The sequence below is a fragment of the Streptococcus sp. NSJ-72 genome (genome assembly GCF_014334035.1).
Lineage (GTDB): Bacteria > Bacillota > Bacilli > Lactobacillales > Streptococcaceae > Streptococcus > Streptococcus constellatus.
Genome location: NZ_CP060489.1, coordinates 1,095,761 through 1,326,446, shown reverse-complemented (window position 1 = coordinate 1,326,446; position 230,686 = coordinate 1,095,761). Strand labels below are relative to the sequence as shown.

The following is a 230,686-nucleotide window of genomic DNA, read 5'->3' as shown; positions in this document are numbered from 1 at the left end:
TTGCGATGTTTGGAGCGACGGTTTTGGTTCCAATTCTGGTTGGAATTGACCCAGCAGTTGCCTTGTTTTCAAGTGGTCTTGGAACATTAGCGCATTTAACAGTTACTAAATACAAAGTACCAGCTTATATGGGTTCTAGCTTTGCTTATATTGCAGCCATGCAAATGTTGATGAAAACAGACGGTATCGCTGCTGTCGCTCAAGGAGCTATTACTGGTGGTCTGGTTTATTTCATTGTCGCTCTCACTGTAAAATTTGCTGGAAACGCTTGGATTGATAAAATTTTGCCGCCAGTTGTTGTAGGACCAATCATTATGGTTATTGGACTAAGTCTGGCCAGCACAGCGGTAAACGATGTCATGTTAAAAGATGGTAAATACAATTTAACTTATTTCATTATTGGGATTGTTACTCTCTTTGCAGTCATTCTTTTCAATATTTATGGTAAAAAGATTGTAGGAATTATTCCAGTGCTGTTGGGCTTGATTGTAGGATATGTCTTTGCGCTCGTTCTTGGAGCGGTAACAGGAGAAGACATCATTTCCTTTACAAAAGTGTCTCAAGCTTCATGGTTTCATGTCCCACCTATGCATCTTCCCTTCTTAGACTATAGCGTTAAATTCTATCCAAGTGCAATTTTAACAATGGCGCCAATTGCATTTGTGACTATGACAGAGCATTTTGGTCATGTCATGGTACTGAATAGTTTGACCGAAAAAGATTTCTTTAAAGACCCGGGATTGGATAAAACTCTTGCTGGAGACGGTTTTGCACAAGTTATAGCGGGGATTTTTGGGGCACCACCAGTGACTAGTTATGGTGAAAATATTGGTGTGATGGCTCTCAATAAAATCTATAGCGTTTATGTTATTGCAGGTGCAGCAGTACTTGCGATTGTGATGAGTTTTGTCGGAAAAGTATCGGCACTCTTACAATCTATTCCAACTCCAGTTCTAGGCGGTATTTCTATTGCGCTCTTTGGAGTCATCGCTTCTAGTGGTTTGAAAATTTTAATTGAAAAACAAACAGACTTTGATAATAAGAAAAACCTGTTAATTGCCAGTGTAATTTTAGTTGCAGGAATTGGCGGCTTAACGCTTCAACTTTCAGGTCTGCAAATTTCGGGAGTTGCTTTATCAACAGTTCTTGGAATTGGGCTCTATCTTATTCTGCCGGAACCTAAAAATTAGTTTAGACACCTAACTTCATTAAAAGAAATATCTCGTATCTAATAAAAGGAGAAATCACATCATGTCATCCAATCAAATCGCTCTTAAAAATGTTGTATCAATGGAAACTCTTACGAATGAGGAAGTATTGAGTTTGATTAAACGCGGAATTGAATTTAAAAATGGAGCGAAAGCTCATTTTGATGAACGACATACTATTTCTAATCTTTTCTTTGAACCATCTACACGAACTCACAAAGCTTTTGAAATGGCTGAATTGAAGCTGGGATGTAATTTGCTTGATTTTGATTCAAAAACGAGCTCCATCAATAAAGGTGAAACCTTGTATGATACGATATTAACCATGTCGGCCCTGGGAGTAGATGTTTGCGTCATTCGGCATCCAGAAGTGGATTACTACAAGGAATTGATTGAAAGTCCAACGATTACAACTGCAATTGTCAATGGTGGAGATGGTTCTGGTCAACATCCAAGTCAAAGTTTGCTGGATTTGATGACGATTTACCAAGAATTTGGGCATTTTGATGGCTTGAAGGTAGCAATTGCTGGTGACTTAGACCACTCACGCGTGGCTAAGTCCAATATGCAAATCTTGAAGCGTCTGGGTGCAGAACTTTATTTTGCAGGTCCAGAGGTATGGAGAAGTGAAGAATTTGCTGATTATGGACAATTTGTCACACTTGATGAAGTCGTTGACCAAGTGGATGTGATGATGCTTCTTCGAGTACAACATGAGCGGCACGATGACAACTCAATTTTCTCTAAAGAAAATTACCACAGACTGCATGGGTTGACTCAAGAGCGCTATGATCGGATGAAAGATACTGCTATTCTTATGCATCCGGCTCCGGTAAATCGTGATGTGGAAATCGCAGACCACTTAGTGGAAGCTCCAAAATCTCGTATTGTAGAGCAAATGACAAATGGTGTATTTGTTCGGATGGCAATTATCGAGTCTGTCCTAAATGGACGAAAAAAACAATAAACGCTAACATGTTGCTGCAATAACAAACGGAGGGCAAAGATGGGGAAACGCTTGTTAATTCTGGAAGACGGGACAGTATTTGAGGGAGAGGCGTTCGGTGCTGATATTGATGTGACTGGAGAAATCGTGTTTAATACAGGTATGACCGGCTATCAAGAATCTATTACAGATCAATCTTATAATGGACAAATCTTAACCTTTACTTATCCGTTAATTGGAAATTATGGAATTAACCGCGACGACTATGAATCGATCACTCCCACATGTAAGGGAGTGGTTGTTTATGAGTGGGCACGCCGAGCAAGTAATTGGCGCAATCAAATGACCCTGAATGAGTTTTTAAAGGTCAAGAAAATTCCAGGAATTGCTGGTATTGATACGCGGGCATTAACGAAAATCATTCGGCAACATGGGACGATGAAGGCAACATTGGCTAATGTTGGCGACCAAATGGTGCATCTTCAAGATCAGTTGAAAGCTACTGTTTTGCCGACTGATAATATCAAACAAGTTTCAACGAAAACATCGTATCCAGCACCGGGTTCAGGTCATAGCATTGTGTTAGTTGATTTTGGATTGAAACATTCAATTCTTCGTGAATTAGCAGCACGCAATTGTAATGTGACAGTTGTTCCTTATGATACAAGTGCAGCAGATATTCTGCACCTCCATCCTGACGGTGTCATGTTATCCAATGGGCCAGGTAATCCAGATGACCTACCACAAGTGCTAGAAATGATTCGAGGGATTCAAGGGAAAATTCCTCTTTTTGGTATCTGTATGGGACATCAACTTTTTAGTAAGGCAAATGGTGCTCAGACCTATAAAATGAGGTTCGGTCATCGTGGCTTTAATCATGCTGTCAGAGAGATTGCAACAGGACGGATTGATTTTACTAGCCAAAATCATGGTTATGCTGTTAGTAGGGAGAATTTTCCAAACGAGTTGATGGTTACGCATGAGGAGATTAATGACAAGTCTATTGAAGGGGTACGGCATCGCTTTTTCCCTGCTTTTTCAGTACAATTTCACCCTGATGCTGCACCAGGGCCACATGATGCCAGCTATCTCTTTGATGAATTTATGGACATGATTGCTGCCTTTCAATTGAAACAAAGTGGTAAGTGATGCTCGATGTTATACTGAAAGTTGACAAATAGAGAAAGGAGAAGGGCAAGTTCTCGTATTTGCTTAACCGAATACGGGATGCGGACTTTGCAAAAAAGATAAGTACATCCTAGACGCGAGCGTCGTCGGCTAGTTTCCTATTTTTGCTATATCCGCTTAACGCCCTTAATATCTTATAAATGCCTAAACGTACAGATATTAAAAAAATTATGGTGATTGGCTCTGGTCCCATTATCATTGGACAGGCTGCTGAGTTTGACTATGCAGGAACACAGGCTTGTTTATCTTTAAAAGAAGAAGGTTATAGTGTCGTTCTGGTCAATTCAAACCCAGCGACAATCATGACAGATAAAGAAATTGCTGATAAGGTCTATATTGAACCGATTACTATTGAATTTGTAACTCGAATTTTAAGAAAAGAACGTCCCGATGCAATATTGCCAACTCTTGGTGGACAGACAGGTCTTAATATGGCGATGGAATTATCAAGAACTGGGATTCTTGATGAGTTGGGTGTTGAACTTTTAGGAACCAAGCTGTCTGCTATTGATCAGGCCGAAGATCGCGATCTTTTCAAGCAATTGATGGAAGATTTAGAACAGCCTATTCCAGAATCTGATATTGTTAATAGCGTTGACGAAGCTGTTGCATTTGCTGCTAAGATTGGCTATCCAGTCATTGTTCGTCCGGCATTTACGCTTGGCGGCACAGGCAGCGGTATGTGTGCAGATGAGAAAGAACTTCGTGAAATTGCTGAAAATGGTCTCAAACTGTCACCTGTAACGCAATGTCTGATTGAGCGTTCTATTGCTGGCTTTAAGGAAATCGAATATGAAGTTATGAGAGACAGTGCAGATAATGCTCTAGTTGTCTGTAACATGGAAAATTTTGATCCAGTTGGTATTCATACAGGGGATTCTATCGTTTTTGCGCCAACGCAGACACTTTCAGATATCGAAAATCAAATGCTGCGTGATGCTAGTTTAAAAATTATTCGTGCCCTTAAGATTGAAGGTGGTTGTAATGTACAGCTGGCTCTGGATCCACATAGCTTTAAATACTATGTCATTGAGGTTAATCCACGTGTCTCACGTTCATCAGCTCTAGCTTCTAAAGCAACTGGCTACCCTATCGCTAAATTAGCTGCCAAAATCGCTGTTGGTTTAACTCTGGATGAGATGATTAATCCAGTTACGGGGACAACTTATGCCATGTTTGAACCAGCTTTGGACTATGTAGTGGCTAAGATTCCGCGTTTTCCATTTGATAAATTTGAACATGGTGAACGTCGTCTTGGAACACAGATGAAGGCGACTGGTGAAGTCATGGCTATTGGGCGTAATATTGAAGAAAGTCTTCTCAAAGCTTGCCGTTCCCTTGAAATCGGTGTTTACCATAATGAGATGCCAGAACTTACTAATGTTAGTGACGACGCTTTGGTAGCCAAAATTGTTAAGGCTCAAGATGATCGTCTTTTCTATCTTTCTGAAGCCATTCGTCGTGGATATTCCATTGAGGAACTGTCGGATTTAACAAAAATTGATCTTTTCTTTCTTGATAAGCTCTTGCATATCTTTGAAATTGAAACAGAATTAGCAGCCAAGGTTGGTGATATTGCTATTCTCAAAGAAGCTAAGCACAATGGTTTTGCTGATCGAAAAATTGCTGATATCTGGCAGATGACAGCAGATGCTGTTCGCAAGCTTCGTCTTGACAACAAGATAATTCCGGTTTATAAGATGGTTGATACTTGTGCGGCTGAATTTGAATCTACAACACCTTATTTCTACTCGACTTACGAATGGGAAAATGAGTCCATCAAATCAGAAAAAGAATCCATCATTGTTTTAGGTTCAGGTCCGATTCGTATCGGACAGGGAGTTGAATTTGATTATGCGACAGTTCATTCTGTCAAAGCCATTCAAAACGCAGGTTATGAAGCTATTATCATGAATTCCAATCCTGAGACCGTTTCAACAGATTTTTCAGTTTCTGATAAACTTTATTTTGAACCGCTAACTTTTGAAGATGTTATGAATGTAATTGAGTTGGAGCAACCTAAAGGTGTCATTGTTCAGTTTGGCGGACAAACAGCTATCAACTTGGCAGAACCATTATCGCATGCTGGTGTGACAATTCTGGGTACGCAAGTAGCTGATCTTGACCGTGCAGAAGACCGTGATCTTTTCGAGCAGGCTTTAAAGGATTTAAATATTCCTCAGCCGCCGGGACAAACAGCAACAAATGAAGAAGAAGCGGTCGCTTCGGCTCGTAAAATTGGTTTTCCAGTGCTTGTTCGTCCGTCTTACGTTCTGGGCGGTCGGGCTATGGAGATTGTCGAGAATGAAGCAGATCTTCGTTCTTATATGCGAACTGCTGTCAAGGCTAGCCCTGCTCATCCGGTGTTGGTGGACTCTTACATTGTTGGCAAAGAATGTGAGGTAGATGCTATTTCAGACGGTCGTCAGGTCTTGATTCCAGGAATTATGGAGCATATTGAACGGGCTGGAGTTCACTCAGGTGATTCTATGGCTGTTTATCCTCCGCAAACCTTATCTGCTCAAGTGCAGCAGACTATCGCCGATTATACTAAGAAATTGGCTATCGGACTTCACTGTATCGGTATGATGAACATTCAGTTTGTCATCAAAGACGAAACTGTTTATGTTATTGAGGTTAATCCGCGTGCCAGTCGAACAGTACCGTTTTTATCTAAAGTGACAGATATACCAATGGCACAAATTGCTACTAAATTGATTTTAGGAAGCAGTCTGACTGAACTTGGCTATAAGGATGGCCTTTATCCAGAAAGTCAAACTGTTCATGTTAAAGCTCCAGTCTTTTCCTTCACCAAGTTAGCTAAGGTTGACAGTCTTTTAGGACCTGAGATGAAATCTACAGGCGAAGTCATGGGGACTGATTCAACTCTTGAAAAAGCGCTGTATAAAGCTTTTGAAGCGTCTTATTTCCACCTTCCTGCTTTTGGTAATGTCATTTTTACTATTGCTGATGATACTAAAGAAGAAGCATTGGCGTTAGCACGTCGCTTCTCAAATATTGGTTACAGTATTTTAGCTACGGAAGGTACCGCTAAATTCTTTAAAGAAAATGGTATTCAAGCGCAATTAGTTGAAAAAATTGGTACAGATGATCATAATGATATTCCAGCCTTTATTCGCGAAGGCAAGGTTCAGGCAATTATCAATACGGTCGGAACAAAGCGAACGGCAGATGAACATGGCCAGGCTATTCGTCATTCTGCCATTGAACATGGAATCCCACTTTTTACTGCGCTTGATACAGCCAATGCCATGCTTCAAGTTTTAGAAAGCCGTAGCTTCATGACAGAAGCGATTTAGACTAGGTTAAGATATATTAAGTTTTATGCAAACCTTTTCAATTCTTGAAAAATCTGTTATAATGAAAATGAAAATAGTTATTAGAGGAGAGTAGTATGTCTAAAAAAATCATTGGGATTGACCTAGGTGGCACATCTGTTAAGTTTGCAATTCTAACTCGAGAGGGAGAAGTTCAAGAAAAATGGTCTATTAAGACAAACATTTTAGATGAAGGTAGTCATATTGTTGATGATATGATTGAATCTATCAATCATCGCTTGCGACTATTGGGACTTGGGGCAGAAGATTTCATTGGAATTGGCATGGGTTCACCTGGTGTTGTGGATCGTGAAAAAGGAACGGTTATTGGGGCTTATAATCTCAATTGGAAAACTTTACAACCTGTAAAAGAAAAGATTGAGGAAGCAACTGGTATTTCTTTCTTTATTGATAATGACGCAAATGTAGCTGCTCTTGGCGAACGTTGGAAAGGTGCTGGTGAAAATCAGCCCGATGTTGTGTTTATGACTCTTGGAACAGGTGTCGGTGGTGGTATTGTCGCGGAAGGAAAACTACTGCATGGTGTAGCTGGAGCAGGAGGAGAATTGGGCCATATTACAGTTGATTTTGATCAACCAATCCTTTGTACTTGTGGCAAGAAAGGTTGTTTAGAAACAGTAGCTTCTGCAACAGGTATTGTTAATTTAACGCGTCGCTATGCTGATGAATATGCTGGTGATGCAGAGCTAAAAAAACTGATTGATAACGGCGAAGATGTTAATGCAAAAATAGTCTTTGACTTAGCTAAATCTGGAGACGAATTAGCTCTCATTGTTTATCGAAATTTTTCTCGTTACCTTGGTATTGCCTGTGCAAACATTGGATCAATCTTAAATCCATCAACGATTGTTATTGGTGGTGGTGTCTCTGCTGCAGGAGAATTTTTACTAGACGGTGTTCGTAAGGTTTATGAAGAAAATTCTTTCCCACAAGTGCGTACTTCGACAAAGCTGGCACTTGCAACGCTTGGAAATGATGCAGGTGTCATTGGAGCGGCTTCTTTAGTTCTTCAATAACCCTTCCAAAAAGAAAAATAATTCAAATAAGGCATTTACAATTTTTATAAAATTTGTTATGATATTAGTTAGTGCGTAATGGAAGCACTAGAAAACGACTAATCCGCTGTGGTCTTGAATCGTAAGATTAGTAAGATAGGAGAAGAAAAATGAATCCATTAATCCAAAGTTTGACTGAAGGTCAACTTCGTACTGATATTCCTGCGTTCCGTCCTGGTGATACTGTTCGTGTTCATGCGAAAGTTGTCGAAGGAAACCGCGAACGTATCCAAATTTTCGAGGGTGTGGTTATCGCTCGTAAGGGTGCAGGTATTTCAGAAAACTATACTGTTCGTAAAATTTCTAACGGTGTAGGTGTTGAACGTATCTTCCCACTTCACACACCCCGTGTTGAAAAGATTGAAGTAGTACGTTACGGTAAAGTACGTCGTGCGAAATTGTATTACCTTCGTGCATTACAAGGTAAAGCTGCGCGTATTAAAGAAATTCGCCGTTAATGTAGAAATAACTCTGTCTGTCGGCAGAGTTTTTCTCTAGTCCCCTTAGTTCAATGGATATAACAACTCCCTCCTAAGGAGTAGTTGCTGGTTCGATTCCGGCAGGGGACATCGTAATATGCTGAAAGCTCTTGTTACTAAAGAGCTTTTGTTATGTTTGGCCAAATTTGTATATTTTGAAAGCGAAACAAATAAAAGCTAAAGTAAGTTTTGTTTCTATAGCAGTGAGAGAAAGGAGGAAAATATGAAAGCTTATTTTATTGGTGGTTTAGGATGCAATCGTTTCTATCCTCAAGACTTTTTCGACTCTTTGCATTTTCCAGTTGTTTATCTGGATATGTATGATTCTAAGTTGAAAGAACGATTAACTTCATTACAGGCTTTGAAAGACTGGTTTGTAGCACAAGTTGATATGGAAGATGATATTCTGTTAATTGCCCACTCTTTGGGAGCAGATTTAGCAGTTTATCTAACAAGTGTTTATGATAATATTATGCATCTCGTCTTACTAGATGGTGGATATATTGATATGGACAAGATTTGCCCTTTAAATGTAGAAATAGAAGATGCTTTGAATTATCTTCAAACGAATACTTATAGAAATTTAGAAGGAGCTATTATAGCAGAAAAGCAAAATGCCACTGTGTGGTCAGAAAATATAGAGAGAGCAGTTAAAAAAAGTTTTGTCTTTGATGAGGTACAAAGGTATTGGCATTTGAACTTCTCTGAAATACTGCTCACTCGTTTGTTAACTATTAGACGACAAACTACAGGGAAACTATCTCTTTTACAGAATAGAAATGTGATATTGTTTATTCCAAGAGTAAATCAAAGTACGCCTATCAGGAAACAGAATGCTTTGAAAAATATTCCGGATTTTATAGACATTCTAGAAGTGTCTGGCTGTGGTCACTCCTTATATACAGAAAAACCAAAAGAAATAGCAGCATTACTTAGAGATAAAATAGATACTAACCGGCTTTTTGACAAAAAAGAGACATAGTTTTCACTTTTCTAACCGGGGTTCAATAAAATCGTTTCTAAACTAATTCGTATTTATCGGATTTAGTTTTTTTATTTCTATTATTTCTGTATTGTTTCACTATTTTCTTTCTTTAGTTTTAGGTTTATTTAAGAAAAAATTCAGTCACTTTTAAGAAAAAATGGATATGATAGGTACATTCAAAAGAAAGAGTATGAGGAGATAAAAATTCAAAGTTAAGTATATTGATTTGATACGCTTTATCATAAAGAAGAGCTGAATCATTGCAATGTTCTTTGTAACACAGTCTCTGAATGCTTAAAAATAGAAAGAAGGAATTTGATAAAAATGAAACAAGAGAATACAAGTAGAAAAGAGAAGATGATCATAGTGGAAAAAAGTACGAAATGGTGGATGACTGTTGTAGCAGGCGGATCACTTGCTGTCGGTCTTCTTGGTGGGCTAGGTATTGGCTCATTGGCGACAAATGCGCTTAATCAGCAAACTAAAGTACAGACAAGTACGACAACTCAGGCGCAAAAAAACCAACAAGGAAACCAAGGTGGTCCGGGAATACCTCCGGGTGGACAAAGTGGAAATAACCAAGGTGATCCCAATGGAAGACCTTCCCAACAAAACGGTGACCAAAATGATAATAGTAATAGTCAAAATGGATCAGGAAATAATAATAACTCAAAGAAAAAAGCTCCATCAAATGCTGACGGTTCGACTAAATCAGACAAGAATAGTAGTACGACAGAAAATAATGACTCAAATACAACAAATTCTTAATATTTTAGAGAAAGTCATGCTATAATAGAATCAGAATAGCAGAAAGTCAGTAGATTGAGTTTTAACACGAAAATGTGAAAATAGTTGATTGGTTCATAATTAAGGGAATGGGGAAGAAGTGGAATTTTAAAATTTTTAGTTCTTATTCTATTCTGAAAGAAACAGGATGCTGCTTAAATGCTCGGCTATTGCGCCGTTTAGTACATAACGAATTATTGATTGAGGGATATTTGTCCTAAACTCATATTTTTAGAAGGAAAAGCGTATGATTAAGATTCTATTAGTAGAAGATGACCTTGGTTTATCTAACTCAGTATTTGATTTTTTGGATGATTTTGCAGATGTCATGCAAGTTTTTGATGGTGAGGAAGGCTTGTACGAAGCTGAAAGTGGTGTGTACGATCTTATCTTACTTGATTTGATGTTACCGGAAAAAGACGGTTTTCAAGTATTGAAGGGATTACGTGAAAAAGGTGTTACAACACCGGTATTGATTATGACAGCTAAAGAGAGTTTGAATGATAAAGGACATGGCTTTGAGTTGGGAGCCGACGATTATTTGACCAAACCCTTTTATTTGGAAGAGTTAAAAATGCGGATTCAAGCTCTTTTGAAACGATCGGGCAAGTTTAATGAAAATACTCTTTCTTATGGCGATGTAACCATTAATTTGTCAACGAACACGACACTTGTAGATGGAAATGAAGTAGAGTTACTCGGAAAAGAATTTGATTTATTAGTATATTTCTTGCAGAATCAAAATGTTATTCTACCGAAGACGCAGATTTTCGATCGCTTATGGGGGTTTGATAGTGATACAACCATTTCAGTTGTAGAAGTTTATGTCTCAAAAATTCGGAAAAAATTGAAAGGGACGACCTTTGCGAATAATCTTCAAACACTTCGCAGCGTCGGATATATTTTAAAAGATGCTGAATAAACTAAAAAAAGCATGGTATGCGGATGATTTTTCTTATTTCATTCGCAATTTTGGTATTTTTACTCTCATTTTCTCAGCTATGACCTTGATTATCATTCAAGTTATGCGCTCAAGTCTTTATACAACGGTAGATAACAATTTAAAAAGCTTGAGTCAAGATTCGGCTTCTGTGATTAATTTAGCGCTTGCTCGAAAAGTAGGGCTAGAGCAAAAGTCAGAAAATGGAGAGCCTAAAAGTGGAACAGCTGACAAAGAATTGACAGATAAACCAAATGTTAGTGCCAATACAGAAGTTATTTTATTTGATAAGAATTATAAGCCGATTATTACAAGCAATAATTTCTTAGGGTTCAATAAACTTTCCTTTAATAGCAAGCAATTAGACCACATTCGTCAGATTCAAGTAAAAAGCAATTATGGTCGAGAAGAAACCTATCGAATGATTTTATTTGAGGTAAAACTGCCTAATTTGGAGACCAATGTCAAATACGCAGCGGTTTTTATCAATATCAGTCAATTGGAACAAACTAGTCAAAATCATGAACAGTTGATTGTGGTGGTGATGATTAGTTTCTGGGGAATTTCCTTGATTGCTAGTGTTTATCTTGCACGGGTCAGTGTTAAACCTCTTTTAGAAAGCATTCAAAAGCAAAAAAGTTTTGTCGAAAACGCTAGTCATGAGTTGCGTACACCTCTAGCTGTGTTGCAAAATCGTTTGGAGACTTTATTTAGAAAGCCAGAAGCTACTATTATGGAAGCCAGTGAAAGCATTGCTTCTAGTTTGGATGAAGTGCGCAATATGAAAATGTTGACGACAAACTTACTCAATCTAGCACGGCGTGACGACGGGATTAAACCAGAAATTGGCGATGTCGAGCCAAATTTCTTTAATACAACTTTCACCAACTATGAAATGGTTGCCGCAGAGAATGGGAAAATTTTCCGATTTGACAATAGGATTCACCGCGTAATTAAAACGGATAAAACCTTACTGAAGCAATTGATGACTATCTTGTTTGATAATGCCCTGAAATATACAGATGAAGATGGTGTGATTGAATTGACAATCTCTGCAAATGATCGAAATTTGTTTTTGAAGGTTTCGGATAATGGTCCGGGGATTAGTACAGCAGATAAGAAAAAGATTTTTGATCGTTTTTATCGTGTTGATAAAGCACGGACTCGGCAGACAGGTGGTTTTGGTTTAGGGTTGTCGCTTGCAAAGCAAATCACAGAAGCTCTTAAAGGAACCATTGCAGTGAAAGACAATAAGCCTAAAGGAACTATTTTTGAGGTGAAGATTGCGATTCGAACGGATAATAAAAAGAAAAAATAGATTTAGGATACTTTCGGTGTACCTGTAAAGAAAGTTATTCCGAAAGATGATAATAAAACGCGACCAAGTCAAGACGAGTTGTTAGCTAATCTTGATTTGGTCGTGTTTTTTTCTTGTTTAAAAGCATAGTTGAATGAGAATGTCAACATCGTTCTTTCTTGCTTTCATATGCCCGGCAGACGAAGCAAGTAAATTTCAGTTTATTCCGTCAGCCCGGCAGACGAGTTGCCTGAGTTTTAATTTATTCTGTCAGCTGGGCGGACGAGCTGACTAAGTTTCAGTTTATTCCGTCAGCTGGGCGGACGAGTTGTCTAAGTTTCGGTTTATTCTGTCGACTGGGCGGACGAGCCGCCTAAGTTTTAGTTTATGCTGTCAGCCGGGCGGACGGGGTCTCAACTTTCGGTTTGCTTCGTCGCCCCGATCGACAGAGAGAGCGAATTTGGGTTTAGCTCTCTCTGTGTTCCTTATTTTATTGCGCAGACCAGACGCTAACTGATTTTTCTGCAACTGGGAAATCTGCCCAGCCGTCTTCCTCGATTATCACGGCTGAAGAGTTGTTTCCTAAGTAATCTTTAAACTCCTTACCAGCCCAATTTTCACCAATATACATGCGTTTTGAATTAGCTTGATCATTTGTCAAAATAACAGCAATTGGCTGTCCATTGTCTTTGCCTGAACGGGTCCAAGCAATGCAATGCTCGTCGTCAAAATAATCCGTCTGTTCGCCATAGGCTAAGTTGAGACGAATATCTAATAATTTATCAAGAACTGTTTGGAAGCTGGCTTGAGCGAATTCGCTGTTGATACCATAGTAGTCTCCATAGAAAACGCAAGGTAGACCTGCTTTACGCAATAAAATGAGAGCATAAGCAGCAGGCTTAAACCATTCTTCAACAGTTGATTCCAGCGCTTGTCCACGTTGTGTGTCGTGATTATCGACAAAAGTAACAGCCGATTCAGGATGATTTTTGACGAGTGTTTGTTCAAAAATATTTCTCAAATCATAGTCCACTCCAGCGCGACTAGCATCAAATAGATTATGATGAAGCTTGACATCAACTAAATCAAAACGATAGTCAATGCTTCCTAAATAATCGTTATTTGCAGTTTCATCACCATTCCAAAACTCTCCAAAGACATAGAAATCTTCTCCATACTTCGCCATAATATCACGGATAAAATTTCTCATAAAGAAAGAGTCGATATGCTTAATAGCGTCTAACCTAAAGCCATGAATGCCAGTCGTTTCGATAAACCAATCTGCCCAATCATAAAGGTTTTGAATGACTTCTGGGTGCTTAAAATCAAGGTCAGCATACATGAGATAATCAAAATTGCCATTTTCGTTATCAACTAAGTCATCATCTGCCCACCCTTTGTTGTCTCCTTGAATGAGATAAATCCCTGATTTATTCCGTTGAGCATCATAATCAGTCCCAGTAAAGTGATACCAATGCCACTCAAAATCATTGTATTTTTTGTGGCGACCTGGGAACGTGAATTTAGTCCAACCTTTAATTTCAAAAGGTTCAGAGAGTGCAACTGTACGATCGTTTGGGTCAACTTCAATAACAGTAAATCGCTCTTTGTAATCTGCTGCTGCTTTGTGATTTAAAACGATATCTGCAATAGGCTCGATTCCATTTTCTTTGAGCGACTTAATAGCTTTCAAATATTCTTCTTTTAAGCCGTACTTTGTTCGAATCGTTCCTTTTTGGTCAAACTCGCCTAAATCAAATAGGTCATAGATACCGTAACCAACATCGTTGGAACTAGTAGCTTTAAAAGCTGGTGGCATCCAAACCTTGCGAATCCCTTTAGAAGCTAGATGTGGGGCATCTTTTGCTAAGCGATTCCAATGTTGTCCGTCATTTGGTAGATACCATTCAAAATATTGCATCAATGTTTGATTTTCCATACGAGATACTTCTTTCTTATCTTGATGGCTATTATTTTATCAAAATAACTCTTTTGACGCAAACGTTTGCGTAAATTTTATAGAATCAGAAACGATAAAATGGATTGAAACTGTTATTTTGAAGGTATATAATAAAGCTAGTGAGCTATTTTTATTAAAAAGTTGAAGGAGCCATTGATGAAAAATAGGATTCAAGATATTTTTGACAAGAGCATGGTGATTGAAAGTTTTACGCATACGGATTTGGAAAGAAATATTGAAAATTTTCTCAATCAATATATTGGCAGTCTGCCGTATTTTCAGGAGCATTCGGATTACTTTGGCACATATCAGATTCCGAATGATTTTTTCCATCGCAGCGTGAATTGGGCTTTAGTAAAACGTCATTGTGCAGATACAGTGATTTTGTTTCATCACCATGATACAGTTGATATTGAGGATTTTGGCAATTTAAAGGAAATTGCCTTTGATAATATGGCTTTGAAAAAAGCTTTAGCAAGTTCTGCACTGGGTCAGGATGTGTTAGAAGATATAATTTCTAACGAATGGCAATTTGGTCGTGGATCATGTGATATGAAAGCTGCATTGGCTTTGCAATTGGGAGTAGTCGCAGAATATGCGAGCAAAGCAGAAGGGAAAGTGAATCTTCTTTATTTATCAGTTGGAGATGAGGAATCCTATTCTCAAGGAATGCGAGCTGCGGTAGGTTTGCTCTCTGATTTGAAGAAGAAATTTCATTTAAATTATATCTTGGCTATTGATTCAGAACCATTTGAAAGCAATTCAGCTCAGGAAAAAGTGCTGCATGTTGGAACAGTTGGGAAAATGATGCCTGTCGTGGTTACGCAGGGTATTCTTTCCCACATGAAAGAGCCTCTCAAGGGTATCAATGCTGTTTCGCTTCTAGCAAAAGTAGTAGAAAAAATTGATCTTAATCCTCTCTTGTCGGATTTGATTGATGGAGAGCGGGCTCCTTTGCCCTCATGGTCTTATATGCGTGATTTGAAGGAAAATTATGATGTATCAACTGTTCTCAGGGCAGCAGGCTATTTTAACGTTCTTTATTTAGATAAAAGTCCGAAAGAGCTGATGATGACAATTCAACATCTTTGTCAAGAAGCTGTTGATGAATTTTATGAGCGTTATCAGACTTTGCAGGTGGTTTATAAAGAGTATAAAAAAGTCACAAAACCTCGTGTATTGACTTATGATGAGTTAATACAGTTATGTCAAAAGAAGTCTGGATTTGAAGAATTTATGCACAAGGTAACCCGATCTGCTCATAAAGCATTTCAAGCGGGCTTAAGCTATCAAGAAATAACCATTGAAACTGTTCAAAAGGTGTTAGATTTCTATGATAAAAAGGAAGCATTTGTGGTGCTGACCATTGCACCACCTTATTATCCTTCTATGAATTGCCGGCATCTGAAAAATAGTGTGGTTGATATTGAAAAACTCATTGCACTTTATAGTAGATACTTAGCTGATACGGCGGCTGCTCGTCTAACAGTAGAAGAGTTCTTTATGGGAATTTGCGATGTTAGTTACTGTGCTTTAGAAAAATCTGTTGAAGAATATCAGAAAATTATCGATAGTATGGCTGTCCCTGAAAATTTATATCCGATTGATTTCGATAAAATTCAGGATATCAATGTTCCTGGAATCAATCTGGGTCCTTGGGGAAAGGATTTGCATCAGTTAACAGAACGCGTCTATGAAAAGGATATGTTGAAGACGATTCCTCAATTTCTGTTATATTTGTTAGAACACATTGACAGCATTAAAAAATAAAACAAGAGAGCTATATTCAGTTTAGTTAGGGATATAGCTCTTGTTTTTTATGAAAATTGTGCTAAAAAGTTATCTAGTTCCTTTTGATTGTGAAGGGTTATCCATTTAGAAGCGTACATTTTTTGAAGTTTTTCATAACGTGTGCGAATGTTTATCGTTCGCCCGTCATGTAGAATCCAGCGGATAAATTCCCAATCAAATTTTTCAATGCACCCCTTTGCCGTACTATCGCGATTTTTGCCACGATAAATCAGATAACGCTTAAAAGCACGATAGAGACAACTCCAACGTGAGAAATTTAAAAAAATAATTCGGTCTGCTTGTTTCATTCTCTCTTCATAGCAGCAGGAGCTGTAGTTTCCGTCTATCACCCAGTTTTCTTTGGCTTCTAAAAATCCTTTAACTTGCTCTTGCATCCAGCTGCGGTCACTCATTTCCCAATTGGGTAGAAACTGCAGTGTGTCTAAATGCAATTTGGGAATAGAGTAATACTGGGCTAATTTGGTCGTTAAAGTAGATTTTCCCGATCCAGAATAACCAATGATTGCAATTTTCATATCTAGCCTTTCTGTTTTCAGCAACAAAAAAAGCTCCACTGAGCTCTTTTTTACGTTATGCAGATTATTTTGCAAGTTTTGTAGCAAGACGTGCTTTATCGCGGCTCGCTTTGTTTTTATGAATCAAACCTTTAGTTTCTGCTTTATCGATAGCTGAGCTTGCAGCGCGGAAAAGTTCTTCAGAAGGATTTGCTTCAAATGCTTTAATTGCAGAACGCATAGCTGATTTTTGAGCTGAGTTTTTTTCGTTTTGTTTAACGTTTAATTCAGCGCGTTTGATAGCTGATTTAATATTTGCCAATGTTTTCACCTCCAATGATATACTAACTATCTAATTATATATGAAAAGTTAAAATTTGACAAGCCTTTTTATTTTTTAAGATAAATTTCATCAATTTCATGATTTGCTGTTTTATGAAGAATAATTTCGGCTCGGTTGCGTGTGGGTTCAATATAATCCTGTAAATTGACAAGATTAATAGATTTCCAGACATTTTGAGCAAATTCCATGACTTTGTTTTCTGGCTGAGAAGTGAAAGGATGATAATAGTTAGTTGGCTCTTCTTTTGCTAAAGTGAGCAATTTTTTAAAACGATCCAGATACCAAGTTTCGATATTTTCAACTTCTGCATCCACGTAAATCGAAAAATCAAAGAAATCCGTCATGTAGAGACGTTCATTTTGTGGATTTTGAAAAACATTGATACCTTCAACGATGACAAAATCTGCGGCTGTAACATACTGTTTTTCGTCTGGAACAATATCATAAATTTCATGAGAATAAACAGGAATTTGATAATCCTTTCCATTTTTGATATTGTCCAAAAAGTCAAGCAAGAGTCCCATATTATAGCTTTCTGGAAAGCCTTTGCGCTTGAGAAGATTTTGATCCTGCAAGTGAGCATTTGGATAAAGAAATCCGTCCGTTGTCACCAATTCAACAGTAGCATTTGAAAATGTTCTAGATAAAAGGATTTGCAAGAGCCGACTGGTAGTAGATTTTCCAACAGCAACGCTGCCAGAGACACCGATAATAAACGGTTGGCGTTTGATAGCTTTCTGTAAAAAAATACCTTTTGAAAATGCTAAATCTTCTTTTGAGCGCTTATAAATTTGGATGAGATTGGTCAAGGGAAGATAAACATCTGTTACATCTTGAAGGCTAATCTTATCATTGAAACTTTTGATGGAATTTAGCTCTTTTTGTGTTAAAGGTGGAGTTGTTTTGCGATGTAAGTTTTGCCAAGTTTTTCGACTAATTTTTTCAAAATGGATAAATTCGTTATTCATAGAGGACTCCTATTAATATGACCATTAGTATATCATAATTTTAAACAAATTGTAAACGGTTTACAAATAAAAGGTCTTTATGTTAAAATAGTTTTATGACTAAAATGTATTTCGCAGAAAATCCAGATGCAGAACATGATATTCACGAACTGAACGTTCAACTTCTGGGGCAAAATATGACTTTCTTGACTGACGCCGGCGTCTTTAGTAAGAAAATGATTGATTATGGAAGTCAAACGCTTTTAAAGTGTCTTGATTTTCATAAGCAAGAAAGCGTATTAGATGTTGGTTGTGGCTATGGAACATTAGGACTTACTTTAGTCAAGGCTAAAGAAGTCAAGGCGACCCTTGTTGATATAAATCAGCGTGCTCTTGATTTAGCTCGCCAAAATGCTAATCGTAATCAAGTTCTAGCTACGATTTTTCAATCTAATATTTATCAAAATGTAGAAGGGAGATTTCATCATATTATCAGCAATCCACCGATTCGAGCTGGGAAACAGATTGTTCATGAGGTGATTGCAGGAAGCCATGCGCACTTACTAGACGGAGGTGACTTGACGATTGTTATTCAAAAAAAACAGGGAGCGCCAAGTGCAAAAGCTAAGATGGAAGAAGTATTTGGAAATTGCGAAATTTTAAAAAAAGATAAGGGATATTATATCCTTAGAAGTAGGAAGGAAATATGAGAACAGTTGATGTTATTCAGAAAAAGCGGGATGGCTTAGAATTAACCAGCGATGAAATTAAGTGGTTAATCGAAGGATATGTTGCCGGAACCGTGCCCGATTATCAGATGTCGGCTTTTGCAATGGCAGTATATTTTAAAGGCATGAGTACTCGCGAGATTTCTGATTTGACGATGACCATGGTAGGCACAGGTCAGCAAATTGATTTGTCAGCTATTTCTGGAATCAAGGTTGATAAACATTCGACCGGAGGTGTAGGCGACAAAGTGACACTGGTGTTAGTACCATTGGTGGCTAGTTTTGGCGTGCCTGTTGCTAAAATGAGTGGTCGTGGACTCGGTCATACAGGAGGAACACTTGATAAACTAGAATCCATTAAAGGATTTCAGATTGAGCGCAGCCAAGAAGAATTTATTAAACAAGTGCAGGATATCGGATTGTCCGTTATTGGTCAGTCAAATCAGTTGGTGAAAGCTGATAAGTTACTTTATGCTTTGCGTGATGTGACAGCTACCGTCGATACGATTCCTCTGATTGCAAGTTCTGTTATGAGCAAGAAAATTGCAGCTGGTGCGGATAGCATTTTGTTAGACGTGACAGTTGGGGAAGGCGCATTTATGAAAAATCTAGAAGATGCGCGTGCTCTAGCTCGTACTATGGTTGATTTAGGAAAGGCGGTTGGGCGTAGGACGACAGCAGTTATTACTGATATGAGCCAACCTCTGGGAACTAGCATTGGTAATCGTTTGGAAATCCTTGAAGCTTTGGATATCCTGCAAGGAAAAGGACGAGAAGATGTAACAGAATTTATTTGTGAATTAGGTCAAATCATGCTTGGCTTAGCAAATGTTGAAAAAACTGTAAAAGAAGTGCGGGAACATCTATTTGATGGATCGGCACTGCAAAAATTTGAAGCCATGGTTGTTGCACAAGGTGGCGATTTAGAAGATTTGTACCGCCCTTCATCAGCAAAATACGTTGTAGAAGTGACTGCAGATGAAGCGGGTTATATTTCTGAATTACCAGCGATGGAGTTTGGTTTATTTGCTATGCGGCTGGGCGCAGGTCGAGCTGTGAAATCTGATGCATTAGACTTTGAAACAGGAATTGTTTTTGAAAAGAAAGTCGGAGAGCCGGTCAAAATCGATGAAATTGTCGCAAAAATTTATGCAAATGAAAAAATTTCACAAGAACTAGTTACAGAATTCAAAAAAAATGTTAAAATAAGTAATGAGCCGAAAAAAGTTCAAGAGATTATTGAAGTAATCGCTTAACTTACAGGAGAACCGAAAATGAAGTTAAATAAATATATAGATCATACGCTTTTAAAGCCAGATGCTCACCAAGAGCAAATTGAAAAATTGATTGAAGAAGCAAGAGAATATGATTTTGCAAGTGTTTGTGTTAATCCAACATGGGTCAGTTTTGCAGCAGAAGGATTACGAGATACAGATGTTAAGGTTTGTACTGTTATTGGTTTCCCTTTGGGTGCAAATACACCTGCTGTAAAAGCTTTTGAGGCAAAAGATGCCATTAAGAACGGAGCAGACGAAGTAGACATGGTTATCAATATTGGTGCTTTGAAATCTCAAAATCTGGTGTTGGTAGAAGAAGATATTGCTGCTGTTGTGGAAGCAAGCGGTGACACACTGGTAAAAGTAATTATCGAAACTTGTTTGTTAACTGATGAAGAAAAAGTTGTAGCGTGTCAGTTAGCCCAAAAAGCTGGTGCAGACTTTGTAAAAACTTCAACTGGATTTTCAACAGGTGGAGCTACTGTTCATGATGTAGCATTGATGAGAAAGACAGTGGATCCAGATATGGGTGTTAAAGCTTCAGGTGGGGCTCGTTCGTATGAAGATGCAGTTGCATTTATTGAAGCAGGCGCAACGCGTATCGGAGCTTCTTCTGGTGTAGCCATTATGAAAGGAGAAAAAGCTAGTGGCGACTACTGAGTTGATTGATCTAGCGATTGAGACAAGTAAAAAAGCTTACGTTCCTTATTCTCATTTTCCGATTGGCGCTGTACTAGTAGCTAAAAATGGTCAGATTTTTACAGGCGTAAACATTGAAAATGCTAGTTTTGGTCTGACGAACTGCGGTGAGCGGACAGCCATATTTAAGGCTATTTCAGAAGGTGTTACGGAGTTTGAGGAACTAATCGTTTATGGTGAAACTCAAAAGCCCGTTTCTCCGTGTGGAGCTTGTCGTCAAGTAATGGCAGAATTTTTTCCGCAGAATTTAAAGGTAACACTTGTTGCCAAAGATAAATCGACGGTCGTGATGACGGTCAAGGAATTACTTCCATATTCTTTTACTAACTTAGACTAGTTAGTAAAAAAGGTCATTTGACCAAAGTTAATTTTGCAACTTTGTTGCACATCTTATTTAGGAGGTTCAGAGATGAACAAGAAACAATGGCTAGGCCTTGGTCTAGTAGCTGTCGCAGCAATTGGACTTGCTGCATGTGGTAACCGTGCATCTAAATCAAGCAATAAAGATGCAAAGACAGATTTGAAAGCTGCAATTGTAACAGATACAGGTGGTGTAGATGATAAATCGTTTAACCAATCAGCTTGGGAAGGTTTGCAAGCTTGGGGTAAAGAAAATGGTTTGACAAAAGACCATGGCTTCACTTATTTTCAATCTACTAATGAATCAGAATATGCTACTAACCTTGAGCAGGCAGCTTCTGGTAATTACAAGTTGGTCTTTGGTATTGGTTTTGCTCTTCGTAACGCTGTAGAAGCAGCAGCAAAGGATCATTCTGATACGAACTATGTTATCATTGATGATGAGATTAAAGGTCATAAGAACGTAGCTTCTGCTTTATTTGCTGATAATGAAGCTGCTTACCTTGCAGGTGTGGCTGCAGCAAAAACAACTAAAACCAAGAAAATTGGCTTTGTTGGTGGTATTAAAGGTGCTGTTTTGACTCGCTTTGAAAAAGGTTTTGAAGCAGGTGTGAAATCTGTTGATCCATCTATTAAGATTGATGTGAAATATGCGGAAAGCTTTAGTGATGCAGCAAAAGGTAAAACCATTGCAGCTGCTCAATATGCAGCTGGTGCAGATATTGTTTACCAAGTAGCCGGTGGTACTGGTGCAGGTGTATTCAACGAAGCAAAATCCATCAATGAAACTAGAAATGAATCTGAAAAAGTTTGGGTTATTGGTGTTGACCGTGACCAAAACGAAGAAGGTAAATACAAATCTAAAGATGGCAAAGAATCTAATTTTGTTTTAGCTTCTACTCTGAAACAAGTTGGTGGTACTGTAAAAGATATTGCTAACAAAACAGCAAAAGGTAAGTTCCCTGGAGGTAAAACTACAACTTATGGTTTGAAAGATAAAGGTGTAGATTTAACAACTAAGAATTTGTCTGCTGAAGCTAAAAAAGCAGTAGAAGATGCAAAAGCAAAAATCCTTGATGGAAGTATTAAAGTTCCTACAGATAAGTAATCTGACACTCAAGAAGCGACCTTCGTGGGTCGCTTTTTTGAGATTGAGACAGCTTTTGTCTCAGTAAAGCTGGCTAATCTTTTAGTGAGTTTTACTGAAATAAAATAATTTCTGAAAGGAATTTAATCATATGGCACATGAAAATGTCATTGAAATGCATGAAATAACCAAGATTTTTGGTGAATTTGTCGCAAATGACAAAATTAACCTTAATCTAAGACGTGGTGAAATTCATGCACTTTTAGGAGAAAACGGAGCGGGGAAGTCCACTCTGATGAATATGTTGGCGGGCTTGCTTGAGCCAACAAGTGGTGAGATTACTGTGAATGGAAAGTCAGTAACAATTGATTCTCCATCAAAATCAGCATCTTTAGGAATCGGAATGGTTCACCAACATTTTATGTTGGTAGAGGCTTTTACGGTTGCTGAAAACATTATTTTGGGGAGTGAAACGACGAAAAATGGTGTTTTAGACATTAGGAAAGCAATTAAAGATATCACGGAGCTATCTGAAAAATATGGTCTTGCTGTAGATCCTACAGCAAAAGTCGAAGATATTTCAGTTGGTGCGCAACAGCGTGTTGAAATCTTAAAGACCTTGTATCGTGGCGCTGATATCCTGATTTTTGATGAACCAACCGCAGTATTAACTCCTTCAGAAATTGAAGAACTAGAGCATATCATGAAAAATCTAGTTAAGGAAGGAAAATCCATCATTTTGATTACGCACAAATTGGATGAAATTCGTGCTGTTTCAGATCGTGTCACCGTTATCCGTCGTGGTAAAAGTATTCAAACTGTTGAGATTGGTGGAGCAACGAATAAAGATCTTGCTGAAATGATGGTTGGGCGTTCGGTATCCTTTACGACAGAAAAAATAGCATCAGACCCTAAGGAAGTTATTCTATCCATTAAAGATTTGATCGTTAATGAAAATCGTGGTGTGCCTGCTGTTAAAAATTTGTCTTTGGATGTGCGAGCTGGTGAAATTGTCGGAATTGCTGGGATTGATGGAAATGGACAAAGTGAGCTAATTCAAGCAATCACAGGCCTTCGGAAAGTAAAATCAGGAAGTATTACTATAAAAGGCGAAGAAGTCGTTGGTCTATCTCCAAGGAAGATTACCGAAATGCAAGTCAGCCACGTTCCTGAAGATCGGCATCGTGATGGCTTAGTACTGGAGATGATGCTGTCTGAAAATATGGCTTTGCAAACTTATTACAAGGAGCCATTAAGCAAAAATGGCATCTTAAATTATAATAATATCACTTCTTATGCACGCAAATTAATGGAGGAATTTGATGTTCGTGCTGCAAGTGAAACTGTTCCAGCATCTGCACTTTCAGGAGGAAATCAGCAAAAAGCGATTATTGCTCGTGAAATCGATCGTAATCCAGATCTTTTAATCGTTAGTCAACCAACTCGTGGACTTGATGTTGGGGCGATTGAATATATTCACAAACGTTTGATTGAAGAGCGCGATAAGGGGAAAGCAGTACTGGTTGTCAGCTTTGAATTGGATGAAATTTTGAATGTTTCAGACCGTATCGCTGTTATCCATGATGGTAAAATTCAAGGCATTGTAACCCCTGCTGAAACCAATAAGCAAGAGTTAGGTATCTTGATGGCTGGTGGTGAAATTAAGAAGGGAGATTCAAATGACTAAGAAAACACAGCAAATTGCAGTGCCTTTGATTTCCGTTGTTCTTGGGATTTTGCTGGGCGCCATTGTCATGTGGATTTTTGGATATGATGCTATTTGGGGCTACGAAGAATTGTTCAAAGCAGCCTTTGGTACCGTTCGCAATATTGGAGAAATTTTCCGTGCAATGGGTCCACTTATTTTAATTGCTCTTGGATTTGCAGTGGCAAGTCGAGCTGGATTCTTTAATGTTGGTTTGCCTGGACAAGCTTTAGCAGGTTGGATTTTGAGCGGCTGGTTTGCACTTTCGTTTCCGAACCTTCCACGTCCGATTATGATTCTTGCGACAGTTGTCATTGCAGCAGTAGCCGGTGGGATTATTGGAGCAATTCCTGGTATTCTTCGTGCTTACTTAGGAACGAGTGAAGTTATTGTAACGATCATGATGAACTACATTGTTCTTTATGTTGGAAATGCAATGATTCATAGTTTCCCCAAGAGTGTCATGCAAAGTATTGATTCAAGTATTAAAGTTGGAGCAAATGCAACCTATCAAACAGAGTGGTTGCGAGCGTTGACAAACAATTCACGGATGAACATCGGAATCTTCTTTGCAATCATTGCAGTTGTTCTTATCTGGTTTATGTTGAAAAAAACAACACTTGGCTTTGAAATCCGCTCTGTCGGACTAAACCCAAATGCGAGTGAGTATGCAGGGATGTCTGCTAAAAGAACGATTATTCTTTCAATGATTATCTCAGGCGCGCTTGCTGGTGTCGGAGGTGTTGTCGAAGGACTAGGAACATTCCAAAACATCTATGTACAAGGAAGTTCTCTTGCTGTTGGATTTAATGGTATGGCCGTTAGTTTATTAGCTAGCAATTCACCAATTGGTATTCCATTTGCAGCCTTCTTATTTGCAGTGCTCCAAGTCGGTGCTCCAGGTATGAATACCGCAACGATTCCGGCTGAGTTGGTAAATATTGTAACAGCGTCTATTATTTTCTTCGTAAGTATTCATTATATCATTGAACACTTTATCAAACCAAGAAAACAAGCAAAAGTCAAGGGAGGAAAATAAGATGAATTTTGTAACGATGTTAAGTCTATTAGTTTCCTCTATGCTGATTTATGCAGCACCTTTGATTTTTACAAGTATTGGTGGAGCTTATTCTGAGCATGCAGGAATTGTCAATGTCGGACTCGAAGGTATTATGGTGATGGGGGCTTTTTCAGGAGTTGTCTTTAATCTTACTTTTGTCAATACTTTTGGAAATTTAACTCCGTGGCTGGCACTTTTGGTTGGCGGTATTGTGGGATTGATTTTCTCTCTTATCCATGCTGTTGCAACGATTAATTTCCGAGCCGATCATGTTGTTAGTGGTACAGTGCTCAATTTGATGGCACCTGCCTTAGCAATTTTCTTGGTAAAAGCTTTCTATAACAAAGGACAAACTAATAATATTCAAGTATCATTTGGCAAATTTAACTTTCCGCTATTATCAGATATTCCTGTCATTGGAGATATTTTCTTCAAACATACCAGTCTAATGGGGTATATTGCAGTAGCATTTGCCTTTCTAGCTTGGTTCATTATGTTTAAGACGAAATTTGGGCTGCGTTTACGTTCTGTAGGGGAGCACCCACAAGCGGCTGATACATTGGGAATCAATGTTTATCTCATGCGTTATTATGGTGTGATGATTTCAGGTTTCCTTGGCGGTGTTGGCGGTGCGATTTATGCTCAATCTATCTCAGTAAACTTTGCTGCAACAACGATTATCGGACCAGGCTTTATCTCACTGGCTGCTATGATTTTTGGTAAATGGAACCCAATTGGAGCTATGTTTTCAAGTCTCTTCTTTGGACTGTCACAAAGTTTAGCTGTTATCGGAAGTCAATTGCCATTCCTATCACATGTACCAGCAGTTTATTTGCAAATTGCACCGTATGTACTAACTATTGTCGTATTAGCGGCTTTCTTCGGAAAAGCTGTTGCACCAAAAGCAGATGGTGTTAATTATATCAAATCAAAATAATTTATTGCAAAAAGCCAAGTTACTTTTCAAAGTAGCCTGGCTCTTTTTATAAAAAAACAATTATTCTGCTTGGAAAAACTTTCTAAAAGAATAATTGTCTTTAAAGTTACTTACATAAAATATACAATTGCAAGATACTGAAGAGCAGATGCTGCTAGGATGAAGAGATGCCAAATCATATGGAAATATGGCTTTTTCTTAGCATAAAATCCTGCACCAACAGTATAGCAGAGTCCTCCAGCCAGCATCAGTCCCCAGAAGACTGGTCCTGTTTGCCCAATGATTTGGGGAACGATAAGAATCACTAACCATCCCATAATAAGATACAGTGCCAAACTGAATTTTTCATTAACTTTTTTAGCAAATATTTTATACAAAATACCAAAAATGGTCGTTCCCCATTGAATTGTGATAATAAGATAACCCAACCAATTGTTCATAAGAGATAGTACGACTGGCGTATAACTTCCCGCAATAGCAATGTAAATCATTGAATGATCGATGATCCGTAGAATATACTTATGCGTAGAACCATAGCTCATTGAATGGTAAATCGTTGAAGAAAGAAACATCAGAAATAAACTGATGACAAAAATTGAAACTCCGACAGCAGCAAGCATACCATGTTCTTCATAGCTATAAATGGCTGAGATAGGAAGCAGTACTAACATAACCACAGCCCCGACAGCGTGAGTAACAGCATTGGCAATTTCTTCCCCAAAGCTAAGTTGTTTGCTGAGTTTAAGCGTTTGATTCATTTGTTTTACCTCCTTCTAAGGCTAGAGCCAATTTCTTTGTTTGATGAAATAATTTCACCGTTTGGCAAGCTGCTTCAATAGCAGGTGCGATTATGTCAGCTTTTTCTTCTCGCATACAATTAACAAATTCATTATAAAGAGTAGCTGAATTTTTTTCGTCTACCAGAAGTTGAATCGTCTTGATAATATCTGGTATTGGAAAGACAGGTTTTAACGTCGTCAATACAATCAGACGAGCAATCTGTACACGATTGTATTTTTTCTTAATTGGCTTTGGAATGTGGGCGTGTTTCACATAATTATTGACCATAGCAGCCGTTAAAGGCTTATCCGTGCTATGAAATGCTTGTTCGTTGACACCATTCACATAGAGGAGAACCTGATCAAGATAAAGATCTAACTCTGGTAGTTCTTCCCAAGTTGGGAATTTTGTGATTTCCAAAATATCCACCTCTTTCTTATCTAGTCTTAATAACTAGATTATATGATAACAATTGTCTAATGTCAAGAGAAAAATCATTTGTTCTGCAAAATAACTTTTGATACAATAAGATTATGAAAATTTTAATTCCAACTGCAAAGGAAATGAATCTTAGCCTTAAGCCTCATGGCAAGTGTTTTCTTTCAGAGCAAACAAAAACAATTGTAGCTAGCCTGTCACAGTATTCTATTGAAGAGTTAGCGAAGCTTTATCATGTTAACCTGGAGCGGGCAGAAGAGGAGCATCTTCATCTGCAACAATTAAAAAATGAGCAAGCTCTTACTTACCCAACTTTGCATTTATTTGATGGTCTCATGTATCGAAATATCAAAAGAAGTGATTTAATGGAGAAAGAGTTGAGGTATATAGACAAGCATTTGTTCATCACTTCTAGTCTATATGGTGTTATACCAGCTATGGCGTTGATTTCACCTCATCGATTGGATTTTTCAGTGAAATGTACTATTTCTGGCAAAAGCCTGAAAAATTATTGGCGCAATGATTATGATGCAGCTATTTCAGATGAGGAAATGATTTTGTCTCTGTTATCAAGTGAGTTCGAGACGGTGTTTTCCAAATCTGTGCGCGATAAGATGCTTCGGTTTAAATTTTTAGAAGATAGAGAAGGAAGTTTGAAAGTTCACTCAACTATTTCTAAGAAGGCGCGGGGGCAATTTTTAACTGCTTTAATTGAAAATCAAATAATAACGAAAGAGGAAATCAAGCAATTACAATTTGCAGACTTTGCTTTTCGAGAAGATTTATCTACTATAGATACTTATGTTTTTGTCAAGGAAAATAAGCAAAAAACGGAATGACGTAAACGTATCATTCCGTTTTGGATTCTTTTTAGTTAATTGCTGCTAATAAAGCTTCAGCTTGGGCTGCGAGTTCAGCTTGTTTTTCTTCAGAAACTGTGAGTTGACCTGTTCCCCAAGCTTCTGGATTCACAGCAACACCAGTAAATGGTTCAACGACATTCATGCGAATAAATGGAAGGAGGCTACGATAATGTTTGAAAACTTCATCTGGAGAAGTTCCATTTGCTACAGAAGAAACTGTTACAAGCTTTTCGTTGAGAGCAGAAGGTCCAGTAGGATCTGAAAGATCAAGAGCACGTGATAACCAATCCAGAAGATTCTTAACAACACCTGGAATAGACCAGTTATAAGTTGGGGAGAAAATCCAGATAGCGTCAGCGGAAAGAATTTCTTCACGAGCTTTGGCAACAGCGGCAGGAGCTGAGCTTTCAATATCTTGGTTGAAAAATGGAATATCTTTGAAATCAAGATAAGAAACTTCAGCTTTGTCAGTAAGGATATTTTCAGCTTGAGCAGCTAATTGATGGTTGAATGAGCCTTGACGAAAAGACCCGACAATAAATAGTACTTTTTTAGACATATAAGTCACTCTCCTTTTCTTTTGTACCTGTTCATGTTACAACAAATATCACTAGTTAGCAAGAAACTAGCTCAAATTTTTAAATTTTTTTAGAATCTGAATTAAATCTTCTTTCTCTTCCCCTGTTAAAATGCTGAGTCCTTGCTGGATATTTTGAATATGATCTGGAAGCACTGCTTCAATTTTGCTACGCCCTTCTGGGGTCAATCCGACTAAAAATGAACGTCGATCAGATGGGTCACAGGTCCGAAAAATCCAGCCATTTCGTATCATATTTTTAATAACAACAGTCATATTTCCAGATGTAGCAAGCATTTTATCAATTAAGTCTTGAATGCGTAAGTTTCCTTTGCTATAAAGAGTTTCTAAGACGGAAAATTGAGTGGGAGTAAGATTATGTTGTTTTGCTGCTTGGTTTTCAAAATGTCGAATTGTACGAATTGCTTTATTTAAAACAATCATTGTTTTTAAATCAAGACGATTTTCTTGTAAAAGTTTTGTTAGTTTATCCATATCTGTATTTTACCAATAAGTAGTAATAAAATCAATTTTTAGAAAAAGATAGAAAAAAACCCTTATTTATAGTATAATAGACGAGTGAAAAATAGAAGAAAAAATGATAAAATTTTCGTTATATGGCAATATATTATCGGAAGCGTGATAGTTTTAGCTGTTCTCACTTTTTCTTTTCTTTACATTTTAAATCTATCGATGATTCCTTATCAATCCGCTAAGGAAACGGCTAGTAAAATCGCTCGCCAATACGCAGATTTGGATAAAGTGGATCGCTTTGCTATCTATAATGGCAAAAAGAGTTATTATAGTCTTTTGGGGGAAAATCGCAAAAAGACACAGCTTGCTGTTTTGATAGAAGCTGATAGTGATAAAATCTATACTTATGAGTTGTCTAAAGGAATTAGTCAAGAGAAAGCAGAAAAAATCGCTAAAGATAATGGGGCCAAACAAATTGATAAAGTAACATTTGGCTATATCAAAGAGCAACCAATTTGGGAAATCAAATCTGGAACAACTTATTACAATGTTGAATTTGAAACTGGAAGGTTACTCAGTAAGGAGGGACTATGATATTATCAAATCGCGTTTTAAATATGGAAGAGAGCGTGACACTAGCAGCAGCAGCGCGTGCAAAAGCTTTAAAAGCACAAGGACGCGATATCCTTTCGCTGACTTTGGGAGAGCCAGATTTTCCAACTCCGAAGAATATCCAAAATGCAGCTGTCTCTGCAATAAAAGACGGTAGAGCTAGCTTTTATACTGTTACTAGTGGTCTGCCTGAATTAAAGGAAGCAATTGTAGCGTATTTTGCAAAATACTATGGTTATACGATTAAATCAAATCAAGTGACTGTTGCGACGGGGGCAAAGTTCTCCCTTTATACTTTTTTTATGAGTGTCATCAATCCGGGCGATGAGGCAATTATTCCGACACCGTGTTGGGTTAGTTATGGTGATCAGATTAAGATGGCAGAAGGGATACCAGTTTTTGTTCAAGCGACAGAAGCAAATCATTTCAAAGTGACTGTTGAGCAATTAGAGTCTGCACGGACAGAGAAAACGAAAGTTTTGGTGCTCAATTCTCCTTCCAATCCAACGGGAATGATTTATACAGCTAAGGAGTTGTTGGCGATAGGTAATTGGGCTGTAGAGCACGACATTCTCATTTTGGCAGATGATATTTATGGTCGTTTGGTTTACAATGGAAATGAATTTACACCAATTTCGAGTCTATCTGAAGCGATCCGCAAGCAAACAATTGTGATCAATGGTGTGTCTAAGTCGTATTCAATGACAGGCTGGCGGCTTGGTTATGCTGTTGGAGATCCTGATATTATTGCAGCCATGAGCAAGATTGCTGGACAAACAACTTCAAATCCTACGACTGCAACACAGTATGCTGCTCTTGAGGCTTTAACTGGTCCTCAAGATACTGTTGAAATCATGCGGCAAGCCTTTGAAGAACGTCTTAATACCATTTACCCTTTGCTTTCCGAAGTACCAGGATTTGATGTTGTAAAACCTCAGGGAGCTTTTTACCTTTTTCCAAATGTTAAAAAAGCAATGGAAACGAAAGGCTATACAGATGTAACAGAGTTTACAACAGCTGTCCTAGAAGAAGTAGGTGTTGCATTGGTCACAGGTGCTGGCTTTGGTGCACCAGAGAATGTTCGTCTCAGCTATGCGACAGATATGGCTACTCTGAAAGAAGCTGTTCGTCGCATTAGAACTTTCATGGAGAAATAAAAATGATTGCTCATTTTGGTATCAAAGGAAAGGATTTAGAAGCTAGCAAACTCTTTTATCAAGCAGCTTTAGCTCCTTTAAATTATTGTCTTCAATTTGATAACGAGTGGGTAGCAAGTTTCTCAGAGCCAAAAAATGCGGATCCTACCGGTGATTTTTGGTTGAATATTGGTCAGCAAGAGCTTGAGCATTTTGTCTTCAGTGCTCAAAATCCTCAGGAAATTGATAACTTCTATCAAGCGGCCTTGGCAGCTGGTGGCAAGGATAATGGTGCTCCCGGTGAACGTAGCCACTATCATCCTGGCTATTATGCAGCTTAAGCTTATATCATTAATCCAGATGGAAACAATATTGAGACTGTTTATCATAAAAAAATAAAAGAAAAGAGAAATGAATGAATGTCTAGAGAATTAGTAAGCATTATTGACGTCCCAAAGCATATTGGTGAAGAAGTCACTATCGGTGCTTGGGTTGCCAACAAATCAGGAAAAGGAAAGATTGCCTTTCTCCAATTGCGTGATGGCTCTGCCTTTTTCCAAGGTGTAGCTTTTAAACCGAACTTTCTTGAAAAATTTGGTGAAGAAGCTGGGCTTGAAAAATTCAATACAATTAAGCATATCAGTCAAGAGACTTCAGTCTATGTGACTGGTATTGTCAAAGAAGATGAACGTTCAAAATTTGGTTATGAACTTGATGTTACTGACCTTGAAATTATTGCTACATCGGTTGATTACCCAATTACACCGAAAGAACACGGAACAGACTTTTTGATGGATCACCGTCATTTATGGCTTCGGTCGCGCAAGCAAATGGCAATTATGCAGATTCGCAACGCGATTATCTATGCTTCCTATGAGTTCTTTGACCGGAACGGCTTTATCAAATTTGATAGTCCGATTTTATCAGGGAATGCAGCGGAAGATTCAACAGAGCTTTTTGAAACAGATTATTTTGGAACTCCTGCCTTTTTAAGTCAATCTGGACAGCTTTACTTAGAAGCTGGTGCTATGGCACTTGGTCGTGTATTTGACTTTGGTCCGGTTTTCCGTGCTGAAAAATCCAAAACACGTCGCCATTTGACAGAATTCTGGATGATGGATGCAGAATATCCATTTGTTACACATGAAGAATCGCTTGATCTTCAAGAGGCTTATGTGAAGGCTCTGATTCAAGGGGTTTTGGATCGTGCACCACATGCACTTGAAATGTTGGAACGCGATACAGATTTGCTTAAAAAATATGCAACTGAACCATTCAAACGCATTTCTTACGATGAAGTAATTGACCTTTTGCAAGAACATGAAAATGATGAAGATGCAGAGTATGAACACATCGAACGCGGAGATGATTTTGGTTCACCACATGAAACGTGGATTTCAAACTATTTCGGTCTTCCAACTTTCGTTGTGAACTACCCTGCCAGTTTCAAGGCTTTCTACATGAAACCTGTTCCCGGAAACGAAGAACGTGTACTTTGTGCAGATCTTTTGGCGCCAGAAGGCTATGGAGAAATCATTGGTGGTTCAGCCCGTGAAGAAAGTTATGAAAAACTACTAATGAAGATTAAGGAGAACGGTCTCAATCCTGATGATTATGCCTTTTACCTTGATTTGCGTAAATATGGTTCGGTTCCTCATGCTGGATTTGGACTTGGCTTGGAGAGAATGGTGACATTTGTCGCAGGAACGAAACACATTCGTGAAGCCATTCCGTTTCCACGTATGCTTCACAGAATTGAACCTTAAGAAATGTAAAAACGCCTGTTGGCGTTTTTTTAGAAATAAAATATATGGAAAACGACTAAGTAAGAAAATGAGATGAAGTGTTCAGTTTCTTCTTATTCAAGGAAAAAATATGTTTATGTTTAGGAGAAGTTACAAAAGAAATATTCCTCTCATGGCTGGAGTGGAGTTTCTAGGATTTTTAGGTATTACAAGTTTTTGGATTTTATTTCTCAGCCAAAACAGGATGTCTTTACTGCAAATTGGTCTGTTAGAGAGTATTTTTCATGCAACTGGGATCATTTTTGAAATTCTGTCAGGTATGTTAGCAGACAGGTTTTCTTATAAGGCTAATCTGTATATCAGCCGTTTAACAAGTATTTTGTCATCTATTTTGATGTTGATAGGGCAGGGAAACTTTTGGATTTATGCTCTGGCAATGATTTTCAATGCTTTGTCCTATAATTTTGATTCAGGAACGAGCTCTGCACTTTTATATGATTCTGCAGTAGAAGCGGACTTAAAAGATTGTTATTTGAAACTATCAAGCTTGATATCAGGTGTTTCAGAAGCAGCGATTTCTTTAGGAACAGTATTAGCTGGATTGTTTGTACATGGATATTTGTATGTCACTTATTATATTATGATTGCAGTTTCGATTGTTGTTTTAATCTTGATTTGGTTAATAAAGGAACCAGATATGAAAAGGCAAACAGATAAAGTGGTTACGATGAAGAAAATAATCCTGACGGTAAAAGAAGAAATGAAAAGTAGTCCGAGTCTTTTTGCGTGGATGATGATTTTCCAATTCGTTGGAACAATGATGTGTATGTTTTATTTTTACTATCAGAAACAATTACCAGATTTAGCTGGATGGCAAATTTCGACAGTTATGTTAATTGGCAGCGTCTTAAATATTTTGGCAGTTTCTATCGCCAGTAAGATTGGGAAAACATGGCATTCTTTTCGGATTTTTCCAGTAGTTGTCAGTTTAACAGGGGGAGCTTATATTCTGTCGTTTTTGGAAACTCCATTTATGTATATCCTTGTTTATTTAGCGACAAATGCTTTGTATGCCATGTATCAACCGATTTTTTACAATGATTTGCAACAGTATTTACCAAACTCAGTCAGAGCGACCATGTTAAGCGTTACTTCAATGATGTTCAGTTTAAGCATGATTATCATTTTTCCGATTGTTGGTTGGCTGATTGACAGTTTTGGCTTCAATTCGACTTTTATTGGTTTGGGAACGGTACTGATAGTGTTAGTACTACCTTTAATTATCGTTTTACAAAGGATTCGTAAACAGTTGAAAACAATCGAAAATTAATTTTTTACCTTAGGCTATATTTATTGATAAAATATAAGTTTTATGAGCTAAATTTCATGGACAGATTGGTTTGTTACTTAATCAATCTCTGTGGTAAGGAATTGTAAATGACGGTATTACTATTCATAGACCATAGAAATAGATAATGGAACTAGAAACGATATTTTTTAAGTTTCTGGTATAATTTAATGGAACGATAGGAGGAAAAATATTATGCGTGACAATCATCTTCATACTTACTTTTCTTACGATTCAGATACTGATTTTAGAGATTACTTGGAACATTATGATGGAGAAATTGTGACGACTGAACATCTGGATTTATCTAATCCCTATCCGTATAATGCAGGCTCTCCTCACGATGATATTCCTGATTATAAGTCTTATTCTAGAAAAATAGCTTTTCTCAATAAGAAATATGGAAATCGAATCAAAAAAGGAATTGAAATAGGCTATTATAGACCACGTAAGAAAGATACTTTGGCTTTTTTAGAAGATAAAGATTATGATTTGAAACTTTTATCTGTTCATCACAATGGGAAATTCGATTACTTAGAAGCTCCTGTTTTGCAATTGGAAAAAATGCAATGGATTCCAGATTATTTAAAAGAATTAGAAGAAGCCGTTGAAAGTATTCCGGCTCATGTTTTGGCTCATTTTGACAATGGTTTTCGCAAGTTTAATGTGACAGTTGAAGAACTAAAAAACTTTGAACCTCAACTTCGTGCCCTTTTTCAGAAAATGATAGAGCACAACTTGGCTTTTGAACTGAATTGCAAGTCTATGTATCTCTACAATCACGAAGATATTTATATCTATGCTCTATCTTTGGTGAAAGAATTGGGCGGAACAAAGTATTCTGTTGGCTCTGATGCCCATACGTTAGAACATTTTCGCTTGAATTTCGACCAAATCAAGCAAATCCTAACGGCATTTGGTATAGGCGAAGCAGAGTTATTATAAAAAATAAGGCTAGGATATTATTCCCTAACCTTATACGTTTGTTTCTCAAAAATGATCATAGCAAATATTTATATTCTCTGACAATTAAACCATTTTCAAACTCAAAAATATCATAGGATAGTTGACTAAAATCATTTTTGAGAATAGTAACAATCCGATTTTCATCTGTTGAAAAAGTATGTAAACGGGAAAATTGAACAGTGTTATGCCGATAGGCTTGCTGAATCTTATAAAGGTAATCTTCTATTCCATGAATAATAGAAACCTCTTGCTCATGCAATTCCCAGATGATTTTAGTATGTAAAAATTTTTGGCAAGTTTTCCAATTTCTTTGATTTTCCGCTCGAAAGAACAAGGTTAATGTTTCTAAATTTGTCATTAGCGACTTCCTTAATGAAACAACCTTTTCCAAAAAGAAAGTTTCTTTTCTGCTTGTTGGGATAAATCTGATTGGAAAAGTTCAGAAAATTGGATAAGGATTTCTTTTTCGGTAATCTCTACTGGATGATCGCTATGAATAACCAATCCAAATGGAGAATTTTTGCAGTTACTAGACACGATTGTTGCTTTGCAACCGAGATCTTTTGCTATTTTTAAGTAAAAAATTTGATATTGACTGGTGACCGCAGGAGATATTTTCACAGTTACAGGCTGATAGTCCAAGATAATCTTTTGCAACATTTCTTTAAAGTGGTCGTGGATAGGAGCACTATTAGCCTCATCAATGCTACATTCTGCTATGACCCGTTCTTCAAATGTTTCTAAAAATTTTCTTTGCTCATCAGGATTTAATTTTAATCCCCCTTGAGCTTTTTCGATTATTGCTTTGTTTATATCTGTCATAAAGTTAGTATAACATACTTTTTTGAAATTTATCCAAGAAACATTCGGAAATATAAAACGCTTACACAGAAAATTATCGTAAATTTCATAGAAAGACACGATTTTTCCTTGAAAAAAACCGATTTTTAAGGTATGATAGGAATGTAAATAAAATAACTCAAAGGAGAGTAAAAAATGTCAATTATTACTGATGTTTACGCTCGCGAAGTCCTAGACTCACGCGGTAACCCAACACTTGAAGTAGAAGTTTATACTGAATCAGGTGCTTTCGGACGTGGTATGGTTCCATCTGGAGCTTCTACTGGTGAACACGAAGCAGTTGAACTTCGTGATGGTGACAAATCTCGTTACGGTGGTCTTGGTACACAAAAAGCTGTTGACAACGTAAACAATATTATTGCTGAAGCAGTTATTGGTTATGACGTTCGCGATCAACAAGCTATTGACCGTGCAATGATTGCACTTGATGGTACTCCAAATAAAGGTAAATTGGGTGCAAACGCAATCCTTGGTGTATCTATCGCTGTGGCACGTGCTGCTGCTGATTACCTTGAAATCCCACTTTACAGCTACCTTGGTGGATTCAATACTAAAGTTCTTCCAACTCCAATGATGAACATCATCAACGGTGGTTCTCACTCAGATGCTCCAATCGCTTTCCAAGAATTCATGATTGTACCTGCTGGTGCACCTACATTCAAAGAAGCTCTTCGTTGGGGTGCTGAAATTTTCCACGCTCTTAAGAAAATCCTTAAATCTCGTGGTCTTGAAACTGCTGTTGGTGACGAAGGTGGATTTGCTCCTCGTTTTGATGGAACTGAAGACGGTGTAGAAACAATCCTTGCTGCCATTGAAGCTGCTGGTTATGTTCCTGGTAAAGATGTATTCCTTGGTTTTGACTGTGCATCATCAGAATTCTACGACAAAGAACGTAAAGTTTATGATTATACTAAATTCGAAGGTGAAGGAGCTGCAGTTCGTACAGCTGATGAACAAATTGACTACCTTGAAGAATTAGTAAACAAATACCCAATCATCACTATCGAAGATGGTATGGATGAAAACGATTGGGATGGATGGAAGAAACTTACTGAACGTCTTGGTAAGAAAGTGCAACTTGTTGGTGACGACTTCTTCGTAACAAATACTTCTTATCTTGAAAAAGGTATCAACGAAGCTTGTGCTAACTCAATCCTTATCAAAGTTAACCAAATCGGTACTCTTACTGAAACATTTGACGCTATCGAAATGGCGAAAGAAGCTGGTTACACTGCTGTTGTATCACACCGTTCAGGTGAAACTGAAGATTCAACAATTGCTGACATCGCAGTCGCAACTAACGCAGGACAAATCAAGACTGGTTCACTTTCACGTACAGACCGTATCGCTAAATACAACCAATTGCTTCGCATTGAAGACCAACTTGGTGAAGTAGCTGAATATCGTGGTTTGAAATCTTTCTATAACTTGTCAAAATAATTCAGTTATAATACGAATCGGCTAGTGAAACTAGTCGATTTTTTCTTTATTGTATCGATAAATTTTAGGAGGATAATATGGATAAAATTGAAGAACTGGCTTATATTATTCAAAGTAGTCAAAATATTGTATTCTTTGGTGGTGCAGGTGTTTCAACTGAATCTGGTATTCCGGATTTTCGCAGCTCAAATGGTATTTACAATATTGAGTTAAACCAGCATTTTACAGCAGAGCAACTAGTTTCCCATACGATGTTTGAACGCTATCCAGAACAGTTTTTTGACTTTTACAAAAAATATCTCATTTATCCGGATGCCAGACCAAATGTAGCCCATGATTATTTAGTTCATCTAGAAAAGACAGGGAAATTAAAAGCGATTGTCACGCAAAATATTGATAGTTTACACGAGATAGCGGGAAGCAAAAATGTATTGAAAATTCATGGTAGTGTTGACCGAAATTATTGCACCAACTGTCATCGTTTTTATGACTTAGAGGATTTTTTGAGATTATCTGGAACTATTCCTTATTGTGAGACTTGCGGTTACATAGTTAAGCCAGATGTGACTCTTTATGAGGAATCGCTAAATATGGACGTCTTTTCTCAAGCTATTCAAGCTATTAGTCGAGCTGATTTACTCATCATTGGTGGGACCTCGCTAGTTGTTTATCCAGCGGCGAATTTGGTTCATTATTTTCAAGGACGGCAGCTAGTCCTTATCAATAAAAGTAATACGGTACAAGATAATCAAGCTAATTTAGTCATCAAGGGCAAGATTGGAGAAGTGTTAAGTAAGGTATGGAAATTAACGGATAATTAATTCGAAAATCAGTGAATGTATGGCATTTAACTGTATTTTTTAAAAAAGTAAAATTTTAAAAATGTCCTTTATAACGGAAATTTTATAAAATGTCCTTTATAATGGAAAATTTTAAAAATTTCCGTTATAATAGATAAAAAGAGGTGAGAAAATGATGTACATTGCTCTTATTGGCGATATTATTGAATCAAAAAAAATACAAGATCGAGCACAGGTGCAACAGCACTTATTACAATTGATGAAAGAGTTGAATCAGCAATATCAAAATTATTTAGTTTCTCCCTTTACAGTCACAACTGGAGATGAATTTCAAGCCTTATTTTCACCAAATTCTTATATATTTCAAATCATAGATCAGCTTTCCGTTGCATTTGCTCCTTATGAAATTCGATTCGGTATTGGTGTTGGAGATATGATTACAGAGATCAATAAAGAACAAAGTATAGGTTCTGATGGTCCTGCATATTGGTTGGCGAGAGAAGCCATTAACCATATCCACGATAAGAATGATTATGGCATCAATCACATTTCAGTTTTTTTGGCAAATGAAGAAGTTAGTTGGACTGTCAATGCTATGTTAGCTGCGTGTTCTTTTATTCAGTCCAAGTGGACAGAAGTTCAATATGATGTACTCAAACAATTACTGGCTGAAAATATATACGATGAAACATTTTCGCATAAAGAAATGGCAAGATTGCTCGGTATTACTCCAAGTGCTTTTAATAAACGTATCAAGGCAAGTGGTCTAAAAATTTATCTCAGAAATAAACGAGTTGCTATGAATCAGATATTAAAAGAGATAGCAAAGGAGGAGAGTAGGTATGTCTAAGTTGTGGGGGTTTTCAGATTTCTTCTTGCAAAATCCAATCTTATTATTAACGTTGATAGCTCATGTTTTAGCTGATTTTCAATGGCAGAGTCAAAAAATAGCCGACTTAAAAAGTCGGAAATTCCCATATTTAATATTACATTTGATCATCGTTTTTCTTCCATTACTGATTTTGAGTGTCTTTTTCCCAAAAAATAGCCTATATTTTGCTGCGGTTTGGCTTAGTCATGTAGTTATTGACTTTTTGAAGTACAAGCTCAATATTTTTATAGAGAAAAAGAAATGTACCAAACAAGCTTTTATCGTTGACCAACTACTTCATCTCATTTGCATTTTCCTATTTTATACCGTATTGGCGAGTAAAACCTATCCACTTTGGCTTAAAAATAGTGTTCTAGTAGCTCAGATGTTTCTATTTTTGGCTATCGTTGGAAAACCTGTTAATATTTTATTTAAGTTTTTCTTTAGCAAATATCAGTCAAATGGGAATGACCAAGATACCATAGCAGGTGCAGGTGCAATGATTGGGATTTTAGAGCGTTATATTATGGCTTTGTCCCTCGCATTTGGACAATTTGCCTCGATTGGTTTAGTTTTTACCGCCAAGTCAATTGCTCGCTATAACAAAATTTCTGAAAGCCAGTCCTTTGCGGAATATTACCTCATTGGCTCACTTTTTAGCATGATTAGTGTGCTCATTGTTTTTAGTTTGCTTTATTTATAAAAAAACTGGGACGAAAATTCCCAGCTTCAAAGTATATGATGCAATAAACCAAGGACGCAGTGGTTTATTGCTCAAAGTATTTGTAATAGAGGTTACTGAGCTGATCCGTTCAGACGGTTCAACCTTTGCAGGAGTGAAACTAGGAGCTAAAAATTTTCAATTTTATTCCGTCGTATACGTAATCTTCTCAGATTATATTCGTTTCATAGTCACCTGTCTAATTCCTTTTGTTACATTATTGAATTTCATAACCTATGAGGAGACCATTTTCTTCGGCGTAAAAACTGCACAGGCCAGAAGTTGGAATAACTTCAATAACAGCTTGAGGAAATTTTTCTCGCACCATTTCGGAAAATTGCTGGCAAAACTTAAGATTATTTCGATGAGCAATAATGATTTGCCCACCTGCATAGCCCGCTTTTATAAGTTCATCAAAAGCTGCAATGAGTGATTTTTTTGCACCACGTGCCTTTTGAAGTAACTCTAGCTTCCCGTCTTGGCTAGCTTCGCCTACCATACGGATGTTAAGTAATCCTACAACGGCTCCGACTAATTTGCTTAGTCGACCATTTTTAACGAGATTGTCAACTTTGGCAAGAACGAAAAGTAATTTTGTCTTGGTTTGATAGGCTGTAATTTCTGTCACGACTTCTTCATAACTCAAACCTTGACCAATAAGAAAATTCAGTTTTTTGATAATCAAGTCATTCTCGCCGCCTGCAGAAAGAGTATCAATAATATGAATATTCACATCGGGGTGTTCTTCGAGATAGAGTTTTTTAGCAACTTGCGCGCTATTGTGACTTCCTGATAAGGTTCCTGTAATAGTAACCACAAAAATATTTGAAGCGCCATCAAAAGCCTTCATGTAGTCATCTGGACTAGGACAGGCTGATTTTGAAGCAGAAGAAGTGGCATACATTTTTTTCATCATATCATCAATATTGAGTTGTGCATTATCTATAAAGATTTCATCGTTTACTTGAATGCTCAAAGGAACATTTTCAAATAAGGTGTCAACAGCAATATTTTCGATAGTTCTATAATCACAACCTGAATCAGCTACAATTTTCCAAGTCATTAAATTCTCCTTTATTGGGTAGTAAATTAGTTAGACATTGACAAAAGTTTTGTCTTTTTTTACAATTATATCATGAAATCTCTGCCTTAGAAAGCCTTTACAGTCGGTTGTTACACGTAGAAAGAAAATGTTATGTCGGAACGTAAAATATCGAAAAAATCCTTAGAAAATTTAAAAATATCAAATGAGGAATCGAATCGAATTACAAAAGAATCATTAGAGATTTCTTTATTGCAATTATTGGAAAAGAAAGAGTTGACTAAAATTACTATTTCTGAATTAGTAGAGAGGGCAGGCGTTTCACGTGCAGCTTTTTATCGAAATTATGATTCAAAAGAAGAGATTTTACAAGAAATTTTTCAACGAACAGTGCAAAAGATTACAGATAAATTGGAACAATTTAATATGAGAACAGAACTTTATCAAGTATGGTTGTTTTTGTTTAAAGAAGTCAAAAAAGAAGCTCGAATTGTTAGTCTAGCGATAGACTACAATTTAGAAAAACTGTTGACAAGTGCTGTGTTTGATATGTTAGAGCAACAAAATTATTCCAGAAAAGAGGCTTCAACATACATGAATTCTTTTTGGAGTTCGGCGGTGGTTTCTGTTTTGATTAAATGGATAAAAGACGGTATGAGGGTTCCAGCAGAGAAGATTGCATCGCTCGGACTTCCGCTTTTTCCGCAGCGAAAGAATGGTAAATCGAGCGACGAATAAGACAATGAGGTGTAACATGGTTAAAAAAAGATTGGCTTGGGATGAATATTTTGCAGCGCAAGCTCTCTTGATTGCTAATCGCTCAACCTGCAAGCGAGCAAGTGTAGGAGCGGTTATTGTAAAGGAGAACAAAGTTATTTCAACAGGATATAATGGTTCTGTTTCAGGAACGGAGCACTGTATTGATCATGAATGTTTGATGGTTGATGGGCATTGTGTGAGAACCTTACATGCAGAAGTGAATGCGATTTTACAGGGTGCAGAGCGTGGAATCCCGAAAGGTTTCACTGTTTATGTCACGCATTTCCCTTGCCTCAATTGTACTAAGCAGCTTTTACAAGTTGGTTGCAAGCGAGTGGTGTATATCAATCAATACCGTATGGATGATTATGCGCGTTATTTATATAGCGAAAAGAAAGTCGAGCTAGTACATTTGCCAATTGAAAAAGTAAAAGAAGCAATTTCGGAGATTGATTTAATATAACTTTTAGAGTGTAACATTTATTTTCTATGAATACAAGGAAAGAAAATATGACAGAAGAACAACTTCAAAAAGCCTGGCAAGCATTGTTTGATGGGCAATATCATCTTGCGAAGCAATTAGTTTATCAAATAGAGCAAGACAATTATAGTACACTGAATTTAAAAGCATATATTGCTTTAGAAGAAAAAGATTTTGCGTTAGCCCGTCAATTTTTAAAAGACTATTATGCTCAAGCTGTGTCTGAAAAGAACCTAGAAGAACAGCACATAGGCTTACATCAACTAGCTATGGTCGAACGAGAAGAAGAACATTTTCAAAAGGCTTATGATTTGATAATGACAGAAGCTGCAATTATTATAGAGCATTTCCCTGATGATGTACTAAAGAAATCAGTCAATTTGTACGAACAAGGATATTTACAGTTCAAACTTGGAAATATTCATCTTGCAGAAGAGCTTTTGCAAGAAACACTAAATTTAGCATTGCAGACAGATGATTTAGTCAACCATGCTTGTGCTTATCGCGCCTTGGCTGAGGTAATGTTAGCTAAGAGAGATATAAAAAGAGCTAAGCTTTATGCACAAAAAGCACTGGCGTGTTTTGAAAAAGCAGGTGATGGCGTTGGAGCGACAGAGCTGAAGGGTTTGATGGCACAGATAAAGTAATAAGATGAAAATTTCATAATGTTTGTAAAATAAAGGTATTCTAATATAAAAATTAGAGTATTTTTATATCCATTTTAACGAACGATGAACTGAAATTTACTAAATAAGGTTTTAGTTTATCAAAAAATCTTATATAATGTAATCAAAAAATAATAAAAGAGGATTGATTATGAAGAAGAAAAAATAAATGTTTCTATTTTGTCGACATTGCTTAGTCTTAGTGCATTATTTCAATGGCGCATGTCTTTTCCAAGTTTCTACGATTGTTGATAAAGACAAGAATCTTGAAGGTGATGAATTTGTGGTTATTGATATGACGTCGCCAGAAATTATAAAAAAGACACTCACATAATATTCAAGGTGTTACGTTTAAAGATTCAATTTCAGAAATCAATAAAGTCAAGGCTAAATAAAAATGGAAGAATATTACTTCTTCCGTTTTTATTTTTAAAATTACATACTTGTTTACACAGAAATAAATTATTATTATCAAATTTACAAAAATCTTGTTTTAAAATGCTGCTTATTGCAGTTGGTGTAAACCGCGCTATATAGAGTTCCCTTTATTTCTGTTTGGGTTGTTGTTTTGTGATATTCAATCCGAAAGGAATAAGGTTTTCTTGTTTCATCCGAATCCGATGAATATTATCTTTGTGCCGAACGATAATGATGAGCGCTAGTACAAGCACAATCATGGTAAAAAGCACATCGTAACGCGGCAATAGAAAGCCAAATAGTGGAAAAAAAACAACTCCCAAAATAGCGGAGGTAGCAGCTGTCACACTCGAAAAGGAAATCATACTGGTCAGATATAAGCAACTGAAAAAGATGATAGCTAAATAAGTGAAGAAAGTAGGTGAAAATCCAAGAATGACGCCTGCGCTAGTTGCTACGGCTTTACCACCTTTAAATTCTGCAAAAATGGGAAAGGTATGCCCAAGAACGGCTAAAAGTCCAAAAACGAGAGGAGAAATACCGTTGATGTGAAGAAAAAGAGGCAATAGCGTCGCAAATGTTCCTTTAAAAAAGTCAAAAATAAAGGTGATGATTCCTGCTTTTTTCCCAAGGACACGAAAGGTATTGGTCGTTCCTGTGTTTCCGCTACCGTATTCGCGGAGATTTTTCTTGTAAAATATTTGTCCAATCCAAAGTCCGGCAGGAATTGAGCCTATCAAATAAGCCAATATCAATGTAAAAACTATTTTTATCATGTTTTTATTATACCATGAATTTTGATTTTGATTGAGGAATGATAAGGAATATTTTACAAAATTTGTCTAGGCTGACAAAATGGCGGTGAAAAGCAGAAAGAATACATTATTTTCTAAAAAACTTTGCAAAATTTGTTAAAAACTTGTAAGATAGAAAGGATGAATGATTCAGGAGGTTCCTTGTGACAAAAAAGGAAATCAATATTAATAATTACAATGATGATGCCATTCAAGTATTAGAAGGGTTAGACGCAGTTCGGAAGCGTCCTGGTATGTATATCGGCTCAACCGATGCAACTGGGCTTCACCATTTGGTTTGGGAAATCGTCGACAATGCAGTCGATGAAGCTTTGTCTGGTTTTGGCGACAAGATTGATGTGACGATTAACAAGGATGGGAGTTTGAGTGTTACGGACCATGGACGTGGGATGCCGGTTGGTGTGCACGCGATGGGAATCCCAACTGTTGAGGTTATTTTTACGGTACTGCATGCAGGCGGAAAATTCGGTCAGGGCGGTTACAAGACATCGGGTGGCTTACACGGAGTTGGTTCTTCTGTGGTAAATGCGCTGTCTAGCTGGCTGGAAGTTGAAATCACACGTGACGGTACAATTTATAAACAACGTTTTGAAAATGGTGGAAAGCCAGCAACAACTTTGAAGAAAATTGGGACAGCAGCTAAGTCCAAATCTGGTACGAAAGTGACTTTCATGCCAGATGATACGATTTTCTCAACGATTGATTTTAAATATAATACAATCGCAGAGCGGCTTAATGAATCGGCCTTTTTGCTCAAAAACGTTCACCTTTCTCTGACAGATGAGCGAACGGGCGAGTCTGTTGATTTTCATTATGAAAATGGGGTGCAAGATTTTGTTAGCTATCTGAATGAAGATAAGGAAACATTGACACCAGTTCTTTATTTCGAGGGAGAAGAGGGCGGTTTTCAGGTAGAGGTGGCTCTCCAGTACAATGACGGTTACTCAGACAATATCCTTTCTTTTGTCAATAACGTCCGCACCAAGGACGGCGGAACGCACGAGACGGGCCTCAAGTCAGCCATTACCAAGGTCATGAATGACTATGCGAGAAAGACCGGTTTGCTGAAAGAAAAGGATAAAAATCTGGAAGGTTCTGACTACCGTGAAGGCTTGGCAGCTGTGTTGTCTATCTTGGTGCCGGAAGAGCATTTGCAGTTTGAGGGTCAGACCAAGGACAAGCTAGGTAGTCCACTGGCTCGTCCTGCAGTTGATTCGATTGTGTCCGACAAATTGACCTTCTTCTTGCTGGAAAATGGCGAATTGGCGTCTAATCTGATCCGCAAGGCAATCAAGGCAAGAGATGCACGCGAGGCAGCCCGCAAGGCGAGAGATGAAAGCCGTAATGGCAGGAAAAACAAGAAAGACAAGGGATTGCTGTCTGGGAAATTAACACCAGCCCAATCCAAAAATCCAGCTAAAAACGAACTCTATCTGGTCGAAGGAGATTCTGCGGGTGGGTCTGCCAAACAGGGTCGTGACCGCAAGTTTCAGGCTATTCTGCCTCTCCGCGGTAAGGTTATCAATACTGCAAAAGCCAAAATGGTAGATATTCTCAAAAACGAAGAAATTAACACCATGATTTACACTATTGGTGCAGGTGTTGGCTCGGACTTCTCTCTAGAAGACGCCAACTATGACAAGATTATCATCATGACCGATGCTGATACGGACGGAGCCCATATCCAGACGCTCTTGTTGACCTTCTTTTACCGCTATATGCGTCCGCTGGTTGAAGCAGGACATGTCTATATCGCTCTGCCGCCGCTTTATAAGATGTCTAAAGGCAAAGGCAAGAACGAGGTTGTTGAGTACGCTTGGACGGACGGCGAACTAGAAGATTTGCGCAAGAAATTTGGCAAAGGTGCCATGCTGCAGCGTTACAAAGGGCTTGGAGAAATGAACGCCGACCAGCTTTGGGAAACCACTATGAACCCTGAAAACCGCACCCTCATTCGCGTCACCATTGACGACTTGGCTCGTGCCGAGCGCCGCGTCAATGTCCTCATGGGCGACAAAGTCCCACCCCGCCGTAAATGGATTGAAGATAATGTCAAGTTTACGCTGGAGGAGAGTGGAGTGTTTTGATGGAGAAAATTTTAAAGTTTTTATTATACTTATTAAATAGATTGACAAATAAATTTAATGAACTCTATGAGAAATATGAAAATGTAAAGCGAAAGATAGATAGTTTAGAGAATTTGAAGATAATGAATAGTAAAGAATATATTCAGGTATTAGCAATCAAAAATATATTTAAATATTTATTCTTGGAAATATTTGTTGGGTTTCTTTTTATAATGCTTTTAAAATTGAATCCAACATTTACTAATAGCGATTTTTTATGGCCTACTATTTTATGGCCTATTCTCTATCTAGTTGTTCTTTTATTTTTAGTAGGAAGTCTTTATTATTGTTTAACAAAATTCTTTGTTTCATTAGTTTCGTTGACTTCCTTTAAGAAAAATTGTTTTTTTAAAATTATCTATAACTTATTTCCTGAACTGAATTGGCTAAAACACTATGCCTTACTAGTACCTATAGTCATTTTTTCTATATTGATATCTTTGTTTATATCTATTTTAGTTGGCAAAAATAATTATCTAGGTATTGGTATTTCTGTCTTAATAGCAACAAGGACGATGATTTGGATTTTGAAGGGGATAATTAAATCACAGCCAAGTTTTCGATTTGGAGATTATAATTCTAGTCCGACAACCATATTAGCAATTCTTGCTATTCTAATTTATATTTTTGGTGATGTAGATTGGGAAAGGGACTATATCTGGAGTTTGACAATCATTATTGTAACAATATCAAGTTATGGGATAGAAGTTGTTATTGATGACCTATATGCTGAAGGAGAGCAGAAAGCCCAAGAAATTTTCCAAGAGCAGCTACTTTCAAACAATCCAGACTATGAAGAATTAAAGAAATGTTACGATCATGGGGGTGAAAAGTACAAAGAAAAGTTGCTGAGTACAGAGAAATTTTTAGAAGTAATTGTAAAAAATGAATTGAAATCACTAAAAGATGTAAAAAACTATGGAGATTATAGACTGTACAAAGCATTCAATTACAAAAACTATTTAGATTCACAAAAATAATGATATCTTTCAAATCTCAAAATTATATTCCCCACAAAAAATCACCTTCCCCATCCCTAAAACAAGAAATTTCACATGAAGAATTTTTTGTCTAGGAGTAAAAAACCAAATCACACATGTGTGATTTGAATTTTTAGAGCAAAAGACGAACATTTACATGTGTTCTGAGCGATTTTGAAGCAAAAAACTAAAAAACACACGAAGAAAGAAGAGTTTATGACAAAAGAATACGGAGTCATTAGTTTAACGGTACGCAATTTGGAGAACAACGAATTTTCTCAGCTCATGACCGAGTCGAAAGAGGCGATTGCTGCTTTTAACAAGGCGCATAAGGTGGAAAGTATTTATACGAGCAAGCTGGAAGAGATGAGCCAGCATTTGATTAAGTTTCAGGAGGGGCTTCATCAGACGAAAGCTAGTCGCTTGGTGACTAGTTTAGACCAAGCCGACCGCGAGCGAGACGATGCTTTGGGGACGCTGACTGCTTTGGTGCGGGCGTTTTCACGGGTCAAGGAGACTGCGACCAAAGAAGCCTACGACACCTTGGCGGGCTTGCTGAAAAATTACGTAGGGATTGCGGCTGCTAACTATGAAAAGGAAACCGAGGGCATCAACCACCTGCTCCAAGAGCTGAAGAAATCAACCTATCAAACGGCACTGGCAAAACTGCACTTGGAAGCTCATGTGGAAAGCTTGATGACTGCGCAAAAGCGGTTTGAAGAAGCCTATAAGGAGCGCTTGACCGAGTTAAAAGGCAAAGTGCCTAGCCAAAGCAAGCAACTCCGCATTCAGCTACAAGAAATTTACGATTTCCTGCTGGATTTCACTGCTATTATGACCTATGCCTACCCAGAAAGAAGCCACTATGCAGATCTTCGCGACCACCTCAATACCATTCGCAGTCGCTACAAAAAACGCAAAGCGGTTAAGAAAGTGAAAGAAGCAATCTAACAAAAAGGTAGGGACTTCCATGAGAATTGAAAGTGAAATGTTGGATTTGATTTTGCGAATTGCAAAAGTCATACAAGCGGATGCAGTCGCTCTATCTGGCTCGCGGGCAAATCCGAATGCTCCAAAGGACGAGTTTCAAGATTATGATGTGGTCTACATTGTGGATGATTTGGATGGACTGGTAGCTGACCTTGCTTGGTTGGAAAGGTTTGGCAAGCGCATTATTGAGCAGCATAACCAACTAGACCATCGCCGCCTCTATCTCATGCTCTTTGAAGATAGCAATCGGATAGATTTGACCCTCTGCCCTAAGGAGCACATTAAAGAGTGGGTGGATAGCGAAGCAGACTTCACGGTGTTGGACGACCCACAGGGACTTTTTCGACCCTATACCCCCACTCTCAAACGCTATTGGACAAAACCAGCAAGTGCGGATGATTTTGCAAAATCTTGTAATGAATTCTGGTGGGTTTCAGCCTATGTTGTCAAGGGTATTCAGCGTCAGCAATTTGTGTATGCGGTGGATCATCTCTATGGTATCTGTCAGAAAGAATTGCTGAAATTATTGGCTTGGCAAGTGGCAGCGGATAGAGGAGTCATTGATGTCGGCAAAAACTATAAGTATCTGTTTCAGTATTTGCCCGCTGAGAAGGAGGAAGAATTTGCCGCTTTGCTTGATTTTTCCAGCAAAGAATGCCTCATCCAGTCTTTACTGTCTACGCAGCAATTTTTCCACAGAGAAGCTCAGGCTTTCTCTCTCAAGACTGGTTTTCCTTATGATAAAGAAACTGCAGAAAAAATGATTCAGTACACTAAAGAAAAACTGAATCTAAGAAAGTGATAATCCACTTTGCTCATTCATAAGAGATGCCTCTTACATCAGGAAGCATTAAAAAAGAAAATTACAGAAAGGATAGTTTGGTTGTATAGCAACTGAACACGGGACTAAGACTTAGAAAAAAGGATAAATCGGTTGGGGTTCATCGAACCCTGCATTGATTTCCTATTTTTCTACAGAAATTTTCGGCAAGCCGAAACGTCCCTTTGTATCTTATGTCTAACATTCAAAACATGTCCTTAGAGGACATCATGGGAGAGCGTTTTGGGCGCTACTCCAAATATATCATTCAAGAGCGGGCCTTGCCCGACATTCGTGATGGACTCAAGCCCGTGCAGCGTCGGATTCTTTATTCGATGAATAAAGACGGTAACACCTTTGACAAGAGTTACCGCAAATCGGCCAAGTCTGTTGGAAATATCATGGGGAATTTTCACCCGCATGGTGACAGCTCCATTTACGACGCTATGGTCCGTATGTCTCAGGACTGGAAGAACCGTGAGATTTTAGTGGAGATGCACGGAAATAATGGTTCTATGGACGGTGATCCGCCAGCCGCTATGCGGTACACTGAGGCTCGCTTATCTGAGATTGCCGGCTACTTGTTGCAAGACATCGAAAAGGACACCGTACCTTTTGCTTGGAACTTTGACGATACGGAGAAAGAACCAACTGTATTGCCTGCTGCTTTTCCAAACCTTTTGGTTAATGGTGCGACGGGGATTTCTGCTGGTTATGCGACAGACATTCCGCCTCACAATCTGGCTGAAGTCATCGATGCAGTGGTTTATATGATTGATCATCCCAAAGCCAAGGTGGACAAACTCATGGAATTTCTGCCAGGTCCTGACTTCCCAACGGGAGCCATTGTGCAAGGGCGAGATGAGATTAAGAAAGCCTATGAGACTGGAAAGGGTCGCGTCGTCGTGCGTTCTCGGACGGAAATTGAAAAACTCAAAGGTGGCAAAGAGCAGATCGTTGTGACAGAGATTCCTTATGAGATTAATAAGGCGGTCTTGGTCAAGAAAATTGACGATGTGCGGTTCAATAGCAAGGTAGCTGGTATTGCAGAAGTGCGGGATGAGTCTGACCGCGATGGGCTTCGTATTGCCATTGAGCTGAAAAAGGATGCCAATACCGAGCTAATTCTTAATTACCTTTTTAAATATACGGACCTGCAGATTAACTACAATTTCAACATGGTGGCCATTGATCATTTCACACCACGTTTGGTAGGAATTGTACCAATCTTGACCAGCTACATTGCTCACCGCAAGGAGATTATTCTGGCTCGCAGCCGTTTTGACAAGACCAAGGCTGAGAAGCGCTTGCATATCGTAGAAGGTTTGATTCGAGTGATTTCTATCTTGGATGAAGTGATTGCGCTCATTCGTGCATCGGAAAATAAATCAGATGCGAAGGAAAATCTCAAAGTCAGCTATGATTTTACCGAGGAGCAGGCTGAAGCCATTGTCACCCTCCAACTTTATCGCTTAACCAATACTGACGTAGTCGTTCTGGAGGAGGAAGAAGCAGAACTGCGCGATAAAATTGCGATGCTTTCTGCTATTATCGGCGATGAGCGCACCATGTATAACCTCATGAAGCGTGAGCTCCGCGATGTCAAAAAGAAATTTGGTAATCCTCGTCTTAGTGAATTGCAAGATACGGCAAATGCCATCGAGATTGATACAGCGAGTCTGATTGTGGAAGAAGAAACTTTTGTTAGCGTCACTCGTGGCGGTTACCTCAAACGCACTAGTCCGCGCTCTTTCAATTCATCAACAGTTGATGAGGTCGGTAAGCGGGATGATGATCGTCTGGTTTTTGTCAGCTCGGCGAAAACTACTCAGCATCTTTTGATTTTTACCAACCTTGGCAATGTCATCTATCGACCGATTCATGAACTGGCAGACATTCGCTGGAAAGAAATCGGGGAACACCTCAGTCAGACTATTACTAATTTTGAGACGAATGAAGAAGTCATCTATACAGAATTGGTTGATAATTTTGACGAAGGAACTTATTTTGCGGTAACAAAACTAGGGCAAATCAAGCGCGTAGAGCGAAGAGAATTTAGTCCTTGGCGAACCTATAAGTCCAAGTCTATCAAGTTTGCTAAACTAAAAAATGAAGACGATCAAATTATCACCCTCTCTCCAATCAAGCTGGACGATGTCATGTTAGTGACTAAGAACGGTTATGCTCTTCGGTTCAATATCGAAGAAGTACCAATTGTGGGTGCCAAGGCAGCAGGTGTCAAAGCTATCAATCTCAAAAAAGATGATGTCCTAGCTACTGCTTTTATTGCCAATACTGATTCACTTTATATCTTGACTCAGAGAGGAGCGCTCAAGCGAATGGCAGTTGCAGACATTCCTGTGACTAGTCGAGCGAATCGTGGCTTGCAAGTGTTGCGCGATCTGAAGTCCAAGCCACATCGTGTCTTTCAAGCAGGTCCTGTCTTTGGGGAGCAGCCTGCAGAACTAGATCTCTTCAGTTCAGACAATCCAGCAGCAGAAGAAGAGCAGATCCTTTCTATTGTATCCAGCAAAGGAACGACTTACGAGGTGAATCTAGCTGATCTTGGTTTATCTGAAAGAACCAGCAATGGTAGTTTTATCTCAGATACCATTTCTGATGAAGAAGTGTTTTCTGCGAATCTTAAATAATTGAAAATCAGTCCAAGTGGCTGATTTTTTATTGTCGTTATAAACTGAAATTAAAAAATTTTCAGAATTTTGCAAAAAGCCATTGAAAATATCTAAAAATAGTGTAAAATTAAAAACATAAGTTCAAAAAGGAGAATGTTATGTCAGTAAATCTTGATTGGGGAAACCTAGGCTTTTCCTATATGAAATTACCTTATCGTTATCTCGCTTATTATAAAAACGGTCAATGGGAAAAAGGAGAATTAACTGAAGATGCTACTTTGCATATGTCTGAATCTTCTCCCTGCATTCATTATGGACAACAGGCTTTTGAAGGAATGAAAGCATATCGCACAAAAGATGGCAGCGTTCAACTATTTCGCCCGGATCAAAATGCAAAACGTCTACAACGTACCTCAGATCGGCTCTTAATGCCACAAGTTCCGACTGATATGTTTGTTGATGCAGTTAAGCAGGTTGTTCTTGCAAATGAAGAATACGTTCCACCGTATGGAACAGGAGGGACCCTTTATATTCGTCCGCTGTTGCTAGGTATCGGGGACATCATTGGCGTAAAACCAGCCGATGAATATATTTTTACTGTATTTGCTATGCCTGTTGGAAATTACTTTAAAGGAGGCTTGCAACCAACTAATTTTCTCATTCAAGAGGAATACGATCGTGCGGCTCCACATGGAACAGGTGCAGCTAAGGTAGGGGGGAACTATGCAGGAAGTTTTGTTCCTGGTCAATATGCGAAAACAAACGGATTTTCAGATGTAATCTATTTAGATCCTGCAACTCATACCAAAATTGAAGAGGTGGGTTCTGCCAATTTCTTTGGTATTACCGTAGATAATGAATTTATCACACCACTTAGCCCATCTATCCTGCCTTCTATCACAAAATACTCTCTTCTATACTTAGCAGAGCATCGTTTGGGCATGAAAGCTATTGAGGGGGATATTTTCATAGATGATCTAGATAAATTTGTCGAAGCAGGGGCTTGCGGCACAGCAGCGGTTATCTCTCCAATTGGTGGTGTTCAGCATGGTGATGAGTTTCATATTTTTTATAGCAAAACAGAAGTTGGACCTGTTACTCGAAAACTTTATGATGAATTAACCGGCATCCAATTTGGCGATGTTAAAGCACCAGAAGGCTGGATCGTAAAAGTTTAAAAATGTTTGAAGCTATCTCTCGGTTGAGGTAGCTTTTATTATCACATATCACTTGCTAGTTTTCCTATTTTTTTGTAAAATAGAGACTTGAAAGAGGTATATGATGAGTAAAAAAGATAAAAAGATTGAAATCCAATTGGCAGATAGCCAAGTCAAAGTAGGAACTGACCAGCACGAAGGTTATGTTCTATCAATTGGAAAAAAAGTCATTGGTCAAATTGCTGAGTTTAACGGGCAATTTGCTATCATAAAAAATGAAAATGTTGATAGTTTTTATAAAAAACTTGAAAATGCTGTGGAAAAATTGATTGAAACCTATAATTTGAGTAAATAAATGCTTGTATTTTCTTTTCATCAATGGTATAATGAATACTGTTGATTATACAGGAGAGGTAGCGAAGAGGCTAAACGCGGCGGACTGTAAATCCGCTCCTTCGGGTTCGGGGGTTCGAATCCCTCCCTCTCCATGAGCGTACTTAATTTTTAATGGTATGACCACGTTCTTTTTTGGGGTATAGCCAAGCGGTAAGGCAAGGGACTTTGACTCCCTCATGCGTTGGTTCGAATCCAGCTACCCCAGTTCTTAGGTAATATATCAGATAAATGGTAAAATATCTTAGGGTATTTTATTTCTTTATAGGGTGAGAAACGTTAAAGATAGTTCAATGTCATTGCGGTGCTTAGGAAAAATATTATAAGTATGTCAAGCGAGAAATGCTTGATTGTTGGAGGATTTTTTTAGATGAATGAATTTGAAGATTTGCTAAATAGTGTTAGCCAAGTTGAGCCAGGCGACGTCGTTACTGCTGAAGTATTGACTGTTGATGCGAACCAAGCTAATGTTGCAATCGCTGGAACTGGTGTGGAAGGTGTTTTGACCCTTCGTGAATTGACAAACGATCGTGATGCTGACATTAACGACCTTGTAAAACCAGGTGAAACACTTGAATTGCTTGTTCTTCGTCAAGTAGTGGGTAAAGATACGGATACAGTTACTTACCTAGTATCTAAAAAACGTTTAGAAGCTCGCAAGGCATGGGACAAGTTGGTTGGACGTGAAGAAGAAGTTGTTACTGTAAAAGGGACTCGTGCTGTTAAAGGCGGACTTTCAGTAGAATTTGAGGGACTTCGTGGATTTATTCCTGCTTCAATGCTAGATACTCGTTTCGTTCGTAACACTGAACGTTTTGTAGGTCAAGAATTTGAAGCAAAAATTAAAGAAGTGGATCCAAAAGAAAATCGCTTTATCCTTTCACGTCGTGAAGTTGTAGAAGCTCAAGCAGCAGCAGCACGTGCTGAAGTGTTTGGTAAATTGGCTGTTGGTGACATCGTGACTGGGAAAGTTGCACGTATCACAAGCTTTGGTGCTTTTATTGATCTTGGTGGTGTTGACGGACTTGTTCATTTAACTGAATTGTCACATGAGCGCAATGTTTCACCAAAATCTGTTGTATCAGTTGGCGATGAAATCGAAGTAAAAGTTCTTGATTTGAATGAAGAAGAAGGTCGTGTATCGCTTTCTCTTAAAGCTACAACCCCTGGACCATGGGACGGTGTCGAACAAAAACTTGCTGCCGGTGATGTTATCGAAGGTACAGTTAAACGTTTAACAGATTTCGGTGCTTTTGTAGAAGTATTACCAGGTATTGACGGACTTGTCCATATTTCACAAATTTCACATAAACGTGTTGAAAATCCAAAAGATGTGCTTAAAGTCGGTCAGGAAGTAACTGTGAAAGTTCTTGATGTAAACGCTGATGCAGAACGTGTATCACTTTCTATCAAGGCTCTTGAAGAACGTCCAGCACAAGAAGATGACCAAAAAGAAAAACGTCAATCACGTCCTCGTCGTCAAAAACGTCAAGAAAAACGTGACTTTGAACTTCCAGAAACTCAAACTGGATTTTCAATGGCTGACTTGTTTGGTGATATTGAATTATAATCAAATAAAAGGATTGGAATTTATCATTTCAGTCCTTTTTTACTTGTTATTTTTATAAAATTTTTATATAATAAAATAGTTGCCACCCTTAGTGTAATGGATATCACGTAAGATTCCGGTTCTTGAGATGGGAGTTCGATTCTCTCAGGGTGGATTGTGTTTATTACTTGAAAGTCTTGTTTTATGCAAGATTTTTTATTTTTACAAAGGAGATTGCGAATGCCTATAAAATTGATTGCTCATGCTCTAATTGAAAAAGATGGAAAATATTTGCTTATTAAACGAAGTAAAATAAAACGTGGTTCTCCAAACATGTATCCAGAATATTGGGATATTCCAGGAGGTAGTGTGGAAGAAGACGAATTGCCGCGAGAAGGTGCTGTACGAGAAGCGATGGAAGAAGTCAACCAAAAGATACAATTAAGTGAGATACTTCATGAGGATAGCTGTTACGATGATACAAAGGGCATTGTTTTTACGCGTCTAGTGTATAAGGCGAAATTGCTAGAATATAATAGAGAGATAAAACTTGATCCGGAAGAGCATACAGCATTTCGCTGGATTCAGACCTTATCGGATATGAAAGAAGAAACAATTGTTCCATATTTAAACGATCTATTCAAATAAGTTATAAAGTAAGGCTAAGATAATATTATCTTAGCCTTACTTTACGCTAGTAAAAGCTATTAATATAGTTGAAAGAATAGATAGGACTTATGAAACAGTTCCAATAACATTCGCTTTTCAAACTCGAAAGAACAATTTTTTTCATTCATACTTCAAGATTCTAAAGGAATGTTAGGTAACGAAGCTAAAACCGCAAACTAAAAAATTTCAAATTTTATTCCTGTTTTAAAATGAAAAAACTCCTTGATAAAACAAGGAGTAAGAAAGGAAATTCTTTAGTTTTTAGCTACTGAAGCAAATTCTTCTTTAGAGAAAGCATCATTGATGATATCTTTCAATTGTTTAGCAGAAGCTTGCATTTTTTGTTTTTCAGCATCATTCAACGGGATATTTACTGGACGTACGATACCATGTGCGCCAACAATAGCTGGTTGTCCAATGTAGCAATTTGTAACACCAGGATATTGACCTTCTTGGAATACCGAAAGTGGAAGAACTGAATTTTCGTCATCAAGGATAGCTTTTGTAATACGAGCTAAGGCAACTGCGATACCATAGAATGTTGCACCTTTTTTATTGATAATTGAGTATGCAGCATCACGAACGCCTTCAAATAAGTCAACCAATTCAGCAGCATTGAAGTTTTCTACGTCTTGAAGATAATTTTCAAGGTTGACACCTGCAACGTTAGCATGTGACCAAACAGCGAATTCTGAATCACCATGTTCTCCCATGATGTAAGCATGGACAGAGCGAGCATCTACATCTAATTTTTCAGCAAGCGCTTGACGGAAACGTGCTGAGTCAAGAGAAGTACCTGAACCAATGACACGTTCTTTAGGGAATCCAGAGAATTTCCAAGTTGAGTAAGTCAAGATATCAACTGGGTTAGCAGCCACAAGGAAAATACCGTTAAATCCTGACTCAACAATTTTGGTAACAACATCTTTATTGATGCGGAGGTTTTTTTCAACCAATTGAAGACGAGTTTCACCCGGTTTTTGTGGTGCACCAGCAGTCAAAACAACAAGATCTGCATCGTGCGCATCAGCATATTCTGCTGAATAGATTTTCTTAGGTGAAGTGAAGGCAAGGGCGTGGCTAAGGTCTTCAGCATCTCCTTCTGTCTTTTCCTTGAAAATATCAACGATACCAAGTTCTTGAGCGATACCTTGGTTGACAAGAGCAAATGCGTAAGAAGAACCTACAGCACCGTCACCGACAAGGATGACTTTTTTATGTTGTTTAGTAAGAGTCATTTTGCTAAACATCTCCTTTATTTTATTGGGGAACATTTTCCCTTTACAACTTCATTCTATCACTTTTGTAACATTTTGTCACGGATATAATACATATCATCTTATGTAAACGTTTTTATGATAAGGGGTGTTTACTGAAAAAAATCATGATTTATGTTATAATGATATGGTCATATAAATTGAAGAGAGGCATTTTTTAATGCAGGATAATAATTTAGTCAATGTGAACTTAACGAGCGAAATGAAGACGAGTTTTATCGATTACGCCATGAGTGTCATTGTGGCTCGTGCCCTTCCTGATGTTCGAGATGGTTTAAAGCCTGTTCATCGAAGAATATTGTATGGAATGAATGAACTAGGTGTTACCCCTGATAAACCACATAAGAAATCTGCTCGTATTACGGGTGATGTTATGGGTAAATATCACCCACACGGAGATTCCTCTATCTATGAAGCGATGGTGCGGATGGCGCAATGGTGGTCTTACCGTCATATGCTGGTTGATGGTCACGGAAACTTTGGTTCTATGGATGGAGATGGTCCCGCAGCACAACGGTATACAGAAGCTCGTATGAGTAAAATTTCGCTTGAGATGTTGCGCGATATTAACAAAAATACAGTTGATTTTGCGGATAACTATGATAGTAGCGAACGTGAGCCATTAGTCTTACCGTCGCGTTTTCCTAATTTATTGGTTAATGGAGCAACTGGGATTGCTGTGGGGATGGCTACCAATATTCCTCCCCATAATCTTGGTGAAACCATTGATGCCGTTAAATTGATTATGGACAATCCAGATGTAACAACGCGCGATCTTATGGAAGTATTGCCTGGTCCAGATTTTCCAACGGGAGCTTTAGTCATGGGAAGGTCGGGAATTCACCGTGCTTATGAAACTGGAAAAGGTTCTATCGTTTTACGTGCTCGGACAGAAATCGAAGAAACTAAATCTGGTCGAGAACGGATTGTTGTTACCGAATTTCCGTATATGGTCAACAAGACAAAAGTCCATGAACATATTGTCCGGCTTGTTCAAGAAAAACGGATTGATGGAATTACGGCAGTCCGTGATGAATCTAACCGAGAAGGTGTTCGCTTTATCATTGAAGTGAAGCGTGATGCAAGTGCGCATGTTATTTTAAATAACTTATTTAAACTCACGCAAATGCAGACGAATTTCAGTTTCAATATGCTAGCGATTCAAAATGGAGTGCCTAAAATTCTCTCCTTGCGTGAAATTCTGCTTGCTTATATTGAACATCAAAAAGAAGTGGTAACTCGTCGGACGATTTTTGATAAGGAAAAGGCCGAAGCACGTGCCCATATTTTAGCAGGTTTGTTGATTGCGCTTGATCATATTGATGAAGTCATTCGCATTATTCGAAATAGTGAAACGGATGCTGAAGCACAAGCGGAATTAATGTCACGTTATGAGTTATCTGAACGTCAAAGTCAAGCAATTCTGGATATGCGTCTTCGTCGTTTGACAGGATTGGAGCGCGATAAGATTCAGTCTGAATACGATGATTTAATGAAATTAATTGCGGATTTGACAGATATATTGGCAAAACCAGAACGAGTTGTTGCGATTATCAAAGAAGAGTTGGAAGAAGTCAAACGTAAATTTTCTGATAAGCGCCGTACGGAACTAATGGTCGGGGAAGTTTTATCTCTTGAAGATGAAGATTTAATTGAAGAGGCTGATGTTTTAATCACGCTTTCCAATAAAGGTTACATCAAACGGCTAAATCAAGATGAATTTACAGCTCAAAAACGTGGTGGTCGAGGGGTTCAAGGGACAGGTGTTAAGGATGATGACTTTGTTCGTGAATTAGTTTCTACTAGTACACATGAACGCTTGCTCTTTTTCACCAATAAAGGCCGTGTTTATCGTTTGAAAGGTTATGAAATTCCTGAATATGGTCGTACAGCGAAAGGGTTGCCAATTGTCAATTTGTTGAAATTGGACGAAGGTGAAACAATTCAGACAATCATCAATGTTCAAGCTGAACACAATGATCATTCTTATCTTTTCTTCACCACGCGCCATGGTGTGGTAAAACGAACTAGCGTAACAGAATTTGCTAACATTCGTCAAAATGGGCTAAAAGCTTTGAATTTAAAAGATGAAGATGAGCTAATCAATGTCTTTCTGACAGATGGGCAAACAGACATCATTATCGGAACAAAAATGGGCTATGCTGTACGATTTAATGAAAATCAAGTTCGCAACATGGGACGAGCTGCAACTGGTGTACGTGGTGTAAATTTGCGCCCAGATGATCATGTTGTGGGAGCTAGCGTTATTTCGGATAATCAAGAAGTGTTAGTCATTACTGAAAAAGGTTATGGTAAGCGAACTTTGGCTAGTGAATACGCTACGAAAGGACGTGGTGGAAAAGGAATGAAAACAGCGAATATCACTGAAAAGAACGGTCCATTAGCGGGGCTTATGGCCGTGAACGGTGATGAAGATTTAATGATTATCACAAATACAGGTGTCATTATCCGAACAAATGTTGCTAACATTTCTCAAACAGGACGTGCAACTTTGGGTGTTAAAGTAATGCGACTAGATAAGGGAGCGCAAATTGTTACTTTTACAAGTGTTGAAGCAGAAGATGAAAAAGAAGTGGATGAATAATAAACTAGATAAAAGGAAATGTTATGTCATCAAGAAGAAAAAAACATAATAAAAGAAAAAATATTCTGATTAACATTGTTGCGACATTGCTAATTATTGTAGCGCTTGCACTTATTTTCAACTCTTCTATTCGTAATATGATTATGGTCTGGCATACCAATAGGTATCAAGTGAGCAATGTTTCAAAAGATGAGATTAATAAAAATAAAAAAGCCAAAACCAGCTTTAACTTTGACAAAGTAAAATCATTGTCAACTGAAGATGTGATTAACGCCCAATGGCAGGCTCAGCAACTACCAGTTATTGGTGGAATTGCAATTCCAGAGCTTTCGATGAATTTGCCAATTTTTAAGGGACTAGATAATGTTGGTCTTTATTATGGTGCAGGTACGATGAAAGAAACACAGCAAATGGGGAAAGGGAATTATGCATTGGCGAGTCACCATGTGTTTGGAATTACAGGTGCAAGTAATATGCTATTTTCTCCGTTAGATCGTGCAAAAGCCGGAATGAAGATTTACCTAACAGATAAAGAGAAGATATATACTTATTCCATTACTTCTGTTGAAAATGTTTCACCTGACAGAGTAGATGTGATTAATGATCGTGAAGGAGTCAATGAGGTAACGCTAGTGACCTGCGAAGATGCTGCAGCTACTTCGCGAACGATTGTTAAAGGAACACTAGAAGGAGAAACTTCTTACAAGGATGCTCCAAAAGAAATTTTGAGTGCATTTAGTAAAACATATAATCAAATGCAACTATAAAATAAAAGAAGCTGGGCAAAGATTCCGTTTTTAGTAAAAATTAAGTAGCTAACAATAGAAAAGCTTAAAATCAACGTTTTTAATAACTTGATTTTAAGCTTTTTTCATTATTCAGGAAGTTTTTGCTTAACCTTTTTCGTTAGCTGAAAGTAAAACGACTCGTGTTAAATTTTGATGACAACTCAATTACCATCACTAAATCGCAAACAAATCGTTAAGGTTTTCAGCTAGGGTTGGATGAGTAAAGATTTGTTTTGTGAAAAAAGTATATGGTATGTTGTTGTCCATAGCTACAGTTAGAATGTTAATAATTTCTTGAGCTCCTTGTGAGAAGATAGTAGCGCCAAGAATTTCTTTAGTTTCTGTGTTTACAACTGCTTTGAATGCTCCTCTGAGGTCAGCATTGACATGTCCACGTGGCATAGCTGAAACTGGAATTTCTTTAGTTGCATAAGGCAATCCTTGTTCTTTAGCTTGTGCTTCAGTTAGACCAATTTGAGCGAGTGGTGGAGCGATGAACATGGTAGTCGGTACATTTTTACGATCATCAAGTGTGTATGAGCCGTCACCTGCTAAATAACTAAAAACTATACGGAAATCATCTAATGAGACATAGGTGAATTGCAATCCACCGTTGACATCTCCAACAGCAAAAACGCCAGAAACACTAGTTTGACAATGCTTATCAACTTGGATAGCACCACGATCTGTTATTTGAATATCTGTATTTTCTAGCTTTAATGGTTCAATATTTGGCTTGCGACCGGTAGCATAAAGCAACGCATCAAAATGAAAACTTTTATTTTTAGTAACGACAATCACCTCGTCACCATCATTTTTAATTTCTTGAGTAAAGACATTTTGAAGAATTTCAATGCCATCTTCTTCCATGTATTGTTTGGCCATGGCAGCGATAGAAGGTTCTACACGTGGTAGAAAGGTATCGGCAGCATCAAGAACAGTGACCTTGCTTCCTAATTTATTGAACAAACCAGCAAATTCAAGACCGATATTCCCACCGCCAAGAATTCCAAGACTTTTAGGTAGTCTATCAAGGTTTTGAATACCTGTTGAATCATAAACATTTTTTGATGTAGTAAGTCCTGGGATTGGTAGAATGTTAGAGATAGCACCTGTATTGATGACGATATTTTCAGCTGTTAATTCTTGTTTTTGGTTACCTGAGACAATTTCAATTACCTTATTGGATAGAAAATGAGCTTCTGCATCAATAATATCGACTCCAGCACCACTAATAGTTGCGTAATTTTTCCCATTGAGTCTGCTAGTAACCGCATTTTTCTCAGTCATTACTTCTTCAAAAGATAATCCTTTTTCTGCAGCTACTAGTAAGGTTTTGGTTGGAATACAAGCGATATTGATGCAAGTTCCGCCGTACATAGCTTTACTGCGTTCAATCAAAGCAACCTTTTTTCCTTGCATTGCCATTTTGGCTGCTAATGTTTTTCCGGCTTTACCAAAACCAATGACAATTAGATCATATATTAACATGGTTTTCCTCCGTTTTTTACAAATATTGTAGCACATCTATTCTGAAATTGCCTGTATTTTGCTCCGTAAAATTGATCTGGCCGCTACATGTAGTGGAAAAAATCTTTATAAAATTCAAGAATTTTATAAAGAAATTTTTAGAATCTGAAAATTTTTTTATTTGGAAAATTTAGATTTTAACCTTTGAAAATCCACTAAAATCAGCATGTATAACACTAGCTTATGGGAAGTTTAATTTATCTTAAGTAGACATTATAGCGTGTTCGATATAAAATGAAAGCGTCAACAAATACTGAGCCTTAAAATGAAAGCGCTCTTATCATACTATTACAAAGGAGTCCATACTATGGCAACCAAAGAAGAAATTTTACGTGAACTATATCCTGAAGATCTTTTCCATTATGCAGATGGTTTGACATTAGGAGAAGCAGAAGTTTTGCAAGAAACTCGTCGTTTGATTGAAAAACATCTTCGTCCTGTTATCAATGAACATTGGGAAAAACCTGATTTTCCATTTGAACAATTTTACACAGTTGCCAAAGGTGCACAAATTATGAACAATCCTAAATTGTTTGAGGGACGTGAAGGCAGCTACAAACCATCAGAACTTTATATCGCATTCCTTTACTTGGAATTGGCTCGTTTTGATACATCAATGGCTACATTCTATACTGTTCATGGCGGACTTTGCTATAATACAATCTTGCTCGGTGGTGATGAACGCCAACAAAAAGAATTTCTTCCTAAATTAGCAGCATTTGATTGGCAAGGATGTTTTGCTTTGACAGAGCCACTTTCAGGTTCAGACATTGCAGGTGGACTCGCAACAACTGCTGAACGTGTTGGAGATAAATGGATTCTTAATGGTGAAAAACGATGGATTGGTGGTTCAGATACAGCAGATGTTATCCCAGTATTTGCTCGCGATGTAGCGGATGGTAAGGTTAAATGTTTTATCGTTCGTAAGGGAGCTCCTGGTTACGATGTAGAAGTCATCCAACATAAAATTGCACTTCGGTGTGTTCGAAATGGTCATATTACCATGACAAATGTTGAAGTTCCAGATTCAGACCGTTTAGTAAATATCAATGGATTTGCAGATGTAGCTCGTATTCTTACATTTACTCGTGCTGATGTGGCTCATATCGCTATGGGGATAACTTGCGGATCATTTAATGCAGCCTTGAAATACGCTACAAATCGTCAACAATTCAAACGTCCAATTGCTAAATTCCAAATTATTCAAGAAAAATTGGCTAGAATGCAAGCAAACGCTGTGGCAGCAATCGCTTATTCAGTTCGTATCGCTGAAATGCAAGAAGCGGGTAATGAATTGATGTTAAATTCTGCTCTTGCTAAAATGCACAATTCACTTGTCATGCGTGAAACGGTGGCTCTTGCTCGTGAAACATGTGGAGGCGATGGAATTACTCTTGAAACAGACGTTGCACGCTTCTTTGCAGACGCTGAGGCAGTTTACACTTATGAAGGTTCTCATGAAGTCAACGCTTTGATTGTTGGCCGTGAAATCACTGGCTTAGGTGCATTTGTATAATGACGAAAAAGGAGCGATTGAGGGGTGTATATCATTCAATCGTTCCTATTCTTTCGCTTTAAATTTTGTAACGTACTAGATAGGAGAAAAAATTGAATATTTCAAATGTAATGATCATTGGATCAGGTCAAATGGGAAGTGGTATTGCTCAAGTTTTTGCGCAATCAGGCTTTACGGTGTATTTGAATGATATTAAAGAAGAATTCGTTGAAAGAGGCATCGGAAATATCACTAAGCAACTAACACGCTCCGTTGAAAAAGGTCGTCTTTCAGAAGATGATAAAAATAGTATTTTGAGTAAGCTGATTCCATCAACTTCATATGAGGATGCTAAAAATGTTCAGTTAGTTATTGAAGCAGCTACTGAAAATAGAGATATTAAGTTGAGTATTTTTAAACAATTAGATGAATTGACATCTCCAGAAACTATTTTAGCTTCAAATACCTCATCTTTGTCTATCACAGACATTGCTGCAGCAACAGTACATCAAGAACGAGTCATTGGAATGCACTTCTTTAATCCTGCTCCTGTTATGAAATTGGTCGAAGTAATCAAAGCACTTCAAACATCAGAAGAAGTCGTTAAAGCTGTTCGTGAATTAACTGAAAAAATCGGTAAAACAGCAGTTGATGTTAAAGATTCTTATGGTTTTGTAGTGAACCGTGTGTTGATTCCGATGATTAATGAAGCGATTTTCATTCTCGGAGAAGGGGTTGCAACAGCTGAAGAAATTGATGAAGCTATGAAACTCGGTGCTAACCATCCTATTGGACCATTGGCTTTAGCTGATTTGATTGGTTTGGATGTTTGCTTAGCTATTATGGGTGTATTGAATAATGGATTTGGTGATCCAAAATATCGTCCTGCTCCATTGTTGAAAAAAATGGTTGAAGCTGGTAAACTGGGTCGTAAGACAAAGGAAGGTTTCTTTAAATATTAAGATATAAGGAGCAAGAAATGAAAGAAGCAGTGATTGTATCAGCAGTTCGTACACCATTAGGTTCTTTTGGTGGAAGTTTGAAAAATATTTCAGCTGTTGATTTGGGAAGTTTGGTTATTAAAAGTGCGATTGAACGAGCACATTTGAAAGCAGAACAAATTGATGAAGTGATTATGGGAAATGTGTTGGCAGCAGGACTAGGGCAAAATGTAGCACGTCAAATGAGTGTCAATGCAGGTATTCCAGTCTCTTCTCCAGCCTTTACAGTGAATAAAGTATGTGGTTCAGGACTGAAAACAGTTCAATTAGCTGCCCAAGCAATTTTATGTGGAGATGCAGATATTATTGTAGCAGGTGGTGCAGAAAATATGAGTCAGGCACCATACGTTCTTCAAGGTCAGCGTTGGGGATCTCGTATGGGAGATACAAAAGTGATTGACACTATGTTACGCGACGGTCTGACTGACGCTTTTGGTGATTTCCATATGGGAATCACAGCTGAGAATGTTGCTGAACAGTATGATATTTCTCGTGAAGTCCAAGATGCTTTTGCTGTTCAGTCACAACAACGTGCTGTGGCAGCTATTGAAGCTGGACGTTTCAAAGAAGAAATCGTTCCAGTGATTATTCCACAGAGAAAAGGTGAGCCAATTGTTTTTGATACGGATGAATTTCCAAGAAAAGATGCCTCACTAGAAGGTTTGGCTAAATTACGCCCTGTCTTTAAAGAAGGCGGAACGGTCACAGCTGGTAATGCTTCTGGTATCAACGATGGAGCGGCAGCAGTTGTTGTCATGAGTTTAGAAAAAGCGAAAGAGCTAGGCATTCCTGTTTTAGCAACCATAAAATCCTATGCAAGTGCAGGATTAGATCCGAAAATCATGGGTTGCGGACCAATTTATGCTTCTCGTAAAGCACTTGAAAAGGGTGGCTTTACAACTGAGGATCTCGATTTGATTGAATCCAATGAAGCATTTGCATCGCAAGCATGTGCTGTTGGTAAGGAGTTAAATCTTGATCCGGAAAAAGTAAACGTAAACGGTGGTGCCATTGCACTTGGTCATCCAATTGGAGCATCAGGTTGCCGTATTCTGGTTACTTTGTTGCATGAAATGGAAAAACGCGATGCTAAACGTGGTCTTGCAACTCTTTGTATCGGAGGAGGAATGGGCACAGCAGTTATTGTAGAACGTTAAAAATAATTACCTACTAAATTTAATTTACCATTTGATTTTTTTACTCTGTAAAACAAATTCCATCTAAGACGTTTATCTTAAATGATTCTTAGTAGAATTTGTTTTTTTATTTTGAAAATCAAAAAGTCTTAGTATTTTTTATAACTCTATAAGTTAAACTTATAGAGTTATAAATTAAGATTAAGTAGACGAGAATGGAAAAATGGGATATCATAGCATTGTAAGCTCTTACATTTTGGGTTCAAGTATTTGTTGACACTGTACTTAATATTTCAAATTTTATAAGTAGGAGCATTAAAATGAGTAAAACTGTTTTACTAGAAGTAAAAAACAGCATCGGCTACATTACGATCAATCGTCCTGAAGCATTAAATGCTTTGAGTTCTCAAGTATTAACTGATCTGAATGATGTTCTTGATCAAGTTGAACAAAGTGAAGAAATCCGTGTTGTGATTGTAACAGGGGCAGGAGAAAAGGCATTTGTAGCTGGAGCTGATATTAAAGAAATGAACGTGATGTCGCCAATTCAAGCTTTTGAATATATGACATTTGCAAACAATACTTTTACTCGACTTTCTGACTTACGTCAACCAACAATTGCAGTGCTCAATGGGTATGCACTTGGAGGAGGAATGGAATTAGCACTTTCGACAGATATCCGTATTGGATTTGAAAAGACAGTTGTTGGCTTTCCAGAAGTTGGCTTGGGCATTATTCCAGGATTCGCTGGTACTCAACGTATGTCTCGTTTGATTGGAACAAGCCGTACGAAAGAATTGATTTTCACTGCTCGTACAGTGAAAGGTCAAGAAGCCTACGAACTGGGAATTCTTAACAAGTTGGTTTCAGCTGAAGAACTGTTAACTTCAGCTGAAGAATTGGCTGCTGCAATTATGAAGAATGCACCGTTAGCAGTAGAGAAAGCTAAACATGTTATTCAGGTTGGTTCTGAACTTCCACTTAAAAATGCTATTAGGCTCGAAACTGAAGCAGAAGCATTGTTGTTCTCTACAGAGGATAAAGTAGAAGGGATGCATGCTTTTGTAGAAAAGCGCAAAGCTGTTTTTAATCGCAAATAGTAGGTGGAGGTAGTGGTATGCACATTGTAACATTACCAGAAGCAATTTCTAAGATTAAATCTGGCGATATGGTTGGCATCTCAGGCTTTCTTGGGGTAGGTGAACCATTTGAACTCATTGAAGAACTGATTCGACAAAATCAACAAAACTTAACAATAGTATCGGTGGTGACTTCACAACCCGGTAAAGAAGTTGGTGTTGGTCGTTTATGCGAAAACCACCAAGTAAAAAAATACATCGCTGCTCATGTGGGAACTTCTGCAGCAGTGCAACATGAATATTTTAGTGGTGATATGGAAGTTGAGTTCACACCAATGGGAACTGTGGTAGAACGACTTCACGCTGCTGGAGCCGGTTTAGGAGCTGTCTTGACTCCTACTGGTGTAGGTACTATTTTGGAAAATGACTATGAAAAAGTAGTCCGTAATGGCAGAGAATATCTGGTTTATGACCCTTTGAAAATCGATGTTGCTTTGATTAAAGCTACCAAGTCAGACAAATATGGTAATTTATATATTGACGGTACAACTAAAAATATTTCATTGCAACTAGCGCTTGCAGCTGATACAGTTATTGTCGAAACTAATGACATTGTTGAAGTTGGTGAAATCGATCCCAACGATATATACATTCCAGGAATCCTTGTAGATTATGTTGTTAAAAGTTTGACTGCTGAAGAACATCATGAAATGATGGGGGACCTCTGGACGGAGACAAAAAAATTTGCAGGGGTAGTGTAATATGAAACCAAAAGAAATTATTGCAAGACGTATCGCACTTGAATTTAAGGATGGGGATGTAATCAACCTTGGTTTTGGGATTCCGAACGCTTCTGCTGATTACATTCCTGAAGGTGTGAATGTGATTCTTCAAGCAGAAAATGGGGCACTTCGTTTTGGTGAGACACCGACAAAAGAAAACTACAATGCGAATCTGGCCAACTCTGGTGGAGCCCCCATTACTCTTTTACCAGGAGCGTCTTTATTTGATCTTCAAACTTCTTTCGCTATTATTCGTGGAGGTCATGTTGATGCGACAGTTTTAGGAGCGCTAGAAGTCAGCCAAGATGGCAGTATTGCAAACTGGATTATTCCTGACAAATTCGCGCCAGGAATGGGAGGAGCTATGGATCTTCTCGTTGGTGCTAAAAAAGTTATCGCTGCCATCCAACATACAACTGTTGATGGACAGTCAAAACTGCTGAAAGAGTGCACATTGCCTCTATCAGCTAAAGGAGTTTTGGATTTAGTCATCACAGAACTAGCGGTATTTGGCTTTCAAGATGGTAAATTCCTGCTAAAAGAATTAGCACCCGGCGTCACTCTGGAAGAAGTCCTTGAAAAAACAGCTGGAGACGTAATTGTGTCGGAAGATTTAAAAACAATGTCTATCTAGTTAAAATATCAAGCAAATAGAACTACTGTTTGCCATAAAATGTGTTACTATATGCTTATAAAGAACTTTATCGATGATAAGTTTTTAATCGAACTATTAGCAACTAATCATCTGTATTCAAAATGATTGGTTGCTATTTTATTCTTGACAAATTACATCACAAAAATATTGAAGATAGGAGACGACGAACATGGATATTATTCAAATGACGTATTTTATTAATATCGTTGAATGTGGATGTAATCTTTCAATTGCTGCTAAAAAAATTCATATTAGTCAATCTGCTTTGAGTCAATTTGTCACAAATTTTGAAACCGCTGAAGGACTTCAGCTTTTTAATCGTAGAAATGGAAGGCTAGAAAGTCTGACAGAAGCTGGTGGGAAAATTTATCGTTTTGCAACTGAAATTGTTAATCGTTACGAAGAAATGCAGTCCATGATTCATAGAGAAGCCCAGAAACAAAAAGGTACCATTAGTTTAGGTATTCCTTCTTTGATTTTACGCGTTTACTTTGCCAGTGTGCTCCCTAAATTTTTAAAGGATAATCCACACATCAATATTCAAGTTATAGAGGGTGGAAGCAAGGATTTACGTCAAAAATTTATCGAAGGCGATTTGAATTTTGTTTTATTGATTGAACCAACTAGTTTGGATACAAAAAAATATGAGCAATATATTATCCAAGTCGATGAATATGCGGCTTACATGGACAAAAATCATCCTTTAGCGGATAAAGAATTTTTAGAATGGAAAGACATCGCTGCTTATGATTTGGCGACCTTTAATAAATCATTTACCACTTATGAATTGATAACAGAGAAATTAAAAAACAAAAAAATAAAAACGAATTTTACCTATTTATCATCAACGTGGGACTTTTTAACAGAGTCCACGTATGAGAACGATATGATTGCTATTTTACCTCGTCCAGTAGAGTACTTTGTAGATAAAGATAAATTTAAAGTTGTCCGTTTTAAAGATCCGATACCATTTAATATTTGGTTCTGCAGACCTTATAAAACAAATTATAACGAAGTTGAAGCATATGTTTATGAAGAACTTTTAAAAGATTATTATCAGCCTATTTCAGAGCCTTGATACTTAATAAAGGAGAGAATCAATGTCAAAAAATAGCACTACAGCAACAATGCTTGATTCATATGTAAATACAGCAATTAGAAACTATGTAAGAGAATATGATGAGTCAAATGATTTCCCAAGAGAGATATGGGATAATTTAGCGAATGATATGAATATATTTTCGCCCATTTTATCTGAAAAAAATCATACATTGAGTTCTGATTTCATCACATTTATCCGAAAAATTGCTAATGAATTTGCTGCTCTTTCAGCTATTTTATTAACCCAAGGCTGCTATGGCATCTATTCTATTTTAAATTTTGGGACAGCAGAGCAAAAGGAGTTATATCTTGAAAAATTACTGAAAGGCAACTGCATAGCAGGGCTGGGATTTTGTGAATATAAGCACTTAAATGGACTGGAAGACCTAGAAACCTATGCAACAAAAACTGAGCAGGGCTGGTATCTATCGGGGAAAAAAGCCATGATTTCTAATAGCAGTGTTGCAGATATATTATTAATTTTGGCAAAAGTAAAAGAACAAAGTAAGGAAGAGACGTACGGACTCTTTATTGTCGATCCGAATGATTCAGATGTTCTGATTGGTGAACAAATTGAAAAGCCAGGGTTAATCGGTCTCCCTTTGAGTTCAGTTACTTTAGAAAATGTCTTACTCCCAAAACATGCTTTACTGGGAGGTGAATTGCTTGGAGATGTACAATTTGCTAACATTATCAAGAATATGCAACTTGGTTTAAGTGCTATTGCGTTAGGGATTGCTGAGGGAGCTTTTAAGAAAGGACTTGAATTTGCAAAAGTGAAAAGAGAATTTGGTAAGCGCTTGATTGATGTCGAGGTTCACCAACATAAGTTTGCTGATTTGTATAATAAACTATGCTCGGCAGAAGCTTATTTTGACTCCTATCCTAGTCAGATAGAAGAAGACGCAAAATTTGTTTCTCGCATAAAATTATACACAACTAAAGTTGCAATTGAAATATCCGATGAAATTATTAGACTTATCGGGCCTTTTCAAAAATTTGATAAAATTAATATCAGACGTTACTTAAAGGATGCTGAGATTATTGAAAATTATGGTAGGTCTGGAAATTCTATTAGACGAGAAATTGCTGAAAGATGGCTAAAGGAGTAAGAAATGGCAAAACTCACTCTACAAGAATATCAATTTGGAGACATGAAACTAATTTGGTTACGTGGTGCTGATAAAATGACGGATGCAGGCACTCTCTTTGGCCCTGTACCAAAAGTTGTTTGGTCACGCTATTATCCAACAACTAAAGAAAATATGATGGTTGAATTGACAGATCCCATATTGATTCAATACAAGGACAAAAACTATTTAATTGATGCAAGTTTTAATACTGCTAAACTTTCGGATAAACAGAGACGAAATCTAGGAATTTTATCCGAAAGCAGAATTGAGGAAAGCTTGGAAACCTTAGGGTTGACACCAAAAGATATTTCTCATGTGTTGATGACTCACATGCACCACGATCACTCTGGCGGTTTAACGAAATTAGATGAAAACAATCAATTGGTTTCAACCTTTCCCAAGGCTAAGATTTTTGTCAATGATATTGAATGGTATGAAATGATGAATCCAAACAATCGAACGCGAGGAACTTATCTCAGAGAAAATTGGGAGCCGATTCAGCATCAAGTCGAGACATTCACTGAATATTTAAATATCATTCCAGAAATACAACTAGTTCATACTGGCGGGCATAGCAATGGTCATAGTATTATTTTACTGAAACAGGGAAAGGAAACGATGATCCATATGGCGGATTTGCTCTTAACCCACGTGCATCGTAAGCCTGTTTGGGTTGCTGCTGTAGATGACTATCCTATGCGTTCTATTATTGCAAAAGAAAAATGGCTCAAGGAAGCATTTGAAAATCATTATAAATTTTTCTTTTATCATGATCAATTTTTTGCTGTTGCAGAATTTGACCATGAAGGAAAAGAAATTGTTGATTATGTAAAGCGGATTCGTGAACCAAGACTTCCATTTACCGATAAGCAAGATAGAAAACCTGCTTTATATCATTAAAATTTAAAAATCGCCTTTTATTTTTGAAAGGCTTTTTTTATGACTCTATTTATCAATGCGGATTATTTAAAATTCTGATATAATGAAAATGTTAGAATACTGTAAGAAAGAGGTTTTCATGGCAATAATTCAATGGTTTCCAGGTCATATGTCAAAGGCTCGGAGACAAGTACAAGAAAATATCAAATTTGTGGATTTTGTGACAATTTTAGTAGATGCGCGTTTGCCATTATCTAGTCAAAATCCTATGCTAACTAAAATCGTGGGCGATAAGCCTAAGCTTCTTATTTTAAATAAGGCGGATTTAGCTGATTCTGATGTGACGAAAGAGTGGCGAAGATATTTTGAAAGTCAAGGTATCAAGACCTTGGCAATCAATTCTAAAGAACAATCAACTGTTAAAAAAGTCACAGAAGCAGCTAAGTCATTGATGAAAGAAAAAATTGCTCGGCAAAAAGAACGTGGGATCCAAATTGAAACATTGCGGACTATGATTATCGGCATCCCGAACGCTGGTAAATCAACCCTGATGAACCGTTTAGCTGGGAAAAAAATCGCTGTGACTGGAAATAAACCAGGTGTTACCAAGGGGCAGCAGTGGCTCAAGTCTAATAAGGACTTGGAAATTTTAGATACTCCAGGGATTCTCTGGCCTAAGTTTGAGGATGAAAAAGTAGCTTTAAAACTCGCTTTAACAGGAGCAATTAAAGACGATTTGCTCCCAATGGATGAAGTTACTATTTTCGGAATCAATTATTTTAAAGAACATTATCCAAAAGAGCTTCGAGAACGGTTCAAGCAAATAGACTTGAAAGAAGAAGCACCGGAAATAATTATGGATATGACACAGAAATTAGGATTTCGCGATAATTATGACCGGTTTTATCAGCTTTTTATCAAAGAGATTCGTGACGGAAAAGTAGGGCGATATACATTGGATATGCTGGGAGACTTGAATGGCAACGATTAAAGAAATTCAGAAACAGTTGGAACAAGTTACCGGTTTGGATGATCCATTTTTTAAAGCGCTGGCTCATGATGAGCGGACTGGGGTAAAGAAATTGGTTGTTAAGCGTCGCAAAGTAATTCAAGACGAGTATGAAGAAGACGCTCGATTGGAAAAAATGCTATGCTATGAAAAAGATTTTTATGCACAGGGTATAGAATGGATTGCCGGCATTGATGAAGTTGGTCGTGGTCCTTTGGCCGGTCCTGTTGTGGCTGCGGCAGTTATTTTACCTAAAAACTCTAAAATAAAAGGTCTCAACGATAGCAAGAAAATTTCTAAGAAAAAACATGAAACAATCTATCAAGAAGTGCTAAAGCAAGCGGTTGCAATTGGTATTGGTATCAAGGATAATCAAGTTATTGATGAAGTGAATATCTATGAAGCAACGAAGTTGGCTATGATAGAAGCTGTTGGAAATCTTAAAATTACTCCACAACATCTTCTGATTGATGCCATGAAGCTAGATCTTCAAATACCACAGACTTCTATCATCAAAGGAGATGCCAATTCACTCTCCATTGCGGCTGCTTCAATCGTAGCAAAAGTGACTAGGGATCGCATGATGACAGATTATGAGCTGATTTATCCGGGTTATGACTTTTCACACAATGTTGGTTATGGAACTCAGCATCATTTAGAAGGATTGAAACGTAGAGGAATTACTCCTATACACCGGAAAACCTTTGAACCAATTAAATCTATGATTGAAAAGGCAGAGGATCAAAAATGATTATTGGCAAGGTTTTAAACAATAATGTAGTCATTTCTGAAGAAAATCACCAAGAAGTAGTTCTAATGGGACGTGGGTTAGCCTTTGGTTGTAAGGCGGGAGATGACATTCAGGACAACCTAATTGAGAAAAAATATGTTTTATCAGAAAAACAAGCGTGACCTGTTATTGGAATTGCCTTCTAATATCATTGAAATGGCTGATGAAATTAGTTATGCGCATAGATGAACAAATGTATTTAACCATTTATTTATCAAGAATGAAAAGGAAAATCAATGGAAACTGAATATGAAAAAATGATAGCGGGACAATTATACAATCCTCAAGATCCAGAATTACGCAAGCTTGTATCTCGTTCTCGCAAATTTCAATACACATTTAACGCAGAACGAGATGACAAAAGAAGAAGTGATTTAGTAAAAGAATGGCTTGGTTCTACTGGTGAAAGTATTTCTATGAAGCCAAATTTTGTTTGCGATTATGGTATCAATATACATTTAGGTGAGAATTTCTACTCTAATTGGAACATGACCATGCTTGATGTCTGCCCGATTACAATTGGAAAGAACGCAATGTTTGGACCAAATTGTCAGCTTTTGACACCTCTCCATCCTTTGAATGCACAAGAACGCATATCAGGTGTAGAGTATGGTGCACCGATAACTATTGGGGATAATTTCTGGGCAGGTGGTGGTGTAACGATTTTACCAGGAGTAACATTAGGTAACAATGTTGTCGTTGGTGCGGGATCAGTTGTCACTAAATCTTATGGTGATAATGTTGTTTTAGCAGGAAACTCAGCTCGGATTATTAAAGAATTAGATAAAATGTAAAAAACGAGAAATTCTCGTTTTTTTAATTCCTTTTACGAATAATATAACTGAAAGACAATTAGCAATAGTAAAAGGAATGATAAAATGGATAATTTTGATATTTATAAACTAAAAACAGCTGGTTTGACCAACCAACAAGTCATCAATGTATTGGAATACGCAGAAATTCGCGAAAAAGAATTGTCAGTCAAAGATATGGCAGTTGTCTCCGAATGTCGTAATCCTGCTCTTTTTATTGAAAAAATAGCATAAAAATCTAGTTATCCGCATAAAAACTGGACTTATCACACTTTATCAAGGTCAAAACCACTCAATTTACTACTAATTTACTACTTATGAATGAGCTTTGATACGACGATTTATCCTTGAAAAGTGAAGATATAAAGATACTTCCAATAAAATTTGAATATTTAATAGGTAGACACTTCAAAAAATGAGGTGTCTATTTTTTTACCCGATTTTGAAAGGAAGTGAACTTATGAAAACAAAAAATCAAGAATCAAAAGGTCGTTCCCCACTCTTTAAGACCATCAAACATTCATTCAGCCAATAAAAAAGAAAGGATAGGTAAAAATATGGAACTTAAATTTGTGATTCCCAACATGGAAAAAACATTCGGCAATTTAGAATTTGCTGGCGAGGATAAAGTCGTTCAGCGAAGAATCAACGGACGGCTAACTGTCTTATCAAGAAGCTATAATCTCTATTCTGATGTTCAAAGAGCAGATGATATTGTGGTGGTGCTTCCTGCTGAAGCTGGCGAAAAACATTTCGGCTTTGAGGAACGTGTGAAGTTAGTCAATCCACGTATTACCGCAGAGGGCTACAAAATCGGCACTCGTGGTTTTACAAATTACCTTTTACATGCTGACGACATGATAAAAGAATAAAGAAAGAGAGGAAAAATGATGAGATTAGCAAATGGCATTGTATTAGATAAAGACACGACTTTTGGAGAATTGAAATTCTCTGCTCTACGTCGTGAAGTGAGAATCCAAAATGAAGACGGGTCGGTTTCAGATGAAATCAAGGAACGTACCTATGACTTAAAATCCAAAGGACAAGGACGCATGATTCAAGTAAGTATTCCTGCCAGCGTGCCTTTGAAAGAGTTTGATTATAACGCACGGGTGGAACTTATCAATCCCATTGCGGACACCGTTGCTACTGCCACCTATCAAGGAGCAGATGTTGACTGGTATATCAAGGCAGACGATATTGTGCTGACAAAGGATTCTAGTTCATTCAAAGCTCAACCACAAGCAAAGAAAGAACCGACACAAGACAAATAGTCGCTAGGTAGAAAGGAGACTTTTTCGCATGAAACAGCGTGGTAAAAGGATTCGCCCATCTGGTAAAGATTTAGTCTTTCATTTTACGATAGCGTCACTCCTGCCTGTTTTCCTGCTGGTTGTCGGACTGTTTCATGTGAAGACAATCCAGCAGATCAACTGGCAGGATTTTAACCTATCACAAGCAGATAAGATTGACATTCCCTATTTAATTATCAGTTTCAGTGTCGCAATTCTTATCTGCTTGCTGGTAGCGTTTGTATTCAAACGGGTTCGCTATGATACGGTTAAACAACTTTACCACCGTCAAAAACTGGCAAAGATGATACTTGAAAACAAGTGGTATGAATCTGAACAGGTCAAAACAGAGGGTTTCTTTAAAGATAGTGCTGGTCGTACAAAGGAAAAGATAACCTACTTCCCTAAAATGTATTATCGACTTAAAAATGGCTTGATACAGATACGGGTGGAAATCACGCTGGGAAAATATCAAGACCAACTCTTACACTTGGAAAAGAAATTAGAGAGTGGCTTGTACTGTGAGCTGACGGATAAAGAGTTAAAGGATTCCTATGTGGAATATACTTTGCTCTATGACACCATAGCCAGTCGTATTTCTATTGATGAAGTAGAAGCTAAAGATGGTAAACTTCGCTTAATGAAAAACGTATGGTGGGAATATGATAAGCTCCCTCATATGTTGATTGCTGGTGGTACAGGTGGCGGTAAAACTTACTTTATACTGACACTGATTGAAGCCTTGCTTCATACAGATTCAAAACTGTATATTCTTGACCCGAAAAATGCTGATCTTGCGGACTTAGGTTCTGTGATGGCAAATGTCTACTATAGAAAAGAAGACTTGCTTTCTTGCATTGAAACATTCTATGAAGAAATGATGAAACGTAGTGAGGAAATGAAGCAGATGAAGAACTATAAGACTGGCAAAAATTATGCTTACTTAGGTCTCCCGGCACACTTCTTAATCTTTGATGAATACGTCGCTTTCATGGAAATGCTGGGAACAAAAGAAAACACCGCAGTTATGAATAAGCTGAAACAGATTGTCATGTTAGGTCGTCAAGCTGGCTTCTTTCTAATACTGGCTTGTCAACGTCCAGACGCAAAATATTTAGGCGACGGAATCCGTGATCAGTTTAATTTCAGAGTGGCTTTAGGTCGTATGTCTGAAATGGGCTATGGCATGATGTTTGGCAGTGACGTACAAAAGGATTTCTTCTTAAAGCGAATCAAAGGTCGTGGCTATGTTGATGTAGGAACAAGTGTCATATCAGAGTTTTATACTCCCCTTGTACCAAAAGGATATGATTTCTTGGAGGAAATTAAAAAGTTATCCAACAGCAGACAGTCCACGCAGGCGACGTGCGAAGCGGAAGTCGCAGGTGTGGACTGATCTTGCTGGCTGGTGTGGCAATAGCCACGCCAGCACTTAACCCCCCGTATCTAACAGGGGGGTACAAATCGACAGGAAACAGTCAAAAAAACATTAGAAAATCCTTTGGTTACAAGGGATTTACAAAATTTCAGCGTATGTCAAATGGGCTTTAAAAGTTGACATACGCCTTTTTGATTGGAGGGATTTTTACTGAATGAACAAACTTGGTTACAGCATTTAAAAGAAAAACGCTTGGCTTATGGACTATCTCAAAACCGTTTAGCTGTTGCGACTGGTATTACAAGGCAGTATCTAAGCGATATTGAAACAGGAAAAGTCAAGCCATCAGAGGATTTACAGCAGTCCCTTTGGGAAGCTCTGGAACGCTTCAATCCCGACGCTCCCCTTGAAATGCTGTTTGATTATGTAAGGATTCGCTTTCCGACAACAGACGTACAGCAGGTGGTCGAAAACATCTTACAACTGAAACTGTCCTATTTTCTTCATGAGGACTATGGTTTCTATTCTTATTCAGAGCATTATGCTTTAGGCGACATATTCGTCCTTTGCTCCCATGAACTGGACAAAGGAGTTCTGGTGGAATTGAAAGGTCGTGGGTGCAGACAATTTGAAAGCTATCTTCTGGCACAACAAAGAAGCTGGTATGAGTTCTTTATGGACGTTTTGGTGGCTGGCGGTGTGATGAAACGCCTTGACCTTGCCATTAACGATAAGACAGGGATTTTAAATATCCCTGTACTCACTGAAAAGTGCCAACAGGAAGAATGTATCTCCGTCTTCCGCAGTTTTAAAAGCTATCGCAGTGGCGAACTGGTACGCAAAGAGGAAAAGGAATGTATGGGAAACACCCTCTATATCGGTTCATTACAAAGTGAAGTTTATTTCTGTATCTATGAAAAGGACTACGAGCAGTACAAGAAAAATGATATTCCCATTGAAGACGCAGAAGTAAAAAACCGTTTTGAGATTCGATTGAAAAATGAGCGTGCCTATTATGCAGTCCGTGATTTACTCGTCTATGACAATCCAGAGCATACCGCCTTTAAAATTATCAATCGGTATATCCGTTTTGTAGATAAAGACGATTCCAAACCTCGTTCTGATTGGAAACTGAATGAAGAATGGGCTTGGTTTATTGGGAACAATCGTGAACGATTAAAACTAACCACAAAACCAGAGCCTTACTCCTTCCAAAGGACGCTGAACTGGCTATCTCATCAAGTTGCCCCGACCTTAAAGGTTGCGATTAAACTTGATGAAATCAACCAGACGCAGGTTGTAAAAGACATTCTCGACCATGCGAAACTGACAGACCGACACAAGCAGATTTTGAAGCAACAGTCAGTAAAAGAACAGGACGTGATAACAACAAAAAAATAACTCAAATACAAATTCATTGAATATAGAGAGGAGAACATTTTTATGAATTTTGGACAAAACCTTTATAACTGGTTTCTATCAAACGCTCAATCACTGGTGCTTTTAGCAATCGTTGTGATTGGCTTGTATCTTGGCTTCAAGCGTGAGTTTAGCAAACTGATTGGCTTTTTAATTATTGCGATTATTGCGGTTGGCTTAGTCTTCAACGCTGCTGGAGTAAAAGACATTTTACTAGAGCTATTCAATCGCATTATTGGTGCTTAAATAAAACCGTTCTTTTGTGGAATATAAGTGGTTTTCTTATGTTCCGCAAAGGAATGGTACACCAAACGAAGTGCGGTAGGGATTTTTGAATCTCTACAAAGAAAGGACGTGAATATATGGACGATATGCAAGTCTATATTGCGAATTTAGGCAAATACAATGAGGGCGAATTGGTCGGTGCGTGGTTTACCTTTCCCATTGACTTTGAGGAAGTCAAAGAGAAAATCGGCTTGAATGATGAATATGAGGAATACGCCATTCATGACTACGAGTTACCCTTTACGGTTGACGAATACACTTCCATTGGCGAACTCAATCGACTATGGGAAATGGTATCGGAATTACCCGAAGAATTACAATCGGAGCTATCTGCTCTGCTCACTCATTTTTCAAGCATTGAAGAACTAAGCGAACATCAAGAGGATATTATCATTCATTCCGATTGTGATGATATGTATGACGTGGCACGCTACTACATTGAAGAAACGGGTGCTTTAGGCGAAGTACCAGCTAGTCTTCAAAACTATATTGATTATCAAGCCTATGGTCGGGATTTAGACCTTTCAGGAACGTTTATCTCAACCAATCATGGGATTTTTGAAATCGTCTATTAAATCTGTCGGTACATTACTACTGGCAGATTTTCTATTTTACGGGGTGGCTCAATCAGCTACCCCTATTTTTTATGAAAGGATTGATTACATGAAGAAAATACGAAGCTATACCAGTATCTGGTCTGTGGAAAAGGTACTGTATTCTATCAATGATTTTAGACTTCCGTTTCCCATAACCTTTACGCAAATGACATGGTTTGTCGTGTCACTCTTTGCAGTGATGATACTTGGCAACTTGCCCCCTCTTTCCATGATAGAGGGAGCATTTCTCAAATACTTTGGGATTCCTGTGGCTTTCACATGGTTTATGTCTACAAAAACTTTTGATGGTAAAAAGCCTTATGGATTTTTGAAGTCTGTCATTGCTTATGCACTGCGACCAAAGCTGACCTATGCAGGAAAAAAAGTAACGCTTGGCAGAAACCAGCCACAAGAAGCCATTACAGCAGTTAGGAGTGAATTTTATGGCATATCCAATTAAATACATTGAAAACAATCTCGTCTGGAATAAAGACGGGGAATGTTATGCTTACTATGAGCTTGTTCCTTACAATTACTCATTTCTAAGTCCAGAACAGAAAATACAAGTGCATGATTCTTTCAGACAGCTTATCGCACAAAATCGTGATGGCAAAATTCATGCTTTACAAATCAGTACAGAATCCAGCATACGTTCTGCACAAGAGCGTTCCAAAAATGAAGTCACTGGCAAGCTCAAAGCGGTTGCCTATGACAAAATCGACCAACAGACAGACGCTTTAATATCCATGATTGGCGAAAATCAAGTGAACTACCGTTTCTTTATCGGCTTTAAGTTGCTTCTCAACGATCAGGAGTTTTCTATGAAAAGTCTTACCGTTGAAGCAAAAAATGCTTTGTCTGATTTTGTCTATGATGTGAACCATAAGCTGATGGGCGATTTTGTTAGTATGAGTAATGATGAAATCCTGCGTTTTCAGAAGATGGAAAAGCTCTTAGAAAATAAAATCTCTCGTCGTTTCAAAATCCGCAGGTTAGATAAGGACGACTTCGGCTATCTGATTGAACACCTTTACGGACAGACAGGCACTGCCTATGAAGAGTATGAGTACCATCTATCAAAGAAAAAGCTGGATAATGAAACGCTGATTAAATACTATGACTTGATTAAGCCTACTCGCTGTTTGGTGGAAGAAAAACAGCGATATTTGAAAATCCAGCAGGAAGATGAAACCGTCTATGTAGCTTACTTTACCATTAACAGCATTGTCGGAGAACTGGACTTCCCGTCCTCTGAAATCTTCTACTACCAGCAACAGCAATTTACATTCCCGATTGATACGTCAATGAATGTGGAAATTGTAGCGAATCGTAAAGCCCTATCTACTGTCCGCAATAAAAAGAAAGAACTGAAAGACTTGGATAACCACGCTTGGCAAAGTGATAATGAAACCAGCTCCAATGTGGCGGAAGCTCTGGAAAGTGTGAATGAGCTGGAAACCAATTTAGACCAAAGCAAGGAATCTATGTACAAGCTGTCTTATGTGGTAAGGGTATCAGCAAATGATCTTGACGAACTCAAACGTCGTTGTAATGAAGTGAAAGATTTTTATGACGATTTAAGCGTAAAACTGGTACGACCATTTGGGGATATGCTCGGCTTACATGAAGAATTTTTACCTGCCAGCAAGCGTTATATGAATGATTATATTCAATACGTGACCTCTGATTTCCTCGCTGGTTTAGGTTTTGGTGCTACTCAAATGCTGGGGGAAAATGAGGGGATTTATGTTGGCTACAGCTTAGATACTGGACGCAATGTCTATCTGAAACCTGCTCTTGCCAGTCAAGGGGTTAAGGGTTCAGTAACCAATGCGTTAGCGTCGGCTTTTGTTGGTTCGCTGGGTGGTGGTAAATCCTTTGCGAATAACCTTATCGTCTATTATGCGGTGCTTTATGGGGCACAAGCAGTGATTGTAGACCCAAAAGCAGAACGTGGCAGATGGAAAGAAACCTTGCCAGAGATTTCCCATGAAATCAATATCGTCACTCTGACTTCTGATGAGAAAAACAAAGGCTTACTTGACCCTTATGTGATTATGAAAAATCCCAAAGATTCTGAATCACTGGCTATTGATATTCTGACATTCCTTACGGGGATTTCCTCTCGTGATGGGGAACGCTTCCCAATCCTTAGAAAAGCCATTCGTGCAGTAACCAATAGTGAAGTACGAGGGTTGATGAAAGTGATTGAGGAATTACGGGTTGAGAATACGCCACTAAGTACCAGTATAGCCGACCATATCGAAAGTTTTACAGACTATGACTTTGCACATTTATTATTCAGTAATGGTTATGTGGAGCAGTCTATCAGCTTAGAAAAACAACTGAACATTATACAGGTTGCGGACTTGGTACTTCCCGACAAGGAAACTTCCTTTGAGGAATATACCACTATGGAGCTTTTATCCGTTGCTATGCTGATTGTCATTAGTACCTTTGCTTTAGACTTTATCCATACAGACCGAAGCATTTTCAAGATTGTAGATTTAGACGAAGCATGGAGCTTTTTACAGGTAGCACAAGGAAAAACACTATCTATGAAGCTGGTTCGGGCTGGTCGTGCTATGAACGCTGGGGTATATTTCGTGACCCAAAATACAGACGACCTCTTAGATGAAAAACTGAAAAATAACCTCGGCTTAAAATTTGCATTTCGTTCCACTGACCTTAACGAGATTAAAAAGACCTTAGCCTTTTTTGGTGTAGACCCAGAGGACGAAAACAATCAGAAGCGATTGCGTGATTTGGAAAACGGGCAATGCCTTATCAGTGATTTATATGGTCGTGTCGGTGTGATACAGTTCCACCCTGTATTTGAAGAACTGCTCCATGCCTTTGATACCAGACCACCTGTGCGAAAAGAGGTGTAAATGTGAAACCATCAATAGTAAACAGAATAAAATCAAACTGGACGCTGAAACGTCTAGGTAAAGTGGCAATGACAGTGGCTTTCACACTTGTGATTGCCATTTTTCTTTTAGCCATGCTGGGAACGGTGGTTCAAGCTGCGGGCTTGGTAGATGATACGGTCAATGTGGCAAATGAATACAGCCGATACCCACTTGAAAACTATCAACTGGATTTTTATGTGGATAATAGCTGGGGCTGGCTTCCGTGGAACTGGTCGGACGGGATTGGAAAACAGGTCATGTATGGACTATATGCCATTACCAATTTTATTTGGACAATCAGTTTGTATGTTTCCAATGCGACAGGTTACTTAGTACAGGAAGCCTATTCCTTAGACTTCATTTCCGCTACAGCAGATTCCATTGGTAAGAATATGCAGACCTTAGCTGGTGTGAGTGCAAACGGATTTTCAACAGAGGGTTTCTATGTTGGATTCCTCTTACTCTTGATTTTGGTTCTTGGGGTTTATGTTGCCTATACGGGACTGATAAAGAGAGAAACCACAAAGGCAATTCATGCCATTATGAATTTTGTGCTGGTGTTTATCCTATCGGCTTCCTTTATTGCCTACGCTCCCGACTACATTAAAAAAATCAATGACTTTTCATCAGACATCAGTAATGCCAGTTTATCACTTGGCACGAAGATTGTCATGCCCCATTCCGATAGTCAAGGCAAGGACAGCGTGGACTTAATCAGAGATAGCCTGTTTTCCATACAGGTTCAGCAACCGTGGCTACTGCTTCAATACAACAGTTCAGACATTGAAAGTATCGGTATTGACCGTGTGGAAAGCCTGCTCTCCACCAGCCCAGATTCCAACAATGGCGAAGACAGAGAAAAAATTGTTGCGGAAGAAATTGAAGACAGAAGCAATACCAATCTAACCATTACAAAGACCATTAACCGTTTAGGTACAGTCTTCTTCCTATTTGTCTTCAATATTGGGATTTCCATATTTGTATTCCTATTAACAGGAATCATGATTTTCTCGCAGGTACTTTTTATCATCTATGCTATGTTTCTGCCTGTGAGCTTTATTTTAAGCATGATTCCATCATTTGATGGTATGTCAAAACGAGCCATAACAAAGCTCTTTAATACCATTTTGACACGAGCTGGAATCACATTGATTATTACGACAGCATTTAGTATTTCAACCATGCTCTATACCTTATCGGCTGGTTATCCGTTCTTTTTGATTGCTTTTCTACAGATTGTGACCTTTGCAGGAATCTACTTCAAGCTGGGCGATTTAATGAGTATGTTTTCTCTACAGAGTAACGATTCTCAAAGTGTGGGAAGTCGTGTGATGAGAAAACCTCGTATGCTTATGCACGCTCACATGCACCGTCTACAGCGGAAACTTGGACGTTCCATGACTACTCTAGGGGCTGGGTCTGCCATTGTTACAGGTAAAAAAGGACAGTCGGGTTCGGGGAGTTCTGCAAGGACACAAGCAGATCACTCCCGACCAGACGGAAAGGAAAAATCAACACTTGGAAAACGTATCGGTCAAACCATCGGTACAGTAGCTGATACCAAAGACAGAATGGTAGACACTGCTAGTGGTTTGAAAGAACAGGTTAAAGATTTGCCGACCAATGCAAGATATGCAGTATATCAAGGAAAATCCAAAGTAAAAGAGAATGTCCGTGATTTAACCAGTAGTATTTCTCAAACCAAAGCGGACAGAGCCAGTGGACGCAAGGAACAGCAGGAACAAAGGCGAAAAACCATTGCGAAGCGTCGCTCTGAAATGGAACAGGTCAAACAGAAAAAACAGCCTGCTTCTTCTGTTCATGAAAGACCGACTACAAGACAAGAACAATATCATGATGAACAGACCTCAAAACAGTCTAATATTCAGACTTCATATAAGGAATCTCAACAAGCCAAACAAGAGCGTCCAGCAGTTAAGTCCGATTTTTCAAGTCCAAAAGTGGAACGCCAAGGCAATACCGTTCAAGAAAAAACCGTTCAAAAGCCAGCAACTTCAACCACTACAGCAGATAGAACTTCACAACGTCCAATCACAAAAGAACGTCCGTCTACTGTTCAAAGAGTACCACTACAAAATACAAGAAGTAGACCACCAATCAAAACCGCCACCATTAAGAAAGTCGGTAAGAAACCATGAAGTTGAAAACTTTAGTGATTGGTGGTTCTGGATTATTCTTGATGGTCTTCTCACTGCTTCTGTTTGTTGCCATTTTATTTTCAGATGAACAGGACAGCGGAATTTCCAATATTCATTATGGAGGTGTGAATGTTTCCGCAGAAGTGCTGGCTCATAAGCCTATGGTAGAAAAATATGCCAAAGAATATGGCGTTGAAGAATATGTCAACATACTTCTTGCGATTATACAGGTGGAATCGGGCGGTACTGCGGAAGATGTTATGCAGTCCTCGGAATCCCTCGGTCTTCCACCTAATTCATTGAGTACAGAAGAATCCATTAAGCAAGGTGTGAAGTATTTCAGTGAATTATTAGCCAGTAGCGAAAGGCTCAGTGTAGATTTAGAATCGGTTATCCAGTCCTACAATTATGGTGGTGGTTTCTTAGGGTATGTGGCTAATCGTGGAAATAAATATACCTTTGAACTGGCTCAAAGTTTCTCAAAAGAGTATTCAGGTGGCGAAAAAGTGTCTTACCCCAATCCCATAGCCATACCTATCAATGGGGGCTGGCGATACAACTATGGCAATATGTTTTATGTGCAACTGGTAACGCAGTATCTTGTCACAACAGAGTTTGATGATGATACGGTACAAGCCATCATGGACGAAGCACTGAAATATGAGGGCTGGCGATACGTTTACGGTGGAGCTTCCCCGACTACTTCTTTTGATTGTAGCGGACTGACACAATGGACGTATGGAAAAGCTGGAATTAACTTACCACGAACCGCACAACAGCAATATGATGTGACCCAGCATATCCCACTATCGGAAGCACAAGCTGGCGATTTGGTTTTCTTTCATTCTACCTATAACGCTGGCTCTTATATTACTCATGTTGGGATATACCTTGGCAATAACCGTATGTTTCATGCAGGCGACCCAATCGGTTATGCCGACTTAACAAGCCCCTACTGGCAACAGCATTTAGTGGGAGCAGGACGAATCAAACAATGAGAAAGGAAGATTTAATGATGAAATTTAGAAAAAATCAGAATAAAGAAAAACAGATACCAAAGGAAAAGAAACCTCGTGTCTACTATAAGGTCAATCCTCATAAAAAGGTTGTGATTGCCTTGTGGGTACTTTTAGGGCTTAGTTTCAGCTTTGCGATATTCAAGCACTTTACAGCTATAGATACTCATACTATTCACGAAACAACTATCATAGAAAAGGAATACGTTGATACTCATCATGTAGAAAATTTTGTAGAGAACTTTGCGAAAGTCTACTATTCATGGGAGCAATCCGATAAGTCCATTGATAATCGAATGGAAAGTCTAAAAGGCTATCTGACAGATGAACTTCAAGCTCTCAATGTTGATACAGTACGCAAAGATATTCCTGTATCGTCTTCTGTAAGAGGATTTCAGATATGGACGGTAGAGCCAACTGGCGACAATGAGTTTAATGTAACCTACAGTGTAGACCAGCTCATTACAGAGGGAGAAAATACAAAGACCGTCCACTCTGCTTATATAGTGAGTGTCTATGTAGATGGTTCTGGAAATATGGTACTGGTTAAGAATCCGACCATTACCAACATACCTAAGAAATCAAGTTATAAACCAAAAGCCATTGAAAGTGAGGGGACGGTTGATTCCATTACAACCAATGAAATCAATGAGTTTTTAACGACGTTCTTCAAGCTCTATCCTACAGCGACAGCCAGTGAACTTTCCTACTATGTGAATGACGGGATATTAAAACCAATCGGAAAAGAGTACATCTTTCAAGAACTGGTAAATCCTATTCACAATCGTAAGGATAATCAAGTCACGGTATCGCTGACAGTGGAGTATATCGACCAGCAGACCAAAGCAACGCAGGTATCTCAATTTGATTTGGTACTTGAAAAGAACGGGAGTAATTGGAAGATTATAGAATAACAAATATTGGTACATTATTACAGCTATTTTGTAATCACGTACTCTCTTTGATAAAAAATTGGAGATTCCTTTACAAATATGCTCTTACGTGCTATTATTTAAGTATCTATTTAAAAGGAGTTAATAAATATGCGGCAAGGTATTCTTAAATAAACTGTCAATTTGATAGTGGGAACAAATAATTGGATGTCCTTTTTTAGGAGGGCTTAGTTTTTTGTACCCAGTTTAAGAATACCTTTATCATGTGATTCTAAAGTATCCGGAGAATATCTGTATGCTTTGTATGCCTATGGTTATGCATAAAAATCCCAGTGATAAGAGTATTTATCACTGGGATTTTTATGCCCTTTTGGGCTTTTGAATGGAGGAAAATCACATGAAAATTATTAATATTGGAGTTTTAGCTCATGTTGATGCGGGAAAAACTACCTTAACAGAAAGCTTATTATATAACAGTGGAGCGATTACAGAATTAGGAAGCGTGGACAGAGGTACAACGAAAACGGATAATACGCTTTTAGAACGTCAGAGAGGAATTACAATTCAGACGGCGATAACCTCTTTTCAGTGGAAAAATACTAAGATAAACATCATAGACACGCCAGGACATATGGATTTTTTAGCAGAAGTATATCGTTCATTATCAGTATTAGATGGGGCAATTCTACTGATTTCTGCAAAAGATGGCGTACAAGCACAAACTCGTATATTGTTTCATGCACTTAGGAAAATAGGTATTCCCACAATCTTTTTTATCAATAAGATTGACCAAAATGGAATTGATTTATCAACGGTTTATCAGGATATTAAAGAGAAACTTTCTGCGGAAATTGTAATCAAACAGAAGGTAGAACTGCATCCTAATATGCGTGTAATGAACTTTACCGAATCTGAACAATGGGATATGGTAATAGAAGGAAATGATTACCTTTTGGAGAAATATACGTCTGGGAAATTATTGGAAGCATTAGAACTCGAACAAGAGGAAAGCATAAGATTTCATAATTGTTCCCTGTTCCCTGTTTATCACGGAAGTGCAAAAAACAATATAGGGATTGATAACCTTATAGAAGTGATTACGAATAAATTTTATTCATCAACACATCGAGGTCAGTCTGAACTTTGCGGAAAAGTTTTCAAAATTGAGTATTCGGAAAAAAGACAGCGTCTTGCATATATACGTCTTTATAGTGGCGTACTGCATTTGCGAGATTCGGTTAGAATATCGGAAAAGGAAAAAATAAAAATTACAGAAATGTATACTTCAATAAATGGTGAATTATGTAAAATCGATAAGGCTTATTCCGGGGAAATTGTTATTTTGCAGAATGAGTTTTTGAAGTTAAATAGTGTTCTTGGAGATACAAAGCTATTGCCACAGAGAGAGAGAATTGAAAATCCCCTCCCTCTGCTGCAAACGACTGTTGAACCGAGCAAACCTCAACAAAGGGAAATGTTACTTGATGCACTTTTAGAAATCTCCGACAGTGACCCGCTTCTGCGATATTATGTGGATTCTGCGACACATGAAATCATACTTTCTTTCTTAGGGAAAGTACAAATGGAAGTGACTTGTGCTCTGCTGCAAGAAAAGTATCATGTGGAGATAGAAATAAAAGAGCCTACAGTCATTTATATGGAAAGACCGTTAAAAAAAGCAGAGTATACCATTCACATCGAAGTTCCACCGAATCCTTTCTGGGCTTCCATTGGTCTATCTGTAGCACAGCTTCCATTAGGGAGCGGAGTACAGTATGAGAGCTCGGTTTCTCTTGGATACTTAAATCAATCGTTTCAAAATGCAGTTATGGAGGGGATACGCTATGGCTGTGAACAAGGATTGTATGGTTGGAATGTGACGGACTGTAAAATCTGTTTTAAGTATGGCTTATACTATAGCCCTGTTAGTACCCCAGCAGATTTTCGGATGCTTGCTCCTATTGTATTGGAACAAGTCTTAAAAAAAGCTGGAACAGAATTGTTAGAGCCATATCTTAGTTTTAAAATTTATGCGCCACAGGAATATCTTTCACGAGCATACAACGATGCTCCTAAATATTGTGCGAACATCGTAGACACTCAATTGAAAAATAATGAGGTCATTCTTAGTGGAGAAATCCCTGCTCGGTGTATTCAAGAATATCGTAGTGATTTAACTTTCTTTACAAATGGACGTAGTGTTTGTTTAACAGAGTTAAAAGGGTACCATGTTACTACCGGTGAACCTGTTTGCCAGCCCCGTCGTCCAAATAGTCGGATAGATAAAGTACGATATATGTTCAATAAAATAACTTAGTGTATTTTATGTTGTTATATAAATATGGTTTCTTGTTAAATAAGATGAAATATTTTTTAATAAAGATTTGAATTAAAGTGTAAAGGAGGAGATAGTTATTATAAACTACAAGTGGATATTGTGTCCTGTATGTGGAAATAAAACACGATTAAAGATAAGGGAAGATACTGAATTAAAAAAATTCCCCCTCTATTGTCCGAAATGCAGACAAGAAAATTTAATTGAAATAAAGCAGTTCAAAGTAACTGTGATTACAGAGCCAGACGCAAAGACGCAGAGCCGATAAAATGAGATTAATACAATCTCATTTTATCGGCTCTTTCCGTTATGTATGGATTCTTTTAATTAGTCTTCGATGTTTCTTGCTTCGTTGATACCGCTGGCTAAAGATTCCATTAAGGATAGTTCTTTGTCTGTAAAGCTATCCATGTATTTCTCTATCTGTAATCGTCGGGTGCTTTTTACCAAGTTATTAGCAGGTAAGAAAAATTCATCAACGGAAACATGAAGTAACGATACAAGGTCATAAAGAACTTGTATGCTGGGGTGTTGCCCTTTATTTTCAATATTAGTTAAGTACCGTGGGTCAATTTCAATCAATGCTCCCACTTGTTCACGAGTTAAACCTCGTTTCAATCGAGCTTCTTTAATGGCTAAACCAAAGGCTCTAAAATCATATTTATCTTCTTTTTTACGCATAGTAGACCACCTCTATACATTTTATTGTTCCTACTGAATTAAAAACAGGTATAGAAAAACGTGTTATATGGTTTATAGGTTTATATTTAATAAAAAGCACTACTAAACGCCAATAAAAAAAACCGTTATATGGTAGTGCTATTTACGCTGTTAAAATATTGTATATTACTTCCAAATGGCGGTTTGTTGGAGGTCAACGTCGCCATGAAGTACATCATATACAATAAATTTCCTTACATTGGGTTCTTGTCAAAAAAAGTCGTCTATCTGCAATAGATAAGTACGTCCACCAATGTGGTTTTATAAATCATATAGATAGAATAACAGAAGCATGTAAACAGAGAAATAAATCTGTTTATATGCTTTTTTGGCTATTCAGAACTTTTTTACAAAGTTTATTTATCAGTAATGCAACAAATCCCCCTTTCACATTGGGACTAAGAGTGAAAGGAGATAAACGAGCAAGGCTCACTTCCTTTCCTAGACAGAAAGGGGGTGAGAAACATGAAACCATCTTCTTTTCAGACCACAATAGAAAATCAGTTTGACTATATCTGTAAACGTGCTATGGAAGACGAGCGAAAGAATTATATGCTTTATCTTTCAAGGATTGCAAAGCGTGAGGTGTCCTTTTCGGATGTTGGCGATTATCTTGTTAGCCAGTTTGCGACAACAGATAACTATTCAACTGACTTTCAGATTTTTACACTCAATGGGTTATCAGTAGGCGTTGAAAATGATTTGTTGAGTGAAGCATTACGTGAGTTGCCAGACAAGAAACGTGAAATTCTACTGCTGTTTTACTTTATGGACATGAGCGATTCAGAAATTGCAGACCTGTTGAAATTGAACCGTTCTACTGTCTATCGGCATAGAACCAGTGGACTAGCCTTAATTAAAAAGTTTATGGAGGAATTTGAAGAATGAAAACACAATATCCTATGATTCCCTTTCCTCTCATTGTAAAGGCAACAGATGGCGATACCGAAGCGATTAACCAGATTCTACATCATTACAGAGGGTACATAACGAAGCGTTCCCTACGACTTATGAAAGATGAATATGGCAATCAAAGTATGGTCGTTGATGAAGTCTTACGTGGAAGAATGGAAACCAGACTGATTACAAAGATTTTGTCATTTGAAATTAAGTAATATCCTCTCTCCTTTCGTGGAAGCGTGCTAAACCATTCCACGCTTCCCGAACAGGGAGGTTTGTTATTCCACCAAAGCATATTGAGCTTTCAATGTGTTTTGATAGGCTAACGAGCCATTGTTCTTTGAAAACTGAATAAAAGTAATCGAATACGTTTCGATAAGAAAAGAGCCAACGGAACTAACCGCCATGACCTATCTTATAAAGATAGCGAGCGATTCATGTTAGTGATCCGAGAAGCAATCTTTAGCAGGATTGCCTGCAACGACATTCTTATCGTGATAATGATACTCCCATACAGTCAATAGTCCGAGCGTGATAAAACCGTCGCAGGCAATGAGTATGGCTACATGAGAACCATGCAGGGGTGGAACTCCCGTGAGCTTTGCTAAAGCTGTTCGATTGCTGGTAAAACAACTTTTATGAAATCCAAATAAGTGATTTGGAAAGGAGGATTTTATGAAGCAGACTGACATTCCTATTTGGGAACGTTATACCCTAACCATTGAAGAAGCGTCAAAATATTTTCGTATTGGCGAAAACAAGCTACGACGCTTGGCAGAGGAAAATAAAAATGCAAATTGGCTGATTATGAATGGCAATCGTATTCAGATTAAACGAAAACAATTTGAAAAAATTATAGATACATTGGACGCAATCTAGCGTCGCCAAAGGGTCTTGTATATGATAAAATAGTATTAAGTCGTATCAAGGCTCTTTCCATAAAGGAAAGGAGCAAATGCCATGTCAGAAAAAAGACGTGACAATAAAGGTCGAATCTTAAAGACTGGAGAGAGCCAACGAAAAGACGGAAGATACTTATACAAATATATAGATTCATTTGGAGAACCGCAATTTGTTTACTCGTGGAAACTTGTGGCTACAGACCGAGTACCAGCAGGAAAGCGTGATTGTATCTCACTTAGAGAGAAAATCGCAGAGTTACAGAAAGACATTCATGATGGTATTGATGTTGTAGGAAAGAAAATGACACTCTGCCAGCTTTACGCAAAACAGAACGCTCAAAGACCAAAGGTTAGAAAAAACACTGAAACTGGACGCAAATATCTTATGGATATTTTGAAGAAAGACAAGTTAGGTGTAAGAAGTATTGACAGTATTAAGCCATCAGACGCTAAAGAATGGGCTATTAGAATGAGTGAAAATGGTTATGCTTATCAAACCATCAATAACTACAAACGTTCTTTAAAGGCTTCATTCTATATTGCTATACAAGATGATTGTGTTCGGAAGAATCCATTTGACTTTCAACTGAAAGCAGTTCTTGATGATGATACTGTCCCTAAGACCGTACTAACAGAAGAACAGGAAGAAAAACTGTTAGCCTTTGCAAAAGCTGATAAAACCTACAGCAAAAATTATGATGAAATTCTGATACTCTTAAAAACAGGTCTTCGTATTTCAGAGTTTGGTGGTTTGACACTTCCAGATTTAGATTTTGAGAATCGTCTTGTCAATATAGACCATCAGCTATTGAGAGATACTGAAATTGGGTACTACATTGAAACACCAAAGACCAAAAGTGGCGAACGTCAAGTTCCTATGGTTGAAGAAGCCTATCAAGCATTTAAGCGAGTGTTAGCGAATCGAAAGAATGATAAGCGTGTTGAGATTGATGGATATAGTGATTTCCTCTTTCTTAATAGAAAGAACTATCCAAAAGTGGCAAGTGATTACAACGGCATGATGAAAGGTCTTGTTAAGAAATACAATAAGTATAACGAGGATAAATTGCCACACATCACTCCACATAGTTTGCGACATACATTCTGTACCAACTATGCAAATGCAGGAATGAATCCAAAGGCATTACAGTACATTATGGGACATGCTAATATAGCCATGACGCTGAACTATTACGCACATGCAACATTCGATTCTGCAATGGCAGAAATGAAACGCTTGAATAAAGAGAAGCAACAGGAGCGTCTTGTTGCTTAGTAGTACAAATGAATTTACTACTTATTTACCACTTCTGACAGCTAAGACATGAGGAAATATGCAAAGAAACGTGAAGTATCTTCCTACAGTAAAAATACTCGAAAGCACATAGAATAAGGCTTTACGAGCATTTAAGAAAATATAAAAAGATAATTAGAAATTTATACTTTGTTTATTTTTAAAATATTTACAATTAGATGATGATTTATTACGTCAAGAATTTGAGAAATTTCCATCTTTTTCTATCTTGGAAGATGTATATCCTTGGGATTTGAGTGAAATTTATAATCCACCCGTTCTTCTTTTTTATAAAGGTAATTTGGATTTGCTAAAATTACCTAAAGTAGCTGTTGTAGGAAGTCGGAATAGTAGCCGAGTAGGCAGTCAATCCGTTCAAAAGATTATTAAAGAGCTAAACAATGAATTGGTTATCGTGAGTGGTTTAGCACGCGGAATTGATACCTCAGCTCACATGGCAGCATTGCAAAATGGTGGTCGAACAATTGCAGTTATCGGAACGGGTCTAGACGTTTTTTATCCAAGGGCGAATAAAAAACTCCAATCGTATTTGGGAGAACATCATCTAGTGCTTAGTGAGTATAGTCCTGAAGCAGAGCCATTAAAATTTCATTTTCCAGAGCGTAATCGGATTATAGCAGGATTGTGTAGAGGGGTTATTGTTGCTGAAGCTAAAATGCGCTCAGGCAGCCTTATTACTTGTGAGCGAGCAATGGAAGAAGGGCGAGATGTATTTGCTATTCCAGGGTCAATTTTAGATGGAAGAAGTGATGGCTGTCATCATTTGATTCAGGAGGGAGCAAAATGCATCACATCAGGGTCTGACGTACTTTCTGAATTCCAGTTTTAAAACAAGTTTTCCTATAAGAGAATGCTACTAGTTGACATCTTGAAAAAAATAGTTTAAACTCTATGAGGTTTATTACTTTTAGAAGGTGTTTAGATTGGCAACAAAAACAAAGAAAAAAACAACAGCTAAAAAAAATCTGGTGATTGTAGAGTCGCCAGCTAAGGCAAAAACAATTGAAAAATATTTAGGACGGAACTACAAGGTTTTAGCTAGCGTAGGTCATATTCGAGATTTAAAAAAATCTACGATGTCCGTTGATTTTGAAAATAATTATGAGCCAGAATATATCAATATTCGTGGAAAGGGTCCTCTTATCAATGATTTGAAAAAAGAAGCTAAAAAGGCTAAACAAGTCTATCTTGCGAGCGACCCAGATCGAGAAGGAGAAGCTATTTCTTGGCATTTGGCTCATATTCTAAATCTGGATGAACATGATAAAAATCGCGTTGTTTTCAACGAAATTACGAAAGATGCAGTTAAAAATGCTTTTAAAGAACCACGTCAAATTGATATGGATTTGGTAGATGCTCAACAAGCTCGTCGTGTACTTGACCGTATTGTAGGGTATTCTATTTCTCCGATTCTCTGGAAAAAAGTCAAGAAGGGGTTATCGGCTGGACGTGTACAATCTGTTGCTTTGAAGCTCATCATTGATCGTGAAAACGAAATTAATGCTTTTAAGCCAGAAGAATATTGGACGATTGATGGAACGTTCAAGAAAGGTGCTCGGCAATTTCAAGCAAGCTTTTATAGTATAAATGGCAAGAAAATGAAACTTGCTACCAACGATGATGTCAAAAATGTTCTTTCTCAAATCAAGAGTGATGAATTTACCGTGGAAAGTGTTGAGAAAAAGGAACGCAAGCGTCATGCTCCACTACCTTATACTACATCATCTATGCAGCAAGACGCTGCTAATAAAATCAATTTCCGAACTCGGAAAACTATGATGGTCGCTCAACAGCTCTACGAAGGAATCAATATTGGTTCGGGTGTGCAAGGTTTGATTACTTATATGCGTACAGATTCTACTCGTATTAGCCCAGTAGCTCAAAACGAAGCTGCAACTTTCATTACAGATCGTTTTGGCGAAAAATATTCTAAACATGGCAGTAGAGTCCGAAATACTTCTGGCGCACAAGATGCTCATGAAGCGATTCGTCCGTCAAGTGTATTTAATACACCTGACAATATCGCAAAATATCTAGATAAAGATCAATTGAAATTGTATACGTTGATTTGGAATCGTTTCGTGGCGAGTCAAATGACTGCTGCGGTATTTGACACGATGAGTGTGAAGTTAGAGCAAAATGGTGTTCAATTTGCTGCAAATGGTAGTCAGGTTAAATTTGATGGTTATCTAGCTATTTATAACGACTCTGATAAAAACAAAATGCTGCCAGACATGAAAAAAGGTGATTTGGTTAAGTGTATCAACACCAATCCTGAGCAGCATTTTACTCAACCACCAGCACGTTATTCAGAAGCAACTTTAATTAAGACCTTGGAGGAGAATGGCGTTGGGCGTCCATCAACTTATGCACCAACGATTGAAACTATTCAAAAACGCTACTATGTAAAATTAGTTTCCAAACGCTTTGAACCAACCGAATTGGGAGAAATTGTGAATTCATTGATTGTTGAATTCTTCCCAGATATTGTCAATGTGAAGTTTACCGCTGATATGGAAGCCAAATTGGATGATGTAGAAGTCGGAAAAGAGCAGTGGAAAAAGGTCATTGACGAATTTTATAAACCATTTGAAAAAGAAGTTTCTAAAGCAGAAACTGAAATGGAGAAAATTCAAATTAAAGACGAACCGGCTGGTTTTGATTGTGAAGTTTGTGGAAGTCCTATGGTTATCAAGTTAGGACGTTATGGTAAATTCTATGCTTGTAGCAACTTCCCCGATTGTCGTCACACCCAAGCAATTGTCAAAGAAATAGGCGTAGAGTGTCCTAAATGTCATCAAGGACAAATCATTGAGCGCAAAACCAAGCGCAATCGGCTTTTTTATGGTTGCAATCGCTATCCAGATTGTGACTTCACCTCTTGGGATAAACCGGTTGGTCGCTCTTGTCCGAAATGCGGTCAGTATCTTGTAGAAAAGAAAGTTCGCGGTGGTGGCAAACAAGTTGTCTGCAGCAACGGGGATTACGAAGAAGAAAAAGTAAAATAATTCAATGTTTTACATAATTTAACTTATGCAAATAATTTTCGCATCCACAAAAGGAGATTATATGAAAGAGAAGTTTCATGAGTTTTTAAAAATTTCCGAGGAATTAAATAAAATCGGAATTATTCCTTTTCTTATGGGCTCGCTAGGTCTTGAACAGGTAACTGGTCAAGACTGGCAAGCACGAGATATTGATATCCATGTTCCAGGAGATCCTAGGGGATGGGACGCACCTGATGAGGTACGAATTTATGATTTTAAAAAGATTGAAACGATTATGAACCGGCTTGGCTACCAATTAGTAGATTTGCACGAGCACGAATTTCAAAAAGGAAATCTATCGGTTGAGTTTGGTAGCATGAATACTTTGGAAAACTTTGCTGGGATTCCTTTAGATGAATTGGTAAAACATGAAACAGCAGGGGTAATTTATTTTCTTCCTGATGCTGAACAATATCTTAAGATTTACACAGCATCTTCGCAAGATTCCTATCGAAATGACCAAAATAATGATAAGGATTTTGTTAAAATTGCTTATCTGGAAAAAATGTTAAAGAAATAGATACATGACCAATCATTATATTCTTTACACCAATGTTTGAGGATGGATACTAATAAGTTAGTGTATTTGCGTTCTAGAAAGTCTCACTCGTCAGTAGAGGCTTTTTTTGTTATAATGATAAAGAATAATTAGAAAGATTTGTGGGAGTAACCCTCCCAAATAGGTATTCGTTGTATGTTTCAATCTTACATCAATGTCATAGGAGCTGGTCTGGCTGGCAGCGAAGCAGCTTATCAGATTGCTAAACGTGGTATTCCTGTTAAACTGTACGAAATGCGCGGAATGAAATCCACTCCTCAGCATAAGACTAGTAATTTTGCAGAACTAGTCTGTTCTAATTCTCTACGGGGAGATTCACTGACAAACGCAGTTGGTCTGCTAAAAGAAGAAATGCGCCGTTTGGATTCACTCATTATGCGAGCAGCAGAAGCTACGCGTGTACCGGCCGGAGGAGCGTTAGCGGTTGATAGAGAGAGCTTTTCAAAATCAGTCACCGATGAGCTAAATAATCATCCTTTCATTGAGGTTATTCGTGAGGAAATAACAGAAATCCCTGACGATACGATTACTGTTATTGCGACAGGTCCTTTGACAAGTGATGCGCTTGCTAAAAGAATCCATGCGCTAAATGGTGGAACTGGATTTTACTTTTATGATGCGGCAGCACCGATTGTAGATGTCAATACGATTGATATGGAAAAAGTTTATCTCAAGTCTCGCTATGACAAGGGAGAAGCTGCTTATCTAAATGCTCCCATGACTAAAAGTGAATTTATAGCTTTTCACGATGCTTTAGTCAATGCTGAGGAAGCGCCTCTCAATGCTTTTGAAAAAGAAAAATATTTTGAAGGCTGCATGCCGATTGAGGTGATGGCTAAGAGAGGGATAAAAACCATGCTCTACGGTCCTATGAAACCGGTCGGCTTGGAATACCCAGATGACTATCAAGGTCCTCGTGATGGCGAATTTAAGACGCCATACGCAGTCGTTCAGCTTCGTCAAGACAATGCAGCTGGGAGCCTTTATAATATCGTTGGATTTCAGACACATCTTAAATGGGGCGAACAGAAGCGCGTTTTTCGGATGATTCCAGGTTTGGAAAATGCAGAGTTTGTTCGCTATGGCGTGATGCACCGTAATTCTTACATGGATTCACCGAATCTTCTGACTCAAACTTTTCAGTCTAAAAAACAACAGAATATCTTCTTTGCGGGTCAGATGACTGGTGTAGAGGGATATGTGGAATCCGCTGCATCTGGACTCGTAGCTAGTATCAATGCAGTTCGTCTTTTCAATAGAGCAGAAGCTGTGATCTTTCCAGAAACAACTGCTATTGGAAGCTTACCTCATTATATCACGCACGCTGACAGCAAACATTTCCAGCCGATGAATGTCAACTTTGGAATTATCAAAGAATTGGACGGTCCTCGAATTCGAGACAAGAAAGAACGCTATGAAAAAATAGCAAAACGAGCTCTACAAGCTATCGAAAGCTATCAAAATCTCTAATTTTCTTTCTGAAAAAATGGAAATAATGACGATAAGTTGTAAAAGTATTAAAAAAGTTAGGAATTCCTAACTTTTTTGCATATTTTATGATATAATAGATGAAAATTTTGAAAATAGAAAGTTTTCTGATAATGAACCATTCCTATTTTTACCTTGAAGTTAGAACACATGAATTAGAAGTGCCTTATACTAAACAAAAGCGTCGTGTTCGGGTGCTCCTTCCTAGAAATTATGAGCAAAATACTAAAAAATCTTATCCTGTAGTTTATTTTCATGACGGTCAAAATGTCCTTTATAGTAAGGAGTCTTTTAGCGGTTATTCTTGGAAGATTATTCCAACAATTAAGCGAAATCCGGACATTGAAAAAATGATTGTGGTAGCTATTGACAACGACGGTTTTAATCGAATGAATGAGTATTCTGCTTGGAAATACCAAGAGTCAACTATTCCAGGTATAGAATTTGGAGGCAAAGGGACAGAGTATGCTGAGTTTGTCATGGAAGTTGTCAAACCCTTTGTTGACGAGCATTACCGTACCAAGTCAGACCGAGCACACACGGGCATGGTTGGTTCTTCTTTGGGTGGAAATATTACGCAGTTTATGGGAATTGAATACCAAGAGCAAATCGGTTGCTTGGGTGTTTTCTCATCTGCGAACTGGCTGCACCAAGAAGCATTCAATCGTTATATAGAACGTCATAACTTATTAGCAGATCAGCATATTTATATTTATGTTGGAACAGAAGAAGCAGATGATACAGATAAAACCTTGATGGCTGGCAATATCAAGCAAGCTTATATTGATTCGTCATTAACCTACTTTCGTCAGTTAATTGCAGGTGGTTTAGATTTGGAAAATCTATTGTTTTATATCCAAGCCGGTGCAGAACACAATGAAATGGCTTGGGCTGAGCATTTACCTGATTGCCTTCGCTTCTTTAGTGAAAAATGGTAAATAAATCAATTAAGAATATGAGAAGAGAATTTATATGCATGTTGAATTTTTAAGTCATTGGAGCGGTAATTTAAGCCGTGAAATGTATGTGAATCGTTATGGACACGCTGGAATGCCTGTAATCGTTTTTGCTTCATCAGGAGGCAGTCATAATGAATATGCAGATTTTGGTATGATTGAGGCTTGCTCATGGTTTATCGAAACAGGAAAAATCCAATTTTTCACTTTGAGTAGTGTAGATAGTGAAAGCTGGCTGGCTGATTGGAAATCTCCTCACGACCGAGCAGAAATGCACCGAGCCTATGAGCGCTATGTCATTGAGGAAGCCATTCCTTTTATCAAGCATAAAACAGGTTGGTTTGATCCAATGATGACGACAGGTTGTTCCATGGGAGCCTATCACGCTGTTAATTTCTTTCTCCAGCACCCCGATGTCTTTAACAAGGTCATCGCCCTCAGCGGAGTTTACGATGCCCGCTTCTTTGTCGGTGATTGTTTAGATGATGAAGCAATTTATCAAAATTCACCAGCAGATTACATTTGGAATCAAAACGATGGTTGGTTTATTGACCGCTATCGCAATGCTGATATCATTGTCTGTACAGGACTTGGTGCATGGGAGCAGGACGGACTACCTTCTTTCTATACCTTAAAAGAAGCCTTTGAGCATAAGAATATTCCTGCATGGTTTGCTGAATGGGGATATGATGTTTCGCATGACTGGATTTGGTGGCGCAAGCAAATGCCGTATTTTCTAAGTCAATTAAACTTATGATTAGAAAGGAAACAATATTATGAACTATATCGTTATTTCACCTTATTATCCGCAAAATTTTCAACAATTTACCGTTGAACTTGCTAACAAAGGCATTACTGTTTTAGGGATTGGGCAAGAGCCCTATGATCAATTAGATCAACCTCTGAAAAATGCTTTAACAGAATATTTTCGTGTGGAAAATCTAGAAAATCTCGATGAAGTTAAACGTGCTGTAGCTTTCCTTTTTTACAAGCATGGACCAATTGACCGCATTGAGTCACACAATGAATATTGGTTGGATCAAGATGCAAAATTGCGTGAACAGTTCAATGTTGTAGGACCAAAACCAAAAGACTTGAAAAAGACAAAATTTAAGTCTGAAATGAAGAAACTCTTTAAAAAGGCTGGAGTTCCTGTCGTTCCTGGTCAAATTGTAAAAACCTTGCAGGCAGTTGACATGGCTGTCAGTAAAATTGGACTTCCGATGATTGCGAAGCCAGACAATGGAGTTGGCGCAGCAGGAACTTATAAACTTGAAAGCAGTGAAGATGTTGAACAATTTAAACAAGAGTGGGATAAGCAAACCGTTTATTTCTTTGAAAAATTCGTTGATTCTGGACAAATTTGTACGTTTGACGGATTACTGGATTCAAAAGGAAATATTGTGTTTTCAACAACTTTTGATTATGCTTATACCCCTTTAGATTTAGTTTTGAATCATTATGAAAACTCATATTATATTATAAAAGATATGGATTCAAAATTACGTCAATATGGGGAAGTTATCATTAAAGCGTTTGGCATGAAAGAACGTTTCTTCCATATTGAATTTTTCCGTGACGGAGATGATTATATTGCCATAGAATACAATAATCGTCCAGCAGGTGCTTTTACGATTGATTTGTATAACTTTGCTCACTCCATTGACCTTTATCGTGGATATGCAGATATTGTGAATGGCGAATCTTTCCCACAACCTCAAGTCGAAGCACAATATGGCTTGGTTACTTCACGCCGTTCAACCTCAAATTATGTGTATTCAGAAGAAGAATTGCGTGCAAAGTACGGCGATAAATTAAAAGCAGTCAAAATCATGCCAAAGGCATTTGCAGATTTACAAGGAGATGTTCATTATATTTTGACAACACCAAGTCGTTTGGAAATCGATCAAATGATAGAGGATTTTGGGAAAAAGTAGAAAAATCTATTTGTGAAATTTTTATTTTGTCAATTCAAATCAGCTTGCCAGCAAGGTTAGCTGATTTTTCTTTGTGAAATTCTGCAAGCATAAATTTTGACAGTTTTTTTAGGATTGGTTAGAATGTGATTGTAGAAACCAAGTTTAGAAAGGTAAAAAATATGGCAATGTTAGATAAAAATCTCTTGTTAGAGATGTTTCGGAAGATGGAAGAAATTCGTCGGATGGACCTAAAAATTGCTCAACTCGTGAAAAAGGGGAAAGTTCCAGGTATGACTCACTTTTCAGTTGGAGAAGAAGCAGCAAGCGTTGGAGCTATGTTGGCCCTCAATCCTGATGATTTGATTACATCTAACCATCGTGGGCATGGTCAGGCGATTGCTAAAGGAATTGACCTGAATGGCATGATGGCAGAAATCATGGGCAAATACAATGGAACCTGCAAAGGAAAAGGTGGCTCCATGCACATTGCTGATTTGGATGCTGGAAATTTAGGAGCAAATGGTATTGTTGGCGGAGGTATAGGAATCGCAGTCGGTGCAGCCCTTACTCAGCAAATGCATCATACAGGAAAGATCGTTGTCTGTTTCTTTGGTGACGGAGCAACGAACGAAGGTGTTTTTCATGAAGCGGTTAATATGGCCTCTATTTGGAATTTGCCAGTGATTTTCTATTGTATCAATAATGGCTATGGTATTTCTGCGGATATTAAGAAAATGACCAATATAGAGCATATTCACGAGCGCAGCGCAGCTTATGGCGTTCCAGGTATGTTCATCGAAGATGGCAATAATGTTTTGGATGTCTATGAAGGTTTCCAAAAAGCTGTAGAGCATGTTCGCAGTGGTAAAGGACCTGTCTTAATCGAGAGTGTGACCTATCGTTGGTTGGGACATTCATCTTCTGACCCAGGTAAATACCGTACTCGTGAAGAAGTAGAAGAATGGAAGAAAAAAGATCCAATCGAAAATCTTCGTAAATATTTACTCGCAAATCAGATTGCAAGCGATGAAGAGTTAGAGGCTATTCAAGCAGAGGTTAAAGAAGCAGTAGAAGCATCTGTAAAATTCGCGGAAGAAAGTCCATTCCCACCGCTTGAATCAGCTTTTGAAGATATTTATGCAGATTAAAGAGAGGAGATTGAACAATAATGGAAACAAAAACAATGTCTTTCCGTGACACCATTATCCTTGCCATGTCTGAGGAAATGCGTCTTGATGAAAATGTGTTGTTAATGGGAGAAGATGTCGGCATTTTCGGAGGAGATTTCGGAACATCCGTCGGAATGTTAGAAGAATTCGGTCCAGAACGAGTACGTGATTGTCCAATTTCTGAAGCAGCTATTTCAGGAGCTGCAGCAGGAGCTGCCATGACAGGCCTTCGTCCTATTGTAGATATGACTTTCATGGACTTTTCTGTCATTGCCATGGATGCGATTGTCAACCAGGCTGCTAAAACACGTTATATGTTTGGTGGTAAAGGACAAGTTCCGCTAACAATTCGTTGCGCAGCTGGAAATGGTGTCGGATCAGCTGCTCAACACTCGCAATCTTTAGAATCTTGGTTTACCCATATTCCCGGTCTCAAAGTCGTAGCGCCTGGAACTCCCGCAGATATGAAGGGATTGTTGAAATCTTCAATTCGCGACAACAATCCTGTTATTATCCTTGAGTATAAATCAGAATTCAACCAAAAAGGCGAAGTTCCACTTGACCCTGATTATACAATCCCTCTCGGTGTTGGTGACATCAAAAAAGAAGGAATGGACGTAACAGTTGTGACTTATGGAAAAATGCTCCGCAGAGTTATGCAAGCAGCTGAAGAATTGACAGAAGAAGGCATTTCAGTAGAAGTAGTCGATCCTCGTACCTTGGTACCACTTGATAAAGATATTATTATTAACTCAGTTAAAAAAACAGGAAAAGTCGTTCTGGTCAACGATGCCCATAAGACCAGCGGCTATATCGGAGAAATTTCGGCTATTATATCTGAGTCTGAAGCCTTTGACTATCTGGATGCACCGATTCGTCGCTGTGCTGGAGAAGACGTGCCGATGCCTTATGCTCAAAATCTTGAAAATGCCATGATTCCGACAGTAGAATCCATCAAAGACACTATCCGTAAGACTTATCATAAAGAGTAAGGTGTAGATAAACAATGATTAACATTTACGTAATTTAAATTATGTATAAATAACTGAGAATAAAAATCCGATTTTTGCTAATATTACTAGAATAAAAACAAAAATAAGGGCAAATGTTGCCTCGACCAATGAATTATTTAAGAATGAGAGAGATCATGGATGACAAAAAATTAAGAGCGACCCCTGCAGCTAGAAAGCTGGCAGACGATCTGGAAATCAATCTTTACGATGTTTCCGGTTCAGGCTCAAACGGTCGCGTCCACAAGGAAGACGTGGAAACCTATCAAGATACCCATGCGGTTCGGATTTCACCGCTGGCCAAGCGCATTGCCGAGGAGCACAATATCGCCTGGAATGAGATTCAGGGAACTGGGCACCGCGGCAAGATTATGAAGAAGGATGTCCTGGCCTTCCTGTCTGAAAATGTCGAAAGTGACAGCATCAAGTCGCCGGCTGTTATTGAAAAGGTTGAAGAAGTACCAGATAATATCACGCCTTACGGTGAGATTGAGCGTATTCCAATGACACCGATGCGCAAGGTTATCGCCCAACGGATGGTGGATTCCTATCTGACGGCGCCGACCTTTACCCTCAACTATGATGTGGATATGACGGAAATGCTGGCCCTACGCAAGAAGGTTATAGATCCAATCATGGAAGCGACCGGCAAGAAGGTGACGGTCACAGATTTGCTGTCGTTGGCTGTGGTTAAGACCCTGATGAAGCACCCTTATCTCAATTCCTCCCTGACCGAGGACGGCAAGACCATCATCACCCACAACTATGTCAATCTGGCCATGGCTGTCGGTATGGATAATGGTCTCATGACACCTGTAGTCTACAACGCTGAGAAGATGAGTCTGTCTGAGCTAGTTGTGGCCTTCAAGGATATCATCGGCCGGACCCTGGATGGCAAGCTGGCACCGAGCGAGCTGCAAAATTCTACCTTCACCATCAGCAATCTGGGCATGTTTGGTGTCCAATCCTTTGGCCCGATTATCAATCAGCCTAACTCTGCGATTTTGGGAGTTAGCTCAACCATTGAAAAACCAGTCGTAGTAAACGGAGAAATTGTGATTCGACCAATTATGAGTCTTGGATTAACCATTGACCACCGAGTCGTGGACGGTATGGCAGGTGCTAAATTCATGAAAGACCTAAAAGAACTGATTGAAGACCCAATTTCAATGTTGGTATAAGAGAAAGTTTAAATGAGAGGAAAATAAAAACATGGCCTTAGAAGTAATTATGCCAAAAGCCGGCGTTGATATGACAGAAGGACAGATTGTTCAATGGAATAAAAAAGTTGGCGAATTTGTAAAAGAAGGAGAAATCCTTCTGGAAATCATGACAGATAAAGTCAGCATGGAGTTAGAAGCAGAGGAAGATGGCTACTTGATTGCTATCTTGAAAGGAGACGGTGAGACTGTTCCTGTAACGGAAGTTATCGGTTATCTGGGCGAAGAAGGAGAAAATATTCCGACTACTGTGGCTGCTTCAGATGCTAGTTCAACACCAACTGCAACCACAACTTCTAACGATGATAATAAGAGTGATGATGCTTATGATATTGTGGTTATTGGTGGCGGACCAGCTGGCTATGTGGCAGCGATTAAAGCAGCTCAATTAGGAGGCAAGATTGCCCTTGTTGAAAAATCTGAACTAGGTGGAACCTGCCTCAACCGTGGCTGTATCCCGACTAAGACCTATCTTCACAATGCGGAAATTATTGAAAGTCTAGCCCATGCAGCAAACCGTGGTATTATCATTGAAAATCCAAACTTTACTGTCAATATGGATAAAGTTTTGGAAACCAAAAACAAGGTTGTCAATACACTTGTCGGAGGCGTTGCAGGTCTGCTTCGCAGCTACGGCGTTGATGTTTACAAAGGAATTGGTACCATTACCAAAGATAAGAATGTCTTGGTGAATGGTGCTGAACTTCTTGAGACCAAGAAGATTATCTTAGCTGGTGGATCAAAAGTCAGCAAGATTAACGTTCCAGGCATGGAATCATCACTTGTTATGACTAGCGATGATATTCTGGATATGAAGGAAGTTCCAGAAAGTTTAGTAATCATCGGTGGTGGCGTTGTTGGTATTGAGCTAGGACAGGCTTTCATGACCTTTGGTAGCAAGGTGACGGTTGTTGAAATGATGAATCGGATTGTTCCAGCTATGGATGCAGAAGTCTCTAAAAACCTTCGACTCATTCTTGACCGCAAGGGCATGACCATTTTGACAGAGACCAAGTTGGAAGAAATTGTCGAAGAAAATGGCAAGCTCCGCATCAAAGTTGCAGGAAAGGAAGATATCATAGCTGATAAAGCTTTGCTTTCTATCGGACGAGTGCCTGATTTGGAGGGAATTGGCGAGGTTAACTTTGAACTAGACCGAGGTCGTATCAAGGTCAATGAATATATGGAAACTTCTGTTTCAGGAATTTACGCGCCTGGAGATATTAACGGTACCAAGATGTTGGCGCATGCAGCCTTTCGTATGGGAGAAGTAGCTGCAGAGAATGCTCTCAAAGGCAATCACGTAGTTGCTAAATTAAATCTAACTCCAGCAGCCATCTACACTTTGCCAGAAGTTGCGGCAGTCGGTCTGACAGAAGAACAAGCTCGAGAAAAATATGATATAGCTATCGGCGAATTCAACTTCGCAGCAAACGGACGAGCAATTGCATCTGATGCTGCTCAAGGATTTGTCAAAGTAATTGCTGATAAGAAATACGGAGAAGTTCTCGGTGTTCACATCATCGGTCCCGCTGCAGCCGAGTTAATCAATGAAGCCTCTACTATCATCGAAATGGAAATCACGGTGGAAGAGATGCTCAAGACCATTCACGGTCATCCGACATTCTCAGAAGTTATGTACGAAGCATTTGCAGACGTACTCGGCATGGCTATTCATGCTCCAAAGAAAAAATAAAAGGCACTATTGAGATGAAATACATTATTAACAACAGTAATGATACAGCTTTTAATATCGCACTTGAGGAATATGCTTTCAAGCATCTCCTTGATGAAGATATGATTTTCTTGCTTTGGATCAATAAACCCTCTATCATTGTCGGACGTCATCAGAATACTATTGAAGAAATCAATCGTAACTATGTCCGAGAGCATGGCATTGAGGTTGTTCGTCGTATCAGTGGAGGTGGAGCTGTTTATCATGACTATAACAATCTCAACTATACCATCATTTCCAAAGAATCTGAAAACAAAGCCTTTGATTTTAAGAGTTTCTCTATCCCAGTCATCAAGACTTTGGAAGAATTAGGTGTAAAAGCAGAATTTACAGGACGCAACGATCTGGAAATTGACGGGAAAAAATTCTGTGGCAATGCACAAGCCTACATCAATGGTCGAATCATGCACCACGGCTGCCTGCTTTTTGACGTAGAATTATCCGTCTTAGCGAATGCCTTAAAAGTTTCCAAAGATAAGTTTGAGTCCAAAGGAGTCAAATCTGTTCGAGCTCGTGTAACCAATATCGTTGATGAATTGCCTGAAAAAATTACTGTCGAGCAATTTCGCGACCTCCTGCTAGACTATATGAAGAAAGAACATCCAGAAATGACAGAATATGCCTTTTCTAATGATGAACTAGCTGAAATCAACCATATCAAGGAAACTAAATTTGCTACTTGGGATTGGAACTATGGCAAATCGCCAGCATACAATGTTCGTCGTGGTACCAAGTTTACTAGTGGTAAAGTCGAAATCTTTGCCAATGTTGTTCAGTCAAAAATCGAAAACATCAAAATTTACGGAGATTTCTTTGGAATCGAAGATGTAGCAGCAGTAGAAGAAGTCCTCAAGGGTGTTAAATATGAAAGAGAAGATGTTTTAAATGCTCTTGAAAACCTGGATATTTCTCGCTATTTCGCTGGAATTAGCCAAGAAGAAATTACAGAAGCAGTGGTCGGCTAAATCACAAGACTATAACAATAGAGAAAACATCCTTACGTTTATTTAACTAAGGATGTTTTTTCTATTGTTTGAAGAAGCTGGTTATCAGGATGTTCAGATGCTTCTGGGATACACCACAGCCAATAATCGCTTGGAGAATATCCGCTTTGGAGCAAGTTCCTTATTATCGAACCCTACAGAAATTATTGGATAGAATTTTTATAAAGAGGACGAAACATCATAGCAAATGCGAGGTTTTCCTTCATTATTATATTGACAAGCAACTAGAAAAGTACTAGACTAAAGTTAGAAATATATCATAAAATGTCACAAAAATCTGTCAAACTTCTTCGTTTTAGAAAGGATGGTTATTATGGCTAAATTAGATGGAAAAGTTGCTTTGATTACTGGAGCTGCTGTCGGTCTGGGTCAGGGCATTGCCTCAGTCTATGCCAAATATGGCGCCAAGCTCTGCCTTTTCGATCGAGACCCTCAAGTAGAAGCAACTGCTCAAGAACTTCGTGACAGCTACCAAATAGATATTATCAGCTATATCGGTGATGTCAGTCGTCTAGAAGATTTGGAAGCGGCTGTCTCTCAGACTATCCAAGCTTTTGGGCATCTTGATATTGCCTGCTGTAATGCTGGTATCTGCAAGCTGGCGCCCTTTGAAGAAATGACAGACCAGATACGGGATCAACATATTAATGTCAATATCAAGGGCGTTTGGAACACTTGTCAGGCAATCATCAAGCCCATGTTGAAACAGAGAGCAGGCGCTATCGTCATCGCATCATCTGTGACAGGCGATTTGGTTGCTGATGCTGGAGAAGCAGCTTATGCGATGACCAAGGCAGCTCTGGTCGGCTTAACCAAGGCCTTGGCAGTAGAATATGCCGATCGCAATATCCGAGTTAACTGCAGCCAGCTAGGCTATGCTCGGACACCGATGGTCGAAAAAATGGCCCTGGAATCCAACCCAGAACATCCAGAAGTTCCTATTCAAGATATTGCGGCCGCTGTCCCAATGAAAAGATTAGCTAAACCGCAAGAAGTAGGGGAACTCTTTGCCTTTTTAGGTAGTGACGAATCCTCCTATCTTACAGGATCTCAAATTGTCATTGACGGCGGTAGTACCCTACCAGAAACTATGAGCATGGGCACAAACTAGCAGCATTTAGCTCAATTCAAATAAAAAGTTTGCATACCTTAAATTATGCAAACTTTTTATTTTATAAATTATCCAATGCATTTTTTTGTTCGTCATTAACAATATGGGTGTAGAGGTCTGTAACTTGAGTACTGGCATGTCCTAGCTGATGACTGACCAAAACTTGAGATTTAGTAGCATCATAAAGTCGAGTAGCCAGCGTATGGCGGAGTTTATGAGGTGTCACTCGAACTTTGAAATCTTCAGAATACTTAGCAACCATCTTTTCTACACTAGAAGCATCAATCCGGTTAGGAACACCTCTATATTCTGTCAAAAAGAAGGCAGTATCGGATTTTTCAGCTTTATAGCGTTTGGCCCGAATCTCAAGATAGGCTTCCAAGTAGGGTTTGGCAAAAGCTGCAACATTGACAGAATCTCTTTTTCCGCCCTTACGAGTCACTTCAATGACCATCATTTTTAGGTTAAGGTCCTTCAAATCAAGATTGACCGCCTCGGATAGGCGAATACCAGATGCAAGAAGCAATGCTATAATTGCCAAATCTCGCTCTTTATTTTTGTCGAAAGAGGAGAGGGCGCGGTTAGATAAACTTTTAGGATATTCTTCATCAATATAATTCAAAAATTGTTCAGTTTCCGTGCCTAAAAAGAGCTTTTGTTTAATATTTTCAGCTCGTGCAGCTAAAGTTTCTTTCTTTTTCTTAGTGGACACTTTTTTCATAACATTACGATAAAAATAAGGCTCTCCATTCTCATTTTCCACCTCTTCAGTTAAATATTTATAAAGGCTAGAGAGAGCTGAAAGAGTGCGGTTAATAGTTGTTTGAGATACTCCATTTTGCGTGGTATTAGCATTAAGCAACGGTCGTTCCCGTAGGTAAAGGATAAATGATTCCATATCTTTTTTAGTCATATTTTCCAACACCAATAAAGGAATTTCCGCAATCTGCGATGCATCAGCAATCCCAGAATCCAACACCCAATGGAAAAATCGATTGTATTCCTTGAGGTATTCATATAAGGTCGTAAAACTATAAGGAACAGTCAATTTAGACTGATAGTATTCCAAAACGTACCAAGGCATGATTGTCTTTAGTTTTTCAATTCTTGCTAAAAGTATTTCACGTTTCATAAAGGATCTCCATTATTTTATTCTATATAAGAAGTATAGCATAGCTCTATATTTTTTTCAAGAAAATTGTAGTTTTTCGGAAAGATGTTGGGGAGATTGCATATAAAACAATCATTAATATATAAAAAATAAGCCGGTGCGCGATTTATTGAACGGCTTATTTTTTATATTTGATTATTTCCGCTTTTTCTTTGCTTTTTTCATTTTATTTGCCATGCGTTTCATAGCTTGTTTAGTTGCAAATTCACCAATTTTTCCCTTAAGTCCACCACCAAACATTTGGCTCATATCCGGCATGCCAGTGCCTCCTAAACTTGACATATCAGGCATACCACCTTGCCCCATCATACCTTCTAGAGCTGTCATATCTGGTATTCCTCCTCCGCCAGGCATGTTCTTAGGCATATTGTTGGGGTTTAGTCCCATTTGCTTCATCATCTTATTCATATCACCAGACATGACACCCTGCATGACAGATTTGGCCTGATTAAAGTCCTTGATAAACTTATTAACTTCGACAAAGCTATTACCAGAACCTGCAGCAATCCGACGGCGGCGACTTGGGTTGAGAAGATTGGGATTTTCTCGCTCAGCTGGTGTCATGGATGATACAATGGCACGTTTGCGAGCAATTTCATTTTCATCTACCTTAAAATTCTTCATGGCAGGATTATTGGCCATACCAGGAATCATCTTTAGTAGCTCCTCCATTGGACCCATATTTTGAACCTGATCTAGTTGGTCAATGAAATCATTAAAATCAAAGGTATTTTCTCGCATTTTTTCAGCCATCTCAAGTGATTTTTGCTCATCGTACTCCTGAGAGGCTTTTTCAATTAGGGTCAGCATGTCTCCCATGCCTAAAATCCGACTAGACATTCGATCTGGGTGGAAAGTTTCAATGTCTGTAATTTTTTCCCCAGTACCAGTAAACTTAATCGGTTTACCGGTAATTTGGCAGACGGATAAAGCGGCACCACCACGTGTATCGCCATCAATCTTAGTCAGAATAACCCCAGTTACTTCTAACTGAGCATTAAATTCACGAGCTACATTGGCAGCTTCTTGCCCAATCATGGCATCGACAACCAAGAGAATTTCATTTGGTTGAGCAAGTGATTTGACATCACGCAGCTCATTCATGAGTTTCTCATCGATTTGCAGACGACCAGCTGTATCAATCAGCACATAGTCATTGTGATTAGCCTTGGCTTGCTCCAGACCTTGACGAACAATCTCGACTGCTGGTACTTCTGTTCCTAACGAAAATACTGGCACATCAATTTGTTGACCAAGAGTTTTGAGCTGATCAATAGCTGCCGGACGATAAATATCAGCAGCAATCATCAAAGGTCGAGCAGCTTCTTCTTTCTTAAGTTTATTGGCTAATTTTCCTGCAAATGTAGTTTTACCAGCCCCTTGGAGACCGACCATCATGATAATGGTCGGAATTTTAGGGGATTTGATAATTTCTGCTGTATCAGAACCCAATACAGTGGTCAATTCTTCGTCAACAATCTTGATAATTTGTTGAGCAGGATTTAACGTATCAATAACTTCGTGTCCGACAGCGCGCTCGCGAACTTTTTTGATAAAGTCTTTGACAACTGGTAAAGCTACATCGGCTTCCAAGAGTGCCATACGAATTTCTTTGGTCGCTTCTTGGACATCACTCTCTGAAATTTTTCCTTTTCTTCGTAGATTTTTAAAGACGTTTTGTAAACGTTCGGTTAAACTTTCAAATGCCATAAAATGTATTTCTCCTAGTTAATGATATTGATTTGTGCGTATTTTTTTACTGACAATTCACTATTCTCGATTGTCAATACTAGATAAGGTTGCAATTTGCTTTTGCAAATAGGTATCGTCAGCATATTTCTCTATTATTTGATCGAAAATTTGACTTCTAACGATATAATCTGAATACATGTGAAGTTTCATTTCATAGTCTTCTAAAATCTTCTCAGTCCGTTTGATGTTATCATAAACAGCTTGACGGCTAACTTGAAACTCTTCAGCAATCTCAGCGAGACTATAATCATCTGCATAATAAAGTTCAATATAATTCATTTGTTTATCTGTTAGAAGTGCTGCATAAAATTCAAATAGAGCATTCATTCGATTGGTTTTTTCAATTTCCATAAGATTTATTATACCAAAAAATATAGTAAAACTCTACTAGTGAAGAGATTTACCTAACTAAAAACACTCCCACATCAGCGACAGTGTTTACATATCTTAAATTAGGTAATATAAATTAATTGTTTTCTAAATAAAATTCAAATCGTTCGCCGACATATTGACTTTTGACATATTCAAAAGCCGTTCCATTGTCAAAATAAGAAATCTGTGTCAAACCAAGAATCGCATGACCTTTAGGAATTTCCAGGTAATGCGCAATTCTTTCTTTGGCAAGACGTGCATAAATGGTTTGTTGGGATTTTCCAATTTTATAGCCGTGTTTTTGTAATGTTTGGAAAAAATGACTAGTAATTTCTTCTTTGTTAAAATTTTTAATAAATTTTTCTGGAATTGAAGCGACTTCATAAACTACAGGAATGTGATTAGCATATCGTACTCGTTCCATACGAATGACGTTTTCAGTCTTTTCGATTTCTAATTTTTCGACTTCTTCTTTACTTGGTAATGTTCGACGATAAGAAATAAGCTGACTCGAAGGTGTCTTTCCTTGGGCTTTGATAATTTCAGTAAAGCTAGTTGTGCCACGCATCTTTTCCTGAACCCGTGTACTAGCTACAAATGTACCACTTCCCATACGACGTTCCAGTACTCCTTCTTCTACTAAAAGAGTGATGGCCTGACGAAGTGTCATGCGGCTAACCTCAAATTGTTCGGCTAAATCACGCTCACTTGGCAAGCGTTGTCCGATTTTCCAAATTTCTTCGTCGATTTCTTTTTTTATTTGATCGTGAATTTTCATATAAGCTGGAAGCATAGTAACCTCTTTCAAGACGGATTTCCTCTTTTTATTGTATTATCAATTGAAATAAAAGTCAATTCTCACTCAATGAGATTGGAAAAAGTCTCTATTTTGTGTTAGAATAAACAAAGAAATTTCATTTGAGAAAGGGAAGAAATGACAATTACAACTGAATTGCACGATGTTGAAAGAATCATTGTATTGGACTATGGCAGTCAATATAATCAGCTCATCTCACGCCGTATACGCGAGATTGGTGTTTTTTCTGAACTAAAAAGTAATAAAATTACAGCTGCTGAAGTTCGTGAAATAAATCCAGTCGGAATTATCCTGTCTGGTGGGCCAAATTCTGTTTATGAAGAAGGTTCATTTGATCTTGACCCTGAAATTTTGGAATTGGGCATTCCGATTTTAGGAATTTGTTATGGAATGCAGCTTTTAACTTACAAATTAGGTGGAAAAGTTGTACCCGCAGGAAACGCTGGAAATCGTGAGTACGGTCAGTCAGAACTCATTCATACGGATTCGCAACTGTTTGCAAGCACTCCTGAACAACAAATAGTTCTTATGAGTCATGGAGACGCTGTTACAGAAATTCCTAAAGGGTTTGTACGAACCGGAACTTCTGCTGACTGTCCATTTGCAGCTATTGAAAATACCTCTAAGAAAATCTACGGCATTCAGTTCCACCCTGAAGTGCGTCATTCTGAGTTTGGCTACGATATCCTGCGCAACTTTGCTCTTGATATTTGTGGAGCCAGAGGCGACTGGTCTATGGATAATTTTATTGAAATGCAAATTAAGCAAATTCGAAAAACTGTTGGAGATAAACGCGTTCTTCTTGGTCTATCGGGTGGTGTCGATTCATCAGTTGTTGGTGTTCTCCTTCAAAAAGCTATTGGAGACCAGCTTATCTGTATTTTTGTAGATCATGGCTTACTCCGTAAGGGAGAGGCGGAGCAAGTTATGGATTCTCTTGGCGGGAAATTTGGTCTTAATATTATTAAAGCAGATGCTGCCAAGCGTTTCCTTGATAAATTAGCTGGTGTATCTGATCCAGAACAAAAGCGTAAAATCATTGGTAATGAGTTTGTTTATGTTTTTGACGATGAAGCTAGCAAGTTAAAAGATGTAAAATTCCTCGCACAAGGAACGCTTTATACTGACGTTATCGAATCTGGTACAGATACTGCTCAAACTATCAAGTCTCACCATAATGTTGGTGGTCTGCCAGAAGATATGCAGTTTGAGTTGATTGAGCCTCTCAATACACTTTATAAAGACGAAGTTCGTGCGCTTGGTACAGAACTTGGTATGCCAGATGAAATCGTTTGGCGTCAGCCATTCCCAGGTCCAGGACTTGCCATTCGTATTATGGGCGAGATTACCGAAGAAAAACTCACAACTGTTCGTGAATCTGATGCCATTCTTCGCGAAGAAATCGTGAAAGCTGGACTCGATCGTGATATTTGGCAATACTTCACTGTGAATACTGGTGTTCGTTCGGTAGGTGTCATGGGAGATGGTCGAACTTATGACTACACTATTGCAATTCGTGCTATTACTTCTATTGATGGAATGACTGCAGATTTTGCTAAAATTCCTTGGGAAGTATTGCAAAAAATCTCCGTTCGTATCGTCAATGAAGTAGATCATGTTAATCGTATTGTCTACGATATTACCAGCAAGCCACCAGCAACGGTTGAGTGGGAATAAGTTAACTTCTATATTTAAATCTCTTTTGTTGGTCTTATAAGGATTCACACCTTAGTTTAGGTGTTTATCACAACTTTTAGTTAAGTTATTCCCTGCCAATATCCCTGCTTTTAATCCCCAACGCTAATTTTTATGCGTTGGGGGTTTTATTGATTATTTCTTAATTACTTGATTACCTCTAAATTTTACTTTGCTCTCGACACCATGTTTGATAACAATATCACCTTCTATAGCTTGTGCAACACTTTCATCGTTTCTTGACCATAGGTGCGCATAATGTTTTAGTGTTATCTCTGGGCTTGAATGTCCTAATCTTCGAGAAATAACTAAGACATCAATATTATGCTCGTTGATAAGATAACTTGCGTGGCTATGTCTTAATCCTTTTGCTTGTATTTGATGTACACCGCTAATATCAGCATGTCGCTTAATAATTCTATTAATTGTTGAACGATGTAGCGGTGTTTTTGAATAACTGATGATGAACGGACCTATGTGTTGCTTTTCTTGTCGCAGCTTCCATCTAGCTAATAGTTGAATAGTTGTATTATCTAAAGAGATGATACGCTGACTACTAATAGTCTTAGTATAACTCTTTACTCTGTAATCTAACCTATCTCTCATTTCTAATGTACCGTGTATCCGCATCTTTTTATTTTCTAAGTCTATGTCCGTCCATTTTAATGCTAATCCCTCAGATACTCTAATCCCAGTCATGTAGTATAACCCAGATTGCGATAAAAGACATATGCTCATAGATGTCATCAATATAAAAGCTTGTCAATACCTTCTCAAACTCTGCCTTAGTCCAATAAGCTACTGTTGTTCGTCCTTTGGATATTGCATCCGTTTGTTTAGAAACATTTGTTTCAAGATATTGTATCTTTACCGCATAATCTAAGGTCTTTCTAAATACTCCATATATCATTGAAGCATAATTTTGCGAATATCGATTATGTGTCAAAAGATAGACTCGGAATTTTTCACAATCAGTAAGAGTGATATTCCTTAACTTTATTTTTCCAAATCTCTGAACTAACAACTTTAGAGCAGGTTGTTTAGAAAGCCATGTTCCTTGTTCTACACTTTTTCATACATCGGCGAATAATGTTCTTTCATAAATCGTTCATAGGTTATATCATAGTCACTATAATTCTTCACTTTATAGTACTCCAATTTGATTTTGGTAACTGCCTCATATGCTTCTTTAGCTGTACGGAAGGGATTACCTTTCTCTGATTTAGAGGATTTTTTCTGAATTCGTTTCCCTGTAATTCTATCTACACCCAGTTCTACACTGTAGTAGTAAAATCCAGTTTTATTGTTTTTAAATACACAATGATATTTTGTTCTACTCATTACAACTCACTCCTCAATTCTAATTCCTATCACTTTTTCTACAGCGTAGGTAGGAACAATGCCACAACGTTTATTGAGATAAAATTCATACCCATTTTCAACAAGCCAACATTTAGCTTGTCTAATAATATTTTTTGCTGTATGTTCTTTATAACCTAGTTTTATTAATACTGTGTAATCTATTGTTTTCATCAGTACGAATACTCCTTAAAATACACCTAAATCAATTGCAACTTGTTTCCATTCTATTGGTAATTCTATGCAATACATAGGAAGTCTATTTTTTTCAAAAGTCATATATTTGACGAGTCGTCGCTTGTCTTTTATCAACTTATTTTGATTGCTTAATAGCTGAAGCGCTTTGTCTATATTAGATATAGAAAATTCTTTTTTCAACATTTTCTCAAACTCATCTCTAAAGAAATAAGCTCGATACTTTTCTTTGTGCAATTTAATCACACCTATCTTATTTCTATTGCTATTGTAGCTATCTTTGATATGGAATAATCCAGCATGTGATAAAGTATATTCCACTAATCTATTATATAAATTGTTAGGGATTTCACCTCGTTTCTCTATCATCTTTTTTTCTGTTGATACTAAGAAATTACATACTTTTTCTGTATTTACATCTATATCTAGTAATTCCTTAATTAAAATTGCTGAACTATAGATTGTTGCATATAACATACCGATACGCGTTTTGAAGTTAGTTTCTGGAAGTTTTTCTAATAGTTCAGCGTATGCTGTTTTATATACTTCACCTATATATCTAACCCCCTTTTCATGATTAAATATTTTTTCCATGAATATATCACTAGCTACACCATAATGTTGTGAGCATTTTAATTTTATCTCATCAGCAACGGCTCCATTTTTAGTCCATCCGCTCTCTGATGTTAACTCCATGTATCGCATGTGTAATCCTTGATTTGAATTGAGATAATTTGCCATAGGTACTTCTGATGTTGTAGCGACTACGGTATTAAATCTAAACTGTTCTTTTAAAGTAGAATCAGAATTTAATCGTAAGCGACTTTGTCCCTGTCCTATCTGATACAATAATTCAGAGAGGGCAGTGCTTCTTGAAGCTGACAACTCATCTATTGTAGTTACAACCCCTTTATTTTCATTTAATATAGCAAGTAAAGCATTTTGCGTAGCACTAAAAGAATACATAGTGTTTGTTGGATTAGAATATATACTACTAATTAAATGAAGAGCTGTTGTCTTACCGCTCGTAGATTGACCATAGAAATTAACAATTAAACTTCCAATGTCTGGTTTATCTTCAACTGATAGATATCCCAGAATGATAGAACTGAATCCTACACATAATGCAATCTCCAAGTTACTTCCTAGTACATTATCTACTACCATCTGTTTCCATTCATGAAATGTCCCTTGTGATGATAATTTAAAGAATGCGTCATCTGCTAATAGACTTAATTCATTATCTCCGTAAATTTTATTCAGCCTAAATGTTAGCATGTTTATATGGTTTGTCTTCCACCCTATAGATGAATGAGTATTTTGCATAGGAGCAAACTTTATTTGATAATTCAAAAATTCGATTACTTTTTGAGGTGCTGATGCCAGAATAATACCGTATTTTACCAAATCGGATATTTTATTAGGTGATAAGGTACTTGCTGATATTTGCTGAGTACTTTTCTTGTCTTGAATTAAATAATTTAACTCATATTGAAAATGACCTGTGTCTATATTGAGATAGCGTTGTGATATAAAGAAGGGTGTAGATGAAATAACCTCTTTCTTTTTATCGCTCAATTTTATAATCCCTGATTTGCTAATCTCATAGTTTCCATAAGTATATTTCTTACCATCAATCAATTCATCTAAATTTGGCACTCTTTTGCTTGTAGCACTTTCTGTTAATAAAAGTTCATCAGGACAAGGATATTTATCCAGCAAATCGTTTATAGTTTTGTCTGAGCAACTAGCGTGAAGACATTTAAATCTACATCTTCCGTATTGGGTAATTGTAAAGCACGCCCCACTATCATTGTTTGAATGGTCTTTTAATGGACAGCGTTTAAATGGATATAACTTATTCCCGTATTCATCTTCCTTAGATGGATAGTACTCTAAGTTATAATACTTTAACCATTCTTCACCTTTTGCCAATATATAAGGTTTCTCATCAGTAAATTCCTTATTTTTAACTGTTGTTTTATTTGTTTGCTCAGGAAGTGAACCTTTTAATTGAGTAATTAATAAATTTAAATCTTCTTTGGTTAAACCGTCTGATACCTCATTAGGAACACAAAGTAGCTTACTTTGACGGTAGGGTCTTTCAGAAGTGTTCTCTCCCTTACAGTTTAGTGTTCCATATAGGCGAGTAATGCGACTAGGGTTATATACTGTAACATCAATTTTAGACTGTTTGTTTGAGAATTTTTTATTCAGTAAGTTTAAAATTAATTTTAGTCTATCTTTAGTAGTAACTGGAGAGAGAAAGTTTAATGGGATTAATAAGTGAATACCATTTCCTGAATCTGCAATAATTATATGCTGTATAGCGATTCCATTAGCTTTGAACCATTGTAGAATATTATTAGCTATAGTAACAGCAGATTGCTTTTCTTCCTTTGTAGCACAAGTACCACTCGGACGCTCAGGGTCAATATCTATTAACATAAAACGGTACGCAGAAATATCACTATCTTTAGTTGCTATATTTCCTGTCTTGCAATCATCGTTAATTTCATTAAATGTGGTATAGTAAGCATAATTTGTATCAGTTGACACATTCGTAGGCACATTAAGCTCATGAATTTGGCACACTTGATTTTTAGGCGTTTTTTTACCTAATAAGCGCAAATTAATTTTTTGAATACCATAACTGCTTAATACTCCTAATGTTCGTTCTACTTCTGAAACAATCATATCATTGGAAATTTCAGTTTGACACACTTGACACACTGAATCGTTGATAAAATTACTAGTCATTATTAGATACCATCCTTTTTTTAAAAAATATAGTTTCTCTTGCGCAGGAGATGTTATTATTATATGATGTATCTTCTATAAAAAAATCCCCAACACAAAATGGAGTTGGGGTTGACACTTGTTGAATTTTATGTTAAAGGAAAAAAGGTTTTAATTTACAAGATATGTTTTTATCTGCAAAAGTAGTGGCAATATCTTCGTCTATATAGCGGTACATTTTTTCTAAAGATTGAATCTTTTGATATTCAATTAAATCATTGAGACCAGCTCTTCTTGATGACTCAAGAGCTTTACATAAAGATTTTTTACCAGACGAGATATCCTCTCCTTGAATTGTTGTGTCTATTATTTTCTGGTAGTATTCGGCTGAAATTTGAAACACAAATAAACTTAATATTAATTCCTCAGTTTGTCTTCTCTCTTCTGGTGTCATATCTTTTAAGTAAGTAAATAATTTGTTTTCCTCTAATATTATTTTATCATCATCATCAATCAAGAAGTTATCTGCATAAATACTATTATAGAACTTAGAGGTGAATTTTAGATTGTTGCTCTCAATCACTTGATGGTAAAATTTTTGCTTTTCTATGTATCTATTTTGAAGGGAGTCAAAATATTCTTGAGATGTTTCGCTTAATTCCAATTCATCAAGACCAAAAATAAGCATATTTAATAAAAAATCGTCTTTTATTAAACTATCCCAACCTTGTTCTTCGAAACGTTGTTTTTCATATGTAAAGGTACGATTAAATATCAAATAAAAATCATTCAATAGATTATTTAGGTTATAGAATGAAATAAGGAAAAATAAAAGATAAACGACCGGTTTACTAGAAATTTCTATATTATCTATTCTGTTTCCATTAAACTTCATATATTTGTCTATGCTTCGCAAACTATTCAAAGAATCAGGGAAATCAACCTCCTCAATTATATCTCCAAAAATATTTGAATAGTATTTTGGAAATTCTTGAGAATGCTTTAATATGATTATACAGGCAAGCAACCTACGATAAAAATATTTCCCTGTGTAATTATCAAATATACCTACTCGTACTTTTCTTCCTTGTACTTCTCTAGAATTATTCTCCTTATATGTTTGATATTCGTTTACATAAAAAATATTTTCTTTTATGTCTCTTATAGTTATATTTTCATTATTGTTCACCATCTAGCTTACTCCTTTTTTACTAATATTATACCACTTTCTCCTTACTTGACTAGCCAATGGATGAAAACATAACTTTTGATTTTTGTCTGTTAAATATGTTATGTTTTCATTTAATTGATTATTTACAAGCAAAAGATACAGTTCATTAAGTCGGTGTGCCACTTGTTTATTTTTTAGAGGTAATGAACCATAAGCAAATATTATTTTAGATGATTTTTTCACGCATTCCAATATGTGTTCGTCGTTATCTACATTGGTAGCTTTCAAATAGTTTTTCTTATCAATGGTATACTTAGAAAATAAGTTAACACTATAGAAACCACCATATCCTAACTTATAGACATTTTGAGTAATCAACATCATAGTCATATCGTCTCCTACTAAATTGCTAGAACTAGGATATAAAGTTAGAACCGTAACCATAGGTTTATTATTCCATTGTTTGCTAAGAACGTATCGATGTTGTTTATTGCTAGACTCTATAATTTCTACTTTAATACTAACATTTGACTGTTTTTTTGCCATTATGTGCCTGCCTTTTCCTCATTTCTATTTTGCTGTAATTCATTTAAACATGAAGTTACTACCAATATAATAATATCCAGTGTTAATTGTCTCCAAAACATACTTTACCTCTTTCTAATCTAGAATATATACTTGTAGTTTATTTTCAACCAATAATCCAGTTATAATCGGAGTATCAGTTTTAATATTAGCTATGATATATACAATCAAATCATTATAAGCATAGTAATATACTCTTACTCTGTCATCTATCAATAATTCATCACAGTTGATGGGTAACAGACTTCTGTCCAACTCAGACACAAATAGTTCATAGCTTTCGCTGATTATCTGTGAATAATCAATAGGACATTCTAAGTATTGCAATATCTCTTTAACTTTTTCTATATGTTTCAAATTTAGTGCTCTCTCCTATATTTTTAACAGTAAATAAAAAAAGACACAGCACCTTTTCAAAAGAGTACTGTGTCTTTTATTGTTAGAATTGTGTTCTACTATTTTTGATTAATAAAATCGAAGAATATACTCCAATCTTTCGGTAATTGCTCTCCATATTTCTCTTTTCTATAGTATAGATAGTTCGCCTTACGTCCAATTAAGAAACAAAAAATTAGAGCAACCAGCACTCCAACAAGGGGAAAGAAATAAATGACAAAAACTATTAACGCTAGTTGCCACATACCTTTTGTAAGTAACCAAATTGGTGTGAACAAAAATGCCAACCAATTAAACTTCCCTTGATATTCTTCATTACTTCTTTCTATAGCAGAAAATTCGTTTTGATAATATTCTGAATATGACTTATATGAAGAGTCTGAAGTCGTATATTTAGAAGATTCTCTATTTCTTGCTTTACCACTAACCCTTACGCCGCATGATGTACAAACCTCTTGCTCAGCTGTAGTTGTAGCTCCGCAATTTTGACAATAATTATGTCCGTTTAACGGATTAATACCACAAGATGTGCATATTTCGGCTTTTTCATTAACTTTACTTCCACAACCTTTACAGAACGCTTTTGCATCATTACTGTCGGCATTACGTGATACATTTTTTTCAAGATTAACTCCACACGCAACACAAACAACTTGTTCTGGATTTGTGTTTACTCCACAATTATAACAATACGCATTTCCGGTTTGTGGATTTACCCCACAGTTTAAACAAAATTCAGCATTTTGATTTACTTCTTTTCCGCATGTTTTACAAAACATATATAACATCCTCCATTTACTTACTACTACTTTTTTCTTGTACTACTCTATTAATATGCCTAACAGAATACCCGTATTTTTTTGCAATATCTCTTGAATTATTTCCATTAAATTCGGAATAAACTATTCTTTGTAATCCCTCCTTTGATAACAATCTCATGGGAAAATTAATATAAGCTCCTTTATAATGAGTGTATAACAGAATAGTATTTTCTTTTCCTATCAATGAAGCCAACTCCATATAAATTTTATTCCAATCACTAGGGTGTGTTTGTTCTAATGCCATTTTTAAATAATCCCCCCTACAATAAATTTAACTACCCTTTCTAAGACAAATCAACTGCTAAATGACCTAGACAAAATCAACAAAAAGACCATTGATTGCAATTAAGAACTACTCTTTATCTAATTCTTTTCTGAATAATATACACTGTCTGTCTTGATATACCATTTTCCTTAGCTATTTGGGTAACAGGAATTTGTTCATCAAGCATTCGTTTAACATTTTGGTAGATTAACTTATCTTTAGCATTTTTAGCATGTTCATGATACTGCATAGGGCGCCCCTTATAAACACCGCGTTGTTTAGCTAATTGGATACCTTGACGCTGCCTTTCTAAAATTTTTTCACGTTCGTTTTGTGCTATGTAGCCTAATAAGGATAGAAACATGTCAAACATAGCTGTATCTAGTGTATTGTTTCCTGTATTGAAATTTAAAAAAGGCGCATCAATTATAGTTAACTTGATACGCCTTTGTTGTAATTGTCTGACAATTTCTTTTATATCTTGATAATCTCTACCTAATCTATCAAGAGAAGCTACTATAATTTCATCCCCCTCCCTTGCAAATTTCAATAGATTTTTTAATTCTTTACGGTTCATATCTTTACCGCTGACTTTTTCACTGAATATCTTGTCAGCGCGCTCTTTCTTCATCATTTCAATCTGTCTAGCTAGATTTTGGTCTTTAGTTGATGCTCTGATATATCCTATTTTCATTGGTTGTCCCCTTTTTTGTCATGTATTTTTTATAACTCAGATGAATAACTTATCTCACTTGTTATTGTCAATTATGGATACACCCAATTTTGACATAATCCTGCCGTTTTCCCTGCCTTTTATAACAATATATTCGCCCTTAATATTGATTTTACTAGGTATTGTGTGAATCATTTAAATATCGAGTGGGAATAGAAACAGAAAAGCTAAACTTCTTATTTCTTAAAGTTTAGCTTTTTTAATTTGTTACTTTATTTTCCCCACAAAAATTGAATCAGTATTTTATCTACTTCTGGGTTTTCGTGTAATTTGCTATGCTGAGCCAAAGCGCCGGTAATCTTCTTTTCTTGATATGATTTGGCATTATCCGCTACGAGATATTTTAAAGCACGAGATGCTGCATTTAAAACAGAGCCATCTGACCCGTTTTTGTAATCCCCGTAGATATTCAAAACATCAATTTGTTTTTGAGGAAAAATTTCGCGTAAACCTAATAATTTTTGAAAAATCGCACTTGTTTGATTTGGCTTACCAGTTTTTTCATCAACTTTTAAATCAGAAGAAACTCCCATCACCTGTAAACCAGCTGCGAAATTTGCGATATTGACTTGCTTTTGTAACTGTGGCAAACTTTCATCTTGTCCATATTCTAAAAGGTAATAGAGAATGGACATATTTCCAAGAGAATGACCAACCATATTCATTTTCTTAAAGCCATAGGTTTGCTGCAGTTTAGTAACCACTGCTTTTGCATATTGGCTGACCTTATTTGGATTGCGGTTATCCTCATAGTTCACTTCTACGATCGGATTAATAGCTCCTTTAGGGATTTTTCCTTTCAAAGTCACTTGACCGTTTCTATCTACATTTGCGCGAATGATAGTATTGGTCACTCCAGCTTTCTTAGCAGCATTTGTCATGTGTCGTTCGGCATTAGCGCTGCTTCCATAACCATGAAAGAAAAGCGTTGGTGTAGTCGATTGTATATACTTTTGTTTATTTAGTTTTCCTTCAGCATTGACACGATAAAAAAATACAGTAGATATAGCGATTAAAATCGTTAAAATCCCTGTAATTAGAACTATTTTCTTCATCATTCCACCGTCTCTTTCTATAAGATATTTATTTAAGTATAGCATGGAACAATATAAATAACAATTTATCTGATTGAAAAAACTTAGTAGCCTCAGACCACTAAGTTTAGTACATTAAAACCAATTCATCACTTTCATGATATACATATTCATCCGAACTTGACGAGAGTAATAGAAATTTCCTCCATTGATATAGAGTTTAGAACCATGTAAGAGTGCAATGGGATGATAATAAGAATATGTCTTTCCAGTCACGTTTCCTAAACTTGGTGCAACAATATTTTTGGAATATTTTTTTGCCAAATCAAGGGTATTTTCGCCACCGTGTTTTGCAATGTAATCAATGTAAGCTCGACCAAAGTTATAGGCTTGTACAGCGGTCCAAACATCTACTTTCTTTTCTTGAGCTACATTTAAATTAGTGGATAACGTTTGAACACCTTGGCGAATGCTTTCTTTATTATCTAAAATAGAGTTTTTCTGACCTGTCGCACTCTCGCTAGATTGCATGACATCAGAAACCTTTCCTTTTGTTTCAGTATAAATCATAGCAAGGACAAGTTCTTCATTGGCTGCAGTATCTTGCTCGTCTAGCACTTCTCTCACTAAGCTACGGTAGTTCATCACTTGCTTGACATCATGATGAACTTGGATAAACTTATAACAGACAAGGATTAAAAGGATAAAAAAAATCAGTTTTCTAAAAATTTTAAACATTATTTGCTTTGGATATTTTCTATGTTTTTGATGAGGATGGAATAGGTTCCATTCTCGTTTTGTATGAATTCTACAGATTCTGCATCTTGATAGATGTTATTGGGGACAATGAGTTCAATTCCATTTGAAAGGGAGAGTTTTTGATTTTCAAATTTTTTCTTCTGACGGCTACTATCAATTTCATCGAATTTAATAGTTTCTGGAATGACTTCCTTAACTTGATCAATGAAAGTCAAGCGAGCTGTAAGATTGTTATCAAATAGTTCATCGGCTAGTTTTTCTGGCGACAATTCATCGTTTTCTTCTAAGTTTTTGAAAATAGATGATTTAACCTTGGATTGAAATTGAAAATCATCCTGTTTAAAACTTTCTGCGACTTTTTGAGCAGTTTTTTCTAAGGCTTTAATAGATTTTTTAGGCGAAGTTTTAGGATTGACTTGTAATAGATTATCAGAAAAATAATTGAGAAAAGCACCATTGTATTTAATCCGTTTTTCAATCAAATGGTATTTACGCAATTGAAGATTGATGACCAAGGCTTCATCAGCGCCTGTACCAAATCCCGGCAAGTTGTTCTGGGTAATCTTGATAGGATTATCTACTTCTCCACCTAAGTGGGTGAGGGTTTCCCGCAGAGCAATGCGCAAAAAAGCAAGATGCTCTACTCCTTCCTTGTCAAATTGAACAAAAATCAAATCATTGGTTTTCTGATTTTCGCTTACCAAAAATTCCTCTTTCCAGAGATTGGCAATCGTTATAGAAGTTTCTAAAAGGTCTTTTGTAATATGTGATAAAAAGACACTATCTTCGGTAAAAATACCCGTTTTGGCTTCATCCGAATAGACATGTTCAATCTTCTTACGGAGATATTCCTCAATTTTAGGAGTAATATTGAGATATTTATCTGCTAAAAGAAGGTCGGTGTCTGACGGACTAAACTGATGAATAATAGCTTTTTTTACGTAAATATCCATTTCAGTCCTCATATAGTGGAAAAGCATCGGTCAATTCTTTGACTTCTGCACGAACTTGCTCTAAAACAGCTTTGTTATTTGCGTTCTCTAAAGTTTTGATGATTAATTCTGCTACTTTAATACTTTCTATTTTGCCAAAACCACGAGCAGTAATAGCTGCAGTTCCAATTCGAATTCCACTTGTTTTAAATGGCGATAAAGTTTCATAAGGAATAGAGTTTTTATTGAGAGTGATATAGACATCATCCAATAGATCTTGAGCAATTTTCCCATTTTCAACCACTTTGGTCACATCTACAAGAAAAAGATGATTCTCCGTACCACCTGAAATGACACGAAAATTAGCATGTTGCTGGAATACTTGAACCATTGCCTTAGCATTATCCAAAATCCGCTGAGCATAAACTTTAAAATCTGGATCCAATACTTCTTTGAAAGCAGCTGCTTTAGCTGCCACAACATGCTCTAGTGGTCCTCCTTGAATGCCTGGGAAGATTGCAGAATTGACCTTTTTCGCCAATTCTTCATCATTGGTTAAAATGAGACCGCCGCGAGGGCCTCGAAGGGTTTTATGAGTGGTAGTTGTCGTAATATGTGCGTAAGGCACTGGGCTTGGATGCAAACCAGCAGCAACTAAACCAGCAATATGAGCCATATCTACCATCAGTTTTGCTCCGACAGTATCTGCAATTTCACGAAATTTTGCAAAATCAATAATATGTGAATAGGCAGAAGCTCCTGCAACAATCAATTTGGGTCTGACTTCTTTAGCTTGTGCCAAAATAGCCTCAAAATCTAATAGTTCAGTTTCAGGATTGACATTATAAGGCACAAAGTTGTAGGTTTTCCCGGAAAAGCTAACAGCTGCGCCATGTGTCAAATGTCCGCCTGCTGCCAGATCCATTCCCATTACTGTGTCACCAGGCGCGATTAAGGCCATATAAGCCGCACAATTTGCTTGACTACCTGAGTGAGGTTGGACATTGGCGAATTGTGCTCCAAATATTTTCTTGGCACGTTCAATCGCTAACGTTTCAATCACATCTACAACATTTGTACCACCATAATAACGATGACCTGGATAACCTTCTGCATATTTGTTGGTTAAAATAGAGCCTTGTGCTGCCATAACCGCTTTTGAAACAACATTTTCTGAAGCTATTAATTCAATATTGTTTTGCTGACGTTTTTCTTCTGTAGTAATAGCTTCCCAGAGCTCACCGTCATATTCTTTATAGTCTTTATGGTCAAAAATCATAAGAGTCTCCCTTCGATCAAAATGGTTCAAAACCTACTAGTTCATGTTTTGAAAGCCGATTTCTGGAATTTTAGCAAGGATTTCTGCACGAGTAACAGCCCCTTGGCGTAGAATATGTGCTGTTTCCCCAGATAAATCCAAAATAGTTGAATCCTGACCTGTTAGAAAAGCATCATCTTCTATACCAAGAACTTCATGGCTGAACTCTATCATAATTTGCTGAAAGTTTACTCCACTACTCTTTCCAGATAAATTTGCAGACGGACCAATGAGAGGTCCGAATTTTCTAATCAAGTCCAAGGTTTTAGGATGACTAGGAACACGAAAACCAATTGTTTTCATACCTGAATTTACCCAAGTTGGAACTTGTTCATTAGCTTGTAAAATAATAGTTAAAGGACCGGGTAGAAAAGATCGGTAAAGCCTTTCTAGATATTGAGGCTGATGTTTGGAAAATTGATAAATATCTTCTAAACTTGAAACATTTAAATTCAAGGCTTTGTCGCGAGGTCTATCTTTTAAATCATAGACATGATTGACAGCCTGCTTGTCCAATGCCTTACAAAATAAACCATATACCGTTTCTGTTGGCAAGACGACTGCTCCTCCGCTACTCAACGTTTCTTCAATTTTATCCACGATCTACCACTACCATTCTATCTTTTCCGAATTGATCTTGCAAGACACGAATTCTCATTTTGGGAAATGCAGACTCAAATAGCTTTTTTACATACTCCCCTTGTTTGTAGCCAATTTCGAGATAGATTTTTCCTTTTTTTGTTAAATGTTTTTGGGCGTTCTCAGCAATTTTTCGATAAACGGCATAGCCGTCTTCCACGGCAAAAAGAGCAAGATGAGGTTCTGAAGCAAGTACATTTAGTCCTACTTCTTCTCTGTCCGTCTCTGAAATATAGGGCGGATTGGATACAATAATATCATACTTTCCTGTAATTGCCAGAAAACAATCAGACTGAACAAAATCAATCGCTACATCAATAACTTCCGCATTTTCTTGCGCCAAATCCAGAGCATCTTGGGAAATGTCGGAAGCTGTAACTTGCCAATTATCACGATCAATAGCCAAAGATAGAGCAATTGCTCCGCTACCAGTTCCAATATCTAAAACCTTTATATTGGTATTAGGATTTTCAGACAAGATAAGGTCAACTAATTCTTCTGTTTCTGGACGGGGAATCAACACTCGTTCATCTACTTTGAACGAATGACCATGAAATTCTGCACTCCCAATAATGTATTGAGCAGGCCTATGAACTAATAATTGAGATTGAATTTCTTTCAGCAATTCTATATCATCTGCGGTTGCTTCTGCTTGCATTTTCAACACAAACTTGGTGAAAGATAAGTTTCTCAGAACTCGAAAAGTAAAGGAGAGGCTTTCTGCTTCTTCGCCAATTGCTTCAAGCTGCTTTTCCATTTCAGCAAGAATTTGAGCCAATTTCATTATTTATTCAATTTTTCTAATTTTTTCGTTTGATCATACAATACCAAGGCATCTACGATTTCATCTAATTTTCCAGCTAAAATCGTATCTAATTTTTGCAGCGTCAAACCAATACGGTGGTCTGTCACACGATTTTGTGGGAAATTATAGGTACGAATCCGTTCTGAGCGATCCCCAGTACCGATGGTCGATTTTCGCTCGACATCTTGCTCGTCTTGTGCGATTTGCGCAAAATGGTCAGCTACACGCGCACGGATAATCTTCATAGCTTTGTCACGATTCTTCTGTTGCGTTCTTTCTTCTTGCATTTCAACTTTGATATTTGTTGGCAAGTGAACGATCCGAACGGCCGTTGCAACTTTATTGACATTCTGACCACCAGCACCAGAAGCATGATAAATATCAATCCGAAGATCTTTTGGATCAATATCATATTCCACTTCTTCGATTTCAGGCATGACTAAAACTGTTGCTGTCGAAGTGTGAACTCGTCCTTGGCTTTCTGTCACTGGGACACGCTGTACACGGTGAGCGCCTGATTCGTATTTTAATTTGGAATAAACAGATTGGCCCGAAACCATAGCTATTACTTCTTTAAAGCCACCTACTCTATTCATAGAGGCTTCCATAACCTCAAATTTCCACCCTTGCGATTCCGCATATTTTTGATACATTGTCAGAAGGTCGCCAGCAAAGAGTGAAGCCTCGTCACCTCCTGCTGCTCCACGGATTTCTAAGATAATGTTTTTGTCATCATTTGGATCTTTTGGCAAAAGAAGAATTTTTAATTTTTCCTCATATTCTTCTTTTTCAGTTTTCGCATCTTTGAGCTCTTGCTTTGCCATTTCTTCCAAATCAACATCGCCAGTAGCGTCTTTAATCATTTCTTCAGCGTCTGTGATGTTTTGGAGCACTTTTTTATATTCACGATAAGTTGTTACCGTATCGCGTATGCTTGCTTCTTCTTTGGAAAATTCCATAAAACGCTTGGTGTCACTGACAACATCTGGATCACTCAGAAGTTCGCCCAACTCTTCATAACGATCCTCAACGGCTTGTAGTTGTTCATAAATATTCATCGTTTGCTATTCTCTCCTTCGATTCTCATTTCCTCTATTTCTGGCTGAAAATAATGTTTCCGACAGACAGGAATGTATGTTTCATTCCCACCGATTTGAATCTGCTCACCTTCATAAACTGGCTGACCATTTGTTGTTCTTAATACCATAGTTGCCTTTTTTGAGCAAAATTGACAAATCGTTTTAATCTCATCAATTTTATCTGCTAAAAGCAGGAGATACTTAGAACCTTCAAATAACTCATTACGAAAATCATTTTTCAAACCAAAAGCCATAACTGGTACGTTTAATTCGTCAACTACTCTTGCCAAATCATAGACATGATGACGAGAAAGAAACTGAGCTTCATCAATCAATACGCAATAAGGCTTTTCAGGCATTTCTTGAATGAAGCGGAAAATATCAGTATCTTCTGCTATTGCCATTGCTTTTCGTTTCATGCCGATACGACTAGAAACAACACCGAAACCATCACGTGTATCAAGTGCACTCGTCATGATAACAACACCTTTGCCCTGTTCTTCGTAATTGTGTGCCACTTTTAAAATTTCGATGGTTTTGCCCGAATTCATCGTGCCATATTTATAATACAATTGAGCCATTTTCTTTAATTCGTTTCAAATTCTCCAATTTTTAATACTTCTTATTTTACCATATTCTGACACGCTTTAAAACCTAATTTGTGATAAAATAAAAATATCAAAGATAAAAAGGAGATATAACATGCCATTTGTTAGAATTGATTTGTTTGAAGGACGCACTTTAGAGCAAAAGAAAGCTCTTGCAAAAGAAATTACTGCTGCTGTCGTGAAAAATACTGGCGCACCACAATCTGCTGTTCATGTCATTATTAATGATATGCCAGAAGGAAGTTATTTCCCACAAGGAGAAATGCGTACAAAATAACAAAAAAGAATCTTGGATAAAAATCTGAGATTCTTTTTGTTTCAAAATAGTAAGAATGCATGTGCGGTATATAACCTAATTTCTTTTTTGAATATGGTTAAGTCGGAGTTGATATAAAATGCCACTAACAACCAGACTGACAATTAAGCCAAACCAATAAGCAAAGGGACCTAAATTTGTGATATGATCTAATAGTAGTCCAACTGGTAACGCCACCCCCCAATAACCAATCAATCCCAAATAAAATGGAACTTTTGTATCCTTATAACCGCGTAAAATTCCTTGAAGAGGCGCTGCGAAAGTATCTGCTAATTGAAAAAACAAACTATAAGTTAAGAAAACGGATGTCAGACGAATGAATTCTTTGTTCGTTCCATACAATGAAGCGACTTGATGACGAAAAAGATATAAAAATATCAGTGTGAACATAGCAAATCCCAGTGCGGTCACTCTCCCAAGAGTACAATATTTTCTCACAACATCCAGTCGTTGAGCACCAATTTCGTAAGATACGATAATCGCCATTGCATTAGAAATACTCATGGGGAAAGCATACATAAGATTCGAAAAATTAATAGCAGATTGGTGACTGGCAATGACTAATGAAGAAAATTTTGCCATGAGTAAACCGACAACTGAAAATATCACAACTTCTGCAAAAACGGTCCCTCCAATAGGAAAACCTAGGCGCATACCTTCCAGCAACCCTTTTTTGTCTAAAGGACGAATTTTCCATAATTGATATTTTTTGATTTTAGAGTGTCTTTTTGCAACGACTATTGAAAGAATTAGCAGTACCCAGTAGGCCAATGAAGTGCCTAACCCTGCTCCTGCTCCGCCCATTTCCGGAAATCCAAAAGCACCATAAATTAGAATATAGTTAAAGCTAGCATTCAATGGCAACAGAAGTAACATTAGATACATAGATAGTCTTGTCAAACCTAAAGCATCTAATATAGAGCGAACAACACTAAATAAAAGTAATGGGATAATTCCAAACGCTAAATACCAGAGATAATGTATAGCAACTTTTGCTACTAAAGATTCTAAGTTCATGTTGGACAAAACCAGCGGTCCACCTAAAAAAACGAGTCCGAACAAGAGAAGAGACAAGCCAAGAGATAAATAAATAAACTGATAAAAATCAGAAGCGACTTTTTCTTCTCGATTTTGTCCTAAATGATGCCCAATAATTGGAACCAAAGCTGAGACAATGCCGGTCAGAAAAGTAAAGAAAGGATTCCATAAACTAGTTGCCATTGAAACTCCAGCTAGATGTAAAGTATGGTAATGTCCCGTCATTGTTGTGTCCACAAAAGAGGCTGAAAAATTGGCAAGTTGATAAATCAAAATTGGCAAAAAAATTGAGACGAATAATATCATTCGTTCTTTTAAATTGCGAGTTTGGTACATAAAATCTCCTCAAATAGTTCTTTCTCTCTTAACTATACTATAAGCAATTGGAATAGTCAAAAAGGCTAGGAGAAAATCCTCCTAGTCTTCTCTTGTTTCTGTTCTTGACTAACTTATCTCTTCTCATAAAATCAAGAACTATTACATCAAATTGGAATATAAACAGATAGTGTTTCTATTATCAATGCGCATCACCATTCCAAATGGAATTTTTTACAATGACATAATCCACATGTTTGAGACCAGCTAAATCCTTTCCGCCAGCATAGGAAATGGCACTTTGCAAATCTTGCTCCATTTCAACCAACGTATCAGCTAAACGCCCTTTAACCGGTAAAAGAATTTTCTTTCCTTCAACATTTTTATAAGCTCCTTTTTGGTATTCAGAAGCCGATCCATAATATTCTTTGAATTGTTCGCTGTCTACTTCGACTGTTTTTCCAGGACTCTCAACATGACCTGCAAACAAGGAGCCAATCATTACCATTGTAGCCCCAAAGCGGATAGACTTAGCAATATCGCCATGCGTACGAATACCACCATCTGCAATAACTGGCTTTCGAGCGGCTTTCGCACACCAACGAAGAGCTGCTAACTGCCAACCACCTGTTCCAAACCCTGTTTTAACTTTCGTAATGCAGACTTTTCCTGGACCAATACCGACCTTGGTCGCATCGGCACCTGCATTTTCCAACTCACGCACTGCTTCTGGCGTTCCAACATTTCCTGCAATCACAAAAGTAGTTGGCAATTCCTTTTTAATGTGTTGAATCATGTCAATCACACTGTCTGAGTGCCCATGCGCAATATCAATCGTGATATATTCAGGGGCGTCTGCTTTCAGCTGACTAACGAAATCGTATTCATAATCTTTCACACCAACTGAAATGGAAGCGATCAATCCTTGTTCATGCATGCGTTTAATAAACGGAATGCGCCCCGCTTCATCAAAACGATGCATGATATAAAAATACCCACTTTTAGCCAATTTTTCTGCTACATCTTCATCAAGAATGGTCTGCATATTGGCTGGGACAACAGGAAGTTTAAAAGTATGATTTCCAAAAGTAACTGTCGTATCTGCTTCTGAGCGGCTTTTGATGACACATTTATTAGGAATCAATTGAACATCTTCGTAGTCAAAGATAGGAAATTCATTTAGCATAAAAAGGACTCCTTATGATTAAATTGACCTACCTATGCTTTCGCATCGCTACGCCTTTCCTGACGTTTCCTTTAGTATTATAACATAAAGTACAGAAATTAAAATAAATTAACACAAAACGATATTTTTCGTTCGGAATTAAATGCAAAATTCTTATTTTGCGAGGAAAAAATACTCTCTTCTTTTATAGTAATAAATCCTTCATCCGACCAATATCTGATTTCTTCACAACTACATAAATCATATCTCCTAGATAAAGACGCGTGCTGCCATTCACTGTTTGATTCTTTCCGTTATGATGTTGCATGGTAATCAAAAGATCTCTTGGAAGTTCTAATTCGTGAACTTGCTTGCCGGCTATTTTTTCAGAGACAGGAATTTCGATAAGTGTTGTCTCTCCGTCATCTGCTACACTATCTGGAAGCATTCGCTCTAACATAGCTTCATACACAGGTGCTCCGCCCAATAAATCCATTACAACATAGGCCACTAAAGTTACTAAACCAAGAGGCATAAGATTCCGTATATCTCCAACCATCTCGGTCACCAAAATGATTGCTGTCAACGGAGCTTTAGAAATTGCACCAAAGTAGCCGCTCATGCCTAAAATAATAAAAATAGGAAATTGCTCTTGTGTTGCAAAGCCTAATTGTACACAAACAACACCAGCAATCGCTCCCAAAAGAGAGCCAAGAGCTAAAATAGGTAGAAAAATACCACCAGGCAGCCCGCTACCGTAGCTGAGCATACTCCAAATAAAGCGGATGATGAAAAACATCACCAATGTCAGCAGCAAATAATGCTGACTGGTCAAAGAAAGAACTAGCTGATTGCCACCGCCTAAAAGCTGCGGAAAGATATACCCTATTGGAAGAATGAAAGTGAAAGCTATAATGGGATAGTATTGCAAAGAAAGGTGAAGATGTTTTCCGACCGCATCGTAAATACGAGGCATAGCTAAGACGACTTTTTCATATAAAAATCCAAAAAAACCAAGAAAAACTCCCAACAACAGATACAGCCAATATTGCCCTAGTCCCATCAGAGGAATATTATCAGGCATATTTAATACAGGAGTCAGCCCAAAAATCATGAGTGAAACAAAATTCGCCGTCAAACTTGCAGCCAAAGACGAGACCCAAAAGAAACGCGAAAAATGATGATAGACTTCCTCAATAACAAATAGTAACCCTGCAATCGGAGCATTAAAAGCCGCTGCTAAACCTGCTGCTGCTCCGCTCGCAATCAGAGAACGTTCTTCCACAGGGCTTAAATGAAGATATTTGGCAATTCCCTTTCCTCCCATTGCTCCAAGCTGAATACTTGGACCTTCACGCCCTAACATCAAGCCGCTTGCAATGGCTAAAACCCCAAGAATATACTTTTTCCAGAGGACGCTCCACCATGACAAGCTCATCAGTCCTTTCAATTCCGCTTCTACTTGCGGAATTCCAGAACCTTTAATATTCTTTTCTGAAAGCGTTAATTTTGCACTAATCCAAATGACACAAGCATAAAACAGCAGAATGAAAACAAACCAAATGGTATTGCCATGGCCTTGTTGATAGAAATGTTGAACAATATGAAATCCTTTTTCAATCAAAAAACGAAAAGAACCAACAATTGCACCCACGATGATTCCGACTAAAATTCCTCTTGAAACTTGCAGAATGATTGAACTAGATGTAAATGCGAATTCTTTCTTAGTATTTGATACTCCTTTTTCTGTCTGAACAGACATCATTGCCTCCCGAATATGTTCTCTTTCTATTTTAGCATAATTTTTCATTTTTTATTGCTTGCGGAAATTGTTTTGGAGAATGAAATCTAGATAAAAAATCAAACCAGCCTCATACGAAACTGGTTTGTAAACTCAATATCTTATCCTTATTTTTCAGCTGTCAAAGCTGCCATTGTAATGTAGTTATAAGGCTTGTTAAAGTGTGGCAGGAAGAAAATATCTGTCAACGCTAATTTATCAATAGTCACTTTTTCTTGGATTGCAAGTGAGAAGAGATGAATACCCATTGAAATATCTTCGTGTGAAGCCATTTGTGCTCCAAGAATGACACGTGTATCTTTATCGAATACGATACGAATAGCCACTTCATAGTTATCGTGTTTGATAAATTCTGGCTTTTGAAGGTCGTTAAAGCCAGTTTCGACGGCATTGTAACCAGCAGCTTTTGCTTTTTCTAAGGTCAAACCAGTTGAAACCATTTTAAGGTCGTAAATGTTGATACCGTTTGAACCTTGCACACCAATGCCTTCTAACTCATGACCAGTAGCGTTGTAAGCTCCGACAATACCTGAACGAACAGCATTTGAAGCAAGGGCGATATAACTCATATCATCTAGAGCATTGTCATAAATCGTTGCACAATCACCAACTGCATAAACTCCTGGAATGCTTGTTTCTTGTTTTTTATCAACAAGGAAAGCACCGTTATGGAAAAGCTTAATTTTGCCAGCGCCAAGAGCCGTGTTTGGACGGAAGCCAACAGCCATAATGACCATGTCAACATCAAACGTTTCTTTATCCGTTACAATCCGTTCAACTTTGTCTTCACCTTCAACCGCTTGCACAGTTTGACCATAGGCAAGTTTAATGCCATGATCTGCCAAGTTTTTACTCATCAAGTCAGACAATTCACGATCGTAGTAACCAGCAAGACAAGTGTCTGCCACATCGATCAAGGTCACTTCTTTTCCGAGACGTTCGAAAGCTTCTGCCAGTTCAACACCAATGTAACCAGCTCCTACAACAGCAACACGATTAATACCTTCGTTGTTTTTCAGCTTTTCAATCACTTCGGCAGAATTTTGATACAATTTTACAAATTGAATATTTTCAAGAGTTGCTTTAAATTCGCGATTACCTTCAACAATTTCTACACCTTTTATTGGTGGAATAATTGGTTGTGAACCTGTTGCAAAAATCAATTTTTCATAAGATTCTACATGCTTTTGCCCATTTACAAGTGCAGTCACTTCTTTTTTGTCGTAATCAACGGACAAAACAGGACTTTCCATATAAACTTTAGCACCTTTAGCTTCAAGCTTTTCTTTATCTGAATAGAACAAACCTTCTGGACCATCAATTTGTTTTCCAATCCAAAGTGCCATTCCACATCCTAAAAATGAAATATTTGAATTTTGATCAAACACAACAATTTCATTTTCATTTCCAAAGTTGTCAAGCATCGTATTGATACAAGCTGTGCCGGCATGATTGGCACCGATAACGACAATTTTACTCATAGAGCAATTCCTACCTTAATTTTAATTTACAGACTTATTATAACATCTCGTGTGAACGTTTACAATATATTTGTTCATAAAACTGAAAAATATTACATTTCTTATCAATTTGATAGAACTTTTCATGAATGATTTCATTTCTAATCTCAATGTATGTAAGCTCCCTCCAGACTGTATTACTCTGTTTGAGGTAGATAGTTCCTCTGTCATTATCATAAAATTATTTAGAAAAACTTTATGAAAGTACTATTTATCTGTTACAATAAAGATATAATAAAAGGTATTGATGACGTCTCGTTTGCTCCTGTAGGTGGTCAAGCCAGTGTCGACACTACTTCTGGCGCTTCGGATGCAGGTAGCCACAGTGACGGTGCGGGTGAAGCAGATGCTACTTCTGCTGCTTCCAGTCATTGATCTAAAGAAAAGGTTGAGAAATCTTGTCTCATCCTTTTTCTGTGCAAAAGATCATTCCATAAGATTCACTTGCGCAGATCTCGTGAACTTGTTATAATGAATATACGCAAACGTTTTCTGCCACAAGGAGATAATGATGATTGAAGCAAATCAATTATATAAGACATATAGTATTGTCGAGAAAGAATTAGGTCTTAAAGGTTCTATCAAAGCCTTTTTTCGCCCTAAGAAAAAACAAATTCATGCTGTACAGAATATTTCATTAACGGTTCAAAAAGGTGAAATTATTGGTTATATTGGTTCGAATGGAAGCGGAAAATCCACGACTATAAAAATGCTGACGGGTGTTCTTTATCCAGATCGAGGCAGTGTTAAAATTAATGGACTTACCCCACAGAAACATCGCACAGCAGTCAATAAGCAAATTGGCGTTTTGTTCGGACAAAAATCACATTTACGTTGGGATATTCCTGTGCTGGAATCTTTTATTTTGCATGCGAAGATCTATGACGTTCCTGATAAAGTTTTTGAGGAACGCTTGGAGCAATTAATTGAGCTGTTGCAGCTAGGAGATTTTATTCACCAGCCTGTTCGTAATCTTTCGCTCGGGCAACGAGTTCGCTGCGAATTTGCTGCTATATTCATTCATCAACCTGCCGTTGTTTTCTTGGATGAACCTACAATCGGTCTTGATGCCAGTGTAAAAGAAACCATCCGCTCTTTCATTCGCTTTATGAATAAAGAGTATCAGACAACTTTCCTCATTACGTCTCATGATATGCAGGATATTGAGTCGCTCTGCGAACGAATTTTCATTATTGATAAAGGTAAAAAGGTTTATGATGGAAGTCTGACGCAATTAAGAGAAAAGTTTTCAACAATTAAAACCATTTCTTTCAAAACGCAAACGCCAATAGAAGAGCTGTTCCAAATCAATGGTTTTCGTTTTGAGAAAATTGACTCTTATCATTTCAATATCCATTATCAGACGGATATTTATACTAATGCCCAAGTTATCAATCAGATTTTTGAGCATTATTCAATCGAAGACCTAGCTATCAAAGAATTGACAATTGAAAATATCGTCAAACAAATTTATGAGGAGGGGCTTGATGAGTAAATATATTCATATCACACGATTAGCTCTTATTACGCAACTTCAATATAAATCTTTCTTTGTTGCAACTCTGATTCGTACTTTCATACAAGTTCTTGTCTCTATTTTTGTTTGGAAAACCATTTTTTTCACCCAATCTCACGTTAATGGTTATACTTTAGAAACGTTCACTACCTATATTATCTTCGCAAATCTACTGGGAAATCTAAATAGTTTTAGTATTGGACGGGATCTATCTCTGATGATTGTAGATGGAAATATTACTGGCGAGCTACTTTATCCTTACTCTTTAATTACTTCGCTCTTTTTCCAAGACTTTGCTGTCAAAATTGTTGAAATTGTCAAATTCATTCCAATTTTATTAGTTATCCCTTTGCTTCAAGGACAGTTTTATCTTCCAAATTGGCAGACAGGATTGCTTTTCCTATTTTCTAGTTTATTAGGAATGTTTATCATCCTCCTGTTAGATTTAGGATTTAGCTTAACAGCCTTCTTCACGGCAAATACTTGGGGAATTTTGATTCTCAGAAACGGGCTTTTTTCACTCGCTTCAGGAGCGCTTTTGCCACTAAGTTTTTATCCAGAAAATATTGCAAACATTTTGAAACTATTACCTTACAGCTTTGCTGTTAATTTTCCGGTCAATATCCTTTTGAGAAGACAGGTTAATTTTGAGCTTTTCTGGATTCAGTTGGCTTGGATTCCGATACTTTCAGCTTTTATTGCTCTACTTTGGTACCAAGCTAAACGTCGTTTAGTCATTTTAGGAGGTTGAAGATGAAATACATCAGCATTTATTTTTATAACCTCAAAGCTTACTTGATTGCTAGTATGTCTTATAGAATGGACTTCTTTATTGGACTTATTTCTTCTTTGATTGAACAGATTGTTTATTTAATCTTTTTAAATGTATTATTTGCAAATATCAAGGAAATTGCCGGATTCAACTATGGACAAATGCTATTTATTTATGGAATGGCAACTATCGGACGTTCAGTTCACCTGATTTTCTTTGATAATCTTTGGATGTTTGGAAGCCGCTATATTCGCAAAGGTGAGTTTGAACGCCTGCTTATCATGCCCATCAATCCTCTTTTTCAGCTAATTTGTGAACGCGTGCAGCTACAAGGATTTGGCACAACACTAATGGGAGCTATTGCAACTTATCAAGCCTATCATTTACTCGGACTGCACTGGAACATTTTTCATCTACTTCTCTTTGTCTTTATCTGTATTTGTATTGGTTTACTCTATGCTGCTATTCAATTAGGACCTACTGCTCTTGCTTTTTGGATTGTCGAATCTTTCCCTATCACAATGGGGATTTTCTCCCTCAATCAAATGGCACAATACCCTATCAAAATTTACCCAACCTTTATCCAATTGATACTAATTTTTGTATTTCCTTATGCTTTTACTTCTTTTTTTCCAGCTCTTTATTTTTTAAATCTAAGCTGGATTGGTTTGCTACTTCCTTTAGTCCTACTTGTTATTTTTACTATCAACTACGCTCTATTCAAATACGGCATGAAAAAATTCTCCAGTGTTGGGAATTAAATATTAAAAACCAACTGAAATCTTTCATCAGTTGGTTTTATTTGCCTTTGGAAAATAGAGACGAATCTCCGTATAAGTATTTTCTTCAGATTTAATTTCCATGTGATAGGATTTACCAAATTGTAATTGCAAACGCTGATTAACATTCTTCAAACCGACACCACCTAGGTGCATCAGGAGGGTATCAGCTGTATCATGAGTGACAAATCCTCGACCATTATCGTAAATGGAAAGAATTAGTTGATGACTATTTTCATAAACACTAACTCGAATCATCCCTTGACGATTCATTTCCTTGATACCATGATAAATCGCATTTTCAACCAGAGGCTGCAAAATTAATTTTGGAATCTGATAATTATCATAAGCACTTAACTCTTCAATTTCATACTGTAATTTCTCTCCATACCGCTGTTTTTGAATGAACAAATATTGCCGAACATGATCAATTTCATCCTTGAGAGAAATTTGTTCATGACCTTGATTAAGTGCCAAACGGAAATACTTAGCCAGTGATTTTGTGACTTCTACAACACGTTTGCTATCGTTAAATTCTGCCATCCAAACAATGGTATCTAATGTATTGTACAAAAAATGAGGGTTAATTTGACTGGAAAGTGCCTGTAATTCATACTTTCTGACATTTTGCTCTTCTTCTTTTACAGCCATCATCAATTTATCAATCTGATTGAGCATTGTATTAAACTGCTTGGCCAAATCAATCAATTCAGGGGATCCTTTTTCAACAGCTCGCAAGTGCGCATTCCCAGATCCGATAGCTAAAATGGTCTCTTGCAACTCATGCAAGGGCTTAATCCATAAACGCAAGATAAACCAAATGCCAATAAGACAAATACCTAAAGCTAATAATCCTGTTCCGATAAAAGACCAAAGAATTTGTTTTTGAACAGCATGCAGTTGCTCCATAGAAGACACACCAATCAAGGTCCAGTCACTATGTGGAATTTGGTACTGAGATACGTAGGCTTGCTTTGATTTTACATAACCATTTTTTGCAGCAATATAGGGCGCCATCGCGCGCATTTCAGTAGCGGATGAATAAACTGTTTTCTTTGGATGATAGACAAAATCATGTTTGTCATTCACAATGAAGGTAAAACCGTCTTTCCCCAGTTGCAGGCGATCTAGATAGGCTTCCAACGTCTTGTAACCAATATCAAGTCGAACAACTCCTAGATTTTTCCCATCTTTATCCACTACCTCTTGTGTAATGGACACAACCCATTTTTCAGCAGCTTCTACCTTATCAACAGTTTTGCGCGCTGGTGTTAAGACAGGCATAGTCCCTTTGTGAATGGCATCCTGATACCAACTTTCTTGCATCATATCATTAGATGTTTTCACTGTTAAATTGGGATCAGTTGAGATGAGATTGCCATTTTTTGTTACCAAAACAGCGGATACCAAATCTGAATCTGTCTTTAAAATCATTCCCATCAACTGACGAAGCTGTTCAGCATTATCCGCATCGGGCTTTTGAGCATACGCTTTTACTTTATCGCTTTCAGCTAAACTGCTGGTAGTTTCTTTTAGCTTTTGTAAATAAGAAGTGATAAATTGTCCACTTTGTTGAATGGTATTACGCGTCGTTTGCTCCGTCGTTTGTCGAATAGCCGCCGAGCTAGTTTGATAGTACAACCCTCCAACAATTCCTAAAAGAACTAATATCATCACAAAAACATAAATCACTAACTGAATCAGCAGCGAATAACGTTTCATTTACTGTCTCCTTTTTTAAATTGCCGAGGTGTCACTCCAACGATTTGCTTAAAGCGTTGAGAAAAATAATTCATATCCTCAAAGCCGACTTGCTCTGCTACTTCGTATACTTTTAAATCCGTCGTTAGCAATAGCAACTTTGCTTTTTTCATTCGCTCTTGAATTAAATAATCTTGAAATGGCAAACCTAGTTCCTTTTTAAGCAATACACTCAAATAAGATGGACTAAAGCCTAATTGAAAGGCTAAAGATTTCAAGGATAATTCTGTATCAGCTAATCGATCATGAATCGCTTGCTCCAAGTCCGAAAACTCTGCTTTCTCCACTAACTCATGCACTTGTTGCTGTTTCTTTTCCTTATCCAATTTTTCTTTTACTTTTATCAACATAGCTTCAACATCTTCTCTCGAAAATGGCTTTAGCAAATAATCATCTGCACCCAATTTAACAGCCGAAAGAGCATAATCAAAATCGTCATACCCCGTCAGAAAAATAATATGTAATTGCGGATACTGTTCTCTTGCTAATTGGGCTAATTTAATACCATTCATCTGAGGCATATTAATATCAGTCAGGATAATATCTGGGCATTCTGCTTGAATTTTTTCCCAAGCCTCTAAACCATTTTCAGCCTCACCTATCACTTGCATATTAAATTTTTTAAAGTTTACTAAAGACGAAATACCTTGTCGAACAAGGTATTCATCTTCTACAATCATAATTGAATACACGAGCGCGCTCCTACCATTTACTAAACTCATTATAGCAAATTTTTTCTTAAAATGCTGTTAGACATAGTTCAATAAATATCCATAACCTTTGCTTTCCATTTGGTCTTTAGGAATAAACTTGATAGACAAGCTATTAATACAATAACGAAGTCCACCTTTATCTTTAGGACCATCTGTAAAAACATGCCCCAGATGGGAATTTCCAACGCGACTTCGCACTTCTGTCCGAGTCATATTAAAGCTATGGTCTTCTTTATAGTTTGCGACATCCGGACTAATCGGACGTGTAAAGCTTGGCCAGCCACAGCCTGATTCAAATTTATCTTTTGATGAGAATAATGGCTCACCTGTTACAACATCGACATAGATTCCTACATCAAATTTATCCCAATAACGATTTGAAAAAGCGCGCTCTGTATCATCTTTTTGAGTCACTGCATACTCTTCCTCTGTCAGTTTTTTCTTAATTTCAGCATCTGACGGTTTTTTATATTTAGAAGCATCAATGACTGGATAGGCAGCCTGTTTAACATTGATATGACAATATCCGTTTGGATTTTTCTTCAAATAATCTTGATGGTATTCTTCAGCTTTGATAAAATGTTTGAGCGGCTCTTTTTCAACCGCCAAAGCTGTTTTAAATTTTTTGCTTTGTTCTTCAAAAACCTTGTTAATCGTTTCAACATCAGCTTGATCTTTGTAATATACTCCTGTGCGATATTGTACGCCACGGTCATTTCCTTGTTTATTTTTGCTGGTTGGATCGATAATTCTAAAGTAATGCAGCAAGATTTCTCTTAAAGAAATTTTATTGGCATCATAAGTCACATGAACCGTTTCAGCGTGTTTAGTTTGTGAGATTAGTTCATAATTCGTTGTTTCGCTATTTCCGTTCGCATAGCCAGAAACTGCGTCTACTACACCATTTACACGAGAGAAATATTCTTCCACCCCCCAGAAACAACCACCTGCAAGATAAATATGTTTTAAATTAGCATTTTTCAAATCAGGTTTCTTGTTGTTGACGGGTGTCGTTTGGCTAACGGACGCTTCTTTTATTTTGTCAATAGAAGATTTCGTTGTCATAAAACGCCCCCCCAAAACAATTGTACCAAGGATAAGTAAAATGGATCCGAGGAGTAAAAGCAATTTCATTTTGTGATCCATTGTCATTACCTCCTATTTGATACTTTTCAGAGTTGATTCAATTTCAGACTTTTTGATAAAACCTGGACGAGTTTTAACTAATTTTCCATTACTATCAATAAATGCGGCTGTTGGATAAGAGCGAACTCCATATTGCTCTAGTAATTTTCCGCTTGAATCAATCAAAACAGGTAAGTTTTTATAATCTAGTTTTGAATACCACTTTTTGAAATCTGCTTCTGATTTTTCACCCTTATGACCTGGAGAAACGACTGATAAAATAACGTAGTCTTTGCCATTTTCTTTCGCCAATTCATCTGTGTGTTTCAGCGTGGATAGACAGATTGAGCACCATGATGCCCAGAATTTCAAATAAACTTTCTTTCCTTTAAAATCTGATAGTTTATAAGTCTTGCCATCGACTCCTTTTAGATTAAAATCAGGAACAGCTTCTCCTTGATTTGCTTTTGTAGCAGTAACCTCATTGTTCTTGTTAGCTACTTGTCCTTGTTCAGCTTTATTTGTATCATTTGCTGAAGAATTTGTTTTTTGATTTGCACATGCACCTAAAAAGGTAGCACATAACAAACTCGTAACAACTAACATTGATTTTTTCATGGGATTTCCTCCTTTTTTATCCACCAAATATTGAAGCCAGAACGTTGAAATTTCCTAGCATGAGTAAGATTCCCATTAAAATAATGAGAGCCCCTCCAATCTTCTTCAATGTGCTCATATAAGGTTTAATTTTCCCAAAATGGCGCAATACAATTGAAGAAGCAAAAGCTAAAATAAGAAATGGGATAGCTAATCCTAGGGTATAAACCAACATGAGCAATCCACCTTGCCAAGCTCCATTTCCACCAGAAGCAGCAATAGCTAATACTGAACTAAGGACTGGGCCAACACAAGGTGTCCAACCAAAACTAAAAGTTACACCTAATAAGAAAGCATTGTAAAAATCATTCCTATTCTTATTTTGCTTTAATTGGAGACTTTTTTGTCGTTGTAATACCTTGAAATTTATCAACTCCATTTGATGAATACCAAGTAGAATGACAATAGCCCCCAGTACATAACGAAACCAATCAGCGTTCAAGATTTTTCCTAAAAATCCTGCTCCATATCCAAGAATTAGAAATACAACTGATAAACCAGCAATGAAAAATAGTGTTTTTACAATGCCATACCAAGAGATTTTCTTTCCCAAAACAGTCACTGTCCTCGGCTCATCTGTATCTAACAAAATTCCAACATACACCGGTAAGAGAGGTAAAATACACGGCGAGAAGAAAGATAAGATACCGGCCAAAAATACAGAAATTGAAAATACGGTTGATGCCATACCTTTTCTCCTTACTAATTTTCTTTATATAGCTAGTATATATGTGATGAGCAGAAAAAAATAGAGACGACGATTTGAAAAAACTTGAATTTAATATGGTCATAAAAAAATCTACCACTTTCGTGATAGACTTCTTGAGATTATTCCATTTCAAAAGTATCGCTTTTTTGCTTGTTCGGTAAAAACAAAGAGATTATAATTCCAATAACTGTTGGTAATAACCAAGGAATAGATGCTTGTGCAAGTGGTAGGGTGTTGATTATACTTATAAGAGCAGTTAATTTAAATTGTTGTCCAATAATACTTGCAAAGGCGATAGTTGTCACAACGGCTACTGTCAATTGCATCCCTACTTTAGATAAGGCAACAAATTTATTGACCATCACAATCATTACGATTGCAATAGTAATTGGATAAAGAATTTGTAAAACTGGCACAGAATACTGAATAATTGTTTCCAAGCCAAGATTTGCAATTGCAAATCCAATCAATGTAAAGACTGTCGCATAAGTTTTGTAAGCAATCGCAGGAAACGTTTTATTGAAAAATTCAGATGTTGAAACAATCAAACCGACCGTTGTGGTAAAACAAGTCACTATCACCATTACAGCAAGGAAAATTTGCGCTGTTGGTCCAAAAATAGCCTGTGTAGCTCTGGACAAGACATAGACCCCTTTATTGGCATCAGACGCCATTACATCAGCAGGAATCGGGAAATGATTCCCTAAGAAAGCCAATCCAATATACAACGCACTAAACCCAAGTGCCACAACCACTCCAACAATCCAAATAGTCGAAATATATTCTTTTTTATTGGCAAAACCAAGTTGGTTCAATGTTTGGACAGCAATAACACTAAAGGCAACAGAAGCAAGTGCGTCAAGCGTATTATACCCTTCAAGAAAGCCGGATCCAAAAGCTGCCTTTGCGTATTCTGCACTAGCTATTTGTGGTACGGTAGCCCCATATTTAATGACTCCTAAAATGATTAGAATGATAATCAAGATGGCAAAGACAGGGGTCAAAATACGACCAATCCGATACAAAATTTTAGAAGGATTTAATGAAATCAGATAAGCAGATACAAAATATAAAATTGTAAAAATAATGAGTCCCAAACCAGTCATATTACTCGGAAGCAATGGTGCGATCCCAACTTCATAGGAGGTAGTTGCTGTCCGTGGTATGGCAAAAAAAGGACCAATTGCTAAATAAAGAGCCACTAAGTAACTCGTTGCAAACCACGGAGAAATCTTTTTAGAAATCTCATAAACATAACCTTTTGGATTTAATGCACCAATAATCAATGTCAAAATAGCAATTCCAACTCCCGAAAGTACAAATCCAGAAATTGCTGGCCAAAAATTCTTACCTGACATAGCTCCTAAAGTTGGCGGAAAAATTAAATTACCTGCGCCGAAAAATATTCCGAACAAGAGTAATCCTGTTAATGCTCCTTTTTTTATCATCTTATCTCCTTAAAAATTTTGATAGATTCATTTTTTATAATTCAAAAAACTCCGATATAATTTTAAATATTTTATGAATTCTGAATATTTAGATTAAAATTAAAAGCAGCACAACAAAATAGATTGCACTGCTTTTTTTGCTTTATTTAATTCCTAAAGCAATACGTGCATAGCGACTCATTTTATCTACAGTCCATGCCGGATACCATACTAATCTCACGTCTACTTTGCTAACTTCTGGCACATCGGTCATCACGTCACGGATTTGATCAGTCAAGAAATCAGCCAACGGACATCCCATAGTAGTTAAAGTCATATCAATCTGCGTTTCACCATTTTCGTCATTGAAACGAATTTCATAGACCAAACCAAGATTAACAATATCAATTCCTAATTCAGGATCAATAACTTGTTCCAAACTTTCCAAGATACGATTTTTAATATCATCAATTTGTTCATTTGTGTATGTCATGGTGTCTCCTTTTATCTACTAATCCTCAATAAAGTCACGAAGCGGTTTGCTACGACTTGGATGACGCAATTTGCGCAGGGCTTTAGCCTCAATTTGTCGAATCCGTTCACGAGTTACGTTAAATACTTTTCCAACATCTTCCAGTGTACGCATTTTCCCATCATCTAGCCCAAAACGCAGACGCAGCACATTTTCTTCACGGTCTGTTAATGTATCAAGAACTTCATCTAATTGCTCACGCAAAACGATACGCGTTGTATAATCAACTGGATTTTCAATAACCTCATCCTCAATGAAATCACCCAAATGACTATCATCTTCCTCTCCAATTGGTGTTTCAAGAGAAACAGGTTCTTGTGCAATCTTCAAAATTTCACGGACTTTATCAGGCGTCATATCCATCCGCTCTGCAATTTGCTCTGGTGTTGGATCTTGTCCCAATTCTTGTAAAAGATTTCGTTGTTCCCGCACTAATTTATTAATCGTTTCAACCATGTGAACCGGAATCCGAATCGTACGAGCTTGATCAGCAATCGCACGAGTAATCGCTTGACGAATCCACCAAGTAGCATATGTTGAAAATTTGAAACCTTTAGTATAGTCAAACTTATCAACAGCTTTCATCAATCCCATATTTCCTTCTTGAATCAAGTCAAGAAACTGCATGCCACGCCCAACATAGCGCTTAGCGATGGAAACGACCAACCGCAAATTAGCTTCCGCCAAACGTTGCTTGGCTTCTAAATCGCCTTGTTCCACGAGGACAGCTAATTCTTGCTCTTCTTCATTGGTCAACAGCGGAACAACACCAATTTCCTTTAAATACATACGGACAGGGTCGTTTACTTTAGCAGAATTGCTACCAAGCAACTCCTCATCTGTTAATTCAGCTTCTTCTTCCTCTGTATTTAAGACCCGTTCACTTGGGTTGCCCTCTTTATCCGTAATAGCAATCCCTGCGTCCTGAATTCGTTGAAGAAGATCCTCAATACCATCAGCATTTAAAGTAAATGGAATGACTAATTGATCATTGATCTCATCATCGGTTGCTGTACCAGTTTTTTTATGGTTGCGAATAAATTCTGCAACTTGAACATCAAAAGTTGTTACTTCTTTTTGTTTTGTAGCCATTCTTACTCCATTCTCCTTTTTTGAGCAATAAATCGCTCTAACTCTGTTAATGCCGTATCTGCATCACCATTGTGAGATGCTTCACGAACTTTTTTGCCAATCAATTGATTTTCTTTTCGAAGCAATTCTTTATCTCGAGTCTGTTCCACTTCGACTAGCTCCTGCTCAGATACCTCTTTGGGCAGATTCTCTTCTAAAACCCGATACCAGGATTGCTGTACTGAGTCATTTTGTTCAGATAAATCTTGTGGCGTAACTTCACCATTCGTTTTTAAAATATTATACAAAGTTTGCAATTCTGCTGTTGCAAAATGAAAATCTTCTCTTAAACGATAATCATTTAAGATGACAGGATTCTCAATCATACGTTGCAAGAGATGACTTTCAGCTTTAATCAATCGCGATACTTGCTTCGTTATTGGAATATCAAATCGTGTCACCTGCTGACGAACTTGCTGTTGCTGTTCTTTTCTATTGACCAGGCGATGATTATTAACAGCTTGCTCCACCTGCTGATAGTCAAAATCAGGTAACAGCTCAGCTAACATATAAATATATGAATTCTGTGCAGTAATCGACTTGACTTGTGCAATCAAAGGCGACATTCGCTCCACAAATTCTAGCTGAGCTTGCAAGTTTTCTACATTATCTGGCTTCAGATAGTTTAAAAGAAATTCTATATCACTAATTCGTGTTTTGATAAGTAAATTTTGTAAATCGTCAGCAGAATTTTTTTTGATAAACTCATCTGGATCCATATTATCGGGAATCCTAACAATTTCAACTGACAAATTATGTAATTCATCCAGTGCTTTTTGTGTTGCTGCCTGTCCCGCTTTATCACCATCGTATGTTAAAATGACTTTCTTTGTGAACTTACGAAGATGCTCTACATGCTCATGCGTCAAAGCTGTCCCCATAGAGGCCACAGCATTTTCAATTCCAGCGCGATAAGCTGCAATAACATCCATAAAGCCTTCCATTAAGTAAACTTCATGACTTCTCTTGATAGTCGCTTTAGCTTTGTCTAGATGATACAACTCATAACTTTTATTGAAAATTGGTGTGCTGCGGCTATTTTTATATTTAGCAACTTTCTGCTCTATATCATTAGCCTGCCAAACACGACCCGAAAAAGCAATAACTTGCCCTGCATCATTTGTCAACGGAAACATAATCCGATTTTGAAAAGCATCATAAACCAGATTATTATCAGCTAAGTTAAATAAACCTGAATTCATAATGACGTGTTCGTCAAATTTCCCACTAACACTTCTATAAAGATAGTTGTTTTCATTAGGCGCTAAGCCGATTTGAAAATGCTTTATCACCTCATCTGTCAAGCCACGCTCATAAAGATAAGAACGTGCTTCTTCTCCTATCTTTGTTGTCATCAATACTGCATGATAAAACCTTGCAGCTTCCGTGTGAATGTCATAAAGTGCTTGATGAGGATTAGTATGAGTTGACTGTTCTGTTCTACTATGTTCTATTTCTAACGGAAACCCTGCACGATCGGCAACAATTTGTACAGCGTCCATAAAAGAAACGCCGCGATAATCTTCAATAAATTTAAAGACATCACCTGACTTCCCACAGCCAAAACAGTGATAAAATTGTTTTTCTTCTACTACATTGAATGATGGAGTTTTTTCCCCATGAAAAGGACAAAGCCCCAGATAATTCCTTCCGGCCTTTGTTAGAGCAACGACTTCTCCTATGATTTCGACGATATTGACGCTATTTTTAATATCAGAAATGATTTCTTTATCAATCAATAGACAACACCCCCAATTTATCATAGAATAACAACTTACATTTTATAATAAATTTACCAAAAAGTAAAATATTCACTATATTTTTTAGACATTTTATTGACTTTCCCCTTTTTTTAGATATAATATAGTTTAGTATTTTGAAAGGAAAAAGAAAATGTTAAAGGAATTAAAAAACTTTCTTCTTCGCGGTAACGTGATTGACCTAGCGGTCGGTGTCGTCATCGCTAATGCTTTTGGAGCCATCGTCAAATCATTGATTGAAGACGTTATTACTCCTTTGTTTCTCAATCCAGCTATAAAAGCTGCTGGTGTAGAACAAATTGCTGGTCTAAAATGGAATGGAATTGCATACGGCAGCTTCTTGAGTGCTATTATCAATTTCCTCGTCATTGGAACAGTCCTCTTCTTCATCGTTAAGTCTGTTGAAAAAGCACAAAACCTTACTAAAAAAGAAGATACTGTTGAAGAATCCGCAGGACCAACTGAATTAGAAGTTCTTCAAGAAATCAAAGCCTTGCTCGAAAAGAAATAGAGATTTGGGAGAAAAATAAAACATTGTAGGAGTTTGAGAAAATTTTTATCTCAGACTCTTTTCTTTTGAAATAGAAACAAAAAAACAGGATTTCAATCCTGCTTTTTCTATTATTAGAATTTTTTACGTTTACGAGCTGCTTCTGATTTGCGTTTGCGTTTTACAGAAGGTTTTTCATAGAATTCACGTTTGCGTGTTTCTTGAAGAGTACCAGCTTTAGTAACCGCACGTTTAAAACGACGAAGAGCATCGTCAAGGGATTCATTCTTACGTACTACTGTTTTTGACATTTTTTTCACTCCCTTCAAGCTTAAAATCCTTTAAATTTTATCATATTGAAATACACTTGTCAAGTCCCATGAGAATGTGGAATGTGTCTGTTTTTTGGAGAAATCGAAAAAATTGATTGAGCATCTGACAACTACCTCATTCTGTAATCTAGGCTACAAATTTATCGGATTTGTTCAAAATGCAAATGAACTGCGATATGATCGCCATAGCCGTTCCGGTCTAAATCACGTTGCAAGCGATAGGAAATGTAATGCTCAGCAATCGTAATATAACCAGCACCTAACAGACGATTTTCTACCATAGATTGGATCATACTAATAGTAGCTCGCTCAACCCTCGCTTCTTCCAAATCTAGCACTACCTTTTTGGTTACAAGTGCTAAATTTTGACGTAGATCATCTGTCAAGACATAGACTGTTTGTGCTGCTTTCAGAATAGCTTGATAAATTTTATCTGGATTAAAATCAGTAACTTCTCCATTACGTTTGATGACTTGCATGAGAAACTCCTTTAAAATTAGTTAGTTTCGTGTACTTAGTACAGTAAAAATATTATACTATTTTTTCACTAATTCTCAAAACGATAGATATTTTGAGAAGTTTAGTAGATGAAAATTACGCTTTCTCAAGCCTGATTTTATTTACTAACATTTTCATTCTTCAATGTTAGCTTTTGATCTCTCAATCTAAAAAAGACAAACACTTAGAAATAGAGTTGTTTGTCTTTTGGTCAAAAGATTAGACTTTTCTAAAATCTTCAGCTATTTAATCTTCGTTATTTCTTTTACGACGGCGAGCACTGGATAAAGTTCCCAAACCAAGTAGCAGTCCTAATGCAGCAACCTGATTGGTTTTGGTACCAGTAGCAGGCAGAACTTTTTGACTGCTATTTTGTTGTTGTCTAACTAGCAATGGTTTTGGTTGGTAAGTTCTAGATAAGTGTAATCTTTGTACTTCTACACCTGTTTCTTTTTGAGCCTTCGTAGGAAGTTGACTTTGCAATTGTTCGTAGTTTTCTTGTAACTTGGTATAAATTGAACGAGAAATAGCCAGTTTTGTTTCTTCCTCATTTAACATTTTAACCTTAGCAGCATAATCAGCTTGTGCAGCTTGAAAAGCCTTTTGAGCTGCTTCAAGTGCTTGTGGTGCATTTTGTAATTTTACCAAGTTATCTTGTGCTACTTTTAGTGCAGTTTGACTAGTTTGCAAAGCATCTTTTGCTTTAGCAACATTCAATTCTGCTGTAATTAAGGCTTTCTTTAGTTCTGCTAACTTATTTTTAGCGGTTTCCAGTAATCCTTGTTCTTTTGCTAACGCTGCTTGTTTTGGCGCCAACTTGGATGCAATAGCTGCAGTTGCACGCTTCAAAGCTGCTTCTTTTGTCACAACATTTTGTTTCGCTTTCGTCAAAGCTGCTTCGGCTGTAATCACTCCAGCATTCGCAGTAGCAAGAGCAGCCGAACGATTCGCAGCTAATTTTTGAAGGTCTGCTAATTTTGCCTTTTGGATATTTAAAGTAGATACATAACCCGTTCTTTGAGCTCGCAACACACCTAATTGATTCTTGGCTGCTGTCGCTTGTGCATTTGCGGCTTTTGCAGCACCAGCAAAATTACGGATTGCTTGCTCATAAGCATCTGCGCTAAGAAGAGTACCGTTATTGAAGCGTTCATTAGATGCTGTGTGGAAACCAACTTCATATAAATTATTATATGGATTTGGATTACTATAATATGCTGCTGAAATCGAATTAAAGTTTTTATCCATCATTTGAAGATAGTGACCAACTTTGTAGAAGAAATCAAGCTGACCTCGCTTGTAAAGAGTAGTATAAATTTTATTGGAATCAATGTCTCGCTCATTTGTTGTTAGCCCATACTTAGCTGCCTCAGCCATATATAAGGCTTTTTCTTTATACCAATAGTCAACCGCTCCTCTTACAGAGCTATTAATGGCCACGTTTTCATTGCCAAAATATTTGCCCATATGCCAATTTGCTCTTCTAAAATAAAGAGTTTGGACTTGGCTGGCTGGATTTTTGTAAGGATCAATCAACAGTTCTTTTAATCCAGCTTGTTTACGGTAAGCATTGATTGCCCTAACCAATTCAATCGCTTTTAAATTATTTTCCAAAGTTGCTGGACTTGTTGAATCAGAACCAACTGTAATACCGTCTTCATGTTTAGCTCTTTCATAAGTCGCTAGAGCTTCAGCAGCTGCATTACGAATCGCTAGGTTGGCTCCATTTGTTTTAGCATGTTGCAAAAATTCACCATAGGTCGCTTTACTCAAGTCAACATTTCTTCTATTAGCAACTGATTGTTCAGCGCGGGTTACTTCAGCAGCTTTTTGATCAATAGCCGCTTGATTTTCTGCAACTTTTTGCTCACTTTGCTTGACTTGTTCAGTAGCTGCATTGATTTCTTTGGGAAGATTAGCGATTTCTTCTTTCACTTTAGCAAGATTTTTTTGCTTTTCTGCCAAATTTTTTTCCGCTTGTTTTTCTTCTTCTTTTGCGCGGTTAAGATCGTGTTCCTCATTGGCAACTGGAGCTTTAGCTGTGTCTAATTCACGTTGTGCAACATCAACAAGTGATTGCTGCCCCGCTACAATATTTTCTTGATTTTTAACAGCTTCTTTTGCCTTTTCTTCCGAACACTTTGCTTCTTGAACCTTCTTCTCCTCTGTTACAACAGTGTCCTCTGCTGTTTTTACTTTTTCTTTTGCAGTTTCAATCACTTCTGAAGTTGCTGCATTTTTTTCTGTTTCTGCATCTGCTACGGCTTTCTGTCTATTTACGACCGCTTCCTTTGAAGTATTTACATCCTCTTTTACTTTATCTACAACTTTCTGTTGTGTATCTTTCTGAACTTTCGCAGCATTTGCTTCCAATTTTGCTGATTGAACGTCAGATTCTGTAACTGGTTTGGTAATTTTTTCAGATGTCTTTGGTTCAGTAGATTGTGGTTTTACTTCTTCGGCGCTTACTTGATGTGATAAACTACCCGAAATAATTGTCGTTGCAGCTAAACCGGTCGCAACGACTGACTTTTTTAGTTTTCTCTCCATTAGAGGACCTCCTAATATACTTGCTATTTTTTATTATAAACCATTTCAACCCAAATTACAATTCCACTAATGTATTACACAGATAACTATTTCATTAAATTTCTTTTACACTGATTATTTAGTGGAGAGTAATCCACAGGACAATCTTATACAACACAAACTATCATTTCCTGATTGTAAAAGATTTCAAAATACGCTACAATAAAGAAAATTTCTTCTGTACGGGGACAGTTAAGATGCCAAAATCTAAATATCAATGTATCGTAGATCGGATTCGTCAAGATATTCAAAATGGGAAATTGCTCAAGGGGCAGAAGATTCCTTCTATTCGTAAGTTAGCAGATAAGTATCATTGTAGCAAAGATACAGCCCAGAAGGCACTAATGGAATTAAAATATCAAAAATACATCTATGCTGTTCCCAAGAGTGGCTACTATGTCTTAGAAAATAGTCTGGAAGATCAGCAATATATGGAATTATCTGTCAGGGATGACCGCCACCAAATTTATGAAGATTTTCGAATTTGTCTCAATGAAACGCTCATCGGTCGAGAAAATTATCTTTTTAACTACTATTCACAGCAGGAAGGGTTGGAGGACTTGCGTCAGTCGGTTCAGCAACTGCTTCTCGATTCAGCTGTTTACACATCTGCCGACAAACTGGTTCTAACCTCTGGTACCCAGCAAGCTCTTTATATTCTGTCACAAATTGTCTTTCCAAACGAAAAACATGAAATTTTAGTTGAGCAGCCGACTTATCATCGAATAAACGATTTGCTAACTGCCCAAAAACTTCCTTATCAAACGATTGAACGGACTCCGGAAGGAATTGATTTAGAAGAATTGGAATGGATTTTCCGAACGGGTCATATCAAGTTTTTCTATACCATTCCACGCTTTCACTACCCTTTAGGACATTCTTACAACCGAAAAGAAAAAGAGGAAATCATTCGTCTTGCTCAGCTTTATGATGTTTATATCGTAGAAGATGATTATTTAGCTGACTTTGACAGCAAACATGAGTTGACCTTTCATTACTTGGACGACAGCCAACATGTCATTTATATCAAATCTTTTTCTGCCAGTCTTTTTCCCGCCTTACGAATAACAGCTCTACTACTGCCATCGGATATTCAATCGGCTTTCATTGCTTATAAGAAAGCAGTAGACTACGATAGCAATCTCATCATGCAAAAAGCCCTATCTCTTTACATTGATAATCTTATGTTTGAGAAAAATCGTCTTTTTCTTCTCAATAAACAAGAAAAAGAAGTAATGAGAGCTAAAAAACTTTTAAGTGAAAATCAACTCAAACTTTCCTACTTTCTCAATAGGAATGGTATCTTACTGGATCTACGTGGACTTAAATCTGTCAGCTCTTTCAAACATAGCAATCTACCATTGGATTTTTTTGAATCAAGTTACATACATGATTGTCCTTATCAATACGCAAAAATTAGATATGAAAATCTAGAAAAAACCTTACAACATTTAAATAAATATTTATAAAAGGAGCCGAAGCTCCTTTTTTCTAAGAAATCACTCCTCTCCCATCATACCTGCTTGAAGTTGGTACATTTTATAATAAGTACCGTTGAGAGTTAAGAGTTCCTCGTGAGTGCCTGATTCGATAATTCGTCCTTGCTCCATCACATAAATACAGTTAGCATCCTGAATAGTGGACAGGCGGTGAGCGATGGCAATAGTCGTTCGTCCTTGACGCATTTTTCTCAGCGAAGCCTGAATCAGTTCCTCAGTCTCTGAATCAATATTGGCGGTTGCTTCATCCAAAATTAAGATTTTAGGTTTGCTTGCAATTGTTCTAGCGAAAGCTAGCAATTGTCTTTGACCACTCGAAAAAGTCGCCCCTCTCTCTGTCACCGGGCTATCGTAGTTTGCAGGTAGCCGACTGATAAAGTCGTGCGCGTCAACAAATTTAGCAGCTTCTATAATCTCTTCTCGTCCTAGATTTTTTTGATACATTTTGATATTAGAAGCAATGGTACCATGATAAAGGAATGGGTCTTGAAGAACTAATCCAACATTGTGACGCAGTTCAGCTTGGCTGTAATCCCTAATGTTTTGATTATCAATTAAAATTTCTCCTCTTTCAAATTCATAAAAACGCAGAAAGAGATTGATGATAGAAGACTTGCCTGAGCCCGTTGCACCGACAAAAGCAATTGTCTCCCCTTGTTTGACTGAAAATGAGATATCCTTAAGAATATCATGCTTGCCATCATATGAAAAGGAAACATGCCGAAATTCAATCTTTCCATCTGTAATCTCTAGCGGTAAATTGGTTTGCTTAGGTTCATAATCTTTACGGTCCATGATTTCAAAAACGCGGTCTGCAGCTACCATAGATGTTTGCAAAACAGAATAATTCTGCATCAAATCAATCAAAGGATTAAAAAGCTGATTGATATATTGGACAAAGGCATACATAACTCCGGCTGTTACTCCTGCAATTTGCCAAGTAAAACCAAAATAAGCTAAAATGACCGCATAAGCTAAAATTTTCAACAAAGACATGGCTGGCCGCAGAAAAAGGCTATTAATATTAAGATAGCGAACTGTATAATCCAAATGCTCGCTGTTAATAGTTTCAAATTCTTTTATTAATCGATTTTCCTGACCAAATGCCTGAATAATACGCATTCCCTCAATACTTTCAGAAAGTTTAACATTCAAATCGCTTAGTTTACTTCTGACAAGCTTGAGGAGACGATTAGATAAGCGTTGATAAAGCAAAATGGAACTTAACATGACTGGTAAAAAGAGTACAATAAGACTTGTCAATCGCCAATTCAAGCTAAACATCGTCACCAATGTTACGACAAGAATAAAAACAGAGCTTAAAAAACTTGAAAAGATACTACTAAACATATCCGCTACTGCTTGTGTATCATTTGTCAAACGGGAGACAATCGCTCCTGCTGGGGTCTGATCAAAATAGACCATCCCTAAATGCTCAATATTTTCAAAACTTTCTTGACGCAAATCGCGAACAATGCTATGTGCCACACGCGCAAAAGAATATTGTCCCAAGAAAGTAAATAACACTCGCAAAAGAAAAAGAGCATAGTACATAATCAGAACATAAAAACCTGTCATAATCTGATAACGACTAATAAAATGGTCAATGAAATAGCGAGCTAAAAGTGGCAAAGTTGTCGTTACCAAGGTTGTCGCAAAGATGAAAACGAGCGCCAAAATGCTAATCCATTTATAACGCCACATATAAGTTAGAAGGCGATAAAAGGTTACTTGTTTTCTCATTATCGATCCTCCTTTAGATTTTCTGCCAATTGTTGTTTATGATAAGTTTGTGCATACCAACCATTTTGAGTTAATAACTCTTGGTGAGTACCCCGTTCTTTAATTCGTCCATTTTCCATCACTAAAATCAAATCAGCATGAACAACTGCTGACAGTCTGTGGGCAGTAATAATAGTTGTTTTGTCGTCTCTTTCTGTTTTGAGGTTTTTCAAAATCAAGTGTTCTGTTTTAGCATCAACAGCAGATAAAGAGTCGTCCAATATTAAAATATCTGGTTTAAGAACAAGTGCTCGACTCATTGCTAAACGTTGCTTTTGTCCCCCTGAAAGAGACACACCTCTCTCACCAACAATCGTATGAAAACCTTCTGGCATGGCAACAATATCCTCATAAAGACCACACAGCTTACTACTTTGAATCACTTCATCATCTGATAGACTTGGATTTGCAAATCGAATATTATCTATAATTGACATTGCAAAAAGAATCTGCTCCTGTGGTACATAACCAATCAAACTCCGCAAATCCTTTAATCTATACTCTCGAATATCATGATTATTCAGATAAATAGCACCATCTTGAATATCTTGCTCTCTCATCAGTAAGCGCAAAAGTGTCGTCTTACCAGAACCTGTTTGTCCGACGATTCCTAACGTTTGCCCTTTTTCTAACGAAAAGTGAATATTGGACAAAGTTGCTGTTTCCTTATAAGAAAAACATTTAATGTTATAGACCAAACGACCGTTTTGGATAGGGGAAACTGGTTTTTTTGTCTCTTTGACATCAGATTTTTCTGCTAACAGTCGCTCAATCCGCTCATAAGAAACTGCCCCCCTCTGGCTAATATTAAAAAGATAACCCATTGCCTGCAAAGGCCACACTAACATATCCAGATAAGTGATAAATGTTACTAATTCTCCAACTGTAAATTGTCCTCTAGAGATGAACAGTCCACCAAAAATCAAGGTTAAAGCATAAGATAAGCCGATGAAAATCAACACCATAGGATCAAAGAGAGAATTGTATTTTGCAGCTAGAATATTTTTTTCATAGACATCCTGATTTATTTTTGCAAAAGATTGACTTTCTGCTGTTTGATAGCCAAATGATTTAGTCACTTTAATTCCCGAAACACTTTCCTGCACCTTATTGTTCAAATCAGAAAAAGCTTCTTGGGCTGCCTTAAAACTCTCATGATTTTTTCGCCCAATTAGACTCGTTCCCCAAGAAAGAAATGGCAATGGTAAAATGGCAATCAAAGTCAGGCGCCAGTCTAAAACAAAAAACATAGTCAACAGCGTTATCAGAGCTGTGATAGTGGCGTCTACCGCCGACATAACACCTCCACCTGCCACGCTCACGACTGCATTAATATCATTTGTTGCATGCGCCATCAAGTCTCCTGTTCGATATTTTTGATAAAAAGACGGAGACATTTTAGTAAAATGCTCAAAAAGCCGAGAACGCAACAGTCTTCCCAAATGATTTGCTGTACCAAAAATATATAGCCGCCAAAGATAACGCAGTCCATACATGATAAAAGCTGAAGCAAGCAAAACCGAAAGATTTAAAACTAATTGGTTTGATGTTAGATTTCGACTAGCAATACGGTCAATTACCACACCAATTACTCTGGGGGGAATTAAATTAAAAACACTAACCAAAGACAAGGCTAGAATTCCAATTATATACCGCTTTCTCTCTAGCTTGAAAAACCAACCTAATTTTCTGATAAGATTCATATTCTCTCCTCAATTATTGCTGATTACCATTATACACTATTTTGTACAATCACTCGTAAAAATAAAACACAGTCAGTGCAAGCTAACTGTGTTTCTCATTTCTTTTTGGTTAATGTAAAACTTTCGTCCAAAAGAGCAAAAAGTTCTATATCTGTTAAAGTATCATCCAAGGGCAGGCTAAGCCAATATTTTTTGTTCATGTGAAAGGCTGGGTAGATCCCCTTTCTCTGAATTAGCTCTACCACATGTTCATTCTTAATATTAAGTATCTCAATAATACCACTTCGATCTGCTTCAAACTTAGACCAATCTGTAGTCAGAAAGGCCCCATACCATTTTTTACTATCTTGATGACGGAAAACTCCAGCTTTGGTAGAACCCTTCCTGGAAGACTTTTCCCAGAGGTATTCCAGCTTTCCATCATAGGTTTTTGCAACATAATCTTGCAAACGGCTACTCTGTTTATAAAGAAAGCCAACTTCGTCAAAACAGTTAGCTCGAATCATCAGGAAAATCTCTTGACAAGCTTCACGAACCTGTCCAATAAATTCACCCATCATCTGCTCCATTTTGACCTGCACATATTCATCGCCTGTTTCTTGATCAAGCACTTGGTAGTCCAGCTTCTCACCCTGTAATTTTAGTTGTAATAAAAAGTCGCCCTTCATTATTTCCTGAGAATAAACAAACTCTACTCCTCTTTTTTCAAAACCAAAGGCTTGTAATTTTTCTGGATTTGCTTGGTATTTCTCAAATAAATCTAACATGATTTTTACTTTCTAAAATACAATTTTGGTGCCATGAAGTTGGTTCACGCCAAGATTTGCGATAATTTCATCACGATTATTAACCGTAATACCACCTCCTGGTAAAATTTCAATTCGACCAGCTGCATGCTTTATCAAAGTATTTAACCAGAGAAAATGATTTTGAATCGGCTCTGTAGCTACTCCTCCATGAGTTAAGATTCTACTCACACCATGTCCAATTAACCAGTCTATTGTACTAAATTGCTGTTTCCTTGGAATAGCGTCAAAAGCCATGTGAAAGACGATTTCTAATCCTTGAGCAGCTTCTACCAACTTTTCCATTTTTAGATAATCAATTTCATTAGCAACTGTCAATGCACCAAACACTACACCATGTGTACCAGCTTTGCGAGCCATTTGAATATCCTCTAACATGATTTTCATTTCTAAATCATTGTATACAAAATCTCCTCCACGTGGACGAATCATCGTTATAACAGTTGTATGATAAGGACTCACTAACTCTACAGCTGCTTTTATGACACCATAGCTAGGCGTCGTTCCACCCACCGCCAGATTATCACAAAGCTCAACCCTCCGAGCACCTGTTTGCATGGCTTTTTCCAAATCAGTCACGTTTTCTGCACAAAATTCATAAATCATTTTTGACCTCTTCTATATGAAACAGTTTTCTTAACCATTATAACACAATCTTTATTTATTCCTCAAACTTCTTTGCGACTCGTTGACACCAATCTAACCAATTTTTCTTGTAATCCGACATAGACAAAATCCGATTTTCTAAATCTTTTATTGTAGCAATACCTATTTTGTCACAAACTTGAAGACAATAGGAATAGAACTCCCAATTCAAATCGTCTTTTTCTGCATAAACTGGAATCTCTTCAAAACCAGCTTGATAAGCTATAAATGCTCTACTGTGTCCATCAGTAAAAAAGATTTTGTCTTGGAAGCGCTTAATTGGTAAGGGTTTTAAACTACTTATGTTCTTTGTATCAAACCATGTCTGAACCTGCTTTAGTTTCTCTTCTGAAAGATAAAATTGACTTGGTTGAATAGCTGATAAAGGAAGCAGTAAATCCAAAGCATAGCGATGTCCTTTTTCAGTCTTTTCTATGGGATAAAATCCTACCGATTCAAACATCTTTTTAGAAGCAGTATTGTAATCATAAATTTCTCGAACATACAAACGTTCATAGCCCAGCTGACGTCCACGTTCAATTAATGCTTGAACAACAGTCTTCCCGATTCCATGACCACGATAATCTGAGTTACCAATAACAATAGGCATATCCTCTTGCCAAAAACTTACATCACCAATTGGCATCCAATTTTCATTTATCAGAATCTCAATAAAATACACTTCTCCATGCTGAGTAAGATAGTCATACATTTTCTTGATTCGCTGAAGTGTATAAGGCTCTCTACTACCATCAATCAAACGGATTACATCAGGATTCTGATACCAAGAAAAAGCTAGATGAGCTTGTCCATCATACTTTCGCAAACGTAAGGAAGAATGAATAGCAATATACTCTGGCTGTTCCAACATATCTATCATAGTTTTCTCCTCTTATTAATATTCTAACAAACATAGTACCTACTATTTAAGAATTTTGTTTACTTTATCGAAATTTTCTCTTGACATTATCTGTAAAAACAGTAAAATATACTTATGTGTATACAGTAAATGGAGGGGATTATGAAACCAAAAACAAAAAACCAATTTATAACTCTCACAGCTCTTTTGACAGCGCTAGCTATTGTCATTCCTATGATTATGCCTGTAAAAATTATTATTCCACCCGCTTCTTATACGTTAGCAAGCCATGTCCCTATCTTTTTAGCCATGTTTATCTCTCCTTTGATGACTTTAGTCGTTATTCTAGGTTCCACCTTTGGATTCTTAGCAGCTGGTTATCCTATTGTTATTGTTCTTCGTGCCTTATCTCATCTCTTCTTCGGATTGTTAGGTGCTCTTTACCTTAGAAAATATCCTAAAACTTTAGATAAACCAATTCAAACTTGGATACTAAATATTATTCTTGCTTTCGTTCACGCGATTGCTGAAGTTCTTGCTTGTCTCATCTTTTACGCCTCTACTTCTTTTCCAGAAAATATGTTTTACCTTCTCTTCATTCTCGTAGGTGTTGGAACAATTATTCATAGCATCGTTGACTTTATCATTGCACAATTTATTTATAAGACTCTACAAAAAATCCGTTAAACCTTGAATATTTAACGGATTTATTCTACAATGAATTTATGATAAAAAAAAGAAGAACTGATTTATTACAACTTTTAAAAAATGCGGAAACTCCTTTAAATGGTCAAATTCTAGCAGAAAAATTCAATGTTACGCGCCAAATTATTGTTCAAGATATTGCCGTTCTTCGAGCTGATGGTGCTCCTATTATTAGCACAAATCGGGGTTATATTTACAAAATGAACGATACTGTTAAATATTACCACCAGCTTTTTAAAGTCAAGCACACAATTGAAGATATCGAAACAGAATTGTTGGCAATCGTAGACAATGGCGGACGAGTCCAAAATATTATGGTGGAGCATCCCGTTTATGGGGAAATCCAAACGTATCTGAAATTAACTTGTCGCAGAGATGTCCAACATTTTATCCAACAAATTCATGAAAGTAATTTTCGAGGTTTATCTGAATTGACAGATGGCATTCATTATCATTTGGTTGAAGCCGATTCGCAGCAAGATTTAGATTATATTGAAAAAGCATTAGAAAACTTAGGTTTTCTAATGTAAAACATACACAAGTCATTTTAAGTATAGATTTCCAAAAATAGAGCCTGAGTGGCTCTATTTTATTTTTCATCAATAACAATTCTAACTTTTTTATCTTCGGTTGGAACAGAGTAAACAATCGTTCTTATCGCAGAAATTGTGCGACCTTTACGACCAATTACACGTCCAACATCGCTAGGATCAAGATCCAAATGATATTCCAAAAATTCTGGTGTATCTTCAATCTTGATAGTTAAAGCATCTGGTTGTGAAATCAAAGGTTTCACTATTGCAATAATAAGATTTTCAATCGTGTCCATAGTCAACCTGCAATTCTGTTATTTAGAGTATTTTGAATCGTGAAATTTCTTCATCACACCAGCTTTTGAAAGGATGTTGCGAACTGTATCAGAAGGTTGAGCACCTTTCGACAACCAGTCAAGAACACGATCTTCTTTCAAGGTAACTTGGTTTTCAGCAACAAGTGGATTATAAGTTCCGATTGTTTCGATGAAACGTCCATCACGTGGTGAACGTGAATCTGCTACGTTAATACGATAGTAAGGTTTTTTCTTAGAACCCATACGAGTTAAACGAATTTTAACTGCCATTTTTAAAATTTCTCTTTTCTCTTTTTATTTTTAGGTATAGCAGAGCTATTACCAACGTACTCTATCATATCACAAGTAAGAATAGGTGTCAAGAAAAAAACTTGACATCTTTAAATTTACCACTCTACAACTTCAAAGACTGTCGCTGTCAAATCTTCAACAAAAGAATCACTAACTTGACGACTATTTCCAGCTACAAGTCTCAAATTGCCAATATCTTCAATGTTGTAACTTTGACCGCTTGCATTGAAAATAATGAGATAATATTTCTCATCTTTCACCTCAAAAATAACAATCCCACTTCCTGAATGAGCTGAGTGCACAAAGACGTGCTGGTAAATGTCTTCGTAATGTTGATAAGAAAATTCTTTTGTCATAGTTTTTAAATGGATAATCTTTTTGATGTAGTCAATACTTTCTTGGTGATCAGCTATCAAATCCCAATCCACCTGATTGACAGTGTCAGGAGCGTTATAACTATTCATAGCACGCTCACGATCTTCCTGAATAGTTTGACCATTTTCTCCAGTTGCTATTAGCTTGCTACGTGAAAATTCCTGTCCTAGTTCCATAAAACTCATACCTTGCAACAGCAGATTCATCGCAGTCGCTAATTCAATCCGTTTAGTACGAGTCAAGTCATCATCATCTGGGTGTAGTTCCACTAACAAGTCATGCAAATTATAATTATCATGCGCTTCTACATAGTTCACAACTTGGTTTGGCGTCAGATAAGTCCCTAACTCATTGCTTCCTAATATTGCTTTCGCAATAATAGCCTCTGTTGCCTCTCCACTGACAAAACCAGCTTTTAAGCCACCGTAGACCTCTGCTCCTTTAATCGCATCACGTTCAGTATCATTGAAAAATCCGATATTTGATAATTCAAAAGCATTATCTTTCTTAGCTTTATCAAGAGGAAGCAATCCTGTTCCCATGTCCCATCCTTCTCCATAAGTCAGGATTCTCGGATCAATCTCATCTAACGCTTCTCGAATCTGACGCATGGTTTCAATGTCATGAATTCCCATCAAATCAAAACGAAAACCGTCAATATTATACTCTTTTACCCAATAAAGGAGCGAATCAATCATATATTTCCGGAACATCTCGTGCTCACTAGCTGTCTCGCTCCCTACACCTGTTCCGTTTTGGAAAGAGCCATCTGGATTCATTCGATAATAATAATCGGGCATTGTGGCTTGAAAAGAAGAATCATAGGTAGAATAAATATGGTTGTAGACAACGTCTATCACCACGGAAATGTCTGCATCGTGATAGGCTTGAATCATTGTTTTTAAGTCCCGCATGCCTTGAGATGGCTTTGTTGGATTTGTTGAAAAACTCGTTTCTGGAGCATTGTAATTTTGTGGATCATACCCCCAATTGTAGGTCACATTTCCATACCAATCATACTCTTTGTGTCGATCAGAGATTGGCTGCAATTGTACAACATTGATACCTAAAGATTGGATATAATCAAATCCCGTCGCCTGACCAGATTGATTTTTAGTTCCTTTTTGACAAGCACCTAAAAAGGTACCTCGGTATTTTTTAGATACACCAGAACTACTAGACTTTGTCAAATCTCGCACATGCATTTCATAAATAACTGCCTGACAAGGATTATCCAAACGCCAAGTCGCTTGTTGGCCTTGTTTCACTTGAAAATGTTTTGGATTTCGCTCTGTAGGTGACAAAATGACAGAGCGTTTCCCGTCTTCAGTTGTTGCTTCGGCGTATGGGTCACGCGTCAATGTTTTGTGATGTTCAAACTCTAATTGGTACTGATAAGCTCTATCTGCTAGATCATCTGAAATCACTCGAGACCAAATTCCGATTGTATTTTCAGAATGATCTTTTGAAAAATTTTTCCCTCTTTGTAAGTCATAAACTTTCCAGATTTTCGAGTGGTTACTACCATTCTTATACACCACTAATTGAACTTTTTTTGCAGTTGGTGCCCAAAGTTTAAATTCAGCTTTTTTACCATCATACCGACAACCTAGCCAACCTTGATAGCCCCAATGCTGATCAAAACGTTTGCTATCTAATGCCATATCAAAAGCATGAGGATCTTGCTTTGCATAATACGGACTAGTCATAGCAGCTTGTCGGGAATAATAAACTTGACTGTCTCCTTCAATAATCCAAATTTCCGTCACCAGATGAGGAGGTAATAACTGAATGGAATAATCAACCGACTGGTGAGACCAATCGATTGTTTTTACAATGACATGTACATATCCCAAAGCCTGATTACTCTTATACGATAAATTCCCTTGAATGCCAAAGTCATCTCTCTGAAAAAAAGAAGCCTCCTCTCCCCATTGATTCATTTGCCACTTCCACATATTGTAAGCCGCATAATTGTCTAACTGATTGTGGTAATGAATTAAGACACGATAGTCTAACATCTAATTCTCCTGATTATTTTTATTTTCTAACGACAAAGCGCTATCGCTAATCTCATCAATATTTGCAAAAAATTCTAAATGGTTATGAAGAACTTCTAACTCAACAGGAGTGTCTCCACCATATTCACCATCCAAATTCAACATAAATGGTGCTTTTTTATCTAAAACTTCTAATTTTAATTTACTTGTTTTTAAATATTCTACATTCGCATCAGTCACATGCTGTCCGCCATTGATGGCTTGAATCATTAAGCCCAGCATATCAAATAAGCGAGCAGTTTTCACTAAAATCAAGGTGAAATTTCCGTCATCTAACACCGTATCTGGCGCTAATTTTTCAAAACCACCGATTGAATTGGTTAAGGCAACAAAGATTAAAGAGACCTTGCCTTCAAACACACCGTGGTCGTGCTCAATATGTACTTTACGTAATTTAGATTTTGGCAGCATTTCCGCTCCCTTGGCTACATAAGCAAGATAACCAAGGCGCGATTTTACTTCACTTGGAACACTATATGTTAATTCTGTCAAAGTCCCTGCCGCAGCGATATTGATGAAATATTTTTTCCCATAAGCCTGACCAATATCCATTTTTATGGTTTGATCTTTTTCAATAATCCGAGCAGCTGCTACTGGATCTCCCATTGGAATTTTGAGAGCACGCGCATAATCATTGGTTGTACCAGTAGGAATAAACGCCAACTTAGGACGGTTTTCCAACGGTGCCACTCCATTAACCACTTCGTTAATTGTTCCATCGCCACCAGCTGCCACAATTAAATCAAATCCTGCTTTAGCCGCTCTCTCTGCTTCGTTTTGAGCTGATAAAGGAGCGGGCGTTGTCTGATAAGCACTTGTTTCATAACCCACATCTTCTAAAACGTCTAAAACTTCTGCGATATTTTTTTTAATAATTTCCTGACCAGAGGTCGGATTATAAATCAATCGTGCTCTTTTTCTAGCTGTTTCCATACAAACCTCTACAAGCTCTCAAGCCAAGATTCATCACGAATGTCAATGCCTAACTCTTGAGCTTTTATTAATTTACTTCCTGCATCTGCTCCAGCAACGACTAAACTCGTTTTTTTAGAAACAGAGCTCGTCACCTTTGCACCTAAACTTTCTAATTTTACTTTTGCTTCTGAACGATTCAATCGTTCTAATTTTCCTGTTAAGACAACGGTCAATCCAGAAAGAACTGCGTTTGCTGCAACTTTTTCACCTAAGTAAGCTAGATTAAGCCCTGCTTCTTTCAATTCTCTCAGTAGAATCTGCGATCCTTCCTGAGCAAAATAACTAGTCAAACTTTCTGCAATCACCATTCCTAGACTATCCAGTGCAACAATTTCTTCTCTTTCTGCTTTTGCTAATTGTTCCAAATCATGAAAATGCTCTAACAAAATCTGACTCGCTTTGCTTCCAACATGGCGAATGCCCAACCCAAATAGTAATTTCTCTGCTGAATTTTCTTTAGAAGCTTGAATAGCAGAGTACAACTTGTTAGCTGATTTTTCCTTAACATTCTCCAATTGCAACAAATCTTCGACAGTCAAGTGGTAAATGCCAGCCACATCTTTCACCAATTCCTGAGCAAATAATTTCTCCACCACTGCTGGTCCAAGCCCTGTGATATTCATGGCATCACGGCTCGCGAAATGAATCAACCCCTCCTTAATTTGTGCAGGACAGCGCGGATTGATACAGCGCAAAGCCACCTCATCTTCAAAGTGAATCAGCTCGCTGTTGCAACTTGGACAGTTCGTTGGAATCTCTAGTTGCTCTTCTGATTGGCGCCTGTTTTCAACCACTCGCAAAACAGCTGGAATGATATCACCCGCCTTATAAACGATAACTGTATCGTCTTTACGAATATCTTTTTCAGCAATGTAATCGACATTGTGCAGAGTTGCTCGACTGACGGTTGTCCCTGCTAATTTCACAGGTGTAAGATTAGCGGTCGGTGTAACCACTCCAGTTCGCCCAACCGTCCAATCAACCGATAAAAGCTGTGCTTCTTTTTCTTCCGCCGGAAATTTATAAGCAATCGCCCATTTAGGAGCTTTCACGGTAAAACCGAGCTCTTCTTGAACAGATAAATCATTTACCTTGATGACAACACCGTCAATATCATAAGGCAATTGCGCACGTTCGTGATTGATTTGCTCTATAAATCGCCATACTTCATCCATCGAATATGCCAAAATATGCCGTTCATTTACGCTAAATCCATTTTTAGATAACTTATTTAAAACAGCTTCTTGAGTTGACACATCTGTTGGACTGGCTTCTTGATAAAGAAAAGTTGCTAGATTTCGCTTGGCAACAATTGCAGTATCCAACTGACGCAGCGTTCCTGCCGCTGCATTTCTCGGATTTGCAAATTCTGGCTCTCCATTTTCTTGACGCAGTTGATTCACTGCGTCAAAAGAACTACGTGGCATGTAACATTCACCACGAACTGTCAAATTTACAGCAGTTGGCAAAGTTAGCGGAATATCTTTCACCCTTTTTAAATTTTCTGTGATATTTTCTCCGACGGAGCCATCTCCCCGAGTGGCTCCTGCAACCAAAATACCATTTTCATACATAAGAGAAATGGAGAGACCATCAATTTTTAACTCACACAGATAACTCACCTTTGGAAAATCTTTGCGAATCCGTACATCAAATGCCTCTAACTCTTCACGTGAAAAAGCATCCTGCAAACTATATAGCGGATACTGATGTTGGTATTTTTCAAACCCTTCTAAAACCTTACCACCCACACGATGAGTTGGGCTATCAGCCTGAACGAGCTCTGGGTATTGCTGTTCTAAATCTAACAATTCATGATATAACCTATCATATTCACTATCCGATACGCTTGGATTATCAGTTGTATAATATTCATGCGCATATTGATTTAGTAGATTCACCAGTTCTAACATTCTGTCTTTCATATTTCTATTTTATCATAAAACATACGATTCTACAGGATTATTACTGTTAATATCATAAAAAATTTAGACATATCAAATAAAACAGCGTAAAAACAATGATGTCTAAATATTATAAGTATTTACTAGCTAAAATCTGCTGTATTTTTACAAATAATTTAATGAATTTTTTTGGTTAAAAAGCTAGAGCCAGCCTACAACTTCAAAAATTATAAATTCAAAATTTAATTGATAAAAAAAGATAAAAGAAGTAAAATATATATAGTTCATTTTCTTTTAATAAAGAAATAATCCAAACAATATAGAGGAGGAATCTTATTGTGAATATTACAATTGCAGGTGCAGGTGCAATGGGCAGCCGGTTTGGTCTCATGTTGCATCAAGCGGGTCATAAGGTCATTTTAGTAGATGGTTGGGCAGACCATGTAAAAGCTATCCAAAAAAATGGCTTGCAGGCTAATTTTAATGGCGAGGAGCTTGTTGCGAAATTGCCAATTTATCTTCAAAACGAAGTAGAACCAACTTTGTCCAGTGATTTAATCATTCTATTTACTAAAGCAATGCAGTTAGAAGCAATGCTAACAGACATTCAGCCATTGATAAAAGAGCACACAAATGTTCTTTGTTTATTGAATGGAATTGGACATGAAGAAATCATTGAAAAATATGTTCCAAAAGAGCATATCATGATCGGAAATACTATGTGGACAGCAGGTATGGAAGGACCAGGTCGAGTGAAGTTATTCGGAAACGGAACTGTTGCACTGAAGAATCTCGTTTCAGATTCAAAAGCGAAACAAGCAGCTGATCACATTGTAGAAATCTTAAATTCTGCTGGATTGAACGCACAGTATTCTGAAAATATCTTGCACGCCATTTATAAAAAAGCCTGTGTAAACGGGACAATGAATGGTTTATGCACTATTTTACTTTCTAATATGGCAGATTTCGGTGACACCACTCCCGCCCATACAATTGTTGAGCGCATTGTCAGCGAATTTGCGGCGGTTGCAAAATATGAAAATGTCGATTTGAATGTTGAGGAAACTGTAGATTACATCGAAAAAAATTGCTACAATCGAGATACAATCGGATTACATCACCCATCAATGTATCAAGATTTGAACGAGCATAATCGTCTGACAGAAATTGATTATATCAACGGAGCTGTCGTTCGAAAAGGGCAAAAGTATGGTATACAAACCCCATATTGCTCCTTCTTAACAGAATTGGTTCACTGCAAAGAACAAATATTAGGCGCTAAATAGTTTGGAAACAGAAAGGGAAATTAGATGGAAACACAAGCACAAGAAAAGATGACGGCAAAAATTTTTGTCAATAAAGTATTGTCGGGAACGGCATTAGGAGTTATTATTGGTTTAATTCCAAACGCTGTTTTATCAGCTATTTTAAAATATTTCAGCACCGTGCCAATTGCACAGACCATTATTCATATTGCTGTTATCTTCCAATTAGCTACACCATTGATTATCGGTGGGTTAATCGCTTTGCAATTTGGATTTAAACCCATGCAGATGATGGTCACTGCAGGAGCTGCTTTTGTAGCTTCAGGTGTCGTCACTTTCAATACTGAACTTGGAAAATATGTCGGAGCTGGCACAGGAGACCTAATTAACACCATGTTAACAGCAGCTATCGCAGTTGGCATGCTTATGTTAATCAAAGATCGATTTGGTTCAACAGCTGTGGTAGCTATGCCAATTGTCGTCGGGGTAGGTGCAGCCTTGATTGGCTTACTGCTCTTGCCATTTGTTAAACAAATTACAACTGGCATTGGAGTGGTTATCAATGAATTTACACACTTACAACCGCTATTGATGTCGATTTTAATTTGTTGTTCATTTGCCTTTATTATCATTTCTCCAATCTCAACCGTTGCCATTGGTTTAGCCATTCAATTAAATGGAATTTCAGCCGGAGCTTCAGCAATGGGCGTGGCAGCTACAGCTGTTGCTTTAGTTGTTCACTCTTGGAAAGTGAATAATTCAGGGGTGACTTTAGCTATTGCTTTGGGAGCTATGAAATTGATGATGCCAAACGTCTTTAAATATCCAATTATTTTAGTTCCGTGTTTGACAACAGCCGTTATATCCGCTATCCCGGTAGCTCTTTTCTCAGTCAGTGGAACAGCTCAGTCAGCAGGTTTTGGCCTCGTAGGTTTGGTTGGACCATTAGCCTCTATTGATGCAGGATTAAATATAGCTTTAGCAGTTGTTGTATGGCTCATTGTTCCAATCCTTGCAGCCCTTGCAAGTAAAATTGTTTTTGAAAAAATCTTGAAACTATATGACTCTTCTGTTGTATTTAAATTCCAAGACTAATAAAAAATCTGTCGAATCTTCGACAGATTTTTTATTAGTCTGCTATTCAAAGCATTTATTTCTCCAAGTCAATCCGCTTATTTAGCTTGTCCATTAAAATTCCACCAATAATGAGTGAAACAAACTCTCCAATTGCCGTTGTAAACCATGTAAAAAGAAACGGGGCTTTCGCAACAAAATATAACTCTGCAGCAATTGTAATCATTGAAAATGAAAAGAAAATCGCAAAATAAAAGAAAGCTTTATTGATCAATCCGTTAAACAAATATTCGTTCATGTATTTTCTAAAGAAATACACACCCAAACTCAAAAAGACCAAGGTTGATCCGCCACCAACAAAGACATCAATGATTCCAAAACTAAACAAATTAGCAATCATACAGCCCAGTGTGACCCCAATGATGTACTTGGGTTTATAAAAAGCCATAAAATTCATCATTTCAGAAATCCGAAATTGATAGGCTCCATAACTAATAGCATTCAGGGGCGGTGTCATTGTTAGAGCGACATAAATCGCAGCAACGAGAGCAATCTGAGCCATATCGCGAATAGTAAATTTTTCCATGTTTTCTCCTTTGGCGGCTATAACCGCGTATAATATGCTTGGCGAAAGGAAACTAAGCGCCAAGGGCTGCATTGAGAACATTAATACAGCTTTTCAAGTATAGCACAATTTTAGAAATTATGATAGACTGAACGTATGAAAAAATGTATAAAATCTTTCTTTGACAATGAAATTTTATCTTACCTGTTTTTTGGATTGGCTACCACGATTGTTGCTATCATCACACGCATACTCTATTATGCATTTAGTAACAACGAACTATTGGCGACCGCCTTAGGAAATATCGCTGGTATCCTCTTTGCTTTTGTAACAAACGATACGATTGTTTTTAAACAAGAAAGAAAGGGTTGGTTCTCTCGTTTTATCAAGTTTGTTGTTGCGCGACTCTCTACCTTTTTATTGGATATGGGACTCACACTCGTTTTCGTTACTACTTTTCCTGCTATTATTGGTCAATTTGTCCACAATGACATTAAAACGGTCAACACTATTGAAACTTTGCTTGCTCAAATTATTATTATTGTGCTCAATTATGTTTTCAGTAAAATCTTTGTATTTAAAAATAAATCAAAGAAATAAAAAACAAACCTACTCAAAATGGTGGCTTGTTTTTAATCCCAAAGAGCTTTGAAGCTCTTTTTTATTCTTAAATTTCTACACTTGGATGCTCCATTGTCAAGTGAGTGATTTCTCCTTTTACACCAAAATAATCTTCTACCAAATATTGCAATTCTTGCATAGCAGCTTGTGCACGTTTTGCTTGTTCTTCATTGACAGCTTCAATAACTAGCACTGCATCTCTGGTTTCTTCTGTCAGCATAGTTCGCTTAGCTTCGCGCCAGTTGAGACAACGACAAACAGCTCCTTCATCATCATGGTAGATGATTTCTTCTGGAAGAGCTGGTGCATCCGTCTCTGCTCCAAGCGGAAAGAAAGGTTCTCCACCTTGCGCTTTAGCTAAATGTAGTCCTCCCTTAATTTTGTCAATATCTTCACCACCACAAGGCACAGCATAAGAAAGTGAAACACTATTATAAATATCCACCAATGGATTGATTGGATTGAACTCACGACCTTGACTCACTCTTTTTAAAAGTGCTTCAATGGAAGAACGGGCTCCTTTTTTAGTTTTAAATTTGGTAAAAGCCTGCCGCCATTCCTGAATAACCTCATTTTGCGTAAATGGTTCATCAGAAATAAAATCTTCTGCTCGTTTGCTTCCCTTGTCTAACAAGGATTTAAAATAAAGGTCCTTGCTTTCATCAACACTATTATCCAATCCTTTAGCTACCATAATACTAATTTGTGCTTGAGGAAATAACTCCCAAAATTCATTTTCAACTGTAACTTTCATCATCTACCTCTTTCGTAATTTCTTTTTTGTCCTTTTTTTACTGAATCCCAATCACCTGTGATATTTTCGCGAACTCGAATCAACATTTCCTCCAACTGCTTTGCTTCTGCTATCGAAAATCCCTGCAATGAAGTTTGCTCAGAATATTGATTTTCAGCTAAAATAAATGGATAGAGAGCCGCGCCTTTTTTTGTAACAAACCATTCTTTGTTTTTTCGGTTATCAGGTGCTGACTTCTGTTCTAAAAATCCTTTTTTCTCCAATTTCTTCACAGAACGGGCAACCGTTGAACGATCTACTTTTAAAAGTTCAGACAACTCTTCCTGAATAATCCCTGGATTTTCAGCAATTCGGACTAAATACAAATACTGTCCACGTGCCAAATCAATATCACGAAATTCAATATTCGCAATCGAATCCAGCGCTCGAGCAATAATTCCAATTTCCCGCAAAATAGTCATATTCCCTCCTTCGCAAATTATTATAAACTATTTTTGTTGCAAATGCAATAAAATAATATTAAAAAAAGAAGTTTTATCTTCTTTTTTCATTTTTTTGTTTTTTGAATGAGTCGTGTGGTCAATTGTTTATGCCTTGTTTCAAATGAACTTTCGTGACAACGTTGATAACTTGCATTTAGAATCGCGCCAATAATAAGTATTTGAGCAATGAGAGTAAACCAAATCATCACGACCACAACAAAAATGGAACTGAAAAATCGAACATCCATTAAGTGATTTACATAGGTGTCCAAATAAACGGAAAACAAATTTAGCAATACACCAATTGTAAGAACTACAAAAACCGTTCCTGGTAGTACATAGCGAATTTTCTTGATTTTGACATTAGGTAAAAAGTAATACAACATCAATAAAGAAAGAAAAAGTAAAGTGTAAATGGTTGGCTGCGTCATCTTTTGTAGACTAGTATAAAGCTGGTTATCAAATCCCCAAAAACTATGGAGCAGACGAAGAGACATTCGCCCAAACATTGTCATCAAAAGAGAAAGAGCAAAGAGCAACTGTAATCCTAAACTCATCACTATACTAAACAATCTGTGCGAAATGAGTCCTCTATCTTTGGCGACACCATAAGCTTTATTAAAAGCTTTTTGCAAGAAAGACATTGATTGTGAAAAAGCCCATAAAGCCGAAAGAATGGAGAAGCTCAACAAGCCAGAAGACGGTTGGGTTAATACATTACGAATGACCTTTGCAATCACTTCATAAAGTGACTCTGGCAGAACATCTTCTATCGCTTCTAAAAATTCTGCTATTGGAATTTGAAAATAAGGCAATATATTCACAACAATTAACAGCAATGGAAAAATTGAAATCAACAAATAATAAGCCACTGCAATGCTGGTCAAATCAATCTCAGATGCCTGATAAAATTTAAAAAAAGCTTGTAAAAATGGATTATGTCCGATCCTAGAAACCAACTTCTTCATCTCATCCCCTATAGAAGAAGGAGCAAAAAGCCCCCTCATTCTACTTCTAGTTTTAATACGTTCCTTCTTCCCCTTGACTGGTCAAGATAACAGGACCATCTTTGGTAATCACAAATTGATGTTCGTATTGACAAGAAAGTCCACCGTCCAGCGTTTTATGAGCCCACCCCGTCTCAAAATCTGTGTCAATCTCCCAAGTGCCTGTTGAAATCATCGGCTCAATTGTCAAGACCATTCCTTCACGAAGACGTAAACCACGTCCAGCACGTCCGTAATGAGGCACCATTGGCTCTTCGTGCATAGTTGGTCCAACACCATGTCCTACTAAGTCACGAACAACACCATAACCATGACTTTCCGCATATTCTTGAATCGCTGCACCAATGTCACCAATCCGATTGCCAACTTGAGCAGCTTCAATTCCACGATAAAGGCATTCTTTTGTAACCTCCATCAATTGTTGTACTTCTTCACTCACTTGACCAACTGCATAAGCCCAGCAAGAATCCGCCACACCTCCACGGAAATTTTCCGTATAGTGTTTCATTTGTTCCACATTATTGAAATCAAGTTTAGAAACATCTAACTCAGCTTTATCAACCAAGCCAACGACCATATCTACTTTGATTAAATCACCTTCAACTAATTTTTTGTGACGTGGAAAAGCATGTGCCACTTCATCATTCAATGAGCAGCAAGTGGCATAAGGGTAATCCATGATGCTGCCTTCCACACCAATCTGAAGCGGAAGAGCATTATCCTCCTTACAACGTCTGCGGACATATTCTTCAATTTCCCACATGTCAATGCCCGGCTTAATCAAATCCCTTAAACCAATATGAATACTGGCGAGAAATGCGCCGCTTTTTCCCATTAAATCAATTTCACGTTGTGATTTTAAAGTTATCATTCTTTCTCCTTAATATCTGAGGTATTAGTTTATCTTTACTATAATCGTCGCTTTTGCAACCAATTGAAGTTTTAAATAAATATCATAATCTAAAATGGCAGAATGCCTTGTTTGTCGAACTATTCTTGGACGAAGTGTCAAACTTTCATCAATCTGAACAGCTTGCAAGAAATAAATTGTCATTTGCTCAATGACAATATTGTTCTTGCCAGATGTCACATACTGATGCGTTGCTGTCGTTAAAATTTCTGTCAAAATACCATTAGATAAGACACCGTTATTTTCTAACATAAAAGGCTCTACAACAAAAGTAAATTCATCATTAATGTGACGCAGTTTTTGAGAGACTTGATCGCTGAAAGTGGGCAGGCTGGAGACTTGGTCGCGACTCATTTTTTCCATGACATCACGACGCGTGATGACTCCAAGCAGAGTTTGATCGTTGCGAATAACTGGTACCATTTCAAAATCTTCTGTAATCATACGCTGACTAACATTGGCAATACTAGTATTTAAAGTGACGGCATAGATATTTTTCGTCATCACTTTATCCAAAATAGTGTGAGGTGATTTATCACTAGTATCACGCATTGTTACCACACCAACTACCATATTATGCTGATTCACTACAGGAAAACGACTATTGCGATTTTTCCGGACCAAATCCATAAAATCACGAACAGTATCAGTATCTTTCAAGAATCCATATTCGTGACTCCCCCGATACACTTGCTCTACTGTTAAAATATCTGTTTTAATCTGCATATTGGACAGTGCACGATTGATGATTGTCGCAACTGTAAAGGTATCATGTTGTGATCTTAGAACAGGAATGCTTAAGCGATTCGCTAATTTTAAAACATCACGGCTTACTTCCAAACCACCTGTCACTAACACAGCATTTTCATGCTTCAAGGCTAATAACTGAATACGGGTGCGGTCTCCAATAATCAAGAGACCTCCTTCCGTTAAGTAGCGTAAGAGATTCTTTTCGGTCATTGCTCCGATTGAGAATTTACTGAATTCCTTTTCAAGTCCATCCTGACCAGCCAAGACTTCAGAACCTGTAATTTCTGCAATTTCCTTATATGTTAAATGTTCTAGCTCCACCCTAGGAGATTTTACACGAATCGTGCCACTACGAGGACGCGTTTCAACCAATCCACGGTTTTCTGCTTCTTTAATTGCACGGTAAGCAGTTCCCTCACTTACTCCTAAAAAATTAGAGATACTGCGTACACTGACACGCTTTCCTACTGGTAATTCTTCTAAATAAGTGATAATTTCTTGATGCTTACTCATGAAAGTCTCCTTTTTCATAGCAAAACTCTAAATAATCCTGCATTTTACGTGTATAACGATCGCTTCCCCTAAATTGACGACCAAACCGAAAACCAGACTTTTGAGCAACTCGTTGACTAGCTTTATTTTCCAGATGAGTGACAATTCGTAACTTCTTAAACCCAAATTGTGTAAAAGAAAGATAAATAATATTTTTGACACATTCAGTCATCAAACCGCGTCCCCAATAAGCTTGGTGAAGAAAATAACCTAATTCTGCTTCGCCTCTGATTTCATCCATTTTTTCAAATTTAACAGAACCAATCATTTGCCCAGAATCTTTATCACAGATCGCCCAAATTCCAAGAGGATATTTCATGAAATAATTAGCCAATACATGTTGGCTTTCTTGCAAATTAGCCTGTGCAGGAAAAATGAAATGTAGATTTTCAGGATTGGAGGCAATTTTATAAAAATCTTCACTATCCATAAAGGAAAAGGGACGCAATACTAAATGTTCTGTTTCTATAAAGGCAAATTCTGCCAATTTTGTCCACAAATTCATACCTTACCTCGAAGATAAAGCTCAGCTGGCGTACCAACTGAGCTATCCCACTTCATCATGCCAACACTATTCAAAGTTATTCTTCAACCAGCTGAATATTTGCTCCTAAATTAGTCAACTTTTCAATAATATTTGAATAGCCACGCAAAATAAATTCTACATTTGTAATCTCAGTTTTTCCGTGAGCTAGCAATCCTGCGATTACAAGAGCTGCTCCTGCTCGCAAATCAGTTGCTTTGACGACTGCCCCTTGCAATTGATTAGGTCCTTCATAAGCAATATGATTGGCACTTGTTGAAATCTTACCGGTCATTTTTGCTAATTCAGCGACATGATTTACTCGCTTTTCATAAATCGTATCAATAATCAAACCACGTCCCTTAGCCGTTAATAAAAGCGGCGTAATGGGCTGTTGCAAGTCTGTAGCAAAGCCTGGATAAGGAGCAGTCTTAATGTTGATTGCTTTCAAATTATGCTGCTTTTCGACATACACGCTATCTTCAGAAACGGTCATGCGGACTCCCATTTCTTCTAATTTCGCAATAAAGCTCTCTAAGTGTTCATAAAGGACATTATTGATTTGCACTCCTTCACCAATTGCTGCTGCCATTGAGATATAAGTTCCTGCTTCAATTCGATCCGGAATAACTTGGTGACGAGTTCCATGGAGCTTATCAACACCTTCGATGATAATAATGTCAGTACCGGCCCCTCGGATGTGGGCTCCCATATTATTTAAAAGTGTCGCTACATCAATGATTTCAGGCTCACGAGCCGCATTTTCAATAACAGTACGTCCTTTTGCCTTTACCGCTGCAAGCATGGTATTAATAGTCGCTCCGACACTTACTGTATCCATGTAAATACTAGCTCCATGAAGCCGCTCGCCACCTGTCGAAAGGTTCATGGAATTTCCCTCATAGGTCATAGTAGCCCCCATAGCTTCAAAAGCTTTGATATGCAAATCAATCGGTCGAGGCCCCAAATCACAGCCACCAGGCAAGCCAACTGTTGCTTCACCATAGCGTCCAAGCAAACTACCATAAAAGTAATAAGAAGCACGCAAGCTATTGATTTTACCATAAGGCATAGGCATATTTTTTATCCCACGAGGATCAATTTTCAGTGTATCGTCTTGACGCTCAACGCTTGCTCCCATAGCTTCCATGATGTCAATCAAACTCACAACATCGGAAATATCTGGCACACAATCCAATGTTACAATTTCATCAGATAAAATTATCGCTGGAATTAAAGCAACCACGCTATTTTTAGCACCGCTAATGGTCACCTCTCCCTTTAAGGGGCGACCACCATTAATTACAATTTTTTTCATTTTTAGCTCTTTCAAGGAATTTATAATCAAATATACTGCACTTTATTATAACACAGTTTCTGTGAAAATCCTATCCCTTTAAAGAAATCTCTTTTAACTTGTCATTCTTGTTATATAACGATTACAAAACTCTTTTATTTTGGTGGCATTCTAAAAAGAGCGGGACAAAATCAATTTTGTCCCGCTCCTCAAAATGATAACTAGATCCGACAGTCTAGGGAACTGCTGGAGTTTGCAGATAACACTAATATAATCGGCACAAATAAATACGTTTTAAGTCAGATTGCAACTGCGGCTGATTGTAAAATGCCACATAAAAAATTTATAAACAAGAGACTTGTATCCTAACTTCTTCTTTATCTTGCAACAACTGCTTTTAAAGCATCTACTTTATCAAGTTTTTCCCACGGCAAGTCAATATCCGTACGTCCCATGTGCCCATAGGCAGCAGTCTGACGGTAAATTGGGCGTTTCAAATCAAGCATTTGAATAATACCAGCTGGACGAAGGTCAAAGATTTGTCGAACCGCTTCTTGAATCTTGCTTTCTGAAACTACACCTGTACCAAAAGTATCAATGCGAACCGATACTGGATGTGCGACCCCAATAGCATAGGCTAGCTGGACTTCAGCTTTCTTGGCCAAGCCAGCAGCGACAATATTTTTGGCAATGTAACGAGCAGCATAGGAAGCGGAACGATCGACCTTTGTAGCGTCTTTACCAGAGAAAGCTCCTCCTCCGTGGCGTGCATACCCGCCATAAGTATCAACGATAATCTTACGTCCAGTTAAACCGGAATCTCCTTGAGGACCACCAATAACAAAGCGACCAGTTGGATTGATGAAAAACTTGCTTTCTTCATCTAAATATTCTGCTGGAACAACTTCTTTAATGACCTTTTCAATTACATCTTGATGAATCTGCTCATTGCTTACTTCTGGGTCATGTTGAGTGGAAATAACTACAGTATCAACACGGACTGCTTGGTCGTTTTCATCGTATTCAACCGTTACCTGAGATTTTGCATCCGGACGAAGATAGGAAATTTCTCCAGATTTGCGAAGCTCTGCTAAACGACGGACTAATTTATGACTTAAAGAAATAGGCAGTGGCATTAGTTCAGGCGTTTCATCTACGGCAAAGCCAAACATAAGACCTTGATCTCCAGCGCCAATCAAATCAAGTGGATCTTGATCAACATTCCCACGAATTTCTAAGGCCTCATTCACCCCTTGAGCAATGTCTGACGACTGCTCAACAAGCGACGGATGCACTCCAACCGTTTCTGCAGAAAAACCATATTCAGCATTTGTGTAGCCAATCTCTGCAATCGTATCACGAACTATGCGGTTAATATCCACATAAGCATTTGTAGAGATTTCTCCAAAAACATGGACGGAACCTGTATAGACAGCTGTCTCAGCAGCTACATGAGCTTCTGGATCCTGCTCCAAAATAGCATCTAAAATAGCATCTGAAATTTGGTCTGCAATCTTATCTGGATGTCCTTCAGATACAGATTCAGACGTGAAAAGTTTACGCTCTGACATATTCATGTCCCCCTTTTAATGAAATATTATCCCTAGAAATTCTATTATTGCTAGGAAGTTACTTGAAAATCTGTAAACAGACTTACGTTAAAAAGTTACAAAGCACTAGTCTCTACGGTCAATATTTAACCTTTGACTACCTTTTCGGGACTCTTTTAACCTCTCTATTGTATCATTTTTTATTAAAATAAACAGACAATTTGATAAAAATTAGAAGAAATTAAGAATATAAAAAGGTTGAAATATATTTCCAACCTTATGTCCTTATCACGATTTACCTTCATACACGATTTGTCCATCACAGATAGTATAGCGAACAACACCTTTCAATTTTTCACCAATAAATGGTGAATTAATTGATTTTGAGGCGAAATCTTCTGTTATCATGCGTTCGGTATTTGCATCAAAAATCGTGAGATCGGCTGGACCGTTCTCAGCAAGATAACCCGCGTCAAAACCATAAAGCTGTGCGGGGTTAATCGTCATTTTTTCCAGCAACTGCATGAGGGTCAAATGACCTGCGTCTACCAAATACGCCAAGCCAAGTGAAAGCGATGTCTCTAAACCTGTCATACCAGACGGTGCTTGGGTGATATCTTTTACATTTTTTTCATCGACATGGTGAGGTGCATGGTCTGTCGCAATAACCGAAATCACTCCTGATTTAAGCCCTTCAATGACAGCTAAACGATCTGATTCCAAACGAAGGGGTGGATTCATCTTAGCATTGCTACCTCTGAGCAACAATAGCTCTTCTGTTTTAGAAAAATGCTGGGGTGCTGCTTCTGCTGTCACATGAGTGCCCAATCGCTGAGCAAATTCCACGACTTTCACGCTTTCTGCTTTTGATAAATGCTGAATATGAATATGAGTATTGGTTGCATGTGCAATCATGACATCACGCGCAATCATACTATATTCAGCAACACCTGTCGCACCGCAGAATCCAAAATGTTCTTTAGCAATCTGCTCATTGAATCCCAAAATACCATTTAGTTCTGGGTCCTCTTCATGAAGACAAATAAATGCACCATGTTTGTCAGCTTCTTCTAAAGCTTCGCGTACCATTTTCGTACTTTTTAATGGAATTCCGTCATCTGAAAAACCAATAGCTCCCGCTGCTAAAAGCCCTTTAAAATCTGTCAAATGTTGTCCATCAAAATTCTTTGTAATAGTTGCAACAGCTTTAATATGAATTTTTTCACGATCGGCAGATGCTAATACTTCCTTTAGTGTCTCTACTGTTGAAATCGTCGGAGTGGTATTTGCCATCATGACAACCGTTGTAAATCCGCCCGCTGCCGCTGCTAAAGCACCTGTATGAATGTCTTCCTTATGTGTCTGACCAGGCTCACGAAAATGAACATGGATATCAATCAATCCTGGTGCTACCACCAATCCAGTTGCATCAATTACCTGAGCATTTTCTACTTTCAAATCTTGACCAATCTGAAGAATTCTTTTATCCTTCATCAAGATATCACAAATCTGATTTAAACCAGATTTAGGATCCATAAGTCGACCATTTTTAATTAACAACATAAATTTTCTCCTTAATCTTCATAAAAATCAACATGGCTCTCCACTAACGTCTCTCCTTTGTAAGAAAATTTGGCCGAGAAAAACGGTTTATTTTCTAAAAGCCACGATACAAAGGTGTGATCTCCCTCCCAAGTTGGTCTAGATAGAACTTGTTCATAAGGTACCCATTCTAAAGTACCTTCATCGCAGTCAATCAGTTCTCCCTCAAATTCTGTCACTTTAAATACATAAGTGTACCAGTCATGGTTCAGGGTAAACTCTGGAAAAGTGATAATACCTTTTAATATCGGCTTTTTCACGCGCAATCCCGTCTCTTCAAAGATTTCTCGGACAGCACACTCCTGTGGTGTTTCGCCATTTTCTAATTTTCCACCAACACCAATCCACTTGCCAGCATGGACATCATTGGGCTTTTTATTTCGATGTAACATCAGAAATTCTTTTCCATTGTCTACATAGCAAATCGTTGCTAATTTAACCATTTCTCCTCCTAAACTAACCAGTCAACGGGTTCTAATCCTTGATTTTTTAAAAATTCATTTGTCTTAGAAAAAGGTCTACTTCCAAAAAAACCTCTATGAGCCGATAAAGGACTCGGATGAGGAGATTCCAAAATGAGATGTTTTGGATTGGTAATCAATGCTTTTTTCTTGCGTGCATAAGAACCCCAGAGAATAAAAACAACAGGTGTATCTTTTTCATTGACAACCTTAATAACGGCATCCGTAAACGGTTCCCAAATTTGACCAGCATGCCCATTTGCTTGACCAGCAGGAACAGTCAAACTCGCATTTAGCAACAGTACTCCTTGACGCGCCCAAGATGTCAAATCATGAGATTCTTTCATTCCAATGTCATCTGCCAACTCTTTCAAAATATTTTGAAGAGAAGGCGGCGCTGGAATATCATCTGGTACTGAGAAACTCAACCCCTGTGCTTGACGCGGACCATGATAAGGATCCTGCCCTAAAATTACCACCTTTACATCTACTAAATCAGTCGTTTGTATCGCATTAAATACTTTTTCACGCGGCGGATAGATCGTGCCTGATGAATAAACCTGATTTAAAAAATAATTAATTTTACCAAAATAACCATCAGGTAATTGTTGCTTAATCAAACTATGCCAAGCTGAGTGTTCCATTGTTTTCTCCTCTTCTATACTCAATTACTTTTCTTCCTCAGGATAGGTCATTCCCCATTCTTTTCGTAAATCTGTCATGATTTTCATGACATCACGACTATAATGCAAGTACATCTCATCTTTGTCACCAGCTACTGCTTCTTCCATATCAAGAATTTCATACATTAAAGCATCACTCGTCTTTCCAGCTTCAATGATTTCTTGATGTCCGTCTTCCGTATAGGTAATAACCGCCTTTTGTCCTCGAGGATATTCATATATTTCAATATAGCCTTTATCATAAGCAATTGTTCCTCGCTTAGGCTGTTTAGCGTGGAGACTCAAGGTCAAAGTTGCCATTTCTCCTTCAGCATTCGTCAGAAGAATCCCCGCCTGCTCATCAACGCCAGTTGGTGCAAATTTCACTTGTGAAAGAATTTGATTGGGTCGAGATGTCATAAACCAGCGAACAAATGATAAGGCATATACACCAATATCCAAAAGGGCTCCGCCTGCAAGCTGACGATTAAAGAAACGATTTGTCATATCATATTCTTTATAACTGCCAAAGTTCATTTGAATCACTTTTAAGTTGCCTAATCGCCCACTAGAAATTACTTTACTTAATTGACGATAAATCGGCATATGATAAATGGTCATAGCTTCAGCTAAAACAACATGATGCTGTTCCGCTAGGAAGATAGCTTCTTCTAATTCTTCAGAATTAAGTGTAATAGACTTCTCGCATAGAACATGTTTTCCATTTTTTAGTGCTTTTCGTAAAAAATCAATATGCGTATTGTGTGGCGTGGAAATGTAAATAATATCCACATTTTCGTCACTAAATACGTCATCTATCTGGTCGTAGACTTTTTCAATACCGTATTTTTGTGCAAACTCCAAGCCTTTTTGATATGTTCGATTAGCAACCGAATAAAGCTTCCCTCCCAATTTCTCCAAAGCTTGTGCCAATTCATTAGCAATCACACCTGTACCTAAAGTTGCCCAATTGTAACGTACTTTGTTTTCCATAGTCTTTCTCCTAGCTACATGATTATTCTTATCATACCAAATTTTCCTTCATTTAGCTGACTTTTTATGTAGAGACATTACCTGTGTCAAAATCTTCTAAAATCAAACTGTAAGGATACACATACTTTTCTATATAAACAATCGCATAAAATCAGAGCATTTCTTTATGTTATAATAAATTGAGAAGGGAGCAACTTTATGTGGTCTTGGTTTATTTTATTTTTACTCTTGTTTATTGCCTTATTTTACTTTTCAAATATGATGATAAAAATCATCATCGGAATCATATTATTTATTTTTGCTATTGCAATAATTTGCCTCATAATTGATTTTCATAACGATCCTAATAAAAACTAGTTGCTATCCTTATTTAATATTGTAAACTTAAAAAGCCCATTCAATGGGCTTTTCTTTATATGTAATTATTTAACTGTAAAATGTCGTCTATTGGCCGAGTTCATCTTTTTTAAATTGTTCATTTTCCGTGATAGCTGAGGCTAAAGTTTCCTCTTCCGATTGAATAGCTTGAGCAGTTATTTCTGTCACTTTCGTTTCTTGTTGAACTGGTGTTACTTCTGTTTTCATCGCTTGAGATTGTGCTGATTCTTGCGGTTGAGTAAATTCTTGCGGTTGAGTAAATTGTTGCGTTTGAACAGGTTGTTGAGATTGCATTTGTTGTGTTGTAAATTGTCCTTGATCAACAGTAGATGTTTGCGCTTCTTTAGTCGGCATACAAAGTAAGACAATCAGAGCGATAGAACATGGTAGCATAGCTAAAACAGCTAAGATATTTAAAAGTGGAACCCACATCAAAAGTACAGGAGCTACATATAAAAAGATGAATGCCCAATGATAGCCAGCATCGCGCAAGCGACGCACAATAATTGCTAAATTTGGAACTAAAGTTGCTATCCAGAAAATACTCAATAAAATAATGATAATAAATGTAGAACCTAAGCTAGCTATAAAAACACTTAGATCAAATTCACCAAGTTCTTCCCGATAGTAAACTGCTTGTTGCACAATGTTGAAAATTGCAGTTAAAATCGACCCAAAAGCTATCATACCAAATGGCAGTGTAATCAACACATTGCACAAAACAGACCACCAATACTCAGGTCTTGTTGATTTTCCTTCAAAATCAGCATAATGAGTCCAAAACTTTTTATAAACTGTAAACATAATAAATCTCCTAAGTTTTTATTTTTAAATATCATACTCTTCCTACTAAATCAACGGAATTTCAATTTTAGAACTCTGACTATTGAACAGTTTCTAATTGCCATTTTGTCCATCCTGAAAACTTGATCGCCCCTCGTTCATCTGTTCGATAAATCTTCGCATTTAAGCGATTCAATCGCTCTATCATTTCTTGATTCGGAGATTTGGATTGGTTATTTTTCCCAACAGAAATGAGTGCAACTGCCGGTTCTATTTGCTGTAAAAATTTTGAATGTGATGAATTTTTGGCTCCATGTTGCCCAACCTTCAAGACATCTGTTTTTAGCTTTGGATAAAGTTGCATTAGCTTTACTTCATCCTCTTCTGTTAAATTGCTCATAAATAAAAACCTTGTACGAAAAAATTGACCATATAAAACTAGCGATTGATCATTCTTATTCGTACCAGAAAGAACTTGCAAATGATGATCAAAAATAGGAAGTTTGTCTCCTTGTTTTACGACATGAACAAATGCCCTTGTCTCCTTTAATTTATTTAAAAAGTCTGCATCATTCAAACTACTTCTGGAAATAAAAATTTTCTTTACCGCAAACTTTTTAACCACTTTTAATACATCTCCCGCATAATCTGTATTAGGATTTGTTAAGATTAGAGTATCAATCGTATCTATACCACGACTTTTTAGGTAAGGAATCAAAGTTTTCTCCGCATTTGATTTAGTTGTTCGTTTTTGCCAAGATTCTTTTGTTCTAATTTCTTCACGTCCTCCAACGTCAATCAATACATTTCTACCTTTCCAGTCTCTCAAAAAAAGACTATCTCCCCGTCCAACATCAACCATTGTGATCTCATTTTGAAAAGGAAATTTAGTTATAAAAAATAGTATAGCAAGACACAAGCTGAGCAATATCACCCATTTTTTATTTTTTCTAACATCATACAAAATAGCCAGTACAAGCAGCATAACAACTAACAAAAGCGAGCCAGGTTGTCCAAAAACGATTGGTCTGCCAAAGACATTGGCTATCCAACGAATACTATTTTCTAAACCTTCAAAAAGAAAATTTACTTGAATGAGCTTTATGAAAGGTGAAATGAGAAAAATCAGCGTTAAACCCGGTAACATCACTATATCGAAAATTAGTGAAAAAACAAATGTCAATAAAATAGACCAAGGTTGAAATTCTCCAAAATAAAAGATTAGAATCGGTAAAACACCAAGTGAAATGATACTGCTCTCTATAACAACTTTTCTCCAAGAAGTCAGACTTTCAAAATCTATAACACTAATAACAAAGGCATAGGCACAGGAGAGAACTCCTCCTGCCGTTAAAAGAAAAGATGGCATAAGCAAGGACAACACCATTATTGTTAAAGCAAAATTATCTAATTTAGTGATACCATGTTGCGACAATAATTTCTGAATTAAGCTCCGTACAACGGATACTGAAAATCCAGTCATTCCTGCATAAAAGAAAGAAAACGGATATTGGCATTTATGAACCATTTCCTTCGTAAGTCCCAGCTTCAAAAGCAACTTACGAAATCCTTCCATAAAAAAGCCAACTTGCATGCCAGACAACGCAAATAAATGAATAATTCCCAAGCTAGAATAAAGATCACTCATTTCATCAAAATCTGTCTCTAATGCGCCAAATAAGAGCCCTGTCATGTAATGATTCATCGGATTTGGAAAATTTCTCTTAATGAAAACTAATGCCTTTCTTCGCCAACTCGAGAGCCACTCCAAAGAGTGCAAGCTGATTCTATCTTGACTAGACAAAATTTGCTCCACCTTTAAAATCCGATAAATCCCTTGCGTTTTTAGATAGGCTTGATAATCAAAACCAGAAAAATTGCGTTGCTTTTCAGGAGATTCAAATTCCCCCTCAACAGTTAATGTGACAAGACTGGATAGATTTTGAAAAGCCAACTGTTCTTCTTTTGATTTCAATTTGTAGTAAATTTGATAAGTCTGCCCATTTGCTTTGCCGCGAAAAGAAAGCGAATCTCCATTTACCTTAATCGTGTCAGGTAGAACTGCTACTTGTCTTACAGAAGAAGGTTCTGATTTTGTTTGCCACTCTGCCATTTCTCTACGAACAAAGAAAAAAGCAGCAAAACAAGCGAGAAACATTAAAGTTGTGAAACATTTTTTCGGTGAATAAAGGACAAAAAGACGGACTATTAGAAAAATAAAACAAAACCAAGCCAACCAGCTACTTTGATAGATTGCAAAATATAACCAGACAAGTAAGAAAGCAATGTAAATTGGTTTGATCGGAAATATCTTAATCCACTGTGACATATTCTTTCAATTTCTCTAATGTTTTAGCACCAACTCCTGATACATTTTTAAGATCATCAACAGAATTAAATTTTCCATTTGCCTCACGATAATCTAAAATATCTTGAGCGCGCTTTTGTCCGATACCAGAAATAGACTGTAAATCAGACAAATTAGCCTTATTTAGATTGACCTTATTCCCTTTTTGTGCCGCAGTTCCATTGGTATCTTTCGTTAAAGTTTGTCCATTATTACTTGTAGCATTTGTTACATTTTCACCCATAGCTGCCACATAAATCACAGTCTCATCTGTTAGTTTTTGAGCCAAATTGATAGATTTGCTGTCAGCGTCTGTTGTTAGTCCACCCGCTTTTTGGATAGCATCATTGATTCGGCTCGTTTTTTTTAATTGATAAATACCTGGATTTTTAACAGCACCTTTAACATCTACAGTTAAAAATTCCAATTCTTCACTCGCTAAATTCTTTTGAGATTCTGTTTCTTCTTTCTGTTGTTTTTTCTTCGTTTCAGTTGAAGTTTCTTTCCGTTCTAGTTTTGCATTTGTGGCCTCTTGTGCAATATCTCCCACATTAGATTGTCTAGCAGATTTACTAGTCATCAGAAAAAATCCTGCTATGATCAAACCAATCAGGCTTAAACCAACTAAAATTTTATACTCTTTTATTTTTGTGATGATTACCTCTAACATTTTTCCTCCTAAACTGAATGAAAATTTACTTTATCTGTTTATTCGTAAAATAAATAAAAAAGCTGAAAAAATTTTTCAGCTTTTGCGATATTAGAAAAAGAATTTTGATAAGGATTAACCAATGAAACACTTCACCCTATTAAAAAATGAGAGTAATATAATGGATATTATCGTATATTATAAGTCTTCATAGTCCGAGCAATATCTCTATTTTGCTCACGACGTTTAATAGATTCGCGCTTATCATAGTCATGTTTCCCTTTAGCCAATCCTAAAAGCAACTTAGCATAACCATCTTTAAGATAAACTTTGAGAGGAACTAAAGTCATCCCAGTTCCTTTGGTTTCCTGCTCTAATTTTTTAATTTGCTTTTTATGCAACAGCAATTTTCTCCTACGTTCAGGATCTTGATTCCAAATATTTCCTTCTTCATAAGGAGCTATATGGACATTACTGAGCCAGACTTCTCCATTTTTGATTTGAGCAAAGCCGTCTTTTAGGTTAATTCGTGCAGCGCGTACGCTTTTAATTTCAGTTCCAGTTAAAACCATGCCCGCTTCAATCGTATCAACAATAGTATAGTCGTGACGTGCTTTCTTATTTTGAGCGACGACCTTTCCCTCTCCTTTTGCCATTCTTACTTCCTTTCTTAGTCATTTCTTTATAAAATGGTTTCTTCCCTTTGCTTTTCTTTGATTTCTTATCCCTAGAAATGATTCCTTTTGAAGATTTGCTCTTTCGCTCTCCGTCACCGCGATAAGACTGTTGACGTCCGTCTTGCCTGAACTTGGAGTGTTTTTTCTTTTCAATTACATCATATTCACTAGGTAGGTATTCAAAGTCAATCTCACCAGTCGCCTTATCCGATCGAACTAACTTAATGCGAATCTGTTGACCGACTCGAAAAACAACACCGGATTTTTCACCCTGCAAAGTTAGATTACGTTCATTATAGTGGAAAAACTCTGGCAAGTTAGCTACATGAATCAAACCTTCAACTGTGTTTGAAAGTTCGACAAATAGACCGAATTTGACTACACTCGACACAATACCATCAAATTCTTCTCCCACAAATTCTTCCATAAACTCAGCCTTTTTCATAGCTTCTACTTCTCGCTCTGCTTCAATAGCTCGCCGTTCCCTGCTGGAAGACTGACTAGCAATATCTGGAATGACTTGCTCAAAATGCTCTGCTATTTCCTTAGAACGCCCGTAATCGCGCACCATGCGATGAACCAAAAGGTCTGGATAACGGCGGATTGGACTGGTGAAGTGAGTGTAAAACTCGGCTGCCAAACCATAATGACCGTAGTTATGCTCTGAGTAACGAGCCTGCTGCATGGAGCGCAAAAGCATCATAGATAGCACTTCTTCATAGGGCTGACCATGCACCGCTTTCATAATATCTTGAAGAGCAGATTGACTTATAGAATTAGCTGTTCCATATACTCGAACTCCAAAGGTAGAAGCAAAGTCAATAAACTTCTGTACTTTTTCAGCTTTAGGTTCTTCGTGAATCCGATAGATAAAGGGCAGCTTTAGTTTAGCAAAATGCTCTGCCACCGTTTCATTTGCGACCAACATAAAAGACTCAATCATACGCTCCGCAAGGCCACGCTGACGTAAAATAATATCTACTGGACGTCCAGTCTTATTGACCAAAATTTTAGCCTCTTTCGTATCAAAATTAAGGGCTCCTCGCTTGAAACGCATCGTTTCTAAGATAGCATGAAGCTCTACCATTTGCTCTATACTTGGAACAATTGTTTTAAATGCTGTTCGTTTTTCCTTGTCTCCTGTAATTATATCATTCACATCGCTATAGGTCATACGAAAAGTAGTTTTAATGACTGTTTGAGTAACAGTATGCTTAACAACTCGCCCTTTTTGATCAATCGCCATGATAGCCGATTGCGTCAACCGATCTACATTAGGATTGAGTGAACAGATGCCATTTGACAGACGCTCAGGCAGCATAGGTACTACTCGATCCGTCACATAAACAGATGTTGCTCGATTGAGCGCTTCCTTGTCCAATTCAGAACCTTCTTGAACATAGTAAGAAACATCTGCAATATGAACTCCCAGTTCAAAATGTCCATTTGATAGTTTCTTGATATGAACTGCATCGTCCAAATCTTTAGCATCCGCCCCATCAATAGTAAAGGTAATTTCATTACGCAGATCTAAACGACCTTCAAAATCCTTTTTAGATGGCATATCCGGAATTGCTGACGCTTCTTTCAAAACTCTCTCTGGAAACTCAGACACAATGTCCATAGACTCCAAAACTTCCAGAACATCAATACCCGGATCATCCTTGTGACCCACTACATCCAAAATAGTAGCTACAAAAAAATCATGTTTTTTAGTCGGGTACTTATCAATCTCTACTTTTAAAATCTCTGTCCCATCCAAAACCAAAGCAGGCTTCTTGATATAAATAGGTTGAGATATTTTCTGATTTTTTGACCGAATATAACCAGCATACTTAGGCTTTTCTTCATCCAAGATGAGCTGACCCACTGCTGTTTTTAAGCTGTGTTCCAAAACATCAATAACCTTCGCTTCAGCAGACGTTCCCTTGCTGCGATCTGCAACCTTAGTGATTGCAACTTCTACCGTATCGCCATCAATAGCATAGTTGACATCATTGCGACCAATAAAAAGATCATCCTCTTCTTCATTTAAGGTAACAAAGCCAAAGCCATTTTTATGGGCGTGAAAAGTCCCTTTCAAAGTAAGCAGCTGCTTTTCTTTACGAAGTTGGATTTTCCCAGCATTGCTAAAGGTCAATTGACGTTTTCGCTCCATTTCAGAAATCGTCTGAACTAAATTTCTAAAGTCTTTTGCTTTTTCTTTTCCTAATCTTTGTGCCAGCTCATCCATACTAGCTTCTTTCTTTTCTCTTAAATAGTTTAAAATTTCTTCTTTCATTCTTTCCTTTTTTCTTATATTCTCTAAACTTTAAGCTACTTTTTCCTCACCTAATACAGAAAAAATAGGCAAAGACAAAGTCAGAGCCCATTTTATTTACTAGATAAGATTGTCAGCATTAGTGCAATCAACAACCAAAAGAAAACCATCACTCCTGTCAAGCGCTGCATTACTGCTTCAAAACCTCTTGCTTTTGGTCGTTCAAACAAGTCTCCTGCGCTTGCGTCAAATACATTACTTGATTGATTTTTTGTAGGTTGCATAAAAATTGCGATTAAAATAAATACTGATAAAATCAATAAAATGGTTAATAATAAATTATACATATCAAACTCCTTAAAATCTCATCCATTTTACCATAAAACTTATTTTGATTCAAGATGTAAGGTCACTTTTCTTTCTTTGGGACAGTATTTTAATACCTCAACCTTTTCTGGATGTGTTTTCATATTTTTACTCGTTAAATAATTCTGACTGCCGCAACTTGAACACTTTAAATTAATCTTTACTCGCACTGACTTCCTTCACTCCTAAATATTTTCTAAAACTAAACAATAAAAAGAAAAAGTTCAATAAAGCTAAACCTGCTGTACTATAGAAAACCCAATGATAGCCAAAATGAACAGAAATGGCTGACCCCATTAACGGTCCAATAACACCACCGATATAAAAGAAAGTTTGATTGTAACTGAAAATCCGTGAAATACCTTCTTTTGGTGTGATTTTATTGAGGAGAGAGCTAACTCCAGGCAGAAGAGCTCCAGTGCCCAATCCAAATAGAAAGCGATAAATTCCCAATTCAAGTGGTGTACCAGCCCTCGCACAGAAAATATAAATAACAAAACTATACAAAAGAGCCAGTAAGAGCAAACGGTGATTTCCTATTTTATCTCCTAATTTTCCCAGCCAACCAGATGAAAATATGCTTGAAATGCCCATTGCTGAAACGATTGCACCAGATACCAATAACAAATTTTCTTTTTGCCCTAAAGAGCGGATATAAAGTGTCAAAATAGGGGAAATGGACTGTCCAATCATCTGAATCACCATGCTAGTAATAAATAAGCCAAAAAGGATTGATTTTTGAGGAATTTGTTGAAATAGTTGCTTGGTCGAAACTTCTTTTTCCTTAGAGACGGGATGAAAATCTTCTTTTATCCCAAAAATGGTCCACACAGTAACAAGAAATAAGAAAAATCCCACCAAAAGAAAAACATTTCTCATCCCTAAACTTTGTGCAATTATGCCTCCCAAAAGAGGTCCCATCAGAGTTCCCGCTACTACACCTGTTGACAATGTTCCCAAAGCATATCCAGAATGTTTTTTGGGTGCTTGGCTAGCTATTAAAGCAGTACTATTAGGTACATAACCAGAAAACACACCATTTAAAAGTCTCAAAACAATGAGCCAAAATACATTCGGCACAAAAGCCAAGCCTCCCATCGTAAAAGTCATTGCAAAAGCTGCCCGAATCATCATGGGCTTGCGACCATATTTATCAGCTAAACTCCCCCAGACAGGTGATAAAAGTGCGGCTGTCAAAGCTGTACTCGAAACCGCTAAACCTGAATAAAATTCAACCATAGAGCCTCCAGCGCCTAATTCTTCCACATACAAAGACATAAATGGAACAACTAGTGACATACTAGCTCCTACAAGAAAGTTTCCCAGCCAAGCAATCCATAAATTCCGTTTCCAATTCACTTGATTCTTAATAAAATCATCTTCTTTCTTTGTCTAAAAATGCCTGCACCTGCTTTAAAGTAGCCAAAAGCGCACCATTATTGTCAATCACAATCTCAGCTCTTTGTCTTTTTTCTTCCAAAGAAAGCTGAGCTGCTATGCGTCTTTGAGCCTCTTCTTGACTAAGATTATTTCGAGCCATCAAACGTTCTAATTGAGTATCTTTGCTCACATCTACTAGCCAGATTTGATCAAACCAATCTTCATACTCCTGCTCAAATAAGAGTGGGATATCCATAAAGAAAAGCTCTTCTGTTGCTGCCAATTGATTACGTTTTAAAGCTAATTCTTCTCGAATAATATCATTTTGTAAGCGACTGGACTTCTCTAGTAAATTGGGACGACTAAAGAGAAGAGCTCCTAGCTTTTTTCGATCCAATTGACCGTCTGCCAATAAAATTTCTGTTCCAAATTCTGACAACAGAACTTGATAAAGTCGACCTCCCGGTTTCTGCAATTCATGAACTACCTGATCCGCATCAATCACTTGATAACCTTGAGAGCGCAGGAAGTCTGTTACAACTGATTTTCCAGAGGCAATTCCGCCTGTAATTCCAATTATTTTTGCCATGTCCTACCTCATTTTTTGACAATGTGGACAAAGGTGAGTTCCACGACCAGCTAGTTTGATTTTTTCAATTTCATGACCACATCTAGTGCAAGGTTGCCTTGTTTTTCCATAGACTTGCAAGAAATCTTGCATTGTGCCGTCTTCTCCTAAAGCATTGCGATAAGTGCGAATGGTCGATCCTCCCTTTTCAATTCCTAACTGCAAGACCGCAATAATTTGTTCTCGCAGATGCTTCATTTCTGCTCTATTCAGGCTTTGGGCTGCTCTTGCTGGGTGAATCTGTGCCCGCCATAAAACTTCATCCACATAGATATTACCAAGACCCGCTACTAAGGTTTGATCCAATAGGTAAGGTTTAATCAGTTTCTTAGACTTTCTTAGAGCTGTTGCAAATGGTAGTAAATGAAAATCTAATTCGGTCGGTTCTGGTCCTAACTTTTTAGAGAGAAAATAGCTATCCAGCTGTTCTTTTTTCAACAATTCCATTGTACCAAATTTCCGAACATCCTGATAAACGAGGTTGCTGCCATCTGTGAAATGAAAAATTACATGAGAATGCTTAGTCAATTGGGCCTCTTCAGGGTAGAAAAGATACTTTCCTTCCATGCGCAAATGCGAAATCAGCACCCAATTTGTCAAATAAAAAATCAGATATTTGCCCCGACGCTCAACAGCATCAATACTTTGTCTCGGTAAATCTAAGACAAAAGTATCTACCCCTGTCCCAATCATCTTGGTATAACGGACATCTACCTTTTCAATCTCTTTTCCTTTAACCAGCCGCTCCAAACCACGGCGTACCGTTTCTACTTCTGGTAATTCAGGCATGAAATTTTTATCCTTTCTTATCCAAATTTAACGTGTAATGGACTGTTCGACTTATTTCTTTAAATCCTGCCTTCTTATGAAAAGCTTGACTGACTGCATTGTCTATATCACAATCTGAAGCTAGCTGAGACACTCCTTTTTCTGTCGCCCACGACTGAGCAAAGTCAAGAAGCTGAGTAGCGATAGCATGTCTTTGAAAAACAGGTACTACCGCTATGCCTTCAATATATGCGACAGGAAGTTGCTCCGCTCCTTCCACATACTCCGAACGCATAGATAAGCTGACCCAAGCAACGGCTTCTCCTTCTATGTAGTACAAAAATTCATTAGGAAATTTTCCTTCAGAAAATGCTACTAATAATTTCTTTTTCTCTATCTTCCAAGCTAAATGAGCAAAGTAAGCCCAATCAGCTAGCTGAGATTTTTCTACCTCTCGGATTTCTCCTATCATGATTATTTCTTTCAATCTTCTCTTCCTAGTAAACGGCGTGCGTATACTGTCTGACCTGAATGCATAGCCGCATCGTCAATGATAGATACTAAACGATTTCCACGTTTAACAGCTGGAATCCAATTCTCATCGACGACATCATCCAGACTATCTTCATTTACCTTTGATAAATAAGCAATTGTTGCCGCAACCGCATCAGACAGATAACCTTTAAGAAAATCAATATCTGTCACCACAACTTTATGCGCTTCTTGAGGAGTGTGATGCCAATCTTCCGTATCATCTGGTAAATCCAAAGCAAATTTTTTCTTCCAACCTTTAGAAAACCAGACTGGATTAGTCTTTGCTAAATCAGCAATCTGGAAATCCAACTCCCGCGCCGTATGCCAAGTCAGCCAAGTGATAGACTTAATAGATGGAGCAGTATCTACAAGTGGAAAAGCGTTCACCTCTTCTAAAGACAAACCTTCCAATACAGACAAAAAACGCTCCTTAGCTCGTTCTACATTTTCCACTAAAAGTTCTACAAATTCCATTGTCCTGCCTCCTTTATTAAACTGTATCAAACACTAAAATACATCTATTATCACTGCAAATCTGATTTTAAAATTCCATAAGAGGAAAAATCCTTGATTTTCCCTTTATGAAATACTGCTTTGCGAAAGGTTGCCTCGTATATCATTCCGGCCTTGGCCATAACACGTCCTGAAGCAGGATTGTCAGTAACAAAGTCTGCTGTGACACAATTAAAGTCTGCTTCTTTCAAAAGATAAGAAAGCACCTCTTGGAGTGCCTCAGTCATCAAACCTCGTCCCCAATATCTTTTACTCAGGACATAACCAACTTCGCAAGCATTAATATCTTCATCTATGTCCACCACACTAATATCGCCAATCACTTCATCAGAATTTTCTTTCAGACAAATCACCCATTTATAAAAATCCAGATCTTGATATTGTTAAACCCACTGAGCCACTGATTGTTTGGTAACGTCAGTATTCTCATGAGTAGACCAAGTTATATGGCGAAGATTGTCTGGTTCAGAGGTCCAGTTACGATACATGGCAAGGTAATCTTTAGCTACAAAAGGGCGAAGCAGCAACCGTTCTGTTAACAATCTTTGTGTTCCGATATGTTTCATAAAATCTTATCTCATCATTATTATTTATTCAATGCCCTAGAGCAAAGCTGTCTGCAAAATATTCCGTTAACATCAAACGGTGTTTATCACTTACAGAATCCAGCTTCTCAATTTCTTCCTTAGAAAAGAAACCCAGACGCAAGGTTTCTTCATTGTGAAAATCAGAAATATTTACTGGTGAAACAGCCGCCAGCTCATAGATGAAGACAACCGTCTGCACCTTATCACCATTAGGATAGACTTCCTCAAAATTGCTATAAACATTGAGAAAACGTGTTGCTTGTACTTTAATTCCCGTTTCTTCAAAAAACTCACGCTTAGCCGTATCAAGTGGACTCCCCAAGCTCCATTGCACCACCTGGAATTGCCCATGTTTTCTTATCACCGCGTAATTGCAAAAGTACGCATCCATCCTTATCCGTCAAAATGCCCCCAGCAAAAGTCAGAATGACCTTGTTATGCCCAACTTTTGATCGGATATAGGAAATGTAATCTTGAGTCATGTTTAATACTCCTTCTCTTTCCACTCAAAGTCCACCAACTCTATTTTCTGATTGCTTTGTCTATTTCTTATTATCCATTTCTTCTATAATATGAGCATAATGGACTTTCATAGCTTTCCTCAATTGCTGGCTAAACATCCCAAACATAAAATAATAAGCCAGACCAAGACATAATAAAGCGAATATTGGCAACAAGAATAATTGTACTATGAGGAAAATTAAATTTGCTCTACCACTAAATATCGCCAGCAACGGCATTAGGACAAGAACAACTACTAATGTCATGCCAGCTGTCTTAAATCCCTTGTGCCGTTGCTCTTTCAATTCTAAGTACTGATGGTAGATAGACCTTACTTCATCCTCTTTATAACGATTACAAAGCAAGCCGTCCTTTATTTCCTTATCTAAACTGGTAATCCCAATTGAATAAACCATTTTCTTCTCCCTCTCCTACGTTAGATTCTCTGTCCCTAAAAGTCGTCCTCAATACTCCTTCTCATTATAGCCAAAATCTGCCAAATCCAATTTCTTGTCCCGCCAGTTTTTCTTGACTTTAACCCAAGTTTCGAGATAGACTTTGTCGCCTAGCATGATTTCAATGTCACGGCGTGCCATTTTACCAATTTTCTTGAGCAGAGCCCCTTGCTTGCCAATGATAATCACCTTTTGACTATCACGCTCCACCATGATGGTAGCACGAATATGTACCTTGTCCGTCTCCTCATCACGTTTCATAGATTCAATAACTACAGCCACTGAATGCGGTACTTCTTGCTCCGTTAATTTCAAAATTTTCTCTCGAATCATCTCAGAAACTAAAAAGCGTTCCGGGTGATCGGTAATTTGATCCTCTGGAAAGTATTGAAAGCCTTCTTCCAAGTTTTCTTTCAGCAATTCCATCAGACGAGGGACATTATTGCCTTGCAGGGCAGAAATGGGCACAATTTCCTTAAATTCCATTTGTGTCCGAAAATCATCAATCTGCTCCAGCAACTGGTCTGGGTGCACTTTGTCAATTTTATTGATAACGAGAATGACAGGAATTTTTGCTGCCTTGAGCCGTTCCATAATCATATCATCACCCCTACCACGCTTTTCATCAGCAGGAACCATAAACAGGACTGTCTCTACCTCCCGTAACGTTGAATAAGCAGACTCTACCATAAAATCACCGAGCGCTGTTTTAGGCTTATGAATTCCCGGCGTATCAATAAAGACAATTTGCTCCATGTCTGTCGTATAAATCCCCATAATCTTGTTACGAGTTGTCTGAGCCTTATCACTCATAATAGCAATTTTCTGCCCCATGACATAATTCAAAAAAGTTGACTTCCCAACATTAGGACGTCCTAAAATGGCTACAAAACCAGATTTAAAAGTCATTATTTCACCTCTATTTCACTAAATAACAGAAAATCGGCAGTCTCCCCCGATTTCCAAATCTTTAAAAAATCAAATTCCAAATTTTAGGAATGAAAATAACCAAACCTGTCACAACTGCAAATCCAGAAACTACTAAAACTGCACCAGCTGCCATATCCTTGGCATTTTTAGCTCGTATGGAGAAGTGATAATCACTAGCTAAATCCACCACATTTTCAATAGCCGAATTCATAATCTCAAAAGCGATAACCAAAAAAATGCTCAAAAAAAGGAAAAGCCATTCTATCGCAGATACCTGAAAAAGGAAGCCTGCAAGCACCACTACAACTGCTGAAACGGCATGATTACGCATATTACGTTCTTCTTTGATTGCCGTAAAAATCCCTGTCAGAGCAAATTCTAAACTCGAAATGACATCCCGATTCTTCCATTTGCGCTTGTTTTTTTTATTGTCTTGTAAGTCCATAAGCAGTCAAAATTTCTTCCTGTAAACCAAACATTTCCGCCTCTTCTTCTGGCGTATAGTGATCGTATCCATTGATATGCAAAAAACCATGCACTGCAAGAAACCCCATCTCTCGCTCAAAACTGTGACCATACTCTTCTGCTTGCTCGCGCGCCTTATCTATGGAAATAAAAAGTTCTCCGATATAAGCATCAAAGTCCTCTAACATTTCTGCCAACTCAGGATTTTTTAATAAGTCCTCCTCATCAATGGCAATGTCCAGCTCAGGCTTGTACTCCAAACTAATAACATCTGTCGGACGGTCCGTATCTCGATATTCTAAATTCAGCTCATGACTACGCTCATTTGTAACAAACGTTACAGCCATTTCCTTATTTTCTTTCCCAATCTTCTTCGCAGCAAACTGCAAAATTTCCTGCGTTTGCTTTATCATTTTTTCCGAAACTTGATTTGTTTCATCTATGATTTCAATATACATCATGCACCCACTTTATTAGTATCATTTTCATTATACCATATTTCAATTAGGGATGGCTGATTTATAAATCATTTCCTATTTAGTTCTGCTCTTTATTGCACATTTTTTCTTTCAAAACTTATACTTGTTGCTGGAGACGGCTCATTTGAGCATAGATCCCATTTTGTTTTACCAATGTGTCGTGTTGCCCTCGCTCTACAATCTTTCCTTCAGAAATAACCAGGATTTGATCTGCCTCTTGAATGGTTGATAAACGATGAGCAATGATAAAAGTTGTTCTCCCTTCCTTTACAACAGCCATTGCTTTTTGAATCAGTTCTTCGGTTTCTGTATCAATATGAGAAGTTGCTTCATCCAATATTAAAATTTGAGGATTAGCATAGAGAGCTCGAGCAAATGAAATCAGTTGACGTTCACCACTCGAAAATGCTGCCCCTTTATCCTTTACAGGCTCATCAATTCCTTCTTTACAACGAGCCAGCAAGTCCCCTGCACCGACTTTTTCTAAAGATTCCAAAACTTTTTCACGATTGATACCTGAATGGCTCATAGCTACATTAGTTGCTAGTGTTCCTGTGAATAGATAAGGATCTTGCAAAACAATCCCCATGTGACTACGAAGACTTTCACGAGAATATTGTTGAATATCTTGTTGATCAACATAGATTTTCCCTTTTTGAGGATCGTAGAAACGATAAAGTAGGTTCATGATAGAAGATTTTCCAGAGCCGGTATGTCCTACCAAAGCAACCGTCTCTCCTTTCTTTGCTTTAAAACTAATATTGTGCAGAACTGTCTTGCCTTTCTCATATGCAAAGCTCACATGTTCAAATGTAACTTGTCCTTTAACAACTGCCAACTGTGATTTTACATCCTCTTCCTGAGGTTGATCTAACAATTCTAAAACTCGTTTTCCTGTTTCCAATGATCGTTGTACATTTGGGAAAAGCCGAACCAGAAAACCCATCATCTCAAATAAATTGATAATATAATTGAGATAGATAAACAGTACACCAGCGGTAATGACATTGCGACCGCCTAAAAATTGCTGGCCAACTATCGTCAAAATGACAGCAAGCACTGTATTTTTTAAAAATTCCGTTAATGGCCAAGACGAAAGAGCACTTACCCATACAATTTGTTTATCAGCTTGGCTCATTTTTCGAGCAGTTGCATTAAATTCTGAAAGAACTGTTTTTTCCTGATGATATAACTGTATCAAGCTGGCTCCATGCATCAATTCATTCACTTGATTATTGATATCACTCCGTGAATCATAAAAGTCTTTCATCGGCTTGTCCGTTAGTTTTTTATAAAATACTTGTATCCCATAAAAAGCAGGAAGCAATAGCAAAAGTACCGAGGCAGCAAGTGGACTAAGGTAAAACAATAGAGCGTAGGTAAAAACAATCCGAAGAACTTGAATCAAAACACTAACCAAACTAGCATAAAATTGTCTTCGTAAGGTTTCCGTATCATTTACAATTCTGGTTGCAATCTTACCTGCTGGTTTATCATCAAAGTAAGAAATCGGCAAATTTTGCATAACCTGATAAGCTTCATTCCTCAGATGTTCTGCTACTTTGTTTCCACAATGCGCTAAAAGGCGATCACCTAAGTAAGTCAGTATGCTCCCCAAAACTACAACAATTATGTATAATCCAGCTAATTGCAAAAGCTGAACCTGACGATCTTTTCCGCTTCCAATCTGTGTAAGCGGTCCGTCTATCATATTTCTCAAACAGAGAGGAGACAGTTGGCTAGTCACCGTTGCTAAAACAGCAATTCCAACCGCAAAAAAGAATGCAGTTCGAACAACTCTTAGTTCTTTTAATAAACGACTAATGATACTCATTTACTCCCTCCTTTCTGATGTTGCTGCCGCTGATATTGTTCGGCATACCAGCCTCCTTTATTTAGCAACTGGTTCGGTGTCCCTTCTTCAACAATTTGTCCATCTTCTAAGACAAGAACCCAGTCTGCCTGTTGGATAGCTGACAAACGGTGTGTCACAATGATCGTTGTCTGATTAGCTCGCATATCCTGAAGATTTTTGATAATTCGACGCTCTGTTTGAGCGTCAACTGCTGACAAAGAATCATCCAAAATGAGGACTTCTGGTTGTCTAATAAAGGCGCGTGCTAAAGAAATTCTTTGTTTTTGACCGCCAGATATTGACACTCCTCTCTCACCAATAAGAGTTTCCAGTCCGTCTGGCATTCGTTTTAAATCTTCTGAAAATGCTGCTGTTTTAATAGCTTTCTCAATATCGCTTAATGTCGCATTTCTCTTACCAAAGGCAATATTGTCTTTGACAGATTTTGAGAACAAAATATGCTCCTGTGGGACATAGCCAATCATTGCTTCAATCGATGGACGTGAATAGTGACTGGCGGATTTTCCATTTATCTGAAATGTACCTCGTCCAACAGGATATTGCTGAAGAAGCTGACGAACTAAGGTTGTTTTACCAGATCCTGTTTTTCCAACAATACCATACGTCTTTCCTGCTTCAATTTGCCAAGCTATGTTACGCAAGCTAGGTCTTTTTGTTTGTGGATAAGTGAAATGATAATTCTGAAAACGAATAGAGATAAGATGTTTTAACTCCTCTTTGCCACTCATTTTCATATCATCTGTCGTTTCAATCAATTCTGTGACCTTTTTAAAAGATGTTTTCCCTGTTTGATAGACCAGGATAAAGTCCGACAACATCCAAAAAGGTTCAATAAGGCTAATCATATACAATTGAAGAGCGATCACTTGCCCAATTGTTAACTGTCCCATTTTTATAAAAATAGCCCCAATAAGAAGTACAATAATCGTTGATAAAGCGATAAAGACAGAGGAGAGAGGCGCGTAAAGATATTGAATGCTGGCAATTTGATCACCAACCTTAGATAAAGCTTTTGTGCGCAATTGGAACTGTTCTTTCTGAGTTGTCTTCTTGCTATAAGCACGCGCAACTCGGACTCCCTCTATTGTTTCCAGCACCTCATCATTCAAAGATGCCACTGCTTCACGATTATTTTCGACTAGTTTATCTTGTTTTTTACCAAGAAAATAAATCCAGATCATCAATGTCATAAGCGGAATCATAGCCAGTAAGCTAATTTCCCATGAGATAAAAAACATGGTCGGAATGACAAAGACAATCATACCTCCAGCATATAAGAGAATTACAATTCCATAACCAGCCATCTCCATCATTCCTTCAACATCTGTTGAAAAACGCGTTAGAATATCACCAGAACGAAATTTTTCGTAGAAAGGCATTCTCATAGCTACCAATTTTTCAAAAGCTCTTCTTTGAATGAGAAATTTATAATCAATGGACGATTGAAATATCTTTAAATGCCAATAGTAAGCTGAAAGATAGTTACAAATCGTCACCAGAGCCAACAAACTAACATCTCTAATTAAATTCTGCTGTGTCAAACTATGATGCGAAAGATGATCTACTAAACGCTGAATTACCTGTGTTGGAATCAACATTGTAAAATCATACAATAGTAAAACCAGAGCAATGGACAAATATAACCATTTATGTTCTTTTATATATCCAAATAAACTTTTAATCATCCTAATCCTTTCCTAAACACACAAAAAAGCTCAAGACAGAATAAACCTGTCCTGAGCTTACTTGTTTTTATTTATTTTTTCATCAAAAATAAATTACAGTGCTGTGCTAGAAAGGAGTTCTGTCGTATGATATACCTGAGTACTGTTTTGTTTTACATTATTCATGATACATTCTCCTTTCTACTTTTAATTAGTTAATACTTTAACATTAAAAGAAATGCTTGTCAAGAATATTTACAAAAAATCCTCCCAAAACTGAATGAATTTTCTGCCTTAAAATCAAGATTAACAATTCTTTGTAATAGCAATTTCGGCTGCGATACGTCCAAAATTGAAAATATCAGTAAGAGAATTGCCAACTAAACGGTTTCCGGCATGCAATCCGCCGGCTACTTCTCCAGCTGCATAGAGACCTTGGATAACTTGTCCTTGTTTATTGATAACATGTATTTCCGTATCAATCTTAAGCCCACCCATAGTATGGTGAACGACTGGTTTTCAAGGAGTGGCATAAAATGGTGATTTTTCAACCTTGAGGTCGAAAGCTCTTTTTTCAAATTCAGGACCATATCCTGCATCAACATAAATATTATAAGCTGTGATCGTCTTGGTAAAGACCTGTGGATCCATTTGTAGCTGTTAAGCCAACTCTTCCAAACTATCTGATCGGTAAATCATTCCATGTGCTACCTGTGCATCAATCTTTTCTTGACTGTATTATAAGCTGTTTCTTTCATATTATCGTCTACAATCAGATAGAAAAAACCACCATTGTCAATTGCTGCCTGAACTCATTTATCCCGACTACCGTACTCATCTACAAAACGTTTTCCTTAAGTATTGACCATGATGAAGTTAGCCGGAGGCGCCTGTAATCGGGTCAGATACCAGCATTATTTGATAGAAGTCCAAACCGACTAGGTCTGTACCAACGCTTTGACCTAAGAGAATACCATCACCCATAATAGCTGGTGAATTTGATGTCTTAATATCGTCACCAATGTGCATCCAGTATTGATTGTATTGCTGCAACATCATAGGATTAAGATACAAATTAAAAGCGTTGATATGATTAGCTTTAAAATACTCTTTCAACAAAGAAATCATTGATGTTTCTTGATTATTCTATTAGAATGTGAAAACAATAACAATATTGATTTCTGCTTTTATAATGCAAAAAAGCCCATTAAAATTGGGCTTTTTCCTGTTCTTCATGCTAATTGCCGGGATCGAACCGGCGACCTCATCCTTACCATGGATGCGCTCTGCCAACTGAGCTAAATCAGCAGTCCCTATCTACTATATCATGCAGAGAGGTACTTGTCAATAGATTTGAAAAATGTTTTCATTAAAAGAGAAAAATTTTGCTAGAAGGTTCCAGAAAAGAACCTAGTCACCATTAAAATTTCCTATAAATCTCACATTCACATCAGTATTTTTCAAAATAATCTTTCTTTGTCAAACGATAATAAGCTCTCTGAGAAATTCGGCCTTCCTCATGCTCATCGAGTGCTGCGTATGGGTCAATATGGGAAAACTTCATACCAGCCTTTTCCATAACCCGTCCTGAAGCTGGATTTTCTACATCATGGAGAGCAACCAACATATTCATATCCAAACTTTCAAAAGCCATTTGAAGTATGGCTTTTAATGCTTCCGTTGCTAAACCTTGATTCCAATATTTTTTATTGATGACATAACCAATGGCTGCCTTTTTAAGGAGCGGATCCAGCTTGTGTAGGTCAATGCTGCCAATCAGTTTTTCATTTTCTTTTAACTCAATTCCCCAATTTCCAAGTGGTTTCCCCATAAATAAACAAGCAATAATATTTTTAGTTTCTTCCAAATCTTTATTAGGTAAAAAAGTGTAGCGAGTATTTTCTTCATCAGAGGAATATTCAAACATATCCTCAGCGTCATCTAAGGTCACAGGCCGCAAGAGCAGGCGCTCTGTTTCCAAAGTTCGGTTTTCAGCTAGCTTTAGATAAATACTTTCCATTTTGCACGAACCTCCTATTTTGCCTCATAGCATAACACAAATACTCACCGAAATCAATGTTTTTTGATTTCTCCTTGATTTTTAAAGCGTTTTCATATACAATAAAAACATCTCAAAAAAGGAGTAAATCTATGTTAATCGGTATTCCAAAAGAAATTAAAAACAATGAAAATCGTGTTGCTTTAACACCAGCTGGTGTTCACAGTATCGTCCAAAAAGGTCATCAGGTTTTAGTTGAAACTAAAGCTGGGCTTGGTTCTGGATTTATAGACGCTGACTATGAGGCACAGGGAGCGACAATTGTTGCAACTGCAGCGGAAGCTTGGGCAGCTGATCTAGTTGTCAAAGTAAAAGAACCCTTAGTTACTGAATATAGCTTCTTACGTGATGATCTCTTGCTTTTCACTTATCTGCATATGGCTGCTGCACCTGAATTAGCTGATGCTATGACAATCAGTAAGACAATAGGAATTGCTTACGAAACCGTTCGTGACCAAGAGGGGAATCTCCCCTTACTTGTGCCCATGAGTGAAGTGGCAGGACGTATGGCTGTACAGATTGGAGCTCACTTTCTAACCAAACAAGAAGGTGGTTCTGGTATACTACTGGGCGGTGTTCCAGGTGTTCCTAAAGGAAAAGTCACTATCATTGGAGGGGGCGTTGTTGGAACACACGCAGCTCGCATCGCTTTAGGACTGGGAGCGCATGTCACTATTCTTGATATCAGCGCTAAACGACTGTCAGAACTAGAAGACCTTTTTGGTCATCAAATCCAGACCCTTATGTCTAATTCTTTCAATATTGCTGAAAGTGTCAAAGAGGCCGATGTAGTGATTGGAGCAGTATTAATCCCTGGTGCCAAAGCTCCCAAGCTCGTTACTGATGAAATGGTCAGTAAAATGCGACCTGGTTCTGTCATCGTTGACGTAGCCGTTGACCAAGGTGGGGTTGTTGCAACTGCTGATCGTGTAACTACTCACGATGAACCTGTCTATGAAAAACATGGTGTACTTCACTATGCCGTTGCCAACATACCTGGTGCTGTTGCTCGCACATCAACTCTTGCTTTAACAAATGTAACACTTCCTTACATTGAAGCTTTGGCTGACAAAGGTTTTGAACAAGCTATAGCAGATGATTTGGGGCTACAACAAGGAGTGACTACTTATAAAGGTTATCTCACTAGCCGACCAGTTGCAGAAGGGCTTAATCGTGACTACACCGATATCAATGATTTAGTATAAATTTTGAAAATAAAAGGATATGCCAACTTGCTTCGCAGGTCCTATACACCACCTTTTAAGCAGTTTTTTTGAACAATCACCTACTACACTGCTCATTTATTATAAAAATAATTTGAGTCTGAGACGCTATTGTCCCAGACTCTTTTTTACTTATCATTTTAAGTCGTATAACTATAAGAAAAGAGCTTTCAAATCCACCTCTTTGCTTCATTCCATTTATTTTTTCTTTTTAGGTTTAGGTAGCGGCAATTGATCATACATGGCTAAAATTAAATCTTCTAGAAACACCTTATTTTCAAGGTCTTCCACTAAAACCATTTCTTTGGCGCCTTCGTATGGAAACTCATACGAGGGTTGGGCAATCTTATCTAAGACTGCTTGAACTGGCTTAACTAAAAAGCGATTATCATAAATACCACCAATAATCTTACCACGGAAGTAAAGAATATACTCTCCCATCATAGAACGGTAAGTCACATCATCTAATCCTGATAATTGCTCCAAAACAAATTCCAAATAGTTTTTACTTGATGCCATTTCTAACCTCTTAAGCTCTGTTCAACGATAACAACCGTATAGAGTTCTTGCTTGACCTCACTTCCAATTGGTTTGAAGCCCTGCTTTTTCCAAAAATGCTGAGATTGCGGATTCCCCTTGACATAAGCCAAACGTGCTTTTCGAAAGTTTTTAGCAAAATAGGCTAGCGCTTCTGTCACAATCTGGCTGCCAATACCTTTCCCTTGATAGGTCTGATTAACCATAAATAGACCAATAAAAACTGTCTCCTCATCAGGATAGGCATAAACAAAATCTATAACAGCTACAAGGTTAGAGCTATCCCAAAAGCCAACATAAAATTTATCAACCTTAGCCTTGCCTTCAGGTAGACGAAACATATCTTCTTTTACACTTTCCAAATTTGGAGCTGGTGGACAATGCTGAAAATACAGAGGATTGCTTTCATATAAAGATAAAATACTTGGAATATCCTTTTCTGCTAGTATCCTACAGCTATAATGCCTAGATAGTTGTTCAATCATCTTTTAAAATCCCTACTCTTTGTGTCCTGTAATGATAGTATAGGACGATGTATTGATGGCCAACACAATATAATTATCAGACACATAGAAGTTCTTTTTTTTTATGACTAATCTTTGTCTCAAATCTTTGGATAAAACCCTTAGCTCATAAAACTGGATTTTCCTCTCTCAAAAGCAGATGCTTTTGCAGACGGACTTTCCCAAGATCAGTTGTGTGAAACTTGTCCAGATTAGTCAAGAGATATTCCTTCATCATCTTCCGACTCCTTGACTGGCTCGCTGACGATTTCGTGACTAACTAAACTAGAATTTTCTTCTTTAGAAAAATGATGATGCGCCACTTCAGTAGAATGTTCATAGGCTTGGATAATCTCTGCAACCACAGGATGACGAACAACGTCCTTGGCTGACAGGTAAACAAAATCAATCTGCTTGATATTTTTCAATTTCTCTGTCGCATCAATGAGACCTGATTTACTATTCTTTGGCAAGTCAATCTGGCTAATATCCCCATTGACAATCATCTTGGAATTAAAACCAAGTCGAGTCAGGAACATCTTCATCTGCATAATGGTCGTATTTTGCGCTTCATCTAAGATGACAAAGGCGTCATCCAATGTTCGTCCACGCATATAAGCTAAAGGGGCTATCTCAATGATTTCTCGCTCCATAAGACGCGTAGTCTGTTCTTTTCCAAGAATTTGAAAGAGTGCATCGTAAACAGGTCTCAGATAAGGGTCTACTTTTTCTTTTAGATCTCCCGGCAAGAAACCAAGACTTTCCCCTGCTTCTACTGCAGGACGAGTCAATATAATCCGTTTGACCTGCCCTCGCTTCAGCGCTGTCACAGCCAAAGTTACGGCAAGAAAGGTCTTACCTGTTCCTGCTGGTCCAATCCCAAAGACAACATCATGGTTCTTAATGCTATCGACATACACTTTCTGCCCTAGGGTCTTAACTCGAATGGGTTTACCATAAGAATCTTTAATAATCTCTTCTTCATATAGAGCCACAAACTTATCAATTTCACCATTTTTGACCATTGTAATAGCTGTCACTACATCTGGCGTTCCAATCGTCATTCCACGGTTAACTAAGACTAGCAGAGCCTGAATAATCTGACGGGCTTCTTCACAGGCCATCTCCTCACCAATAATCTGGACAATTTCTGTCCGCGCATGAATCGTCACCCGCAACTCCTGTTCCATTAAACGCAAATGACGTTCATTAGAACCAAAAAGATGAAATATATCATCTGGATGCTGTAAGATGATTTCTACTGAATGTTCTTGCAAACAAAGAACCTCTTTCTTCACATTATTTACTTTATTATAGCAAAGTAACTCGGAAAATTCTATCTTTTTCCCGAACTAATGTGCTTGATATTCTTCCCAGATCGCATCAAAATCACTAAGATTAAAGGAAAAATCAGCATGTTCTTCTAAATAGCGGCTAATTTCATCAAAATCATCCGTATGCTTAGGAAAAGTTGATTCATGAAAAACTAAATCGGCTAGTATTGCCTTCGGCGCTGTACTTTTAGGATTGCGCTCTGTCATCAACCAAGTATAAAATGATTTTCTCATTCTATCTTTTCTCCTTTCTTGCTTTTTAACCAATCCGGTAAATATTCAGTCAAACCTAATGCAGATAACATGATGATTTGGGGTAAAAATTGTATCAAATACCGCGTCTTTCCACCTTCAAAAATTAGCAAAAACAACAAACCTCCAAAAACTGCAAGACTGATACCATTCAATTTATCATCTGCATGATATTTCCATAAGGCAAAAATAATCCCTACACTCATCACAATCCAAACAACTTGCTTCACAATCTCATAATAGCGATACTCACTCTTATCCACACTCAAAAAATAAGTTCTGATAAACTGTGCCACAAGATTCTTTTTTGTATAAGGATAAAGAGGGGAGATATAAGGCGTTTTTTCATATTCCACATCTCGATATAACCAACCTAAAGTTCCTTCTGAAACAGTTAATGAATGCTTATAGTAAAGATGATTGAGAAATCCCAAAAACGAATATTCTTTTAAGCGTCGTTTGATTTCTTTTTTTACATTTTCTTGCTTAAACATTCCATTATTATACTGTTCTCTCTGATCCACATCAATGTATTGAAGCAAGCCCTCTTTCATGTCTTCTTGATCGTGTCCAATAAAAGTCAACCCTAAGTCAATAAAGAGCAGAGGACTTTTAGACAATCCTTTCTCTTGTATCAATGTCACTTCTGTTTGCGTCGCTTTCAGATAGTTTCCGCCGATAGAAGTTACGCCAAACGATAGGAGAAAGGTGAAAAAGATTAGGATAAATTTCTTCCATTCCTTTTTGAACAACAGCAAAATAAAACCTGCCATAATAACAATCAACACAGTTGGTCGTATCAGCACTGCAAGCCCACTTATCAAACCTAATCCGATTGTCTTTATGAAGAGTACCCTCTTATCCTGCCATCGAAGCCCAAATAAATCAAAAAGTAAGAATATTTGTAAAGCAATGAGCGGAAGAGGCCATATATCCGTGTACATCGAATAAAAATAAGGTGAAAAGCTAACTAGCAAGACATACAAACTAAATGTCACATCAGCAGCAGACTCACTCACATATTTTTTCATTCCCTTGTACAAAATGAGTGCCGTTATATCGGCATAAAATATATTTAATCCCTGCAAAATCCATAAAGCTGAGCTTCCAAAGATATTATAAAAAAAGCGCTCATACAAAAAGAGAAACAAGTTATTAGGATTGCGTGTCAAATAACTGGAAATAGAAGTCTCTTTTGAGTACTTGAAAGCACCATTGAAAACAACTGCTGCATCTCGCCGAATCAGCAACTGAGCAGACAAAAGCATTGCCAACTGAAATACAATCACTGCTATCATAATAGCAACTTTGTGTCTCATCATGTAGTGGTAGCATTTTTTTAAATTTTCTAGATAACGATAAGCTAGAAATACTAGTATGACTGCTCCAATCAAAGCAAGACTAGAAATTGTCCCTAGATGAATAATAGCAGTAAAAAACCAATGCAAGCCCATAATGAACATAATTTTTTGCAAGATTCCAAAGAAAAAAGAGTACATTTTTAGCATAGGACCATTATATCAAAATCTAATTTGTTTCTCTATTTAAAAAAAACAACAATCATCAGATTGCTGCTTAACCTCTAATTGGACCCAGAATCCTCAGAACAAAAAAGTCAATTAAAATACCAAAACTCATGAGTGGTGTGTAAACAAATATCGTTAAAAGAAGAAAAATAAGTTTAGAAATTAAATCTCGCTGCAAATTTATTTGACGAAAAAGTTAATAGTCTCTCATTTCGTGGGAAAGAACTTCCTCATCAATATCCCTGCCAATTTTCTTGATCATGTTTAAATTTCTCAAGTAGAGCTAAGCCTTCTGCCGAAACATAGCCTTCTTGTTCCGCCAGCTTGATTAATTCGGTGTAGTTCGACAACGTTACCAATCGAACACCCGCATCTGAGAAATTCTTTTCTGCCCTAGGCAATTCATAAGTAAAAATAGCTACCACTCCAAGGACGTCAGCCCCCTCACGCTTAGCAGCAGCCACCGCATCCAGAACCGACCCTCCAGTTGAAATCAAATCCTCAATCACGACCATTTTCTGACCTGTTTTTACTCGACCTTCAATTTGATTTCCAGCACCATGATCTTTTGGTTTGCTACGAATATAAGCAAATGGTAAAGTCATCTTGTCAGCAATGATGGCTCCATGAGGAATACCTGCTGTTGCTGTCCCAGCAATCACTTCTACTTCTGGAAATTCAGCTTTGATTTTCTCAACAAAACCTTTTTCAATCAAAGTCCGCGTTTCTGGATAGGCCAAGGTCACACGATTATCTGTGTAGATTGGAGACTTGATGCCACTAGCCCAAGTGAAAGGCTCTTCCGGCTTCAAGTAAACAGCCTCAATTTTCAGTAAGTCACGCGCAATATCTTTTGCCAAAGTCATGATTTCTCCTTTATAATAATTCAATAGTGGAATCAAAATATTGTTCCAAAAAATAAGTCTTTTCTTTTATGTCTTCTAAAGTGACGATCTCGCTAGATAAAGTTAACACCCATTTATCTTCAACATCATCTTGTCGATGAATAACAGCAACCAATTCTCCTTCAAAGTATTCTAACGGTTCTCGTACCTTTTCCGACACAATGTAAACATCTTGCTCTTCACCATCCTCAGCAAACAAATTCGGAATATAACCATAATTGATAGGATAACGATTTCCAAAACTATCTTGATAACCGATGGGTCTGTCAATGATTGCTTGATATACTTTTCTAGCCATCTATCCATTCCGTCTTAATAGCGCGATAAGCAGCTACTGGATCTGCAGCTCGTGTAATGGGACGTCCAACCACAATATAGTCACTACCAATTTGATGTGCTTCTTGCGGTGTCATGACCCGTTTTTGATCCCCAATTTCAGAACCAGCTGGTCGAATACCTGGAGTAACGCACAGAAAATCTTCTGACGTCGCCGCTTTAATCAGCTTAACTTCCTGAGCTGAACACACAACTCCGTCCAAGCCGGCCTCTTTAGCTTTGCAAGCATAATTGACAACCGATTCTGAAACAGTTGTTTGGATATTTTGGCAGTCTCGCATATCGGCTTCGCTAGTAGAAGTCAACTGAGTTACAGCCACTAATTTTGCTTTATCTCCCAAAACTTTTTTAGCTTCCCGCATCATCTCGACACCACCTGCTGCATGCACAGTGACCATATCTACTCCAAAAGTTCCTAAAACAGACATAGCCGAGCGCACCGTATTGGGAATGTCATGCAATTTCAAATCTAGGAAAATGCTGTGTTCCAAACCTTTCAAATAGTGAACGATTTCTGGACCAATAGCATAAAAAAATTCCATACCAATTTTGACATAAAGCTTTTCATCTTTTGGAAAATGTTCCAGAAAGGTTTTAACATCATCAAAAGAGGGAAAATCAAGAGCAATAATAGGACGTTCTTCACGCATAGGTTCATCTCCTTATTTAATTTATAGGCAGTTTGTCGTTTTAACCTTTGGACACAGGGTCTTAATAACTTGAAATACTGTCTGTACTACGGTTTCGTTTGCTAATCCTGACCGCTTGATTTCAATAGAAGTAAAGTCACTGACACTTCCTAACGAAAGCTTTACCCATCGTCTTAAATCCCTGTCGAAACTTTTAAGCACACTTCGTACAAACTTCTTAAGAGCTATAGAAAAACCTTGCCTGAGGCAAGGTTACACGAAAATTGACAGTTTACTGCCGCTTTAAACCGTATCAGCCTTAGTAGCCTCTCTGGACTTCTTTAAAGGTTCCATTTCAATTATTTTATAATTTACTCCGTCTATTGTCAAGCAAAAAATGAGGCTACAACAAGTTTTTTCTAATTTCTGTTCGCAAGCTTTCCAAACTTTCAATACCGTATTTATCCATGACTTTAGGTAGATCCTCAATAATATTAGGACACGCATAAGGGTTTGTAAAATTTGCTGTCCCAACACCAATCGCTGAAGCTCCTGCGATAAACATTTCAATGGCTGCTTCTGCTGAGTTTACTCCACCCATACCAATGATTGGTAAACTACTAGATTGTGCTACCTGACGAATCAACTTCAAGGCAACTGGAAAAATTGCCGGCCCCGACATGCCACCTGTTCCGTTTGCAATAATCGGCTTTCTGCTCTTTGAATCAAATCGCATTCCAACTAAAGTGTTAATCATGGTTAAACCAGAAACTCCTGCATCTTCAACTGCTTTCGCTATTTGTGTAATATCTGCTACACTAGGTGTCAATTTTACATAGACTGGCACTTCCGACACGTCTACCGCTGCCTTAGCAGCCTGATATGCTAAATCTGGCACCTGACCAATTAGCAAGCCCCCATTACCATGATCAACATTGGGGCAGGAAATATTAAGTTCAATAGCCTTGACGTTTGGAGCTTCAGATATTTTTTCTGCAACAAAAGCATATTCTTCGTTAGAAAATCCCGCAACATTAACAATAATCGGAAGATTAGGATAATGGTGAGCCAGCCAAGGAAGTTTTTCTGTCAACACCACATCTACCCCAGGGTTTTGTAGTCCAATAGCATTGAGCATACCAGCTGGTGTTTCTGCCACTCGTGGCGTCGGATTGCCAAAACGAGGGTACTGCGTGGTCGCCTTAATCATTATGGAGCCAAGTACATTGAGATCATAATATTTGGCATATTCCTGACCAAAACCAAAACACCCCGAAGCTGGAATAATTGGATTTTTCAGTTCCAAGCCAGGAAGAGAAATTGCTAAACGACTTTTAGACATATCAACCTCCTACATCACGATTGTACCAGTCTCAAAAACTGGACCGTCTTCACAAACCCGCTTATTGACTGCTTGATCCTCGCCAGCAACATGAAGTACACAAGCATAACAAGCCCCCATTCCACACGCCATTCGTGATTCCATAGAAATGTAAGCTCGCGGATGACTGCAAAATGTTTCATTCACATATCTGAGCATACCAGGAGCTCCACAAGCATATACCGCAGTAAAATCTTCTGATAACTCATTCACAATGGAGGAAACATAGCCTTTGCGACCATAAGAACCATCATCCGTTGTTATCAGGACACGACTGTATTTTTTCATTTCTTCTTCCAAAATGACAACTGCTTTTGTTGCAAATCCAAGAACTGAAGTGACCTTCACTCCCTTGCTATGTAATTCTTTTGCCACTTGTAGCAAGGGGGGGACACCAATCCCACCTCCTATAATTAGAGCTGTATCTGCAATACCTAAATCAGATAAATCAAAACCATTTCCCTGAGGCCCCATGACGTCTAACTGAAAACCTTTTTCCAGCCGAGAGAAGAGTTCTGTACCTGCTCCCTCTATCCTGTAAATAATCCGACAGATTTTCCGTTTTCTGTTAATCTCTGAAATCGAAATAGGACGACGTAGAAGCTTTGTATCATCTGGAACTCGGATATGCAGAAATTGTCCAACCTGCATCTGGCCAACCATTTCTCCTAGTAAATCCATAGCAAAAATTCGTGGAGCAATTTTCTCTTGGTGCACAATAGTCATCTTTTCCAACATGATTTTTCCGAGTCTCTTCTTGCATGAGCTGCTTGTCATTTCTACCTCATTTCTTTATTAAAAAAGACCTTGCATATACACAAGGCCTCACGAAAATAAAGAGTCGGTTTTCTCACTCTTCCTTCACCCGAAACCTTGGAAGCCTCGCTGGACTTTCTTAAAGGTTAAATTTAATCTATTTTACAACTTCAAATGTGTTTTGTCAATTCCAATATGATAAAATAAGCTTATGAGAATTCAACAATTGCACTATATTATTAAAATCGTCGAGACTGGCAGCATGAACGAGGCTGCCAAGCAACTCTTTATTACCCAGCCTAGTCTGTCCAATGCAGTGCGCGATTTGGAAAATGAAATGGGCATTGAGATTTTCATCCGCAATCCCAAAGGTATTACTCTGACCAAAGACGGTATGGAATTTCTCTCCTATGCTCGTCAAGTGGTAGAACAGACTCAGTTATTAGAAGAACGTTACAAAAATCCAGTTGCCAATCGAGAGCTTTTCAGCGTCTCTTCTCAACACTACGCCTTTGTAGTCAATGCTTTCGTTTCTCTGCTCAAAAAAAGTGATATGGAAAAGTATGAGCTTTTCTTGCGCGAAACACGAACTTGGGAAATCATTGATGATGTCAAAAATTTCCGCAGCGAGATTGGCGTACTGTTTCTCAACAGCTACAACCGCGATGTCCTCTCTAAAATGCTAGATGATAATCACTTGCTTGCCACACATCTCTTTACTGCCCAGCCACATATTTTTGTTAGCAAGAGCAATCCTCTAGCAAAGAAGAAACTGATCCAATTATCAGATTTGGAAGATTTTCCTTACCTCAGCTACGATCAAGGAACCCACAATTCCTTTTACTTTTCAGAAGAAATCCTATCGCAAGAACACCATAAAAAGTCCATCGTCGTCAGCGACCGAGCAACTCTTTTTAATCTTTTGATTGGTCTTGATGGCTACACTATTGCAACTGGTATTCTAAATAGCAATCTCAATGGTGACAATATTGTTTCTATTCCGCTAGATATTGATGACCCTATTGAGCTGGTTTATATTAAACATGAAAAAGCTAGCTTATCTAAAATGGGGGATAAATTCATTGAGTATCTGTTGAATGAAGTTCAATTTGATAAATGAATCATCAAAATAGGTTCCATAATTCCTAAAGTAGTTTTACCCACTACAGAAATTACAGAGCCAAATAAGATAGCTGCTTAAAATTCATTCCATTTCCTCCTGTACTTACTTGATTTTATTATATCGTGAAATAGCAATAGCAGGAAAAAACGTTGAAAGGCTGTAATGTGCAAACATTACAGCCTTTCTTAAAAAATGAGCAAAATACTACTCAATAACTACTTCCATATATTTTGCTTGCCCGAAAAAAGAGACCGGACCTAAGCTCAGTCTCCTAATTATGCTAATACTATTGTTATATTTCTTCTGCAACCAATTCTTCTCCTAATAGTGAGTAACGTTCTGCTTTTAAATTCTTAATCGTCCACAAGGCAGCAAAGCTAATCAAATAAAGGCTTGCTAGGAAAATCATGACCATTGAAACGCTCGAGATATCTAAAATTTTCCCAATAATCACAGATGAAAATCCTCCAATTGCTCGGCCAACATTTAAGATGACATTATTAGCCGTGGAGCGAATATGAGCTGGATACAATCTCGTAATCATCGCACCATAACCCGCAAACATTCCATTTACAAAGAAACCAACAATCGCACCGCCGATAATCATGGCAGGCATTGAATTGGCAAATTGGAAGAGGTAAACACACATGGAGGATGCTAGAAGAAAGATTGAATAAACGAATCTCGGTCCCCATTTATCAAGGATTTGACCGAAGGTGAGCATTCCCAGACACATCCCTAAAATCGTTGAAACCATCCAAAGTGAGGAATCTTTTACAGAAATATGCAAACTTGTCTGGATAATGGTCGGAAGCCAGTTCATCATACCAAAATAACCAGCAATTTGTACCGTCGTCATAACCATAAGCGCTACTGTCTGAGCCGTTAGAGATGGTGTTTTAAATAATTCACTCATTTTAACAGACTGGCGTCCTTCTGCTTTTAATGTCACATTGCCATTATCTCGGATATGATCATCATCAATCGCTAGCATCATCCACAAAACCAAAGCAATAGGAGCAAGCCCAAAGAGGAAAAGACCTTTCCAGCCAAGTGCCGGTGCCAACCAACCTGCTAAAAGCGCTGAAGTAATAGAACCGATTTGCCCTGCAATTCCATTCAGAGATGAAATGCGCCCCATTTTTCCAATAGGAACAATACCTGCCATAATCGCGATGGCAACTCCATACTCTCCACCAACGCCTATCCCAGCGATAAAACGCATGAGATATAGATAATAAATATTTTGTGTAAAGTAAATCAACCCTGTTGCTAATGAAAAAATAACAATCGTCCACTTGAAAACTTTAAACTTGTGATAGCGATCTGCCAGTATACCAAAGAGCAGGCCTCCAACCAACATTCCTAGATTGGTAATTGTTGCAATCCAGCCTCCTTGCGCTCCAGTAACACCTAATTCTGAAATAATAGATGACATCGAAAAAGCTAAGAACATGACGTTTAAATCGTCCGTTCCTGATGCAACAATCGCAGCAACCAGTGCTCGCTTATTATTTTTGTCTAAAGACATGCACATCCTCCTTAATTGTAGCTCACAGACTACATTTATTAATTGAATACAGCCTATAAATCAAAAAGCTCAGGAAATCCCGAGTCAAAAGTTTACAGTAAAATAGCAGATTAGCGCACTAATCCATTTTAATGATTACTTTTATGCCTCACAGGACATGATTAAAGTTGTATTTAATTGCATTAAGTATAAAATAGATTGAAAGATTTGTCAAGAGATTTTAGGCAATAGTTTTTACGCATTCTCTATTCTCTCCACTGAAAGTTCTAAAATGAGGTTAGCTACTCAAAAAGTATTAAAAAACATCTCAGGTAATTGTTAAGAAAGTACTGAGACTTTACACCGAAAAGCACATGTTTGAGGAGGGCAAAAAGATATTTGATGGAATATTGCGATAAAACAGTCTAAAAGCACTCAATTCTCTAAAAAGAGAACGAAGCTGTACTGACCCCCAAAAGTTGATATTGCCATTAAACCACTAATTTTTTTGGTTCCTCTTAGTTTGTTTGTCTATAAGGCGTTCTTGGATTAACGACACAACTTCATCATTGGTTGGCAAGTCAGAGTGTTGTGCATCTTCTCCTGTGACGGTAGTTTCTGTATAGTGAGCTGCTTGTCCCTGATAGATATACTTACCAGCACTTACACTTGTATCAGGAACTAATTCATCCGAATCATAAGTAATAGTCCCTGCTACGGAGTACATCGCTAAGGTCCTAGGAATATTTTTACGATTCTTAATAAAGTCAGCTAACATTTCTGTTTTGTTATTAATATTTGTTTCAGTAAAATTATAAGGCGTTCCGATTGTCATTAACTTTTTTAGATTCACATCATAATCTCCAAGATAATTCTCGATAAATGCTGTATAAATCAAACCGCCATTAGAATGCCCCAATCCTTTAAAATTATTGAAATTATATTTTCCTTGCAAGTCCTCAAACGCAGTATTAACCATTTTAGCTTGCTTTTTGATATTACTATAACCATCTTTATTATTTTCAAATCCAATAACAATAATCGGTTCATTGTCATTAGCAGCAATCGAACCACTATAAGTAATCCGTCCATCGTTCCATACTTTCACTTTAAGTAAACTATGCTTAACCTCACGACGTCTTTGATTTAGTTTTTGAACCAAACTATCGAATCGATTTTCTGTAGCAGAACTTCCCGGTATCATAATGATTGGCGACAAACGAGCATTATAAAATTTAGCAATTTCATCGATATTTTTTCTTGTCCAACTATAAGAGGGGACTGCTAAAACAATGAGGAAAATTAAAACCGTTAGCAAAACAAGTTTTACTTGTTTAGTCATGCTTACCTCCTTTTGGATCTACTTGACGAAGTTCATCATGAATCTGATCATTAAATGTAACAAATGCAAGATATATCATAACATCAATGATAAAAATGAAAATACCAACTGCTAGAGCTCGCAAACTTCCTCCTGTCCCAATGAAAGCATATAGTACACTCGGTGCTCCGCTAGGAACCGGATACACAGCTGGTGGCATTAGTCTGAAATAAAGAAAAATACTGGCTATAAAGACATTTATCATGGGTACAAGAATAAAAGGAATCAAAAAAAGAAAGTTGAAAAATATAGGAATGCCAACCATGAAGGCAGCGCCATGATTAAAAAGAGAAGGGAAAATACTTTTCAAACTAACATCACGATCTTTGTCGCTACGAGATTTCCATAAAATAGCAACTAAGAGTGCTAATCCTCCACCAAGTCCTGCAAAGATACCATAGGCATCATAAAGATTTGTTGAGGAAAAGGGATAAGGAATTCCTCTCGTCGTATGTTGTTTTAAAGCATAATTAAGATTATCTAATGCAAACGAATCATTGACAAAAGGAATATTGTTAAAGAGATTGCTATTTCCAATCCAAGCACTAAAAGTCCGTAAGGCAGTGTTCATTTCAATCACGAAGATATTATTTCGATTAACAATTAAGTTTGAGAAAAAATTAGAAATGGTCGAAAATACATTATAACGATTACCTAGGAACAGAAAGAAACTGTAAATAAGTGCTAGAGACAAAGAAGAAAGAATGGGACGAACTGTTTTTGGACGATAAACAAAATATTTATCCACGATTTGATCATCACTTGGACTCGAAAAGCGAAAGATTTGCCCTACTATATAACCCATCAATATGGCAACTATTAAATTGATATTGACAGGAAGGCTAATTCTCATCAAGGCACCATCTTTTAAAAGTACGGAGAATAACTTTCGCGAATGAATTAACAAGCTAAAAATAAAAGCAGTAATTCCTGCCGTTCCTGTGCTACGTCCATAGTGACCAGCCGTATATTTCGCGCTAAAATAAGTCGCTAACGGGCCCGACAGCCCACCTATCAAAGCAGTACAGTTTGTCAAAACCAATCCAATTGTCGAAAAATACGGAAACCAAGAGCGAACGCTGAATAGGTTGTTAATATAACCATTTACTGAAAAAATAGACTCTGACAAAACCATTGTTATCGTTGTCAGCAAGAAAAAAGGAAATAGTGATACCAAGGTTTTTTGCATAATTTTAATAAAACTATTCCGTCGAAAAGCAATCATCTTTTTCAGTAAATATTGATTTACAAATTTTTTTCTACCTAATTTATTGAAGATCATAGCTTGATTGTAGCATAGTTGAGACGACAATTCAATTAGACTAAGTAAAAATAACATGCTAAATATTTTGACGAATAACCATAGCAAATATTCAATAGTTTGTAAGTTAAATCTAAAAAAGCTCAGATAAAAATCCAAGCCTTAAAACATTTAAACTTACCCTAATTTTCTTGTAAGATATTTCTGTGATTGTGCGGAAAGAGCACTGATAATCGTACCCACAGCCCCAGCACCTGTGAACAATAATAGCAAACCAAGATTTGTCCAATAAGAGATATGTACTTCATTGCCATTTAAGATATAATTTGTCAGATAAGTAAAAGCGGTAAAAACATCTGCTCTTTCTGCTTTTGCAAGCTGAATTGCATAGTCAAATTGGTGCGCAACCAACATCATGATAAGCATAAAAACAACACTAATCGCGATACCAACTTTAGACAACTTTTTACCTAACAATTCGTACCCTTTTACTGTACAAACTCCCATGACAATTCCTGAGACAACAGCTACATAACCAAGTTGAGCAATCACTAAGGTAACAATTCCCCCTATCAAGCTTCCCAGAAATGCCCCTACTGTACCTGCTAGGATACTTTCTTTTTGATGATCATAAGCTTGATTGGCGATAGACAAATCCGAACTTAATTCCTGAAAGGCTTCTGGTGAAAGAAGCAACAAATTTCCTCCTACCTGATAAACATCCACTTGTCCTGCTTTTCCTGTCTGCTCGCACACATTTGTAAAATTTCTTTCTTTCAAAAAAGAGATAATATCTTGTAAACCCTGACGAATATGCTCACGTGTTTTTCCTTTGGTCATACCTACTTTAATATCAAAGCTTGATTTATACAAATTAACTTGATAGGTTTTCAATGCCTTAGAAGACTTCGTCAACTCTTTAAATTCTTCCAAAGAAGGCAACGTTTCGCCATTTTTTACCGAACAACAAATACGGTATTGATTTTTTTGATTCATTTGTTCAATATAGAAAGTATAACCATCTTTCTGTCCAAAAATAACGGTTGATGTTTCATCAAACTGCAATCCCAACTCATCCGCAAGTGCCTGCAAATCAAGTTTATTCATAATTACACCCCTTTATATATTCTAATTTTATTATAGCATAATTTTAAATAATTAGACAAGAGGAAATTAGTTGTAGAAATATAAAAAGAGTTGCACTAATGTTAACCTGCACCCCCAATCGTTAAAGTTTCTGTCCAACTTTTTGGGATGCAGGTCATGTCAACTCTTTACCTTTTCTTATTTTTCTACTCGAACGCCTTTGCAATCAACCTGAAGTTCAAAAACTTGTCCTTTAAATTGTTGCTCTTCTATCTTCTCTTTTAGTGTATTCGAGCGCTCTTTTGGTACTAGAATCATCACAGTAGGTCCTGCTCCTGATAGATAAGTCGCATACGCACCATTTTCTTTTGCCATCATCTTGATTTTGGGAAATTCCTTAATCAAGCCTTGGCGAAAGTGCTCATGGAAACGATCGGACTCAATAGCTTGTCCCGCTACTACCATGTCTCCCTTCATTAAAGCAGCAATTGCCACATTTGCTATCGAGCTTGCAGCAACAGCTTCTTGATAAGATAACTCTTTTGGAAGAACGCCACGGCTATCTTTTGTGCGCAATTCATAATTTGGGATGTAGGCAATAAGGCTTACTTCTGGAAATTTCGTCACAACTGTTGAAACTTCTCCGTTTACATAACTAGAAATCGTCAAATTACCATAAATAGCAGGTGCCACATTATCTGGGTGTCCTTCAATTTTGGCCGCAAGATTTAACTTTTCCGTATTTGATAACTGTAAATTCACTAATTGATTGGCTAGTTCAATCCCTGCAACAATAACAGAACTAGAAGATCCCAAACCACGCGCCAAAGGGATGTCAGTCGTCATTTTTAAATGATGAGGTCGGATGGCTGGAGCAATTCGACGCGCTACTTTAATCAACAAATTCCGTTCATTTGAAGGAATGCGCCGCCCTAAATCGTGCTCAATAATCCACTGATCACTTTTTCCTAAAACTTCAATGATCAGATATTTACTGACAGCTACACCAACCGAATCAAATCCCGGTCCAATATTAGCACTCGTTGCAGGTACAATAATCTTCATTTTATTCTCCTAATACTTTGAACGTATTCAATAATTTAAAACCAGAAGTTGCCTGCAACTTTCGAGTGACATTTTCTAGTTGTGTTTTGTTGACAGCATGGGTAATAATCACAACGTGTGCAGTATTTCCGTCTGTTCCTTGCTGTAAGATTTGCTGCAAGGAAACATCCTCAGTATTAAAAATTTCTGCCAAACGTAAAACTTGACCTTTCGAATCCGGTGTCAATATTGAAAAGTAGTAAGAACTCTTAACATCTTCTGGTTTTGCAAGGACTCGTTCACGTTGAAACTCATTAAAAGCTTTTCCAACAGTTCTCTCGTTGATCCGGCGAACAATCCGAATGATATCTGCAACAACACTTGTTGCTGTAGGTTTTTGTCCAGCACCTGGACCATAATACATCGACTCACCAATCCCGATAGATTCCACAAAGACTGCGTTCATCACACCATTCACACTAGCAAGAGGATGAGATTTTGGTAAAAAAGTCGGTGTGACTTCTGCAGCAAGACCTGATTTTGTTTCTTCAATAGAACCAACTAATTTGACAACATAGCCTAATTGCTGCGCAACTGTTACATCCTCTGGTGTAATCTTGCGAATGCCTTGATGAGCAACATCTTCAAATTTAACTGTCATGCCAAAGGCGAATTGACTCAAAATAGTCATTTTATAAGCAGCATCAATGCCATCGACATCATTAGTTGGATCACTTTCTGCAAATCCAAGTTGTTGCGCTTCAGATAACGCTGCTTCATAAGACCAACCTTCTTCTAGCATTTTAGTCAGCATGAAGTTAGACGTCCCATTGACCACACCGAGAAGACGCGTAATTTTATCAGATGCTAAAGAATTAACAAGTGTGCGTAAAATCGGAATCCCTCCTGCTACCGCTGCTTCATAGTAAAGAGCCACCTTATTTTTATTAGCAATTTCAAGCAACTCCGTACCATGAACTGCTAACAAATCTTTATTTGCGGTAACAACATGCTTACCCGCCTCTAATGCACGTGTAATAAAGTTTTTTGCTGGTTCGATACGCCCCATCAACTCAACAACAATACTTACTTCCTTATCATTTAAAATTTCGTCAATTGTCGTAACAAAATTAAAATGATTCCCAGCTGCTAACAAGCGCTCTTTTTCAGCAATATCTTTCACCAATACTTTCGTGATTTCAATTTCTGAATGAGCTGCTTGCACAATCTTCTCATTATTTTCTTTTAATAAAAATGGAACACCACTAGCAACTGTTCCAAAACCAAGTAAAGCAATTTTAATAGACATAGGCACTCCTTGCGATTTTTATGTTTTTCATTATAGCAAATAAACTTATTTTTTTCTACTGAGCAAATTCTTATATTTTTTATAAAAATAATAAATTATTCTTTAAAATTTTATAAACTGACGCTAAGAATTATGATACAATAAAATTAGTGATTTAATAATCAAAGGAGTTCTACAATGGGAAAACATTCTGGTAATCGTTCTGCACGAAATCGTATTCGTAAAAGGAGACAACGGCGCACTATTATTAGTCTCATCTTATTGGTCATTCTAGTAATCGCAGGGACATTCATGTGGAAACACTCTGGAGTAAACCTCGCTAATAACCAAACAAAATCTGCTGATTCAACAGTAAATAAATCTTCTTCCTCACAATCAACAGCTAAAAAGACAATGGACTCTAGTCACAAAAAGACTAAAATCAAATGGGTGAAACAGGATCAACCGGTTAAATTTCCTATTCTGATGTATCATGCGATTCATAATATGGATCCTTCTGAAGCAGCAAATGCAGGTTTAATTGTCTCACCAGAAACATTTGAAAGTCATTTAAAAGCCTTAAAAGATGCTGGTTATTATACTCTTACTCCAGAAGAAGCATATAAAGTTTTGACTGAAAATGTCCTTCCGGAAAATAAAAAAGTCGTTTGGTTGACTTTCGATGATAGTCTGAGGGATTTCTATACAAACGCCTTTCCATTGCTTCAAAAATATCAAATGAAAGCAACAAACAATGTCATTACTGGCTTTGTCGAAAATGGGCGCGAAGATATGCTAACTCTGCAGCAAATCAGAGAAATGAAAAAAAAGGGAATGTCTTTTGAAGATCATACGGTTAACCATCCAGATTTATCCCTTGCAAGTACAGAGACACAAACGACAGAATTACAATCTTCCAAACAATACCTAGACAATAACCTTTCACAAAATACGACAACGGTTGCATATCCTTCAGGGCGTTATACTCAAACAACGACACAGATTGCTGAAAGCCTTGGTTATAAAATGGGATTGACAACCAACAACGGACTGGCTTCTCTTAATGACGGACTTTTGACCCTCAACCGTATTCGCGTCAATCCAACAACAACTGCACAAGATTTATTGAATGAAATTGCTACAAACTGAAAAATAGGACTTAGCTCAAAAACGAGCAAGTCCTATTCTTTTTTCTTTTGTGCTAATTTCTCACGCTCCAAACGAAACTTTCGGTTCGGATTGAGTTTGTTAAAAAGTTTTTCGAGCTTTTCTTCATTCCAGACATCTGCTGCAGAAACAAAATTACCATTTTCATCACGAAAGGATATCGGTTTATCACCCACAGTATCACTCCTTTCTAATCCACAAATTCAAATTCAAAGTTGCCGATACGAACCAGATCCCCATCTTTTGCGCCACGAGCTCGCAAGGCTTCATCTACACCCATACCACGCAATTGACGGGCAAATTTCATGACTGCTTCCTCACGATCAAAGTTCGTCATAACAAAAAGTTTTTCTAATTTATCACCTGAAAGTACCCAAGCTGCATCGTCATCACGTGAGATGTCAAAGGCAGGAGCATCCTCATCAAAGCCATAATAAGCTTCCTCTTCCATTTCAGACTCATCATAAAGTAAAAATTCAGGAGTTTTATCTAGTAATTCTGCAGTCGCATCTAACAGCATTGATAATCCTTGTTTGGTCAAACTTGAAATTGGGAAAATCTGTGGCAGTTCATCAAATTCATCATAATTTTCTGCTAATTTTTTCTTAAATGTCTTCAAATTTTCTGCACTATTAGGCATGTCCATTTTATTAGCGACAATAATCTGCGGACGCTCCATCAAACGAAGATTGTACGATTCCAATTCCTTATTAATTGCAAGATAATCTTCGTAAGGATTACGCCCTTCACTAGCTGACATATCAATGACGTGCAAGATGACACGCGTTCGTTCAATATGGCGAAGAAACTGTGTCCCCAATCCTACTCCTTGACTTGCACCTTCAATCAATCCAGGCAAATCTGCCACAGCAAATGATTCACCAGATTGCGTTCGAACCATTCCAAGATTAGGTACAATTGTCGTGAAATGATACGCTCCAATTTTCGGTTTAGCGGATGTGATAACACTTAGCAGAGTTGATTTCCCAACAGACGGGAAGCCAACTAAACCAACATCTGCTAGAATTTTTAATTCCAACTGTAGCTCACGTTCTTGACCTGGTTCACCATTTTCAGAAATTTCTGGTGCTGGGTTTTTAGGTGTTGCAAAGCGGATATTGCCGCGACCGCCGCGACCGCCGTGCGCTACGATAAATTTTTGACCATTTTCAATCAAATCTGTTAGGATTTTTCCTGTTTCGGCGTCACGAACCGTCGTCCCTTGCGGCACATGAACAATCAAATCTTCCGCACCACGACCGTGCATTCCCTTGGTCATTCCTTTCTCACCAGACTGAGCTTTAAAATGACGATTATAACGAAAATCCATCAGGGTACGAAGCCCTTCATCTACGACAAAAATGACGTTGCCGCCACGACCGCCATCGCCACCCCAAGGACCGCCATTGGGGACATACTTTTCACGGCGAAATGCTACCATACCATCACCGCCATTTCCAGCTTTGACTTTAATCTTAGCTGTATCTAAAAACATACTCATATTTTTCTCTTTTCTCGATTTTCACTTTAAAAAAACACTCTTTCAAGCGTTCGAGGACTAGAAATTACTCAGAGCACCAAGCGCACTTGCAAAGATCGCTCCAACAGTTACCAACAACATGATAACAACTACAATCAAAGTCAATTTTTCGAATCCTGTTTTTTTCCGTTGTCCATTATCACCAAAAGCCACAATATTACCTCTATGTATTTAATTTGTTCTCTTAATTGTAACATGAAGGTGAGAGTTTTTCAAATACTAGCTGAAAAGAATGCATTTCAATTGCAAATTTCCGCAAAGAAAAATCCAGCAAACTTCCTACTGGATTTTGGTATCAAACATTCTAACTATCAGGATTGTCAAAGACTGTTTTCAAGTTGTTTCTATCATCATCTTAACATAAGGCAACTCACTCTAAATTTTTATATTTTATCATAAAATGAGCTTTATGAGCATTATTTTACAAGACCTATAGACTCAATGAAGCGCATAAAAGCCGCTTGCCCCTCTTTTGTTCGCTTGTAAACACCCGCATCTTCCAAGACGCGTTTAAAAATCCGACCGACTGAAGCGCGCACGATTGTTTGCGCCGATTCTAGTGTTGCATCTGGATGATGAGCTTTTAACTGGTCAGCCCATGCCTGATGATAAGGAGCCACTTCTTCTCTTTGTCCCAAAAGAAATTCTTCAACTTCTTTTAATTCATTTTTCAAACGAGGTGGAAGAATCGCTAAGCCCATGACCTCAATCAAACCAATGTTTTCTTTCTTGATATGCTGAACATCTTGATGAGGATGATAAATACCGTCCGGATGCTCTTTGGATGTTTGATTATCTCGAAGAACCAAATCTAATTCAAACTTGCCCTTTTTTCGCCGAGCAATAGGAGTAATAGTGTGATGTTGCTCACCATTTGACTCAGCTAAAATCTGAACAGTCGGATCAGAGTATGCACGCCATTTCTGTAAAATCGTATCCGACAACTCTATCAATGCAGCTTTATCAGTTGATTTCAACCGCAAAACCGACATAGGCCAGTTGACAATACCAGCCTCTACGGTTTCAAATCCTACAAAGGTGAAAACTTTGTCCAGATTTGCTTTTTCCATAGGAAAAGTATGCCTTCCCCCTTGATAATGATCATGTGTGAGAATAGATCCTCCCACGATAGGAAGGTCAGCATTAGAACCTGCAAAATAGCTCGGAAAAATTTCTACAATGTCCAAAAGGCGCTCAAAAGTAACACGACTGATAGTCATAGGAGTATGCTTGCTATCTAAAAAAATGCAATGCTCATTAAAATAAGCATAGGGCGAATACTGAAAGCCCCATTCTTGTCCGACTAAGTCAAAACGGATAATTCTATGATTAGATCGTGCTGGATGATCTAGTCGACCTTGATACCCTTCATTTTCAAAACAAAGCTGACAGGCTGGATAATGGCTCGTTTTGGCCTTCTTAGCTGCTGTAATCTCTTTGGGATCTTTTTCTGGTTTAGAAAGATTGATGGTAATCTCCAAATCGCCATATTCAGTGGCTGTTTGATAGACAATATTTTTAGCAATGGCTTTCAATTTAATATAATCGTTGCACTTGCTGAGCTCATAAAAATTAGCAATGGCCTGCTCAGGAGTTTGTTCGTAGGTCTGCCAAAATTGTTGATTTAGCTGACTAGGAGCTGGGGTGACTAAATCCATCAACTTTGCCCCAAGAATATCCTGTTCTGCATGAGTCGAACCAACATTCCCAGTTGCTAAAGCAATTTTTAGTAAATCATCTTTGAGATCAATTAAACCACTTGCTGATGTTTTCTGTTTCTCAGCCTCTTCCCCAATTAGACCCATGACACGATTTATCAAATAGGTTCGATCCATTTCTGTAAAAGAACTATTTGCTATGACTTCTGTTACAAAGTCATCTAGTAAATTTCCTGCCATTGTTTTTCCTTTCTTTCATAGAAAAGGCTGAAACTCTCATCGGCCTCTCTTTGCTATTACGTAACACATTTACTTAATCCAATAGACAGCTACCGCCGGCTACTTCTGCGATGTAAAAGCTAGGGGCATAGCCGACAACTTCTTGATACTTGTGATCGACATTTTCTTTGAAAGATTCCACCGCATCCCTACGAACTAAAGCAATGGCACAACCACCGAAGCCAGCTCCAGTCATTCGAGCCCCCAGAACACCTTCTTGCTCCCAGGCCGTGTGAACCAACGTATCCAACTCCAAACCAGTCACCTCATAGTTATGCTCTAACGAAACATGAGAAGCATTCATCAGACGACCAAACTTGTCAAGATCGCCTGCCTGCAAAGCTGCCCGCGCTTGCAAAGTACGTTGATTTTCCAAGACGGCATGACGAGCCCGTTTGAGACGATTTTCGTCCTCTATCAGATAGCTATACTCGTCAAAGGACCACTCATCCAACTCGCCTAAGGTTGCGATAGACAGCTTACGGTTAAGTTCTTCAACAGCTTTTTCACACTCAGCACGGCGTTCATTATATTTGGAATCTGCTAGTTCACGGCGCTTATTTGTATTCATGATAACAACCATATTATCCTTAAGTTCAAGAGGTACTAAGTCATATTCAAGTGTATTGGTATCTAGATAAATCGCTCGTTGATCTGCTCCCATGCCAATAGCAAACTGATCCATGATTCCTGAATTCACACCAATAAATTCATTTTCCGTTTGTTTACCGATTTTTACTAAATCTAAGCGTTCCAATCTTAAATCAAACAGTTTCTCTATAATAATTCCTGTCAATAGTTCCAATGAAGCTGACGAAGAGAGACCTGAACCATTTGGAATATTCCCAGAGACATAGATATCCATTCCTTTATCAATGACATGCCCTGCCTTTTGTAAGAAATGAAGTACCCCTTTTGGATAATTTGTCCAATTATGCGTTTTTTCAAAACGAAGATTTTCTAAAGGCACCTCAATAATCCCTTGGTCTTCAAAGTTCGCAGAATAAAAACGAAGTGTCTTATCGTCACGTTTGCGCGCCGCTCCGTAAGTTCCTAGTGAAATAGCCGCAGGAAAGACGTGACCACCATTGTAGTCTGTATGTTCACCAATTAGGTTAATGCGGCCTGGTGAAAAAAATGTGTGCTCTGCTTCTGCTCCAAAAACTGTTGCAAAATCTGAACGCAATTGTTGAATAGACATAGTAGTTGACATAAGAGATCTCCTTTTTGTATAGTTTTGTAACCGTTTTAGTATCTTTATTATAAAACATCATTAGTAAAACTTCAAGTATTTTAGTAAATTTTTACCAAATTTAATTACTGATATTTAAAGGTCTTTAAAGATAAAATTCGATAACAAAAGCTTCTAGGTTTTTACTAAATATTTTTTGTATTTTACTAATTTTTAAGGTATAATATACTTATTCGTTAGAGAGAATAGGAAAAATAATGGCAACCATTAAAGATATAGCAAAAATAGCTGGTGTCTCTCCAGCAACTGTGTCACGCGTTTTAAATCATGACAAATCCATGTCTGTCAGCGATGAGACGCGCCAAAAAATATTTGACATTGCAGAAGAACTACAATATAAAAAAATAAAACGAGGAAGCAATCGCAATTCCCACAACCATAGAATTGCGATTGTGGAATGGTACACAGAAGAGGAGGAATTAGATGACCTCTACTATTATGCCATCCGTATTGGAGTAGAGAAAAAAGCTCAAGAATTGGCCTATGATGTTATGCGCTTTTTCAATAATGAAGAATTAAATCATCTCGATCAAGTTGACGGCATCATCGCGATTGGAAAATTTAGCACCCCAAAAATTAAAGAACTAGAACTCTACACAGATAAACTTGTCTTTATTGATAGCAATACGCTAGCCTATGGACATAGCTGCGTCACGACAGACTTTGAAAATTCTGTTATAGCTGTTCTTAATCACTTTTTAGAAAAGCAACACCAACAAATTGGATTGCTGATTGGTCAAGAACAAACTTCTGACAAAACCACTACTCTATCCGATCCACGCTTGCTAGCATTTAAAAATTACCTAACTAAAAAACAACTCTATCAAGAAAAATATGTCAAAATAGGAAACTTTTCATCTGAATCAGGTTATTATATGATGAAAGAATTGATTGAAAATTTAGGCAAACAACTTCCGACTGCATTTTTCATAGCAAGTGATGCTTTAGCTGTGGGTGCACTTCGAGCACTGCAAGAAGCAGATATTCCTGTGCCAGATCGTGTTAATGTAATTGCTTTTAATGATACGTCTATTGCCAAGTACGTCTATCCACCACTCAGCACGGTTACTGTCTTTACAGAGGAAATGGGCAGACAAGGCCTACAACTGCTGCATGAGAAATTTCAACATAGTGAACCATCTATTCCACGCATGATTACTCTCGCTACCAAACTAACCCTAAGAAAGAGCAGCTTATAGACATGAAAACATACGAAATTTTATTTGACATTCTTAGTCAAGAGTCTGACTATGTCAGTGGTGAAAAATTAGCACAAAAGTTAGGGATTTCACGTACTTCTATCTGGAAAGCTATTCAGCGTTTGGAAAAAGAAGGGATTCGTATTGAATCCATAAAAAATAAAGGTTATAAACTCATCTCTGGTGACTTGCTGATTACTAAAAAAATAGAAGAAGCTGCTCCCATCCACGTTTCATTCAATCCAAACTGCCAATCCACTCAGTTAGATGCCAAAGCTGGTATTGAAGCTGGTAAGCCTGCCAATACGCTCTATCTTGCTTCTTCTCAGACAGCTGGTCGTGGACGCTTTGGCAGAAGTTATTTTGCTCCAGAACAAGGAGGAATTTATATGACGCTTCACTTGAAGCCCAATCTGCCTTTTCCACAAATTCCCGCCTACACTGTCTTGATTGCTGGAGCCATTTACAAGGCCATCAAAGATCTCACTTTAATGGAGATGGAAATTAAATGGGTGAATGACATTTATTACAAAGGCAAGAAAATAGCCGGCATTTTAACTGAAGCTATTACTTCTGTCGAAACCGGCTTAGTCACTGATGTGATTATTGGAGTGGGTATCAATTTCGCAATCTCTAATTTTCCTAAAGAGTTAAAAAATAAAGCTAACTCTCTCTTCCACGAAAAGCAACCTATCACGCGCAATGAACTCATTGCTGAAATTTGGAAAGATTTTTATGATTGTGATCCAGACGAGCTGATTTACCTTTACAAACAGCATTCTCTTATCTTAGGTCGGACAATCACTTTTTGCCAGAATGACAAAGAATACAAAGGAGTTGCCAAGGAAATATCAGATACCGGGCAGCTATTGATCCAATTAGATACCGGACAAGAATTGTGGCTAAACAGCGGTGAAGTTTCTTTAACAAGTTGGTAAATAAAAGAAGGAGAAGGTTGAGTAACCATCAACTTTCTCCTTCTTTTTTCAACACAAAATCAATTCCTTTTATTCTACCATGTGCAGATTTTTTAAATCAAACAGAAGAAAAAAGGTCAAGGAATTTTGCCTCAACCTTTCTTTTTATTTTTTTCGTTTGATATGTTTATCGATTTCGTCTACTATTTTTCCCATGACGTAGCTCACTTGTAAATTGCGAATGACTAGAAATGCCCAAAAAACAGCAAATAAATAGTGTCCTGACATCATTGCTTCGTTAAAAAAATAGGTTTCAATTGCTGTGAAAAAAGCTGTTGTAAGAAATTGTTGTCTTGTCATAATTCTATTATAGCATGAAAAAATAGAAAAATCTAAATTCAGTCCTCTTGAATGCTAATTTTTTCTGCTAAGAAAGCAAAACCTTCTGGAATGATGATTTCCTTTGTCTCGTCTGTTGGATTGACATTTTCTCCACGCGCCTTAGCGGAAAATTCAGCCCGAATCTCTGTCCAGTCGGTCATCGAAATAGCTAAGATATCCGGAGAAAATCCAGCCACATTGCTGAGTAAATTCCCAAACATTGTATTGAGATTTTCCCGTTTCATGGTTTGTTCTGCATTAAAGCTCGACTCAAATGCAAGAATTGCATGGTTTTCATTAGCCGCAACAGGTTGAGAACCAACTAAAAGTGCCTTATCTGCACCAGCTAAACTTTCAATAATTTCTCCCCAAGCATTTTGCAACTTAGTTAAATTACTCCGAGCCAGACTAGGATTTTCAACTGCCTCTTGCAGAATCGCATTTACTTTATGACGATCTACTCGGTATCCTTTGCTTGTTTTGGCTGATTGTGTTCCCTGTACCGGATTGCTAGGTGCAGAACTTGACTGTAAACTTGCCAATTGACCCTTAAGCTGGCTAATTTCATCTTTTAGTGTTTCTATCTCGCTTACTAGATTGGATGGTAATTCTGCTTTTTCTTGCCCTTCTGCCAGTCGAATGGTCATCATTTCTGTGTAGATCTTGGGTTGCAAGCTATTCTTAATTTCCGAAAGGCTTTTCGTTGCAATCTCAATCAAGTCGAACAATCTCTCCTGTGGTGTATTGAGATTACCTAAAAAGATTTCACTTATATGGGTATTTTCACCACCCGTTTTAACAATGAGCAAATCTCTAAGATATTGTAACAGGTCAGTGACAAAACGAGCCATATTTTTGCCACTATCAAAAATCACATCAAGGTTTTCTAATGCTGCTGATGTATCATGCGTCAACACAGCTGTCACATAAGCATCCAGTGCACCTAGACTAATAGAGCCAGTAATTTCTTCTGAAATAGCCGTTGTCAGCTGATTGTCTTGGGTTAGGCTGAGAGCTTGATCTAAGATAGATAGAGCGTCTCGCATACCGCCTTCTGCTCGTCTGGCGATAACCTGCACCGCATCATTTTCAAATCCAATATTTTCCTGCTGCAAAATCCATTCAATATGAGCAACAATATCCTTGGTCTTAATTGACTTGAACTCAAAGCGTTGCACCCGTGACAAAATAGTAGCTGGTATCTTGTGCAATTCTGTCGTTGCTAAGATAAAGACCACGTTTTCTGTCGGTTCTTCCAAAGTCTTAAGAAGAGCGTTAAAAGCTCCAGTTGAGAGCATATGAACCTCGTCAATGATATAAACCTTGTGCTTAGCTAAACTAGGAGCATAAGTAGATTTGTCTCGAATATCTCGGATTTCATCCACACCATTATTGGAAGCCGCATCAATCTCAATAACATCCTCTAGGCTTCCTTCTGTTATAGCTTGACAAATATAGCACTCATTACAAGGTTCACCATTCTTTTGATGAGGGCAATTCATAGCTTTGGCAAAAATCTTGGCTACGCTGGTCTTTCCTGTTCCTCTAGGACCTGAAAAGAGATAAGCATGGCTGATTTTATCCTGTTCAACTGCCTGCCGTAAAGTTGTTGCTACAACTTTCTGCCCAACTAACTGACCGAAAGTTTGACTTCTGTATTTCCGATATAAAGCTTGATACATTAGGCTTTGTCTCCAAACATCTCAAAATTCCAATTTGTTTTCTCTAGCAAGGCGGCTACAAAATTTTCTAAATATTCCCGATCAATCTCATCATAGTCCCCCAGCAGATGAGAATCCAAATCTAAAACTCCTACTAAGCGACCATCCTTTACCATAGGCACCACAATCTCACTACGTGCCCTGCTATCACAAGAAATGTAGTTACCATACTGAGTAACATCTTCAACGATCACCGTCTGCCGTTTGGCGGCAGCTTCTCCGCAGACTCCTTTTCCTAGCGCAATGTGCACACAGGATACACCACCTTGAAAAGGTCCTAAAACCAACTCATTTCCGTCATAAAGATAAAAGCCGGTAAAAACGGAATGTGGCAAGGTTTGATTTAGCAAAGCAGAGCTGTTTGACAGATTAGCTAAAGCATTGCTTTCACCCTCAAGTAATGCTTCAAGCTGTGCTAAAAGTAATTGATAATTTGAAATTTTTTCTGATTGATTCATACTCTCTATTATACCAAAAAAAACAGCCTCGTGACTGTTTTTTCGCAAATGGACAAGTACTATCTCCTATTTCCCTTTCAGATACATAAAAATATCATCCCAATTGTTCTTTACTAGCTGCTGGTGATAGACTTTAGAAGCAGTTGAATGTTTCACTTTCTGCCAAAGAATAGCTGCAACTTTAAGTTTTTGTTGAAAAGCAGCATTATTTTTATCAGCACAGAAATCTTTGACAAATTGATTCCATTGACAGCTGGTATTGTCATACTTAGCGTAAGTTGATTGACCTTGATAAATTGCTAACATATCTCGCAGTGTAAACTCGACATCCTTTTCTGCTTTTACCTTCCGCCAAGCTGCCGCCATGTCCGCTGTAAACTTGAATGAACTAACACCTGTCTGCTGGGCGAAAAACTCCCGAAAGCGGGTATTAAAGGCAAAATCACAGGATAACAAGGGCGTGTCTAAAGTAAGCTCTATACCTTGCTTTTTCTTGGTTTTTAAAGGAACTTTCTTCTGAACAACATTCCCTGCAAAATACTGTTTGATTTCCTCTTCTAGCTCTGTTTTGATACCTGAATACTCCAATCCCAATTGTTTACAAATATCTGCTAATTCTGTACGATACCAATAATAGTGTGAAAACTCTTGATAGGTTTTCATCGTTGTAAAATCTGGTCTATCTTTCATTGTGTGTATCCCTTTTTTCTTTCTCTATGACCTATTATACCACCAGTAAAGTAATTCCTCAAAAATGATAGATTTGTCAATTTATAGAAGATCGTCCGACCCTCGGATGGAGCGAACCACTTTTAGTTGAAACAAGCTGACCCTCGGACGGAATGAATCGCTTTTAATTTATCCTAGCTGCCCAGCGGACACGATAAAATCTCCCTCTATAAACATAGAATAAGCAAAAGAGCTGAAAAACAAGTTTTCAACTCTTGAGGGGTGCATATTAAGAAACCACTTCAGCTGTGAGGATATTGACAACTTTTGTTGTACCTGAAGCATCTGTAAAGCTAACTGTTTTATTGGCTGGTTGATAGCTGAGATTTTCTAAGCTAACATTATATTTGAAAGCAATTTTAATCAGTTTCTTTTTAAATTCTTGTACTGATAAACCGTAGCTTTTTGCTCTTGCTTCTTCTGCCGCTTCTTCAGGATCAACAGTTGGCTGCTCTTCTGTTTCCTCAGATTTTTCCTTTTGAGCATCCGATTCTTTATTTGCAGACTTGTCTGCGTTCTCTTTTGGCTCTTCATTTGGTGCATAGTTCTTTCCGTTATCTGATTGATTTTTCTTACCATGCTGACTAGAATTACCAAAACCATTGTCAGAATGCGGACGGTCTTCTGGATGAGTGACGTAATATTTCACGGTCGCAAGGAAATCTTCCATGCTGTAGCCGTCAGGTGCTTTGTAAAGTCCTTGATCAAACCAAGAAAGAGAGACATTATGATAATGGTCATGATGCGGAATAATCAATTGACCATTTTTATAATCAACGACATAAGCTGTATTATATGGCATTACCTCAACAGGTACCTTTTTAGCCGGTGTCACACGCTCATAGATTGCTTGTGCAGTCTCTTTTTGAGGTTGTTTTGGATCCGTACTTGGCTTCTCCTCTTTCTTTTTCGGAGTTTTCGTTTTCAGATACTCTTCCGTCGCTTTACGCTCAGATTCTGACAAATCATTCTTAGGAATATAGTGGCTGTGTGTCATGTGTGGAGCAGTATAGCCATCTCCTTCATCTTTAATCACATCATGTGGATCAAAGATATAGCCGTCTGATGTTGCATAACGACCTGCAGCTTTAGCTAATGCTACTTCA

At 37.6% G+C, this 230,686-nt stretch carries 224 protein-coding genes, 5 tRNA genes, 10 pseudogenes and 1 riboswitch (2 of these 240 cut by a window edge); of the genes and pseudogenes, 112 read left to right on the top strand and 127 right to left on the bottom strand.

Annotation, left to right across the window (positions count from 1 at the left end):
• The 11 genes from H8787_RS06495 to H8787_RS06445 form a co-directional block, all read left to right on the top strand.
• On the top strand, positions 1–1,190 hold the 3' portion of the coding sequence (locus H8787_RS06495; RefSeq protein WP_048800104.1) for a uracil-xanthine permease family protein. The gene continues 79 nt to the left of window position 1, outside the view; the window shows 1,190 of its 1,269 coding nt (coding positions 80–1,269); its start codon lies beyond the left edge, outside the window; it ends in the stop codon at positions 1,188–1,190.
• Between the two features lie 61 nt (positions 1,191–1,251).
• Positions 1,252–2,175 (top strand): aspartate carbamoyltransferase catalytic subunit, encoded by a 924-nt coding sequence (locus H8787_RS06490; protein ID WP_187327710.1) that lies wholly within the window; start codon positions 1,252–1,254, stop codon positions 2,173–2,175.
• A 39-nt stretch (positions 2,176–2,214) separates the two neighbouring features.
• Positions 2,215–3,303, top strand: coding sequence for a carbamoyl phosphate synthase small subunit (locus tag H8787_RS06485; protein ID WP_187327709.1), 1,089 nt, complete (start codon positions 2,215–2,217; stop codon positions 3,301–3,303).
• Positions 3,304–3,482: 179 nt separating this feature from the next.
• Entirely contained in the window at positions 3,483–6,662 is a 3,180-nt protein-coding gene (carB, locus tag H8787_RS06480; RefSeq protein ID WP_187327708.1) for a carbamoyl-phosphate synthase large subunit, read from the top strand.
• 95 nt (positions 6,663–6,757) lie between these two features.
• Positions 6,758–7,717, top strand: coding sequence for an ROK family glucokinase (locus H8787_RS06475; protein ID WP_187327707.1), 960 nt, complete (start codon positions 6,758–6,760; stop codon positions 7,715–7,717).
• A 149-nt stretch (positions 7,718–7,866) separates the two neighbouring features.
• Entirely contained in the window at positions 7,867–8,214 is a 348-nt protein-coding gene (gene rplS, locus H8787_RS06470) for a 50S ribosomal protein L19 (protein WP_003024326.1), read from the top strand.
• A 39-nt stretch (positions 8,215–8,253) separates the two neighbouring features.
• Positions 8,254–8,325 (top strand) — tRNA-Arg (locus H8787_RS06465).
• A 133-nt stretch (positions 8,326–8,458) separates the two neighbouring features.
• On the top strand, positions 8,459–9,217 hold the full coding sequence (locus tag H8787_RS06460; protein ID WP_003068915.1) for an alpha/beta hydrolase: 759 nt from the start codon (positions 8,459–8,461) through the stop codon (positions 9,215–9,217).
• Between the two features lie 327 nt (positions 9,218–9,544).
• On the top strand, positions 9,545–9,988 hold the full coding sequence (locus H8787_RS06455) for a hypothetical protein (protein WP_037596942.1): 444 nt from the start codon (positions 9,545–9,547) through the stop codon (positions 9,986–9,988).
• A gap of 265 nt (positions 9,989–10,253) precedes the next feature.
• On the top strand, positions 10,254–10,928 hold the full coding sequence (locus H8787_RS06450; RefSeq protein ID WP_003068917.1) for a response regulator transcription factor: 675 nt from the start codon (positions 10,254–10,256) through the stop codon (positions 10,926–10,928).
• On the top strand, positions 10,918–12,264 hold the full coding sequence (locus H8787_RS06445) for a sensor histidine kinase (RefSeq protein WP_187327706.1): 1,347 nt from the start codon (positions 10,918–10,920) through the stop codon (positions 12,262–12,264). The genes H8787_RS06450 and H8787_RS06445 overlap by 11 nt, the downstream gene beginning before the upstream one ends.
• Positions 12,265–12,733: 469 nt before the next feature.
• Here the strand turns inward: H8787_RS06445 and H8787_RS06440 are convergent, their stop codons facing one another.
• Entirely contained in the window at positions 12,734–14,182 is a 1,449-nt protein-coding gene (locus H8787_RS06440) for an alpha-amylase (protein WP_049493216.1), read from the bottom strand.
• Between the two features lie 177 nt (positions 14,183–14,359).
• Between H8787_RS06440 and H8787_RS06435 the strand changes: the two genes are divergently transcribed.
• Entirely contained in the window at positions 14,360–15,973 is a 1,614-nt protein-coding gene (locus H8787_RS06435) for a M20/M25/M40 family metallo-hydrolase (protein ID WP_187327705.1), read from the top strand.
• Positions 15,974–16,020: 47 nt separating this feature from the next.
• Here H8787_RS06435 and H8787_RS06430 read toward each other — a convergent pair whose 3' ends face one another.
• The 3 genes from H8787_RS06430 to coaA form a co-directional block, all read right to left on the bottom strand.
• Entirely contained in the window at positions 16,021–16,530 is a 510-nt protein-coding gene (locus H8787_RS06430; RefSeq protein WP_020997811.1) for a DNA topology modulation protein, read from the bottom strand.
• A 64-nt stretch (positions 16,531–16,594) separates the two neighbouring features.
• On the bottom strand, positions 16,595–16,831 hold the full coding sequence (rpsT, locus tag H8787_RS06425; protein WP_006269392.1) for a 30S ribosomal protein S20: 237 nt from the start codon (positions 16,829–16,831) through the stop codon (positions 16,595–16,597).
• 68 nt (positions 16,832–16,899) lie between these two features.
• Positions 16,900–17,820: a type I pantothenate kinase gene (gene coaA / locus H8787_RS06420; RefSeq protein ID WP_187327704.1), complete on the bottom strand. Its 921-nt coding sequence runs from the start codon at positions 17,818–17,820 to the stop codon at positions 16,900–16,902.
• A gap of 95 nt (positions 17,821–17,915) precedes the next feature.
• Here coaA and H8787_RS06415 point away from each other — a divergent pair, with 95 nt between their 5' ends.
• From H8787_RS06415 to H8787_RS06380, 8 genes are all read left to right on the top strand, one after another.
• Entirely contained in the window at positions 17,916–18,509 is a 594-nt protein-coding gene (locus H8787_RS06415) for a class I SAM-dependent methyltransferase (RefSeq protein WP_020997809.1), read from the top strand.
• A complete protein-coding gene (locus H8787_RS06410) occupies positions 18,506–19,783 on the top strand; it encodes a pyrimidine-nucleoside phosphorylase (RefSeq protein ID WP_003068925.1) in 1,278 nt (425 codons plus the stop codon). The genes H8787_RS06415 and H8787_RS06410 overlap by 4 nt, the downstream gene beginning before the upstream one ends.
• Before the next feature lie 18 nt (positions 19,784–19,801).
• Positions 19,802–20,464, top strand: a complete 663-nt coding sequence (gene deoC / locus H8787_RS06405) for a deoxyribose-phosphate aldolase (protein ID WP_187327703.1) — start codon at positions 19,802–19,804, stop codon at positions 20,462–20,464.
• Positions 20,451–20,840 carry a cytidine deaminase gene (locus H8787_RS06400; protein ID WP_150225688.1) on the top strand — a complete coding sequence of 130 codons (390 nt, stop codon included), beginning with the start codon at positions 20,451–20,453 and terminating at the stop codon, positions 20,838–20,840. The genes deoC and H8787_RS06400 overlap by 14 nt, the downstream gene beginning before the upstream one ends.
• A 72-nt stretch (positions 20,841–20,912) precedes the next feature.
• The gene (locus H8787_RS06395) at positions 20,913–21,971 is read left to right on the top strand and encodes a BMP family protein (RefSeq protein ID WP_006269420.1); all 1,059 of its coding nucleotides are present in this window, start codon (positions 20,913–20,915) and stop codon (positions 21,969–21,971) included.
• Positions 21,972–22,101: 130 nt separating this feature from the next.
• Entirely contained in the window at positions 22,102–23,637 is a 1,536-nt protein-coding gene (locus H8787_RS06390) for an ABC transporter ATP-binding protein (RefSeq protein WP_006269415.1), read from the top strand.
• On the top strand, positions 23,630–24,694 hold the full coding sequence (locus tag H8787_RS06385; protein WP_006269380.1) for an ABC transporter permease: 1,065 nt from the start codon (positions 23,630–23,632) through the stop codon (positions 24,692–24,694). The genes H8787_RS06390 and H8787_RS06385 overlap by 8 nt, the downstream gene beginning before the upstream one ends.
• Before the next feature lies 1 nt (position 24,695).
• The gene (locus tag H8787_RS06380; RefSeq protein WP_039677137.1) at positions 24,696–25,652 is read left to right on the top strand and encodes an ABC transporter permease; all 957 of its coding nucleotides are present in this window, start codon (positions 24,696–24,698) and stop codon (positions 25,650–25,652) included.
• A 110-nt stretch (positions 25,653–25,762) separates the two neighbouring features.
• On the opposite strand, the gene trhA is transcribed toward H8787_RS06380, so the two are convergent.
• A complete protein-coding gene (gene trhA, locus H8787_RS06375; protein WP_187327702.1) occupies positions 25,763–26,410 on the bottom strand; it encodes a PAQR family membrane homeostasis protein TrhA in 648 nt (215 codons plus the stop codon).
• Positions 26,394–26,852, bottom strand: coding sequence for a DUF1836 domain-containing protein (locus H8787_RS06370; protein ID WP_049517700.1), 459 nt, complete (start codon positions 26,850–26,852; stop codon positions 26,394–26,396). The genes trhA and H8787_RS06370 overlap by 17 nt, the downstream gene beginning before the upstream one ends.
• A 113-nt stretch (positions 26,853–26,965) precedes the next feature.
• Here H8787_RS06370 and yaaA point away from each other — a divergent pair, with 113 nt between their 5' ends.
• Positions 26,966–27,709, top strand: coding sequence for a peroxide stress protein YaaA (yaaA, locus tag H8787_RS06365; protein ID WP_187327701.1), 744 nt, complete (start codon positions 26,966–26,968; stop codon positions 27,707–27,709).
• A gap of 31 nt (positions 27,710–27,740) precedes the next feature.
• Here yaaA and H8787_RS06360 read toward each other — a convergent pair whose 3' ends face one another.
• Both H8787_RS06360 and H8787_RS06355 read right to left on the bottom strand, forming a co-directional pair.
• Positions 27,741–28,292 (bottom strand): NADPH-dependent FMN reductase, encoded by a 552-nt coding sequence (locus tag H8787_RS06360; RefSeq protein WP_187327700.1) that lies wholly within the window; start codon positions 28,290–28,292, stop codon positions 27,741–27,743.
• A 66-nt stretch (positions 28,293–28,358) separates the two neighbouring features.
• Positions 28,359–28,805 (bottom strand): MarR family winged helix-turn-helix transcriptional regulator, encoded by a 447-nt coding sequence (locus H8787_RS06355; RefSeq protein WP_020997807.1) that lies wholly within the window; start codon positions 28,803–28,805, stop codon positions 28,359–28,361.
• Positions 28,806–28,889: 84 nt separating this feature from the next.
• Between H8787_RS06355 and H8787_RS06350 the strand changes: the two genes are divergently transcribed.
• From H8787_RS06350 to H8787_RS06325, 6 genes are all read left to right on the top strand, one after another.
• Positions 28,890–29,378 (top strand): DUF5590 domain-containing protein, encoded by a 489-nt coding sequence (locus H8787_RS06350; RefSeq protein WP_187327699.1) that lies wholly within the window; start codon positions 28,890–28,892, stop codon positions 29,376–29,378.
• The gene (locus H8787_RS06345; RefSeq protein WP_187327698.1) at positions 29,375–30,553 is read left to right on the top strand and encodes a pyridoxal phosphate-dependent aminotransferase; all 1,179 of its coding nucleotides are present in this window, start codon (positions 29,375–29,377) and stop codon (positions 30,551–30,553) included. The genes H8787_RS06350 and H8787_RS06345 overlap by 4 nt, the downstream gene beginning before the upstream one ends.
• Before the next feature lie 2 nt (positions 30,554–30,555).
• On the top strand, positions 30,556–30,873 hold the full coding sequence (locus tag H8787_RS06340; protein WP_187327697.1) for a VOC family protein: 318 nt from the start codon (positions 30,556–30,558) through the stop codon (positions 30,871–30,873).
• A gap of 78 nt (positions 30,874–30,951) precedes the next feature.
• Positions 30,952–32,298 carry an asparagine--tRNA ligase gene (gene asnS, locus H8787_RS06335; RefSeq protein WP_115263192.1) on the top strand — a complete coding sequence of 449 codons (1,347 nt, stop codon included), beginning with the start codon at positions 30,952–30,954 and terminating at the stop codon, positions 32,296–32,298.
• Positions 32,299–32,413: 115 nt separating this feature from the next.
• Entirely contained in the window at positions 32,414–33,607 is a 1,194-nt protein-coding gene (locus H8787_RS06330) for an MFS transporter (protein WP_262350618.1), read from the top strand.
• 213 nt (positions 33,608–33,820) lie between these two features.
• Complete coding sequence (locus H8787_RS06325; RefSeq protein WP_187327695.1) at positions 33,821–34,570, top strand: PHP domain-containing protein; 750 nt, start codon at positions 33,821–33,823, stop codon at positions 34,568–34,570.
• Between the two features lie 55 nt (positions 34,571–34,625).
• On the opposite strand, the gene H8787_RS06320 is transcribed toward H8787_RS06325, so the two are convergent.
• Together H8787_RS06320 and H8787_RS06315 are read right to left on the bottom strand one after the other, a co-directional pair.
• Positions 34,626–34,949 (bottom strand): nuclear transport factor 2 family protein, encoded by a 324-nt coding sequence (locus H8787_RS06320; protein ID WP_187327694.1) that lies wholly within the window; start codon positions 34,947–34,949, stop codon positions 34,626–34,628.
• Positions 34,950–34,960: 11 nt separating this feature from the next.
• On the bottom strand, positions 34,961–35,413 hold the full coding sequence (locus tag H8787_RS06315) for a DUF1694 domain-containing protein (RefSeq protein WP_037597249.1): 453 nt from the start codon (positions 35,411–35,413) through the stop codon (positions 34,961–34,963).
• 174 nt (positions 35,414–35,587) lie between these two features.
• Between H8787_RS06315 and eno the strand changes: the two genes are divergently transcribed.
• From eno to H8787_RS06295, 4 genes are all read left to right on the top strand, one after another.
• On the top strand, positions 35,588–36,892 hold the full coding sequence (gene eno, locus H8787_RS06310) for a surface-displayed alpha-enolase (RefSeq protein WP_003068974.1): 1,305 nt from the start codon (positions 35,588–35,590) through the stop codon (positions 36,890–36,892).
• A 77-nt stretch (positions 36,893–36,969) separates the two neighbouring features.
• Positions 36,970–37,713: an NAD-dependent protein deacylase gene (locus H8787_RS06305; RefSeq protein ID WP_187327693.1), complete on the top strand. Its 744-nt coding sequence runs from the start codon at positions 36,970–36,972 to the stop codon at positions 37,711–37,713.
• A 151-nt stretch (positions 37,714–37,864) separates the two neighbouring features.
• Complete coding sequence (locus tag H8787_RS06300) at positions 37,865–38,542, top strand: SatD family protein (protein ID WP_003068981.1); 678 nt, start codon at positions 37,865–37,867, stop codon at positions 38,540–38,542.
• Positions 38,535–39,266 carry a DUF3307 domain-containing protein gene (locus H8787_RS06295; protein ID WP_006267731.1) on the top strand — a complete coding sequence of 244 codons (732 nt, stop codon included), beginning with the start codon at positions 38,535–38,537 and terminating at the stop codon, positions 39,264–39,266. The genes H8787_RS06300 and H8787_RS06295 overlap by 8 nt, the downstream gene beginning before the upstream one ends.
• A 235-nt stretch (positions 39,267–39,501) precedes the next feature.
• Here the strand turns inward: H8787_RS06295 and H8787_RS06290 are convergent, their stop codons facing one another.
• Positions 39,502–40,347 (bottom strand): DegV family protein, encoded by an 846-nt coding sequence (locus H8787_RS06290; RefSeq protein ID WP_037596973.1) that lies wholly within the window; start codon positions 40,345–40,347, stop codon positions 39,502–39,504.
• A 132-nt stretch (positions 40,348–40,479) separates the two neighbouring features.
• On the opposite strand from H8787_RS06290, the gene H8787_RS06285 reads away from it, so the two are divergent.
• The 3 genes from H8787_RS06285 to H8787_RS06275 are packed head-to-tail and all read left to right on the top strand — an operon-like array spanning position 40,480 to position 42,213.
• Positions 40,480–41,064: a TetR/AcrR family transcriptional regulator gene (locus tag H8787_RS06285; RefSeq protein ID WP_037596974.1), complete on the top strand. Its 585-nt coding sequence runs from the start codon at positions 40,480–40,482 to the stop codon at positions 41,062–41,064.
• Positions 41,065–41,080: 16 nt separating this feature from the next.
• Positions 41,081–41,548 carry a deoxycytidylate deaminase gene (locus H8787_RS06280; protein ID WP_006267890.1) on the top strand — a complete coding sequence of 156 codons (468 nt, stop codon included), beginning with the start codon at positions 41,081–41,083 and terminating at the stop codon, positions 41,546–41,548.
• A 47-nt stretch (positions 41,549–41,595) separates the two neighbouring features.
• Entirely contained in the window at positions 41,596–42,213 is a 618-nt protein-coding gene (locus tag H8787_RS06275; RefSeq protein WP_039677124.1) for a tetratricopeptide repeat protein, read from the top strand.
• 563 nt (positions 42,214–42,776) lie between these two features.
• On the opposite strand, the gene plsY is transcribed toward H8787_RS06275, so the two are convergent.
• On the bottom strand, positions 42,777–43,424 hold the full coding sequence (gene plsY, locus H8787_RS06270; RefSeq protein ID WP_020997801.1) for a glycerol-3-phosphate 1-O-acyltransferase PlsY: 648 nt from the start codon (positions 43,422–43,424) through the stop codon (positions 42,777–42,779).
• 182 nt (positions 43,425–43,606) lie between these two features.
• Between plsY and parE the strand changes: the two genes are divergently transcribed.
• From parE to H8787_RS06210, 12 genes and pseudogenes are all read left to right on the top strand, one after another.
• Positions 43,607–45,550: a DNA topoisomerase IV subunit B gene (gene parE / locus H8787_RS06265; RefSeq protein WP_187327692.1), complete on the top strand. Its 1,944-nt coding sequence runs from the start codon at positions 43,607–43,609 to the stop codon at positions 45,548–45,550.
• On the top strand, positions 45,550–46,569 hold the full coding sequence (locus H8787_RS06260; protein ID WP_187327691.1) for a hypothetical protein: 1,020 nt from the start codon (positions 45,550–45,552) through the stop codon (positions 46,567–46,569). The genes parE and H8787_RS06260 overlap by 1 nt, the downstream gene beginning before the upstream one ends.
• Positions 46,570–46,785: 216 nt before the next feature.
• Positions 46,786–47,520, top strand: a complete 735-nt coding sequence (locus H8787_RS06255) for a DUF6261 family protein (RefSeq protein ID WP_187327690.1) — start codon at positions 46,786–46,788, stop codon at positions 47,518–47,520.
• 19 nt (positions 47,521–47,539) lie between these two features.
• Positions 47,540–48,361 (top strand): aminoglycoside 6-adenylyltransferase, encoded by an 822-nt coding sequence (locus H8787_RS06250; RefSeq protein WP_187327689.1) that lies wholly within the window; start codon positions 47,540–47,542, stop codon positions 48,359–48,361.
• 212 nt (positions 48,362–48,573) lie between these two features.
• On the top strand, positions 48,574–51,030 hold the full coding sequence (gene parC / locus H8787_RS06245) for a DNA topoisomerase IV subunit A (RefSeq protein WP_187327688.1): 2,457 nt from the start codon (positions 48,574–48,576) through the stop codon (positions 51,028–51,030).
• Between the two features lie 137 nt (positions 51,031–51,167).
• A pseudogene (locus tag H8787_RS06240) lies at positions 51,168–52,190 on the top strand (branched-chain amino acid aminotransferase); the annotation flags it as partial.
• A 103-nt stretch (positions 52,191–52,293) separates the two neighbouring features.
• Positions 52,294–52,524 carry a DUF2969 domain-containing protein gene (locus H8787_RS06235; RefSeq protein WP_003069018.1) on the top strand — a complete coding sequence of 77 codons (231 nt, stop codon included), beginning with the start codon at positions 52,294–52,296 and terminating at the stop codon, positions 52,522–52,524.
• Positions 52,525–52,576: 52 nt separating this feature from the next.
• Positions 52,577–52,657, top strand: a tRNA-Tyr gene (locus H8787_RS06230).
• 41 nt (positions 52,658–52,698) lie between these two features.
• Positions 52,699–52,770 (top strand) — tRNA-Gln (locus H8787_RS06225).
• 162 nt (positions 52,771–52,932) lie between these two features.
• Positions 52,933–54,132, top strand: coding sequence for a 30S ribosomal protein S1 (gene rpsA, locus H8787_RS06220; protein ID WP_003069023.1), 1,200 nt, complete (start codon positions 52,933–52,935; stop codon positions 54,130–54,132).
• Between the two features lie 82 nt (positions 54,133–54,214).
• A tRNA-Arg gene (locus tag H8787_RS06215) sits at positions 54,215–54,286 on the top strand.
• Positions 54,287–54,351: 65 nt separating this feature from the next.
• Entirely contained in the window at positions 54,352–54,759 is a 408-nt protein-coding gene (locus H8787_RS06210; protein WP_003069025.1) for an NUDIX hydrolase, read from the top strand.
• Between the two features lie 275 nt (positions 54,760–55,034).
• On the opposite strand, the gene H8787_RS06205 is transcribed toward H8787_RS06210, so the two are convergent.
• Positions 55,035–56,018 carry an L-lactate dehydrogenase gene (locus tag H8787_RS06205; RefSeq protein WP_115263180.1) on the bottom strand — a complete coding sequence of 328 codons (984 nt, stop codon included), beginning with the start codon at positions 56,016–56,018 and terminating at the stop codon, positions 55,035–55,037.
• 199 nt (positions 56,019–56,217) lie between these two features.
• Between H8787_RS06205 and gyrA the strand changes: the two genes are divergently transcribed.
• Positions 56,218–58,662: a DNA gyrase subunit A gene (gyrA, locus tag H8787_RS06200; RefSeq protein WP_222848861.1), complete on the top strand. Its 2,445-nt coding sequence runs from the start codon at positions 56,218–56,220 to the stop codon at positions 58,660–58,662.
• A 23-nt stretch (positions 58,663–58,685) separates the two neighbouring features.
• Positions 58,686–59,429, top strand: coding sequence for a class A sortase (locus H8787_RS06195; RefSeq protein ID WP_187327686.1), 744 nt, complete (start codon positions 58,686–58,688; stop codon positions 59,427–59,429).
• Positions 59,430–59,624: 195 nt separating this feature from the next.
• Here H8787_RS06195 and H8787_RS06190 read toward each other — a convergent pair whose 3' ends face one another.
• The gene (locus H8787_RS06190) at positions 59,625–60,941 is read right to left on the bottom strand and encodes an FAD-containing oxidoreductase (RefSeq protein WP_187327685.1); all 1,317 of its coding nucleotides are present in this window, start codon (positions 60,939–60,941) and stop codon (positions 59,625–59,627) included.
• Between the two features lie 346 nt (positions 60,942–61,287).
• Between H8787_RS06190 and H8787_RS06185 the strand changes: the two genes are divergently transcribed.
• The 29 genes and pseudogenes from H8787_RS06185 (at position 61,288) to H8787_RS06045 (ending at position 87,405) form a co-directional block, all read left to right on the top strand.
• Positions 61,288–62,496, top strand: coding sequence for an acyl-CoA dehydrogenase family protein (locus H8787_RS06185; RefSeq protein ID WP_003069045.1), 1,209 nt, complete (start codon positions 61,288–61,290; stop codon positions 62,494–62,496).
• Between the two features lie 92 nt (positions 62,497–62,588).
• Complete coding sequence (locus H8787_RS06180; RefSeq protein WP_003069048.1) at positions 62,589–63,437, top strand: 3-hydroxybutyryl-CoA dehydrogenase; 849 nt, start codon at positions 62,589–62,591, stop codon at positions 63,435–63,437.
• A gap of 17 nt (positions 63,438–63,454) precedes the next feature.
• A complete protein-coding gene (locus tag H8787_RS06175) occupies positions 63,455–64,633 on the top strand; it encodes an acetyl-CoA C-acetyltransferase (protein WP_187327684.1) in 1,179 nt (392 codons plus the stop codon).
• Positions 64,634–64,932: 299 nt separating this feature from the next.
• The gene (locus H8787_RS06170) at positions 64,933–65,712 is read left to right on the top strand and encodes an enoyl-CoA hydratase/isomerase family protein (protein ID WP_187327683.1); all 780 of its coding nucleotides are present in this window, start codon (positions 64,933–64,935) and stop codon (positions 65,710–65,712) included.
• Positions 65,713–65,729: 17 nt separating this feature from the next.
• A complete protein-coding gene (locus H8787_RS06165; protein WP_003069052.1) occupies positions 65,730–66,452 on the top strand; it encodes a CoA transferase subunit A in 723 nt (240 codons plus the stop codon).
• 1 nt (position 66,453) lies between these two features.
• Positions 66,454–67,107 (top strand): 3-oxoacid CoA-transferase subunit B, encoded by a 654-nt coding sequence (locus H8787_RS06160; RefSeq protein WP_003069053.1) that lies wholly within the window; start codon positions 66,454–66,456, stop codon positions 67,105–67,107.
• Positions 67,108–67,297: 190 nt separating this feature from the next.
• Complete coding sequence (locus tag H8787_RS06155; protein WP_115263173.1) at positions 67,298–68,206, top strand: LysR family transcriptional regulator; 909 nt, start codon at positions 67,298–67,300, stop codon at positions 68,204–68,206.
• A 22-nt stretch (positions 68,207–68,228) separates the two neighbouring features.
• Positions 68,229–69,341 (top strand): acyl-CoA dehydrogenase family protein, encoded by a 1,113-nt coding sequence (locus H8787_RS06150; RefSeq protein ID WP_037597004.1) that lies wholly within the window; start codon positions 68,229–68,231, stop codon positions 69,339–69,341.
• Positions 69,342–69,344: 3 nt separating this feature from the next.
• Complete coding sequence (locus H8787_RS06145; protein ID WP_187327682.1) at positions 69,345–70,262, top strand: MBL fold metallo-hydrolase; 918 nt, start codon at positions 69,345–69,347, stop codon at positions 70,260–70,262.
• Positions 70,263–70,380: 118 nt separating this feature from the next.
• The gene (gene ylqF / locus H8787_RS06140; RefSeq protein ID WP_187327681.1) at positions 70,381–71,232 is read left to right on the top strand and encodes a ribosome biogenesis GTPase YlqF; all 852 of its coding nucleotides are present in this window, start codon (positions 70,381–70,383) and stop codon (positions 71,230–71,232) included.
• Positions 71,219–72,001 carry a ribonuclease HII gene (locus H8787_RS06135; RefSeq protein WP_003069059.1) on the top strand — a complete coding sequence of 261 codons (783 nt, stop codon included), beginning with the start codon at positions 71,219–71,221 and terminating at the stop codon, positions 71,999–72,001. The genes ylqF and H8787_RS06135 overlap by 14 nt, the downstream gene beginning before the upstream one ends.
• Positions 71,998–72,211: pseudogene (locus H8787_RS06130) on the top strand (CAT RNA binding domain-containing protein); the annotation flags it as partial. The gene H8787_RS06135 and the pseudogene H8787_RS06130, both read left to right, overlap by 4 nt.
• Before the next feature lie 65 nt (positions 72,212–72,276).
• A complete protein-coding gene (locus H8787_RS06125; protein WP_003069062.1) occupies positions 72,277–72,834 on the top strand; it encodes a sugar O-acetyltransferase in 558 nt (185 codons plus the stop codon).
• Positions 72,835–72,918: 84 nt separating this feature from the next.
• A pseudogene (locus H8787_RS06120) lies at positions 72,919–73,077 on the top strand (DNA processing protein DprA); the annotation flags it as partial.
• Positions 73,078–73,409: 332 nt separating this feature from the next.
• The gene (locus H8787_RS06115) at positions 73,410–73,724 is read left to right on the top strand and encodes a YdcP family protein (RefSeq protein WP_000420682.1); all 315 of its coding nucleotides are present in this window, start codon (positions 73,410–73,412) and stop codon (positions 73,722–73,724) included.
• 15 nt (positions 73,725–73,739) lie between these two features.
• Positions 73,740–74,126: a YdcP family protein gene (locus tag H8787_RS06110; RefSeq protein WP_000985015.1), complete on the top strand. Its 387-nt coding sequence runs from the start codon at positions 73,740–73,742 to the stop codon at positions 74,124–74,126.
• 28 nt (positions 74,127–74,154) lie between these two features.
• Positions 74,155–75,540, top strand: coding sequence for an FtsK/SpoIIIE domain-containing protein (locus H8787_RS06105; RefSeq protein ID WP_000813488.1), 1,386 nt, complete (start codon positions 74,155–74,157; stop codon positions 75,538–75,540).
• A gap of 2 nt (positions 75,541–75,542) precedes the next feature.
• The gene (locus H8787_RS06100) at positions 75,543–75,695 is read left to right on the top strand and encodes a hypothetical protein (protein ID WP_000879507.1); all 153 of its coding nucleotides are present in this window, start codon (positions 75,543–75,545) and stop codon (positions 75,693–75,695) included.
• Positions 75,696–75,717: 22 nt separating this feature from the next.
• The gene (gene mobT, locus H8787_RS06095) at positions 75,718–76,923 is read left to right on the top strand and encodes a MobT family relaxase (protein WP_000398284.1); all 1,206 of its coding nucleotides are present in this window, start codon (positions 75,718–75,720) and stop codon (positions 76,921–76,923) included.
• 42 nt (positions 76,924–76,965) lie between these two features.
• Positions 76,966–77,187, top strand: a complete 222-nt coding sequence (locus H8787_RS06090) for a hypothetical protein (protein ID WP_001009056.1) — start codon at positions 76,966–76,968, stop codon at positions 77,185–77,187.
• A gap of 116 nt (positions 77,188–77,303) precedes the next feature.
• Positions 77,304–77,801: an antirestriction protein ArdA gene (locus tag H8787_RS06085; RefSeq protein ID WP_000342539.1), complete on the top strand. Its 498-nt coding sequence runs from the start codon at positions 77,304–77,306 to the stop codon at positions 77,799–77,801.
• Between the two features lie 88 nt (positions 77,802–77,889).
• Positions 77,890–78,282 carry a conjugal transfer protein gene (locus H8787_RS06080; RefSeq protein ID WP_000723888.1) on the top strand — a complete coding sequence of 131 codons (393 nt, stop codon included), beginning with the start codon at positions 77,890–77,892 and terminating at the stop codon, positions 78,280–78,282.
• Positions 78,266–80,713 (top strand): ATP-binding protein, encoded by a 2,448-nt coding sequence (locus H8787_RS06075; RefSeq protein ID WP_000331160.1) that lies wholly within the window; start codon positions 78,266–78,268, stop codon positions 80,711–80,713. Before H8787_RS06080 ends, H8787_RS06075 begins: the two co-directional genes overlap by 17 nt.
• Positions 80,714–80,715: 2 nt before the next feature.
• Positions 80,716–82,893 (top strand): CD3337/EF1877 family mobilome membrane protein, encoded by a 2,178-nt coding sequence (locus H8787_RS06070; RefSeq protein WP_000804748.1) that lies wholly within the window; start codon positions 80,716–80,718, stop codon positions 82,891–82,893.
• Positions 82,890–83,891 carry a lysozyme family protein gene (locus tag H8787_RS06065; RefSeq protein WP_000769868.1) on the top strand — a complete coding sequence of 334 codons (1,002 nt, stop codon included), beginning with the start codon at positions 82,890–82,892 and terminating at the stop codon, positions 83,889–83,891. Before H8787_RS06070 ends, H8787_RS06065 begins: the two co-directional genes overlap by 4 nt.
• Complete coding sequence (locus tag H8787_RS06060; RefSeq protein ID WP_001224320.1) at positions 83,888–84,823, top strand: conjugal transfer protein; 936 nt, start codon at positions 83,888–83,890, stop codon at positions 84,821–84,823. The genes H8787_RS06065 and H8787_RS06060 overlap by 4 nt, the downstream gene beginning before the upstream one ends.
• 313 nt (positions 84,824–85,136) lie before the next feature.
• Positions 85,137–85,184 (top strand): annotated as a pseudogene (locus tag H8787_RS10285) (hypothetical protein); the annotation flags it as partial.
• A 15-nt stretch (positions 85,185–85,199) separates the two neighbouring features.
• A complete protein-coding gene (tet(M), locus tag H8787_RS06050; protein ID WP_019418832.1) occupies positions 85,200–87,119 on the top strand; it encodes a tetracycline resistance ribosomal protection protein Tet(M) in 1,920 nt (639 codons plus the stop codon).
• A gap of 118 nt (positions 87,120–87,237) precedes the next feature.
• Positions 87,238–87,405 (top strand): cysteine-rich KTR domain-containing protein, encoded by a 168-nt coding sequence (locus H8787_RS06045; RefSeq protein ID WP_000336323.1) that lies wholly within the window; start codon positions 87,238–87,240, stop codon positions 87,403–87,405.
• Positions 87,406–87,464: 59 nt separating this feature from the next.
• Here H8787_RS06045 and H8787_RS06040 read toward each other — a convergent pair whose 3' ends face one another.
• Entirely contained in the window at positions 87,465–87,818 is a 354-nt protein-coding gene (locus H8787_RS06040; protein WP_001227347.1) for a helix-turn-helix transcriptional regulator, read from the bottom strand.
• A gap of 504 nt (positions 87,819–88,322) precedes the next feature.
• Here H8787_RS06040 and H8787_RS06035 point away from each other — a divergent pair.
• Together H8787_RS06035 and H8787_RS06030 are read left to right on the top strand one after the other, a co-directional pair.
• Positions 88,323–88,745: a sigma-70 family RNA polymerase sigma factor gene (locus H8787_RS06035; protein ID WP_000804885.1), complete on the top strand. Its 423-nt coding sequence runs from the start codon at positions 88,323–88,325 to the stop codon at positions 88,743–88,745.
• Positions 88,742–88,972 carry a helix-turn-helix domain-containing protein gene (locus tag H8787_RS06030; protein WP_000857133.1) on the top strand — a complete coding sequence of 77 codons (231 nt, stop codon included), beginning with the start codon at positions 88,742–88,744 and terminating at the stop codon, positions 88,970–88,972. Before H8787_RS06035 ends, H8787_RS06030 begins: the two co-directional genes overlap by 4 nt.
• A gap of 63 nt (positions 88,973–89,035) precedes the next feature.
• On the opposite strand, the gene H8787_RS10135 is transcribed toward H8787_RS06030, so the two are convergent.
• Together H8787_RS10135 and H8787_RS10130 are read right to left on the bottom strand one after the other, a co-directional pair.
• Positions 89,036–89,164 carry a hypothetical protein gene (locus H8787_RS10135; RefSeq protein ID WP_000301356.1) on the bottom strand — a complete coding sequence of 43 codons (129 nt, stop codon included), beginning with the start codon at positions 89,162–89,164 and terminating at the stop codon, positions 89,036–89,038.
• Between the two features lie 33 nt (positions 89,165–89,197).
• The gene (locus H8787_RS10130) at positions 89,198–89,449 is read right to left on the bottom strand and encodes a hypothetical protein (RefSeq protein WP_001845478.1); all 252 of its coding nucleotides are present in this window, start codon (positions 89,447–89,449) and stop codon (positions 89,198–89,200) included.
• Here H8787_RS10130 and H8787_RS06025 point away from each other — a divergent pair.
• The 15 genes and pseudogenes from H8787_RS06025 (at position 89,433) to ucpA (ending at position 106,192) form a co-directional block, all read left to right on the top strand.
• Positions 89,433–89,636 (top strand): excisionase, encoded by a 204-nt coding sequence (locus tag H8787_RS06025; protein ID WP_000814511.1) that lies wholly within the window; start codon positions 89,433–89,435, stop codon positions 89,634–89,636. The two genes, H8787_RS10130 and H8787_RS06025, sit on opposite strands and share 17 nt — an antisense overlap.
• Before the next feature lie 81 nt (positions 89,637–89,717).
• Positions 89,718–90,935: a tyrosine-type recombinase/integrase gene (locus tag H8787_RS06020; protein WP_001291561.1), complete on the top strand. Its 1,218-nt coding sequence runs from the start codon at positions 89,718–89,720 to the stop codon at positions 90,933–90,935.
• 181 nt (positions 90,936–91,116) lie between these two features.
• Positions 91,117–91,803 (top strand): annotated as a pseudogene (dprA, locus tag H8787_RS06015) (DNA-processing protein DprA); the annotation flags it as partial.
• 85 nt (positions 91,804–91,888) lie between these two features.
• A complete protein-coding gene (gene topA, locus H8787_RS06010) occupies positions 91,889–93,982 on the top strand; it encodes a type I DNA topoisomerase (RefSeq protein ID WP_187327680.1) in 2,094 nt (697 codons plus the stop codon).
• A gap of 61 nt (positions 93,983–94,043) precedes the next feature.
• Complete coding sequence (locus H8787_RS06005; RefSeq protein WP_037597011.1) at positions 94,044–94,541, top strand: phosphoribosylanthranilate isomerase; 498 nt, start codon at positions 94,044–94,046, stop codon at positions 94,539–94,541.
• Positions 94,542–94,715: 174 nt separating this feature from the next.
• Positions 94,716–96,050 carry a methylenetetrahydrofolate--tRNA-(uracil(54)-C(5))-methyltransferase (FADH(2)-oxidizing) TrmFO gene (gene trmFO / locus H8787_RS06000; protein ID WP_187327679.1) on the top strand — a complete coding sequence of 445 codons (1,335 nt, stop codon included), beginning with the start codon at positions 94,716–94,718 and terminating at the stop codon, positions 96,048–96,050.
• A gap of 131 nt (positions 96,051–96,181) precedes the next feature.
• Complete coding sequence (locus tag H8787_RS05995; protein WP_039677104.1) at positions 96,182–97,006, top strand: alpha/beta hydrolase; 825 nt, start codon at positions 96,182–96,184, stop codon at positions 97,004–97,006.
• 34 nt (positions 97,007–97,040) lie between these two features.
• Positions 97,041–97,781 carry an esterase family protein gene (locus H8787_RS05990; RefSeq protein ID WP_187327678.1) on the top strand — a complete coding sequence of 247 codons (741 nt, stop codon included), beginning with the start codon at positions 97,041–97,043 and terminating at the stop codon, positions 97,779–97,781.
• Between the two features lie 19 nt (positions 97,782–97,800).
• Positions 97,801–98,961 carry an acetyl-CoA carboxylase biotin carboxylase subunit family protein gene (locus H8787_RS05985; protein WP_187327677.1) on the top strand — a complete coding sequence of 387 codons (1,161 nt, stop codon included), beginning with the start codon at positions 97,801–97,803 and terminating at the stop codon, positions 98,959–98,961.
• A gap of 161 nt (positions 98,962–99,122) precedes the next feature.
• Positions 99,123–100,091 (top strand): thiamine pyrophosphate-dependent dehydrogenase E1 component subunit alpha, encoded by a 969-nt coding sequence (locus H8787_RS05980; protein WP_070669214.1) that lies wholly within the window; start codon positions 99,123–99,125, stop codon positions 100,089–100,091.
• Positions 100,092–100,111: 20 nt separating this feature from the next.
• A complete protein-coding gene (locus H8787_RS05975) occupies positions 100,112–101,104 on the top strand; it encodes an alpha-ketoacid dehydrogenase subunit beta (protein WP_006269486.1) in 993 nt (330 codons plus the stop codon).
• A gap of 155 nt (positions 101,105–101,259) precedes the next feature.
• Positions 101,260–102,303, top strand: coding sequence for a dihydrolipoamide acetyltransferase (locus H8787_RS05970; RefSeq protein ID WP_187327676.1), 1,044 nt, complete (start codon positions 101,260–101,262; stop codon positions 102,301–102,303).
• A gap of 31 nt (positions 102,304–102,334) precedes the next feature.
• Positions 102,335–104,038 (top strand): dihydrolipoyl dehydrogenase, encoded by a 1,704-nt coding sequence (lpdA, locus tag H8787_RS05965; RefSeq protein WP_187327675.1) that lies wholly within the window; start codon positions 102,335–102,337, stop codon positions 104,036–104,038.
• A gap of 14 nt (positions 104,039–104,052) precedes the next feature.
• On the top strand, positions 104,053–105,042 hold the full coding sequence (locus H8787_RS05960; protein ID WP_187327674.1) for a lipoate--protein ligase: 990 nt from the start codon (positions 104,053–104,055) through the stop codon (positions 105,040–105,042).
• A gap of 352 nt (positions 105,043–105,394) precedes the next feature.
• Positions 105,395–106,192 carry an SDR family oxidoreductase UcpA gene (gene ucpA, locus H8787_RS05955; RefSeq protein ID WP_187327673.1) on the top strand — a complete coding sequence of 266 codons (798 nt, stop codon included), beginning with the start codon at positions 105,395–105,397 and terminating at the stop codon, positions 106,190–106,192.
• Positions 106,193–106,253: 61 nt separating this feature from the next.
• Here ucpA and xerS read toward each other — a convergent pair whose 3' ends face one another.
• The 4 genes from xerS to H8787_RS05935 all read right to left on the bottom strand — a co-directional run bounded on the left by xerS (position 106,254) and on the right by H8787_RS05935 (position 110,280).
• Positions 106,254–107,324: a tyrosine recombinase XerS gene (gene xerS, locus H8787_RS05950; RefSeq protein ID WP_187327672.1), complete on the bottom strand. Its 1,071-nt coding sequence runs from the start codon at positions 107,322–107,324 to the stop codon at positions 106,254–106,256.
• A gap of 174 nt (positions 107,325–107,498) precedes the next feature.
• Positions 107,499–109,073 (bottom strand): signal recognition particle protein, encoded by a 1,575-nt coding sequence (gene ffh, locus H8787_RS05945; RefSeq protein WP_187327671.1) that lies wholly within the window; start codon positions 109,071–109,073, stop codon positions 107,499–107,501.
• Positions 109,074–109,133: 60 nt separating this feature from the next.
• Positions 109,134–109,466 (bottom strand): putative DNA-binding protein, encoded by a 333-nt coding sequence (locus H8787_RS05940; RefSeq protein WP_003069097.1) that lies wholly within the window; start codon positions 109,464–109,466, stop codon positions 109,134–109,136.
• 115 nt (positions 109,467–109,581) lie between these two features.
• Positions 109,582–110,280: a GntR family transcriptional regulator gene (locus H8787_RS05935; protein WP_020997788.1), complete on the bottom strand. Its 699-nt coding sequence runs from the start codon at positions 110,278–110,280 to the stop codon at positions 109,582–109,584.
• A 141-nt stretch (positions 110,281–110,421) separates the two neighbouring features.
• Between H8787_RS05935 and guaA the strand changes: the two genes are divergently transcribed.
• Positions 110,422–111,981 carry a glutamine-hydrolyzing GMP synthase gene (gene guaA, locus H8787_RS05930; RefSeq protein ID WP_187327670.1) on the top strand — a complete coding sequence of 520 codons (1,560 nt, stop codon included), beginning with the start codon at positions 110,422–110,424 and terminating at the stop codon, positions 111,979–111,981.
• A gap of 153 nt (positions 111,982–112,134) precedes the next feature.
• Here guaA and H8787_RS05925 read toward each other — a convergent pair.
• From H8787_RS05925 to H8787_RS05845, 17 genes and pseudogenes are all read right to left on the bottom strand, one after another.
• Positions 112,135–113,340: pseudogene (locus H8787_RS05925) on the bottom strand (tyrosine-type recombinase/integrase).
• A gap of 6 nt (positions 113,341–113,346) precedes the next feature.
• Positions 113,347–113,532, bottom strand: coding sequence for a DUF3173 family protein (locus tag H8787_RS05920; protein ID WP_049508554.1), 186 nt, complete (start codon positions 113,530–113,532; stop codon positions 113,347–113,349).
• Between the two features lie 15 nt (positions 113,533–113,547).
• Complete coding sequence (locus H8787_RS05915; RefSeq protein WP_187327669.1) at positions 113,548–116,313, bottom strand: DUF927 domain-containing protein; 2,766 nt, start codon at positions 116,311–116,313, stop codon at positions 113,548–113,550.
• Positions 116,314–116,446: 133 nt separating this feature from the next.
• Positions 116,447–117,484 (bottom strand): hypothetical protein, encoded by a 1,038-nt coding sequence (locus H8787_RS05910; RefSeq protein WP_187327668.1) that lies wholly within the window; start codon positions 117,482–117,484, stop codon positions 116,447–116,449.
• The gene (locus tag H8787_RS05905) at positions 117,485–118,009 is read right to left on the bottom strand and encodes a DUF1643 domain-containing protein (protein WP_049508559.1); all 525 of its coding nucleotides are present in this window, start codon (positions 118,007–118,009) and stop codon (positions 117,485–117,487) included.
• 114 nt (positions 118,010–118,123) lie between these two features.
• Positions 118,124–118,405 carry a hypothetical protein gene (locus H8787_RS05900; protein ID WP_187327667.1) on the bottom strand — a complete coding sequence of 94 codons (282 nt, stop codon included), beginning with the start codon at positions 118,403–118,405 and terminating at the stop codon, positions 118,124–118,126.
• Positions 118,406–118,503: 98 nt separating this feature from the next.
• Positions 118,504–119,223 carry a DUF2628 domain-containing protein gene (locus H8787_RS05895; RefSeq protein WP_049508562.1) on the bottom strand — a complete coding sequence of 240 codons (720 nt, stop codon included), beginning with the start codon at positions 119,221–119,223 and terminating at the stop codon, positions 118,504–118,506.
• A gap of 16 nt (positions 119,224–119,239) precedes the next feature.
• Positions 119,240–119,509, bottom strand: a complete 270-nt coding sequence (locus H8787_RS05890; protein ID WP_018543484.1) for a Mor transcription activator family protein — start codon at positions 119,507–119,509, stop codon at positions 119,240–119,242.
• A 115-nt stretch (positions 119,510–119,624) separates the two neighbouring features.
• Complete coding sequence (locus H8787_RS05885; protein ID WP_049508564.1) at positions 119,625–120,224, bottom strand: recombinase family protein; 600 nt, start codon at positions 120,222–120,224, stop codon at positions 119,625–119,627.
• 251 nt (positions 120,225–120,475) lie between these two features.
• Positions 120,476–121,321: an alpha/beta hydrolase gene (locus H8787_RS05880; protein WP_037597025.1), complete on the bottom strand. Its 846-nt coding sequence runs from the start codon at positions 121,319–121,321 to the stop codon at positions 120,476–120,478.
• A gap of 111 nt (positions 121,322–121,432) precedes the next feature.
• Positions 121,433–122,035, bottom strand: coding sequence for a lysozyme family protein (locus tag H8787_RS05875; protein WP_187327666.1), 603 nt, complete (start codon positions 122,033–122,035; stop codon positions 121,433–121,435).
• Positions 122,035–123,009 (bottom strand): nucleoid-associated protein, encoded by a 975-nt coding sequence (locus H8787_RS05870; protein WP_187327665.1) that lies wholly within the window; start codon positions 123,007–123,009, stop codon positions 122,035–122,037. Before H8787_RS05870 ends, H8787_RS05875 begins: the two co-directional genes overlap by 1 nt.
• A gap of 1 nt (position 123,010) precedes the next feature.
• Positions 123,011–124,267 (bottom strand): serine hydroxymethyltransferase, encoded by a 1,257-nt coding sequence (gene glyA, locus H8787_RS05865; RefSeq protein WP_187327664.1) that lies wholly within the window; start codon positions 124,265–124,267, stop codon positions 123,011–123,013.
• Between the two features lie 36 nt (positions 124,268–124,303).
• Complete coding sequence (locus H8787_RS05860; RefSeq protein WP_039677094.1) at positions 124,304–124,906, bottom strand: L-threonylcarbamoyladenylate synthase; 603 nt, start codon at positions 124,904–124,906, stop codon at positions 124,304–124,306.
• Positions 124,899–125,729, bottom strand: a complete 831-nt coding sequence (gene prmC, locus H8787_RS05855) for a peptide chain release factor N(5)-glutamine methyltransferase (RefSeq protein ID WP_187327663.1) — start codon at positions 125,727–125,729, stop codon at positions 124,899–124,901. The genes H8787_RS05860 and prmC overlap by 8 nt, the downstream gene beginning before the upstream one ends.
• On the bottom strand, positions 125,729–126,808 hold the full coding sequence (prfA, locus tag H8787_RS05850; RefSeq protein ID WP_187327662.1) for a peptide chain release factor 1: 1,080 nt from the start codon (positions 126,806–126,808) through the stop codon (positions 125,729–125,731). Before prfA ends, prmC begins: the two co-directional genes overlap by 1 nt.
• On the bottom strand, positions 126,805–127,410 hold the full coding sequence (locus tag H8787_RS05845; protein ID WP_006267725.1) for a thymidine kinase: 606 nt from the start codon (positions 127,408–127,410) through the stop codon (positions 126,805–126,807). The genes prfA and H8787_RS05845 overlap by 4 nt, the downstream gene beginning before the upstream one ends.
• A gap of 103 nt (positions 127,411–127,513) precedes the next feature.
• Between H8787_RS05845 and H8787_RS05840 the strand changes: the two genes are divergently transcribed.
• On the top strand, positions 127,514–127,714 hold the full coding sequence (locus H8787_RS05840; protein ID WP_255313457.1) for a 4-oxalocrotonate tautomerase: 201 nt from the start codon (positions 127,514–127,516) through the stop codon (positions 127,712–127,714).
• Positions 127,715–127,789: 75 nt separating this feature from the next.
• On the opposite strand, the gene H8787_RS05835 is transcribed toward H8787_RS05840, so the two are convergent.
• The 4 genes from H8787_RS05835 to nox all read right to left on the bottom strand — a co-directional run bounded on the left by H8787_RS05835 (position 127,790) and on the right by nox (position 133,553).
• Positions 127,790–129,127: an MATE family efflux transporter gene (locus H8787_RS05835; RefSeq protein ID WP_049492758.1), complete on the bottom strand. Its 1,338-nt coding sequence runs from the start codon at positions 129,125–129,127 to the stop codon at positions 127,790–127,792.
• Positions 129,128–129,308: 181 nt separating this feature from the next.
• Complete coding sequence (guaC, locus tag H8787_RS05830; RefSeq protein WP_037597040.1) at positions 129,309–130,292, bottom strand: GMP reductase; 984 nt, start codon at positions 130,290–130,292, stop codon at positions 129,309–129,311.
• 184 nt (positions 130,293–130,476) lie between these two features.
• Positions 130,477–132,033: a ClC family H(+)/Cl(-) exchange transporter gene (locus tag H8787_RS05825; protein WP_187328373.1), complete on the bottom strand. Its 1,557-nt coding sequence runs from the start codon at positions 132,031–132,033 to the stop codon at positions 130,477–130,479.
• A 146-nt stretch (positions 132,034–132,179) separates the two neighbouring features.
• Positions 132,180–133,553 carry a H2O-forming NADH oxidase gene (gene nox / locus H8787_RS05820; protein ID WP_187327661.1) on the bottom strand — a complete coding sequence of 458 codons (1,374 nt, stop codon included), beginning with the start codon at positions 133,551–133,553 and terminating at the stop codon, positions 132,180–132,182.
• A gap of 237 nt (positions 133,554–133,790) precedes the next feature.
• On the opposite strand from nox, the gene H8787_RS05815 reads away from it, so the two are divergent.
• The 4 genes from H8787_RS05815 to H8787_RS05800 all read left to right on the top strand — a co-directional run bounded on the left by H8787_RS05815 (position 133,791) and on the right by H8787_RS05800 (position 136,641).
• On the top strand, positions 133,791–133,967 hold the full coding sequence (locus tag H8787_RS05815) for a hypothetical protein (RefSeq protein ID WP_172594015.1): 177 nt from the start codon (positions 133,791–133,793) through the stop codon (positions 133,965–133,967).
• Positions 133,968–134,103: 136 nt separating this feature from the next.
• Positions 134,104–135,087 (top strand): ATP-binding cassette domain-containing protein, encoded by a 984-nt coding sequence (locus tag H8787_RS05810; RefSeq protein ID WP_006269571.1) that lies wholly within the window; start codon positions 134,104–134,106, stop codon positions 135,085–135,087.
• A complete protein-coding gene (locus H8787_RS05805) occupies positions 135,080–135,859 on the top strand; it encodes an ABC transporter permease (RefSeq protein ID WP_003077011.1) in 780 nt (259 codons plus the stop codon). Before H8787_RS05810 ends, H8787_RS05805 begins: the two co-directional genes overlap by 8 nt.
• A gap of 2 nt (positions 135,860–135,861) precedes the next feature.
• Positions 135,862–136,641 (top strand): ABC transporter permease, encoded by a 780-nt coding sequence (locus tag H8787_RS05800; RefSeq protein ID WP_037619524.1) that lies wholly within the window; start codon positions 135,862–135,864, stop codon positions 136,639–136,641.
• Between the two features lie 27 nt (positions 136,642–136,668).
• Here H8787_RS05800 and H8787_RS05795 read toward each other — a convergent pair whose 3' ends face one another.
• From H8787_RS05795 to dnaG, 9 genes are all read right to left on the bottom strand, one after another.
• Entirely contained in the window at positions 136,669–138,381 is a 1,713-nt protein-coding gene (locus H8787_RS05795; RefSeq protein WP_150202763.1) for a sensor histidine kinase, read from the bottom strand.
• The gene (locus H8787_RS05790) at positions 138,378–139,112 is read right to left on the bottom strand and encodes a response regulator (RefSeq protein WP_187327660.1); all 735 of its coding nucleotides are present in this window, start codon (positions 139,110–139,112) and stop codon (positions 138,378–138,380) included. Before H8787_RS05790 ends, H8787_RS05795 begins: the two co-directional genes overlap by 4 nt.
• Before the next feature lie 57 nt (positions 139,113–139,169).
• On the bottom strand, positions 139,170–140,279 hold the full coding sequence (gene msrB / locus H8787_RS05785; protein ID WP_187327659.1) for a peptide-methionine (R)-S-oxide reductase MsrB: 1,110 nt from the start codon (positions 140,277–140,279) through the stop codon (positions 139,170–139,172).
• Positions 140,280–140,291: 12 nt separating this feature from the next.
• The gene (locus H8787_RS05780) at positions 140,292–140,876 is read right to left on the bottom strand and encodes a redoxin family protein (RefSeq protein WP_003069149.1); all 585 of its coding nucleotides are present in this window, start codon (positions 140,874–140,876) and stop codon (positions 140,292–140,294) included.
• Between the two features lie 16 nt (positions 140,877–140,892).
• Entirely contained in the window at positions 140,893–141,603 is a 711-nt protein-coding gene (gene ccdA2 / locus H8787_RS05775) for a thiol-disulfide oxidoreductase-associated membrane protein CcdA2 (protein ID WP_003069152.1), read from the bottom strand.
• A gap of 140 nt (positions 141,604–141,743) precedes the next feature.
• Positions 141,744–143,072: a branched-chain amino acid transport system II carrier protein gene (brnQ, locus tag H8787_RS05770; RefSeq protein ID WP_187327658.1), complete on the bottom strand. Its 1,329-nt coding sequence runs from the start codon at positions 143,070–143,072 to the stop codon at positions 141,744–141,746.
• Between the two features lie 142 nt (positions 143,073–143,214).
• On the bottom strand, positions 143,215–143,544 hold the full coding sequence (locus H8787_RS05765; protein WP_003069160.1) for a metal-sulfur cluster assembly factor: 330 nt from the start codon (positions 143,542–143,544) through the stop codon (positions 143,215–143,217).
• Positions 143,545–143,562: 18 nt separating this feature from the next.
• Entirely contained in the window at positions 143,563–144,675 is a 1,113-nt protein-coding gene (rpoD, locus tag H8787_RS05760; protein ID WP_003031450.1) for an RNA polymerase sigma factor RpoD, read from the bottom strand.
• 2 nt (positions 144,676–144,677) lie between these two features.
• Positions 144,678–146,453, bottom strand: a complete 1,776-nt coding sequence (gene dnaG, locus H8787_RS05755; RefSeq protein ID WP_316242643.1) for a DNA primase — start codon at positions 146,451–146,453, stop codon at positions 144,678–144,680.
• Positions 146,454–146,607: 154 nt separating this feature from the next.
• Here dnaG and mscL point away from each other — a divergent pair, with 154 nt between their 5' ends.
• Positions 146,608–146,985 carry a large conductance mechanosensitive channel protein MscL gene (gene mscL / locus H8787_RS05750; protein ID WP_006269480.1) on the top strand — a complete coding sequence of 126 codons (378 nt, stop codon included), beginning with the start codon at positions 146,608–146,610 and terminating at the stop codon, positions 146,983–146,985.
• A gap of 113 nt (positions 146,986–147,098) precedes the next feature.
• Here the strand turns inward: mscL and rpsU are convergent, their stop codons facing one another.
• From rpsU to H8787_RS05735, 3 genes are all read right to left on the bottom strand, one after another.
• On the bottom strand, positions 147,099–147,275 hold the full coding sequence (gene rpsU, locus H8787_RS05745; protein ID WP_000048054.1) for a 30S ribosomal protein S21: 177 nt from the start codon (positions 147,273–147,275) through the stop codon (positions 147,099–147,101).
• A 161-nt stretch (positions 147,276–147,436) separates the two neighbouring features.
• A complete protein-coding gene (locus H8787_RS05740; protein ID WP_003069168.1) occupies positions 147,437–147,775 on the bottom strand; it encodes an ATP cone domain-containing protein in 339 nt (112 codons plus the stop codon).
• Between the two features lie 265 nt (positions 147,776–148,040).
• Entirely contained in the window at positions 148,041–150,344 is a 2,304-nt protein-coding gene (locus H8787_RS05735) for a CAP domain-containing protein (RefSeq protein ID WP_187327656.1), read from the bottom strand.
• A gap of 236 nt (positions 150,345–150,580) precedes the next feature.
• Between H8787_RS05735 and H8787_RS05730 the strand changes: the two genes are divergently transcribed.
• Complete coding sequence (locus H8787_RS05730; RefSeq protein ID WP_187327655.1) at positions 150,581–151,852, top strand: PLP-dependent aminotransferase family protein; 1,272 nt, start codon at positions 150,581–150,583, stop codon at positions 151,850–151,852.
• Between the two features lie 30 nt (positions 151,853–151,882).
• Here H8787_RS05730 and H8787_RS05725 read toward each other — a convergent pair whose 3' ends face one another.
• From H8787_RS05725 to H8787_RS05705, 5 genes are all read right to left on the bottom strand, one after another.
• On the bottom strand, positions 151,883–153,625 hold the full coding sequence (locus tag H8787_RS05725) for an ABC transporter ATP-binding protein (RefSeq protein WP_187327654.1): 1,743 nt from the start codon (positions 153,623–153,625) through the stop codon (positions 151,883–151,885).
• Positions 153,625–155,367, bottom strand: a complete 1,743-nt coding sequence (locus H8787_RS05720; RefSeq protein ID WP_187327653.1) for an ABC transporter ATP-binding protein — start codon at positions 155,365–155,367, stop codon at positions 153,625–153,627. Before H8787_RS05720 ends, H8787_RS05725 begins: the two co-directional genes overlap by 1 nt.
• A gap of 95 nt (positions 155,368–155,462) precedes the next feature.
• Positions 155,463–156,134, bottom strand: coding sequence for an MmcQ/YjbR family DNA-binding protein (locus H8787_RS05715; protein WP_187327652.1), 672 nt, complete (start codon positions 156,132–156,134; stop codon positions 155,463–155,465).
• A gap of 12 nt (positions 156,135–156,146) precedes the next feature.
• Positions 156,147–156,779, bottom strand: a complete 633-nt coding sequence (locus H8787_RS05710; protein WP_187327651.1) for a copper homeostasis protein CutC — start codon at positions 156,777–156,779, stop codon at positions 156,147–156,149.
• 55 nt (positions 156,780–156,834) lie between these two features.
• Complete coding sequence (locus tag H8787_RS05705) at positions 156,835–157,698, bottom strand: GNAT family N-acetyltransferase (protein ID WP_187327650.1); 864 nt, start codon at positions 157,696–157,698, stop codon at positions 156,835–156,837.
• A gap of 141 nt (positions 157,699–157,839) precedes the next feature.
• Between H8787_RS05705 and H8787_RS05700 the strand changes: the two genes are divergently transcribed.
• Both H8787_RS05700 and H8787_RS05695 read left to right on the top strand, forming a co-directional pair.
• On the top strand, positions 157,840–158,364 hold the full coding sequence (locus tag H8787_RS05700) for an ECF transporter S component (protein WP_003034468.1): 525 nt from the start codon (positions 157,840–157,842) through the stop codon (positions 158,362–158,364).
• A 38-nt stretch (positions 158,365–158,402) separates the two neighbouring features.
• On the top strand, positions 158,403–158,912 hold the full coding sequence (locus H8787_RS05695; RefSeq protein WP_006269552.1) for a transcription repressor NadR: 510 nt from the start codon (positions 158,403–158,405) through the stop codon (positions 158,910–158,912).
• Between the two features lie 59 nt (positions 158,913–158,971).
• On the opposite strand, the gene kphA is transcribed toward H8787_RS05695, so the two are convergent.
• From kphA to ligA, 5 genes are all read right to left on the bottom strand, one after another.
• Positions 158,972–159,211, bottom strand: coding sequence for an RNA-binding protein KphA (gene kphA, locus H8787_RS05690; protein WP_003001620.1), 240 nt, complete (start codon positions 159,209–159,211; stop codon positions 158,972–158,974).
• An 18-nt stretch (positions 159,212–159,229) separates the two neighbouring features.
• Positions 159,230–159,502, bottom strand: a complete 273-nt coding sequence (gene rpsP / locus H8787_RS05685) for a 30S ribosomal protein S16 (protein ID WP_003034395.1) — start codon at positions 159,500–159,502, stop codon at positions 159,230–159,232.
• 116 nt (positions 159,503–159,618) lie between these two features.
• Positions 159,619–161,919: a type I pullulanase gene (gene pulA, locus H8787_RS05680; protein WP_187327649.1), complete on the bottom strand. Its 2,301-nt coding sequence runs from the start codon at positions 161,917–161,919 to the stop codon at positions 159,619–159,621.
• Positions 161,920–162,891 carry a diacylglycerol kinase family lipid kinase gene (locus tag H8787_RS05675; protein WP_006269514.1) on the bottom strand — a complete coding sequence of 324 codons (972 nt, stop codon included), beginning with the start codon at positions 162,889–162,891 and terminating at the stop codon, positions 161,920–161,922.
• Between the two features lie 8 nt (positions 162,892–162,899).
• Entirely contained in the window at positions 162,900–164,858 is a 1,959-nt protein-coding gene (ligA, locus tag H8787_RS05670) for an NAD-dependent DNA ligase LigA (protein WP_039677074.1), read from the bottom strand.
• Between the two features lie 317 nt (positions 164,859–165,175).
• Here ligA and H8787_RS05665 point away from each other — a divergent pair, with 317 nt between their 5' ends.
• Both H8787_RS05665 and H8787_RS05660 read left to right on the top strand, forming a co-directional pair.
• Positions 165,176–166,123 carry a 2-dehydropantoate 2-reductase gene (locus H8787_RS05665; RefSeq protein WP_003069195.1) on the top strand — a complete coding sequence of 316 codons (948 nt, stop codon included), beginning with the start codon at positions 165,176–165,178 and terminating at the stop codon, positions 166,121–166,123.
• Positions 166,124–166,147: 24 nt separating this feature from the next.
• Positions 166,148–167,197 (top strand): PTS sugar transporter subunit IIC, encoded by a 1,050-nt coding sequence (locus H8787_RS05660; protein ID WP_003029822.1) that lies wholly within the window; start codon positions 166,148–166,150, stop codon positions 167,195–167,197.
• Between the two features lie 55 nt (positions 167,198–167,252).
• On the opposite strand, the gene H8787_RS05655 is transcribed toward H8787_RS05660, so the two are convergent.
• A complete protein-coding gene (locus tag H8787_RS05655; RefSeq protein ID WP_187327648.1) occupies positions 167,253–167,762 on the bottom strand; it encodes a QueT transporter family protein in 510 nt (169 codons plus the stop codon).
• Positions 167,760–167,869: riboswitch (PreQ1 riboswitch) on the bottom strand. Its footprint overlaps the gene before it by 3 nt.
• 28 nt (positions 167,870–167,897) lie before the next feature.
• On the opposite strand from H8787_RS05655, the gene H8787_RS05650 reads away from it, so the two are divergent.
• Entirely contained in the window at positions 167,898–168,341 is a 444-nt protein-coding gene (locus H8787_RS05650) for a GtrA family protein (protein ID WP_187327647.1), read from the top strand.
• Positions 168,342–168,408: 67 nt separating this feature from the next.
• Here H8787_RS05650 and H8787_RS05645 read toward each other — a convergent pair whose 3' ends face one another.
• The 35 genes and pseudogenes from H8787_RS05645 to H8787_RS05470 form a co-directional block, all read right to left on the bottom strand.
• The gene (locus H8787_RS05645; protein WP_049476896.1) at positions 168,409–169,116 is read right to left on the bottom strand and encodes a B3/4 domain-containing protein; all 708 of its coding nucleotides are present in this window, start codon (positions 169,114–169,116) and stop codon (positions 168,409–168,411) included.
• The gene (locus H8787_RS05640) at positions 169,116–169,577 is read right to left on the bottom strand and encodes a MarR family winged helix-turn-helix transcriptional regulator (protein ID WP_020997766.1); all 462 of its coding nucleotides are present in this window, start codon (positions 169,575–169,577) and stop codon (positions 169,116–169,118) included. The genes H8787_RS05645 and H8787_RS05640 overlap by 1 nt, the downstream gene beginning before the upstream one ends.
• Positions 169,578–169,663: 86 nt before the next feature.
• The gene (locus H8787_RS05635) at positions 169,664–170,566 is read right to left on the bottom strand and encodes a YihY/virulence factor BrkB family protein (protein ID WP_187327646.1); all 903 of its coding nucleotides are present in this window, start codon (positions 170,564–170,566) and stop codon (positions 169,664–169,666) included.
• 52 nt (positions 170,567–170,618) lie between these two features.
• Positions 170,619–171,476: a methionyl aminopeptidase gene (locus tag H8787_RS05630; RefSeq protein WP_049492808.1), complete on the bottom strand. Its 858-nt coding sequence runs from the start codon at positions 171,474–171,476 to the stop codon at positions 170,619–170,621.
• A 24-nt stretch (positions 171,477–171,500) separates the two neighbouring features.
• Entirely contained in the window at positions 171,501–172,778 is a 1,278-nt protein-coding gene (spxR, locus tag H8787_RS05625; RefSeq protein WP_187327645.1) for a CBS-HotDog domain-containing transcription factor SpxR, read from the bottom strand.
• Positions 172,771–173,322, bottom strand: coding sequence for a GNAT family N-acetyltransferase (locus H8787_RS05620; protein ID WP_003069207.1), 552 nt, complete (start codon positions 173,320–173,322; stop codon positions 172,771–172,773). Before H8787_RS05620 ends, spxR begins: the two co-directional genes overlap by 8 nt.
• Positions 173,323–173,398: 76 nt before the next feature.
• Complete coding sequence (locus H8787_RS05615; RefSeq protein WP_187327644.1) at positions 173,399–174,658, bottom strand: UDP-N-acetylglucosamine 1-carboxyvinyltransferase; 1,260 nt, start codon at positions 174,656–174,658, stop codon at positions 173,399–173,401.
• 356 nt (positions 174,659–175,014) lie between these two features.
• On the bottom strand, positions 175,015–176,208 hold the full coding sequence (gene metK / locus H8787_RS05610) for a methionine adenosyltransferase (RefSeq protein WP_048800424.1): 1,194 nt from the start codon (positions 176,206–176,208) through the stop codon (positions 175,015–175,017).
• A gap of 267 nt (positions 176,209–176,475) precedes the next feature.
• A complete protein-coding gene (locus H8787_RS05605; protein WP_187327643.1) occupies positions 176,476–177,750 on the bottom strand; it encodes a dihydroorotase in 1,275 nt (424 codons plus the stop codon).
• Between the two features lie 11 nt (positions 177,751–177,761).
• Complete coding sequence (locus tag H8787_RS05600; RefSeq protein WP_187327642.1) at positions 177,762–178,232, bottom strand: NUDIX hydrolase; 471 nt, start codon at positions 178,230–178,232, stop codon at positions 177,762–177,764.
• A gap of 8 nt (positions 178,233–178,240) precedes the next feature.
• Entirely contained in the window at positions 178,241–178,894 is a 654-nt protein-coding gene (locus tag H8787_RS05595; RefSeq protein WP_006269516.1) for a uracil-DNA glycosylase, read from the bottom strand.
• Positions 178,895–178,918: 24 nt separating this feature from the next.
• Positions 178,919–179,905: a Gfo/Idh/MocA family protein gene (locus H8787_RS05590; protein ID WP_187327641.1), complete on the bottom strand. Its 987-nt coding sequence runs from the start codon at positions 179,903–179,905 to the stop codon at positions 178,919–178,921.
• A gap of 444 nt (positions 179,906–180,349) precedes the next feature.
• Positions 180,350–181,087: a DUF805 domain-containing protein gene (locus H8787_RS05585; RefSeq protein ID WP_187327640.1), complete on the bottom strand. Its 738-nt coding sequence runs from the start codon at positions 181,085–181,087 to the stop codon at positions 180,350–180,352.
• Positions 181,088–181,166: 79 nt separating this feature from the next.
• Positions 181,167–183,395, bottom strand: coding sequence for a DNA internalization-related competence protein ComEC/Rec2 (locus H8787_RS05580; protein ID WP_187327639.1), 2,229 nt, complete (start codon positions 183,393–183,395; stop codon positions 181,167–181,169).
• Positions 183,379–184,083 (bottom strand): helix-hairpin-helix domain-containing protein, encoded by a 705-nt coding sequence (locus tag H8787_RS05575; protein WP_187327638.1) that lies wholly within the window; start codon positions 184,081–184,083, stop codon positions 183,379–183,381. The genes H8787_RS05580 and H8787_RS05575 overlap by 17 nt, the downstream gene beginning before the upstream one ends.
• A gap of 167 nt (positions 184,084–184,250) precedes the next feature.
• Positions 184,251–184,718 (bottom strand): SsrA-binding protein SmpB, encoded by a 468-nt coding sequence (gene smpB, locus H8787_RS05570; protein WP_037597084.1) that lies wholly within the window; start codon positions 184,716–184,718, stop codon positions 184,251–184,253.
• Between the two features lie 165 nt (positions 184,719–184,883).
• Positions 184,884–187,020: pseudogene (gene rnr, locus H8787_RS05565) on the bottom strand (ribonuclease R); the annotation flags it as partial.
• Between the two features lie 92 nt (positions 187,021–187,112).
• Entirely contained in the window at positions 187,113–187,346 is a 234-nt protein-coding gene (gene secG, locus H8787_RS05560) for a preprotein translocase subunit SecG (RefSeq protein ID WP_003024744.1), read from the bottom strand.
• A 39-nt stretch (positions 187,347–187,385) separates the two neighbouring features.
• A complete protein-coding gene (gene rpmG / locus H8787_RS05555; protein WP_003024746.1) occupies positions 187,386–187,535 on the bottom strand; it encodes a 50S ribosomal protein L33 in 150 nt (49 codons plus the stop codon).
• The gene (locus tag H8787_RS05550) at positions 187,519–188,724 is read right to left on the bottom strand and encodes a multidrug efflux MFS transporter (RefSeq protein ID WP_187327636.1); all 1,206 of its coding nucleotides are present in this window, start codon (positions 188,722–188,724) and stop codon (positions 187,519–187,521) included. The genes rpmG and H8787_RS05550 overlap by 17 nt, the downstream gene beginning before the upstream one ends.
• Positions 188,725–188,740: 16 nt before the next feature.
• The gene (gene coaE / locus H8787_RS05545) at positions 188,741–189,334 is read right to left on the bottom strand and encodes a dephospho-CoA kinase (protein WP_003069231.1); all 594 of its coding nucleotides are present in this window, start codon (positions 189,332–189,334) and stop codon (positions 188,741–188,743) included.
• Between the two features lie 3 nt (positions 189,335–189,337).
• Positions 189,338–190,162 (bottom strand): DNA-formamidopyrimidine glycosylase, encoded by an 825-nt coding sequence (mutM, locus tag H8787_RS05540; RefSeq protein ID WP_006269523.1) that lies wholly within the window; start codon positions 190,160–190,162, stop codon positions 189,338–189,340.
• 7 nt (positions 190,163–190,169) lie between these two features.
• Positions 190,170–190,613: a GNAT family N-acetyltransferase gene (locus H8787_RS05535; RefSeq protein ID WP_187328372.1), complete on the bottom strand. Its 444-nt coding sequence runs from the start codon at positions 190,611–190,613 to the stop codon at positions 190,170–190,172.
• A gap of 11 nt (positions 190,614–190,624) precedes the next feature.
• Positions 190,625–191,149, bottom strand: a complete 525-nt coding sequence (locus H8787_RS05530) for a DUF664 domain-containing protein (protein WP_187327635.1) — start codon at positions 191,147–191,149, stop codon at positions 190,625–190,627.
• A 50-nt stretch (positions 191,150–191,199) separates the two neighbouring features.
• Positions 191,200–191,754 (bottom strand): annotated as a pseudogene (locus H8787_RS05525) (GNAT family N-acetyltransferase).
• Positions 191,755–191,782: 28 nt separating this feature from the next.
• Positions 191,783–192,257: pseudogene (locus H8787_RS05520) on the bottom strand (NUDIX hydrolase).
• Between the two features lie 60 nt (positions 192,258–192,317).
• Complete coding sequence (locus tag H8787_RS05515; protein ID WP_187327634.1) at positions 192,318–192,692, bottom strand: ComEC/Rec2 family competence protein; 375 nt, start codon at positions 192,690–192,692, stop codon at positions 192,318–192,320.
• A gap of 48 nt (positions 192,693–192,740) precedes the next feature.
• Positions 192,741–193,640: a GTPase Era gene (era, locus tag H8787_RS05510; RefSeq protein WP_187327633.1), complete on the bottom strand. Its 900-nt coding sequence runs from the start codon at positions 193,638–193,640 to the stop codon at positions 192,741–192,743.
• A 61-nt stretch (positions 193,641–193,701) separates the two neighbouring features.
• Positions 193,702–194,106 (bottom strand): diacylglycerol kinase family protein, encoded by a 405-nt coding sequence (locus tag H8787_RS05505; protein ID WP_006269472.1) that lies wholly within the window; start codon positions 194,104–194,106, stop codon positions 193,702–193,704.
• Positions 194,087–194,584: an rRNA maturation RNase YbeY gene (ybeY, locus tag H8787_RS05500; RefSeq protein WP_003069388.1), complete on the bottom strand. Its 498-nt coding sequence runs from the start codon at positions 194,582–194,584 to the stop codon at positions 194,087–194,089. Before ybeY ends, H8787_RS05505 begins: the two co-directional genes overlap by 20 nt.
• A 118-nt stretch (positions 194,585–194,702) precedes the next feature.
• The gene (locus H8787_RS05495; RefSeq protein WP_058669493.1) at positions 194,703–196,439 is read right to left on the bottom strand and encodes an ABC transporter ATP-binding protein; all 1,737 of its coding nucleotides are present in this window, start codon (positions 196,437–196,439) and stop codon (positions 194,703–194,705) included.
• Positions 196,436–198,166, bottom strand: a complete 1,731-nt coding sequence (locus H8787_RS05490; RefSeq protein ID WP_187327632.1) for an ABC transporter ATP-binding protein — start codon at positions 198,164–198,166, stop codon at positions 196,436–196,438. The genes H8787_RS05495 and H8787_RS05490 overlap by 4 nt, the downstream gene beginning before the upstream one ends.
• 285 nt (positions 198,167–198,451) lie before the next feature.
• Positions 198,452–199,210: pseudogene (locus tag H8787_RS10125) on the bottom strand (FAD-binding protein); the annotation flags it as partial.
• 170 nt (positions 199,211–199,380) lie between these two features.
• A tRNA-Thr gene (locus tag H8787_RS05475) sits at positions 199,381–199,453 on the bottom strand.
• Positions 199,454–199,595: 142 nt separating this feature from the next.
• Positions 199,596–200,165, bottom strand: a complete 570-nt coding sequence (locus tag H8787_RS05470) for a GNAT family N-acetyltransferase (protein WP_187327631.1) — start codon at positions 200,163–200,165, stop codon at positions 199,596–199,598.
• Positions 200,166–200,296: 131 nt separating this feature from the next.
• On the opposite strand from H8787_RS05470, the gene ald reads away from it, so the two are divergent.
• Positions 200,297–201,409 (top strand): alanine dehydrogenase, encoded by a 1,113-nt coding sequence (gene ald, locus H8787_RS05465; RefSeq protein ID WP_119056083.1) that lies wholly within the window; start codon positions 200,297–200,299, stop codon positions 201,407–201,409.
• 216 nt (positions 201,410–201,625) lie between these two features.
• Here ald and H8787_RS05460 read toward each other — a convergent pair whose 3' ends face one another.
• The 11 genes from H8787_RS05460 to H8787_RS05410 form a co-directional block, all read right to left on the bottom strand.
• Positions 201,626–201,946, bottom strand: coding sequence for a TfoX/Sxy family protein (locus H8787_RS05460; RefSeq protein ID WP_187327630.1), 321 nt, complete (start codon positions 201,944–201,946; stop codon positions 201,626–201,628).
• A 2-nt stretch (positions 201,947–201,948) separates the two neighbouring features.
• A complete protein-coding gene (locus H8787_RS05455; protein WP_039677053.1) occupies positions 201,949–202,449 on the bottom strand; it encodes a GNAT family N-acetyltransferase in 501 nt (166 codons plus the stop codon).
• A gap of 12 nt (positions 202,450–202,461) precedes the next feature.
• Positions 202,462–202,533, bottom strand: coding sequence for a hypothetical protein (locus H8787_RS10120; protein WP_247927340.1), 72 nt, complete (start codon positions 202,531–202,533; stop codon positions 202,462–202,464).
• 146 nt (positions 202,534–202,679) lie between these two features.
• Complete coding sequence (locus H8787_RS05445; RefSeq protein WP_187327629.1) at positions 202,680–203,744, bottom strand: PhoH family protein; 1,065 nt, start codon at positions 203,742–203,744, stop codon at positions 202,680–202,682.
• A gap of 75 nt (positions 203,745–203,819) precedes the next feature.
• The gene (locus tag H8787_RS05440) at positions 203,820–204,035 is read right to left on the bottom strand and encodes a YozE family protein (protein WP_003072551.1); all 216 of its coding nucleotides are present in this window, start codon (positions 204,033–204,035) and stop codon (positions 203,820–203,822) included.
• On the bottom strand, positions 204,032–205,561 hold the full coding sequence (locus H8787_RS05435; protein ID WP_410468299.1) for a hypothetical protein: 1,530 nt from the start codon (positions 205,559–205,561) through the stop codon (positions 204,032–204,034). Before H8787_RS05435 ends, H8787_RS05440 begins: the two co-directional genes overlap by 4 nt.
• 251 nt (positions 205,562–205,812) lie before the next feature.
• A complete protein-coding gene (gene pyrE / locus H8787_RS05430) occupies positions 205,813–206,445 on the bottom strand; it encodes an orotate phosphoribosyltransferase (RefSeq protein ID WP_003069418.1) in 633 nt (210 codons plus the stop codon).
• 10 nt (positions 206,446–206,455) lie between these two features.
• Positions 206,456–206,782, bottom strand: coding sequence for an inorganic diphosphatase (locus tag H8787_RS05425; protein WP_037597116.1), 327 nt, complete (start codon positions 206,780–206,782; stop codon positions 206,456–206,458).
• A complete protein-coding gene (gene pyrF, locus H8787_RS05420; RefSeq protein WP_049480624.1) occupies positions 206,775–207,470 on the bottom strand; it encodes an orotidine-5'-phosphate decarboxylase in 696 nt (231 codons plus the stop codon). Before pyrF ends, H8787_RS05425 begins: the two co-directional genes overlap by 8 nt.
• A 382-nt stretch (positions 207,471–207,852) precedes the next feature.
• Positions 207,853–208,791, bottom strand: coding sequence for a dihydroorotate dehydrogenase (locus H8787_RS05415; RefSeq protein WP_187327628.1), 939 nt, complete (start codon positions 208,789–208,791; stop codon positions 207,853–207,855).
• A gap of 9 nt (positions 208,792–208,800) precedes the next feature.
• Positions 208,801–209,607: a dihydroorotate dehydrogenase electron transfer subunit gene (locus tag H8787_RS05410; protein WP_187327627.1), complete on the bottom strand. Its 807-nt coding sequence runs from the start codon at positions 209,605–209,607 to the stop codon at positions 208,801–208,803.
• Positions 209,608–209,797: 190 nt separating this feature from the next.
• Between H8787_RS05410 and H8787_RS05405 the strand changes: the two genes are divergently transcribed.
• Positions 209,798–210,706: a LysR family transcriptional regulator gene (locus H8787_RS05405; protein WP_049476927.1), complete on the top strand. Its 909-nt coding sequence runs from the start codon at positions 209,798–209,800 to the stop codon at positions 210,704–210,706.
• Positions 210,707–211,001: 295 nt separating this feature from the next.
• Here the strand turns inward: H8787_RS05405 and H8787_RS05400 are convergent, their stop codons facing one another.
• The 6 genes from H8787_RS05400 to H8787_RS05375 form a co-directional block, all read right to left on the bottom strand.
• Entirely contained in the window at positions 211,002–212,240 is a 1,239-nt protein-coding gene (locus tag H8787_RS05400; protein WP_003069430.1) for an MFS transporter, read from the bottom strand.
• A 478-nt stretch (positions 212,241–212,718) separates the two neighbouring features.
• Positions 212,719–213,561 carry an alpha/beta hydrolase gene (locus H8787_RS05395; RefSeq protein WP_187327626.1) on the bottom strand — a complete coding sequence of 281 codons (843 nt, stop codon included), beginning with the start codon at positions 213,559–213,561 and terminating at the stop codon, positions 212,719–212,721.
• Positions 213,554–214,882 (bottom strand): PTS sugar transporter subunit IIC, encoded by a 1,329-nt coding sequence (locus tag H8787_RS05390; RefSeq protein ID WP_187328370.1) that lies wholly within the window; start codon positions 214,880–214,882, stop codon positions 213,554–213,556. The genes H8787_RS05395 and H8787_RS05390 overlap by 8 nt, the downstream gene beginning before the upstream one ends.
• A gap of 156 nt (positions 214,883–215,038) precedes the next feature.
• The gene (locus tag H8787_RS05385; RefSeq protein ID WP_022526110.1) at positions 215,039–215,968 is read right to left on the bottom strand and encodes a hypothetical protein; all 930 of its coding nucleotides are present in this window, start codon (positions 215,966–215,968) and stop codon (positions 215,039–215,041) included.
• A 177-nt stretch (positions 215,969–216,145) separates the two neighbouring features.
• On the bottom strand, positions 216,146–217,012 hold the full coding sequence (gene thrB, locus H8787_RS05380; RefSeq protein ID WP_187327625.1) for a homoserine kinase: 867 nt from the start codon (positions 217,010–217,012) through the stop codon (positions 216,146–216,148).
• Between the two features lies 1 nt (position 217,013).
• Complete coding sequence (locus H8787_RS05375; RefSeq protein WP_187327624.1) at positions 217,014–218,300, bottom strand: homoserine dehydrogenase; 1,287 nt, start codon at positions 218,298–218,300, stop codon at positions 217,014–217,016.
• A gap of 177 nt (positions 218,301–218,477) precedes the next feature.
• Here H8787_RS05375 and H8787_RS05370 point away from each other — a divergent pair, with 177 nt between their 5' ends.
• On the top strand, positions 218,478–219,428 hold the full coding sequence (locus H8787_RS05370) for a polysaccharide deacetylase family protein (RefSeq protein ID WP_003069439.1): 951 nt from the start codon (positions 218,478–218,480) through the stop codon (positions 219,426–219,428).
• 32 nt (positions 219,429–219,460) lie between these two features.
• Here H8787_RS05370 and H8787_RS05365 read toward each other — a convergent pair whose 3' ends face one another.
• From H8787_RS05365 to H8787_RS05345, 5 genes are all read right to left on the bottom strand, one after another.
• Positions 219,461–219,622 (bottom strand): hypothetical protein, encoded by a 162-nt coding sequence (locus tag H8787_RS05365; protein WP_006269581.1) that lies wholly within the window; start codon positions 219,620–219,622, stop codon positions 219,461–219,463.
• Positions 219,623–219,636: 14 nt separating this feature from the next.
• The gene (gene obgE / locus H8787_RS05360) at positions 219,637–220,947 is read right to left on the bottom strand and encodes a GTPase ObgE (RefSeq protein ID WP_037597156.1); all 1,311 of its coding nucleotides are present in this window, start codon (positions 220,945–220,947) and stop codon (positions 219,637–219,639) included.
• 57 nt (positions 220,948–221,004) lie between these two features.
• Positions 221,005–221,139 carry a DUF4044 domain-containing protein gene (locus H8787_RS05355; RefSeq protein WP_003024272.1) on the bottom strand — a complete coding sequence of 45 codons (135 nt, stop codon included), beginning with the start codon at positions 221,137–221,139 and terminating at the stop codon, positions 221,005–221,007.
• 263 nt (positions 221,140–221,402) lie between these two features.
• A complete protein-coding gene (gene galT, locus H8787_RS05350; RefSeq protein WP_187327623.1) occupies positions 221,403–222,884 on the bottom strand; it encodes a UDP-glucose--hexose-1-phosphate uridylyltransferase in 1,482 nt (493 codons plus the stop codon).
• A gap of 73 nt (positions 222,885–222,957) precedes the next feature.
• Positions 222,958–224,136, bottom strand: coding sequence for a galactokinase (locus H8787_RS05345; protein WP_187327622.1), 1,179 nt, complete (start codon positions 224,134–224,136; stop codon positions 222,958–222,960).
• Positions 224,137–224,372: 236 nt separating this feature from the next.
• Here H8787_RS05345 and H8787_RS05340 point away from each other — a divergent pair, with 236 nt between their 5' ends.
• Both H8787_RS05340 and birA read left to right on the top strand, forming a co-directional pair.
• On the top strand, positions 224,373–225,374 hold the full coding sequence (locus H8787_RS05340; RefSeq protein WP_187327621.1) for a LacI family DNA-binding transcriptional regulator: 1,002 nt from the start codon (positions 224,373–224,375) through the stop codon (positions 225,372–225,374).
• Positions 225,375–225,376: 2 nt separating this feature from the next.
• On the top strand, positions 225,377–226,312 hold the full coding sequence (gene birA / locus H8787_RS05335; RefSeq protein ID WP_187327620.1) for a bifunctional biotin--[acetyl-CoA-carboxylase] ligase/biotin operon repressor BirA: 936 nt from the start codon (positions 225,377–225,379) through the stop codon (positions 226,310–226,312).
• Positions 226,313–226,456: 144 nt separating this feature from the next.
• On the opposite strand, the gene H8787_RS05330 is transcribed toward birA, so the two are convergent.
• The 5 genes from H8787_RS05330 to H8787_RS05310 form a co-directional block, all read right to left on the bottom strand.
• Positions 226,457–226,651, bottom strand: coding sequence for a DUF3272 family protein (locus tag H8787_RS05330; RefSeq protein WP_020997743.1), 195 nt, complete (start codon positions 226,649–226,651; stop codon positions 226,457–226,459).
• Between the two features lie 38 nt (positions 226,652–226,689).
• Entirely contained in the window at positions 226,690–228,354 is a 1,665-nt protein-coding gene (dnaX, locus tag H8787_RS05325) for a DNA polymerase III subunit gamma/tau (protein WP_187327619.1), read from the bottom strand.
• Positions 228,354–228,851, bottom strand: coding sequence for a GAF domain-containing protein (locus H8787_RS05320; RefSeq protein WP_187327618.1), 498 nt, complete (start codon positions 228,849–228,851; stop codon positions 228,354–228,356). Before H8787_RS05320 ends, dnaX begins: the two co-directional genes overlap by 1 nt.
• Positions 228,852–228,917: 66 nt before the next feature.
• Complete coding sequence (locus tag H8787_RS05315; protein WP_187327617.1) at positions 228,918–229,541, bottom strand: SAP domain-containing protein; 624 nt, start codon at positions 229,539–229,541, stop codon at positions 228,918–228,920.
• A 268-nt stretch (positions 229,542–229,809) separates the two neighbouring features.
• On the bottom strand, positions 229,810–230,686 hold the end of the coding sequence (locus H8787_RS05310; RefSeq protein ID WP_187327616.1) for a pneumococcal-type histidine triad protein. 1,745 nt of this gene lie beyond the right edge of the window; only the last 877 of its 2,622 coding nucleotides appear in the window; the start codon falls outside the window, past its right edge; the stop codon is at positions 229,810–229,812.

Coding starts and splice junctions, on each gene's coding strand:
- H8787_RS06490 (WP_187327710.1), top strand. CDS start 1,252: ATGTCATCCAATCAAATCGCTCTTAAAAATGTTGTATCAATGGAAACT.
- H8787_RS06485 (WP_187327709.1), top strand. CDS start 2,215: ATGGGGAAACGCTTGTTAATTCTGGAAGACGGGACAGTATTTGAGGGA.
- carB (WP_187327708.1), top strand. CDS start 3,483: ATGCCTAAACGTACAGATATTAAAAAAATTATGGTGATTGGCTCTGGT.
- H8787_RS06475 (WP_187327707.1), top strand. CDS start 6,758: ATGTCTAAAAAAATCATTGGGATTGACCTAGGTGGCACATCTGTTAAG.
- rplS (WP_003024326.1), top strand. CDS start 7,867: ATGAATCCATTAATCCAAAGTTTGACTGAAGGTCAACTTCGTACTGAT.
- H8787_RS06460 (WP_003068915.1), top strand. CDS start 8,459: ATGAAAGCTTATTTTATTGGTGGTTTAGGATGCAATCGTTTCTATCCT.
- H8787_RS06455 (WP_037596942.1), top strand. CDS start 9,545: ATGAAACAAGAGAATACAAGTAGAAAAGAGAAGATGATCATAGTGGAA.
- H8787_RS06450 (WP_003068917.1), top strand. CDS start 10,254: ATGATTAAGATTCTATTAGTAGAAGATGACCTTGGTTTATCTAACTCA.
- H8787_RS06445 (WP_187327706.1), top strand. CDS start 10,918: ATGCTGAATAAACTAAAAAAAGCATGGTATGCGGATGATTTTTCTTAT.
- H8787_RS06440 (WP_049493216.1), bottom strand. CDS start 14,182: ATGGAAAATCAAACATTGATGCAATATTTTGAATGGTATCTACCAAAT.
- H8787_RS06435 (WP_187327705.1), top strand. CDS start 14,360: ATGAAAAATAGGATTCAAGATATTTTTGACAAGAGCATGGTGATTGAA.
- H8787_RS06430 (WP_020997811.1), bottom strand. CDS start 16,530: ATGAAAATTGCAATCATTGGTTATTCTGGATCGGGAAAATCTACTTTA.
- coaA (WP_187327704.1), bottom strand. CDS start 17,820: ATGAATAACGAATTTATCCATTTTGAAAAAATTAGTCGAAAAACTTGG.
- H8787_RS06415 (WP_020997809.1), top strand. CDS start 17,916: ATGACTAAAATGTATTTCGCAGAAAATCCAGATGCAGAACATGATATT.
- H8787_RS06410 (WP_003068925.1), top strand. CDS start 18,506: ATGAGAACAGTTGATGTTATTCAGAAAAAGCGGGATGGCTTAGAATTA.
- deoC (WP_187327703.1), top strand. CDS start 19,802: ATGAAGTTAAATAAATATATAGATCATACGCTTTTAAAGCCAGATGCT.
- H8787_RS06395 (WP_006269420.1), top strand. CDS start 20,913: ATGAACAAGAAACAATGGCTAGGCCTTGGTCTAGTAGCTGTCGCAGCA.
- H8787_RS06390 (WP_006269415.1), top strand. CDS start 22,102: ATGGCACATGAAAATGTCATTGAAATGCATGAAATAACCAAGATTTTT.
- H8787_RS06385 (WP_006269380.1), top strand. CDS start 23,630: ATGACTAAGAAAACACAGCAAATTGCAGTGCCTTTGATTTCCGTTGTT.
- H8787_RS06380 (WP_039677137.1), top strand. CDS start 24,696: ATGAATTTTGTAACGATGTTAAGTCTATTAGTTTCCTCTATGCTGATT.
- trhA (WP_187327702.1), bottom strand. CDS start 26,410: ATGAATCAAACGCTTAAACTCAGCAAACAACTTAGCTTTGGGGAAGAA.
- yaaA (WP_187327701.1), top strand. CDS start 26,966: ATGAAAATTTTAATTCCAACTGCAAAGGAAATGAATCTTAGCCTTAAG.
- H8787_RS06360 (WP_187327700.1), bottom strand. CDS start 28,292: ATGTCTAAAAAAGTACTATTTATTGTCGGGTCTTTTCGTCAAGGCTCA.
- H8787_RS06355 (WP_020997807.1), bottom strand. CDS start 28,805: ATGGATAAACTAACAAAACTTTTACAAGAAAATCGTCTTGATTTAAAA.
- H8787_RS06345 (WP_187327698.1), top strand. CDS start 29,375: ATGATATTATCAAATCGCGTTTTAAATATGGAAGAGAGCGTGACACTA.
- H8787_RS06340 (WP_187327697.1), top strand. CDS start 30,556: ATGATTGCTCATTTTGGTATCAAAGGAAAGGATTTAGAAGCTAGCAAA.
- asnS (WP_115263192.1), top strand. CDS start 30,952: ATGTCTAGAGAATTAGTAAGCATTATTGACGTCCCAAAGCATATTGGT.
- H8787_RS06330 (WP_262350618.1), top strand. CDS start 32,414: ATGTTTAGGAGAAGTTACAAAAGAAATATTCCTCTCATGGCTGGAGTG.
- H8787_RS06325 (WP_187327695.1), top strand. CDS start 33,821: ATGCGTGACAATCATCTTCATACTTACTTTTCTTACGATTCAGATACT.
- H8787_RS06320 (WP_187327694.1), bottom strand. CDS start 34,949: ATGACAAATTTAGAAACATTAACCTTGTTCTTTCGAGCGGAAAATCAA.
- H8787_RS06315 (WP_037597249.1), bottom strand. CDS start 35,413: ATGACAGATATAAACAAAGCAATAATCGAAAAAGCTCAAGGGGGATTA.
- eno (WP_003068974.1), top strand. CDS start 35,588: ATGTCAATTATTACTGATGTTTACGCTCGCGAAGTCCTAGACTCACGC.
- H8787_RS06305 (WP_187327693.1), top strand. CDS start 36,970: ATGGATAAAATTGAAGAACTGGCTTATATTATTCAAAGTAGTCAAAAT.
- H8787_RS06300 (WP_003068981.1), top strand. CDS start 37,865: ATGATGTACATTGCTCTTATTGGCGATATTATTGAATCAAAAAAAATA.
- H8787_RS06295 (WP_006267731.1), top strand. CDS start 38,535: ATGTCTAAGTTGTGGGGGTTTTCAGATTTCTTCTTGCAAAATCCAATC.
- H8787_RS06290 (WP_037596973.1), bottom strand. CDS start 40,347: ATGACTTGGAAAATTGTAGCTGATTCAGGTTGTGATTATAGAACTATC.
- H8787_RS06285 (WP_037596974.1), top strand. CDS start 40,480: ATGTCGGAACGTAAAATATCGAAAAAATCCTTAGAAAATTTAAAAATA.
- H8787_RS06280 (WP_006267890.1), top strand. CDS start 41,081: ATGGTTAAAAAAAGATTGGCTTGGGATGAATATTTTGCAGCGCAAGCT.
- H8787_RS06275 (WP_039677124.1), top strand. CDS start 41,596: ATGACAGAAGAACAACTTCAAAAAGCCTGGCAAGCATTGTTTGATGGG.
- plsY (WP_020997801.1), bottom strand. CDS start 43,424: ATGATAAAAATAGTTTTTACATTGATATTGGCTTATTTGATAGGCTCA.
- H8787_RS06260 (WP_187327691.1), top strand. CDS start 45,550: ATGGAGAAAATTTTAAAGTTTTTATTATACTTATTAAATAGATTGACA.
- H8787_RS06255 (WP_187327690.1), top strand. CDS start 46,786: ATGACAAAAGAATACGGAGTCATTAGTTTAACGGTACGCAATTTGGAG.
- H8787_RS06250 (WP_187327689.1), top strand. CDS start 47,540: ATGAGAATTGAAAGTGAAATGTTGGATTTGATTTTGCGAATTGCAAAA.
- parC (WP_187327688.1), top strand. CDS start 48,574: ATGTCTAACATTCAAAACATGTCCTTAGAGGACATCATGGGAGAGCGT.
- H8787_RS06235 (WP_003069018.1), top strand. CDS start 52,294: ATGAGTAAAAAAGATAAAAAGATTGAAATCCAATTGGCAGATAGCCAA.
- rpsA (WP_003069023.1), top strand. CDS start 52,933: ATGAATGAATTTGAAGATTTGCTAAATAGTGTTAGCCAAGTTGAGCCA.
- H8787_RS06210 (WP_003069025.1), top strand. CDS start 54,352: ATGCCTATAAAATTGATTGCTCATGCTCTAATTGAAAAAGATGGAAAA.
- H8787_RS06205 (WP_115263180.1), bottom strand. CDS start 56,018: ATGACTCTTACTAAACAACATAAAAAAGTCATCCTTGTCGGTGACGGT.
- gyrA (WP_222848861.1), top strand. CDS start 56,218: ATGCAGGATAATAATTTAGTCAATGTGAACTTAACGAGCGAAATGAAG.
- H8787_RS06195 (WP_187327686.1), top strand. CDS start 58,686: ATGTCATCAAGAAGAAAAAAACATAATAAAAGAAAAAATATTCTGATT.
- H8787_RS06190 (WP_187327685.1), bottom strand. CDS start 60,941: ATGTTAATATATGATCTAATTGTCATTGGTTTTGGTAAAGCCGGAAAA.
- H8787_RS06185 (WP_003069045.1), top strand. CDS start 61,288: ATGGCAACCAAAGAAGAAATTTTACGTGAACTATATCCTGAAGATCTT.
- H8787_RS06175 (WP_187327684.1), top strand. CDS start 63,455: ATGAAAGAAGCAGTGATTGTATCAGCAGTTCGTACACCATTAGGTTCT.
- H8787_RS06170 (WP_187327683.1), top strand. CDS start 64,933: ATGAGTAAAACTGTTTTACTAGAAGTAAAAAACAGCATCGGCTACATT.
- H8787_RS06165 (WP_003069052.1), top strand. CDS start 65,730: ATGCACATTGTAACATTACCAGAAGCAATTTCTAAGATTAAATCTGGC.
- H8787_RS06160 (WP_003069053.1), top strand. CDS start 66,454: ATGAAACCAAAAGAAATTATTGCAAGACGTATCGCACTTGAATTTAAG.
- H8787_RS06155 (WP_115263173.1), top strand. CDS start 67,298: ATGGATATTATTCAAATGACGTATTTTATTAATATCGTTGAATGTGGA.
- H8787_RS06150 (WP_037597004.1), top strand. CDS start 68,229: ATGTCAAAAAATAGCACTACAGCAACAATGCTTGATTCATATGTAAAT.
- H8787_RS06145 (WP_187327682.1), top strand. CDS start 69,345: ATGGCAAAACTCACTCTACAAGAATATCAATTTGGAGACATGAAACTA.
- ylqF (WP_187327681.1), top strand. CDS start 70,381: ATGGCAATAATTCAATGGTTTCCAGGTCATATGTCAAAGGCTCGGAGA.
- H8787_RS06135 (WP_003069059.1), top strand. CDS start 71,219: ATGGCAACGATTAAAGAAATTCAGAAACAGTTGGAACAAGTTACCGGT.
- H8787_RS06125 (WP_003069062.1), top strand. CDS start 72,277: ATGGAAACTGAATATGAAAAAATGATAGCGGGACAATTATACAATCCT.
- H8787_RS06115 (WP_000420682.1), top strand. CDS start 73,410: ATGGAACTTAAATTTGTGATTCCCAACATGGAAAAAACATTCGGCAAT.
- H8787_RS06110 (WP_000985015.1), top strand. CDS start 73,740: ATGATGAGATTAGCAAATGGCATTGTATTAGATAAAGACACGACTTTT.
- H8787_RS06105 (WP_000813488.1), top strand. CDS start 74,155: ATGAAACAGCGTGGTAAAAGGATTCGCCCATCTGGTAAAGATTTAGTC.
- H8787_RS06090 (WP_001009056.1), top strand. CDS start 76,966: ATGAATTTTGGACAAAACCTTTATAACTGGTTTCTATCAAACGCTCAA.
- H8787_RS06085 (WP_000342539.1), top strand. CDS start 77,304: ATGGACGATATGCAAGTCTATATTGCGAATTTAGGCAAATACAATGAG.
- H8787_RS06080 (WP_000723888.1), top strand. CDS start 77,890: ATGAAGAAAATACGAAGCTATACCAGTATCTGGTCTGTGGAAAAGGTA.
- H8787_RS06075 (WP_000331160.1), top strand. CDS start 78,266: ATGGCATATCCAATTAAATACATTGAAAACAATCTCGTCTGGAATAAA.
- H8787_RS06065 (WP_000769868.1), top strand. CDS start 82,890: ATGAAGTTGAAAACTTTAGTGATTGGTGGTTCTGGATTATTCTTGATG.
- H8787_RS06060 (WP_001224320.1), top strand. CDS start 83,888: ATGAGAAAGGAAGATTTAATGATGAAATTTAGAAAAAATCAGAATAAA.
- H8787_RS06040 (WP_001227347.1), bottom strand. CDS start 87,818: ATGCGTAAAAAAGAAGATAAATATGATTTTAGAGCCTTTGGTTTAGCC.
- H8787_RS06035 (WP_000804885.1), top strand. CDS start 88,323: ATGAAACCATCTTCTTTTCAGACCACAATAGAAAATCAGTTTGACTAT.
- H8787_RS06030 (WP_000857133.1), top strand. CDS start 88,742: ATGAAAACACAATATCCTATGATTCCCTTTCCTCTCATTGTAAAGGCA.
- H8787_RS10135 (WP_000301356.1), bottom strand. CDS start 89,164: ATGGCGGTTAGTTCCGTTGGCTCTTTTCTTATCGAAACGTATTCGATT.
- H8787_RS06025 (WP_000814511.1), top strand. CDS start 89,433: ATGAAGCAGACTGACATTCCTATTTGGGAACGTTATACCCTAACCATT.
- H8787_RS10130 (WP_001845478.1), bottom strand. CDS start 89,449: ATGTCAGTCTGCTTCATAAAATCCTCCTTTCCAAATCACTTATTTGGA.
- H8787_RS06020 (WP_001291561.1), top strand. CDS start 89,718: ATGTCAGAAAAAAGACGTGACAATAAAGGTCGAATCTTAAAGACTGGA.
- H8787_RS06005 (WP_037597011.1), top strand. CDS start 94,044: ATGAAAGAGAAGTTTCATGAGTTTTTAAAAATTTCCGAGGAATTAAAT.
- trmFO (WP_187327679.1), top strand. CDS start 94,716: ATGTTTCAATCTTACATCAATGTCATAGGAGCTGGTCTGGCTGGCAGC.
- H8787_RS05995 (WP_039677104.1), top strand. CDS start 96,182: ATGAACCATTCCTATTTTTACCTTGAAGTTAGAACACATGAATTAGAA.
- H8787_RS05990 (WP_187327678.1), top strand. CDS start 97,041: ATGCATGTTGAATTTTTAAGTCATTGGAGCGGTAATTTAAGCCGTGAA.
- H8787_RS05985 (WP_187327677.1), top strand. CDS start 97,801: ATGAACTATATCGTTATTTCACCTTATTATCCGCAAAATTTTCAACAA.
- H8787_RS05980 (WP_070669214.1), top strand. CDS start 99,123: ATGGCAATGTTAGATAAAAATCTCTTGTTAGAGATGTTTCGGAAGATG.
- H8787_RS05975 (WP_006269486.1), top strand. CDS start 100,112: ATGGAAACAAAAACAATGTCTTTCCGTGACACCATTATCCTTGCCATG.
- H8787_RS05970 (WP_187327676.1), top strand. CDS start 101,260: ATGGATGACAAAAAATTAAGAGCGACCCCTGCAGCTAGAAAGCTGGCA.
- lpdA (WP_187327675.1), top strand. CDS start 102,335: ATGGCCTTAGAAGTAATTATGCCAAAAGCCGGCGTTGATATGACAGAA.
- H8787_RS05960 (WP_187327674.1), top strand. CDS start 104,053: ATGAAATACATTATTAACAACAGTAATGATACAGCTTTTAATATCGCA.
- ucpA (WP_187327673.1), top strand. CDS start 105,395: ATGGCTAAATTAGATGGAAAAGTTGCTTTGATTACTGGAGCTGCTGTC.
- xerS (WP_187327672.1), bottom strand. CDS start 107,324: ATGAAACGTGAAATACTTTTAGCAAGAATTGAAAAACTAAAGACAATC.
- ffh (WP_187327671.1), bottom strand. CDS start 109,073: ATGGCATTTGAAAGTTTAACCGAACGTTTACAAAACGTCTTTAAAAAT.
- H8787_RS05940 (WP_003069097.1), bottom strand. CDS start 109,466: ATGGAAATTGAAAAAACCAATCGAATGAATGCTCTATTTGAATTTTAT.
- H8787_RS05935 (WP_020997788.1), bottom strand. CDS start 110,280: ATGCTTCCAGCTTATATGAAAATTCACGATCAAATAAAAAAAGAAATC.
- guaA (WP_187327670.1), top strand. CDS start 110,422: ATGACAATTACAACTGAATTGCACGATGTTGAAAGAATCATTGTATTG.
- H8787_RS05920 (WP_049508554.1), bottom strand. CDS start 113,532: ATGAAAACAATAGATTACACAGTATTAATAAAACTAGGTTATAAAGAA.
- H8787_RS05915 (WP_187327669.1), bottom strand. CDS start 116,313: ATGACTAGTAATTTTATCAACGATTCAGTGTGTCAAGTGTGTCAAACT.
- H8787_RS05910 (WP_187327668.1), bottom strand. CDS start 117,484: ATGGTGAACAATAATGAAAATATAACTATAAGAGACATAAAAGAAAAT.
- H8787_RS05905 (WP_049508559.1), bottom strand. CDS start 118,009: ATGGCAAAAAAACAGTCAAATGTTAGTATTAAAGTAGAAATTATAGAG.
- H8787_RS05895 (WP_049508562.1), bottom strand. CDS start 119,223: ATGTTTTGTAAAACATGCGGAAAAGAAGTAAATCAAAATGCTGAATTT.
- H8787_RS05890 (WP_018543484.1), bottom strand. CDS start 119,509: ATGGCATTAGAACAAACACACCCTAGTGATTGGAATAAAATTTATATG.
- H8787_RS05885 (WP_049508564.1), bottom strand. CDS start 120,224: ATGAAAATAGGATATATCAGAGCATCAACTAAAGACCAAAATCTAGCT.
- H8787_RS05880 (WP_037597025.1), bottom strand. CDS start 121,321: ATGATGAAGAAAATAGTTCTAATTACAGGGATTTTAACGATTTTAATC.
- H8787_RS05875 (WP_187327666.1), bottom strand. CDS start 122,035: ATGTTTAAAATTTTTAGAAAACTGATTTTTTTTATCCTTTTAATCCTT.
- H8787_RS05870 (WP_187327665.1), bottom strand. CDS start 123,009: ATGGATATTTACGTAAAAAAAGCTATTATTCATCAGTTTAGTCCGTCA.
- glyA (WP_187327664.1), bottom strand. CDS start 124,267: ATGATTTTTGACCATAAAGACTATAAAGAATATGACGGTGAGCTCTGG.
- prmC (WP_187327663.1), bottom strand. CDS start 125,729: ATGAAATTGGCTCAAATTCTTGCTGAAATGGAAAAGCAGCTTGAAGCA.
- prfA (WP_187327662.1), bottom strand. CDS start 126,808: ATGAATATTTATGAACAACTACAAGCCGTTGAGGATCGTTATGAAGAG.
- H8787_RS05845 (WP_006267725.1), bottom strand. CDS start 127,410: ATGGCTCAATTGTATTATAAATATGGCACGATGAATTCGGGCAAAACC.
- H8787_RS05835 (WP_049492758.1), bottom strand. CDS start 129,127: ATGTACCAAACTCGCAATTTAAAAGAACGAATGATATTATTCGTCTCA.
- guaC (WP_037597040.1), bottom strand. CDS start 130,292: ATGCTAAATGAATTTCCTATCTTTGACTACGAAGATGTTCAATTGATT.
- H8787_RS05825 (WP_187328373.1), bottom strand. CDS start 132,033: ATGTCTGTTCAGACAGAAAAAGGAGTATCAAATACTAAGAAAGAATTC.
- nox (WP_187327661.1), bottom strand. CDS start 133,553: ATGAGTAAAATTGTCGTTATCGGTGCCAATCATGCCGGCACAGCTTGT.
- H8787_RS05815 (WP_172594015.1), top strand. CDS start 133,791: ATGAAAGTACTATTTATCTGTTACAATAAAGATATAATAAAAGGTATT.
- H8787_RS05810 (WP_006269571.1), top strand. CDS start 134,104: ATGATTGAAGCAAATCAATTATATAAGACATATAGTATTGTCGAGAAA.
- H8787_RS05805 (WP_003077011.1), top strand. CDS start 135,080: ATGAGTAAATATATTCATATCACACGATTAGCTCTTATTACGCAACTT.
- H8787_RS05800 (WP_037619524.1), top strand. CDS start 135,862: ATGAAATACATCAGCATTTATTTTTATAACCTCAAAGCTTACTTGATT.
- H8787_RS05795 (WP_150202763.1), bottom strand. CDS start 138,381: ATGAAACGTTATTCGCTGCTGATTCAGTTAGTGATTTATGTTTTTGTG.
- msrB (WP_187327659.1), bottom strand. CDS start 140,279: ATGGATCACAAAATGAAATTGCTTTTACTCCTCGGATCCATTTTACTT.
- H8787_RS05780 (WP_003069149.1), bottom strand. CDS start 140,876: ATGAAAAAATCAATGTTAGTTGTTACGAGTTTGTTATGTGCTACCTTT.
- ccdA2 (WP_003069152.1), bottom strand. CDS start 141,603: ATGGCATCAACCGTATTTTCAATTTCTGTATTTTTGGCCGGTATCTTA.
- brnQ (WP_187327658.1), bottom strand. CDS start 143,072: ATGATAAAAAAAGGAGCATTAACAGGATTACTCTTGTTCGGAATATTT.
- H8787_RS05765 (WP_003069160.1), bottom strand. CDS start 143,544: ATGACATACACAAATGAACAAATTGATGATATTAAAAATCGTATCTTG.
- rpoD (WP_003031450.1), bottom strand. CDS start 144,675: ATGGCTACAAAACAAAAAGAAGTAACAACTTTTGATGTTCAAGTTGCA.
- mscL (WP_006269480.1), top strand. CDS start 146,608: ATGTTAAAGGAATTAAAAAACTTTCTTCTTCGCGGTAACGTGATTGAC.
- rpsU (WP_000048054.1), bottom strand. CDS start 147,275: ATGTCAAAAACAGTAGTACGTAAGAATGAATCCCTTGACGATGCTCTT.
- H8787_RS05740 (WP_003069168.1), bottom strand. CDS start 147,775: ATGCAAGTCATCAAACGTAATGGAGAAGTTACTGATTTTAATCCAGAT.
- H8787_RS05735 (WP_187327656.1), bottom strand. CDS start 150,344: ATGGAGAGAAAACTAAAAAAGTCAGTCGTTGCGACCGGTTTAGCTGCA.
- H8787_RS05730 (WP_187327655.1), top strand. CDS start 150,581: ATGCCAAAATCTAAATATCAATGTATCGTAGATCGGATTCGTCAAGAT.
- H8787_RS05725 (WP_187327654.1), bottom strand. CDS start 153,625: ATGAGAAAACAAGTAACCTTTTATCGCCTTCTAACTTATATGTGGCGT.
- H8787_RS05720 (WP_187327653.1), bottom strand. CDS start 155,367: ATGAATCTTATCAGAAAATTAGGTTGGTTTTTCAAGCTAGAGAGAAAG.
- H8787_RS05715 (WP_187327652.1), bottom strand. CDS start 156,134: ATGTTAGATTTATTTGAGAAATACCAAGCAAATCCAGAAAAATTACAA.
- H8787_RS05710 (WP_187327651.1), bottom strand. CDS start 156,779: ATGATTTATGAATTTTGTGCAGAAAACGTGACTGATTTGGAAAAAGCC.
- H8787_RS05705 (WP_187327650.1), bottom strand. CDS start 157,698: ATGATAGATATGTTGGAACAGCCAGAGTATATTGCTATTCATTCTTCC.
- H8787_RS05700 (WP_003034468.1), top strand. CDS start 157,840: ATGAAACCAAAAACAAAAAACCAATTTATAACTCTCACAGCTCTTTTG.
- H8787_RS05695 (WP_006269552.1), top strand. CDS start 158,403: ATGATAAAAAAAAGAAGAACTGATTTATTACAACTTTTAAAAAATGCG.
- kphA (WP_003001620.1), bottom strand. CDS start 159,211: ATGGACACGATTGAAAATCTTATTATTGCAATAGTGAAACCTTTGATT.
- rpsP (WP_003034395.1), bottom strand. CDS start 159,502: ATGGCAGTTAAAATTCGTTTAACTCGTATGGGTTCTAAGAAAAAACCT.
- pulA (WP_187327649.1), bottom strand. CDS start 161,919: ATGTTAGACTATCGTGTCTTAATTCATTACCACAATCAGTTAGACAAT.
- H8787_RS05675 (WP_006269514.1), bottom strand. CDS start 162,891: ATGGAAACAGCTAGAAAAAGAGCACGATTGATTTATAATCCGACCTCT.
- ligA (WP_039677074.1), bottom strand. CDS start 164,858: ATGAAAGACAGAATGTTAGAACTGGTGAATCTACTAAATCAATATGCG.
- H8787_RS05660 (WP_003029822.1), top strand. CDS start 166,148: ATGGAAACACAAGCACAAGAAAAGATGACGGCAAAAATTTTTGTCAAT.
- H8787_RS05655 (WP_187327648.1), bottom strand. CDS start 167,762: ATGGAAAAATTTACTATTCGCGATATGGCTCAGATTGCTCTCGTTGCT.
- H8787_RS05650 (WP_187327647.1), top strand. CDS start 167,898: ATGAAAAAATGTATAAAATCTTTCTTTGACAATGAAATTTTATCTTAC.
- H8787_RS05645 (WP_049476896.1), bottom strand. CDS start 169,116: ATGAAAGTTACAGTTGAAAATGAATTTTGGGAGTTATTTCCTCAAGCA.
- H8787_RS05640 (WP_020997766.1), bottom strand. CDS start 169,577: ATGACTATTTTGCGGGAAATTGGAATTATTGCTCGAGCGCTGGATTCG.
- H8787_RS05635 (WP_187327646.1), bottom strand. CDS start 170,566: ATGAAGAAGTTGGTTTCTAGGATCGGACATAATCCATTTTTACAAGCT.
- H8787_RS05630 (WP_049492808.1), bottom strand. CDS start 171,476: ATGATAACTTTAAAATCACAACGTGAAATTGATTTAATGGGAAAAAGC.
- spxR (WP_187327645.1), bottom strand. CDS start 172,778: ATGAGTAAGCATCAAGAAATTATCACTTATTTAGAAGAATTACCAGTA.
- H8787_RS05620 (WP_003069207.1), bottom strand. CDS start 173,322: ATGAATTTGTGGACAAAATTGGCAGAATTTGCCTTTATAGAAACAGAA.
- H8787_RS05615 (WP_187327644.1), bottom strand. CDS start 174,658: ATGAAAAAAATTGTAATTAATGGTGGTCGCCCCTTAAAGGGAGAGGTG.
- metK (WP_048800424.1), bottom strand. CDS start 176,208: ATGTCAGAGCGTAAACTTTTCACGTCTGAATCTGTATCTGAAGGACAT.
- H8787_RS05605 (WP_187327643.1), bottom strand. CDS start 177,750: ATGTTGTTAATTAAAAATGGTCGACTTATGGATCCTAAATCTGGTTTA.
- H8787_RS05600 (WP_187327642.1), bottom strand. CDS start 178,232: ATGGTTAAATTAGCAACGATTTGCTATGTAGACAATGGAAAAGAATTT.
- H8787_RS05595 (WP_006269516.1), bottom strand. CDS start 178,894: ATGGAACACTCAGCTTGGCATAGTTTGATTAAGCAACAATTACCTGAT.
- H8787_RS05590 (WP_187327641.1), bottom strand. CDS start 179,905: ATGGAAAACAAAGTACGTTACAATTGGGCAACTTTAGGTACAGGTGTG.
- H8787_RS05585 (WP_187327640.1), bottom strand. CDS start 181,087: ATGTTTACAGTTTATAAAAAGTTTTGGACTCATTATGCTGATTTTGAA.
- H8787_RS05580 (WP_187327639.1), bottom strand. CDS start 183,395: ATGTCACAGTGGATTAAGATATTTCCGATCAAACCAATTTACATTGCT.
- H8787_RS05575 (WP_187327638.1), bottom strand. CDS start 184,083: ATGTTAGAGGTAATCATCACAAAAATAAAAGAGTATAAAATTTTAGTT.
- smpB (WP_037597084.1), bottom strand. CDS start 184,718: ATGGCAAAAGGAGAGGGAAAGGTCGTCGCTCAAAATAAGAAAGCACGT.
- secG (WP_003024744.1), bottom strand. CDS start 187,346: ATGTATAATTTATTATTAACCATTTTATTGATTTTATCAGTATTTATT.
- coaE (WP_003069231.1), bottom strand. CDS start 189,334: ATGGCAAAAATAATTGGAATTACAGGCGGAATTGCCTCTGGAAAATCA.
- mutM (WP_006269523.1), bottom strand. CDS start 190,162: ATGCCTGAATTACCAGAAGTAGAAACGGTACGCCGTGGTTTGGAGCGG.
- H8787_RS05535 (WP_187328372.1), bottom strand. CDS start 190,613: ATGATAGGAGAAATCCGAGAGGTAGAAAAATCTCAGCTAGCTGATTGG.
- H8787_RS05530 (WP_187327635.1), bottom strand. CDS start 191,149: ATGGAATTTGTAGAACTTTTAGTGGAAAATGTAGAACGAGCTAAGGAG.
- H8787_RS05515 (WP_187327634.1), bottom strand. CDS start 192,692: ATGGTTTATTCAATTGGGATTACCAGTTTAGATAAGGAAATAAAGGAC.
- era (WP_187327633.1), bottom strand. CDS start 193,640: ATGACTTTTAAATCTGGTTTTGTAGCCATTTTAGGACGTCCTAATGTT.
- H8787_RS05505 (WP_006269472.1), bottom strand. CDS start 194,106: ATGGACTTACAAGACAATAAAAAAAACAAGCGCAAATGGAAGAATCGG.
- ybeY (WP_003069388.1), bottom strand. CDS start 194,584: ATGTATATTGAAATCATAGATGAAACAAATCAAGTTTCGGAAAAAATG.
- H8787_RS05495 (WP_058669493.1), bottom strand. CDS start 196,439: ATGAGTATCATTAGTCGTTTATTAAAAGAACTAAGAGTTGTTCGAACT.
- H8787_RS05490 (WP_187327632.1), bottom strand. CDS start 198,166: ATGATTAAAAGTTTATTTGGATATATAAAAGAACATAAATGGTTATAT.
- H8787_RS05470 (WP_187327631.1), bottom strand. CDS start 200,165: ATGGAAAGTATTTATCTAAAGCTAGCTGAAAACCGAACTTTGGAAACA.
- ald (WP_119056083.1), top strand. CDS start 200,297: ATGTTAATCGGTATTCCAAAAGAAATTAAAAACAATGAAAATCGTGTT.
- H8787_RS05460 (WP_187327630.1), bottom strand. CDS start 201,946: ATGGCATCAAGTAAAAACTATTTGGAATTTGTTTTGGAGCAATTATCA.
- H8787_RS05455 (WP_039677053.1), bottom strand. CDS start 202,449: ATGATTGAACAACTATCTAGGCATTATAGCTGTAGGATACTAGCAGAA.
- H8787_RS05440 (WP_003072551.1), bottom strand. CDS start 204,035: ATGAGAAAATCATTTTATACTTGGTTGATGACAGAGCGCAATCCTAAA.
- H8787_RS05435 (WP_410468299.1), bottom strand. CDS start 205,561: ATGCTAAAAATGTACTCTTTTTTCTTTGGAATCTTGCAAAAAATTATG.
- pyrE (WP_003069418.1), bottom strand. CDS start 206,445: ATGACTTTGGCAAAAGATATTGCGCGTGACTTACTGAAAATTGAGGCT.
- H8787_RS05425 (WP_037597116.1), bottom strand. CDS start 206,782: ATGGCTAGAAAAGTATATCAAGCAATCATTGACAGACCCATCGGTTAT.
- pyrF (WP_049480624.1), bottom strand. CDS start 207,470: ATGCGTGAAGAACGTCCTATTATTGCTCTTGATTTTCCCTCTTTTGAT.
- H8787_RS05415 (WP_187327628.1), bottom strand. CDS start 208,791: ATGTCTAAAAGTCGTTTAGCAATTTCTCTTCCTGGCTTGGAACTGAAA.
- H8787_RS05410 (WP_187327627.1), bottom strand. CDS start 209,607: ATGACAAGCAGCTCATGCAAGAAGAGACTCGGAAAAATCATGTTGGAA.
- H8787_RS05405 (WP_049476927.1), top strand. CDS start 209,798: ATGAGAATTCAACAATTGCACTATATTATTAAAATCGTCGAGACTGGC.
- H8787_RS05400 (WP_003069430.1), bottom strand. CDS start 212,240: ATGTCTTTAGACAAAAATAATAAGCGAGCACTGGTTGCTGCGATTGTT.
- H8787_RS05395 (WP_187327626.1), bottom strand. CDS start 213,561: ATGACTAAACAAGTAAAACTTGTTTTGCTAACGGTTTTAATTTTCCTC.
- H8787_RS05390 (WP_187328370.1), bottom strand. CDS start 214,882: ATGATCTTCAATAAATTAGGTAGAAAAAAATTTGTAAATCAATATTTA.
- H8787_RS05385 (WP_022526110.1), bottom strand. CDS start 215,968: ATGAATAAACTTGATTTGCAGGCACTTGCGGATGAGTTGGGATTGCAG.
- thrB (WP_187327625.1), bottom strand. CDS start 217,012: ATGAAGATTATTGTACCTGCAACGAGTGCTAATATTGGACCGGGATTT.
- H8787_RS05375 (WP_187327624.1), bottom strand. CDS start 218,300: ATGTCTATTAAAATTGCTTTACTTGGTTTTGGAACAGTTGCTAGTGGT.
- H8787_RS05370 (WP_003069439.1), top strand. CDS start 218,478: ATGGGAAAACATTCTGGTAATCGTTCTGCACGAAATCGTATTCGTAAA.
- obgE (WP_037597156.1), bottom strand. CDS start 220,947: ATGAGTATGTTTTTAGATACAGCTAAGATTAAAGTCAAAGCTGGAAAT.
- galT (WP_187327623.1), bottom strand. CDS start 222,884: ATGGCAGGAAATTTACTAGATGACTTTGTAACAGAAGTCATAGCAAAT.
- H8787_RS05345 (WP_187327622.1), bottom strand. CDS start 224,136: ATGTCAACTACTATGTCTATTCAACAATTGCGTTCAGATTTTGCAACA.
- H8787_RS05340 (WP_187327621.1), top strand. CDS start 224,373: ATGGCAACCATTAAAGATATAGCAAAAATAGCTGGTGTCTCTCCAGCA.
- birA (WP_187327620.1), top strand. CDS start 225,377: ATGAAAACATACGAAATTTTATTTGACATTCTTAGTCAAGAGTCTGAC.
- H8787_RS05330 (WP_020997743.1), bottom strand. CDS start 226,651: ATGACAAGACAACAATTTCTTACAACAGCTTTTTTCACAGCAATTGAA.
- dnaX (WP_187327619.1), bottom strand. CDS start 228,354: ATGTATCAAGCTTTATATCGGAAATACAGAAGTCAAACTTTCGGTCAG.
- H8787_RS05320 (WP_187327618.1), bottom strand. CDS start 228,851: ATGAATCAATCAGAAAAAATTTCAAATTATCAATTACTTTTAGCACAG.
- H8787_RS05315 (WP_187327617.1), bottom strand. CDS start 229,541: ATGAAAGATAGACCAGATTTTACAACGATGAAAACCTATCAAGAGTTT.